The 225,961-nt window shown below is 66.2% G+C and carries 202 protein-coding genes, 2 rRNA genes, 1 pseudogene and 1 riboswitch (1 of these 206 cut by a window edge); of the genes and pseudogenes, 89 read left to right on the top strand and 116 right to left on the bottom strand.

The window, feature by feature from the left end; genetic code table 11:
- From AC5P5W_RS11600 to AC5P5W_RS11580, 5 genes are all read left to right on the top strand, one after another.
- Positions 1–630, top strand: partial view of an electron transfer flavoprotein subunit alpha/FixB family protein gene (locus tag AC5P5W_RS11600; RefSeq protein ID WP_014645853.1) — the 3' portion only. 309 nt of this gene lie to the left of the window's left edge; only the last 630 of its 939 coding nucleotides appear in the window; the start codon falls outside the window, past its left edge; its stop codon occupies positions 628–630.
- Between the two features lie 146 nt (positions 631–776).
- Positions 777–3,458, top strand: a complete 2,682-nt coding sequence (locus tag AC5P5W_RS11595; protein WP_171957956.1) for a sulfatase-like hydrolase/transferase — start codon at positions 777–779, stop codon at positions 3,456–3,458.
- A gap of 106 nt (positions 3,459–3,564) precedes the next feature.
- The gene (locus AC5P5W_RS11590; protein ID WP_053494813.1) at positions 3,565–4,971 is read left to right on the top strand and encodes a UbiA family prenyltransferase; all 1,407 of its coding nucleotides are present in this window, start codon (positions 3,565–3,567) and stop codon (positions 4,969–4,971) included.
- Between the two features lie 29 nt (positions 4,972–5,000).
- Positions 5,001–5,378, top strand: a complete 378-nt coding sequence (locus AC5P5W_RS11585; protein WP_053494798.1) for an SMR family transporter — start codon at positions 5,001–5,003, stop codon at positions 5,376–5,378.
- A gap of 3 nt (positions 5,379–5,381) precedes the next feature.
- Positions 5,382–6,353 (top strand): NAD-dependent epimerase/dehydratase family protein, encoded by a 972-nt coding sequence (locus tag AC5P5W_RS11580; protein ID WP_069118022.1) that lies wholly within the window; start codon positions 5,382–5,384, stop codon positions 6,351–6,353.
- 193 nt (positions 6,354–6,546) lie between these two features.
- Here the strand turns inward: AC5P5W_RS11580 and AC5P5W_RS11575 are convergent, their stop codons facing one another.
- The 12 genes from AC5P5W_RS11575 to AC5P5W_RS11520 form a co-directional block, all read right to left on the bottom strand.
- Positions 6,547–7,908, bottom strand: coding sequence for a glucosyltransferase domain-containing protein (locus tag AC5P5W_RS11575; protein ID WP_164110884.1), 1,362 nt, complete (start codon positions 7,906–7,908; stop codon positions 6,547–6,549).
- 366 nt (positions 7,909–8,274) lie between these two features.
- A complete protein-coding gene (locus AC5P5W_RS11570) occupies positions 8,275–9,540 on the bottom strand; it encodes a glycosyltransferase (protein WP_197574381.1) in 1,266 nt (421 codons plus the stop codon).
- On the bottom strand, positions 9,537–13,094 hold the full coding sequence (locus AC5P5W_RS11565) for a polysaccharide pyruvyl transferase family protein (RefSeq protein WP_495221147.1): 3,558 nt from the start codon (positions 13,092–13,094) through the stop codon (positions 9,537–9,539). The genes AC5P5W_RS11570 and AC5P5W_RS11565 overlap by 4 nt, the downstream gene beginning before the upstream one ends.
- A complete protein-coding gene (locus AC5P5W_RS11560) occupies positions 13,091–14,383 on the bottom strand; it encodes an ABC transporter ATP-binding protein (protein WP_053494792.1) in 1,293 nt (430 codons plus the stop codon). The genes AC5P5W_RS11565 and AC5P5W_RS11560 overlap by 4 nt, the downstream gene beginning before the upstream one ends.
- Positions 14,383–15,630 (bottom strand): glycosyltransferase, encoded by a 1,248-nt coding sequence (locus AC5P5W_RS11555; protein ID WP_197574379.1) that lies wholly within the window; start codon positions 15,628–15,630, stop codon positions 14,383–14,385. The genes AC5P5W_RS11560 and AC5P5W_RS11555 overlap by 1 nt, the downstream gene beginning before the upstream one ends.
- A complete protein-coding gene (locus AC5P5W_RS11550) occupies positions 15,614–16,219 on the bottom strand; it encodes an acyltransferase (protein ID WP_069118025.1) in 606 nt (201 codons plus the stop codon). The genes AC5P5W_RS11555 and AC5P5W_RS11550 overlap by 17 nt, the downstream gene beginning before the upstream one ends.
- Positions 16,220–16,234: 15 nt before the next feature.
- Positions 16,235–17,017: an ABC transporter permease gene (locus tag AC5P5W_RS11545; RefSeq protein ID WP_053494789.1), complete on the bottom strand. Its 783-nt coding sequence runs from the start codon at positions 17,015–17,017 to the stop codon at positions 16,235–16,237.
- 28 nt (positions 17,018–17,045) lie between these two features.
- On the bottom strand, positions 17,046–18,218 hold the full coding sequence (locus tag AC5P5W_RS11540; protein ID WP_053494788.1) for a cystathionine gamma-synthase: 1,173 nt from the start codon (positions 18,216–18,218) through the stop codon (positions 17,046–17,048).
- A 123-nt stretch (positions 18,219–18,341) separates the two neighbouring features.
- Entirely contained in the window at positions 18,342–19,712 is a 1,371-nt protein-coding gene (locus AC5P5W_RS11535) for a pyridoxal-phosphate dependent enzyme (protein WP_014645842.1), read from the bottom strand.
- A 301-nt stretch (positions 19,713–20,013) separates the two neighbouring features.
- Complete coding sequence (locus AC5P5W_RS11530; protein ID WP_005407964.1) at positions 20,014–20,250, bottom strand: HP1242/YdcH family protein; 237 nt, start codon at positions 20,248–20,250, stop codon at positions 20,014–20,016.
- 324 nt (positions 20,251–20,574) lie between these two features.
- Positions 20,575–21,459: an OmpA family protein gene (locus AC5P5W_RS11525; protein ID WP_080281838.1), complete on the bottom strand. Its 885-nt coding sequence runs from the start codon at positions 21,457–21,459 to the stop codon at positions 20,575–20,577.
- On the bottom strand, positions 21,456–21,821 hold the full coding sequence (locus AC5P5W_RS11520) for a DUF4398 domain-containing protein (protein ID WP_005415160.1): 366 nt from the start codon (positions 21,819–21,821) through the stop codon (positions 21,456–21,458). Before AC5P5W_RS11520 ends, AC5P5W_RS11525 begins: the two co-directional genes overlap by 4 nt.
- 121 nt (positions 21,822–21,942) lie before the next feature.
- Here AC5P5W_RS11520 and AC5P5W_RS11515 point away from each other — a divergent pair, with 121 nt between their 5' ends.
- The 3 genes from AC5P5W_RS11515 (at position 21,943) to AC5P5W_RS11505 (ending at position 25,926) form a co-directional block, all read left to right on the top strand.
- On the top strand, positions 21,943–23,070 hold the full coding sequence (locus AC5P5W_RS11515; protein WP_014645840.1) for a PilT/PilU family type 4a pilus ATPase: 1,128 nt from the start codon (positions 21,943–21,945) through the stop codon (positions 23,068–23,070).
- A gap of 131 nt (positions 23,071–23,201) precedes the next feature.
- Positions 23,202–24,485 (top strand): putative DNA modification/repair radical SAM protein, encoded by a 1,284-nt coding sequence (locus tag AC5P5W_RS11510; RefSeq protein ID WP_197574378.1) that lies wholly within the window; start codon positions 23,202–23,204, stop codon positions 24,483–24,485.
- Positions 24,466–25,926: a UdgX family uracil-DNA binding protein gene (locus AC5P5W_RS11505; protein WP_169412141.1), complete on the top strand. Its 1,461-nt coding sequence runs from the start codon at positions 24,466–24,468 to the stop codon at positions 25,924–25,926. The genes AC5P5W_RS11510 and AC5P5W_RS11505 overlap by 20 nt, the downstream gene beginning before the upstream one ends.
- Before the next feature lie 44 nt (positions 25,927–25,970).
- On the opposite strand, the gene maiA is transcribed toward AC5P5W_RS11505, so the two are convergent.
- A complete protein-coding gene (gene maiA / locus AC5P5W_RS11500; protein WP_197574377.1) occupies positions 25,971–26,639 on the bottom strand; it encodes a maleylacetoacetate isomerase in 669 nt (222 codons plus the stop codon).
- Between the two features lie 14 nt (positions 26,640–26,653).
- Positions 26,654–27,643 carry a fumarylacetoacetate hydrolase family protein gene (locus AC5P5W_RS11495; protein ID WP_049442134.1) on the bottom strand — a complete coding sequence of 330 codons (990 nt, stop codon included), beginning with the start codon at positions 27,641–27,643 and terminating at the stop codon, positions 26,654–26,656.
- A 974-nt stretch (positions 27,644–28,617) separates the two neighbouring features.
- Here AC5P5W_RS11495 and AC5P5W_RS11490 point away from each other — a divergent pair.
- Positions 28,618–30,033, top strand: coding sequence for a DEAD/DEAH box helicase (locus AC5P5W_RS11490; RefSeq protein ID WP_046428694.1), 1,416 nt, complete (start codon positions 28,618–28,620; stop codon positions 30,031–30,033).
- Between the two features lie 556 nt (positions 30,034–30,589).
- Here the strand turns inward: AC5P5W_RS11490 and AC5P5W_RS11485 are convergent.
- Positions 30,590–33,184, bottom strand: a complete 2,595-nt coding sequence (locus tag AC5P5W_RS11485) for a M14 family zinc carboxypeptidase (RefSeq protein WP_197575089.1) — start codon at positions 33,182–33,184, stop codon at positions 30,590–30,592.
- Positions 33,185–33,258: 74 nt separating this feature from the next.
- Positions 33,259–35,898 carry a TonB-dependent receptor domain-containing protein gene (locus AC5P5W_RS11480; RefSeq protein ID WP_197575087.1) on the bottom strand — a complete coding sequence of 880 codons (2,640 nt, stop codon included), beginning with the start codon at positions 35,896–35,898 and terminating at the stop codon, positions 33,259–33,261.
- Between the two features lie 192 nt (positions 35,899–36,090).
- On the opposite strand from AC5P5W_RS11480, the gene queD reads away from it, so the two are divergent.
- Together queD and AC5P5W_RS11470 are read left to right on the top strand one after the other, a co-directional pair.
- A complete protein-coding gene (gene queD / locus AC5P5W_RS11475; RefSeq protein ID WP_014645831.1) occupies positions 36,091–36,453 on the top strand; it encodes a 6-carboxytetrahydropterin synthase QueD in 363 nt (120 codons plus the stop codon).
- A 118-nt stretch (positions 36,454–36,571) separates the two neighbouring features.
- Positions 36,572–36,919, top strand: coding sequence for a phasin family protein (locus AC5P5W_RS11470; protein WP_014035870.1), 348 nt, complete (start codon positions 36,572–36,574; stop codon positions 36,917–36,919).
- Positions 36,920–37,611: 692 nt separating this feature from the next.
- Here AC5P5W_RS11470 and asnB read toward each other — a convergent pair.
- A complete protein-coding gene (gene asnB / locus AC5P5W_RS11465; protein WP_053496209.1) occupies positions 37,612–39,513 on the bottom strand; it encodes an asparagine synthase (glutamine-hydrolyzing) in 1,902 nt (633 codons plus the stop codon).
- A 349-nt stretch (positions 39,514–39,862) separates the two neighbouring features.
- On the opposite strand from asnB, the gene AC5P5W_RS11460 reads away from it, so the two are divergent.
- Together AC5P5W_RS11460 and AC5P5W_RS11455 are read left to right on the top strand one after the other, a co-directional pair.
- A complete protein-coding gene (locus AC5P5W_RS11460; protein ID WP_014645829.1) occupies positions 39,863–40,552 on the top strand; it encodes a winged helix-turn-helix domain-containing protein in 690 nt (229 codons plus the stop codon).
- Positions 40,549–41,895, top strand: a complete 1,347-nt coding sequence (locus AC5P5W_RS11455; protein ID WP_197575085.1) for an ATP-binding protein — start codon at positions 40,549–40,551, stop codon at positions 41,893–41,895. The genes AC5P5W_RS11460 and AC5P5W_RS11455 overlap by 4 nt, the downstream gene beginning before the upstream one ends.
- On the opposite strand, the gene AC5P5W_RS11450 is transcribed toward AC5P5W_RS11455, so the two are convergent.
- Together AC5P5W_RS11450 and AC5P5W_RS11445 are read right to left on the bottom strand one after the other, a co-directional pair.
- Positions 41,892–43,361, bottom strand: coding sequence for a sensor histidine kinase (locus tag AC5P5W_RS11450; protein ID WP_032959213.1), 1,470 nt, complete (start codon positions 43,359–43,361; stop codon positions 41,892–41,894). The genes AC5P5W_RS11455 and AC5P5W_RS11450 overlap by 4 nt on opposite strands.
- Complete coding sequence (locus AC5P5W_RS11445) at positions 43,358–44,077, bottom strand: response regulator transcription factor (protein ID WP_014645826.1); 720 nt, start codon at positions 44,075–44,077, stop codon at positions 43,358–43,360. The genes AC5P5W_RS11450 and AC5P5W_RS11445 overlap by 4 nt, the downstream gene beginning before the upstream one ends.
- A 144-nt stretch (positions 44,078–44,221) precedes the next feature.
- Here AC5P5W_RS11445 and msrB (AC5P5W_RS11440) point away from each other — a divergent pair, with 144 nt between their 5' ends.
- From msrB (AC5P5W_RS11440) to AC5P5W_RS11425, 4 genes are all read left to right on the top strand, one after another.
- Positions 44,222–44,794, top strand: coding sequence for a peptide-methionine (R)-S-oxide reductase MsrB (msrB, locus tag AC5P5W_RS11440; RefSeq protein WP_197575083.1), 573 nt, complete (start codon positions 44,222–44,224; stop codon positions 44,792–44,794).
- A 2-nt stretch (positions 44,795–44,796) separates the two neighbouring features.
- Positions 44,797–46,566, top strand: coding sequence for a cytochrome c biogenesis protein DipZ (locus AC5P5W_RS11435; protein ID WP_049441331.1), 1,770 nt, complete (start codon positions 44,797–44,799; stop codon positions 46,564–46,566).
- 14 nt (positions 46,567–46,580) lie between these two features.
- A complete protein-coding gene (msrA, locus tag AC5P5W_RS11430; RefSeq protein WP_032959274.1) occupies positions 46,581–47,318 on the top strand; it encodes a peptide-methionine (S)-S-oxide reductase MsrA in 738 nt (245 codons plus the stop codon).
- A 242-nt stretch (positions 47,319–47,560) separates the two neighbouring features.
- Positions 47,561–49,009, top strand: coding sequence for an aminotransferase-like domain-containing protein (locus tag AC5P5W_RS11425; protein WP_014645822.1), 1,449 nt, complete (start codon positions 47,561–47,563; stop codon positions 49,007–49,009).
- Between the two features lie 75 nt (positions 49,010–49,084).
- Here the strand turns inward: AC5P5W_RS11425 and bioD are convergent, their stop codons facing one another.
- Positions 49,085–49,768, bottom strand: a complete 684-nt coding sequence (gene bioD, locus AC5P5W_RS11420; protein ID WP_041864050.1) for a dethiobiotin synthase — start codon at positions 49,766–49,768, stop codon at positions 49,085–49,087.
- Between the two features lie 68 nt (positions 49,769–49,836).
- Here bioD and AC5P5W_RS11415 point away from each other — a divergent pair, with 68 nt between their 5' ends.
- Positions 49,837–50,319, top strand: coding sequence for a GAF domain-containing protein (locus AC5P5W_RS11415; RefSeq protein WP_014645821.1), 483 nt, complete (start codon positions 49,837–49,839; stop codon positions 50,317–50,319).
- On the top strand, positions 50,316–50,678 hold the full coding sequence (locus AC5P5W_RS11410) for a TfoX/Sxy family protein (protein WP_014645820.1): 363 nt from the start codon (positions 50,316–50,318) through the stop codon (positions 50,676–50,678). The genes AC5P5W_RS11415 and AC5P5W_RS11410 overlap by 4 nt, the downstream gene beginning before the upstream one ends.
- A gap of 91 nt (positions 50,679–50,769) precedes the next feature.
- Here the strand turns inward: AC5P5W_RS11410 and AC5P5W_RS11405 are convergent, their stop codons facing one another.
- Complete coding sequence (locus AC5P5W_RS11405) at positions 50,770–51,348, bottom strand: histidine phosphatase family protein (protein ID WP_049408270.1); 579 nt, start codon at positions 51,346–51,348, stop codon at positions 50,770–50,772.
- Between the two features lie 142 nt (positions 51,349–51,490).
- A riboswitch (cobalamin riboswitch) is annotated at positions 51,491–51,713 on the top strand.
- Between the two features lie 115 nt (positions 51,714–51,828).
- On the opposite strand from AC5P5W_RS11405, the gene btuB reads away from it, so the two are divergent.
- Entirely contained in the window at positions 51,829–53,670 is a 1,842-nt protein-coding gene (btuB, locus tag AC5P5W_RS11400; protein WP_111205891.1) for a TonB-dependent vitamin B12 receptor, read from the top strand.
- Between the two features lie 93 nt (positions 53,671–53,763).
- Here the strand turns inward: btuB and gph are convergent, their stop codons facing one another.
- From gph to AC5P5W_RS11385, 3 genes are all read right to left on the bottom strand, one after another.
- Complete coding sequence (gene gph / locus AC5P5W_RS11395; RefSeq protein WP_049441337.1) at positions 53,764–54,432, bottom strand: phosphoglycolate phosphatase; 669 nt, start codon at positions 54,430–54,432, stop codon at positions 53,764–53,766.
- A 64-nt stretch (positions 54,433–54,496) separates the two neighbouring features.
- Positions 54,497–55,288 (bottom strand): class I SAM-dependent methyltransferase, encoded by a 792-nt coding sequence (locus AC5P5W_RS11390; RefSeq protein ID WP_014645816.1) that lies wholly within the window; start codon positions 55,286–55,288, stop codon positions 54,497–54,499.
- Entirely contained in the window at positions 55,285–56,214 is a 930-nt protein-coding gene (locus AC5P5W_RS11385) for a LysR family transcriptional regulator (RefSeq protein ID WP_014645815.1), read from the bottom strand. The genes AC5P5W_RS11390 and AC5P5W_RS11385 overlap by 4 nt, the downstream gene beginning before the upstream one ends.
- 108 nt (positions 56,215–56,322) lie before the next feature.
- Between AC5P5W_RS11385 and AC5P5W_RS11380 the strand changes: the two genes are divergently transcribed.
- Positions 56,323–56,961: an NAD(P)-dependent oxidoreductase gene (locus tag AC5P5W_RS11380; RefSeq protein ID WP_032959230.1), complete on the top strand. Its 639-nt coding sequence runs from the start codon at positions 56,323–56,325 to the stop codon at positions 56,959–56,961.
- A gap of 91 nt (positions 56,962–57,052) precedes the next feature.
- On the top strand, positions 57,053–57,964 hold the full coding sequence (locus AC5P5W_RS11375; protein WP_197575470.1) for an MBL fold metallo-hydrolase: 912 nt from the start codon (positions 57,053–57,055) through the stop codon (positions 57,962–57,964).
- Between the two features lie 257 nt (positions 57,965–58,221).
- Here AC5P5W_RS11375 and dinB read toward each other — a convergent pair whose 3' ends face one another.
- Positions 58,222–59,316, bottom strand: a complete 1,095-nt coding sequence (gene dinB / locus AC5P5W_RS11370; protein WP_197575056.1) for a DNA polymerase IV — start codon at positions 59,314–59,316, stop codon at positions 58,222–58,224.
- 191 nt (positions 59,317–59,507) lie between these two features.
- On the opposite strand from dinB, the gene fabA reads away from it, so the two are divergent.
- Positions 59,508–60,023 (top strand): 3-hydroxyacyl-[acyl-carrier-protein] dehydratase FabA, encoded by a 516-nt coding sequence (fabA, locus tag AC5P5W_RS11365; protein WP_197575058.1) that lies wholly within the window; start codon positions 59,508–59,510, stop codon positions 60,021–60,023.
- The gene (gene fabB / locus AC5P5W_RS11360) at positions 60,023–61,231 is read left to right on the top strand and encodes a beta-ketoacyl-ACP synthase I (protein WP_049408278.1); all 1,209 of its coding nucleotides are present in this window, start codon (positions 60,023–60,025) and stop codon (positions 61,229–61,231) included. The genes fabA and fabB overlap by 1 nt, the downstream gene beginning before the upstream one ends.
- Before the next feature lie 94 nt (positions 61,232–61,325).
- Here fabB and AC5P5W_RS11355 read toward each other — a convergent pair whose 3' ends face one another.
- Genes AC5P5W_RS11355 through AC5P5W_RS11345 form a run of 3 tightly spaced genes read right to left on the bottom strand, consistent with a single transcriptional unit; the run spans position 61,326 to position 63,768 of the window.
- Positions 61,326–62,009 carry an HAD family hydrolase gene (locus tag AC5P5W_RS11355; protein WP_014645810.1) on the bottom strand — a complete coding sequence of 228 codons (684 nt, stop codon included), beginning with the start codon at positions 62,007–62,009 and terminating at the stop codon, positions 61,326–61,328.
- Complete coding sequence (locus AC5P5W_RS11350; RefSeq protein ID WP_032959233.1) at positions 62,006–62,707, bottom strand: pseudouridine synthase; 702 nt, start codon at positions 62,705–62,707, stop codon at positions 62,006–62,008. The genes AC5P5W_RS11355 and AC5P5W_RS11350 overlap by 4 nt, the downstream gene beginning before the upstream one ends.
- Positions 62,704–63,768, bottom strand: coding sequence for a class I SAM-dependent methyltransferase (locus AC5P5W_RS11345; RefSeq protein ID WP_049441343.1), 1,065 nt, complete (start codon positions 63,766–63,768; stop codon positions 62,704–62,706). The genes AC5P5W_RS11350 and AC5P5W_RS11345 overlap by 4 nt, the downstream gene beginning before the upstream one ends.
- A gap of 157 nt (positions 63,769–63,925) precedes the next feature.
- Here AC5P5W_RS11345 and AC5P5W_RS11340 point away from each other — a divergent pair, with 157 nt between their 5' ends.
- Positions 63,926–64,189 (top strand): hypothetical protein, encoded by a 264-nt coding sequence (locus tag AC5P5W_RS11340; protein WP_005407925.1) that lies wholly within the window; start codon positions 63,926–63,928, stop codon positions 64,187–64,189.
- A gap of 70 nt (positions 64,190–64,259) precedes the next feature.
- On the opposite strand, the gene AC5P5W_RS11335 is transcribed toward AC5P5W_RS11340, so the two are convergent.
- Both AC5P5W_RS11335 and AC5P5W_RS11330 read right to left on the bottom strand, forming a co-directional pair.
- Positions 64,260–64,553, bottom strand: coding sequence for a DUF3247 family protein (locus AC5P5W_RS11335; protein WP_032959238.1), 294 nt, complete (start codon positions 64,551–64,553; stop codon positions 64,260–64,262).
- Between the two features lie 43 nt (positions 64,554–64,596).
- On the bottom strand, positions 64,597–66,585 hold the full coding sequence (locus AC5P5W_RS11330) for an ATP-binding protein (RefSeq protein WP_197575059.1): 1,989 nt from the start codon (positions 66,583–66,585) through the stop codon (positions 64,597–64,599).
- Positions 66,586–66,829: 244 nt separating this feature from the next.
- Between AC5P5W_RS11330 and AC5P5W_RS11325 the strand changes: the two genes are divergently transcribed.
- A complete protein-coding gene (locus AC5P5W_RS11325) occupies positions 66,830–67,396 on the top strand; it encodes a DUF3016 domain-containing protein (RefSeq protein WP_197575060.1) in 567 nt (188 codons plus the stop codon).
- Between the two features lie 103 nt (positions 67,397–67,499).
- On the opposite strand, the gene alr is transcribed toward AC5P5W_RS11325, so the two are convergent.
- The gene (gene alr, locus AC5P5W_RS11320; protein ID WP_197575061.1) at positions 67,500–68,567 is read right to left on the bottom strand and encodes an alanine racemase; all 1,068 of its coding nucleotides are present in this window, start codon (positions 68,565–68,567) and stop codon (positions 67,500–67,502) included.
- Positions 68,546–69,850 carry a D-amino acid dehydrogenase gene (locus AC5P5W_RS11315; protein WP_014035841.1) on the bottom strand — a complete coding sequence of 435 codons (1,305 nt, stop codon included), beginning with the start codon at positions 69,848–69,850 and terminating at the stop codon, positions 68,546–68,548. Before AC5P5W_RS11315 ends, alr begins: the two co-directional genes overlap by 22 nt.
- Before the next feature lie 149 nt (positions 69,851–69,999).
- On the opposite strand from AC5P5W_RS11315, the gene AC5P5W_RS11310 reads away from it, so the two are divergent.
- A complete protein-coding gene (locus tag AC5P5W_RS11310; protein WP_004140558.1) occupies positions 70,000–70,479 on the top strand; it encodes an Lrp/AsnC ligand binding domain-containing protein in 480 nt (159 codons plus the stop codon).
- Between the two features lie 110 nt (positions 70,480–70,589).
- On the opposite strand, the gene AC5P5W_RS11305 is transcribed toward AC5P5W_RS11310, so the two are convergent.
- Positions 70,590–70,775 carry a lana protein gene (locus tag AC5P5W_RS11305; RefSeq protein WP_100439760.1) on the bottom strand — a complete coding sequence of 62 codons (186 nt, stop codon included), beginning with the start codon at positions 70,773–70,775 and terminating at the stop codon, positions 70,590–70,592.
- Between the two features lie 144 nt (positions 70,776–70,919).
- On the bottom strand, positions 70,920–71,294 hold the full coding sequence (locus tag AC5P5W_RS11300) for a hypothetical protein (protein WP_014645801.1): 375 nt from the start codon (positions 71,292–71,294) through the stop codon (positions 70,920–70,922).
- A gap of 140 nt (positions 71,295–71,434) precedes the next feature.
- Here AC5P5W_RS11300 and msrB (AC5P5W_RS11295) point away from each other — a divergent pair, with 140 nt between their 5' ends.
- The 5 genes from msrB (AC5P5W_RS11295) to AC5P5W_RS11275 all read left to right on the top strand — a co-directional run bounded on the left by msrB (AC5P5W_RS11295) (position 71,435) and on the right by AC5P5W_RS11275 (position 74,678).
- A complete protein-coding gene (gene msrB / locus AC5P5W_RS11295; RefSeq protein WP_005415117.1) occupies positions 71,435–71,902 on the top strand; it encodes a peptide-methionine (R)-S-oxide reductase MsrB in 468 nt (155 codons plus the stop codon).
- A 91-nt stretch (positions 71,903–71,993) separates the two neighbouring features.
- Positions 71,994–72,848: a flagellar motor stator protein MotA gene (gene motA, locus AC5P5W_RS11290; RefSeq protein WP_014645799.1), complete on the top strand. Its 855-nt coding sequence runs from the start codon at positions 71,994–71,996 to the stop codon at positions 72,846–72,848.
- Between the two features lie 3 nt (positions 72,849–72,851).
- Positions 72,852–73,802 (top strand): flagellar motor protein MotB, encoded by a 951-nt coding sequence (gene motB / locus AC5P5W_RS11285; RefSeq protein WP_053495233.1) that lies wholly within the window; start codon positions 72,852–72,854, stop codon positions 73,800–73,802.
- 97 nt (positions 73,803–73,899) lie between these two features.
- The gene (locus AC5P5W_RS11280) at positions 73,900–74,388 is read left to right on the top strand and encodes a hypothetical protein (RefSeq protein ID WP_046428629.1); all 489 of its coding nucleotides are present in this window, start codon (positions 73,900–73,902) and stop codon (positions 74,386–74,388) included.
- Between the two features lie 14 nt (positions 74,389–74,402).
- The gene (locus AC5P5W_RS11275; RefSeq protein WP_046428626.1) at positions 74,403–74,678 is read left to right on the top strand and encodes a DUF4031 domain-containing protein; all 276 of its coding nucleotides are present in this window, start codon (positions 74,403–74,405) and stop codon (positions 74,676–74,678) included.
- 55 nt (positions 74,679–74,733) lie between these two features.
- Here the strand turns inward: AC5P5W_RS11275 and AC5P5W_RS11270 are convergent, their stop codons facing one another.
- A complete protein-coding gene (locus AC5P5W_RS11270) occupies positions 74,734–75,276 on the bottom strand; it encodes a DUF6630 family protein (RefSeq protein WP_014645796.1) in 543 nt (180 codons plus the stop codon).
- Between the two features lie 90 nt (positions 75,277–75,366).
- Between AC5P5W_RS11270 and AC5P5W_RS11265 the strand changes: the two genes are divergently transcribed.
- Positions 75,367–75,615, top strand: coding sequence for a DUF3297 family protein (locus tag AC5P5W_RS11265; RefSeq protein ID WP_005415112.1), 249 nt, complete (start codon positions 75,367–75,369; stop codon positions 75,613–75,615).
- Positions 75,616–75,763: 148 nt separating this feature from the next.
- On the opposite strand, the gene AC5P5W_RS11260 is transcribed toward AC5P5W_RS11265, so the two are convergent.
- The 3 genes from AC5P5W_RS11260 to AC5P5W_RS11250 form a co-directional block, all read right to left on the bottom strand.
- The gene (locus tag AC5P5W_RS11260) at positions 75,764–77,413 is read right to left on the bottom strand and encodes a Na+/H+ antiporter (protein WP_046428622.1); all 1,650 of its coding nucleotides are present in this window, start codon (positions 77,411–77,413) and stop codon (positions 75,764–75,766) included.
- Positions 77,414–77,530: 117 nt separating this feature from the next.
- Complete coding sequence (locus AC5P5W_RS11255; protein WP_197575062.1) at positions 77,531–78,319, bottom strand: dioxygenase family protein; 789 nt, start codon at positions 78,317–78,319, stop codon at positions 77,531–77,533.
- A gap of 31 nt (positions 78,320–78,350) precedes the next feature.
- Positions 78,351–78,761, bottom strand: a complete 411-nt coding sequence (locus AC5P5W_RS11250) for a DoxX family protein (protein WP_046428617.1) — start codon at positions 78,759–78,761, stop codon at positions 78,351–78,353.
- A gap of 96 nt (positions 78,762–78,857) precedes the next feature.
- On the opposite strand from AC5P5W_RS11250, the gene AC5P5W_RS11245 reads away from it, so the two are divergent.
- The gene (locus tag AC5P5W_RS11245; RefSeq protein ID WP_197575063.1) at positions 78,858–79,739 is read left to right on the top strand and encodes a LysR family transcriptional regulator; all 882 of its coding nucleotides are present in this window, start codon (positions 78,858–78,860) and stop codon (positions 79,737–79,739) included.
- A gap of 353 nt (positions 79,740–80,092) precedes the next feature.
- Here AC5P5W_RS11245 and AC5P5W_RS11240 read toward each other — a convergent pair whose 3' ends face one another.
- Positions 80,093–83,155, bottom strand: coding sequence for a bifunctional diguanylate cyclase/phosphodiesterase (locus tag AC5P5W_RS11240; RefSeq protein WP_495221142.1), 3,063 nt, complete (start codon positions 83,153–83,155; stop codon positions 80,093–80,095).
- Positions 83,156–83,331: 176 nt separating this feature from the next.
- On the opposite strand from AC5P5W_RS11240, the gene AC5P5W_RS11235 reads away from it, so the two are divergent.
- Entirely contained in the window at positions 83,332–85,443 is a 2,112-nt protein-coding gene (locus tag AC5P5W_RS11235; RefSeq protein ID WP_197575019.1) for a M13 family metallopeptidase, read from the top strand.
- A gap of 132 nt (positions 85,444–85,575) precedes the next feature.
- On the opposite strand, the gene AC5P5W_RS11230 is transcribed toward AC5P5W_RS11235, so the two are convergent.
- Positions 85,576–86,748, bottom strand: coding sequence for an MFS transporter (locus AC5P5W_RS11230; protein WP_197575017.1), 1,173 nt, complete (start codon positions 86,746–86,748; stop codon positions 85,576–85,578).
- Complete coding sequence (locus AC5P5W_RS11225; protein WP_049406328.1) at positions 86,745–87,959, bottom strand: MFS transporter; 1,215 nt, start codon at positions 87,957–87,959, stop codon at positions 86,745–86,747. The genes AC5P5W_RS11230 and AC5P5W_RS11225 overlap by 4 nt, the downstream gene beginning before the upstream one ends.
- A gap of 133 nt (positions 87,960–88,092) precedes the next feature.
- Between AC5P5W_RS11225 and AC5P5W_RS11220 the strand changes: the two genes are divergently transcribed.
- On the top strand, positions 88,093–88,680 hold the full coding sequence (locus AC5P5W_RS11220; protein WP_014645786.1) for a TetR/AcrR family transcriptional regulator: 588 nt from the start codon (positions 88,093–88,095) through the stop codon (positions 88,678–88,680).
- Positions 88,681–88,757: 77 nt separating this feature from the next.
- Here AC5P5W_RS11220 and AC5P5W_RS11215 read toward each other — a convergent pair whose 3' ends face one another.
- The gene (locus tag AC5P5W_RS11215) at positions 88,758–89,687 is read right to left on the bottom strand and encodes an oxygenase MpaB family protein (protein WP_197575015.1); all 930 of its coding nucleotides are present in this window, start codon (positions 89,685–89,687) and stop codon (positions 88,758–88,760) included.
- A 309-nt stretch (positions 89,688–89,996) separates the two neighbouring features.
- Between AC5P5W_RS11215 and AC5P5W_RS11210 the strand changes: the two genes are divergently transcribed.
- Positions 89,997–90,611, top strand: coding sequence for a hypothetical protein (locus tag AC5P5W_RS11210; protein ID WP_014645784.1), 615 nt, complete (start codon positions 89,997–89,999; stop codon positions 90,609–90,611).
- Positions 90,612–90,650: 39 nt separating this feature from the next.
- Here AC5P5W_RS11210 and AC5P5W_RS11205 read toward each other — a convergent pair whose 3' ends face one another.
- From AC5P5W_RS11205 to AC5P5W_RS11145, 13 genes are all read right to left on the bottom strand, one after another.
- Positions 90,651–90,995 carry a hypothetical protein gene (locus AC5P5W_RS11205; RefSeq protein WP_014645783.1) on the bottom strand — a complete coding sequence of 115 codons (345 nt, stop codon included), beginning with the start codon at positions 90,993–90,995 and terminating at the stop codon, positions 90,651–90,653.
- Between the two features lie 33 nt (positions 90,996–91,028).
- Positions 91,029–91,799: a LytR/AlgR family response regulator transcription factor gene (locus AC5P5W_RS11200; RefSeq protein WP_049441363.1), complete on the bottom strand. Its 771-nt coding sequence runs from the start codon at positions 91,797–91,799 to the stop codon at positions 91,029–91,031.
- Positions 91,789–93,048 carry a sensor histidine kinase gene (locus AC5P5W_RS11195; RefSeq protein WP_046428597.1) on the bottom strand — a complete coding sequence of 420 codons (1,260 nt, stop codon included), beginning with the start codon at positions 93,046–93,048 and terminating at the stop codon, positions 91,789–91,791. The genes AC5P5W_RS11200 and AC5P5W_RS11195 overlap by 11 nt, the downstream gene beginning before the upstream one ends.
- A gap of 174 nt (positions 93,049–93,222) precedes the next feature.
- Positions 93,223–94,872, bottom strand: coding sequence for a M28 family metallopeptidase (locus AC5P5W_RS11190; protein ID WP_032959265.1), 1,650 nt, complete (start codon positions 94,870–94,872; stop codon positions 93,223–93,225).
- 243 nt (positions 94,873–95,115) lie between these two features.
- Positions 95,116–96,765 carry a CsgG/HfaB family protein gene (locus AC5P5W_RS11185; protein ID WP_197575013.1) on the bottom strand — a complete coding sequence of 550 codons (1,650 nt, stop codon included), beginning with the start codon at positions 96,763–96,765 and terminating at the stop codon, positions 95,116–95,118.
- 16 nt (positions 96,766–96,781) lie between these two features.
- Positions 96,782–97,468 (bottom strand): hypothetical protein, encoded by a 687-nt coding sequence (locus tag AC5P5W_RS11180; protein ID WP_049408541.1) that lies wholly within the window; start codon positions 97,466–97,468, stop codon positions 96,782–96,784.
- A 97-nt stretch (positions 97,469–97,565) separates the two neighbouring features.
- Positions 97,566–98,666, bottom strand: coding sequence for a hypothetical protein (locus AC5P5W_RS11175; RefSeq protein ID WP_014645777.1), 1,101 nt, complete (start codon positions 98,664–98,666; stop codon positions 97,566–97,568).
- The gene (locus AC5P5W_RS11170; RefSeq protein ID WP_053495494.1) at positions 98,657–99,853 is read right to left on the bottom strand and encodes a hypothetical protein; all 1,197 of its coding nucleotides are present in this window, start codon (positions 99,851–99,853) and stop codon (positions 98,657–98,659) included. Before AC5P5W_RS11170 ends, AC5P5W_RS11175 begins: the two co-directional genes overlap by 10 nt.
- A gap of 106 nt (positions 99,854–99,959) precedes the next feature.
- Positions 99,960–101,222, bottom strand: coding sequence for an RNA polymerase sigma factor (locus AC5P5W_RS11165; protein ID WP_495221141.1), 1,263 nt, complete (start codon positions 101,220–101,222; stop codon positions 99,960–99,962).
- 45 nt (positions 101,223–101,267) lie between these two features.
- Entirely contained in the window at positions 101,268–101,624 is a 357-nt protein-coding gene (locus tag AC5P5W_RS11160) for a DUF1428 domain-containing protein (RefSeq protein ID WP_014645774.1), read from the bottom strand.
- A 23-nt stretch (positions 101,625–101,647) separates the two neighbouring features.
- The gene (locus AC5P5W_RS11155; RefSeq protein WP_014645773.1) at positions 101,648–102,058 is read right to left on the bottom strand and encodes a VOC family protein; all 411 of its coding nucleotides are present in this window, start codon (positions 102,056–102,058) and stop codon (positions 101,648–101,650) included.
- A 36-nt stretch (positions 102,059–102,094) separates the two neighbouring features.
- Complete coding sequence (locus AC5P5W_RS11150; protein WP_111205909.1) at positions 102,095–102,517, bottom strand: VOC family protein; 423 nt, start codon at positions 102,515–102,517, stop codon at positions 102,095–102,097.
- A gap of 67 nt (positions 102,518–102,584) precedes the next feature.
- Positions 102,585–102,998, bottom strand: coding sequence for a YciI family protein (locus AC5P5W_RS11145; protein ID WP_014645771.1), 414 nt, complete (start codon positions 102,996–102,998; stop codon positions 102,585–102,587).
- A gap of 711 nt (positions 102,999–103,709) precedes the next feature.
- Here AC5P5W_RS11145 and AC5P5W_RS11140 point away from each other — a divergent pair.
- The gene (locus tag AC5P5W_RS11140; RefSeq protein WP_495221140.1) at positions 103,710–104,117 is read left to right on the top strand and encodes a YciI family protein; all 408 of its coding nucleotides are present in this window, start codon (positions 103,710–103,712) and stop codon (positions 104,115–104,117) included.
- On the opposite strand, the gene AC5P5W_RS11135 is transcribed toward AC5P5W_RS11140, so the two are convergent.
- Positions 104,095–106,176 (bottom strand): NHL repeat-containing protein, encoded by a 2,082-nt coding sequence (locus AC5P5W_RS11135; protein ID WP_041863031.1) that lies wholly within the window; start codon positions 106,174–106,176, stop codon positions 104,095–104,097. The genes AC5P5W_RS11140 and AC5P5W_RS11135 overlap by 23 nt on opposite strands.
- 165 nt (positions 106,177–106,341) lie before the next feature.
- Between AC5P5W_RS11135 and AC5P5W_RS11130 the strand changes: the two genes are divergently transcribed.
- Positions 106,342–107,862 carry a hypothetical protein gene (locus AC5P5W_RS11130; RefSeq protein ID WP_197575571.1) on the top strand — a complete coding sequence of 507 codons (1,521 nt, stop codon included), beginning with the start codon at positions 106,342–106,344 and terminating at the stop codon, positions 107,860–107,862.
- 98 nt (positions 107,863–107,960) lie between these two features.
- On the opposite strand, the gene AC5P5W_RS11125 is transcribed toward AC5P5W_RS11130, so the two are convergent.
- Both AC5P5W_RS11125 and cycA read right to left on the bottom strand, forming a co-directional pair.
- A complete protein-coding gene (locus tag AC5P5W_RS11125) occupies positions 107,961–108,737 on the bottom strand; it encodes a lytic transglycosylase domain-containing protein (RefSeq protein WP_049406906.1) in 777 nt (258 codons plus the stop codon).
- 162 nt (positions 108,738–108,899) lie between these two features.
- Positions 108,900–110,273 carry a D-serine/D-alanine/glycine transporter gene (gene cycA / locus AC5P5W_RS11120; RefSeq protein ID WP_197575374.1) on the bottom strand — a complete coding sequence of 458 codons (1,374 nt, stop codon included), beginning with the start codon at positions 110,271–110,273 and terminating at the stop codon, positions 108,900–108,902.
- A gap of 230 nt (positions 110,274–110,503) precedes the next feature.
- Here cycA and AC5P5W_RS11115 point away from each other — a divergent pair, with 230 nt between their 5' ends.
- Positions 110,504–112,120, top strand: a complete 1,617-nt coding sequence (locus AC5P5W_RS11115; RefSeq protein ID WP_049441460.1) for an EAL domain-containing protein — start codon at positions 110,504–110,506, stop codon at positions 112,118–112,120.
- A gap of 217 nt (positions 112,121–112,337) precedes the next feature.
- Here the strand turns inward: AC5P5W_RS11115 and AC5P5W_RS11110 are convergent, their stop codons facing one another.
- Together AC5P5W_RS11110 and AC5P5W_RS11105 are read right to left on the bottom strand one after the other, a co-directional pair.
- Positions 112,338–113,522 (bottom strand): MFS transporter, encoded by a 1,185-nt coding sequence (locus AC5P5W_RS11110; protein ID WP_495221139.1) that lies wholly within the window; start codon positions 113,520–113,522, stop codon positions 112,338–112,340.
- Positions 113,519–114,697, bottom strand: coding sequence for a serine hydrolase (locus AC5P5W_RS11105; RefSeq protein ID WP_197575372.1), 1,179 nt, complete (start codon positions 114,695–114,697; stop codon positions 113,519–113,521). Before AC5P5W_RS11105 ends, AC5P5W_RS11110 begins: the two co-directional genes overlap by 4 nt.
- A 226-nt stretch (positions 114,698–114,923) precedes the next feature.
- Here AC5P5W_RS11105 and AC5P5W_RS11100 point away from each other — a divergent pair, with 226 nt between their 5' ends.
- Together AC5P5W_RS11100 and AC5P5W_RS11095 are read left to right on the top strand one after the other, a co-directional pair.
- Positions 114,924–115,823 carry a LysR family transcriptional regulator gene (locus AC5P5W_RS11100; protein WP_329768431.1) on the top strand — a complete coding sequence of 300 codons (900 nt, stop codon included), beginning with the start codon at positions 114,924–114,926 and terminating at the stop codon, positions 115,821–115,823.
- A 211-nt stretch (positions 115,824–116,034) separates the two neighbouring features.
- The gene (locus AC5P5W_RS11095) at positions 116,035–117,642 is read left to right on the top strand and encodes an ATP-binding cassette domain-containing protein (protein WP_197575370.1); all 1,608 of its coding nucleotides are present in this window, start codon (positions 116,035–116,037) and stop codon (positions 117,640–117,642) included.
- A gap of 186 nt (positions 117,643–117,828) precedes the next feature.
- Here the strand turns inward: AC5P5W_RS11095 and AC5P5W_RS11090 are convergent, their stop codons facing one another.
- Positions 117,829–119,154: a GTP-binding protein gene (locus AC5P5W_RS11090; protein WP_197575369.1), complete on the bottom strand. Its 1,326-nt coding sequence runs from the start codon at positions 119,152–119,154 to the stop codon at positions 117,829–117,831.
- A gap of 69 nt (positions 119,155–119,223) precedes the next feature.
- On the opposite strand from AC5P5W_RS11090, the gene AC5P5W_RS11085 reads away from it, so the two are divergent.
- On the top strand, positions 119,224–119,595 hold the full coding sequence (locus AC5P5W_RS11085; protein WP_014645760.1) for a MerC domain-containing protein: 372 nt from the start codon (positions 119,224–119,226) through the stop codon (positions 119,593–119,595).
- Positions 119,596–119,671: 76 nt separating this feature from the next.
- On the opposite strand, the gene AC5P5W_RS11080 is transcribed toward AC5P5W_RS11085, so the two are convergent.
- Positions 119,672–119,956, bottom strand: coding sequence for a metal-sensing transcriptional repressor (locus tag AC5P5W_RS11080; protein ID WP_041863029.1), 285 nt, complete (start codon positions 119,954–119,956; stop codon positions 119,672–119,674).
- A 48-nt stretch (positions 119,957–120,004) separates the two neighbouring features.
- Between AC5P5W_RS11080 and dmeF the strand changes: the two genes are divergently transcribed.
- On the top strand, positions 120,005–120,967 hold the full coding sequence (gene dmeF, locus AC5P5W_RS11075) for a CDF family Co(II)/Ni(II) efflux transporter DmeF (RefSeq protein WP_197575368.1): 963 nt from the start codon (positions 120,005–120,007) through the stop codon (positions 120,965–120,967).
- Between the two features lie 88 nt (positions 120,968–121,055).
- On the opposite strand, the gene AC5P5W_RS11070 is transcribed toward dmeF, so the two are convergent.
- Positions 121,056–121,340, bottom strand: coding sequence for a hypothetical protein (locus tag AC5P5W_RS11070; protein WP_032961769.1), 285 nt, complete (start codon positions 121,338–121,340; stop codon positions 121,056–121,058).
- Between the two features lie 90 nt (positions 121,341–121,430).
- On the opposite strand from AC5P5W_RS11070, the gene AC5P5W_RS11065 reads away from it, so the two are divergent.
- From AC5P5W_RS11065 to AC5P5W_RS11050, 4 genes are all read left to right on the top strand, one after another.
- Entirely contained in the window at positions 121,431–121,847 is a 417-nt protein-coding gene (locus AC5P5W_RS11065) for a hypothetical protein (protein ID WP_075076834.1), read from the top strand.
- A 111-nt stretch (positions 121,848–121,958) separates the two neighbouring features.
- Complete coding sequence (locus AC5P5W_RS11060; RefSeq protein WP_130768654.1) at positions 121,959–122,621, top strand: hypothetical protein; 663 nt, start codon at positions 121,959–121,961, stop codon at positions 122,619–122,621.
- Positions 122,622–122,716: 95 nt separating this feature from the next.
- Entirely contained in the window at positions 122,717–122,911 is a 195-nt protein-coding gene (locus AC5P5W_RS11055) for a hypothetical protein (protein ID WP_197574178.1), read from the top strand.
- Between the two features lie 65 nt (positions 122,912–122,976).
- Positions 122,977–123,897 carry a class I SAM-dependent methyltransferase gene (locus tag AC5P5W_RS11050; protein ID WP_478439166.1) on the top strand — a complete coding sequence of 307 codons (921 nt, stop codon included), beginning with the start codon at positions 122,977–122,979 and terminating at the stop codon, positions 123,895–123,897.
- A gap of 3 nt (positions 123,898–123,900) precedes the next feature.
- On the opposite strand, the gene AC5P5W_RS11045 is transcribed toward AC5P5W_RS11050, so the two are convergent.
- A complete protein-coding gene (locus tag AC5P5W_RS11045; protein WP_197574176.1) occupies positions 123,901–124,869 on the bottom strand; it encodes a polysaccharide deacetylase family protein in 969 nt (322 codons plus the stop codon).
- A 64-nt stretch (positions 124,870–124,933) separates the two neighbouring features.
- On the bottom strand, positions 124,934–125,578 hold the full coding sequence (locus AC5P5W_RS11040) for a hypothetical protein (protein WP_014645753.1): 645 nt from the start codon (positions 125,576–125,578) through the stop codon (positions 124,934–124,936).
- Between the two features lie 253 nt (positions 125,579–125,831).
- Between AC5P5W_RS11040 and AC5P5W_RS11035 the strand changes: the two genes are divergently transcribed.
- Positions 125,832–127,094 (top strand): hypothetical protein, encoded by a 1,263-nt coding sequence (locus AC5P5W_RS11035; RefSeq protein ID WP_197574175.1) that lies wholly within the window; start codon positions 125,832–125,834, stop codon positions 127,092–127,094.
- 48 nt (positions 127,095–127,142) lie between these two features.
- Here the strand turns inward: AC5P5W_RS11035 and AC5P5W_RS11030 are convergent, their stop codons facing one another.
- Together AC5P5W_RS11030 and AC5P5W_RS11025 are read right to left on the bottom strand one after the other, a co-directional pair.
- Complete coding sequence (locus tag AC5P5W_RS11030; RefSeq protein ID WP_005415066.1) at positions 127,143–127,316, bottom strand: hypothetical protein; 174 nt, start codon at positions 127,314–127,316, stop codon at positions 127,143–127,145.
- A gap of 9 nt (positions 127,317–127,325) precedes the next feature.
- Complete coding sequence (locus AC5P5W_RS11025; RefSeq protein WP_100449295.1) at positions 127,326–128,138, bottom strand: alpha/beta fold hydrolase; 813 nt, start codon at positions 128,136–128,138, stop codon at positions 127,326–127,328.
- Positions 128,139–128,359: 221 nt separating this feature from the next.
- Between AC5P5W_RS11025 and AC5P5W_RS11020 the strand changes: the two genes are divergently transcribed.
- The 3 genes from AC5P5W_RS11020 to AC5P5W_RS11010 all read left to right on the top strand — a co-directional run bounded on the left by AC5P5W_RS11020 (position 128,360) and on the right by AC5P5W_RS11010 (position 130,663).
- Positions 128,360–128,839: a nuclear transport factor 2 family protein gene (locus AC5P5W_RS11020; RefSeq protein WP_075076838.1), complete on the top strand. Its 480-nt coding sequence runs from the start codon at positions 128,360–128,362 to the stop codon at positions 128,837–128,839.
- Positions 128,840–128,914: 75 nt separating this feature from the next.
- Entirely contained in the window at positions 128,915–129,307 is a 393-nt protein-coding gene (locus tag AC5P5W_RS11015) for an XVIPCD domain-containing protein (protein ID WP_197574174.1), read from the top strand.
- 294 nt (positions 129,308–129,601) lie between these two features.
- Entirely contained in the window at positions 129,602–130,663 is a 1,062-nt protein-coding gene (locus tag AC5P5W_RS11010) for an MrcB family domain-containing protein (RefSeq protein ID WP_141098906.1), read from the top strand.
- 50 nt (positions 130,664–130,713) lie between these two features.
- On the opposite strand, the gene AC5P5W_RS11005 is transcribed toward AC5P5W_RS11010, so the two are convergent.
- From AC5P5W_RS11005 to AC5P5W_RS10990, 4 genes are all read right to left on the bottom strand, one after another.
- The gene (locus AC5P5W_RS11005; protein ID WP_032960173.1) at positions 130,714–131,859 is read right to left on the bottom strand and encodes a YncE family protein; all 1,146 of its coding nucleotides are present in this window, start codon (positions 131,857–131,859) and stop codon (positions 130,714–130,716) included.
- Between the two features lie 184 nt (positions 131,860–132,043).
- Complete coding sequence (locus tag AC5P5W_RS11000) at positions 132,044–133,057, bottom strand: XVIPCD domain-containing protein (protein ID WP_197574173.1); 1,014 nt, start codon at positions 133,055–133,057, stop codon at positions 132,044–132,046.
- 2 nt (positions 133,058–133,059) lie between these two features.
- Positions 133,060–133,695, bottom strand: coding sequence for a hypothetical protein (locus AC5P5W_RS10995; RefSeq protein ID WP_197574172.1), 636 nt, complete (start codon positions 133,693–133,695; stop codon positions 133,060–133,062).
- Positions 133,692–134,618, bottom strand: coding sequence for an XVIPCD domain-containing protein (locus tag AC5P5W_RS10990; protein ID WP_197574171.1), 927 nt, complete (start codon positions 134,616–134,618; stop codon positions 133,692–133,694). The genes AC5P5W_RS10995 and AC5P5W_RS10990 overlap by 4 nt, the downstream gene beginning before the upstream one ends.
- 245 nt (positions 134,619–134,863) lie before the next feature.
- Here AC5P5W_RS10990 and AC5P5W_RS10985 point away from each other — a divergent pair, with 245 nt between their 5' ends.
- The 5 genes from AC5P5W_RS10985 to AC5P5W_RS10965 all read left to right on the top strand — a co-directional run bounded on the left by AC5P5W_RS10985 (position 134,864) and on the right by AC5P5W_RS10965 (position 142,344).
- Positions 134,864–135,364 carry a hypothetical protein gene (locus AC5P5W_RS10985; RefSeq protein WP_053494876.1) on the top strand — a complete coding sequence of 167 codons (501 nt, stop codon included), beginning with the start codon at positions 134,864–134,866 and terminating at the stop codon, positions 135,362–135,364.
- Between the two features lie 10 nt (positions 135,365–135,374).
- Positions 135,375–139,199 carry an XVIPCD domain-containing protein gene (locus tag AC5P5W_RS10980; RefSeq protein ID WP_197574170.1) on the top strand — a complete coding sequence of 1,275 codons (3,825 nt, stop codon included), beginning with the start codon at positions 135,375–135,377 and terminating at the stop codon, positions 139,197–139,199.
- Between the two features lie 61 nt (positions 139,200–139,260).
- The gene (locus AC5P5W_RS10975) at positions 139,261–140,133 is read left to right on the top strand and encodes a hypothetical protein (RefSeq protein ID WP_053494874.1); all 873 of its coding nucleotides are present in this window, start codon (positions 139,261–139,263) and stop codon (positions 140,131–140,133) included.
- Between the two features lie 64 nt (positions 140,134–140,197).
- The gene (locus AC5P5W_RS10970) at positions 140,198–140,917 is read left to right on the top strand and encodes a hypothetical protein (protein WP_053494873.1); all 720 of its coding nucleotides are present in this window, start codon (positions 140,198–140,200) and stop codon (positions 140,915–140,917) included.
- Positions 140,914–142,344, top strand: coding sequence for an XVIPCD domain-containing protein (locus AC5P5W_RS10965; RefSeq protein WP_197574168.1), 1,431 nt, complete (start codon positions 140,914–140,916; stop codon positions 142,342–142,344). Before AC5P5W_RS10970 ends, AC5P5W_RS10965 begins: the two co-directional genes overlap by 4 nt.
- 188 nt (positions 142,345–142,532) lie before the next feature.
- Here the strand turns inward: AC5P5W_RS10965 and AC5P5W_RS10960 are convergent, their stop codons facing one another.
- Entirely contained in the window at positions 142,533–143,132 is a 600-nt protein-coding gene (locus AC5P5W_RS10960) for a hypothetical protein (RefSeq protein ID WP_197574167.1), read from the bottom strand.
- 212 nt (positions 143,133–143,344) lie between these two features.
- Here AC5P5W_RS10960 and AC5P5W_RS10955 point away from each other — a divergent pair, with 212 nt between their 5' ends.
- Together AC5P5W_RS10955 and AC5P5W_RS10950 are read left to right on the top strand one after the other, a co-directional pair.
- Positions 143,345–143,503, top strand: coding sequence for a hypothetical protein (locus tag AC5P5W_RS10955; RefSeq protein ID WP_197574166.1), 159 nt, complete (start codon positions 143,345–143,347; stop codon positions 143,501–143,503).
- 541 nt (positions 143,504–144,044) lie between these two features.
- On the top strand, positions 144,045–144,413 hold the full coding sequence (locus AC5P5W_RS10950) for a hypothetical protein (RefSeq protein WP_197574165.1): 369 nt from the start codon (positions 144,045–144,047) through the stop codon (positions 144,411–144,413).
- A 22-nt stretch (positions 144,414–144,435) separates the two neighbouring features.
- Here the strand turns inward: AC5P5W_RS10950 and AC5P5W_RS10945 are convergent, their stop codons facing one another.
- Together AC5P5W_RS10945 and AC5P5W_RS10940 are read right to left on the bottom strand one after the other, a co-directional pair.
- On the bottom strand, positions 144,436–145,782 hold the full coding sequence (locus AC5P5W_RS10945; protein WP_197574164.1) for an McrC family protein: 1,347 nt from the start codon (positions 145,780–145,782) through the stop codon (positions 144,436–144,438).
- A gap of 3 nt (positions 145,783–145,785) precedes the next feature.
- Positions 145,786–148,425, bottom strand: coding sequence for an AAA family ATPase (locus tag AC5P5W_RS10940; RefSeq protein ID WP_197574163.1), 2,640 nt, complete (start codon positions 148,423–148,425; stop codon positions 145,786–145,788).
- Between the two features lie 315 nt (positions 148,426–148,740).
- On the opposite strand from AC5P5W_RS10940, the pseudogene AC5P5W_RS10935 reads away from it, so the two are divergent.
- Positions 148,741–149,172 (top strand): annotated as a pseudogene (locus AC5P5W_RS10935) (leucine zipper domain-containing protein); the annotation flags it as partial.
- 30 nt (positions 149,173–149,202) lie between these two features.
- On the opposite strand, the gene AC5P5W_RS10930 reads toward AC5P5W_RS10935, so the two are convergent.
- From AC5P5W_RS10930 to aceE, 5 genes are all read right to left on the bottom strand, one after another.
- A complete protein-coding gene (locus tag AC5P5W_RS10930) occupies positions 149,203–150,288 on the bottom strand; it encodes an N-6 DNA methylase (protein ID WP_197574162.1) in 1,086 nt (361 codons plus the stop codon).
- Positions 150,272–151,171 carry a hypothetical protein gene (locus tag AC5P5W_RS10925; RefSeq protein WP_197574161.1) on the bottom strand — a complete coding sequence of 300 codons (900 nt, stop codon included), beginning with the start codon at positions 151,169–151,171 and terminating at the stop codon, positions 150,272–150,274. The genes AC5P5W_RS10930 and AC5P5W_RS10925 overlap by 17 nt, the downstream gene beginning before the upstream one ends.
- Positions 151,172–151,212: 41 nt before the next feature.
- Positions 151,213–153,084, bottom strand: a complete 1,872-nt coding sequence (locus AC5P5W_RS10920; RefSeq protein WP_495221138.1) for an ORC-CDC6 family AAA ATPase — start codon at positions 153,082–153,084, stop codon at positions 151,213–151,215.
- Positions 153,085–153,086: 2 nt separating this feature from the next.
- Positions 153,087–153,932: a phosphoribosyltransferase-like protein gene (locus AC5P5W_RS10915; protein ID WP_495221136.1), complete on the bottom strand. Its 846-nt coding sequence runs from the start codon at positions 153,930–153,932 to the stop codon at positions 153,087–153,089.
- Positions 153,933–154,091: 159 nt separating this feature from the next.
- Positions 154,092–156,779, bottom strand: a complete 2,688-nt coding sequence (gene aceE, locus AC5P5W_RS10910) for a pyruvate dehydrogenase (acetyl-transferring), homodimeric type (protein WP_197574158.1) — start codon at positions 156,777–156,779, stop codon at positions 154,092–154,094.
- A 544-nt stretch (positions 156,780–157,323) separates the two neighbouring features.
- On the opposite strand from aceE, the gene AC5P5W_RS10905 reads away from it, so the two are divergent.
- Together AC5P5W_RS10905 and AC5P5W_RS10900 are read left to right on the top strand one after the other, a co-directional pair.
- Positions 157,324–157,884 (top strand): PadR family transcriptional regulator, encoded by a 561-nt coding sequence (locus AC5P5W_RS10905; RefSeq protein ID WP_041863018.1) that lies wholly within the window; start codon positions 157,324–157,326, stop codon positions 157,882–157,884.
- A gap of 60 nt (positions 157,885–157,944) precedes the next feature.
- Entirely contained in the window at positions 157,945–158,742 is a 798-nt protein-coding gene (locus AC5P5W_RS10900; RefSeq protein ID WP_197574157.1) for a siderophore-interacting protein, read from the top strand.
- A 161-nt stretch (positions 158,743–158,903) separates the two neighbouring features.
- Here the strand turns inward: AC5P5W_RS10900 and AC5P5W_RS10895 are convergent, their stop codons facing one another.
- Entirely contained in the window at positions 158,904–159,737 is an 834-nt protein-coding gene (locus AC5P5W_RS10895) for a hypothetical protein (RefSeq protein WP_197575396.1), read from the bottom strand.
- 208 nt (positions 159,738–159,945) lie between these two features.
- Here AC5P5W_RS10895 and AC5P5W_RS10890 point away from each other — a divergent pair, with 208 nt between their 5' ends.
- Positions 159,946–160,347, top strand: a complete 402-nt coding sequence (locus AC5P5W_RS10890) for a hypothetical protein (protein ID WP_046428265.1) — start codon at positions 159,946–159,948, stop codon at positions 160,345–160,347.
- 157 nt (positions 160,348–160,504) lie between these two features.
- On the opposite strand, the gene AC5P5W_RS10885 is transcribed toward AC5P5W_RS10890, so the two are convergent.
- Positions 160,505–161,212, bottom strand: coding sequence for a YceI family protein (locus AC5P5W_RS10885; RefSeq protein ID WP_005415047.1), 708 nt, complete (start codon positions 161,210–161,212; stop codon positions 160,505–160,507).
- 86 nt (positions 161,213–161,298) lie between these two features.
- Positions 161,299–161,889 carry a malonic semialdehyde reductase gene (locus AC5P5W_RS10880; protein ID WP_075076857.1) on the bottom strand — a complete coding sequence of 197 codons (591 nt, stop codon included), beginning with the start codon at positions 161,887–161,889 and terminating at the stop codon, positions 161,299–161,301.
- Between the two features lie 126 nt (positions 161,890–162,015).
- Here AC5P5W_RS10880 and AC5P5W_RS10875 point away from each other — a divergent pair, with 126 nt between their 5' ends.
- The 6 genes from AC5P5W_RS10875 (at position 162,016) to AC5P5W_RS10850 (ending at position 165,937) form a co-directional block, all read left to right on the top strand.
- Positions 162,016–162,975, top strand: coding sequence for a mitochondrial fission ELM1 family protein (locus AC5P5W_RS10875; protein ID WP_180835707.1), 960 nt, complete (start codon positions 162,016–162,018; stop codon positions 162,973–162,975).
- Between the two features lie 128 nt (positions 162,976–163,103).
- Positions 163,104–163,331, top strand: coding sequence for a hypothetical protein (locus AC5P5W_RS10870; protein ID WP_014645731.1), 228 nt, complete (start codon positions 163,104–163,106; stop codon positions 163,329–163,331).
- A 48-nt stretch (positions 163,332–163,379) separates the two neighbouring features.
- Entirely contained in the window at positions 163,380–164,231 is an 852-nt protein-coding gene (locus AC5P5W_RS10865; RefSeq protein ID WP_046428259.1) for a DUF2145 domain-containing protein, read from the top strand.
- Positions 164,232–164,250: 19 nt separating this feature from the next.
- On the top strand, positions 164,251–164,754 hold the full coding sequence (locus AC5P5W_RS10860; protein WP_014645729.1) for a hypothetical protein: 504 nt from the start codon (positions 164,251–164,253) through the stop codon (positions 164,752–164,754).
- A 31-nt stretch (positions 164,755–164,785) separates the two neighbouring features.
- Entirely contained in the window at positions 164,786–165,301 is a 516-nt protein-coding gene (locus AC5P5W_RS10855) for a hypothetical protein (RefSeq protein ID WP_014645728.1), read from the top strand.
- Positions 165,302–165,376: 75 nt separating this feature from the next.
- On the top strand, positions 165,377–165,937 hold the full coding sequence (locus AC5P5W_RS10850; protein WP_014645727.1) for a queuosine precursor transporter: 561 nt from the start codon (positions 165,377–165,379) through the stop codon (positions 165,935–165,937).
- Between the two features lie 210 nt (positions 165,938–166,147).
- Here AC5P5W_RS10850 and glnE read toward each other — a convergent pair whose 3' ends face one another.
- Positions 166,148–168,943, bottom strand: a complete 2,796-nt coding sequence (glnE, locus tag AC5P5W_RS10845; RefSeq protein ID WP_197575394.1) for a bifunctional [glutamate--ammonia ligase]-adenylyl-L-tyrosine phosphorylase/[glutamate--ammonia-ligase] adenylyltransferase — start codon at positions 168,941–168,943, stop codon at positions 166,148–166,150.
- 386 nt (positions 168,944–169,329) lie between these two features.
- Between glnE and scpC the strand changes: the two genes are divergently transcribed.
- Positions 169,330–170,844 (top strand): succinyl-CoA:acetate CoA-transferase ScpC, encoded by a 1,515-nt coding sequence (gene scpC, locus AC5P5W_RS10840; protein WP_032960979.1) that lies wholly within the window; start codon positions 169,330–169,332, stop codon positions 170,842–170,844.
- 75 nt (positions 170,845–170,919) lie between these two features.
- Here the strand turns inward: scpC and hglS are convergent, their stop codons facing one another.
- The 9 genes from hglS to AC5P5W_RS10795 form a co-directional block, all read right to left on the bottom strand.
- Positions 170,920–172,284 (bottom strand): 2-oxoadipate dioxygenase/decarboxylase HglS, encoded by a 1,365-nt coding sequence (gene hglS / locus AC5P5W_RS10835; protein ID WP_197576166.1) that lies wholly within the window; start codon positions 172,282–172,284, stop codon positions 170,920–170,922.
- A gap of 160 nt (positions 172,285–172,444) precedes the next feature.
- Positions 172,445–172,933, bottom strand: coding sequence for a hypothetical protein (locus AC5P5W_RS10830; protein WP_053495789.1), 489 nt, complete (start codon positions 172,931–172,933; stop codon positions 172,445–172,447).
- Positions 172,934–172,964: 31 nt separating this feature from the next.
- Complete coding sequence (locus AC5P5W_RS10825; RefSeq protein WP_049397778.1) at positions 172,965–173,717, bottom strand: HAD family hydrolase; 753 nt, start codon at positions 173,715–173,717, stop codon at positions 172,965–172,967.
- Between the two features lie 95 nt (positions 173,718–173,812).
- Positions 173,813–174,223: an EF-hand domain-containing protein gene (locus AC5P5W_RS10820; RefSeq protein WP_014035758.1), complete on the bottom strand. Its 411-nt coding sequence runs from the start codon at positions 174,221–174,223 to the stop codon at positions 173,813–173,815.
- A 232-nt stretch (positions 174,224–174,455) separates the two neighbouring features.
- Positions 174,456–174,827 carry a hypothetical protein gene (locus AC5P5W_RS10815; RefSeq protein WP_046428249.1) on the bottom strand — a complete coding sequence of 124 codons (372 nt, stop codon included), beginning with the start codon at positions 174,825–174,827 and terminating at the stop codon, positions 174,456–174,458.
- Positions 174,828–175,206: 379 nt separating this feature from the next.
- Entirely contained in the window at positions 175,207–175,920 is a 714-nt protein-coding gene (locus tag AC5P5W_RS10810; protein WP_232017601.1) for a M15 family metallopeptidase, read from the bottom strand.
- On the bottom strand, positions 175,853–177,439 hold the full coding sequence (locus tag AC5P5W_RS10805; protein ID WP_197575145.1) for a serine hydrolase: 1,587 nt from the start codon (positions 177,437–177,439) through the stop codon (positions 175,853–175,855). The genes AC5P5W_RS10810 and AC5P5W_RS10805 overlap by 68 nt, the downstream gene beginning before the upstream one ends.
- Positions 177,427–180,426: a TonB-dependent receptor gene (locus AC5P5W_RS10800; RefSeq protein ID WP_164166856.1), complete on the bottom strand. Its 3,000-nt coding sequence runs from the start codon at positions 180,424–180,426 to the stop codon at positions 177,427–177,429. Before AC5P5W_RS10800 ends, AC5P5W_RS10805 begins: the two co-directional genes overlap by 13 nt.
- A gap of 51 nt (positions 180,427–180,477) precedes the next feature.
- A complete protein-coding gene (locus AC5P5W_RS10795) occupies positions 180,478–181,950 on the bottom strand; it encodes a transglutaminase-like domain-containing protein (RefSeq protein ID WP_111206363.1) in 1,473 nt (490 codons plus the stop codon).
- A 132-nt stretch (positions 181,951–182,082) separates the two neighbouring features.
- Here AC5P5W_RS10795 and AC5P5W_RS10790 point away from each other — a divergent pair, with 132 nt between their 5' ends.
- The 6 genes from AC5P5W_RS10790 to AC5P5W_RS10765 all read left to right on the top strand — a co-directional run bounded on the left by AC5P5W_RS10790 (position 182,083) and on the right by AC5P5W_RS10765 (position 188,329).
- Positions 182,083–183,522 carry an SH3 domain-containing protein gene (locus AC5P5W_RS10790; protein ID WP_197575143.1) on the top strand — a complete coding sequence of 480 codons (1,440 nt, stop codon included), beginning with the start codon at positions 182,083–182,085 and terminating at the stop codon, positions 183,520–183,522.
- Entirely contained in the window at positions 183,519–184,613 is a 1,095-nt protein-coding gene (locus AC5P5W_RS10785) for a dipeptide epimerase (RefSeq protein WP_014645715.1), read from the top strand. The genes AC5P5W_RS10790 and AC5P5W_RS10785 overlap by 4 nt, the downstream gene beginning before the upstream one ends.
- Before the next feature lie 358 nt (positions 184,614–184,971).
- A complete protein-coding gene (locus AC5P5W_RS10780; protein WP_032957791.1) occupies positions 184,972–185,820 on the top strand; it encodes a MurR/RpiR family transcriptional regulator in 849 nt (282 codons plus the stop codon).
- Positions 185,821–185,835: 15 nt separating this feature from the next.
- Positions 185,836–186,597: a L,D-transpeptidase family protein gene (locus tag AC5P5W_RS10775; protein ID WP_049408409.1), complete on the top strand. Its 762-nt coding sequence runs from the start codon at positions 185,836–185,838 to the stop codon at positions 186,595–186,597.
- Complete coding sequence (locus tag AC5P5W_RS10770; RefSeq protein ID WP_197575141.1) at positions 186,594–187,895, top strand: APC family permease; 1,302 nt, start codon at positions 186,594–186,596, stop codon at positions 187,893–187,895. The genes AC5P5W_RS10775 and AC5P5W_RS10770 overlap by 4 nt, the downstream gene beginning before the upstream one ends.
- Positions 187,896–188,005: 110 nt before the next feature.
- A complete protein-coding gene (locus AC5P5W_RS10765) occupies positions 188,006–188,329 on the top strand; it encodes a hypothetical protein (RefSeq protein WP_014645711.1) in 324 nt (107 codons plus the stop codon).
- 105 nt (positions 188,330–188,434) lie between these two features.
- On the opposite strand, the gene yiaA is transcribed toward AC5P5W_RS10765, so the two are convergent.
- Positions 188,435–188,887 (bottom strand): inner membrane protein YiaA, encoded by a 453-nt coding sequence (yiaA, locus tag AC5P5W_RS10760; protein ID WP_014645710.1) that lies wholly within the window; start codon positions 188,885–188,887, stop codon positions 188,435–188,437.
- Between the two features lie 168 nt (positions 188,888–189,055).
- On the opposite strand from yiaA, the gene AC5P5W_RS10755 reads away from it, so the two are divergent.
- Positions 189,056–190,222 (top strand): PQQ-dependent sugar dehydrogenase, encoded by a 1,167-nt coding sequence (locus AC5P5W_RS10755; protein ID WP_197575139.1) that lies wholly within the window; start codon positions 189,056–189,058, stop codon positions 190,220–190,222.
- A 110-nt stretch (positions 190,223–190,332) separates the two neighbouring features.
- Here the strand turns inward: AC5P5W_RS10755 and AC5P5W_RS10750 are convergent, their stop codons facing one another.
- The 4 genes from AC5P5W_RS10750 to folB form a co-directional block, all read right to left on the bottom strand.
- A complete protein-coding gene (locus AC5P5W_RS10750) occupies positions 190,333–190,884 on the bottom strand; it encodes a hypothetical protein (protein WP_049441418.1) in 552 nt (183 codons plus the stop codon).
- Positions 190,885–191,014: 130 nt separating this feature from the next.
- Positions 191,015–193,189 (bottom strand): glycoside hydrolase family 3 N-terminal domain-containing protein, encoded by a 2,175-nt coding sequence (locus tag AC5P5W_RS10745; RefSeq protein WP_014645707.1) that lies wholly within the window; start codon positions 193,187–193,189, stop codon positions 191,015–191,017.
- A 128-nt stretch (positions 193,190–193,317) separates the two neighbouring features.
- Complete coding sequence (locus AC5P5W_RS10740) at positions 193,318–194,589, bottom strand: mechanosensitive ion channel domain-containing protein (RefSeq protein WP_164077713.1); 1,272 nt, start codon at positions 194,587–194,589, stop codon at positions 193,318–193,320.
- Positions 194,590–194,680: 91 nt separating this feature from the next.
- Complete coding sequence (gene folB / locus AC5P5W_RS10735) at positions 194,681–195,034, bottom strand: dihydroneopterin aldolase (protein WP_005407807.1); 354 nt, start codon at positions 195,032–195,034, stop codon at positions 194,681–194,683.
- A gap of 357 nt (positions 195,035–195,391) precedes the next feature.
- On the opposite strand from folB, the gene AC5P5W_RS10730 reads away from it, so the two are divergent.
- Positions 195,392–196,057: a hypothetical protein gene (locus AC5P5W_RS10730; RefSeq protein WP_197575273.1), complete on the top strand. Its 666-nt coding sequence runs from the start codon at positions 195,392–195,394 to the stop codon at positions 196,055–196,057.
- 33 nt (positions 196,058–196,090) lie between these two features.
- Here AC5P5W_RS10730 and tsaD read toward each other — a convergent pair whose 3' ends face one another.
- Positions 196,091–197,116 carry a tRNA (adenosine(37)-N6)-threonylcarbamoyltransferase complex transferase subunit TsaD gene (gene tsaD / locus AC5P5W_RS10725; protein WP_032957776.1) on the bottom strand — a complete coding sequence of 342 codons (1,026 nt, stop codon included), beginning with the start codon at positions 197,114–197,116 and terminating at the stop codon, positions 196,091–196,093.
- 166 nt (positions 197,117–197,282) lie between these two features.
- Between tsaD and rpsU the strand changes: the two genes are divergently transcribed.
- From rpsU to AC5P5W_RS10695, 6 genes are all read left to right on the top strand, one after another.
- Positions 197,283–197,498 (top strand): 30S ribosomal protein S21, encoded by a 216-nt coding sequence (gene rpsU / locus AC5P5W_RS10720; protein WP_002808376.1) that lies wholly within the window; start codon positions 197,283–197,285, stop codon positions 197,496–197,498.
- Between the two features lie 133 nt (positions 197,499–197,631).
- The gene (locus tag AC5P5W_RS10715) at positions 197,632–198,075 is read left to right on the top strand and encodes a GatB/YqeY domain-containing protein (protein ID WP_014645703.1); all 444 of its coding nucleotides are present in this window, start codon (positions 197,632–197,634) and stop codon (positions 198,073–198,075) included.
- A gap of 105 nt (positions 198,076–198,180) precedes the next feature.
- A complete protein-coding gene (locus AC5P5W_RS10710) occupies positions 198,181–199,101 on the top strand; it encodes a YihY/virulence factor BrkB family protein (RefSeq protein WP_197575272.1) in 921 nt (306 codons plus the stop codon).
- A gap of 61 nt (positions 199,102–199,162) precedes the next feature.
- The gene (dnaG, locus tag AC5P5W_RS10705; RefSeq protein ID WP_032957772.1) at positions 199,163–200,902 is read left to right on the top strand and encodes a DNA primase; all 1,740 of its coding nucleotides are present in this window, start codon (positions 199,163–199,165) and stop codon (positions 200,900–200,902) included.
- A 27-nt stretch (positions 200,903–200,929) separates the two neighbouring features.
- Positions 200,930–201,430 carry a protein tyrosine phosphatase family protein gene (locus AC5P5W_RS10700; protein ID WP_032957770.1) on the top strand — a complete coding sequence of 167 codons (501 nt, stop codon included), beginning with the start codon at positions 200,930–200,932 and terminating at the stop codon, positions 201,428–201,430.
- Between the two features lie 28 nt (positions 201,431–201,458).
- Positions 201,459–202,430, top strand: a complete 972-nt coding sequence (locus AC5P5W_RS10695) for a bile acid:sodium symporter family protein (RefSeq protein WP_049408380.1) — start codon at positions 201,459–201,461, stop codon at positions 202,428–202,430.
- 115 nt (positions 202,431–202,545) lie between these two features.
- On the opposite strand, the gene AC5P5W_RS10690 is transcribed toward AC5P5W_RS10695, so the two are convergent.
- The 5 genes from AC5P5W_RS10690 to AC5P5W_RS10670 form a co-directional block, all read right to left on the bottom strand.
- Positions 202,546–203,355, bottom strand: coding sequence for a hypothetical protein (locus AC5P5W_RS10690; RefSeq protein ID WP_032957767.1), 810 nt, complete (start codon positions 203,353–203,355; stop codon positions 202,546–202,548).
- A gap of 136 nt (positions 203,356–203,491) precedes the next feature.
- Entirely contained in the window at positions 203,492–204,385 is an 894-nt protein-coding gene (gene cyoE / locus AC5P5W_RS10685; RefSeq protein WP_049416773.1) for a heme o synthase, read from the bottom strand.
- Positions 204,386–204,389: 4 nt separating this feature from the next.
- Positions 204,390–205,553: a COX15/CtaA family protein gene (locus tag AC5P5W_RS10680; protein WP_041863006.1), complete on the bottom strand. Its 1,164-nt coding sequence runs from the start codon at positions 205,551–205,553 to the stop codon at positions 204,390–204,392.
- A gap of 10 nt (positions 205,554–205,563) precedes the next feature.
- Positions 205,564–206,133, bottom strand: coding sequence for a redox-active disulfide-containing membrane protein (locus AC5P5W_RS10675; RefSeq protein WP_046428212.1), 570 nt, complete (start codon positions 206,131–206,133; stop codon positions 205,564–205,566).
- Positions 206,134–206,228: 95 nt separating this feature from the next.
- Positions 206,229–206,945: an SURF1 family protein gene (locus tag AC5P5W_RS10670; protein WP_069118093.1), complete on the bottom strand. Its 717-nt coding sequence runs from the start codon at positions 206,943–206,945 to the stop codon at positions 206,229–206,231.
- A 57-nt stretch (positions 206,946–207,002) separates the two neighbouring features.
- Here AC5P5W_RS10670 and AC5P5W_RS10665 point away from each other — a divergent pair, with 57 nt between their 5' ends.
- The gene (locus AC5P5W_RS10665; protein WP_005412025.1) at positions 207,003–207,221 is read left to right on the top strand and encodes a twin transmembrane helix small protein; all 219 of its coding nucleotides are present in this window, start codon (positions 207,003–207,005) and stop codon (positions 207,219–207,221) included.
- Between the two features lie 20 nt (positions 207,222–207,241).
- Here AC5P5W_RS10665 and AC5P5W_RS10660 read toward each other — a convergent pair whose 3' ends face one another.
- From AC5P5W_RS10660 to AC5P5W_RS10635, 6 genes are read right to left on the bottom strand one after another with little or no spacing between them, the layout of a single operon-like run.
- Positions 207,242–208,117, bottom strand: coding sequence for a cytochrome c oxidase subunit 3 (locus AC5P5W_RS10660; RefSeq protein WP_005407793.1), 876 nt, complete (start codon positions 208,115–208,117; stop codon positions 207,242–207,244).
- A gap of 13 nt (positions 208,118–208,130) precedes the next feature.
- On the bottom strand, positions 208,131–208,721 hold the full coding sequence (locus AC5P5W_RS10655; protein ID WP_014645692.1) for a cytochrome c oxidase assembly protein: 591 nt from the start codon (positions 208,719–208,721) through the stop codon (positions 208,131–208,133).
- On the bottom strand, positions 208,718–208,918 hold the full coding sequence (locus AC5P5W_RS10650) for a hypothetical protein (protein ID WP_032957755.1): 201 nt from the start codon (positions 208,916–208,918) through the stop codon (positions 208,718–208,720). The genes AC5P5W_RS10655 and AC5P5W_RS10650 overlap by 4 nt, the downstream gene beginning before the upstream one ends.
- A gap of 8 nt (positions 208,919–208,926) precedes the next feature.
- On the bottom strand, positions 208,927–210,534 hold the full coding sequence (gene ctaD / locus AC5P5W_RS10645) for a cytochrome c oxidase subunit I (RefSeq protein ID WP_004153896.1): 1,608 nt from the start codon (positions 210,532–210,534) through the stop codon (positions 208,927–208,929).
- A 59-nt stretch (positions 210,535–210,593) separates the two neighbouring features.
- Positions 210,594–211,547, bottom strand: a complete 954-nt coding sequence (gene coxB, locus AC5P5W_RS10640; RefSeq protein ID WP_046428202.1) for a cytochrome c oxidase subunit II — start codon at positions 211,545–211,547, stop codon at positions 210,594–210,596.
- A gap of 11 nt (positions 211,548–211,558) precedes the next feature.
- Positions 211,559–212,035 (bottom strand): DUF2244 domain-containing protein, encoded by a 477-nt coding sequence (locus tag AC5P5W_RS10635; protein WP_004153894.1) that lies wholly within the window; start codon positions 212,033–212,035, stop codon positions 211,559–211,561.
- Positions 212,036–212,309: 274 nt separating this feature from the next.
- Between AC5P5W_RS10635 and putA the strand changes: the two genes are divergently transcribed.
- Positions 212,310–215,528, top strand: coding sequence for a bifunctional proline dehydrogenase/L-glutamate gamma-semialdehyde dehydrogenase PutA (putA, locus tag AC5P5W_RS10630; RefSeq protein ID WP_197575137.1), 3,219 nt, complete (start codon positions 212,310–212,312; stop codon positions 215,526–215,528).
- Positions 215,529–215,679: 151 nt separating this feature from the next.
- Here the strand turns inward: putA and AC5P5W_RS10625 are convergent, their stop codons facing one another.
- From AC5P5W_RS10625 to AC5P5W_RS10615, 3 genes are all read right to left on the bottom strand, one after another.
- Entirely contained in the window at positions 215,680–216,753 is a 1,074-nt protein-coding gene (locus AC5P5W_RS10625; protein ID WP_197575136.1) for an AAA family ATPase, read from the bottom strand.
- Positions 216,740–217,339 (bottom strand): nicotinamide riboside transporter PnuC, encoded by a 600-nt coding sequence (gene pnuC, locus AC5P5W_RS10620; protein ID WP_014645686.1) that lies wholly within the window; start codon positions 217,337–217,339, stop codon positions 216,740–216,742. The genes AC5P5W_RS10625 and pnuC overlap by 14 nt, the downstream gene beginning before the upstream one ends.
- Positions 217,340–217,452: 113 nt before the next feature.
- On the bottom strand, positions 217,453–218,880 hold the full coding sequence (locus AC5P5W_RS10615; protein WP_049419231.1) for an outer membrane protein transport protein: 1,428 nt from the start codon (positions 218,878–218,880) through the stop codon (positions 217,453–217,455).
- Between the two features lie 225 nt (positions 218,881–219,105).
- Here AC5P5W_RS10615 and AC5P5W_RS10610 point away from each other — a divergent pair, with 225 nt between their 5' ends.
- Entirely contained in the window at positions 219,106–219,798 is a 693-nt protein-coding gene (locus AC5P5W_RS10610; protein WP_005414994.1) for a rhomboid family intramembrane serine protease, read from the top strand.
- Positions 219,799–219,881: 83 nt separating this feature from the next.
- Here AC5P5W_RS10610 and AC5P5W_RS10605 read toward each other — a convergent pair whose 3' ends face one another.
- Together AC5P5W_RS10605 and AC5P5W_RS10600 are read right to left on the bottom strand one after the other, a co-directional pair.
- Positions 219,882–221,318, bottom strand: coding sequence for a S41 family peptidase (locus tag AC5P5W_RS10605; RefSeq protein WP_197575135.1), 1,437 nt, complete (start codon positions 221,316–221,318; stop codon positions 219,882–219,884).
- 108 nt (positions 221,319–221,426) lie between these two features.
- Entirely contained in the window at positions 221,427–222,728 is a 1,302-nt protein-coding gene (locus tag AC5P5W_RS10600) for a murein hydrolase activator EnvC family protein (RefSeq protein ID WP_197575134.1), read from the bottom strand.
- A gap of 95 nt (positions 222,729–222,823) precedes the next feature.
- Here AC5P5W_RS10600 and AC5P5W_RS10595 point away from each other — a divergent pair, with 95 nt between their 5' ends.
- Together AC5P5W_RS10595 and AC5P5W_RS10590 are read left to right on the top strand one after the other, a co-directional pair.
- Positions 222,824–223,486 (top strand): DUF4097 family beta strand repeat-containing protein, encoded by a 663-nt coding sequence (locus tag AC5P5W_RS10595; RefSeq protein WP_197575132.1) that lies wholly within the window; start codon positions 222,824–222,826, stop codon positions 223,484–223,486.
- Between the two features lie 86 nt (positions 223,487–223,572).
- Positions 223,573–225,282, top strand: coding sequence for a M28 family metallopeptidase (locus tag AC5P5W_RS10590; RefSeq protein WP_049408406.1), 1,710 nt, complete (start codon positions 223,573–223,575; stop codon positions 225,280–225,282).
- 313 nt (positions 225,283–225,595) lie between these two features.
- Here AC5P5W_RS10590 and rrf (AC5P5W_RS10585) read toward each other — a convergent pair.
- Together rrf (AC5P5W_RS10585) and rrf (AC5P5W_RS10580) are read right to left on the bottom strand one after the other, a co-directional pair.
- Positions 225,596–225,710, bottom strand: a 5S ribosomal RNA gene (gene rrf / locus AC5P5W_RS10585).
- A 133-nt stretch (positions 225,711–225,843) separates the two neighbouring features.
- Positions 225,844–225,958, bottom strand: a 5S ribosomal RNA gene (rrf, locus tag AC5P5W_RS10580).
- Between the last annotated feature and the right edge of the window lie 3 nt (positions 225,959–225,961).

The following is a 225,961-nucleotide window of genomic DNA, read 5'->3' as shown; positions in this document are numbered from 1 at the left end:
GTGGCCGCCCTGCTGGGCGTCAACCAGGTTTCCGACCTGATGAGCGTTGAAGGCAGCCACACCTTCAAGCGCCCGATCTACGCCGGCAACGCGATCATCACCGTGGAAGCCCCGGCCGACCAGATCGTGGTTGCCACCGTGCGTGCCGCCTCGTGGCCGGAAGCCGCCCAGGGCGGCAGCGCCACCATCGAAGCGGCCAGCGTCGATGCTGCCCTGCCGACCCACACCCGCTTCGTCGGCCTCGCCGCTGGTGCCAGCGACCGCCCGGACCTGCAGAGCGCCAAGCGCGTGGTCTCCGGTGGCCGTGGTGTCGGTTCGGAAGAGAACTTCAAGGTCATCTTCCAGCTGGCCGACAAGCTCGGTGCCGCCGTCGGTGCCTCGCGCGCTGCGGTTGATGCCGGCTACGTGCCCAGCGACCTGCAGGTCGGCCAGACCGGCAAGATCATCGCGCCGGAACTTTACGTGGCCGTCGGCATCAGTGGCGCCATCCAGCACCTGACCGGTATCAAGGATGCCGGCACGATCGTCGCGATCAACAAGGATCCGGATTCGCCGATCTTCGAGATTGCCGATATCGGCCTGGTGGGCGATCTGTTTGCAATCCTGCCGGAGCTGGAAAAGGCGCTGTAGTCGAAACCTGCGTAGCAACTCGCAGGGTGGGCAGACATTGCCCACCCTGCCACTCGTCAAAACATGTCGGCATATTGCAACACGCCTTTTGCGCTGTCTTGATTCTGTAGCATTTCCCCTCCCATCGCTCCAACCGGAGGGAGAGAATGCAGATGGCGATGAAATGCCTGTTTTTTGCGGCATGGATCGGAATGCTCGCGTTGCTTGCGCGACATTGCACACATGGACAGCGATGGAAGCTGCTGGTCACTGCGCTCTGCGGAGCACTGCTGGCGATCTGGCTCTTCATTGATGCACTCAGTGGCAACGGCATCGATTACGCCGTGATCTATCATCTGCGCGCAGGCATGCGCGGCGCAGGCGCCGCTGATTTCAGCTTGCCCATCGGCCTGCTTTCGGCAGCACTGGTGGCATGCCTGGCCCTCGCTTTCATGCCCCGCCTGCATTCGGCACGGAGGTGGGCACCCGCCGGTCCCCTGTTCGCGGCTTCTCTACTGGCGACGCTGGTTTTCAATCCGATCGTCTACGACGTCGCGACACTGGTACGCCAGGATCGGCAGGCACGTCTTGCACCGGCACAAGGGGACCAGTACGTACGTCCCGACGCCCCGCTCGGGAATCACCGCAACGTGGTGATTCTCTACGCCGAAAGCTTCGAGCGCACCTATCTCGATGAGTCGCGATTCCCTGGCCTTGCGCCAGAGTTGAACAAGCTGCGCAGCGAGGCCGTGGATTTCCGGCACGTGGACTCGCGCGAAGGCGGCACGTGGACGATCGCCGGCATGGTCAGTTCCCTGTGCGGCGTCCCCCTTTCCCTCAGCCAGGACGCCAATGGCTATGCAAGCATCGGCCGCTTCCTGCCTGGCGCGTACTGCCTGACCGATCACCTGCGCGAGCGCGGATACGACGTCGAGTTCATCGGTGGCGCCGCTTCTGATTTCGCTGGAAAGGGACAGTTCCTCGCCAGCCACGGCTTCGGCACGGTACGCGATCGCTCCTATTTCAAGAGCCTGAAGCTGGGCGACAACCGTTTCTCGCCATGGGGCGTCCACGATGATGTCCTGTTGGATGCGCTCTGGGACCGCTTCGCTGCGCTCTCGCAGCAGACCACGCCTTTCGCCCTCGTCGGCCTGACTCTGGATACACATCATCCAAGCGGACACATCCCCCATGCCTGCCTCGATGTCGCCTATGAGGGGCTTGGCCAGCGCAGGCCGATGCTCGACGCAATCCATTGCTCGGACCGACTGGTTGCTGATTTCGTACGCCGCATCCGCGCCAGTCCCTACGCTCGCAATACAATCATTGTTGTTGCATCGGACCATCTGGCCCTGCCCAACGACATTGCCGACCTGTTGCGAGATGCTGATCGCAGCAACCTTCTTCTCATGTTCGGCAGCGACCTGCGCGCGAGGCAGGTTGATCGACCCGCGACCACCCTCGATACCGGCGCCTCACTGCTTGATGCCCTGCAAGGGGGAGTGGCACTCGGCTTTGGCCGCTCACAGCTTTCCGTGAAGGGCGCAGGTACTTCATTGAGTGTCCGACCCGGTCGGGAACCAGATGCCAGCGAGGACCACCTGCCAGGTTTCATGGCCTATTCCAGCACGCTATGGGAGCTGGGCCGGATCGACGATCACCTGCAGTTGGTGGATGGCGTCATCCAGTTGGGTAAGCAGACGCTGACTCCGCCCTTGGCCATCGCTGCCGATGACCGCGGCCGAATTGCCCAGCTTGGCACGAACGGCATCCGCTCTGGCCACCTTCTGGCCGGCGGTAATTCCCAGCAGGTCCTCTACATTGATCGTTGCTTTGCGTTCGACGAACGGCAGCCCGCCGATGAGTGGTGCCTGTGGGGGAGCGCTGACGGAACGGCTCGCGTGGTGTCACAACAATCGCTCAAGGCCGGCGCGTTGGTGCCGGAACTGCTGCAGGCTGCACGCGAAGCGCCCCCGGCATCCCAGCTGCGCAACGATTTCATCATCCGCACCCACTTCGATGCGAGCCATACGATCGTCGGTGAAGCGATGGATGGAAAGCTGTTCTCGCAGGGTGCGGAAGGGACCTTGGCCTATGGCGCCTACCAGGATCTGTGCGCAGGCAACTACACCCTCAGCCTGCAGGGCGTGGCCCACCCCGCCAACGGTGCCTGGGCCGACGTCGTTGCCAGTTACGGGGCACAGACCTACGACCGCCATGCGCTGCTGGACACGGCCGATGGACGTGACGGGACGATGCTGGAAGCCAGGTATGTATTCCCTGAAGACCTGCCCCTGGCTGAAGTCCGTGTCGGCGTATCGCCAGACGCTGCGGTGCGACTGGATGGCTATACCCTGCTGCCTGCCTACGAGGCACTGCCTGTGGGATCGTCGGTGGATTTCAGCGCCGATGCCAGCAATCGTTTCATTTCCTGTGGCTGGCACGGTCCCTCTCCCCAAGGGCGCAGCGTTCGTGGCGCGGCCGCCTCGCTACGACTGCGCCTGCCATCCGAGCCCGCCCGGCTGCAGGCAGTCCTTTCACTGTCGGCGCAGTCACCTCGCGAGCTCACGGTGCTGGCCAACGACGCCCCGCTCGGCTTGCTTCAGATCGAAGCAGGGACGCGTGAATACCCCATCGACCTGGCAGGCCTGTCCAGCGCCGCCGGCGGGCAGCTCACCTTGACGCTGGTGCCTGGACAAACGACCTGCGCTACGGAGGACTGCGAGCTGATTACCCTGCACCGTCTGCACTTGGCCCCGGCTGCGACGGCTCAACCGGCTGCTCCAGCCTGTCCCGGGATGCGCTGCCTTCACGCCCCCGCGCTGGTACCTGAATCTGTCGCAATGTAACTCCCCCTCGTATACTCCCCGCACTATTGGATGAGGGGAACTGCGGCATATGTCGCATCACAATGATGTACCGGCTGGATCCGGTGAGTTGACGCCGGGAGCAGCCCTGTGCGTCGATCTGGACGGGACGCTGCTGCGTAGCGACCTGCTGTACGAATCACTGCTGGCCCTGCTGGCGCGCAACCCGCTGTTTGCTTTGCTGGTACCGTTCTGGCTGCTGCGCGGCAAGGCCTATGTTAAGCGCCAGCTCGCTTCCCGGGTGGCCTTGCAGGTTGAAACCCTGCCATACGATGAGCGTGTCGTGGCCATGCTGCGCGCGACACCGCAGCGTCCGCGTGTCCTGTGCACCGCCTCGGACCGGCTGTTGGTCCAGCCGATCGCCGATCATCTCGGCGTTTTTGACGAGGTCATCGCCAGCGATGGGGCCCGCAATCTGGCCGGGCACGCCAAGGCTGAAGCCCTCGTCGAGCGCTATGGGGAACGGGGGTTCGACTATCTCGGCAACCACCGCGTTGACCTGCCGGTCTGGAAGCACGCCGCAGGTGCTGTCGTCGTCAACGCCACCGGATCGCTGGCAAACCAGGCCCGCGCGCAAACCCGGTTGATCGACCACCTGCCTGGACAGCCCGGAGGGCTCCGCACCTGGATCAAGGCCCTGCGGCTGTACCAGTGGCTGAAGAACCTTCTGGTACTGGTTCCACTGCTTACCGCGCACCGTCTGTTCGAACCAGAAGCCGTAGTAAACGCGGCGCTCGCCTTCCTTGCCTTCGGCCTGTGCGCATCCGGCGTTTACCTGCTGAACGACCTGCTGGATCTGGCGCCAGACCGGCAGCATCCACGGAAGCGGAAGCGACCATTCGCGGCCGGGACCTTGCCCCTGTTTCATGGCCTGGTCGCCACCCCCTTGTTGACACTGGCCGGTTTCGCTCTGGCGCTGTGGACAAGTCCTGCGTTTGCACTGGTCCTGCTGATCTACTTCATCACGACCCTGGCCTATTCGTTCACGCTCAAGCGCATCGTGATGATCGATGTCGTGGTGTTGGCGGCGCTTTACACCGTGCGGATCATCGGCGGCGCTTTTGCAATCGATTCGCCACGGTCATTCTGGCTGCTCGCGTTCTCGATGTTCATTTTCCTCAGCCTTGCCCTTCTCAAGCGCTATACCGAACTAACCGCGGCTGCAACGCAGGGAAAGCAGAAAGCCTCCGGTCGCGGATACTCCGTGGCCGATCTGCCGCTGGTGCAGTCATTCGGGACAGCTGCGGGCTACATCGGCGTTCTGGTCTTCGCCCTCTACATCAACAGCCCTGACAGCCTCAGACTGTACGCCACGCCCCAAGTGCTCTGGCTGCTCTGTCCTGTGCTGCTGTACTGGATCAGCCGTGCCTGGTTTGTCGCCCACCGGGGCGACATGCATGATGACCCCATCGTGTTCGCAGCGCGCGACCGCGTCAGCCAGGGCGTCGGCCTCGCCGGGCTGATCATCGTAATGGCGGCGACACGCCACTGGTAATGCCTCCTCATCATTCCAAAGTTGATCGCATGTATCTCAAATTCATCCCACTCATTCTGTTCTCCGTAGCCCTCAATGCGAGTGCGCAGCTTTTCCTTCGCAAAGGCATGCCGAATGTTTCGCTGGTGACCAACCAGGGCGTGCTTGAGCTCGCACAGGGCGCCATCCGCGTTGTCCTCAATCCGTGGGTCTTCAGCGGACTGTCGTGCTATGCGATCAGCATCGTGCTTTGGATGTACGTCCTCTCCAAGGTCCAGGTGAGTTTCGCTTATCCCTTCCTGAGCGTGGGATACGTGATTGTCGTTGGTGCTGCATATCTGTTCTTCCGTGAACCGGTCAGCGTAATGAAGCTGGCTGGAATCGCGCTGATCTGTGCTGGCGTCGTTCTCGTCGCGCGTGGGGGCTGAGCCGTGACCAAGCATATTGTCATTGGTGGCTCAGGCTTCACCGGATCGCATCTCGTCCGGACCCTCCTTGCACAGGGCCAGCAGGTTCAGACCGTTGACCTGCTGCCTCTGCCTGCAGAATTCTCCGGCAGGGTCGTCCATCACCAGCTGGATATTCTGGATACTGCGGCGCTGTCGCGCGTGCCATTGGATGAAGGTGATGTCGTCCACCATCTTGCGGCAAGGCAATTCCATAACGCCGTGCCGGCAAAAGAGCAGGACGCCTGGTTCGCCGAGGTCAACGTTACCGGTACAGCCAATGTACTGAAGTGGATGCGTAAACTGCGCCAGCCACGCTTGATCTATACCAGCACGGACATGGTGTACGGGCTGCCGGAATCGCTGCCTGTACCTCCAACGCACCGACGCAACCCGTTGGGGCCGTATGGACGCAGCAAAGCGGCGTCGGAACAACTGTGCGAACAAGCACGAACCGAGGGCTACCTGATTACCGTCCTGCGTCCACGCATGATTGTGGGCCCCGGACGCTTTGGCATCCTGATCAAGCTGTTCCGGCTGATGGACCTTGGCCTTCCCGTGCCAACCATCGGCAGCGGTCGGAACCGCTACCAGATGATCGCCGTGGAGGATGTCGTCAGCGCAATTCTTGCTGCGGTCGAGAAGGGATTCCCCGCCGTCGCACTGAGCTTGGGATCGGGCGATGCACCACCAGTTCGCCAGTTGCTGCGCAATACGATCAAGCGCATCGGCTCGCGCTCGATTGTAGTGCCGGTACCCGCCAAGCCGTTGAAGATGACCCTGTCGCTTCTGGAAAAGCTGGGCAAACCGCTGCTGCATCGGGAGCAGTATCAGATCGCCGACATCAACTACGTGGTCGACATTGCACCTACGCAGGAAGTTCTGGATTGGCATCCCACACGCAATGACGAGGACATGCTCGTTGCAGCGTACGCACATTACCGGAAGCAGATCTGAATGATCTGCATGGAGGGACCTGGATGGGGTCGCCTCCGTATCACTGGCCTCGCCGGAGAAAAGTCCGGCGAGGCGGGATAGAGATCAGCGCGGCAAACCACCACGATGCTGCCCCAGCAAGGAAATGGCGATGACCTCCTTGCACGGGAGCCGCTGCGATCTACGTCGGGCCGGACGCACTGGCGGCGCCTGATCAGTCATCGCTATAGACGATGACCGCGCCACCCTTTGCATCCTGGAAGAGCCTCAGTCGCCCTTCACCCAGCCCGGTTTCATTCACGGCGTCACCTTCCACCGCCATCGCGCACACTTCTGCCTCGTGCGTCCGGCAATCAACAAAACTCCTGACCCCGGTAGCCACCACCACCGAATTCATCAAGTATTCGTTGTTGAAAGTGGCAGCTGGCTCTTTGCCACCCGGCATGCGGCCGGAAACCGCCAGTACTGAATACCGGTCTGCCGGCAATGGCAATAGCGTGTGGATCTTCTCAAACAGGAAGGAGGTCGTTTCCACCTGGGTCTGGAGGAACGTACGGGCCTGTGCTTGGAATCCAATACCGCCCGCCAGCAGGAGGAGGAATACGACCGCCCGTGAGATACGATTCCCACCTCCAAGAAGGCCGAAAAACAGCGCCAGTCCAAGTACCAGCGCGATCAGGCTGCGCGTGGTAATTACTGGTGCCAACGGAATCGAGAATGCGTGGAACGCCGCAGCGACCATTGCGAGCGTCAACAGGATCTGGACTGAACCCTTCCGGCGAACGGCGAATGGAACGAGCAGCAGCACGGTTGCCAACAGCAACCAACCATCCAGGTTCGAGGCCTTGCCAATGGAAGCTACACACTTCCCGAATGATCCAATGACGTAGCTTACGTTCTGCCATAAAGAGGGAAGATCCTTGGCCGGATGTGGCGATCGCCAGTCATCCACCTGCGGACCGAAATGCCCTGCCAGCAGCAGCAGCATCATCGACATGACCAAAGCGCCGAGTACCGCCCCTCCCACCCAGCTGAGCGTGTGTTGCAACCACAACCTCCATCGATCTCGAGCACTCCGCTGTTCGGACGCGAATTCGCCGATGAACAGGAGCGGGACCAGGAAGTAGTAGCTCTGCATCGTCCCGAACAGAAGGATCCCGAGCGCCGCATAGACCGCAACCGGTGCTATCGCCACTCGCCGCGTGACCACCTCGGCCAGGATCAGGACTGCAACTGCCGAGAACGCAGTGGCCGGCCACATGCTTTGTTCCACGACTGGCGGAGAGATCGAAACGACGGCCGAAATGATCAGTGCCAGTGCAACCGACAGGCCTGCGCGGCGCGCAATGCGATAGACCAGCAAAAGATGTGCGGCGATATACGCGGCGAACCAAGCCGACGCGTCAATACTGACAAGCACATCCTTGAAGATGTAGTTCAGCCACCGGCCATCCTGCAACAGCTTCAGCTGGAAATAGTGGTTGTAGTGAACTTCATCGTGACCGAACACATGCAGATTCGATAGTTGGCTATAAGCGGATGCCACGAGCAGCATGGACAGAAGCGCAGCCACCATCTTGAATCCGCCATGGCTCGGGGCATCAGTGCACATCGAGTGCAGCTGCGACCGCGCCCGCCCAGCCAAGTTACTCCAATCCATATCTTCCCCTAACTCCAGATTCGCCCAACTGAATTTGACCGGCCTAGCATCATCCAGGCCGAGGTACCGATGGCGGTGAACGGGCCCAATCGGCTCTTTGACTGCCCTGAAGACGTCGTATCCCGTGCGGAATGCTACTCGACTGGATGATGGCCAAGCCAATCCTTTGTGAGCCAACGGCATGGTTGGGCAGGCCCGCGCGGCTACCTGCAGCCGATCCAGCGAGCGATAGGGCACATTGCCCCATGGACAGTCTCGTGCATCACAGGACTTCACTCCCGATCAGGAATGCAGCAGCAGGTGCCTGAGCCTTTGCACGAATTGACGATGGTCATAGTGTTCCGCCAGGAACAGGCGCGCCTTGGTAGACGCGGCTGACCAAGCCTGGTCGTCTTGATCCAGCGCCTGGATGGCAGCAGCAAACTTCGACGGGTCATCGGTAGTCGGCAGTATATCCTCGACTCCAGCCAGGCCCTGCGCGGCCGCACCGGTCAAGATGATTGGAACACCCTGCCCTATTGCCTCGATCACCTTCCCCTTGACCCCGCCGCCGAAACGCAACGGCGCGATGACCAGGCGCGTAGACGCGTAACAGCGCTCCAATGCAGCATCATCGATGCGACCGAGAATACGCACCGTGTCAGAGGCATGCTGGGGCACACGGTAGTTCTCCATACCGGAGCCCACCACGGTGAGGACCGGCGCCTGTCCCCCCCGCTGAAGCAAGGGCAGCACCTTGTGCAGAAACCAGTCCAGACCATCTGCGTTTGGTGCATGCGCCATGCTGCCAACGAACAGCAATCCCGATCTTTTGCCCGGGCCGGGCGTGTGCTGCATGGATCCTGCATCCACGGTCCACAGCGGGAACATCTCGCCGTTCCCGGCCAAGCCGCGATCAGCAAGGTGACGGTTCACTGTTTCAGCCTCATCTTTAGAGGGATACAGAACTACGTCGGCATTTCTCCACGCTCGCTGTTCCACCACTCTCATCAACAGACACTGCCAATGATCGGCAAGGGTGGCCTTGGACGTAGCACGCATCAACTGCAACCGCAGATAGTGGATGTCGTGCCCGTAATAGAGATGAGTACCGGCAATCGCCGCGCGCAGGACCGGTAGATACATGGCCGCGATCAGTGGGCGGCTTGACACCGACCCGATGAAACTTCCTCCGAACGTCGCCAACCATCCGTCCAGTGCCCCCGTTTCCCGTCGACTCAATGGGGTGATGCCTCTCCCTTCAAGGGCGGCTCTCCCAGCTGCGGAGGGCTCAATCGTTGCCGACCAGAAGACGACCTCCATGCCGGCATCGACCAACAGGTCAGCGAAGCATGAGATCGCGCGCGATCCCGCATCACGGTCAATCTCGGGAAAATCATGGTCCACGAGGAGCACCCGCGGGCGTTCCGTCGACGGAACCTCCGCGGGTGTTCCTGTGGACCGTGACATCGACCAGCGACTGTACAACCCAGGGCCGAACATCAGCATGGCTTCCAGCAGCCGTCGCTTGACCTTGCCCCACCCCATTGCCGTCTCTGCCTCGCTCAATGCCAGGACTTGAGGTCCACGAAGAACTCCGGATACCCCTTCCACTTGTCGCGGAAGTAGGCTGCGTTGCGGTTGAACAGCCGCTTGTAGCGCTCGCTGCCCTCGCTGGCACCGGTAGTCTGGTGCGGCTGGTGACGGACACCGGCCAGGTCACGGAACGCCACCGAATAACCAGCCTTCTTCACCTGGAAGCAGATGTCCGTGTCTTCGAAGCACGTAGGGTCGTAGAACACATCGAAGCCTTCCAGACGCTCGAACAGGTCACGGGCAATGAACATGCAGCTGGTCCCCAGGAAACCCACGTCATCGCGGTATCCCTTGATGCGGGCCTCGTTGTTCATGCCGCGATTGGGAAGGTAGTCGGAGATGGGTCCACCCAGGTCATCACGCGTGGCGTCGAACCATCCTGCATTCCAGCCGATGGTGCCGACACCGGGGTTGGCCGCCAGGATGTTCACGGCTTCACTGAAGCAGGACGGAGAGGTCAACCACTGGTCGGAGTCGAAGAACGCAATATAACGGCCGGTGGAATGCTTGACGCCCAGGTTGCGACCCGAGGAGCATCCATTCTCACTGTTGCGCACAAGCTTCACCTTGGCATGCCCTGCGTACAGCGATTCAACCAGTTCGGCGCCGCCATCGCTGGACTGGTTATCGACAACCACGATTTCCTGCAGCCATTCCCCGGCGTGCTCCAGCAACGTGCTCACGCAGCGCTCAATGATGCGGCGGTTGTTGTGGATCAGCACAACCACGCTTACCGACACCGGATACTCCGGTTGCATCAACTGCTCGACATGGCCCAGCCAGGCGTGGCGGGCGATGAATGCGTAGTCTTCCGATGCAGTGGCGCCGGCCAGCTGTGCGGAAAGCTGCACGGCATCCACCCGATGCAAGTTGGGCGACGGTGCGAATGACGGCAGCGCATCGACAAACACCGGCTTCTCCAGCAGCAGCGCCGCCATTGACAGGTCGGCAAGGCGCGTGCGGTCCTCGGCCCCGCCGACGATGACAACCGCATGCGCGCCGGCGATCAGCGGAGCCATCTGCTGCGGCTGCCACGACCAATCGAGGGCACGTACCTGGCGGCTGTCGCGGCCATCCACGTTCATTCCCGTGACATGGAAAACGAGATCGGGGGACGCCTTCAGCGCGGCATCAAGCCAGGCGTCGCCGTCTCCGCCGAAGACAACGAACAGGACATGTTGTCGCCCGTCCTCATACGCCTGCGGCAGCCCATGACTGCGGTAGGAGTCGAAGATTTCATTGTCTCCAGCCGCGCCCAGGAAGCGCGACGGCAGGCCATCGACCTTATGCTCCGGGTGTCCGGTGACAACGCGATCAGTAAGGACGCGCAGTTCCGCGGAGAGAGAATCCGCACCGAGTGCAGCGAGGTCGACGATCACTTCGGCACCGCGTTCACGTGCCGACCGGGCCAGGCCCAGCGCCTCCGGCGATGCATCGGCAAGCAGAACGCGAGTACCCTCGGCGCGCACTTCCTGCAGCCAGGCGTGCGCATCGACAGCGAGACGCGCCGGCAGGCCGCTGCCGTCGTCCGGCCAGGCACTTCCATCCACCGCGGTGATGCGCACGAAGAAGCCGGCACGATCGCCCGCCTTCGCGAAGTGCATCGCCCGGTTGGGCCAGCCGTCGGTGGTCAACGTGTTGGCGATCACCAGCAGGCGTTCGCGGCGAACCGGTCGCACCATCGGCGGTGGCGGTTCCGCCATCTGTTGCGTGGCAGCGGTCTGAGGAACACCCAGCGTCTTCATGCGTCGCGGGATCTGTTGCAGTGCGACCTTCAACCCGTGCCGCCTCCAGACCGAAGCCAACTTGAAGGGGGCGGCCAGCAGGCGCACCAGGTCGCGGCGAAGCAACTGCAGGAACCTACGCAGGCGACGCCAGAGATTCAGCGCATCTGCGGTCTCCTGACGGCTGCGCGCCAGCTCGGCCTGCACCTGTTCGATTTGCTGCAACAGGATCGCAATGTAGACCTCCTTGTCATCAATATAGGCCTGCTTGCCTGCCAACTGCTGCTGGATCTGCTGCAGCATCTGCGCACTTTCCTCCTTGACCTGCTGCAGTGCCTGCGCACTTTCCTCCTTGATTTGCTCCAGTGCCTGCGCACTTTCCTGCCTGATCTGCTGCAATGCCTGCGCATTCTCCTGCAGCTGGCCTTGAGCCGCATCCAGGCGGACCATGTCTTCATTCATCTTCTTTTGCTTCTCGACAAGTTGCTGCGTCAGGTTTGTGTTCTGCGTCGTCTGCTCGGCAAGCTGATGGTCCCGGAACAGCAGTAGATCGTGGGCGCGTTGGCTCTGCTGCCGGGTCTGTTCAAGCTCGACCAGTGCCTGTTGCAACCACAGTGACAACCAGTCTGTGGAGGTTGCGTCGAAGCGAAGGGGCACCGGCGGCAGGGAGGAGCAGCCGTCGAGCAGCTGCAGGTGCGCGCTGGCGGACACTTCCAGGCTGTCCACCACCTGCGGATCCGGCCGCCAGGCTTCGGTGACCAGCGATTCGATCGCCTGCACGAAGCGCTCCGGGCCATCGTCGGTCGACAGCCTCAGAATCGACGGCATTCCAGCCATCGCATGGGCATGCGACAGCTTGTCGTCGTACTCAAGGCCTGCGGTGGGCTTGCCCGCCAGCAGGGCAAGGATACTGGCATGCAGGCGCATGGACAGCACCGCGTCAGCGCTGGCGATTGTCTGCCAGGTCGCATCCGTTGTTGCCGGTGCGATCAGTTCATCATTGCTGCGCCCGGGTAGCTGCTGGCGCAGCGATTCGATCAAGGGCAGGTCGGACGTCGCGCCACTGCCTTCGGTATGGGCCTGGAACGCCACCCATTGGATCCGCCATCCTGCAGGAACTGCAGTGCGCAACGCCTCCACCAGGGACGTTTTCCACTGCCCCTTGTCCCATTCACGCACCACCACCGCCAGTACCTTGCTCTGCGGCTGGCCTGCATCATGCGCAGCCTGTTGCGCCGGCAATGGGTGATAGCGGCGGAACAACCATCCCGGATCGGCGGCAACGAGGATATCCCGATCCACGCCGATCTGGCGCAGCAGTGCCTTGGATGATTCATCCCGCACGGATACGGCGGCCGCATGCTGGAACAACTCGCGCACCAGGGTGCGTGCGCCCTCTGAACTCAGCGGCCCAACCCCCTGCCCCCATACGATTGTCGGCACTCCCAGTTGCCGCGCGAGCAGCATCGGCCGTGCATAGCCGGAAATGTCGTTCGCATAAGGGAGGTACACCGCATCGAGGTTGAAGGGATGATGGTCCTGGAAGATGCCGCCGCCCCCCATCACCAGTACGTCGCAATGCATCAATGCACGAGCGATGTCCCCGACATTGGCAAACTGCACGGCATCCACACCATGCATGCGGCGGGTCAACGAGGGATCGATGCTGGCAACCACCGGCTCGCCGCCCAGTTCGCGGATGCGACGGACCAGCAGGTCCAGCAGCACCTCGTCGCCCACGTTGGGTGCCCCATAGAAACCCACGACCAGGGCCCTGAATACTGGCTTGGAGTGCGTCATCATGCAGTTCTCACTGGTGCGGTGAAGCGAGGGGCGGGAGCAAGCCAGCCATGACCGGAATGGGGCTGAGGCAATACATCCACATGGCCCGCGTAGGGCACGCGTGAGTGACGGTGGTACTCGCCCGTGTCGAGGTCACCGATGCCCAGTGCCAGCACATAGCGGTTGCCGGTGACATTCAACGTCAACTGCCAGTCGAAAACATAATCGCCCGGTTCCGTCGGCAGCGGCGAAAGGCTCATGTTCTGGGTGGTGCCAGCCCACAGGGCGATGTCATCCACGCTCTTCAACTGAATTCCATAGCAGGGCTGCTCGATACGCCGGCGTACATGGATGGCGACCTTCACCAGTACTTGTTCGCCATGGCCGAACGTCGTCCTTGGCTGCCCCTGCAGGTCGAGAATCTCCACGCCGGTGATTTCGCTTGCCGGCAATGCCGCAGCGTCTGCAGGCAGGCCATCGTCCTGCAAGCTGGCAAGGGCCTCGTCCGCATAGATCACGGCTCCGCCTTCTTCGTCCACCAGGTCGTCGGCATACTTCTTGACAACCTCGCGGCACGGTCCGTCCAGCACGACCCGTCCGCGACGCAGGTAGATGCCCCGGTCGCAGTATTCCAGCAGGGTATTGGTGGAGTGGGTAACCAGGATGATGCTGACGCCTTCAGACTGCATCTTGCGAATGCGGGTAAGGCACTTGGTCTGGAAGGCGGTGTCGCCCACTGCCAACGCTTCATCCACAACCAGGATATCGGGTGACACGTGGATCGCCACGGCGAACGCGAGCCGTACGAACATGCCCGAAGAGTAGGTCTTGACAGGCTGGTCGATGAATTCACCGATATCGGCGAATTTTTCAATTTCAGGCATGAGGCGGGTCATGTCCGCCGAACCCAGGCCGATGATGGCACCTGCCAGGTAGACGTTGTCGCGCCCGCTGAATTCCGGGTTGAAACCAGCGCCCAGTTCCAGCAGCGCCGATACCCGCCCGTTGACGGTCACGCTGCCGGTATTGGCCTGCAACGTACCGACCAGGATCTGCAGCAGCGTCGACTTGCCGCTGCCATTGCGGCCGATGATTCCAACAGTTTCGCCCGGCGCGATGTCGAAGTTGATGTCGTCCAACGCATGGAACACGCGCGCCGGCTGCGGCTGCATGCCCACCAGGCGCCGGAGCCGGTTTGCTGCCGGCTGCAACAGGCGCTGCGCCGGACGGTCGAAAATGCGGAAGACCTTGCCGACACCACGTACCGAAACCACCGGCGCAGCCGTCAACGGCGTATCTGCTGCCTGCATCACATCACCCCCGCATGCCGATAGGCGGCTCGCTTGGCGTCCAGGCTTGCCTGCTGTGAATACTCGCGCGCCATGAGATCCTGCCCTGCCGTCGACAGAGCTGCCAGTCGCGCTCGGTCCTGCGCGCATTCCAGCAATGTACGGGCAAACCCTTCTGCGTCATCACGCACCAGGATGTCCACGCCGTCGGTCGCGCCGATGCCCTCGCACCCCTTGCTGGTGCTGAGTACCGGGATGCCGGCAGACATCGCCTCGACGATCTTGACGCGGATGCCGCCGCCGGACAGCAGTGGCACCATCAGCAGATGCGCTTTGTCCAGCAGCGATTGCAGGTCGTCGACGAAGCCATGCACGAGAACGTTGCGGCCGTCATGCAATGCCTGCAGCGCCTCCGGAGGATTGCCGCCGCAGAAGTGCAGAACAATCTTCCGCTCCTGCAACTGGCCTGCCAGCAGCGGATGGATCTTCTCGGCAAACCAGGTCACCGCCTCCGCATTCGGGTACCAGCCAAAGCCTCCCATCCACAGTACGTGGAAGACATCATCCGGCTTGTCTTCAAAACGCGTGGTACCCAACGGAAAGTGCAGCGGCATGAGGTAGCGCGGGACCTTGTCGGTAACCCGCGACATGTCATGGCGAGAGATGAAGGTCATCGCCGAGAACCCGAAGGCATTGTCGATCTCGACAGCCTTCGCGGCTCGCCGGCTTCGGCTGGCAACCCATTCCATGAAACGCAGCTTCCATCCGGTCAGGCCTGCCGGCATCCAGAACGGAAAAATGTCAGCTTCGATGTTGTGGCTCAGCAGGATGCCCGGCACCTGTGGCAAGAATCGACGGAAGAACGCCAGATGGGTCGAGTTGACCTCGATCGCATCGATGCCCTGTTCCCGGACGATGCGACGTGCAGCCGCAACGGCGCTGCGGCTGTAGTAGCTGGCATCGATGAAAGGCAGACCCTGCAGTGCCTGCCGCGCCATCGACAGGGCTCGCTGCACCTTGGGCAGCTCGAACGGCATCTTCGGACGAGGCTCGAGATGGACCGACCGGAACACTTTGTCGTAGAGCGCGCGATGCTGCTCGACTTTGCGTCGGTCGGCGTCGCCGCCGACGTAGCAGAACAGGTGGTAGTCGATCTCCTCGGCGAACGGCAGAACTGCGTTCACCGCATAGATGTCGCCCCCCGTCACCGCCGGCAGCGAAGGCGCCAGCATGAACACGAGGACTTGTTTCTTAACCTGCGGTTTCATCGAAGATATCCGAATCAAAATACGGTGAGAACCTGGTGAGGTACTGGATATCCCGGTTGCGTTCACCGATCTTTCGGGCGGGTACGCCACCCACCACCTCATACGGTGCCACGTCGCGTGCCACGACCGCACCCGCCGCAACCACGGCACCTTCGCCGATGGTCACGCCCGGCAACAAGGTGGCGCGGGCACCGATCCAGGCATGGTCCTGGATGGTGACCACGCCGCCAATCGCGGGAAAGGTCGGTGCGTTGTGGTCATGGTGCAGGCTGAGGATGCAGGTCTGGAAGGAAACATTGACGTTGTTTCCAACAACCACGCCTACCCGGCCATCCAGATACACCTCCCGGTTGATCACGCAGTTGTCACCGATGCTGACGTGCGCGCGCACCGGATAACCGGTGACGAACCAGCGCATGCTGACGTGCGTGTCCTTGCCGATCGCCACCTTGAGCACGCGGGTCAGATAGAACCGGCGAACACATTCGATCGGAAAGCGGGCAACGACATTGTTGCCGAGGTAGTACTTCAGCCCCATAAGCACATAGAAGAAACGCTGGCGAAGAAGCCATTGCTTCAGGCGACTCATCGTGCAAGCTCCTTCTTAAAGGACATCAGCGAATCCACACTTGGTGCGACGGAACCAGACCATTCCCAGCAGGCAGACCACAGACGCGGCAGCAAACTGCCCCGCCAGCTGCCACCAGTCCGGCAGCTGACCGAACACCGCGACCGCACGGGCCTGCTCGATGATCGTCGTAAGCGGATTGGCCAGGAAGAGCGGGCGGATGTACTCGGGAATCTTGGTGACCGGGAAGAACACTGGCGAAATGAACAGCAGGATCTGCGAGAAAACACCCACCACCTGGTTGACGTCCCTCAGGTAAACGCCCACAGACGCCAGTATCCAGCTGATGCCCAGCGCATACAGCACCAGGGGGACCATCACTACCAGAATCAACGGAAAAGTGACCGGAACACCGTTCCCGACGAACACCAGTGCAAGCGCCAGAACGCTCAGACTGATGAACCAATGGAACAGCGCCGATGAACAGGAAACGATCGGCAGAATGCCGATCGGGAACACGACCTTCTTGACGTAGTTGACGTTTCCCGTGATCAATCCCGGCGCGCGGTTGATGCATTCGGCGATGAATCCATGGAGGATCAGGCCGACGAACAACAGGATCGCAAAATCCGCCTGACGCTGTGGCTGATCGCCCCAGCGAACTTTCAGGATCACCGAGAAGAACAACGTGTATACGCTGAGCATCAACAGCGGATTGACGAAGGACCAGAACAAGCCGAGCACTGAGCCCTTGTAGCGGCCACTGACTTCACGCCGGGTGAGCTGGAAGATGAGACCAGCCAGATTCGAGGCACTCATGCGTCAGACACCATGGACAATCCGACGGTCACTGAAGTGCCCTCTCCAGATCCACCTGCAGATCCCCCAGCTCCTCCACGCCCACGCTCAGCCGCACCAGCGCATCGCTGATGCCCAGCTGTTCGCGGCGCGCGACCGGAATCGAGGCATGGGTCATCACCGCCGGATGGTTGACCAGGCTTTCAACACCGCCCAGCGACTCGGCCAGGGTGAACAGTTCGGTCTTCTCGCAGAAGCGCTTGGCCGCCTCGAACCCGCCCTTGAGCACGATCGAGACGATGCCGCCGTAGCCGGCCATCTGCTTGCCGGCCAGTTCGTGCTGCGGGTGCGAGGCCAGGCCCGGGTAGATCACCTTCTCCACCGCCGGGTGCTTTTCCAGCCATTGGGCCAGCGCCAGCGCGTTGGCGCAGTGTGCCTTCATACGCAGCGGCAGGGTCTTCAGGCCGCGCAGGGCCAGGAAGCTGTCGAAGGGGCCCTGCACGCCCCCCACCGAGTTCTGCAGGAAGGCCATCTGCTCGGCCAGTTCGGCGTTGTCGCCGACCACGACCATGCCACCGACCATGTCCGAGTGGCCATTGAGATACTTGGTGGCCGAATGCAGGACCAGGTCCGCACCCAGTTCCAGCGGACGCTGCAGCATCGGCGAGGCGAAGGTGTTGTCGACCACTACGATCAGGCCATGGCGCTTGGCGATGGCGGCGACCGCGGCGATGTCGACGATCTTCAGCATCGGGTTGGTCGGGGTCTCGATCCAGACCATCTTCGTCTTCGACGTGATGGAGGCTTCGAATGCCGCCAGATCGGTGAGGTCGACGAAGCTGAAGTCCAGCCCGGCGGTGCGGCGACGCACGCGCTCGAACAGGCGGAAGCTGCCGCCGTAGATGTCGTCCATCGCCACCACGTGGCTGCCAGCGTCGAGCAGCTCGATCACGGTCGAGCTGGCCGCCATGCCCGAAGCGAAGGCAAAGCCGCGGGTACCGCCTTCCAGCGAGGCCACGCAGCGCTCATAGGCGAAGCGGGTCGGGTTGTGGGTACGCGAGTACTCGAAGCCCTGATGCTCGCCCGGGCTGGACTGGGCATAGGTCGAAGTGGCGTAGATTGGCGGCATCACCGCGCCGGTGCTGGGGTCGGGCGACTGACCGCCGTGGATGGCCAGCGTGGCCAGGGCCAGCGCGCGGTCCGGGGAAGAAGCGTTGGACATGTCGTTTCCTGATTGGCGCCGATGACCGGCGCCGTCGAAGGAGCGGGAGTCTATCAGCGCGGCCTTAACGAGCTTTGACGCGGATAAACCGGGATTCAGCAGCGATCTGCGGCGATAAACGCCTTACTGAACGCGCCGACGCAGATAATTCAGCAGGTCGATGCGGGTGATCAGGCCGAGGAAGGCGTCGCCGTCCATCACGATCGCCACCTGGCCGCGGTCGAACACGGGCAGCAGGGCCTCGATCGGCGACTTCACGTCCAGCCGGTCCAGCTTGCTGACCATCGCGGTGGCCACGGTGTCGCGGAAGCGCGCCTCGTCGCCATAGACATGCAGCAGCACGTCGCTTTCGTCGACGATGCCGACCAGCTTCTCGCCGTCCATCACCGGCAGCTGCGAGACGTCGTACAGCTTCATGCGCTGGTAGGCGGTGGTCAGCAGGTCGTTCGGGCCGATCACCACGGTGTCGCGCTGGCCGTACGGGCGCAGGATCAGGTCGCGCAGGTCGCCGTGCTGCGGGCGCTGCAGGAAGCCGTTGTCCAGCATCCAGTAGTCGTTGTACATCTTCGACAGGTACTTGTTGCCGGTATCGCAGACCAGCACCAGCACCCTCTTCGGCGTGGTCTGCTCCTTGCAGTACTTCAGCGCCGCCGCCAGCAGGGTGCCGGTGGACGAACCGCCCAGGATGCCTTCCTTGCCCAGCAGCTCGCGCGCGGTGTGGAAGCTCTCGGCATCGCTGATCGCATAAGCCTTCTTGACGCGGCTGAAGTCGGAGATCGAGGGCAGGAAGTCCTCGCCGATGCCTTCCACCAGCCAGCTGCCCGACTTGTCGTTGAGCACGCCGTCGTTGATGTATTCGGCCAGGATCGAGCCGACCGGATCGGCCAGCACCAGCTCGGTCTTCGGCGACAGCTTGGCGAACGCGCGCGACAGGCCGGTCATGGTGCCGGAGCTGCCGCAGCCGAACACGATGGCGTCGAGGTCACCGCCCATCTGCTCGAGGATTTCCGGGCCGGTGCCGAACTCATGCGCGGCCGGGTTGTCCGGGTTGCCGAACTGGTTGATGAAGTAGGCGCCCGGGGTCTGCTCGGCGATGGTCTTGGCCAGGTCCTGGTAGTACTCGGGATGGCCCTTGGCGACGTCTGAACGGGTCAGGCGCACTTCAGCGCCCATCGCCTTCAGGTTGAAGATTTTCTCGCGGCTCATCTTGTCGGGAACGACGAGGATCAGCTTGTAGCCCTTCTGCTGTGCCACCAGCGCCAGGCCCAGGCCGGTGTTGCCGGCGGTACCTTCAACCAGGGTCGCGCCCGGCTTCAGGTCACCCCGCTGCTCCGCCGCCTCGATCATCGACAGGCCGATGCGATCCTTGATCGATCCGCCCGGGTTGGCGCTCTCCAGCTTCAGGTAGAGCTCGCAGACGCCGGTGTCCAGGCGCTGGGCCTTGACGATCGGGGTCTGGCCGATGAGTTCGAGGACGGAAGAATGGATGGGCATTCGGAGGACTTTCGATTCGCGCCACGCAGGGCCGGACCGATGATTATCCGACGGATGGCGCTGAATGTCAGGTCGGTGCAGGCATGCCGCCCGCCTGCCCCGTAAAGGGATGCGGGCGGCCCCGGATCGACGAGGAGACCGGTACCGCCCGCATCGGTGAGTTGTGCCTGCTGGCCAAGGCACCACCGCCTGTGGTGCCTTGGCGCGGCCGCCTCATCGGCGGTGCCGCGATGCCGGGGCGGGGTCGCCCGGCGGGGCCATCGATGGCCGGGTCACGCCGTTCCGGGCGCGACGGGGTGCGTCAAAGCGTGGGGGACGTCGTTGGGAGAGGTGTTTCGTACATTCGCAGAAGGCGTTGCTTGGCCAGCAGCTTCTCACGCTTCATGCGACCCAGGGTGACATCATCGATCGGGAGTACACCCAACTCCGCGTCCATGCACTTCTTGTTCAACTTGCGGTGCTGGTCATGGAGTGCCCTGAACTCCGGATCACGCGCGCGACGGGCGTCGATCTCGCTCTGGGGCTGATCTTCAAACATGATGGACCTCCTTCGACAGATACACGAACGCCCCGGCCACAAGGCACGGGGCGTTGTTCATGGAGGAGCGCCGGCCGATGGCCACCTGGACGCCTGCAACGACCTGCGGCACTGGCCTGCGCACGTCGATCTGCTGCGGTTCGCGCCCTGCTTGCATCGGCCCGGCCCTCCCATCGTCCGGTCCGCGGCATTGCGTCCCGGACGATTGACCCTACGCCTGCTCAGGGCGGGGTACAAGACCCCTGCGTCAAAAAGACCGAACCCCGCCGGGGCGGGGTTCAGGCTGAATGCTCATTGCAACGAAAAACAAACAATATCAATGCATTACGGGGCGATGATGACCTCGGCCGAACGGGCCCGGGTGGAGGCTGCCTTCTTGCCGCTGACCTGGATCCGGTTGCTGGCGACACCAGCCGCGACCAGGGCGTCGCGCAGCGCTTCGGCCCGCTTCTGACCCACGCCGTTGGCATTGTCGTAGGCCTCGATGCGCAGGCGGCCCTTCTTGCCGATGTTCAGGTACTCGGCCAGCGCCTTGGCCTGGTTGCGGGCCCCACCGGACAGGCTGGAGGCACCTGCAGCGAACGCGTCGCCATTGAAGGTGAAGACTTCGCCTCGCCCATCGAACTTCGAACCCGGCAGTTTCTGCCCGGAGACCAGCTCGGCCTCCTCACGGGCCAGCTTGGCGGCGTTCTGCTGGGCAGCGCTGAGCCGCTGCTGCTGCTTGCCGGCCACGCTGGTCAGGGCGTTTTCGGCGTCCTGGCGGGCCAGGGTTTCGGCCTCGGCGGCCTGGCGCAGGCGTTCGGCCTCCTCGGCCTGCATCTGCGCCTGCATGCGCAGCTGCTCGGCTTCCTGACGGGCGCGGGCAGCGTCGCGGCGGCTGGCCTCGATCAGCAGGTCGCTGCGGGTGCGCTCCAGGCGGTCGACCTCGCGCGCGGCCATCGCGGTGCGCACGGCCGTCTCGGCAATCTCCACCCGGCGCTCGGCCAGGTAGGTGGCCAGCTCCTGGTCACGGCGCTTGGCCTTGTCCAGGGTCGCGATGGCCTGCTGGGCCTGCATGCGCTCGAAGGCGCCCAGCTCAGCGGTATCCGGGTTGGCCTGGATGGCCATCAGGCGCTGGCTCAGCTGCGCCACCATCGGGTTGTCGGCGGCCACGGCCAGGGTCGGCAGCGCCAGCAGCGCGGCCAGGGTTGCGGCGGTCATCGGCTTCACCGGCGGTCCTCCCCGGTCGACAGCTGGCGTTGCAGCTGGTTGACCTCGTTGCGGCGCAGCTGCAGCTGCGCGGTGACGGTGGCTTCCTCGCTGCGGACGCGTGCCAGGTCGGCATCGGCGGCGGCGCGCAGGGCCATCGCCGGGGCGTTCTTCCGTTCGCGGCGGTCGCCGGCGGCGCGCTGGGCCTGCTCCAGCCCCTGCCGGGCCAGACCGATCAGGTCCGGGGCGTACTGGTCGGCGTCGGCCTGGGTGGCCTTGTCGACCGCCTGCCGGGCCTGCGCCAGTTCCAGGGCGGCGTCCTGCGCCCAGGCGGGGGCAGACAGTGCGAATGCAAACGCCATCACATACAGGCCATGGCGCATTCGTGCGAAGCTAAGTCGTTTCATTGGGGAGGCCGTACCGGTTGTCGGTTCACGGCCATTGTCGTCAAGCCGACACCGTGCTGGCAACGGGCGTCGGCCGTTTCGTTGGGGAAAATTCGCAATGGATATCGGCTACTTCCTGAAGCTGATGACCGAAAAGAACGCTTCGGACATGTTTCTGACCACCGGGGCACCGGTCTACATCAAGATCGAGGGGAAGCTCTATCCGCTGGGCAACACCGGCCTGCCGCCGGGCATGGTCAAGAAAATCGCCTACTCGCTGATGGACGAAGGCCAGGTGCCGCAGTTCGAGCGCGAGCTGGAGCTCAACATGGCCATCGCCCTGCCCGATGCCGGGCGCTTCCGCGTCAACGTGTTCAAGCAGCGGGGCGAGGTCGGCATGGTCATCCGCGCCATCCGCAGCCGCATCCCGAGCATCGAGGAGCTGAACCTGCCGCAGGTGCTGAAGGACGTCATCATGACCCCGCGCGGGCTGGTGCTGGTGGTGGGGTCCACCGGTTCCGGCAAGTCCACCTCGCTGGCGTCGATGATCGACCACCGCAACAGCACCACCACCGGTCACATCCTCACCATCGAGGATCCGATCGAGTACCTGCACAAGCACAAGATGTCGATCGTCAACCAGCGCGAGGTCGGCCTGGACACCCACGCCTTCCACAACGCGCTGAAGAACGCGATGCGTGAAGCGCCGGACGTGATCCTGATCGGCGAAATCCTGGATGCGGAAACGATGGAGGCGGCGATCGCCTTCGCCGAGACCGGGCACCTGTGCCTGGCCACCCTGCACTCCAACAACGCCGACCAGACCATCGAGCGCATCCTCAACTTCTTCCCGGAAAGCGCGCACAAGAACGTGCTGATGAACCTGGCGCTGAACCTGCGTGCGGTGATCAGCCAGCGCCTGGTGAAGAACAAGGAGGGCCGTCGCCTGCCGGCCACCGAGGTGCTGATCAATACGCCGATGATCCGCGACCTGTTGCGTCGCGGCCAGGTGCACGAGATCAAGGCGGCGATGGAAGGCTCGCTGGAAGAAGGCATGGAGAGCTTCGACCAGTGCCTGTTCCGGCTGGCCAAGGCGGGCATCATCGAGCAGGAGGAAGCGCTGCGCGCGGCCGACTCGCGCGATGGCCTGGCCCTGAAGTTCCGTTTGTCCGAAGGCAGCAGCGGTGAGCACGACCCGTACGCCGATTTCTCGGCCGGCGCACCCAGCATCACCCACGGCTTCTGACCCCACGAAAAAGGGGACGGAGGGGATTAAGTCGTTTGTGCATTTGCGACTTAATCCCCTCCGTCCCCTTTTTTCTGAAGCGTTCATGGGCGGTCTCATCCAATGAGACCCCTCATCCGTAGGTTTCCTCAATGGAAACCATCCGCAAGCTGGCCATTCTGGCCGACGCCGCCAAATACGATGCCTCCTGCGCCTCCAGCGGCTCGGGCAAGCGCGATTCGCGCGCCAGTGGCGGTATCGGCAGCACCGAGGGCATGGGCATCTGCCACAGCTACACGCCCGATGGCCGCTGCGTTTCGTTGCTGAAGATCCTGCTGACCAACTTCTGCATTTACGACTGCGCCTATTGCGTGAACCGGGTCTCCAGCAACGTGGCACGCGCGCGTTTCAGCGTGGACGAGGTGGTCACGCTCACCCTGGACTTCTACAAGCGCAACTACATCGAGGGCCTGTTCCTGTCCAGCGGCATCATCCGCAATGCGGACTACACCATGGAACAGATGGTGGAAGTGGCCCGGCAGCTGCGCGAAGAACACCGCTACGCCGGCTACATCCATCTCAAGACCATTCCCGAGGCCTCGCCGGAACTGCTGGCCAGCGCCGGGTGCTATGCCGACCGCCTGTCCATCAACGTGGAACTGCCCACTGAAGCCGGCCTGAGCGCCTTGGCGCCGGAGAAGACGGTGCATTCGATCCGTGGCGCGATGGGCGAACTGCGCTGGCGCATCGAGGAAGCCAAGGAAGCTCGCAAGGCCCCTGCAGCGGTGGCGCCGACGGCCAGTCGCAGTGTTCGCCCGCGCCCTCCCCGTTTCGCACCGGCCGGGCAGAGCACCCAGATGATCGTCGGCGCGGACGGGGCAAACGACCAGCAGATCCTGGCCAGCGCCGACAGCCTGTACGGCAACTACCGCATGCGCCGGGTCTACTACTCCGCGTTCAGCCCGATTCCGGACGCCAGCCGGCAGCTGCCACTGCAGCCGCCACCGCTGCAGCGCGAACATCGCCTTTACCAGGCAGACTGGCTGCTGCGCTTCTACGGTTACGGTGTGGAGGAGATTACCGACACCACCCAGGACGGCATGCTCGACCTGGATATCGACCCCAAGATGGCCTGGGCGATCCGCCATCCCGAGCGCTTTCCGGTCGATCTGAACCGGGCACCGAAGGAAATGCTGCTGCGCGTGCCCGGCCTTGGCGTGCGCAACGTCAAGCGCGTGCTGATGGCACGCCGCCACGGGCGGCTGCGCGTGGCCGACATCGCGCGCCTGAAGGCACCGATGAGCAAGCTGCTGCCGTTCGTGCTGCTGGCCGACCATCACCCGCGCAAAGCACTGGATGATCCGGCGGCGCTGCGCGCGCAGCTGGCCCCGCCGCCGCGCCAGGGTTCGCTTTTCGATGCCCCGTCTGCGTCCTGACGCGCAGCGTTGGTCGCTGCGGGTGGATCCGCCGTGGTCGCTGCAGGCCTGGCGCGATGCTGCGCGCGAAGCGTTGCTGCGCGGCGTTGCCCCGCCGCAGCTGGACTGGCTGGAAGGGAGTGACACGTCGCTGCTGGATGCGCCGGCCGTGCAGCAGGCCCCGATGCTTGCCGATGCCGGTGCACCCAACGTTCCACGTGACTTCCTGGAGCTGGCGGCCACCTGCCTGTGCCATCGCGATCCCCAGCGCCTGGCCGTGCTGTATCGCCTGCTGTGGCGCATCGCCCATGGCGAGCGATCAGTGCTGGGCAACCCCGCCGACGCCGATGTCCTGCGCGCGACAGCCCTCGCCCAGGCCGTCCGCCGTGACACGCACAAGATGAAGGCATTCGTGCGCTTCCGCGAGGTACCTGGCCAGCCCGATGCGTTCATCGCCTGGTTCGAGCCGCAACACCACATCGTCGACCGGGTCGCGCCGTTCTTCGCGCGCCGCTTCACCGGCATGCGCTGGGCGATCCTGACCCCTTCGCGCAGCGTCGCCTGGGATGGGCAGGCGCTTGCCTTCGGCCCCGGTGCACGGCGCGAAGATGCCCCGGCCGAGGATGCACGGGAGTCGCTGTGGCAGACCTACTACGCCAGCATCTTCAATCCGGCGCGACTCAACACACGGATGATGATGCAGGAGATGCCGGCCAAGTACTGGCGCCACCTGCCTGAAGCACAGTTGCTGCCACGCCTGGTGCGCGACGCGGCCGACCGCGTGCAGGAAATGCATGACCGGCCGGCACAGGCACCGCAACGCAGGATTCCCCCGCGTGCGAACGCTGCGGCGCCGGCAGCCGATGCCAGCAGCCTGGACAATCTGCGCGGACAGGCCAGTGCCTGCCGCCAGTGCCCGCTATGGGAGCAGGCCACGCAGACCGTGTTCGGGCAGGGGCCTGCCGATGCGCGGGTGATGGTGATCGGCGAGCAGCCCGGTGATACCGAGGATCTGCGCGGGCAGCCGTTCGCAGGACCTGCCGGCCAGGTGCTGGACCGCGCACTGGCGGAACTGGGAATCGATCGCGCCCAGCTGTACCTCACCAACGCGGTGAAGCACTTCCACCATGAGCGGCGCGGCAAGGTGCGGCTGCACAAGCGGCCGGAAAGCCGCCACATCCAGGCCTGCCGCCCCTGGCTGATGGGTGAGATCGCACGCGTGCGGCCCCAGGTGATCGTATGCCTCGGCGCGACAGCCGCAGCCTCGGTATTCGGTCGTGGTTTCGACCTCGCACGCGACCGCGGACGCTGGCACACCCTCGAGGACGGCACGCGCGGCTACGCCACGGTGCACCCGGCATGGGTGTTGCGGCAGGCCGACGATGCGCGCCGCGAGGAAGCCTACCGGGTGTTCCGCGATGACCTGGCCCGTTTGCGGCAGAAAGGGGACGGAGGGGATTAAGTCGTAAGTGCATATGCGACTTAATCCCCTCCGTCCCCTTTTTTTCAGGCGGCGTCGGGCTGGTTTTCCGGGCGTGCGCGGTCGAAGGCATCCACTGCCTGGCAGGCCGCTTCGATGCGGCGCAGGGTCGGGTACGGTGCCAGGTCCAGGCCGAAGCGGTGGGCGTTGTACAGCTGCGGCAGCAGGCAGATATCGGCCAGGCCGGGACGGTCACCGTGGCAGAAGGCGCCGGTGTCACGACTGTTGACCAGCAGGGCTTCCATCGCCGCGAAGCCCTCGGCGATCCATTGCAGGGTCCACTGCGTGCGCGCATCGGCCGGCACCTGCAGATCGCGCTCCAGGTACTGCATCACCCGCAGGTTGTTGATCGGGTGGATGTCGCAGGCCACCAGCTGGGCCAGCGCCCGCACCCGCGCGCGGCCGGCGGCGTCGGCCGGCAGCAGCGGTACCTGCGGAAAGCGCTCGTCCAGGTATTCGAGGATCGCCAGCGACTGGGTCAGCACATGCCCCTCATGCAGCAGGGTCGGCACCTGCTGCTGCGGGTTGAGCGCCCGATAGGCATCCCGGTGCTGCTCGCCACCGTCGCGCACCAGATGCACCGGCCGGGCCTCCCAGGCCAGGCCCTTCAGCTCCAGACCGATGCGCACGCGGTAGGCGGCGCTGGATCGCCAGTAGGTGTACAGCACGATGCCGTCGTCGACCGGGATCTCCATGGCCGCCTCCATGCTCAGGGCCTGGCCGCCTGTTCGATGCGCTGCTCGATCGCACCGAAGATGCTGTTGCCCGCGGCATCGAGCATCTCGATGCGCACCACGTCGCCGAAGGACATGAACGGCGTGCTCGGCTTGCCATCGCGCAGGGTTTCGACCACGCGCTGCTCGGCGAAGCACGACGCACCCTTGCTGGTGTCTTCATTGGCGATGGTGCCCGAGCCGACGATGGTGCCGGCGACCAGCGGACGGGTCTTGGCCGCATGCGAAACCAGCTGGGCGAAATTGAACTGCATGTCCACGCCCGCTTCCGGCGCACCGAACCACTGGCCGTTGATGTGGGTCAGCAGCGGCAGGTGCACCTTGCTGTCCTGCCACGCGGCACCCAGCTCGTCAGGGGTGACGAACACCGGCGACAGCGCCGAGCGCGGCTTGGACTGCAGGAAGCCGAAACCCTTGGCCAGCTCGCCCGGGATCAGGTTGCGCAGCGAGACATCGTTGACCAGGCCGACCAACTGGATATGACCGGCTGCCTGTTCCGGGGTCGCCGCCATCGGCACGTCGTCGGTGATCACCACGATCTCCGCTTCCAGGTCGATGCCGTAGTCCTCGCTGACCACCTTGACCGCATCGCGCGGGCCGTAGAAGCCTGCGCTGGTGGCCTGGTACATCAGCGGGTCGGTGTAGAAGCTGTCCGGCACCTCGGCGCCACGGGCACGGCGCACGCGCTCGACGTGCGGCAGGTAGGCGCTGCCATCGACGAACTCATAGGCGCGCGGCATCGGTGCGGCCAGTGCCTGCGGGTCGAGGTCGAACACGCCATCGGCATCGCCGGCATTGAGCGATTCGTACAGGGCGTTCAGGCGCGGTGCGATGTGGCTCCAGTCCTCCAGGGCCTGCTGCAGGGTGGCGGCAATGCCGGTGGCGCGCACGCCGTGGCGCAGGTCACGCGAGACGACGATCAGGGTGCCGTCGCGGCCGCCTTCCTTCAAAGAACCAAGCTTCATGGGTGGGTGTCCGGAGTCGTGGGCAAACAAGTTTCAAGTGTAATCAAATCTGCGGCGACGCCAAGCTGCAGCGCGGCATCGGCCCACCCTACCGTAGTGGGGGGTTCGGCAGGGCTTGCAGCCCTGCACCTGCTTCAAGCCAAGGCAACAGCCGACGCAACAGCAACAGCGGACATTCCGTGGGATGGCGAGGCACTGTGGGTTTGCGGGGACGCCGTAAACCCATCCATGGGGGCTTGGTCGCGGCATCCATGCCGCTCACACCCCGCAAACCCACAGTACCCCGCCTTCGACAGTAGGCCGGTGGCCAGTAGATCCACGCCATGCGTGGATGAAATCTGTCAGATATCGAATGAAATTCCGGGGTCAGATCCGTTTTCCTGCGGAAAACGGATCTGACCCCATGCCATTCCGACAGATCGCAGGAAACTGTCGAAGGCGGGGTGGGTCCGGTGACAGGGGCGTGAGCCGCATGGATGCGGCGACCGAGCTTACATGGGTGAGGGCGCTTTGCTTGCGAAGCACCGCTTCGCAAGCGCCCGAACGCCCAACCGCCAGCGGCTGGGCCGGGCCCCGGAGGGGTACTTGCAGCGCCCCCTGCCACCGGACCCACCCCGCCTACCCACAGGAACCGGCCTTTGACGTTGCTTCAGCCTCTGCGGGTGCAGGGCGCAGCCCTGCAGACACGCCCCTACCTGAACAGGCCTTTTTGCGCGAAGTCTCGAACATCGTTTAGACTTGCAGGGTCTGCAGCGGCCGTCCGTTTCCCTCCGGGATCGCCGGCGACCAGGGTCCGCCCTCTTCGCCCGCCCCCACTCCGACGCCGTTCGTCACGCATTCCAGCCTGCGCTTCGTGCCGGCTGCACCCAATTCTCGCAGCGCGGTTCACGGGAACGCTCCGAGTCAGCCGATCAGTTTGATCTGCCCCCGTCTGTCCGCTCGGACAGGCGTTTCTTGTACTTGGAGCAAACTCAATGTCTTTTGAATCGCTGGGCCTGGCGCCCTTCCTGCTGCGCGCGCTCGCCGAGCAGGGCTACGAAAACCCGACCCCGATCCAGCAGCAGGCGATCCCGCTGGCGCTGGCCGGTCGCGACCTGCTGGCCGGCGCACAGACCGGCACCGGCAAGACCGCCGCGTTCGGCCTGCCGCTGCTGCAGCACCTGGGCACCGCCTCGCAGGAGGTACGTGCCGGCCCGCGCAAGCCGCGCGCGCTGATCCTGGCCCCGACCCGCGAGCTGGCCACCCAGGTGCATGACAGCCTGCGTGGCTACAGCAAGTACCTGCGCATCCCCAGCGCCTGCATCTACGGCGGCGTCGGCATGGGCAACCAGCTGGACATCCTGCGCCGTGGCGTGGACCTGCTGGTGGCCTGCCCGGGCCGCCTGATCGACCACCTTGAGCGTCGCAGCGTCGACCTGTCCGGCATTGAAGTGCTGATCCTGGACGAAGCCGACCGCATGCTCGACATGGGCTTCCTGCCGTCGATCAAGCGCATCCTGGCCAAGCTGCCGAAGCAGAACCGCCAGACCCTGCTGTTCTCGGCCACCTTCGAGGACAACATCCGCCAGTTGGCGCTGGAGTTCATGCGCAACCCGGAACAGATCCAGGTGACGCCGAAGAACACCGTGGCCGAAACCATCACCCACCGCGTGCATCCGGTCGACGCCGGCCGCAAGCGCGACCTGCTGCTGCACCTGCTGGCGCAGGACAGCCGCGAGCAGACCCTGGTGTTCGCCCGCACCAAGCATGGCAGCGACAAGCTGGCCACCTTCCTGGAAAAGTCGGGCATCAAGACCGCGGCGATCCACGGCAACAAGAGCCAGGGCCAGCGCCTGCGTGCGCTGGGTGACTTCAAGGCCGGCCGCGTGACCGTGCTGGTGGCCACCGACATCGCCGCGCGCGGCATCGACATCAACGAGCTGCCGAAGGTGATCAACTTCGACCTGCCGATGGTGGCCGAGGACTACGTGCACCGCATCGGCCGCACCGGCCGCAACGGCGCGACCGGCCAGGCGATTTCGCTGGTGGCGCAGGATGAAGTGAAGCTGCTGCGCGCGATCGTGCGCCTGCTGGGCCGCGACATGGACATCCGCGATGTGCCGGGCTTCGAGCTGCAGACGCCGATCCGCTGGGGCAACAGTGCGCCGGGCAAGGCCGAGCACGATACCGGTGAGCGCGCGCCGCGCAAGAGCCACGCACGCCGTCCGCACGGCGATGCGCCGCGCCATGCGCATGCCGGCCCGAAGAAGGCCGGTGGTGGCCGTCGCGAGGGCGGCGGCAACGGCCAGCAGCGTGCGGGCGCGGGTCAGGGCCAGCGCCGTGGCGGTGGCGGCAATGGTGGCGGCCGTGGTCGCGGCCAGGGTGGCAACGGCGGCGGTCGCGCCGGCTGATCCCAGCTGACATGGATGGCGCTTCCCGCTGCGCGGGGGGCTATCGAGGGACGGCGCTGACGCGCCGTCCTTTTTTTGTTGCTGGCTACCGGGTGATAAAGCACGCGGTGGCAGTACCGAGGGCGGATGGACATGGGGGCAGCGCAGAACACGCTGTAAATACGTCCATGTAAGCTCGATGGCGCCATCCATGGCGCCAACGGTTCTGCGCTGCCCCCATGCCCATCCGCTTCAAGCATTGCCTGCGCCTTCTTCTCCCGCCGGGTAGCCGGGAGAAGAAAGATCAAATTCAAGTTCAAATTCAAATTCAAAGGCAAAAGCCGAAGTCGCAATTCCTGGCTTTGCTTTTGCTTTTGCTTTTGTATTTGCCCTTGCTCCCGCCTTGGGGTCTGACGCGTCCGCGCCCGCTGGAAACTGTCTTGGGGAGGCCGGGCGGGCTGCGCAGGACCGTTGGCGCCAAGGATGGCGCCATCGAGCCCCCAAGGACGGGTTTACGGCGTGTCCTGCGCAGCCCGCCCGGCCTCCCCCACACGCATCAATCAAGGCGCGCAAACCCTCAACCCCGCGCTTTCGCCGGATTTACCAGATTCCCGAAGAAGATCGCGTTGATCAGCAGCCGGTCCGTGCCATGCCAGTACTTGCGATGCGCCGGATCATCGGCGAACAGCACCACGTTACCCTGCCCCTGCGCCGACACCAGCAGCCACGCGCTGCCCGCCACCCGCGTGCGGTTGCGCTCGGACAAGTAACCGTTCACCCGCGGCGGCGCGTCGATGCGTACCACCGTCGAGAACGGGTTCGCACTCGGCTGCAGCGTCACCGTGTTTTCCTTGTTGATCGCCAGTTGCCGGCGCGGCACGCCGAACGCCAACGGATGGCTGGTATCCACGTCGGCACTGAGGATGTTGCCGCTGACCCGCTCGATCGCAGCGATGTCGCGCTGGTCGCCGAACGCACGGCGGCTCTCGTCGGCAGTCTCTTCTTCCTTGCCGAGCTTCTCGCCGTCGGCCAGCTTCTGTTCGATCGCCCACTTCGAGGCGCTGCCGTAGGTCACCAGTGAACCTCCGGCCTGCACCCAGCGCTTCAGTGCGGCCACCGCCGTGGCATCGATGCCGGTGTAGGTGCCGCCGGACAGCACGATCGTGGTGTAGCGGTCCAGCGGCACCTTGCCCAGCTGCTGCGGGTCCAGCTTGCTGGCAGGCAGGTGCAGCTGCTGGTCGAGCAGGAACCACGCCGAACCGATCTCGGTGGCGGCCACGCCCTCGCCCATCACCAGCGCGACCGTGGGCTTGCGCAGCGCCTTGACGCCGTCACTGCCGAGGTCGATGCCTTCGCGGCTGCGGCCGCTGGGCAATGCGTGCACCTGCACACCCGCCTCGCGCGCGGCCGACGTCACTGCCTCAAGCAGCGCTGCGCCCTGCAGCGATTGCCCGGCCACCGGAATCACCAGGCTGCCGGCGGCGAAGCTGACCTCGCCCTGCGCGGTCGCGGTGGTGAACGGCTGGAACGCCGCACGTGCGCTCACGCCCTTGCCCTGCAGTGCAGCCAGCGCGCGCCCGGCGTTGTAGTCGCGCCAGTCGATCGCGTAGGCGAATCCGGCCTGGCCGCCCAGCACCGCGCCCTGCGCCGCCGGCAGCGCGGTCACGCGTGCACCGCCTTCGATACGGCTGCGGCTACCGGCGAAGGCCACGCCGTAGGCCGGTGCGATTGCGTAGCTGGTGCTGCCGTAGAACACATCACCCTTGATCGGCGGCGTCTCGGCAAAGATCGAATGCACCAGGCGGAACTGCGCCTGTTGGACCGGCACAACGTAGGCGCTGCCGGCATCGAAACGCTGCCCATCGACAGTGACGGCACGATCCAGCGCGCGCACGTCGATGCGATGCAGCAGCAACAGTTCCAGCAGGCGGTGGGTCAGCGCCGGATCATGCGCATCACCGAACACGAAGCTCTTCACCGGCTGCTGTGCGGCCTGCTTCAGCGCGCTCTGGAAGAACTGCTTCTGCAGGTCGAACAGGCCGCTGCGCTCGGTCACTGCGCCGCGCACGGTGCCCAGCCCGGTGGCGACCTGGTTGCGGATGGTGAACGGGAACGTCAGCAGGCCATTCACCGATTCCTGCACGCGGCCGCGTGAGCTGGCCTGTTCGACGGTCACGCCGACGGCACCATGGAAGTCCGGGTAGGTCGAGCCGTATACCGGCGAGAAGTTGTCGAAGTTCTCGCCGGTGTAGTACAGCGAGCGCAGCGCATCCAGCGCCTGCGCGTGGTACCTGGCCAGGGTCTTGTTGAATTCGTACGACGCCGCGGGAATCAGCGGACTGTGCATGCTCTTCGGCGAGGGCTCGAAGTAGTAGGTGCTGTCCTTGCCCATTTCGTGGAAGTCGATCTGCACGTTCGGGTACCACTGGTGGAACACCTCCACCTTCGGCCGCGAGTCCTGCTGGGTCAGGGCCAGCCAGTCGCGGTTGAGATCGGTGAAGTAGTGGTTGGTGCGCCCTTGCGGGAACGGTTCGACGTGCTCCTTGTCGGCCGGGTCGGCCGAGGCCGGATCGGAGGCCCACGCGTTGTGCCAGTTGGCGGCACGATCGCGACCGTCCGGATTCTGCGCCGGGTCGAACAGCACCACCGCCTGCTGCAGCCACTGCTGGGTTTCGGCGCTGCGGTTGGCCACCAGGTAGTAAGCCGTCAGCATCGCCGCCTCGGCACTGGAGGTCTCGTTGCCATGCACGCTGTATCCCAGCCACACCACCACCGGGCTGTCGCCCGCCGCACTGCGCGGCTGCGCCGGATCGGCCAGGGTCGCGTGCTGCTGGCGGATCTGTTCCAACCGCGCGTGGTTGCCTGCGGCAGTGACAGTGGCGATCAACAGCGGGCGGCCCTCATAGCTGCGGCCGATCTCGCGCACGCTGATCCTGTCCGAGCGCCGGGCCAGTTCCTGGAAGTACGCCACCAGCTGGTCGTGCCGGGTGTAACGGCTGCCGATCGGATAGCCGAGGAACTGCTCCGGCGTGGGCACGGCGGTATCGAACGCCGCTGCATCGGCAGCCTGCGGAAAGAAGTAGGTGCTCTGTGCCTGTACCGGCTGCGGCTGGAACAGTGCGGTGGCGGCGGCAAGCAGCAACGGAAGAACGGCACGACGATGCAAGGACACAGTGACTCCCCTGGAACACAACGGCAGGCGGTCGCGCGACCGGTCCCCTGGGGAGACCGGTCGCAGCGGGTGGATCAGAAGCGGTAGTCGAAGCCCAGCGTGAAGTAGCGGCCGCGCAGGTCGTACTGGCTGAAGTCGTACGGCGCGCGGATGCCCGGGAACGAGGCATCGTACGGCGGCGTCTTGTCGGCCAGGTTCTGCACCTTGGCGTACACCGTCAGCTTGTCGATGCCGGTGTAGGCCAGGTACAGGTCGTACTGGCTGTAGCTGCCGACGCGCTGCTGCACGGCCTTGGCGGCGGTGCTGGCCTCCTGGCGGTAGCTGCTGGTGTAGTACCAGGTCACCGCGGCGTTGAAGTCGCCGTATTTCCAGTCCAGGGTGGTGGTGGCCTTGTCCTTGGGCAGGGTCGCGCCGAGGTTGCTGCCGGCGTAGTCGACCAGCGGGCCGCCGACTACGGTCGGGCGACGGTAGTCGCGCACGTGGGTGTAGGCGGAGGACACGGTGAAGTCGCCGAGCGCAGCGGTCGGGATGCGCTGGCGCAGCTCGACGTCGATGCCTGATGTCTTCAGCTCGCTCAGGTTCTGGTAGCGGTTGTAGACGGCCTGCAGCTTGCCGCGCTCGTCGCGCTGCACGGCGCCGGCCACGTTGTCGTTGACCAGGGTCTGGGTGTTGTTGGTGCCGACCAGGTTGTCCAGCTGGATGCGGTAGTAGTCCACGCTCAGGTTGGTGTTGGCCCATGGCGACAGCACCACGCCGAAGTTCACGCTCTTGGTGCGCTCGGGCTTCAGTGCGTTGTTGCCAACGGTGAAGAAGGTCGGATTCTGGCGCGAGCCCGGCACGTCCGGATCACGCGGGTCGGCCACGCTGCCGTAGGCGATGCTGGTGCTGTTGGAGTTCTCCGACAGCGACGGTGCACGGAAGCCCTTCGACGCCGATGCACGCACCAGCAGGAAATCGAGCGGCTGCCAGCGCAGGCCGATCTTCGGCGAGAACGCATCGCCGAAATCATCGTAGTGATCGGCACGCGCGGCGGCGGACAGTTCCAGGGTCGAGGCCAGCGGCACGTTCACTTCGGCGTAGGCGGCACTGACCTGGCGCTGGCCATGTACTTCGGCGATGGCCGGGCGCACCTGCAGGCCGGCATCGATCTGCCACGGGTTGTTGGAATCGAGCTTCTCGCGGCGCCACTCGGCACCGGCGGCGAAGCCGATCTCGCCGGCCCAGGTGTGGCCCAGGCTGCCGGAAATCTTCGCGTCGACGCCCTGCAGCTTGGACTCGGCCGGGCGCAGCGTGGCGATGTTGATCGAATCACGTACCGACTGCGGCGTGGCCGCCGGATTCAGCAGGTTGTAGCTGCCGGTGGCCAGCGCATCGGCCAGCGCCCAGCGATTGGCGAAGCCGCCGGACACGCTCTCACGCTCGCTGCTGCGTGCGCCGAATGCAGCCACTTCCCAGTCCCAGTTCGCAGTGGTGCCACGCAGGCCGAACACGCCGCGATAGGCGGTGGAACGGTTGGTCTTGATCGTGCCGCCGAGGTCGAAGAAGGTGTATTCGATCGGGATCGCACGGCCGTACGGGTTGTACGGATTGTTGGCCGGCAGCAGCGACGACACCGGTTCGGCCAGGCCACTGTTGGCGTTCAATGCGAAGCGGCCGCTCTCCAGGGTGAAGAACGGGCTGCTGCCGAACCACGCGGCACTCTTGATCTGGCTGTACAGCACTTCGCCGAAGGCTTCGACGTTGTCGTTCAGGCGGAAGGTACCGTTGGCATAGGCCTGGTAGCGCTTGGTCGAGGGGATCAGCGTGGTGAACGGGGCCTGGTTGAAGCCGCAGGTGTCGCCGGCCAGGCCGTCGATCGGCGCGCTGGCGACGCGGGTGGTACCGACCGGGCAGTTGCCGTTGGCGTCGAGCATCGGCACCGACACGCCGTTGACCAGGTAGCGCGCGCCCTTGGCCGACCAGCCGTTCCAGCGGCCGCCGGGCTTGTCGGTGTAGATGCCGCTCCTGGTCAGGTTGCGTTCGTCCTGGTCCAGACGTTCGCGGTTGTAACCCTGCAGGCTGAAGAGGATGTTGTAGCCATCGGTGTCGAGATCACCAAGGCCGCCGACGAACTTCATGTTCTGCTCGTGCAGGCCGCCCTGGTCGGCACCGCCGAAGCTGCCGCCGATCTCGGCGCCTTCGAAGTTCTGCCGGGTGATGATGTTGACCACGCCGGCCACGGCGTCGGAACCGTACACCGCCGAGGCGCCGTCCTTGAGCACTTCGATGCGCTCGACCGCGACCAGCGGCAGCGCGTTGAGATCAACGAACGTATCGGACAGGCCACCGGCCGGGAAGCCGTAGTTGGCCAGGCGGCGGCCGTTGAGCAGCACCAGCGTGTTCTTCTGCGACAGGCCGCGCAGGCCGATGCCGGCCGAGCCGGAGGCCCAGCCGTTGTTGGTGGTTTCGTTGCTGGCGTTGCCGGTGTTGGCCGAGATCGAACGCAGCACATCGGCCACGGTGGCCTTGCCGGTCTGTTCCAGCTGCTGGCGGCCGATCACCTGCACCGGGTTGGAGGCCTCGGTATCGGTGCGCTTGATGTTGGAACCGGTGACACGCACGGCGGCCAGGGTGCTGGCTTCGCCACTGGCGTCGGCGGAGGTTTCGGCGGCGGCGGACAAAGGCGCGGCCAGAGCGACGGCCAGGGCCGCCACGAGCAGGGTGTGCTTGGGCATGACGATGTGGGGGAGGTGGTAAGGGCGATGAAGTTCCGCAGTAGTCCATGCCTGGCCCGGGTCCGGCCAATAACATCTCTTCATACGGATATAAGAGAAACTATCATCTCTTCATCCGGATGGAAAGAGTTACTTCACGAGAGCCCGGCATCCGCTCAGGATGGCCGGCCACCTGCGGCGTACAATTGCGCCATGGAAATCTTCAAAGTCTTCATGCTCGAGGCGGCGCACCGCCTCCCCAACGTACCGCCGGGGCACAAGTGCGCGCGCCTGCACGGCCACTCGTTCCGGGTGGAACTGAAGGTCGAGGGCGAGCCGGGTGCGCAGACCGGCTGGATCATGGATTTCGGTGACGTGAAGGCGGCCTTCCAGCCGATCTACGATCGCCTGGACCATCACTACCTCAACGACATCCCCGGCCTGGAGAACCCGACCAGCGAGAACCTGGCGGTGTGGATCTGGAACGAGCTCAAGCCCGGCCTGCCGGCGCTGAGCGAGATCACCGTGCACGAAACCTGCACGTCGGGGTGCCGTTACCGCGGCCCCACTGCCTGATCAACCCATTGATCTGAAAGGTGTTTCAAAGGCGCCTTGGGCGCCTTTGTTATTTTTGTTGCATTGCCGCATCAAGGGCGTATGCTGCAATGCATCAAGCCACTCCCTGACGCCCCCCATGGCCGCCGCCTTCAGCGATCGCTTCAGTGATGCCACCCGCCAGCTCGCCGCCGCGGCAACGCGTGCGAACCGGTTGGCGTTGGAGAACGCGGAAAGCATGTTCGGCGTGCAGCTGAAGGTGATGGAGCGCAACCTGACTGCGACCGGCGGCTGGCTGGGTGAACTGGCCCGCGGCGAGGATGCGGCCGGGACGCTCTCCAAGGGCGCGCAGCTGTGGCAGGACAACCTGCAGCGGCTGGGCCAGGCCCAGCAGGACGTGGTCGGTCTCGGCCTGCAGGCCAGCAAGGCTTGGTCCGAGCTGGTGCAGGGCTACAACGAATCAACGGCGGACGCGAACAACCACTGACGCGACGCAACACTCATTGCGTGGGTCCCTCCCCCCACGCAATCCGGACCCGGCAGATCCCTCCCTCTGCCGGGTCTTTTTTTGCCTGTCGTTTGGATACCGAAGCGCGTCTTCGTGCGACGTCTCTGCAGGCTGAAGGGCCCCGCCGGGGCGGGCAGGGGTCTGGGCAAATGTCGCCCGGCGCCGGCCGTTGGCCGTCACCTCCTCCTTTACTTTGCCCAGACCCCTGCCCGCCCCGACGAGGCTCGGCGTGCGGTGAGGAGAGCGCAGCACGCGCGGCCGCCTTTCGAGGAAGCGCCGACAAACTCCGAACGCAGGGCGGAGGCCCTTGCGTACGAAGTAAAGGAGGAGGTGACGACCAACGGCCGGCGCCGGGGGACATTCGTACGCAAGGGTCTCCGCCCTGCGCCGCGCAGAATGCATCCGCCACACGCATGTCTTCGTCCTGATCCGCCGCGAACCGATGGGCCCTGCCCGCCCCGACGAGGCTCGGCTTCCGGCGAGGAGATCACAGCGCTCGCGGCCGCCTTTCAAGGAGGCGCCGGCGAACTCCGAACGCCGCGCGGAGGCCCTTGCGTACGAAGTAAAGGGGGAGGTGACGGCCAACGGCCGGCGCCGGAGGACATTCGTACGCAAGGGCCTCCGCCCGGCGCCACGCAGAATGAACCCGCCGCACGCGATGCAGGAAGGGCTCAGCGCCCGCGACCACCATGCCAGTGCTGGTGCCACGCCTGGAACATCAGCACGTTCCACAGGTGCGTGTGCCACTTGCGCTCGCCCCGCAGGAACGCCTCCCAGATACCACGCACGCGTGCCACATCGAAGCAGCCCTGATTGCGCAGCAGCTGCGGATCCAGCAGCGCCTCCGCCCAGTCGCGCAACGGACCAGCCAGCCAGCGCGCCATCGGCGGGCCGAAGCCGCGCTTGGGGCGGTACACCAGCGGTTCCGGCAGATAGCGCGCCAGCAGGTGCTTGAGGATCAGCTTGTGCTCGCCATCGTGGTACTTCAGGTGCTGCGGCAGCCGCCAGGCCAGGCGCACCACCTCCATGTCCAGCAGCGGTGCACGGGTTTCAACACCCGCCGCCATGCCCGCGCGATCAACCTTGGCCAGGATGCCCTCGGCCAGGTCCATGCGGAAATCCAGCAGCTGGATGCGCGCCTCGGCCGGCAGCGCCGTGTCCTGCTGCTGGAAGATCGTCACCGGTTCGCGCGCACCCAGCACCACCTGCGCCGGCTGCCGCCAGCGGGTCACGCGCTGCAGGTAGTGGCCTTCCACATCATTGGCAGCCACCTCGGCCACCAGGGCGCGCCAACCACCGAGGCGGCCGCGCTCGACGTTCATGCGGTTGCCGCTGCGCCGCGCCAGGTCGCGTACCCAGTCCGGCAGGCCACCACACAGGCGCGCATTGCGCAGCGCGCGGCCATAGCTGGGGTGGCCGAAGAACAGTTCATCGCCACCGTCACCGGTCAGTGCCACCGGCTTGCGCGCCCCCAGCAGTTCACTGGCCAGCAGCGTCGGCAGCTGCGAGGCGTCGGCGAAGGGCTCGCACCAGACCTGCGGCAGGCGCTGCAGCAGGTCCAGGCCCTGGCGCGCGTCCATGCGATGCAGGTGGTGTTGCACGCCCAGATGGCGCGCGACCTGCGACGCCCAGTCGCTCTCGTCATGCCCCGGATCGTCGAAGCCGACCGTCCACGCTTCGATCGGCAGGGTCGATTGTGCCTGCATCATCGCCGTCACCAGCGAGGAGTCGGTACCGCCGGACAGGAACGCGCCGCACGCCAGGGGCGAGTGCATGCGTGAGGCGATGGCCTTCTGCAGTACCGCTTCAAGCTGGTCGGTGGCCTGTTCCAGGCTCGGCGCCGGCTGCAGCGGCTCCTGCAGTGCACTCTGCATCGCGTCGCGTGCGCACCAGTAACGCGCGCCGCCCTGCGCGGCCTGGCTGGAGCAACCCGCGGCATGGTCGCTGAGATCGATACGCAGCATCGCGCCCGCCACCAGTTTGTGGATGCCACGGTAGATGGTGTGCGGCGCCGGCACATAGTCGTGGCGCAGCAGCAGGCTCAGGGCATCCTGGTCGATGCTCGGCGCGAAGCCGGCGAATGCCTGCAGCGCCTTCAACTCCGAGGCGAACAGGAACTGGCCCTGGTACCAGCCGTAATACAGCGGCCGCTCGCCCACCGGATCACGGGCCAGCCACAGCACGCGCGACTCCCGGTCCCAGACGCTGAAACCGAAGGCGCCTTCGATGCGCGACAGCGCCCGCTGCACGCCCCATTCGACGATCGCCTGCAGCAGCAGCCGCGCATCGCTGCAACTGCGGGGCAGATCGCGCAGCTGCGCCTGCAGGTCGCCGCGGTTGTACAGGCGGCCGTCCAGGCACAGCACGTAGCGACCGCAGTCCGAGCTCAGCGGCTGCAACGGCGTATCGGTCGGCGCCCGGCAATGGCCCAGCGCGAGGCCGGCCTCGGCGTCGGTCCAGTAGCCGATGCGGCCACGCCCACGCTGCTGCAGCGCGCGCAGCATCGGGGCCAGCTGCTGCAGCAGCTGCTCATCCTCGGCGGGCGGCAGCCAGGCCCCGACCACGCCGCTCATCGGAAGCCTCCGCACTGGCAGCGGCGGGACAGGTTCGGCAGGCAGGGGGCGGCGGGCGACATGGGGACGGCACGCGGAGCGGAGGAGACTCCATGCTCGGCGCGGGGGCGCGCGGCGTCAGTCGCTTTGCTGTCAGCGATCGTCACCAGCCGTATCACGAAGGTAACGTTTTGTAACAGCAACAGGCTATGCTGGCCGCCAAGTTGTTGCCGGGACTGAGACCCGGCCCGCGCGCCAGCAACCCCGGCTGAATGGCGCCCGCCCCCGGGACCCGGGCGGCCCGAAGGCTGGGATAGCATCGCCGCGCTCGTGCCGTGGCGGTACGTTTGCGCCCACGGAGGCCTTGGAAATGCTGGATATCGTACTGGTCGAAGACGATGCCCGCCTGGGAACGATGGTCAGCGACTACCTGCAACGGCATGGCTACCAGGTGGCCCACGAGCGCAGCGGCGAGCGCGCCGTGGCCCGGATCCTGGCGGAGAAGCCGGCCCTGGTGCTGCTCGATGTGGGCCTGCCCGACCAGGATGGTTTCGAAGTGTGTCGGCAGATCCGGCCCCACTATGACGGCATCATCTGCGTGCTGACCGCCCGTACCGACAACATCGACCAGGTGCTGGGCCTGGAACTGGGGGCCGACGATTACATCGGCAAACCCATCGAACCGCGGGTGCTGCTGGCCCGCCTGCGCGCCCACCTGCGCCGCCACCGCCGGGTCGAACCGCGTGACGGCAGCCTGCGCTTCGGCGAGCTGAGCATCGACCCGTCCACCCGCAACGTGCACCTGCAGGGCAGCCTGCTGGAGCTGACCACCGCCGAGTTCGACCTGCTGTTCCTGCTGGCCAGCAATGCCGGCCAGATCCTGGACCGCGACGCGCTGCTGCGCGGCCTGCGTGGCATCGCCTTCGATGGCCTGGACCGCTCAATCGATGCCCGCATCTCGCGCCTGCGCCGCAAGCTGGGCGACAATCCGGAGCAGCCGGAACGGATCAAGACCGTCCGTGGCCGCGGCTACCTGTTCAGCCGCTCGGCATGGGGATGAAACGCACACCGTCGGCGATGCGCGGCCACGCCTTCCACTTTCTGCGCTACGGCATCGGTTTCCTGGTCGCCCACCTGTTGTTGATCGTGCTGGGCCTGTGGGCCTGGGACGCCCTGCTGGAAGACCGCACCGAAGCCGGCCTGCAGGCCGAGATGCGCGGCACGCACGCGCTGCTGCAGCATCGCTTCGCCGAAACCCCGCGCGAGCAGTGGCCGGCACTGGCGCGCGAACTCGACGCCGATTTCGCCTATGCGCTGCGCATGGTGCCGCTGGCCGAGGCGGTGAAGGCGCTGCCGGCCAGCCAGCGCCCGCCGTTCAACAACGGCCGCGTACAGATCGATCTGGAGCACATGCGCAGCCTGCAGCGGATCGGCGACAGCGACTACGCCGTGATGCTGGGCCCGTTGGACGAGGCGCTGCCGGACGAAGGCTGGCAGGACAGCGAAGTATCCGGTGTGGCGATCCTGCTGCTGATCCTGATGGTGGCGGTGGCACTGCCGATGTACGTGATGGTGTACCGGCTGTGGCGCGACGTCTCGCAGTTGGCCCAGGCGGCGCGGCAGATGCGCGACGGCCAGCTGGATACCCGCGCGCCGCGCGCCGGCACCGCGCTGGTGCGGCCGTTGGCCAACGCCTTCAACCACATGGCCGAGCAGCTGCAGCAGCTGCTGGAAAGCCAGCGCGTGCTGGCCCAGGCGGTCGCGCACGAGGTGCGCACGCCGTTGGCACGGATGCGTTTCGGCCTGGCCGACCTGGAAGACACTGCGCTCGACGATGTGCAGCGCGATGCGCTGGGCGGGCTGCGCACCGACGTCGATCGGCTGCAGCACCTCACCGATGCCGGCGTCGAATACGCCGCACTGGGCCGCTGCCATCAGCTGACCCGCCAGCGCCTGCAGCTGGCGGCGCTGGTGCGCGGCGTGGTGGCCCAGTTCGCACCGTTGCCGATGCCGGTGCAGCAGGCGTTGTCGCCGGTGGGCCTGGTCAACGTCAACCGGCACATGCTGGAACTGGCGCTGCGCAACCTGCTCGGCAATGCGCTGCGTTACGCGCGTCGGCAGATCCGCATCGCCAGCACGGTCAATGACGGCTGGCTGTGCCTGCAGGTGGAGGACGACGGCCCCGGCATTGCACCGGAACTGCGCGGCCAGGTGCTGCAACCCTATGTGCGGCTGGACCCGGGCAGCCCCGGCTTCGGCCTCGGGCTGGCGCTGGTGCAGGTGGTGGCCGACAAGCATGGCGGCCAGGTCGAGGTGACCGATTCGGCGCTGGGCGGCGCCTGCATCCGCCTGCACCTGCCGCTGGAAACCGGCGGTGTCGTGGAGGCCGAGGCAGCCTGCTAGACCGCCGTTTCCGCGCGCGGCAAGGCAAACACGAACAGCGCGCCCCGTTCGCTGTCGCGCAGTTCGATGCGGCGGCCATGCAACTGCACGATGCGCTGCACGATCAACAGGCCCAATCCGCCGTTGTCGCCACGCCGCGCGCCGAGCGCGGCCGGTGCCTGGAACAGCTGGGTACGCAGCGCCGGGGCTACCCCGGGGCCATCATCGGCGACGCAGACCTCCACGCTGTCGGCGGTCGCGCGCAGGCGCACCTCGATCTGGCCACCCTCGGGTGCATGGCGCAGCGCGTTGTCGAGCAGGTTGGTCAGCACCCGCTCGACCAGGCCCAGGTCCGCACGGACCAGCGGCAGGCCGGGCGGAAACGCCGCGTGCAGCTGCTGGCCACGCGCCTGTGCCGCCAGTTCGAACTTCTGCAGCACGTCCTGCAGCAGCTCCGGCAGCGCGAACACTTCCCACTCCAGCCGCACTTCGCCGTGCTCCAGCCGCGCCAGTTCGAACAGCGCGCGCGCCAGCCGGCCGACCTTGGCGCTCTGTGCCAGCGCAATGCCGAGATAGCGGCGGCGCTCATCCGGTGACAGCGTGGCGTCCTTCAACGCCAGCGTTTCCAGGTAGCCGTGCAGCGACGACAACGGCGTGCGCAGGTCGTGCGAGATGTTGGCGACCAGTTCACGGCGCTGCAGATCCTGCTGGCGCAGTTGCTGCCACTGCTCGCCCAGCCGCTGCGCCATCTGCGCGTGCGCATGTTCCAGGATCACCAGTTCGTCGCGCTCACCAGCGCGCAGCGGCTCCGGCGGCGGCAGCGGCGTCGGCGCATCGATGTCAAAGGCCTGGATCCGCCGGGTCAGCCGCCGCAACGGACGCGTCACCCAGTAGAACGCGACCAGCCCGGCCAACAGGCCGAGGCTGCCGACCAGCACCACCGACCACAGCGTGGTGTTCCACTGGCTGCCGGCGGCAAGATCGTCGGCGAGCATCTGCCGGTGCTCGCCGACCAGCACCACGTACACATAGCCGGCCGGCCGGCCCTGCACGATCAATGGTGCAGCGCTGAACACCTTGCGGCCATCGGCGCTGCGCGGGTCATCGCCGAGGATCGGCAACGGTGCACCGGCCAGCAGGCGACGCAACGGCGCCACGTCCACCCGGTTGCGCACCAGATGTCCACTGGGTGCATCGTGACCGAGGATGCGGCCCTGGTCGTCCAGCAGGTAGACCTCGACGCTGGGGTTGACCGCCATCAGCTGGCCGAACAGCGCGCGCACCGCCGCATCGCGCATGCCGCTGGTGTCCATCAGTTCGCTGCGCTGGGCGATGTGTTCGGCCAGGCCCAGCGACAGCCGCTGCACGACTTCCTGCTCGTGGCGGGTGTTGGCACGCATCTGCAGTGCCAGCAGCGCCATGCAGCACATCAGCATCAGCGCGGCGGTCACCACCGCCAGCTTCTGCCACAGGTTCGGCTTGATCATGCCGCCGCCCCGGCCGGGTCGACCAGCTTGTAGCCGCGGCCCCACACCGTCAGCAACCGCCGTGGGTTGGCCGGGTCGGGTTCGATCTTGCTGCGCAGGCGGTTGATGTGGGTGTTGACCGTGTGCTCATAGCCATCGTGCTGGTAGCCCCAGACCTGGTTGAGCAGTTCCATGCGCGCGAACACCTGGTCCGGATGACGGGCGAAGAACAGCAGCAGGTCGAACTCGCGCGGGGTCAGTTCCAGCGTGTTGCCATCCACCGAAGCGGTGCGCGCGACCGGATCGAGCTGCAGCCCACCCAGCTCGATCGCGCCGGCATCGATGCGCGCGCTCTGCGCCATCGCCTCGGCGCGGCGCAGCAGCGCACGTACCCGTGCCACCAGTTCCGGCATCGAAAAGGGTTTTGCCAGGTAATCGTCCGCGCCCAGTTCCAGGCCGACGATGCGCTGCGTTTCACTGCCGCGCGCGCTGATGATGATGATCGGGACATACCGCGCCATCGCGCGCGCGCGCTGGCACACCTGCAGCCCGTCCACGCCGGGCAGCATCACGTCCAGCACCAGCGCATCCCACGGGCCGTCCTGCTCGAGCAGGCGCAGGCCGGCATCGCCGCTGGCGGCATGGGCGACGTCGTAGCCCTCATCACCCAGGTGCATGCGCAGCAGGTCGGCGATGTGGGCATCGTCTTCAACGATCAGCACGCGTTTGGTCGACATCGGCAGCTCGGGGCCAGTGGGGAGGCTGGCTGCATTGTGGCGCGGGACGGCCGCCGATACCTCACGAAAAATTGAATCCTGCGTGAGGATTCGTTGACCCGGGCGGGCGCAGCATGGCCCCGTCGCCCCTTCCCGGAGTCCGCCATGTCCCTCTCCCGCCGCCATCTGCTGGGCCTGGGCGGTGTCGCCACCGCCGCCGGCCTGTTCGGCCTGGGGGCCTGCAGCCGCGCCGCCCCGGCCGCCGCCGAAGCGGGCCCGTCGCGACAGTTCGAGGTCATGCACAGTGATGCCGACTGGCGCCAGCGCCTGACCCCAGCGCAGTACGCGGTGCTGCGCCAGCAGGCCACCGAACGGCCCTGGAGCAGCCCGCTCAACAAGGAACACCGGCAGGGCACCTTCGCCTGCGCCGGCTGTGCGCTGCCGCTGTTCTCCTCGTCCACCAAGTTCGAGAGTGGCACCGGCTGGCCCAGCTTCTGGGCCCCCCTGCACAACGCCATCGGCGAAGACCGCGATGTCACCTTCGGGATGCTGCGGGTGGAGGTGCATTGCCGCCGCTGCGGCGGCCATCTCGGCCATGTGTTCAACGATGGGCCACGCCCGACCGGGCTGCGCTACTGCATGAACGGTGCGGCGATGGTGTTCGTTCCCGGCGCCACGGATGGCACTGCCGACGGCTGGCGGGTGCCGGTCGGTTCTTCCCCTGCTTCCGGAGCCTGACGATGCTGCTGTTGCTGCTTGCCTATCTGGGGGGCGCGCTGACCCTGCTCAGCCCCTGCATCCTGCCGGTGCTGCCGTTCGTGTTCGCGCGTGCCGATCGCCCGTTCCTGCGCAGCACGCTGCCGCTGCTGCTGGGCATGGCGCTCACCTTCACCGTGGTCGCCAGCCTGGCCGCGGTGGGCAGCCAATGGGTGGCACAGGCCAACCAGGTCGGACGCTGGGTCGCCCTGCTGCTGATGGCGTTGTTCGCGGTCGCCCTGCTCTGGCCACGACTGGCCGACCACCTGCTGGCGCCGTTCCAGCGCGTGGGTGCCCGCCTGAGTGCGCGCGCCGATGCGGCGGATGCCGCGGGGCACGGCGGCGCGTGGACCTCGCTGCTGATCGGCATCGCCACTGGCCTGCTGTGGGCACCGTGTGCCGGGCCGATCCTCGGTCTGGTGCTGACCGGCGCCGCCCTGCATGGCGCCAGCGTCGGTACCAGTGCGCTGCTGCTGGCCTACGCACTGGGTGCGATCACCGCATTGGCGCTGGCGGTGTGGATCGGCGGCCGGGTGTTCCGCGCGATGCAGGCGCGGCTCGGCCTCGGCGATGCACTTCGCAAGGTGCTGGGTGTGGCCGCGCTGCTGGCCGTCGTGGCGATCGGCCTCGGCTGGGATACCGGCCTGCTGACCCGCTTGTCCACGGTCAGCACCGCGCGTATCGAGCAACGCCTGCTGGATGCAGTGCCCGGCGCGCAGCCGGCGGCACCGCCGATGATGATGATGGCCGGCGCCAATGCCGGTGCCGATGCAGCGCTGCCGGTGGAAGGCACGCTGCCCGCGCTGGACGGTGCCACTGGCTGGCTCAACAGCCCGCCCCTGAGTGCACAGCAGCTGCGCGGCAAGGTGGTTCTGGTCGATTTCTGGACCTATTCCTGCATCAACTGCCTGCGCGCGATGCCGTTCGTGCACGAATGGGAGCGACGCTACCGCGACCACGGCCTGGTGGTGGTCGGCGTGCACACGCCGGAGTTCGCCTTCGAGCGTGACCCACGCAACGTGATGAAAGCGGTGCAGCAGCTGAAGGTCGAGTACCCGGTGGCGCTCGACAACCAGTACACGATCTGGCGCGCCTTCAACAACCGCTACTGGCCGGCGCAGTACTTCGTCGACGCGCAGGGCAACATCCGCGGCCACCAGTTCGGCGAGGGCAACTATGCGCGCTCGGAACAGATGATCCGTCGCCTGCTGACCGAAGCCGGGCAGACCAATCTGCCGCCACCGGCCGATCCCGCTGCCGCCGGCCTGAAGGGCGTGGCCGTGCAGGCCGACATGGGCAACCTGCGTTCGCCGGAAACCTACCTGGGCCACGCCCGCGCCGAGCAGTTCGCCTCGCCCGGCGGGCAGCACAGCGACGCCGCGTTCGACTACACGCTGCCGGCCACCCTGGCGTTGAACCAGTGGGGGCTGTCCGGGCGCTGGACCGTCACCGATGAGGCCGCACAGCTGCAGCAGGCCGGCGGCCGCATCGCCTTCCAGTTCCATGCGCGCGACCTGCACCTGGTGCTGGCACCGAGCGAGGACGGCAGGCCGGTGCGCTTCCGCGTCTGGCTGGACGGCAAAGCGCTGCCCGCCACCGATGCCGGCAGTGATGTTGGTGCCGATGGCAGTGGCGTGGTCGACGAGCACCGCCTGTACCAGCTGGTGCGCCAGCGCGGCGCAGTTGGCCCGCATCGCTTCGAGATCGAGTTCCTCGATGCGGGCGTGCAGGCCTATGCCTTCACCTTCGGTTGAACCGGGAGGACATGATGAAACTCTCCTTTGAACAGGGCATCGCCGCCGGTGTGGCCGGCCTGGTGGCCACGGCCTTGATTGCCGGTGTGCTGCTGGTTGACCACGGCGCGATTGCGGCGCCGGTCGAGGCCAGCGCGCAGATCCAGGCACTGCCGGCCCCCACCGGCGATGCGGCGTTCCGCGATGACGCCAGCCACGCCAGCGTGGTGTTCGCCGGTGGTTGCTTCTGGGGTGTGCAGGGCGTGTTCCAGCACGTCAAGGGCGTGAGCAATGCCGTGTCCGGCTACATCGGTGGCAGTGCGGCCAATGCGCGTTATGAGCGCGTCAGCGGTGGCCAGACCGGGCATGCCGAAGCAGTGAAGATCGACTACGACCCGCGCCAGGTCAGCTACGGGCAGCTGATGCAGGTGTTCTTCTCGGTGGTGCACGACCCGACCCAGCTCAATCGGCAGGGGCCGGACCACGGCAGCCAATACCGCTCGGCGATCTTCAGTGACGACGCACGCCAGCAGGCTGCCAGCCGCGCCTACATCGCCCAGCTCGGCCAGGCCGGCAGCTACCGCGCGCCGATCGTCACCCAGCTGGTCAGCGGCCAGCGCTTCTACCCGGCCGAGAGCTACCACCAGAACTACATGACCAACTACCCGCAGGCGGCCTACATCCGCTACTACGACGCACCGAAGCTGGCCGCGCTGGGCAGGCAGTTCCCGGCGCTGTACCGGCGCGAGGCGGTGCTGGTGCCGATGCGGTAGCCGGCATTCCCCCTTGGGCTGACCGACGCTCGGCGGTGCTCTCTGTAGAGCCGAGCCCACGCTCGGCTGCTGTTGGCGGAGGTGCAGCCGAGCATGGGCTCGGCTCTACACACAGAAAAAGACGCACGGCCATCCAGCCGTGCGTTTGGGAAGTATCGGCCGTGCCCCGATCAGGCCCGGCCGACAACGACATGCTAGGCTCGCCATCATCATGGGTACAGCACCAGATGGTGGGAAATTCGATGGATACAGATGACCAGAGCGCGATGATCCCACCCCGCTACCAACGGCTGTCCGACGAGCTGGCCGAGGCCATCCACGGCGGACGCCTTCCGGTTGGCAGCCGCCTGCCTTCGCTGCGGCAGATGGCCCTGCAGCGCAGGCTCAGCCTGAACACGGTGATTGCCGCCTATCGCCAGCTGGAGGACGCCGGCCTGGTCATTCCGCGGCCCAAAGCCGGCTTCGAGGTGGCGCCGCGCTTGTCGGTGCCAGAGCGTTCGCTGCGTGATACCCCGTCCGCACCCACCGCACCACTGCAGCAGGTGCTGATGGCCCGCGTGCTGGAAGCACAGCGCCGCCCCGGTGTGATCGACCTGGCCTTTGCCGGTCCGCGCGGGCGCCAGTTCTATCCGGGCGCGCAGCTGGCCCGGCATACCGCACAGGTGCTGCGCCACGGCCAGCAGACGGTGGAGACCTACGCGCGCCCCAACGGCTCGCCACGGCTGCTGGCGCAGATCGTGCGGCGTGGCCCGCGCATGGGGCTGCACACCCACAGCGAACGCCTGCTGCTGACCCATGGTGCGATGGAGGGCCTGCAGCTGGCGCTGCGCGCGGTCACCCAGCCCGGTGATGCGGTCGGCATCGAGGCGCCGTCCTACTTCAACCTGTATCCGTTGCTGGCCAACCTCGGCCTGCAGGCCATCGAGCTGCCCACCCATCCGCAGCACGGACTGGATGTGGATGCGCTGGACGCGCTGCTGCAGCACACACCGCTGGCCGCACTGGTGGTGATGCCGACCGTGCACAACCCGCTCGGCTGCACCATGCCGACCGCCGCCAAGCAGCGCCTGGCCGAGCTGGTCAACGCACGGCAGCTGCCGCTGATCGAGGACGCGGTGTACGCCGAGCTGCAGTTCTGCGAACCGCCGGCGCCCCTGCTGAAGGCCTTCGATCGCGACGGCTGGGTGATGGTGGTCGGAGGTTTCTCCAAGACACTGGCGCCGGATTACCGCATCGGCTGGCTGGATGGCGGCCGCTTCGCCGAGCGCATCGCGCTGCTGAAATTCCAGTCCACCGGCGGCGAGCCGCAGCTGCTCGGTGACGCGGTCGCGGCGTATCTGGAAGCGGGCAGCTACGAGCACCACCTGCATCGCATGCGCCGGCTATACCGCGAACAGGTGGGACGGCTGCGCCAGCTGGTGGCCGAGCACTTCCCGGCCGGCACCCGCGCCACCGAACCGCAGGGCGGATTCCTGCTGTGGCTGGAACTGCCGGGCGTGGATACGCGCGAGCTGTTCGAGCGAGCGCTGCAGGAGGACATCGTGTTCATGCCCGGCCAGGTCTATTCACGTGGCGCGCGATACCGCCACTGCCTGCGGCTGTCGTGCTGCCAGACCCTGGATGCGCGCTTCATTGGCGCGGTGGAACGACTGGGCGCGATCGCGCGGGAGCTGGCGGCCGCAGCACGGTAGTGCCGGCCGCTGGCCGGCAACATCGGGATCACCGGGTGGATGCGGTTGCCGGCCAGCGGTCGGCACTACCCAGGATCACTCGAGCAGGTGCGCGCTCAGCGCTTCGCCATCCGCACCCGGCAGATGCGGCAGCCGTCCCCAGCACGGCATCGGCAGGCGCTGCTGCAACGTGGCGATGTTCTCATCCTGGCGCTGCATCGCCGGGTCGATGTGGTTGCCGATCCAGCCCAGGCACTGCACGCCGCTGGCCTGCAGCGACTGCGCAGTCAGCCGCGCATGGTTGACGCAGCCCAGCCGCATGCCCACCACCAGCAGCACCGGCAACTGCAGTGCTCGCACCAGGTCCAGCTGGTCCAGCGTGGCCGAGACCGGCGCCAGCCACCCACCGACGCCTTCCACCACCACGATGTCGGCCTGTGCGCGCAGTCGCGCGAACGCAGCCACGATCGGCGCCAGTTCCACCCGCACGCCGTCCTCGGCAGCGGCCAGCTCCGGTGCCAGCGGCTGCCGCAGCGCATACGGGTTCAGATCGGCATAGTCCGGCACCGGCCAGCTGGCCGCCTGCAGCGCCAGCGCGTCTTCGTTGCGCAGGCCCTGCCCCAGGTCTTCGCTGCCGCTGGCCACCGGTTTCATGCCCACCGCGCGCAGGCCGCGCCGGCGCAGCGCCTGCAGCAGCGCGGTGCTGGCCGCGGTCTTGCCGATCTCCGTATCGGTGCCGGTAATGAACAGGGCGGGCGGCAGCGTAGCGGGCAACGGCATCGATGGGCTCCAACAGGGCAACAGAGCGTGCATTATCGCCGGCCCGGCGCGCTTGCTAGACTGCGGGCATGTTCGCCAATGCCTCGCTTACCGGCAGCAAGCCGGAACAATACGCCCAGCTGCTGGAACAGGCCCGTGGCCTGGTCTACGCCGAGTCCGACCGCATCGCCAACGCGGCCAACCTCTCCGCACTGGTCTACCACGCCCTGCCCGACCTGAACTGGGTGGGTTTCTACCTGTACGACGGCACGGAGCTGGTGGTCGGCCCGTTCCAGGGCCTGCCGGCCTGCGTGCGCATCCCGCTGGACAAGGGCGTGTGCGGTGCCGCCGCCAGCCAGCGCGTGACCCAGCGCGTGGACGACGTCGATGCCTTCCCCGGCCATATCGCCTGCGATTCGGCCTCGCGTTCGGAACTGGTGGTGCCGCTGCTGCGCGGCGATGAACTGATCGGCGTGTTCGACATCGACAGCCCGAAGATCGGCCGCTTCGATGCCGATGACCAGGCCGGCCTGGAAGCCATCGCCCGCGTGTTCGTCGAGGCGCTGGGATGAGCGCACCGAAGCTGCGCAACATCGGCCCCAAGAGTGCAGCGTGGCTGCGCCAGGTCGGCCTGCGCAGCCGCGAGGACCTGGTTGCGACCGGCGCAGTCGGCGCCTTCGTCAAGGTCAAGCGCGCCGGCTTCAAGCCCAGCCTGAACCTGCTGTACTCGCTGGAAGGCGCGCTGCTGGACTGCCACTGGCAGGAACTGAGCGAGCCGCAGCGTGAGGCGCTGGTGCAGGATTACGAAGCACGCATCGCCGCGCATCCGCTGAAGGCGGCCGGCCCGGCGTCGGGTCCGGTGCATGAGCAGCGCTTCGATGCCGACGATGACGCGGAAGACAGCGTGACCGAGGATGCGGACGAGGATTGACTGCACCGGTAGTGCCGGCCGCTGGCCGGCAACTGCGTGGTCTTTTCAACGTTCCTGAGACTGCCGGCCAGCGGCCGGCACTACCGATGGGTTACGGCTGCTGCAGTTCCAGCAGCTCGCCTGCCAGCCCGGCTTCGCCACGTTCCAGCCGTACCCGCAGGCGCGTGCCGTGGTCGATGCGCAGTGCCCAGCACAGCGACATCGGCAGGCCGCAGACCTGCGACAGCACCATGCGCAGCGGGCCGCCATGGCTGACCACCAGCGTTGGCACCGGGTCGTCATCATCGAGCAGTCGATCCAGCGCGCGCGCGATACGCCGCTCGAAGTGGCCCCAGCTTTCACCGTTGGGCGGTGGGAATGCATGCGGATCGGCATGGAAGGCCGCCAGTGCATCCTCCGGCAGGTCGAACAGCGACTGCCCGTCCCAATCGCCGAAATCCAGCTCTTCCCATTCCTCCTCCGCTTCCACGTCCAGCCCGCGCGGGGTGGCCAGGGCCATCGCCGTGTGCAGCGAGCGCAGCCGCGGCGAACTGATCACCCGTTCCCAGGGCTGCGCAGCGTAGGCGTCGACCAGTTCCTGCGGCAGGCGGGCCAGCTGCGGTGGATCGCTGCGGCCATCGAGGAACTCATCGCGACCGTTGCCGGCATGGCGGACCAGGTCGAGGATCATGCGTGCGTCCTGTACAGGCAACGCGGGAACAGCGGAAAACGGGCGGACATCGGCAACGGCACCACGGGATCGAGGGACCATTCTAAGGGCACAGCAAAGGCAGTCGGGTACGCTCGACGCTACGGGCCGCCTGCGATGCCGTAGACTGCGCGCACTTCCAGGTGACCTGCGGCCACGGCCGGCAGGTTGAAACGGGAAGCCGGTGACGCGTGAATCCACGCCAGGCCGGCGCTGCCCCCGCAACGGTAAGCACGTCAGTTCCAGGCAACAACGCCACTGTGCCGCAGGCATGGGAAGGCGCCTGGACGGTGGCCTCGCGCCACCCGGCGGCAAGCCCGGAGACCGGCCCGGAAGCCTCAGGTCGCGGTGCGGTGGGCATGGCGCTGGATGACCGCAGCCTGCGCTGCGGCGTCGGCGCATGCCTGCCTTCGCGGCTCCTCCCCTTCGCCACGCGGGCGTGCGTGGCACCTGGAGTCCCCCATGAAGCTGCAGTCCCGAATGCTGTCCCTGGCCGTGCTGGCCGCCCTGCCCGCGCTGGCCCAGGCCGCCGATGACACCACCGCGCTCGACCAGATCCTGGTCACCGCCACCCGCACCCCGATCGCCCTGCAGGACAGCATCGCACCAGCCCAGGTGATCGACCGCGCGCAGATCGAATCCAGCCAGGCCACCTCGTTGCAGGAACTGCTGCGCGGCCGCGCCGGCATCAACCTGACCAATGCCGGCGGGCTCGGCAAGCAGAGCTCGCTGTTCCTGCGCGGCACCAACTCGGGCCACACCGTGGTGCTGGTCGATGGCGTGCGCATCAACAGTGCCGACCTCGGCCTGGCCATGTACCAGGACCTGCCGCTGGCGCAGATCGAACGCGTGGAAATCGTGCGCGGCCCGCAGTCCAGCCTGTACGGCGCCGACGCCATCGGTGGCGTGATCCAGATCTTCACCCGCCGCAACCAGGGCGATTTTGCTCCGCACTTCCAGCTCGGTGGTGGCAGCAACGGCCTGCGCGAAGCCAGCGGCGGCATCGGAGGTGGCACCGAACGCGGCTGGTTCGGCGCCGACATCGCCTACCAGCATTCCGATGGCGTCGATGCCTGCCGTGGCTCGGCGACGCTGTTCACCGGCTGCTTCGCCGACGAACCCGACCGCGACGGCTACCGCAACCTGTCCAAGAGCCTGCGTGGCGGCTACACCTTCAACGACCAGTGGAATGTGGAAGGCAGTGCGCTGCGCGCCGACGGCAGGAACCACTACGACGGCTATTACAACTACTCGGAAACCCGCCAGCAGGTGCTGGCCGGCAAGGTGCGCTACACCCCGTCCGGGCGCCTGGCGTTCACCGCCAACGTCGGCCGCAGCGACAACGAATCGGACAACTTCGGCGACTTCGGCGCACGCGGCAGCGCGCAGACCCACCGCGACAGCGCCTCGCTGCAGGGTGACTTCACCTTGACCGGAAGCCAGCTGCTGAGCACCGGCGTGGACTGGAGCGAAGACAACCTGGACGGCAGCAGCGCGGGCTACCTCGTCGACAGCCGTCGCAACACCGGCGTGTTCGTGCAGTACCAGGGCCGCTTCGGCCGCCATCAGCTGCAGGCCAGCGCACGCAACGACGACAACCAGCAGTTCGGCAACCACGCCACCGGCAGTCTCGGCTGGGCAATGCAGCTGGACCACGGCCTGCGCGTCAATGCCAGCTACGGCACCGCCTTCAAGGCACCGACCTTCAGCGACCTGTACGACCCGTGGAGCGGCGTGCCGACGTTGAAGCCGGAGAAGTCCAAGAGCGCCAACCTCGGTGTTTCGCAGCAGGGCCAGGGCTGGCACTGGGGCCTGGACGTGTACGAGACCCGCATCGATGACCTGATCACCTACGATGCGTCCACGATGAAAATGCAGCAGGTGGAGAAGGCGCGCATCCGTGGCGCCGAACTGACCGGTGGCGTGCTGCTGGCCGGCTTCGACCTCAACGCGCAGCTGAGCTACACCGACCCGCGCAACCGCACCCATGGCAGCACCCAGTTCGACAACTGGCTGCCGCGCCGTGCACAGCAGACCGCGCGCCTGGACGTCGACCGCCGCTTCGGCGATTTCCGCGCCGGCCTGACCGTGCAGGGTGCGGGCAAGCGCTATGACGATGCCGCCAACGCGGTGAAGGTCGGTGGCTACGGCACGCTGGACCTGCGCGCCGAGTACGCGCTGACGCCGGCGTGGTCGCTGCTGGCACGTGCCGCCAACGTGTTCGACCGCCGCTACGAGACGGTGGCGTGGTTCAACCAGCCCGGCCGCGAATACCAGCTGAGCGTGCGTTACCAGCCGAAATGAAGGCGCGCGCCGGGCATCGCCCGGCGCCGATCTACTGTAGAGCCGAGCCCATGCTCGGCTCACGCAATGAAGCAGCCGAGCGTGGGCTCGGCTCTACACCCGAACGCCCGCGGCCAACCCCGGCAACTCACGCAGGTCGTCAATCACCGCCACCGCCTGTGCGGTGGCCAGGTCCAGGCCACGCGGATAACCGTAACGCACCAGTGCGATCGGCATGCCTGCCTCTTCGGCGGCGCGGTAGTCGGTCAACGAATCACCCACCATCAGGCAGGCATCCACCGCCAGCCCGAAGTGCGCAGCGATGTGCCGCAGCGGCTCACCGCTGGGCTTGCGCTGCGGCAGCGAATCGCCGCCCAGTACCAGCGCGAACGCATCACCAATGCCCAGGTGTTGCAGCAGTGGCGGCACCAGCGCTTCGGGCTTGTTGGTGCAGATCGCCAGCGGAACACCGCGTGCACGCAGCTGCATCAGCGCTTCGGCCACGCCATCGAACAGGCGCGGGCTGCGCAGCAGGCACTCACGGTAGTGCACCATGAACACCGGCATCACTTCGGCCAGGTCGACCTCACGACCCGCGGCATGCACGGCCTGCTCGACCAGGCGGCGCACACCGTCGCCGATCCAGCCCAGAACCGTGGCTTCCGGCACGCGTGCCATGCCGATGTCTTCCAGCGTGCGGTTCAGTGCTTCGGCGATATCAGCTGCGCTGTCGACCAGCGTGCCATCAAGGTCGAACACGACCAGCGGATAGGGATACGACAAGGGACGGCACCTGCACGGCGTGGGGCCGCCCATTGTACGCCGCTGGTTTCTGCGCCGATCCGCCTCAACCGATCCGGCGTGCGCGGGTGGCCAGGAACGTGGGCAGGTAGCGGTCGATCAGGAAGCGCGGCTGCGGCTGCCAGTCTTCCATGAAGCGATCGATGACGAACCCCGCATCCAGCTGCCCGCCGATCAGTTCGGTCAGGCTGTGGCCAAAGGTCAGCGCATCGCCGCGGCCGAGTTTCGCCTCACGTTCTGCGGCGGGCAGGTCTTCCAGGTCCGAATAGGGAATGGCGTACTGCGGCCGGATCAGGCCCTGCGCATCGAGCTGCGGATCGCGCGCGCCGACGAACAGCACCGGGTTGTAGAAGCTGGCCATCAACATGCCATCGCGCGCCAGCACGCGGCGGCATTCGGTCCACACCGGGCGCACGTCGGGTACGTACAGGTTGGAGATCGGATGGAACACCACGTCGAAGCTGTCGTTGGCGAATACGTGCAGGTCGCGCATGTCGCCCTGCACCGTGCGCAGCTGCAGGCCATCGCGCGCCGCCACGCTGCGGTCCTGTTCCAGCTGCCCGTCGGAGAGATCGAACACGGTGACGTCGGCGCCCGCAGCGGCCAGCACCGGTGCCTGCTGGCCCCCGCCCGAGGCCAGGCACAGGATGCGGCGGCCACGCACATCGCCCAGCCAGTCCAATGGCAGCGCGCGTGGGGTCAGATGCACCTGCCAGCGGCCTTCGCGCGCGGCGGCAATGGTTGAACTTTCCACCGGGCGCGACCATTCGCGCACTTCGCTGGCCTGGCGGTCCCAGGCAGCACGGTTGTGGTCGATCAAGGCCTGTCCATGGTTCATGTGTTCTCCTTGCCCGGTGGGCGCCAATCCAGATCCTGGAAGGCCGGGCTGGCGAAACACTCGGCCAGGTAGTCCAGGAATCGCCGCATGATAGCGGGCTGCTGTCGCCGTGACGCGTACACGGCATGAATGCCGAGTTCGTCCAGGCTGAATTCGGGCAGCAGTTCGATCAGCTCGCCGGTACGCAGCAGCGGCGCCACCTGGTAGGTCGGCAGCATGGCGATACCGGCACCGGCCCGCACCGCCTCCAGCAGCAGCGAGGCCTCGTTGGCGCTGATGTTGCCGCCCACCGCCACCGACAGTGAACGGCCGTCTCGGTGCAGCTGCCACAGGCTCTTGCCGACGTAGTGGTGGGTCAGGCAGTTGTGCGCGGCCAGATGCTCGGGAGCAGTCGGCGTGCCGCGTGCCTGCAGGTAGGACGGCGTCGCGCACAGCACCGAGCGGCAGGTGGCCAGCCGCCGCGCGATCAGGCTGGGATCGATCTGGCGCGCGATGCGCACGGCCAGGTCCACCCGCTCCTCCACCAGGTTGACCGTGCGGTCGACCAGCAGCAGCTCGATGCGTGCCGCCGGATGGCGCGCAACAAAGCCGGCCACCGCCCGCGCCAGGTGGCTCTGCCCGAACGACACGCTGGCAGTCACCCGCAGCGTGCCATGCGGCTCCGGATCATCGCTGGCCAGCTCGCCCTGCAGTTCCTCGCCGATCGCCAGCATCTGCCGGAAGCGCGCCAGTGCCGCCTCGCCGGGCCCGGTCAGACTGACCCGGCGCGTGGTCCGATGCAGCAGGCGTGCGCCCAGCCAGCCCTCGACCTCAGCCAGGTAGCGGCTGACCATCGCCCGCGACATGTCCAGCACCTCTGCCGCCGCGGTCAGGCTGCCGCGCTCGGCCACCTCGACGAACACGGTCATGGCGGTCAATCGGTCCATATGCTCGATCCATGCAACAAACAAGCGCGTTATACGCTGTTTTTCGAGCGACTGCAGCGGCCTAGAGTGGCGCCATTCCCACCCCACAGCGCCCCACGGAGTCCTGCCATGAAGATCGCCCTCGTTGGTTCCACCGGCAACATCGGCCGCCAGATCGCCCGCCACGCGCTGGCCCGCGGCCACGAACTCACCGTCATCGTGCGCAGCGCGCAGGACCTCCCGGCCGAGCTGGCCGGTGCCCATCCGGTGATCGCCTCGCTGGATGACCAGGACGCGCTGGTTGCCGCCATCGCCGGCCACGACGTGCTCGCCAGTGCCTACGGCCCGCGCCCGGGCGATGACATCGGCCGCGTCGGCGAGGTCGCCGCGCAGCTGGCGGCTGCCGCGCGCAAGGCCGGCGTGCCGCGCCTGGTGGTGGTTGGCGGTGCCGGCAGCCTGGAAGTCGCACCCGGCGTGCAGCTGGTCGACACCCCCACCTTCCCGGAGGCCTACAAGCCGTACGCGCTGGCCCACCGCGAGGCGTTCAACCGCCTGCAGGCAGTGGACGACCTGGACTGGACCTTCTTCTCGCCGGCCGCCGAAATCGGCCCGGGTGAAGAGCGCGGCCAGTACCGCGTGCAGCCCAAGGCGTTCCTGGCCGATACCAGCGGCCACAGCCGCATCAGCTACGCCGACTATGGCGCGGCGTTCGTCGCCGAACTGGAAGCGCACGCGTATCCGAAGCAGATCATCACCGCAGCGTATTGATCCACGCACGTCCCATGTAGAGCCAAGCCCGCGCTCGGCTCTACGCGAACATGCAGCCGGGCATTGGCCCGGCTCTACACAAGGAATTCCCATGCGTACCGCTGCCCTGCTGCTTCCCCTTGCCCTGGCCGCCAGCTTCACCAGTGCGCCGCTGCTGGCCGCACCGGCCACCACGGCGCCGGCGGCGGCGACGAAATCCCAGCTGCACCTGCAGACCTTCCATCCCGGCCCGCAGGCAATGTTCTCGGTGTCCTCGGTGCTGATCGAAGGCCGCCACGACGCGATCCTGGTCAATGCGCAGTTTGGTGCCAGCGATGCGCGCAAGCTGGTCGAGCTGATCCGCGCCAGCGGCAAGCAGCTGACAACGATCTACATCAGCCACGGTGATCCGGACTACTACTTCGGCCTGGCTACCCTGCAGGACGCGTTCCCGCAGGCGCGCATCGTCGCCACCGCGCAGACCGTCGCCCACATCCAGCAGACCCAGGCCGGCAAGCTGGCCTACTGGGGACCGAAGATGGGTGCCGACATGCCCGCGCGCATCGTGCTGCCGCAGGTGCAGGATGGCGATGCCCTGGAGCTGGAGGGCCAGCGCCTGCCGCTGATCGGCCTGGATGGCCCGACCCCGGACCGCACGGTGCTGTGGGTGCCGTCGCTGCGCGCGATCGTCGGTGGCATTCCGGTGGTCGCCGGCGAGCACGTGTGGATGGCCGACACGCAGACGCCTAAGTCGCACACCGACTGGCTGCAGACCCTGCAGCGGTTGCAGGCACTGAAGCCGAAGGTGGTGGTGCCGGGGCATTACGCGCCGGGTGCCGCACTGGATGCCAGTGCGCTGCGCTTCACTGCGGACTACATCCGCGCGTTCGATGTCGAGACGGCAAAGGCCAAGGACAGTGCGGCGCTGGTGAAAGCAATGCAGTCGCGCTACCCGAAGCTGGACGGCGTCGCATCGCTGGAGCTGAGCGCGAAGGTGGCCAAGGGCGAAATGCAGTGGCCATGAGGTAGGGCGCTTTCTTTTGCAGGGCTGCGCCCTGCACCTGCAGAGGCAACAGCAAAAGCAACAGCTGGCTATCCGTGGGAGGGCGAGGTGGGTCCGGTTGCGGGGGACGCCGTGAATCCGTCCATGGAGGCTCGGTCGCGCCATCCATGGCGCTCACGCCCCCGCAACCGGACCCACCTCGCCTTCGACAGATCTCGGCAATCTGCTGGGGTCGGATCCCGTTGCTGCGCAACGGGCTCTGACCCCGCCTTTGCCGATCAGAGGGATGTGGAATCGTTCGGTCCGTGCTCGAACAATTCCCCCTGCACCACGGCCTCCTTTTCGCGGAACCCACCCAGCCCGACGCCGACCAGGCGGTAACGCGTCTCCGCCGGCAGGTCGACGCGGGCGCGCAGGGCCAGTGCGATGTCGCGCAGTTCTTCCATCGATTCCGGCGGGCGCTCCGGGGTGAAACTGCGGGTGAGGATGCGGAACTGCGCGGTCTTCAGCTTCAGCACCACGGTGTGGCCGACGCGTTCGGTCTTGCGCGTGGCATTCCAGGTCTTCTCCGCCAGCTGCACGATCGCCTCGCCCAGGTCTTCCAGCAACAGGTCCTCGGCAAAGGTGTCCTCCGAGGAGATCGACTGCACCTGCTGGTCCGGTTCCACCGGCCGCTCGTCGATGCCGCGTGCACGGTTGTACAGGCTGCGGCCGAAACTGCCGAACGCCTCTTCCAGGTCGACCAAGGACCACCGCCGCAGGTCGCCGCAGGTGACGATGCCACGCGCGGCAAGTTTGCCTTCCATCACCTTGCCGACGCCTGGCACCCGGTTCACCGGCAGCGGCAGCAGGAACGCGTCCACCCGCTGCGGTGGAATCACGAACTGGCCATCGGGCTTGCGCCAGTCCGAAGCGATCTTGGCCAGGAACTTGTTCGGCGCGATCCCGGCTGAAGCGGTCAGGTTCGTCTCCTCGCGGATCTGCGCACGGATGGTGCGGGCGATGTCGGTGGCCAGTTCGATGCCGCTCTTCGGCTCGGTCACGTCCAGGTAGGCCTCGTCCAGCGACAACGGCTCGACCAGGTCGGTGTGGCGCAGGAATATCTCGCGTACCTGGCGTGACACCGCCTTGTAACGTGCAAAGTCCGGCGGCACGAAGATCGCGTCCGGACACAGGCGTTCGGCGCGCAGCGCCGGCATCGCCGAACGCACGCCGAACACGCGTGCCTCGTAGGACGCCGCACACACCACCGAGCGCGCGCCGCGCCATGCCACAACCACCGGCTTGCCGCGCAGTGACGGATCGTCGCGCTGCTCCACCGACGCGTAGAACGCGTCCATGTCGACGTGGATGATCTTGCGCAGTCGGGTCATGTCAGGCGGAAAGGGCGGGGGCGTGCCGAACGGGCCACACGCCGAAGTATGGTCGTTGCACATCAACAGGATGCGCGTATTCCATTGAAAACACTACGGTTGCGTACGGTTGAAATGTTTGATCGGCGCAGTTTCCACGGGCATCCTCGAACGCTTGTTTCCCTGTTTCCCCGCTTCCAGGATTGTGCTTCATGACCCGTCTCCACGCGTTCAACCGCGAACAGCTGCTGGCCAGCGCACGCGGTGAACTGTTCGGCACCGCCGCCGGCCGTTTGCCCAACGATCCGATGCTGATGTTCGACCGCATCACCGACATCCACGAGGACGGCGGACCGCACGGCAAGGGCATGGTACGCGCCGAGCTGGATATCCGCCCGGACCTGTGGTTCTTCGGCTGCCACTTCATCGGCGACCCGGTGATGCCCGGCTGCCTGGGCCTGGACGCCATGTGGCAGCTGACCGGCTTCTTCCTGACATGGCTGGGTGCCCCCGGCAAGGGCCGCGCACTCGGCTGCGGCGAGGTGAAGTTCACCGGCCAGGTACTGCCGGACGCCAAGCTCGTGCGCTACGAGATCGACATCAGCCGTGTCATCAACCGCAAGCTGGTGATGGCCCAGTCGAACGCCCGCATGTACGTGGATGACCGCGAAATCTACAGCGCGCGCGACCTGCGCGTCGGCCTGTTCACTGAAACCGGGAGCTTCTGATGCGTCGCGTCGTCATCACCGGCATGGGCATCACGTCCTGCCTCGGCAATGATCTGGATACCGTTTCGGCCGCGCTGCGCGAAGGGCGCTCGGGCATCACCGCCTTGGCCGACCATGCCGAAGCGGGCCTGCGCAGCCAGGTCGGCGGTCGCGTCGACCTCGATCTGGAGGCGCTGATCGACCGCAAGCAGAAGCGCTTCATGAGCGATGCGGCGGCCTTCGCTTACCTGTCCATGCGCGATGCCATCGCCGATGCCGGGCTCAGCCCCGAGCAGGTCAGCAACCTGCGCACCGGCCTGATCGCCGGTTCCGGCGGCGGCTCCAGCGAATGGCAGATCGGCGCGGTCGACCTGCTGCGCGAACGTGGCGTGCGCAAGGTCGGCCCGTACATGGTGCCGCGCACGATGTGCTCGACGGTCTCGGCCTGCCTGGCCACGGCCTACCAGATCAAGGGCGTCAGCTACTCGCTGTCGGCCGCCTGCGCGACCTCGGCGCACTGCATCGGGGCTGCCGCGGACATGATCCGCCACGGTGCGCAGGACATCATGTTCGCCGGTGGCGGTGAAGACCTGCACTGGTCGATGAGCGTGATGTTCGATGCGATGGGCGCGCTGTCGACCAGCTTCAACGAGACCCCGGCCAGCGCCTCGCGTCCGTACGACAAGGACCGCGACGGCTTCGTCATCGCCGGTGGCGGCGGCATGCTGGTGCTGGAGGACTACGACCACGCCGTTGCGCGTGGCGCGCGCATCCATGCCGAGCTGATCGGCTACGGCGTGACCTCCGATGGCGCCGACATGGTCGCGCCGTCCGGCGAGGGCGCGGTGCGCTGCATGAAGATGGCACTGCAGGGCGTCGATCGCCCGCTGGACTACCTCAACACCCACGGCACCTCGACCCCGCTGGGCGATGTCACCGAGCTCAACGCGATCCGTGAAGTGTTCGGCGATGCGGTACCACCGCTGTCCTCGACCAAGGCGCTGTCCGGCCATTCGCTGGGCGCGGCCAGCGTGCACGAGGCGATCTACTGCCTGCTGATGATGCGCGATGGCTTCGTCGCCGGTTCGGCCAACATCGGCGAGCTGGACCCGAAGGTGGAGAGCTTCCCGATCCTGCGCGAGAGCCGCGAGCAGAAGCTGGACACGGTGATGTCCAACAGCTTCGGCTTCGGTGGCACCAACGCTGCGCTGGTGTTCGGGCGGGTGTGATTGAACAGGTGTGCCGACCAACGGTCGGCACCCACCAGAAGATGTGGAGCGAGCCCATGCCCGGCTCAGTGCCAACCAAGGTCGGCACCCACCGCTACTTCGGCAGCAGCGGCAGCAGCAGGGCGTGCGCGTCCACCAGCGAGCCGACGATGCGGTGGCCCAGTGCGCGCAGCTCTTCATCCGGATGCACCAGGTCCGGCACCTGGATCACGGTCATGCCGGCGGCCAGTGCGGCCCGCGTGCCGGCCGGTGAATCTTCCAGCGCCAGGCAACGTTCGGGCGCCTGGCCCAGCCGCTGCGCGGCCAGCAGGTAGATATCCGGCGCCGGCTTCGGCCGCGCCACATCACCACTGGTGATCACGGCATCGAAGTACGGCAGCAGGCCTGCGGCCGCCAACTTGCGGTTGGCGCGCGGCTGCCGCGTGGTGGTCGCCACCGCACGCGGTACCGCGTGCGCCTTCAGCAGCTCCAGCAGCTCCAGGATGCCCGGCCGCAGCGGCAGCCCGGTCTGCGTGCGTGCTTCGTACAGCTCATGGCAACGTGCCGCCACCGCGTCGATCACGCTGTCCTCGATGCCCTGCGCGCGCAGCAGCGCATGCGTATCGTGGTCGCCGAGGCCGACCATGCGCAGGAACACCGCTTCCTCCAGGCCCAGCCCGAATTCGTCGGCGGCCTCGCTCCAGCAGGCCAGCGAGACCCGCTCGCTGTCGATCATCAGGCCGTCCATGTCGAAGATGACGGCGTCGGGCAGGAACGGCAGCGCAGCGAAGGGGGTCATGGAGCGAACAACGTATCCAGGTCGGTGGAAGTGAGCTGCCGCCATTGCCCTTCGTCCAGCCCCTGCAGGTCCAGCCCGCCGACGCGGCTGCGGTGCAGGGCCTGCACGTGGTTGCCGGTGGCGGCGAACATGCGGCGTACCTGATGGTAGCGGCCTTCATGCAGCACCAGGCGTGCGCGACGCGCCTCCAGCACTTCGAGTTCAGCCGGCAGCAGGGGCGTCTTCTCGGACTCCAGCATCAGCGTGCCGCTGGCGAACAACGCCATTTCGTCGCCGCGCAGGTCCTCGCTCAACTCGACTTCGTAGACCTTCGGCAGCTTCGACTTCGGCGAGATGATCCGGTGCAGCAGGCCGCCATCGTCGGTCAGCAGCAGCAGGCCACTGGTCTCGCGGTCGAGGCGGCCCACCGTGGACAGCACCGGATCACGGTCGCGGAAGCGCGGCGGCAGCAGGTCGTAGATCAGGCGGCCGGTGTCCTTGGTCGAACAGGTGTAGCCGGCGGGCTTGTGCAGCGCGATCGACAGCCCCACCGGCGGGTCCAGCGGCTCGCCATCGACGCGGATCGCCTCGTGCGGCACCTGGTCATCGGCGTACAGCACCTCACCGTCGGCGTCGGTGACGCGGCCTTCGCGGAACATCCACTGCACCTGCTTGCGGCTGCCATAGCCCAGGTTGGCGATGAGCTTGACCAGCTTCACTTGCCCTTCCCCTTCACTGCTTCAACCAGCTTGAAACCGTCGCGCTCGGCGACCACGCGCACCGCACCGAAGCTGTCGTTGAGGGTGTGCTCGTACGGCAGATGGCGGTTGGCCACCACGTACAGGCGCCCGCCCGGGCGCAGCGCCTGCGCGGCCACGGCGATGAAGCGCTGGCCGATGTCCGGGCGGTCGGCACGCGACGGCGTGTGGAACGGCGGGTTGCTGATGATGACGTCGTAGCCCGGCTCGATGCCGGCGGTGACGTCGCGCCACAGGAAGCGCAGCGGCAGCGCGCGCGGCGGCGGCGCCAGGTTCAGTTCGGCCAGGGCCAGCGCACGCTGCTCGGCCTCGTACAGGTCCAGCGCGGTGATCTTCGGGCAGCGTTCCAGCAGCTCGCGCGAGAGATAGCCGTAGCCTGCGCCAAGGTCGGCGGCGCGGCCGGCCAGGTCGGCCGGCAGGTGCTCGGCCAGCAGCGCCGATGCCGGATCGATGCGGTCCCAGGCGAACACGCCCGGGCGGCTGAGGAAGCGTCCGCCCATGATCGGGCGCACCGCATCCAGCGCCGACCAGCGCTTGGCCAGGTCGGCGTCGTGCTGGCCCTGCAGCGGGGCGGTCCAGTACACGCGGCAGTGGTTCTTGGTCAGGCAGCCGCCGAGACCGGCCAGCTGCTTGAGGTCGCCTTCACCGGAGCGCGCGCCTTCGTTGTTGGCCTGGCAGGCAACGATGCGGCCGCCCTCGGCGACCAGCGCCAACGCGCGGGCGAACAGCGCACGGGCTTCTTCACGCTGGCGCGGTGGCAGCACCAGCACCAGCGGGTAACGGCCCTTGCCGGCCACATCGTCCAGCTGGCCGCTGACGGTCCAGCCGGCGGCCTGCTGCAGCGGCTGCGCGAACGGGGCAAAGCTCTGTTCGCAGTGCAGCTCGCGGTTGCCGGCCGCTTCGCGCAGCGGCCAGCCATCGCGGGCACGCAGGAAAGCCACCGGGCCCTCCGGCCAGCGCAGGGCGCCTTGGGAGAACGGCAGGAGCAGGGTCTGCAGGGGGGCGTCGTCGCTGGAGGCCATCGGCGCGGGTACTTCAAGCGTGAGGGCCGTCCATTGTACCGGCTTGGCCGGGCCGGCCCCGGCAGGCCGCTTTGCGAAACCCGAACGGGGCCTTGATCTGCCAGAAACATTGAAACGTTCAGGGTAGAGGCTCCCCCGGAAACCCAGGAGAACCTGCATGCGAGCCTTGTTCGTCGGTGGCGTCGTCGACAACAGTGAAATGGACCTGGAAGGCAGCCATCCGCCCGTGCACTACCCCGAGGACACCGGCGGCGGGCACTCGCGCTACCGGCTGCACCAGGTCGGCCATGGCGCCGATGGCAGCGTGGCCTATGCGGTATATGGCGCACCGGACCTGGCCGATGACGAGGTGGCCCGGGTGGCGGAAGAACGCGCCTACGCGCGCCGGTTCGAAGCGACGCCGACCTTGTTCGAGCATTGACACACCGGTAGCGCCCGAGCCCACGCTCGGGCGACGGCGCAGCCGAGCGTGGGCTCGGCTCTACATCCGATCAAGGCGCCTTGGGTGGCAGGCGGTTGATGCTGGCGATCTCGTCCAGCCACACATGGTGCTGCTGCACCGGCGTGTCGTAGTCATCCAGGCGCAGCTGGCCGTTGCTGCCTTCATCACCAGCGACGTTGCGGTACTGCTGCACGGTTGGCCTCACGGCCACCGTGCCGAGCAGGCGACGGCCATCGTGCAGAATCAGTTCCACCTGCGTTTCACCTTCCAGCTGCGGCAGCAGGGCTTCCAGGCGCGCGATCTGCGCCGGATCGGTATGGATACGGGGAGCTATGCGGGACATCGGCGACCTCCTGCATGCAGGGTCGCCGATCGGCCGTGAATGCTCAGTGCAGCGCGCTGTCGGCGCGGGGTACCTGCACCTTGCGTACCGCAGCCACCAGCTGCGCCACCGAGTACGGCTTGGCCACGTGTTCCTGGAAACCCGACGCCAGCGCACGGCGGCGGTCATCGGCACGCGCCAGCGCGGTGACGGCGACCGCGGGCAGGGTCATGGCATCCACGCCCATGTCCTCGCGCAGCGTGCGTACCAGGCCATAACCATCCATGCCCGGCATGCCGATGTCGGTCAGCATCACGTGGTACTGCAGATGGCCGGTGTCGGCCAGCAACGCCAGCGCCTCACCGGCCGAACTGGCCGCCGACACGCTGGCGCCCTGCTCTTCCAGCATGCGCCGCAGGTACTCCAGCACTTCCGGCTGGTCTTCCACCGCCAGCACGTGCATGCCGCGCAGCGGATACGGCTCGACGATCACCGGTTCCAGGATCGGCCCGCTGATCACTTCGCGCAGCGGGCGCCGCTCGGCATCGGGAAGGTGCTGCGGCAGGCGCACGGTGAACGTAGCGCCATGGCCGTGCCCCTCGCTGGCCGCGGCGACCGTGCCGCCATGCAGTTCGACCAGCTGCTGCACGATCGCCAGGCCCAGTCCCAGTCCACCATGGCGCCGGGTGGTGGTGCCATCGGCCTGGCGGAATCGGCTGAACAGGTGATTGAGGAATTCGGGTGCGATGCCATCACCGGTGTCGCGCACGGTGATCTCCCAGTGGTTGCCGTCGGCCCGCAGCTGCAGGTCGATGCGGCCTTCAGCCGGGGTGAACTTGATCGCGTTCGAGAGCAGGTTCCAGAACACCTGCTGCAGGCGCGTGGCATCGCCCAGCACCAGGCTCGGCTGTTCGGGCAGCTGCAGGTGCACGTCCAGTGCCTTGCCTTCGGCCACCAGTTCCTGCGCGCCGATGGCCTCGCCCAGCACCGTGCGCAGGTCCAGCACTTCCACCTCCAGCTGCACTTTGCCCAGCAGCATGCTGCTGAGGTCCAGCATGTCCGAGATCAGCCGCTTCTGCGCGCCGGCGCTGTTGGCGATCACGTTCAGGCCCTTGTACAGAGGGCTGGTGTTGTCCACGCGCTGCAGCAGCAGCTCACTCCAGCCGAGGATGGTGGTCAGCGGCGTACGCAGTTCATGCGACAGCGTGGCCAGGAACTCGTCCTTCAGCCGCGCCATGTTCTCCGCAGCGCTGCGCGCGGCGCGCTCGGACTGCAGCAGTTCCTCGCGGGCCAGTTCGATCTCGCGGCGTTCGGTCACGTCCGGGCTGCTGCCGGCCAGGCCGATGAAGCGGCCCATCCGCGAGAAACGCGGGCGTGCGTTCATCTCCAGCCAACGCCACTGGCCATCGGCGCGCCGCGCACGCACCAGCGCGTGCATCGAACGCTGCGCCTTCAGCGCTTCCTGCAGTTCGTATTCGAATACCGACGCATCGTCCGGATGCACCAGGCCGCGCCAGACATCTTCCGGCACACGCGTCTCGTCGCCACCGAAGAACTCGCTGAAGGCGCTGTTGACGAAACGGGCATGGCCGCGCTCGTCGAGCACCCACACCGGCATCGGCAGGCCATCGGCCAGTGCGCTGAAGCGCGCTTCGCTCTCGCCCAGCTCCACTTCCATCTGCTTGCGTGCGGTGATGTCGAAGAACAGGATGCCGACCTTGTCCTCGCCTGGCCGGCCCACGCGCACCGCGTCGACCGCGAACGAACGACCCAGCGCACGCGCTTCCATCTCGAACTGGGCGGGACGGCCGCTGCGTGCGACCTCGCCGTAGATACGGAACCAGTCCTGCTCATGGTTGGGTTCCAGCTCGGTCATGCGCTGTCCACGCGCATCCTTCAGCCCGGTGTGGCGCTCGAAGGCATCGTTGACCTCGAGGAAACGATAGTCGACCGCACGATCGCCCTCGAACAGCACCTGGATCACGCAGAAACCAGCGTTGATGCGCTCAAGCACGCCATGATGCAGGTCGGGTTCGGGCGCCTGCACCATCATCGGTGGGCGCTCCACGAGGGGCGGCAGTGTGGACAAGGGCGTCTGGACGGGCCGGATTGGAAGCACAGCATCTTCCAAAGCGCGTATTCACAGCGTCAAGCGCCGTCAGTCATGGTTGACGACGATGAATTGGCGGCAACCGCTCTTGTCGGTGTCGCAATCGGCCGTTGCGGTGGCTGGAAAGCGGGATCACACTCGATCTATAAATCGCATCGTCCCCGTCGATGGGGCGCAGGAGACCGTCATGAACCGCTCGTTGGCCACTGCCCTGCTGCTGGCAGGCGCCCTCATGGCGGGCAGCGCGAACGCCGCGCCGCGCGCCGTCACCGATCCGGATGCGCCCCGCGCGCTGCAGGCCAATGGCCCGGTCAGCGTGAAGTGGGACGATCCAGCCGGATTCACCGAAATCCGCCAGAGCACCAACCGCTTCGAGGCCGAACGCGGCAACTGGGTGCAGCAGCTGGCCAGCTACGTGCAGACCACGGCGGCCAAGCCGCTGCAGCCCGGGCAGACCCTGGACGTGACTCTGATCGACATCAAGCGCGCCGGCGACTACGAGCCCTGGCACGGCCCGCGCGGCAGCGACATCCGGATCATGCGCGACATCTATCCGCCGCGGATCACCCTGCAGTACACGCTGAAGGACGCCAGTGGTCGCATCGTCGATGAGGGAGAAGCCAAGCTCAGCGACACCGGCTACCTGCACAACTTGGGGCTGAAGAGCGACAGCGATCCGCTGCGCTACGAGAAGCGCCTGATCGACGACTGGGTGAAGCGCGAGCTGAGCACGCGGGCTACTGCTGCACGATGATTCCGGGCAGCTCTACCTGCCGGCAGGTGTCGACCTTGGTCGACACGCATTGCACGGTGCCGACCAAGGTCGGCTGCTACCAGAGCCGAGCGCGGGCTCGGCTCTACACGTAGACTTTCGCCACGCGCTTGACCGCGCACGGCAGCTGGTAGGCACTCACGCCGCAGCGCGGCGCCAGTTCCGACAGCGTCGGCGCAGAACCCCACAGTTCCACCACACTGCCGATGCCGGCCTGCGCATGCGCGGTCAGGTCCACCGTCAGCATGTCCATCGACACGCGCCCGATCAGTACGCCGGGCTGGCCATCGATCAGTACCGGCGTGCCGTTGGGGGCGAACTGCGGATAACCGTCGGCATAGCCAAGCGCGACCACGCCCACGCGGGTGCGTGCCTTGGCCACGAAGCGTGCGCCATAGCCCACCGGCTCACCGACCTCGATCCAGCGCTCGGCAATCACCTTCGACTGCATCGTCATCACCGGGCGCAGGCGCTGGGTCAGCGCGGTGTTGTCCGGCAGCGGATTGGCGCCGTACAGCATCAGGCCCGGGCGCACCCAGTCGCTGCGTACATCCGGCCAGCCCAGCAGTGCCGGCGAATTGCACACGCTGGTCTCGCCGTCCAGGCCGTCGATGGCGCGCGCGAAGGTCGCCGCCTGTTCATGGGTGCGTTCGCTGTCCAGCTCGTCGGCACGCGCCAGGTGGGTCATCAGCACGATGCGCTCGACCTGCGGCAGCGCCGACAGGCGTGCATGCGCGGCGCGGAAGCTGTCCACGTCCAGGCCGAGGCGATGCATGCCGCTGTCCAGCTTCAGCCACACGGTCAGCGGGCGCGGGCTGTCGAATGCGACCAGCGCTTCCAGCTGCCACGGCGAGCCCACCGCGAACCAGAAATCGTGCTCGGCCACCAGCGCCATGTCACTGGGTTCGAAGATGCCTTCCAGCAGCAGGATCGGCGCACGGATCCCGGCCTGGCGCAGTTCCAGCGCCTCTTCGATGGTGGCCACGCCGAAACCATCAGCCTCGCCTTCCAGCGCCTGTGCACAGCGCACCGCGCCATGGCCATAGGCATCGGCCTTGATGATCGCCAGGGCCTTGCCACCGCCCAGTTCACGGGCAAGCCGGTAATTGCTGCGCAGGGCGCCCAGATCGATCAGCGCGCGGGCAGGACGCATGTGCGGTTCTCATGTTGCGGGGCGTGACCGTACTGGCCGTAGCGGAAAATATCCAGGCCTTCGGTGCTGATCTGCGGCTGGCGCGCGCTCATCAGGTCGGCCAGGTAGCGGCCCGAGCCGCAGGCCATGGTCCAGCCCAGGGTGCCGTGGCCGGTGTTGAGGTACAGGTTGCGGAACGGCGTGGCGCCGATCACCGGCGTGCCGTCCGGCGTGGCCGGGCGCAGGCCTGTCCAGAACTGTGCGCGCGACAGGTCGCCGCCCTTCGGGTAGAGGTCGCTGACCACCAGCTCCAGGGTCTCGCGACGACGCTGCGACAGCGACAGGTCGAAACCGGCCACTTCGGCCATGCCACCGACGCGGATGCGGTCGTCGAAGCGGGTGACCGCCACCTTGTAGCTCTCGTCGAGGATGGTCGAGGTCGGCGCCATCGCCGGGTCGGTGATCGGCAGGGTCAACGAATAGCCCTTCAGCGGGTACACCGGCAGGCGCATGCCCAGCGGTGCGACCAGCGCCGGCGAATAGCTGCCGAGCGCGACCACGAAGCGGTCGGCGGTTTCCAGCTTGCCGTCGATGCGCACGCCGGTGATGCGGTCGCCATCGAACTCGAGGCCGGTGATGTCCTGGTCGAAGCGGAACTCGACACCGGCATCCACGCACATCTGCGCCAGGCGCCGGGTGAACAGCTGGCAGTCGCCGGTCTGGTCACGCGGCAGGCGCAGCGCGCCGACCAGGCCGTCGACATGGGCCAGGGCCGGTTCGGCCTGGATGATGCCGGCGCGGTCCAGCACCTCGTACGGCACGCCGTACTGGGCCAGGATCTCGATGTCCTGCGCAGAGGCATCCAGCTGCTGCTGGGTGCGGAACAGCTGCGTGGTGCCCAGGTCGCGGCCTTCGAACTCGATGCCGATCTGCGCGCGCAGCTCGTTCAGGCAGTCGCGGCTGTACTCGGACATGCGCACCATGCGCGCCTTGTTGATCGCGTAGCGCTCGTGGGTGCAGTTGCGCAGCATCTGCCACAGCCAGCGGTACTGGGCCAGGTCCATGCCCGGCTTGATCGCCAGCGGCGCATGCTTCTCGAACAGCCAGCCGATGGCCTTCTTCGGCACGCCCGGGGCGGCCCACGGCGAGGTGTAGCCGAACGACAGCTGGCCGGCATTGGCGAAGCTGGTTTCCAGCGCCGGGCCGGGTTGGCGGTCGATGACCGTGACTTCAAACCCGGCCTGTCGCAGGTACCAGGCACTGGTGGTGCCGATCACGCCGCTGCCGAGAACTAGGACTCGCATGGGACTTCTCCAACCCGATCATTCCCTGCACTGGAGCGTGCCGGGACCATAATTGGGGAAGTATAGACAGCCAATCCCAGTTGATTTGCCTGATTTGAAATCAACCGGCAGGATGTTCTCCTGCAATTCATTCCCCAAGGTTGACGGCCATGGCCACCCGTACCCGCGAACTGGACAAGATCGACCGCAAGATCCTGCGCATCCTGCAGGCGGAGGGCCGTATTTCCTTCACCGAACTGGGTGAGCGGGTCGGCCTGTCGACCACCCCGTGCACCGAGCGCGTGCGCCGGCTCGAGCGCGAAGCGGTGATCACCGGCTACCACGCCCACCTGGACCCGGCGGCGGTGAAGGCCAGCCTGCTGGTGTTCGTGGAGATCAGCCTGGCCTACAAGTCCGGTGACATCTTCGAAGAGTTCCGGCGCGCCGCCCTGAAGCTGCCCAATGTGCTCGAGTGCCATCTGGTCTCGGGCGACTTCGATTACCTGCTGAAGGCGCGGATCAGTGAGATGGCCTCCTACCGCAAGCTGCTCGGCAGCACCTTGCTGACACTGCCGCATGTGCGTGAATCCAAAAGCTACATCGTGATGGAAGAAGTGAAGGAAACGCTGAGCCTGCCGATTCCGGATTGAGGCGGTCGCAGGTTGGGGTCAGAGCCCGCGTTGCGGGATCCGGCCCCGGTCGGGGTCAGGCAAGGGGTCAGATCCCGCGCAGCGGGCTCTGACCCCGGTCATGTCGACAGTCAGCGCTGCTGCGGATGCTTCTGCGAGCGCTGTTCCTGCTGCTTGCCACCCTTGTGCGGCTGCTGCGGTTCCATCTGTTGCTGTTGCTGTTGCTGCTGATGCTGCGGGTTGCGGCCCTGCGGTTCCTTGCCGGGATGACGGTTCTGCTGGTTTTTCATGATCGCGATCCAGTGGACAAAGGACATGCGGCGGCGGAATGCCGGCGCAGGGCCACGGTGGTCCCGGCACGGTTAATCGCAGGCGAAAAAGCAGTGATCGGCAGGATGTTGTTTTCGTGCGTTCAGGCCGTGCAGTGTGTGGAAGCTGCCACCCTTGCCTGGCATCCGAGGTCAGCGCTTGATCTGCTGCCCATCGCCGGCCGGCACGCTGTCGTAATAGCGGCCGGTACGCGAATCGAACACCCGGTTCGGGCCAGCCGGGCGCACGCCAGGCACGATGCGGCCATTGCGGTCATAGACCTTGTCGGCCGGCCTCGGCGCCGGGGTGGGCGCAATCCGGGCAGGACCCGTGGACCTGATCGGCTGCGCCGGCTGCGGCGACGGCAGCACCTGCGGCTGCGGGCGTGCGGCCTGCGGCGGCGGTACCACCGGCGCCGGAGCCACGGTGGTCGCGCTGCGGGTGACCGTCGGGTCGGCAGCAGGCACCTGGGCCAGCGCCAACGTGGGCAACAGGGCCATCAGCAGCAGGGGAAGGGTCGGTTTCATGGCACGCTCCGGCGTGGATCGCATTTACCTTGCGCCTGCGCCTGTGTGCCGCCCATGAACGGCCGTCACACTTGCAAGCGCGCGCCGGCACCCCCACGTTTTCCGGCATCCCCAGGCCATCGACCCCACGGAGAGCCGGCATGACTGCCTTTGACCTGACGCCCCCCACTGCCACCCAGACCGAGGCGCTGATCGCCGGCCTCAGCAGCGAAGAGCGCCGCGTGCTGCTGCAGCACGGTACCGAAGCGCCGTTCTGCGGCGTGTTCCTGGACAACAAGCGCGAGGGCGTCTACTGCTGCCGGCTGTGCGCGCTGCCGCTGTTCCGCTCCAGCACCAAGTTCGATTCCGGCACCGGCTGGCCCAGCTTCTTCGCCCCGTTCGACCCGGCGCACGTGCGCGAGATCCGCGATACCAGCCATGGCATGGTGCGCACCGAGATCACCTGCGCGCGCTGCGGCAGCCACCTCGGCCACGTGTTCCCGGATGGTCCGCCGCCCACCTACGAGCGCCACTGCCTGAACTCCGTCTCACTTTCGTTCACCGGCAATGGCGAGCCCTGGCCCGACCCGTTGCAGCGTGGCGGCGCGGAAAGCGGTGTGGCGGGCTGAAACACCCCGCTGACCGATTTCACAGAATTCCCTCTTCAGAAAACCGGGTGACGGGCCGACAAGGAGATATCCCCTCTCCTTGCGTCGCCCCATGCTCATCATCGTTGGATTCCTGGTCGTCATCATCAGCGTGATCGGGGGCTACCTCGGTGCCCACGGCCGCCTGGGTGCCCTCTGGCAGCCCTACGAGCTGGTCATCATCGGCGGTGCCGCACTGGGTGCGTTCCTGGTCGGCACCCCGGCCAAGACGGTCAAGCAGACCCTGCAGGCCATGGTCGGCGTGTTCAAGGGCCCGCGCTACAAGCAGCAGGACTACATCGATGTCCTCAGCCTGCTCTATGAACTGCTCAACAAGGCCCGCCGCGAAGGCTTCATGGCCCTGGAAGACCATGTCGAGCGGCCGGCCGAGAGCGCCCTGTTCGCCAACTACCCCAAGGTGCAGGCCGACCACCACCTGATCGACTTCATCACCGACTGCCTGCGCCTGATGATCGGCAGCAACATCGAGCCGCATGAGCTGGAGCCGCTGCTGGAGCTGGAACTGGAGAAGCACCACGCCGAGGCCATGGCGCCGTCGCAGGTGCTGACCAAGGTCGCCGACGGACTGCCCGGTTTCGGCATCGTCGCGGCGGTGCTCGGCATCGTCATCACCATGGGCTCGATCGGCGGTGACATCGTCGAGGTCGGTGGCCACGTGGCCGGCGCGCTGGTCGGTACCTTCCTCGGCATCCTGCTGGGCTACGGCTTCGTCGGCCCGATGGCGGCAGCAATGGAGGCACGCGCCGAGCAGGACAGCCGCATCTATGAATCGGTCAAGACCGCCCTGCTGGCCTGCCTGCGCGGCTACAACCCGAAGATCGCGCTGGAATTCGCCCGCAAGACGCTGCCGTCGAACGTGCGCCCGGCCTTCTCCGATTTCGAGCAGCACCTGAAGACGGTCAAGTAAACCATGGCCGAGACCAAGCCCACTGTCATCGTCCGCCGGGTCAAGAAGGCCGGCCACGCCGCCCATCATGGCGGTTCGTGGAAGGTGGCCTATGCTGACTTCGTGACCGCGATGATGGCGTTCTTCCTGGTGCTGTGGCTGATGGCCACCACCAACAAGAACGACCGTGCGGCCATTTCCGAGTACTTCCGCAACCCCAGCCCGCTGAGCGGGCAGAACGCCACGCCGGCGCCCGGCATGGCCGGCCCGGGCGGCGCCAGCACCTCGATGATCAAGCTGGGTGGTGCCACCGACATCTCGCGCGGCAGCAGCAACGATCCCTTCCAGAACCAGAAGGAAGCGGTGCCGCAGCCGGTGGACCAGCAGCAGCGCGACAAGCAGCAGCTGGAAGCGTTGATGAAGGAACTGCAGGAAGCGATCAGCAGGAGCCAGGCACTGGAGCCGTTCAAGGACCAGCTGCTGCTGGACCTGACCCCGGAAGGCCTGCGCATCCAGATCGTGGACAAGCAGAACCGGCCGATGTTCGACCTCGGCAGCGCTACGCTGAAGCCGTATACGCAGCAGATCCTGCACGAGCTGGCCAACTACCTGAACCACGTGCCGAACCGGATCAGCCTGACCGGCCACACCGACATCACCGCCTATTCGGCCGCGCGCGGCTACGGCAACTGGGAGCTGAGCGCCGATCGTGCCAACGCCGCACGGCGTGCGCTGGTGGACGGTGGCCTGGAGGACAGCAAGATCACCCGCGTGGTCGGCCTGTCTTCGTCGGTGCTGTTCGACAAGGCCGACCCGCAGAACCCGATCAACCGCCGCATCAGCATCGTGGTGATGACCCAGGCCGCCGAAGCGGCCGCCCTGGCCGGTGCCGGCCCGCAGGTGGGACTGTCGGCGCCGACCGCCGACCCGGACGTGCAGGCCGCGCAAGGTGAGGCCGCGCCCGTGGCACGTTGAACCGGGGTCAGATCCCTTTTCCATGGAAAGGGATCTGACCCCGCCTGCGTGCGGCCGGTACAATGGCGGTCTTTCCGTTTCCAGGTGACCCCACCCCATGTCCCAGAACTCCAAGGCCAAGCGCGACAAGCGCAAGAAGCAGCAGGCCAAGCGCCCGTTCCTCCGCCTGAATGCCCAGCAGCAGGTGCAGAACCATGCCGTGCTGACCAACGAAGACGGCCAGGTGGTAGCGGCCATCGGCCTGCAGGGCCGTGAGTGGCTGCTGGCCATCGGCGGCCAGACCATGGGCAACGCCGAAAACCCGGTGCCGATGCTGGCCATGCTCAAGCACCTGTCCAACGTGCAGGAGAAGGAAGGCCGCAAGGTCAACCTGGAGTACTCGGAACTGCTGCAGAAGCTGCTGGACACCCTGGCTGCCGAATCCGAGCAGACCGCTGACGAATACCTGGACAAGCTGGTTGCCGAATTCGAAGGCGTCGACGCCGCTGAGGGCGAAGAAGGCGAAGCCGTCGAAGGCGACGCGGCCGAAGAAGCCGCTGCCGAGGCCGCCCCGGCCGCTGACAGCGACAGCAAGCCGCAGGCCTGAACCGGCCGCGGCGGGTGACGGTCTACGTCGATGACGCGGTGCATCCCTGGCGCGGACAGCGCTGGGCGCACCTGATGGCCGACACCCTGGCCGAGCTGCACGCGATGGCGGCGCAGCTCGGCATTCCCCCGCGGGCCTTCCAGAACAAGGCCAGCGGTGCTCACTACGACGTCACTGCCGAGCTGCGCGCACAGGCAATAGCGCTCGGTGCGCGGGCGATTTCCCGGCACACCGACCGCGAGCTGGTCAAAGCGGTGATTGCCAACGCCAGGGCGCAGTACCGGCCGTAGGCCGCGCCCAGCAGATCGTCCCCGCCGGGTCGTGCCCGGCGGATCGGCCCATCGCTCAGAACGGGTCGCTGCCCAGCCGGATTTCCACGTTCAGCAGCGAGCACAGCGCCAGCATCGCGTCGTCGTCGCGGGTCAGCGCCATCACGCCGGTGAAGCCGTCGCTGCCGGCATCCACGCTCCACAGCGTGTAGTTGTGCTCGCGCAGGCGGTCGAAGGCGGTGGACATCAGCTGCACGCCGTCCAGGCCCTCGGCGAAGTCCTCGTCGTCCAGGTCGCCGCCCCAGTCCAGTTGCAGGTTGAAGCGCGCCGACAGCTCGTTCACCGCCGACTGCAGCGATTCCAGGTCATCGCGCTCCACATCGAAACCGGACTGCCAGGCGATGGCGGTGAACAGCGCCGGCAGCCAGTCGCTGTCCGCCTCCAGCGGCTGCCCGTCCTCGGCCAGGTGTTCGCGCCAGCGGTTGAACTGCTGCAGGGCCAGTTCCTCGTCGCCCGGGTTGATCAGCACCAGCAGGTTCCAGACCCGTGCCTCGAAGCCATCTTCGTCGAAGTCGTGGATGTCTTCCTCGAAGTCGAAATAGTCGCTGTTGTCGGGCATGGCGGAACGTCCTCTGGGGCAGGCCCGCATTCTACGGTTTATCCTGTGCCGCTGAAGCCGGCCTTGGTGGCCGTCACTGTGAATGAAGCGATGAGCGATACCCCTCCCGACCACCTGGCGATCAACCCGGCCAGCCCCTTCCATGATGCGCAGGCGCTGGAGCGCGGCGTTGGCGTGCGTTTCAACGACGTCGAGCGCGACAACGTCGAGGAATACTCGGTCAGCGAAGGCTGGATCCGCGTGCAGGCCGGCAAGGCCCGCGACCGCCGCGGCAATCCGATGACCATCAAGGTCAAGGGCAAGGTCGAGGTGTATTTCCTGGACCAGAAGCCGGAATAACCGGCACCGGCATGTAGAGCCGAGCCCGTGCTCGGCTGCTTTTCGTTCCGGGTTCATGACGCCTGAAGCAAGCGCAGCCGAGCACGGGCTCGGCTCTACATGGCAGGGCGGAATAGGCGTCAGCGTCAGCAACGCCCGGTCCCAGGCGTCATTCGCGCTTGCGCGATTCCAGCAGGTCCAGGTTGCGGATCAGGCGCCGCGAGATCTCATCGGAGATCACCCCGCGCCGGGTCAACCGGAACAGTTCCTCGCGCTCGGCATTGAGGCCCGCGCTGCGCAGCTGGCGGTAGCCCAGCTCCATGCGCCGCACCTTCTCCGGGTCCACGTCGGGGCCGTCGTTGTCTTTCTCCAGGTGCCGCTGGTACAGCAGGCTCACCCGCGAGGCAGCATCGTTGTACAGCTGCACGTTCTCGGTGTTCTGGTTCATCACCAGCTGCTGGCGCATGCGTTCGACCCCGGCCAGCGCGGCCTTGGAGGACAGCTTGCGTGCCAGGTCCTCTTCCTTGCGCTCGCCCGAATCGGCTGGCAGCTGCAGGCCCTTCAGCAGCTGCGGCAGCGCCACGCTGGCGCCGACCAGCGAGAACAGGATCACCGCCGCGGCCAGAAAGATCACCAGATCGCGCGCCGGGAACGCACTGCCATCGGGCAGGAACAGCGGCAGGGTCAACACACCGGCCAGGGTGATCGCGCCGCGCACTCCAGCCACCGAGGTCGCCACCACGATGCGCCAGTTCGGCGCCTCGCCCCGCTCCAGGCCACGGCGGCGCGCGCGCAGCAGGTTCCAGCGCAGCGACAGCCATACCCACAGCAGGCGCAGCAGGATCAGCGCCAGGTTGATCACCACCACGTATACCAGCAGCCACCATGCACTCTGGTGGCCGGACTCGTTCATGGTGGTGGTGGCGCGCTCGACGATGCCCGGCAGCTGCTCGCCCAGCAACACGAACATGATGCCGTTGAAGCTGAACTGCAGCATGTTCCAGACGCCCGCGCGCTGCACGCGCATGCTGCCGGAGACACGGCCGGTCAGCTCGACGTAGCTCATCGCGATACCGGCGGCGACCGCAGCGAGGATGCCCGAGGCATGGATTTCTTCGGCGAGCAGGTAGGCCGCGAACGGAATCAGCAGGTTGACCAGCATCGCCGCACCCGGCTCTTCGCCGAAGCGGCGCCACAACCAGCGCTGGAAGGTGGACACGCCGAGGGTGACCGCCACGCCCACGGCAAGGCCGGCCACCGCCACCCACAGGAAGGTCAGCGAGGCCGTGGCCAGCGAGAAGGAGCCGGTCATCACCGCGGCCACCGCGAAACGGAAGCAGACCAGGCCGGACGCATCGTTGAGCAGCGACTCGCCTTCCAGGATGTGCATCAGGCGCTTCGGGATCGGTGCCTTGGAGGCGATCGCCCCGACCGCCACCGGGTCGGTCGGCGAGACGATGGCCGCCAGCGCGAAGCACACTGCCAGCGGCATCACCGGAATCATCCAGTGGATCAGCAGGCCGGCGCCGATCACGGTGAACACCACCAGGCCGAACGCCAGTTCGAGGATCGCGCCCTTGTCGCGGAACAGGCCCTGCTTGGGAATGCGCCAGCCATCCAGGAACAGCAGCGGCGGCAGGAACAGCAGGAAGAACACTTCCGGCTCCAGCGCATGGCCGCGGTTGAACACGCCGGCGATCACCGCGCCCAGGCCGATCTGCACCAGCGGCAACGGCAGCGAGAACGGGAGGACGCGAACCAGGTAGCCGCTGGCGACAACGGCCACCAGCATCGCCAGGACGACTTCAATGGTATGCATGCTTCTTCCAGGAAGCGGCGCGTGGGGAGGCACGAGGGCCAGCGCCGGAAACCCGGAAAAAACTACCACATGCGGCCCTGACCGCGACGGCCGGGGCCGCCGCGCGTCAGCCCCGGCTCATGCCCCGTCGAACCGGTACAGATCCATGGCCAGGAAGCCGGCATCGACGCCGGCGTCGATGCGGCGTGCGCCGAAACCGCCTTCGCCGGCCGCTCCCATCGCGAAGAACAGCGGCAGCAGGTGTTCGTCGGTCGGGTGCGCACGCTCGGCGAACGGGGCCTGCCGGCGGTAATCGAACAGCGCCTGGCGGTCATCAGCGGCCAGCCGCTGCTCCACCCACTCGATGAAGGGCCGCACGTATGGCGCTTCCTTGCCGTCCTGGTAGTCGCCCCAGTCGTGCAGGTTGTGGGTGATGCTGCCCGAGCCGACCAGCAGCACGCCTTGTTCGCGCAGTGGTGCCAGCGCGCGGCCCAGCGCGAACTGATGCTCGGGGCCGAGCAGCGGCTGGATCGACACCGGCACCACCGGGATGTCGGCCTGCGGGAACAACAGCCGCAGCGGTACCCACGCGCCGTGGTCGAGGCCACGCTGCGGGTCGATGGCCACTGTCAGGCCTGCGGCGGCGATGCGGCCGGCCACTTCTTCGGCCAGTGCCGGATCACCCGGCGCCGGGTATTGCAGTTCGAACAGCGCGCGCGGGAAGCCACCAAAGTCGTGGATCGTCGGCGGCTGCGGATGTGCGCCGACCAGCGGCTGCCGGCCCAGCCAGTGCGCCGAGGCCGTCACGATGGCGCGCGGCGGCGGCAGGTCGCGCGCCAGCTCGGCCAGGCGCACACCGACCTGGCCCGGATGCAGGGCGGTCATCGGCGAACCATGGGAGATGTACAGCGAAGGCAGGCGGGACATGGAATTCTCCAGTTGCAGGATCAGGCGGCGATCAGCGCGAACGCAGGGTCCACTTGCCATCGCCGACCAGGAACAGCACCACCAGCGCCAGCGCCCAGAACGCCGGGTATTCCCAGCCGCCGCCGGCATTGGCGAAACCGAAGCCGTTGGCGCCGTGCACGGTGACGATGGTGCCCAGCAGCAGCGGCACGCCGACCAGGCCCACCCAGCGCGCATAGATGCCCAGCAGGAGCGCGACAGTGATCACCAGCTCGACGCCGAGGGTGAGGTAGCCGAGCACGCCGGGCAGGCCCAGCGACTCGAAGAACGCTGCCGTGCCGGCCGGGGTGAATACCAGCAGCTTGGTCAGCGCATGGACCAGGAACAGCACGCCCAGTGCCAGGCGCAGCAGGGTGGCGCCATACGGGGCCAGCGGCGAAACAGGAGCGGTCGTGGCGTGCATCGGAAAGCACCTAGAAGGGAGTGGGCTCAGGTTATTGCGCCTTCACGCACCGATAAATACGATCGATTGACCGTATTTATTTCAGAAGGCGCAACAATGGACACCCTTGAGGCGATGCGCGTGTTCGTGGCGGTGGTCGAGCGCAACGGCTTCAGCGCCGCCGCCCAGGCCCTGGACATGTCCACCGCCGGCGTTACCCGCCAGGTCGCCGCACTGGAAAAGCGCCTGTCCACCCGCCTGCTCCATCGCACCACGCGGCGGGTCAGCCCCACCAGCACCGGCGCCGCCTACTACGCCCAATGCGTGCGCCTGCTGGCCGAGTTCGACGCGCTGGAGGCCAGCATCGGCGCGCAGGCGCTGGAGCCCTCCGGCACGCTGCGCATCAATGCACCGGTCAGTTGGGGCATCGCCCGCCTCGGCCCACTGCTGGCCAGTTACCGCGAACGCTTTCCGCAGGTGGAACTGGACCTGGCCCTGTCCGACCGCCTGGTGGACATGGTCGAGGAAGGCTACGACGTGGCCATCCGCATCACCCGCGAGCCGGGCCCCACCCTGATCGCCCGCCGCCTGGGCGAATCGCGGGTGAGCCTGTGCGCCGCGCCCGCCTACCTGGCCGCGCGCGGCGCCCCGCAGACCCCGCAGGACCTGCAGGCGCACGCGTGCCTGGGCTACAGCTACTGGGCCGCCGGTGACCACTGGCCGCTGCAGGGGCCGGGCGGCGAAGTGAAAGTAGCGGTGAACAGCCTGCTGCACGCCAACAACGGCGACGTGCTGCGTGAAGCGGCGATCGCCGGCATGGGCGTCATCCTGCAGCCCGACTTCCTGCTGGAAGACGCGCTGGCCGATGGCCGCCTGGTGCGCGTACTGCCGGAATGGGAGGCCTCGCCGATCGGCATCTTCGCGGTCTATACCAGCCGCAGCCACCTGGCACCGAAGGTGCGCAGTTTCATCGACCATCTGGTGGACGCCGGGGTGTAGCCGAGTCTGGCGCTTGCCGGTAGTGCCGGCCGCCGGCCGGCAATCAGACACATCCCGGTCTTGGGCGAATGCCGGCCAGCGGCCGGCACTACCGTCATGTTTCGGTCGGGTAGTGCCGGCCGCTGGCCGGCACATACGAAGCCCCGTCGTGCTTCGGTCGGGTGTGCCGGCCGCTGGCCGGCACATACGAAACCCCGTCATGTTTCGGTCGGGTAGTGCCGGCCGCTGGCCGGCACATACGAAACCCCGTCATGCTTCGGTCGGGTAGTGCCGGCCGCTGGCCGGCACATACGAAGCCCCGTCGTGCTTCGGTCGGGTAGTGCCGGCCGCTGGCCGGCACATACGAAACCCGATCAGGCGGGAACCTCATCCAGCGCGTCGATGATCTGTTCCAGCGGCGCCGGCCGCCCCAACAGGTAGCCCTGCACCTGGTCACAGCCATGCGCAGCCAGCCAGTCCAGCTGCCCCGGCGTCTCCACGCCTTCAGCGATGATGGTCAGGCCCATGCTGTGGCCCAGCGACAGCAGCGCGCGGCAGATCGAGGCATTGCGTGGATTGGTTTCCACGTCGGCGACGAAGCTGCGGTCGATCTTCAGGATGTCCAGCGGCAGGTGCTGCAGGTAGGACATGCTGGAATAGCCGGTGCCGAAATCATCCAGCGACACGCGGATGCCCTGCTCGTGCAGGCGCTGCATGGTCTGCATCGCCTGTGCCGGCTTGCGCATCAGGCTGCTCTCGGTCAGCTCCACGTGCAGCGCGCCACGGGCCAGGCCGAAATCCTGCTGGGCACGGGTGAATTCGGCCACCAGGTCGCTGTTGAAGAACTGAACCGCCGACACGTTGACCGCGATCGGCAACTCACCCCACCCGGCCTCGACCAGACGGCGCTGCGCCTTCGCCGCCGCGCGGATCACCCAGCGGCCCAGTGCCAGGATCAACCCGGTGTCCTCGCACAGCTGGATGAACTCGTTGGGCGGGATGAAGCTGCCATCGGCCTGCGGCCAGCGCAGCAGTGCCTCCAGCGCTGCCGGGCTGCCATCGCCGGCATGCCGGATCGGCTGGAAATACAGCTGGAATTCGTTGTCGATGGCGGCATGGATGCGCCCGGCCAGGCGCAGGCGGTCGGCCAGGCGCGTGGTCACGGCCGCGTCGAACCAGACCACCACGTTGCCCTCGGCGCGCGCCGCATGCGCGGCCTGCGCGGCCATGCCGATCACCTGCTCGGCCGTGTGCCCGTCACCAGCGATGTGCACGGCCACGCCGATGCGCGGCTCGAACTGGTGCAGCGAGTCCTTGCCGCGCATCGGCGCCGACACGATCTGCAGCAGGTCGTCCAGCACGCGCTGGGTATCGTGCTCGGCACCGATGGCGAAGACGAAATCCTCGGCCGGCTGGAACGCCAGCGTGCCACAGCGTGCGCCCAGGCCCCCGAGCCGGGTCGCCATCGACTGCAGCACCGCATCGCCGATCTCGCGGCCCAGCGTATCGGCCACCAGCTGCAGCCCGCGCAGCTGCACGAAGGCGATGGTGTAGCCCTCCTCCTGCTCGTCCAGCTGTTCGGTCAGGGCGCGCACATTGAGCAGGCCGGTGGCCGGGTTGTGCCGTGCCTGGTAGGCCAGGTCGCGCTCGTAGGCCAGCCGCTCGCTGACATCCTCGGCCAGCACCAGGCACGCGGGCTGTCCGTCGAAGTCGAGCTTGGACAGGTGTGCGCGCACCTCGAACACACTGCCGTCCTTGCGCCGGTGCAGGCGCACGGTCGCGTCGGGGGGATCGCCCACCTGCGCCCGCTGGATGGCACCACGCACTTCGTCCCAGCCTTCGCGCGGGCGGATGTCGAGGATGCTCATCGCCAGGAACTCGTCGCGGCTGTAGCCATACTGGCGCACTGCAGCGTCGTTGACCTCGATGAAGCGCAGCGTATCCGGGTCGAACACCCAGAACGGTGCCGGATTGCGGTCGAACAGCAGGCGGAAGCGGCGTTCCACTTCGCTCATCTGCTCGCGCGCCTGATAGCGTTCGCTCAGGTCGGTCAGCGCACCGATCATGCGCCGCTCGCTGTCGGCCACTTCCACCCGCTGCCCGCGCGCGCCGACCCAGCGCACCTCGCCCCCGGGAAGCACCAGGCGGAACACCTGGTCGAGCACAGCGCTGCCGGCGAAGGCCTGGTCAAAGGCCTGCTGCAGGCGCGCGGCATCATCGCGATGCACGCGCGCGAAGAAGTCCGCGACCGGCAAGGCGTCGGTCTGTACCCCAAAGATCTCGCGGGCCAGCGGCGACCAGCGCAGCAGCGCGGCGTCCTCATCCACGTACCAGGTGCAGACACGCCCGACCTGGTGCGCCAGGCGCAGCTCGGCGTGGCCCGTCTTCAGTTCCTCGGCCATCGCCTGCTGGCTGCGGGTGCTGCGGCGCACGGCGTACAGCAGTACCAGCAACACCGCGATGTAGGCCAGTACGATCGCCACCGACGCCTTCAGGTACGGCCACCACGGTGCGAGTACATCTTCGTCGGCCAGGCCGACCTGCACCGCCAGCGGGCTGCGTTCGAGCGTGCTGATGGTGAGGATGCGCGGCACGCCGTCGACAACGCCGGGCATGCTGCCCAGCTCGACCACTGCCTGCGTGCCGAGCAGGTCCCGGCGCGGCAGGTCATAGTGGCGGCCCACCGTGCCATGCGGATCGGGTACGCGGGCCAGCATGTAGCCCTGGGCATCGCTGATCGAGACCAATCCGTTGGGACCGACATCCAGGCCGCCGACGATGCGCTGCAGTTCGCCACAGCGCAGCCGTGCCAGCAGCCAGCGCCCATCGGCCATCGGCAGCGCCAGCGGGACCACCCAGCCCCCGTCGCTGGCACGCTGCGGCGGGCCGATGTACAGCGCGCTGCCCGAGCCGCGCCGTTGCGGATCGGTCCACAACGGCAACTGCAGGTCGCCCTTGCCGGCCGTCAATGCGCGGCCATAGCTGTCGAGCACCACGATGCTGTGCAGTTCGGCGTGCCGGCGCAGCACGCCGCCGATGGAGGCATCCAGCAAGGCCGGCGCCTGTGCCGGCACGCTGCGGAACAGTTCCGCGGCGTCGGCGGCGATGCCGGTCATGGCCCGCTCCAAGTTGCGCAGCTCCAGCGCCAGCAGGCGCTCGCTGCCCACCGCCAGCGCGCGGCTCTGCCGCTGCGCCGCTTCCAGGCGGCGGTGGTGGTCGTTGACCAGCATGAGGGCCAGACCGGTCACCAGCAGTACGCCCAGCAGCACACCGCCCCAGGTGATGGCGCGCAGCGGCCGGGCCAACGCCCGTTTCAGCGCGGGCATCGGTTGATGTTCCTTGTGCAGTCGGCTGGCTTCATGCGCGAACGAATCCTCCACGTCCCCGACCTCAACGGCCGGCGGACGCCATTCTTGACGCCTGACCCCATCCTGCATGGCCACCTCCCCGTGTCCGCGCAGGGCTCGAGGGTCCAGCATGCACCACCCCGGTGACGGCGTGAAGATCGCATCCGCACGTTCAGCCAGATCCTGCACAGGGCGGGCCCCGCAGGGGGGCGGCCAGTGGCGCCGGAGCGGATTAGACTTGGGGTTTTCCGCTGCAAGAGAAGTCCATGTCCAAGCTGCGCCGTCCCACCCTGGCGCTGGCCATTGTTGCCAGCCTGTCCCTGGCCGCCTGTGACCGCCCGGCCGACCCGGCCGTCGGTGCCACCGCGCCGGCCGATGCCGCCCCCGCTGCGGCCAAGCCGATGCTGGGCAGTTTCGGCTTCGATGCCAGCGGCATGGACCGCAGCATCGCCGCCGGCGACGACTTCTTCGGCTTCGCCAACGGCACCTGGGTGAAGAACACCGAGATTCCGGCCGACCGCTCGCGCTTCGGCAGCTTCAATGTCATTGCCGAGAAGACCCTGGCCGACACCCGCGCCATCCTGGAAGGGGCCGCCGGCAACACCCAGGCCAGCGGCGACGACAAGCTGATCGGCGACTACTACGCCGCCTACATGGACGAAGCCGGCATCGAGCAGCACGGTCTGGCGCCGGTGCAGCCGCAGCTGAAGGCCATCGATGCGATCGCCGACAAGGCCGGGCTGGCCCGCGCACTCGGCGGCGACCTGCGCGCCGACGTCGACCTGCTCAACGCCACCAACTTCTACACCGACCGCCTGTTCGGCCTGTGGGTGTCGGTGGACATGCTGCAGCCGGATCGCACCGCGCCGTACCTGGTGCAGGGCGGCCTGGGCATGCCCGACCGCGATTTCTACCTGGGCGATGGCCGCATGGCCGAACTGCGCAAGCAGTACCAGGCCTACATCGCACAGATGCTGCAGCTGGCCGGCGTCGCCGACCCGGCCGGCAAGGCGCAGCGCATCCTCGCGCTGGAAACGAAGATCGCGCAGGCGCATGCCACCCAGGAAGAAACCAACGACGTGACCAAGGGCGCCAACCCCTGGACCCAGGCCGACTTCAATGCAAAGGCGCCGGGCCTGGACTGGAACGCCTTCCTCGATGCGGCCGCGCTGGGCAACCAGCAGGACTTCATCGTGTGGCAGCCCAAGGCCGTGGCCGGCCTGTCCAGGCTGGTCGCCACCGAGCCGCTGGACGCCTGGAAGGACTACCTGGCGTTCCACGCGCTGGACCGTGCCGCCGCCTACCTGCCGAAGCAGTTCGCCGATGCCCGGTTCGCCTTCCATGGCACCGCGCTGAGCGGCACGCCGCAGCAGAGCGACCGCTGGAAGCGCGCGGTGGACGATGCCAACCATGCCGTCGGCGAAGCGATCGGCAAGCGCTACGTCGAAAAGCACTTCGACGCCAGGACCAAGGAGCGTGCGGACGAGATGGCGAAGAACATCATCGCCGCTTTTGCCAAGCGCATCGACGCGCTGTCGTGGATGTCGCCGCAGACCAAGGCGCATGCCAAGGCCAAGGTCACGGGCCTGACCGTGGGCATGGGCTATCCGGAGAAGTGGCGCGACTACACCGGCCTGGAGATCCGCCGTGATGACCCGCTGGGCAATGCACAGCGCGCCGAGCTGTTCGAGTACCAGCGCAACATCGCCAAGCTGGGCAAGCCGGTCGACCACAGCGAGTGGGCGATGCTGCCGCAGACCATCAATGCGATGAACGTGCCGCTGGAGAACCGCCTGGTGTTCCCGGCCGCGATCCTGCAGCCGCCGTTCTTCGACGGCGCTGCCGATGACGCGGTGAACTACGGTGCGATCGGTGCGGTGATCGGCCACGAGATCAGCCACGGCTTCGACAACGCCGGCGCGCTGTTCGACGAGACCGGCAAGCTGCACAACTGGTGGACCGCCGAGGACCTGAAGCAGTTCAACGCCGCCGGTGATGCGCTGGCCGCGCAGTTCAGCAGCTACGAGCCGTTCCCCGGCGTGCACGTGAACGGCAAGCTGACCCTGGGCGAGAACATCGCCGACGTGGCTGGCCTGGGTACCGCCTACGATGCCTACCAGCTGTCGCTGCAGGGCAAGCCGGGCCAGACCCTGAAAGGCTTCAGCCCGGACCAGCGCTTCTTCCTCGGCTTCGCCCAGGCGTGGCGCAGCAAGAGCCGCGAGCAGGCGCTGCGCAACTCGCTGCTGACCGATGTGCATGCCCCGGGCCAGTTCCGCGCATTGACCGTGCGCAACATCGACGCCTGGTACCCGGCGTTCGAAGTGAAGGAAGGCCAGAAGCTGTACCTGGCCCCGGACAAGCGGGTCAAGGTCTGGTGATGTAACCGGAACGGGCGCCGCAAGGCGCCCGTTTCATTTCCGGGTAGCGGCCAACCTTGGTCGGCACATACTCCGCTCTGGTGGGTGCCGACCTTGGTCGGCACGGGGTAGGAATCCACGCATGGCGTGGATCTACCTGCGGGTGATGGCAGCCATCAGCAGGGCACTCCCAGCCAACACCGCCGCAGCCCACAGATTCGCATGCAGGCCCACGCCATCCAGCAGGCGGCCACCACCCCACGCACCCATTGCGATGCCGATGTTGAATACCGCCGCATACAACGCGGTGGCGATCTCCACGGCCTGCGGCACCGCCTTCATCATCCAGCTCATCAGGCCCACCGATACACCGCCATAGGCCAGACCCCACAGCAGCAGCACCGCAATACCTGCGGAGGGCGCATTTCCCACCCACAGGAACAGCAGAGGCGTCAGCAGCAGGCCCGAGGCTATCGCCAGCAGCGTGCCCCGTGGATGGCGCGCAGCCAGCGGCCCGGCGATGAAGTTGCCGGCGATGCCAGCCAGGCCGTACCCAAACAGCAGTGCACCTATCCACGACGCATCCACGCCCGATACGGACGTCAGCAGCGGCCGCACGTACGTGAAGGCGATGAAGTGCCCGGACACCAGCAGCCCGGTCAGCCACAGGCCACGCCGCAGGTTGCGCTGGCCAAGCTGCTGCACGAACTGACGCGGCCGCACCGATGTGCTGACCGGCAACGCGGGAACCACCCGCAGATGCAGCAGCATCACCGCCGCACTGAACAACGTCATCGCCGCGAACGCGCTGCGCCAGCCCAATGCATCCCCGATCAGCGCGCCCAACGGAACGCCGAGCACCGAAGCTGCGGCCACGCCTCCGAAGATGATCGAGGTGGCCAGACCGATGCGCTGCGCAGGTACCAGGCGCGCTGCCAGCCCACCGGCAATGGTCCAGATGCCGCCCATGCAGAACCCCACCAGCACACGCGCGGCCAACAGCCAGCCGATGCCAGGTGCCAGCGCCGACGCAAGGTTGGCGACCAGCAGCAGGCCCAACAGCACACACAGGATGCGGCGACGATCGATGCCACCGGCTGCGATCACCGCAAGCGGGGCGAACACTGCCGCCAGCAGGGCGGGCAGTGAGATCATCAGACCGGCGGTGCCGGTGGACGCGCCGAGATCTTCGGCGATGGGAGTCAGCAGGCCGACCGGCAGCATTTCGGTGGTGACCACCGAGAACGTGGCGAGGCCGACGGCGGAGACCGCCCACCACGGATGGCGGGGCACAGACGCGGCATGCGCAGGCGATGAAGCGCTCACGGAATGATTCCTTCAGGAGATGTGGACGCGGCAGACGGGCGCAGCGCACGTTGCACGAGCAAGGCGAACAGCAGCACGCCACCGCCTGCCGCCAGCGCAACCACAAAACCACTGCGCACGCCCGCCGCATCGACGCTCTGTCCGGACAGCGCCGCGCCCAGCGCCACGCCGATGTTGAGGCCGGCCAGCAGCCACGTCATGCCTTCGGTCAGGCGTGCTTCGGGCACGCGTTGTTCAACCAGCGACATCGCCACGATCATCGTCGGCGCGAAGAACACCCCGGCCAGCAGTACCGCAGCGGCCAGTGCCGGCAGACTGCCGACCCACAGCAGCGGCAACGTGGTCAATGCGGTGGCCGCTGCTCCGGCCAGCAACAGGCGCGGCAGCGGCATCGGCAGCTTCAGGGCACCAAACAGCAGCCCCGCCGCGCAGCTGCCCAGCGCGTAGGCCGACAGCACCCAGCTGGCAGCTAGTGGCTGTCCGCGCAGCTCGGCCAATGCCACGCTGGTGATGTCGACGGTGCCGACGATCACGCCCATCGCCAGCATCAGCAACGCCAGCAGGCGGATCTCCGGTTGCCGCAGCAGCGAGTGCGAGGATGTTGCACCTTCGTAGTGCTGTATCGGCGGCTCGGTGCCCCGCTGCAGCACCAGTGCGGCGACGCCGGCCACCAGCAGCAGGGCGGCCGCCAGTACGCCAGCCTGTGGCCATACCGCCACCGACAATCCGACGGACAACGGTGGCCCGGCGATGAAGGTCACCTCGTCGAACACGGTCTCCAGCGAATACGCGGTCTGCAGCTGTGGTCGTCCGCGATGGGTCGCGGTCCAGCGCGCTCGCACCATCGCCGACACGCTGGGCATGCAGCCGGCCAGCATCGCCGCAACGAACAGCGTCCAGTCCGGCGCGGCCAGCAGCGTGCACGCGAGCAGCAACAGCAGACCGGCCGCACTGGCAGCAGTGGCCCATGGCAGTACCCTGCCCTGCCCGCGCCGGTCGACCCAGCGCGACACCTGCGGCGACAGCAACGCATAGGTCAGCACGAAGGTGGCCGACACCGCACCGGCCAGTGCATAGCTGCCGCGCAGCTGGGACAGCAAGGTGATGATGCCGATACCGGTCATCGGCAGCGGCAGGCGTGCCAGCAGCCCGGCCAGGGCGAGGCCGGCGGTGCCGGGGGTCGCGAACAGGTCGCGATAGGGGGTGGCCATCAGGTTCTCCAAGGCAGCGACTTGCCTGGCGCACGGGGCGCCATGACAATACATACAGGGCGTATGAATAAGAGGCTACATTCATACGCGTCGTATGTAAATAATCATGCACTGCGTATGTAAGGAGCTCTGAATGGTTCGCCGCACCCGCGCCGAGATGGAAGAAACCCGCGCCACCCTCCTGGCCACCGCCCGCCGGGTGTTCAGCGAGCATGGCTATGCCGCCACCTCGATGGACGACCTGACCGCCCAGGCCGGGCTGACCCGCGGCGCGCTGTACCACCACTTCGGCGACAAGAAGGGTCTGCTGGCGGCTGTCGTCGCCCAGCTCGATGCCGAGACCGACCAGCGCCTGCAGGCGATCAGTGATGCCGCCGACGATGCCTGGGAGGGCTTCGTGCAGCGTTGCCGCGCGTACCTGGAGATGGCGCTGGAACCGGAGATCCAGCGCATCGTGCTGCGCGACGCGCGCGCGGTGCTCGGTGGCGCCTCACCGGAATCGCAGCGCCACTGCGTGCATTCGATGCAGCACCTGATCGAACATCTGGTTGCCCAGGGCGTGGTGGCGCCGGTGAATGCGCAGGCGCTGGCGTCGCTGATCTATGGCAGCCTGGCCGAGGCCGCGTTCTGGATCGCCGAGGGCGAGGATGGCGACGTGCGCCTGCGGCAGGCGACGGCGGCGCTGGAGATGCTGTTGCGCGGGTTGAAGTCGGCGGGGTAAGGCCCATCCGCCCATGGCGTGGATCTACTGCGGCTCCTGCGGCACCACGCGCAACGCGTGCCAACCAAGGTTGGCACCTACCGGGGAACGGTGGGCCACTCGCGCAGCACCGACACCGGCACGCCCATGCGCGCACAGGCGCGGCTGGCCAGGCCATCGGGCAACGCACGGCGGAACAGCGGCGCCATGCCCTGCATCAGCTTCGCCGACGCGGCGGCCTGCGCGCGCTGACGGCCACTGCGTTCAAGCATGCCTTCGGCCCAGTCCGGCAGCAGTGCCGCGCCTGCACCCAGGAACACTTCGCGCGACAGCCCCGGCACCGGTACCGGCAGGCGCACGCCGGACAGCACCTCCAGCACCTCGCGCGAGCGCTCGTCGACGCGCAGCTCCGGCTGCCGCGCACAGAAGTACGCCGCCACTTCCGCTTCGCTGCGCGGCACGTCCACCGCACCCAGTGCCTCGGCCACGCAGCGGTACTCATCGTAGTAACGGTCGGCGATGTGTGCCGGCACCTCCCGTCCGTACCGGCGGAAGCCCTGAAGGAACCCGAACGCCTCGGTCACATGCACCCAGGTCAGCAGCTGCGGATCATCGGCGGCGTAGGGTTCGCCCTGTGCGGTCTGGCCGCGGATCCGTGCATGGATGCGGCGCACCTTGGCCACCAGCGCCTCCACCTCGCCGGTGGGCGCATAGCTGGTACCGGCAACGAACGCGGTGGTGCGACGCAGGCGACCCACCAGGTCCTGGCGGAAATTGGAGTGATCGTAGACCCCGGCCAGCGCGCGCGGATGCAGGGTCTGCAGCATCAGCGCGCACAGGCCACCGGCCAGCATCGAGGGGAACTCGGCGTGCAGGCGCCAGGTCACGCTGTCGGGTCCAAACCAACCCGGGTCACCCAGCGGCTGGTCGTAATCGATGCCGCTCTGGCCACGGGGGAAGGCCTCCAGCACCCAGCGCCGGATCGGCGCGGTGACGGGGCGGGAGAGTCGCTGCAGCAGAGCCGGCATCACAGGTCCAAGAAAGACGGAAGAACAGTCGCATCTTGCGCGGTTGGCTCCGATTCTCGGCGATCACGACCGCGGCGGCGAGTCTTCGTACTCAGCCACGGTTTCATGTGCGGCCGCAGCACATTTCACCCTGCGACATCCTGTCGCAGGCAGCGCCCTCGATGCTGCGATGCAACAACATTCACCGATTCAGGGAAAGCCCTTGCGCAGCTTGGCATTGCGCCCATTGCACGGCTCGCTGGAAGTGCTAGAACTGGAACCGCCACACCGTCCAATGCTGATCGACGCACGTTCCACAAGGAGCCAGCCATGATTGCTTTGTTCAAGGGTTTGGGAATTCTGCTTCGCGACAACGAGCTCTACAGCAGCCCGTTCGATAAACAGGTCGCGCATTGGCGCAATCTCAGCGAGCAGCAGATCCGCGATGAAGTCGCGGTGCTGGCCCAGGCCAAGTGCCAATGGCTGATCGCCTCGATCGTCGGCTGGCAGGCAGCCTCGCTGCTGATTCTTGGCCTGATCGCCAACTACCTCTGGCGCGACGACTTCCATATCACGTTCACCCGCGTGGTAGTCGTGTTCGGCTCGTGGGTGTCGATCCTGTTCGTGATCTGGTTCATGGCCAACATGTTCGATCAGCAGGCCGGTTTCGAGCGCTGGATGAAGGCGTTCAACAGTCGCGCACGCATCAGCTCCAAGGCCGACAGCGTCGAGCACGTGGCCGAGGCACTGGACCTGGCCGAGCATTACCCGGAAGTGCTCGATTACAAGCAGGCGGTCACCGCCAAGCGCGAGCTGCGCCACGAGGACATCCGCATCATGACCGAGATCGGGCGCATGAAGCAGCACTCCGAACTGGTCGGCCGCCTCAACCACGTGGGCGAGAACGAGCACCACCACGACCTGACACTACAGCCTGCCTACTGACCCTTCAGGGAAGCGGGGGGAGCCACAATGCCACCGTGATCACTCACGGTGGCATTGTTCTTTCCGATCCTCGCTGACGCACTGGGCGAAGCCCTTCGGCAGGCCCCTGAACTCCCGGGTCGTGCCGGCCGCCAACGCGAACGACCGTATCGGCGCTTTCGCACAGGCGGCATCAGGACGACAGGCCGGGTCCAGCACCAGGTAATGGCACTGGCCGCTGCGGCTGGCCATGCACTCGAAACGCGCCACGCCGTCCACTACCGTGCGCTTGCTGTACAGCGTGTCCACGCCATTGGCAGTGGTGCGGGTGATCGCGGTTTCAGTGGACTTCCGGCAACCGGCAAGCGCCAATGCGGCGAGGCCGACAAGCAGGAAAAAACGCATGCAATGCTCCTGGCGGCGGAGACCGCGGCGCGGCTACATGCCGCGGAACAGGCTCATGAACGGTTGGCTGACCACCAGCGTCTCCGTGCGCCCGCGCAGGCGCAGCACGCCGCGCCCGGTGTCGTCGCGGCTCACCGCTGCCACCGCCTTCATGTTGACGATGGTGGAGCGGTGGATCTGGCGGAAGTGCTGCGGGTCGAGCACTTCAAGCAGTTCACGTAACGGTGTGCGCAGCAGGCTTTCGCCGGCAGCGGTGACCACGGTGGTGTACTTGTTGTCGGCGCGGAAGTAGGCCACATCTTCCAGCATGATCAGCTGCGTCTCGCGGCCGTTGCTGGCGGTGATCCAGGCCAGTGGCGGGCGCTCCGCTGCGCCCTGCGACGGGCCCAGCCGCTGCAGCAGGCGCTCCAGCACGGCATCGTCCTGTCGCGTCGATGGCAGCCGCGACAGGATGCGCTCGCGGGTGGCCAGCAGGCGCTCATCACTGACCGGCTTCAACAGGTAGTCCATCGCGCCCTGCTCGAACGCATCGATGGCGTACTGGTCGTAGGCGGTGACGAATACCACCTGGGTGCGCGGGCTCAGCTCGGACAGCGAGCGCGCGACCTCGATGCCGCTGATGCCGGGCATGCGGATGTCGAGGAACGCGATGTCCGGCCGCGTCTCGGCCAGCTGCTCCAGCGCGCTGGCACCGTCCTCGCACTCGGCCACCAGCTTCAGCTCCGGCCACAGCCGGCCCAGCTGCTCCACCAGTGACTGCCGCAGCAGTTCTTCGTCTTCGGCGATCAGGGCTTCAAGCGGCATGGCTGCGCTCCTTGTGCGACTGCGGCAGGGTCATGGTCGCGGCCACGCCGCTGGGGAAGTTGGCAACGATCGCCACGCCGGCCTGCTCGCCGCAGGTCAGGCGCAGGCGCTCGCGCAGGTTCTTCAGGCCGATGCCGGTACCGCTGGTGCCCTGGCCGAAGCCCAGCCCATCGTCGGCCACGGTCACGGTCACGTGGTCATCGAAGCCGCGCGCCAGTATCCAGATCGTGCCACCGCCGGGCTTGGGTTCCAGGCCATGCTTGATCGCGTTCTCCACCAGCGTCTGCAGTGCCATCGCCGGCAGGTGCACGCCGTGCAGTTCGTTCGGTACCTGCATTTCCACCGCCAGGCGTGCGCCCATGCGGATGCGCAGGATTTCCAGGTACGCGCGGGTGCGGTCCAGCTCCACGCCCAGCGTGGATACCGATTCGTCCACCTGCGGCAACGAGCTGCGCAGGTATTGAATGAGGTGGCCGAGCATCTGTTCGGCACGCGCCGGATCGGTGCGGGTCAGTACCTGCGCGTTGGCCAGCGTGTTGTAGAGGAAGTGCGGTTCCACCTGCGCATGCAACAGGTTCAAGCGTGCCACCGACAGTTCCTTTTCCACCTGGGTCTGTTCGGCCGCAGCCTGTTCGTCGCGGCGCTGGTCGGCGACGCGGCGGCTGATCGCACGGGTGACTGCTTCGGCGTTCTCGAAGTTGCTGCCTTCGTCGAGCGCCAGCAGGTCGGCCCACCAGCCGGCATCGGGTTCGAACAGCAGGGTCACGGTGCTGGTGCCCTGCCCCGGTGTCACCGTGGCCAGCACGCTGTTGCGCTTGATGGCCAGCCGCGCCGGCAGGTTCCAGCGCGAGGGCTGGCGGCCGTTCCAGAGGTCGACCCGGCGCACATAGGCGCGCACCTGCAGGCTGCCGGCCGAGCTTTCCACGTCTTCGACGCGCGGTAGTTCGGAAATCGCCGCCTCCACCACCGAGAAGGCGTGGCCCGCGTCCATCGGCAGTTCGATCTGGCGGCGCTGGCGGCCGGACAGGGTGGTGGCATCCAGGCGACCGGCCACCAGCCAGACCCGGCGGATGTGGGTGATGGCACTGCCCAGCGCGGAAATGATCAGGAACATCGCCAGCAGCCCGAAGATCCAGCCCGGGCCATCGTTCATGCCGCTGAAGATGCCGCTCCAGACCATGCCGGCGACAACCAGCGCGGCAGCCCAGGCCAGCAGGTGGCGGATCAGGAGAGAGAGGCTGGCGAACACGGCGGCGCCTTGAGGAAGGGGGTGAGCCGAGCATAGGGCGGCCCGCCGGGCAAGCAAGCAGGCTGCGACGAAGGCCGGGAAAGTTGGGATGGAAGCCGTTATGGAAACGCCGGGCACGGCCCGGCGTTTCCGGGGGCGGCAATGCCGGCCAGCGGCCGGCACTACCGGACGCCGTTATTTGCGCTGGTCGGCGCTGGCGTCACGCACGGCGCGGAACGCCTCGTCCTTGCTCCAGTTCGGCCAATCGCGGGAATTGGCCAGCTGGTTGCCCAGCGTGTACAGCACTTCCAGGTCGCGCGCGGCACCGGCAAACACCCAGTCCGGCTGCCACTCGTCGCCCTGCTGGTGATAGCGCTTGGCGGTGTAGTCCTCGGAGGCCTTCCTGCCTGCGGCCACGCCACCGTCCACCCAGTCCTGGCCGGCCGACCAGGACAGCGCCGGCACGCCACGCTTGGCGAACGGGAAGTGGTCGGAGCGGAAGAACAGGCCCGCTTCCGGCTTCGGGTCCGGCGTGTAGCGGATATCCCAGCCCTTGGCCACGTCCTTCAGCTGGTCCAGCAGCTCGAAGCGCGCGGCACCGTAGATACCGAAGTCACGCGACGGGCCGAACGGCGCCATGCCGTCCATGTTGATCACGGCCACGGTCTTTTCCAGCGGATACAGCGGATGGGTGGCGTAGTACTCAGAACCCAGCAGGCCCTTTTCCTCGGCGGTGACCGCCAGGAACAGCAGCGAGCGCTGCGGGCGCTTCTCCTTGGCGAAGCCACGGGCCAGCTCGACCAGCGAGGCGGTGCCGCTGGCGTTGTCCAGCGCGCCGTTGAAGATGCGGTCACCGCGCGCGTCCGGCTCGCCCACGCCGATGTGGTCCCAGTGCGCGCTGTAGATGATGGTCTCGTCCGGATGGCGGCTGCCTTCCAGGCGCGCGGCCACGTTGTGAGAGGTGATCACTTCGGTCTTCACCGCGTACTTCGCGTCCAGGCTGGCGCCGGTCAGCGGCACCGGGGTGAAGTCGCGCTGCTGCGCCTTCTTCTTCAGTGCCTCGAAATCCTGCCCGGCCGAGCGGAACAGCTCCACGGCAAGGTCGCGCTGGATCCAGCCTTCCAGCAGCGGGTGGCTTTCTGCCGGGTTGTCACGCACCACGTCGAACATGGTGTTGGTGTTGGAGCCGGCCACGGTGGCCCAGCCATACGACGCCGGTGCGGTCTCGTGCACGATCAGCACGCCCAGCGCACCCTGACGGGCGCCTTCCTCGTACTTGTAGGTCCAACGGCCGTAATAGGTCATGCCCTTGCCGTCGAAATCACCTTGGCCGGTTTCGAAGTCCGGGTCGTTGATCAGCACCACGGCGATCTTGCCCTTCAGGTCCACGCCCTTGAAGTCGTCCCAGTTGCGCTCCGGTGCCTTCACGCCGTAGCCGAGAAACACCAGCGGGGCCTTGCTGATGTCGACGCTGCTGGCGCCGTTCATGGCGGCGCGCACGGCGATCTGCTTGCCCTGCTCCAGCGGCAGGGTCTTGCCGCCCTGGTGCAGCGCCAGCTGCGGTGCGCCGACGATGTCGCCCTTGCGCAGCGGCACGGCCTGGGTCCACAGGCGCTTGCCGTCCTTGAGGTCGCCGCCCGGCTGCAGGCCGGCGTCGGCAAACTGCCTGCTGAGGTAGGCGATGGTCTTTTCTTCGCCGGCGGTGGCCGGCGAGCGGCCTTCGTAGGCGTCGGAGGCCAGTTCCTTGACGTCGGCGGAGATCCGCGCGCCATCGAATTTCGGGGTGGCCGCCATCAGTGCGCTCGACACCGACAGGGCCAGCACGCCCAGTACCACTCGTTTCATTGCTCTCTCCAGCAGGGAAATCCTTCTGGAGTGTAATGGGATTCGCCAGGGCTGCGCCCTGCACCTGCCGAAACAACGGCAACAGCCGAAGCAACAGCAAAAGCTGGTTTCCTGAGGGTAGGCGGGGTCCCACTGCTGTTGGTGGGTGTCGACCTGGGTCGACACGCACGGAAACACGAAGGGGTCAGATCCTTTTCCCGCCGGAAAAGGGCTCTGACCCCATCGGTGTGTTGCTTGGGCGTGTTACCAGTTCGGGTCTTCGGCCGGGGCGGCAGCGGGCTTGGGCTTCGGCTTGGCCGCCGGGCGTGCGGCGGCGGCGGGAGCGGCCGAGGCAGTCGCACCTGCGGCGGCGGCCGGCTTGCCGCCCAGCTTCTGGCGCAGTTCGATCTGGCCCGGGCGGAAACCGCCGCGCATCGCGTCGACGCCGTCTTCGATGGTGCCGTACGAGGTCTGTGCGGCCACGCGGTCGATGCGGATGGTGCAGCACGGGTGTTCACTGCGGCCCAGTGAGCGGCCGGTCTGCGGGTCCTTCAGTTCCTCGCCCAGGCGCACGGCCTGCCAGCGCTGGCCGGCCTGCAGGGTTTCGCCACCCTGGCTCAGCACCACCTGGTCACCGTCCACAGAAACCACCGACACCGGGAACAGCGTGGTGACGATGGTGGTACCGATCTGGCCCGACAGCGATTCCATCATCGCCGCGGCCATGTTGCGGCCGTTGACCACGCGGGGCAGGGTGCTCGGGCCGGTCGAGGCCAGCTGGTGGTCGAAGCTGTCGGACATCACCACCTGGCCGGTGGTGGCGTTGATCAGGCGCAGGGTGATGCGGCCGCCACCGGAGTACGAGGTCACCTGGCGGTCGGACATGCGCAGGTTGCGCACGCTGCGCGGGTACTCGAAGCGTTCGATGGTCGGGATCAGGATCAGGTCGGTCGCCAGCTGCTGGCCGACGCGTGCGGTGTCCTGCAGGCGTACGTTGCCGCTGTTGATATGGTCGATCTCGGCCTGCAGTTCGTCGCCGAACTCGCGGTCCAGCACGATGAAGCGCTGGGTCTGGGTCAGCGTGTCGGACAGGCGCGCGCGGATCGCGTCGGCCACTTCATCGGCACTCACGCGGCCATCGCCCACGGCATAGCTGCCGGCCTTGGTGCGCGGCAGCGCGACCACGATCTTCGGCTTGCCCTGCTCGTCCGGTGCACGGTACTGGGCAATCTGTGCACGCACGCGCACCTTCCAGTAGCTGCGCATGCTGCGGTGGGTCACGTCCGAATCGAACGAGCTTGCGCCACGCTTGGCATCGACGCTGACCTTCTCGTCGTAGCTCTCCTTGACGCTGGCCGAGGCTCCGCCGCCCTTGGCCGTGGCCTCGCCGGACGCGCTGGCAGAGGCCGAACCCTTGAAGCTCCAGCCTTCGTCGCTGGCGCGCACGCGCGCGATGGTTTCTTCATCCAGCTGCCGCACTTCGTCCTGCGACAGGATTTCATAGCCCAGCACCGCGCCCTGCGAGCCGGCGATCATCTGCTGGGTGAACGCGTCGGCGCGGATATCGCCGACGTGTTCGTCATCCACATCCACATGCAGGCCTGCACGCAGGCTCTGCATCTGGCTGGCCACGCGTACGCCGTTGACCTGCGCCACCGCCGACTGCAACGCCGCCAGCACCGCCAGTTCCGGGGTGCTGCCGATGCCGTCGGCCTCGCGCGCGACCTGGGTGGTGCCGCCGAAATCCGGCGTGCCACGCAGGGGCGCTGCTTCCACTGGCGCATTGCTGGCCAGTGCACTGGTTGCCTTGTCCTTGGCAGGTGCGGGCGCTTCGGCCGGTGTGTCCTGCTTGCCACAGGCTGCAAGCAGCGCGGCAGCCAGGCCCAGGCCGATCAAACGGGAGGTCGTACGCATGGGGATTCGCCTCGGATCAGTTCATCTTGTCCAGCTGGCCCAGCATCGAGTCGGCGTTGGACGGCACCTTGACCTTGCTCTTCTTGGCGAAGGTCACAGCCGACTTGGTCGAACCGTACAGGCCCTGGATGAAGCCCGGCGATTCCTTGGCCACCCATGCACCAGCGGCCAGCTTGCGGCCGACGGTAGCCATCTGGGTGGCGCCCAGGTTCTTCATGCCGGCGGTGAAGTTGCTGGCTTCGCCACCCAGCTTCTGCGCTTCGGCAGCCGAGGACAGCAGCGAGACCAGGCCTTCGGCGTAGTGCTGCTTGGATTCAGCGTTCAGCTCCGGCTGCGCGGCCTGGCGCTCGTCGATCGCGGCCTGGGCGGCTTCGCTGACCGACACCGACTTCTTCATCGCATCGACGCTGACCGAACCCGACGACAGCGCCTGGCGCTCGGCTTCCAGCAGCTGCACCTGCTCGGCCAGGCCGAAGGCACGGGCGAACGAGGTCTGGGCCTGCAGCGAGTGCGACTGCGAGCTGACGAAACGACGCACCAGCGCTTCCTGCGCGGCTTCGTCCGGGGCAGCGGCGCTGGAGGTGCTGCTGGAGGAGCCGGTGGAGCCACCGGCCAGGTCCTTCAGCTTGCCCAGGCCGGCATGGGCCGGCATCGACAGGGTGGCGGCCGCGATGGCCAGGGCAAGAGCGGTATTGCGGATCATGTGAGAGTCCTTTGGGAGAAACGGCCGCGTGCGGCACGTGGGGAATCGGTAACCCAGGGCGATGCCGAGCGAGCTCGGCACCCACCGGGGCGGCGGATCAGCGGACCGCCTTGACGTTCAGTTCGTTGATCATCTGCTGGGCGGCCTTTTCGGCAGCCAGCTGCAGGGCATTGGTACGGGCCACGGTTTCATTCGGGCCGGTGCCGGAGAACTGCACCGGGCCGACCGACGACACGGTGCGCGGGAAACGACCGGTCACGTCCAGCACCTTGCCGGTGACAGTGACGAACACGCGGGTGTTGCCGCTGGCCGGATCGCGGTCACGCATGCCGACGTCGAGGGTGCCGACGGCGATGTACGGGATGTTGGCCGCACGGATGCCATTGGCGGTGTCGCGCAGGGTGGCCGGGGCCAGGTCGTTGCCGGTGCTGAAGTCCTTGCGGATGCGCTCGATGCTGAGCAGGCCGCGCGACTCGCCTTCCACGTACTCGGCTTCAACCACCTCGTAGCCGGCGGCGCTGAAGGCACCGGTCATCGCGGTGTTGACTTCGGCGGCGTTGGCCACCTTCCAGGTGATGTTGTCGGCGCGCGCGGTGGTGCTGCCGCCGCTGGTGACCGACACCGAACCGTTCTGGTTGATGCTGCCGTTGGTGCTGACCGAGTTGCCGCGGAAGCTGTCGCCTTCACGGGTGTTCTCGCTGTAGCTGCTGCTGGCGTCGACGCGGCGGTATTCCTTGTCCTGGAACGACTGCACGGTGTCCTGCGAGCGCGCCATGAACAGGAAGGTCAGCAGCGAGCGCTGCGCAGCGGTGGCGCCGGCCACGGCCGAACCCGCATCCAGCTTGGTCTGCAGCAGGGTAGTGTTGATCTCGGCGCGGACGGTGACGCTGTAGGTCTTGGCCTTCTTGTCTTCGGTGTCCGACAGCTGCACGGCGCTGAGCACGTAGCGGTCGATCTCGCCGATGAACTCGGCGCGGCGCGCCTCGAACAGGCGCAGCTTGGCCGCACCGGTTTCGGCGATGTACGCCTCCAGGGCATTGACCTTGGCCTTGTTCAGGGCCTGGGCACGGGTATCGGCGCTCAGGCGCAGGCCGTAGCTGGCCGAGCCGGTTCCGCGCGAACTCGCGGTCTGCGCAGCGACCGGCGAGGCCACCGCCAGCGCGATGAGGATGAGCAGGATGGTACGCATCAACGACATGACTTGATCAACTCCTGGAGGGCTTGGGTCTGCTGCTGCAACGGGCGGCCGCCCGGCTTCTGTTCGTCCAGCCAGGCGCGCGAATCGGCACGCTTGGCGGCGGCGCCGGCGAAGGCGTCGAAGCCGGCCAGCAGGGTTTCGTAGCTGGCCGACCACTGGTCGACCTGCCACTGCGTGACCGGCACCACCTTGGTGGCCCCCTTGCGCAGCGGCTGTTCGAAATAGACCTTGCCCGAGAACGGCTCGCTCACCTTGGCGGTGAAGAAGGCGCCGAACAGCATCGTCTTCATCGCCGGGGTTTCTTCGATCACGCCGTTCTTCAGTGCATCGACCTGCAGCTGGATGACGTAGTCGGGTTCGGGAATCTTCAGCTGGTAGACCTTGCCGTCGGCAAAGCGGGCGGCCATCGCACCGCCGATCGCCTGGCCCGAGGCCGGCGGCAGCAGGCCAACGCCAGTGTTGGACGACAGCGTCTTGGACAGTTCGTGCGCAAGCGTGGCACGCAGCGGTGCTTCCCACTTCGGATCGGGCAGCTTGGCGCGTGCCGCGTCGGACAGGGTCACCCCGCCCACCTGCAGGCGACGCACGGCGGCATCGGGCAACCGGGCCTGCGCCAGGCTGGCCGCCAGTACCTGCGACAGGCTGGTATCGGCACCGCCGTACAGCAGATCGGCGACGATCGCGTCGATATCGTCGTTGTCCGGACGGTAGTCCTGCACGTCGATGCGCTGCAGGGTGAGCGGATAGGAGGCGATCACCTGGCGCTCGCGGAAGTCGAAGAACAACGCCTGCAGCGCCACTTCCACCAGCACCTTGTACTGGTCGCCGATCGGTTCGACCGAGACCAGCTCGCGATCCAGCGCAGCGGCCAGCACGGTGGCACTGGTGGTGCCGTCGAGCATCGCCACCGGCTGGTCGATCAGCTCCAGGTGGGCCGGTGCGTGGCGCTTGAGCGACTGTGCCAGCGTCTGGTTCAGCGGGACCAGCCCACGCCGTTCCAGCACCGCGTGCGCATGCGGGGTGGTCGCCTGCACGGCGGCGGCGTCAGCGGTATAGGCAAAACCGGCCCAATAGGCCTGCTGTGATTTGTCCGCAGCCTGCACGGCCATCGGCCATACGGCCAGGCACAGGGCACAGGCAAGCAGGCGCGCAAAAGCGCGCGATGCGCTCTTCGTCCTTGAATACATCCAACCGCTCCTCGGTCAATACGCACGGATCGCGGACGCTGATGCGTCCGCTGGGCGCGAAACATAGCCGCTCAGGCGGCCGGCGACAAGTGCTGCCTTTGTCGGCTCAGTCCGTGGGGGGCAGGCCCGCCCGTTGCCGCAGCAGTCCGCGCTCGGCCTGGTTCTGGCTGAGCCGAGCGGCCTGGCCAAAAGCGTCACGTGCGTCCTGCTCACGCCCCAGTGCCTGCAGCAGCTCGCCGCGCACCACCTGCAGCGGCGCATAGTCGCGCAGGCGCGCGTCGACCAGCAGGGGCTGCAGCTGCGCCCACGCGGCGAACGGGCCTTCGCTGCGCAGGATCGCCACCACCCGGTTCAATGCCACCACCGGCGAAGGTTGCACCTGCAGCAGCTGTGCATAGAGCGCGGCGATACGCGGCCAGTCGGTCGCGTCGGCGCGCCGCGCAACCGCATGGCAGGCCGCGATGCGCGCCTGCAGCACATAGGGATCCTGGTCGCCACCGATGGCCAACGCGCGCGCCAGCACCTGCTGCCCGCGGTCGATCTGCAGCCAGTCCCAGCGCGCGCGGTTCTGCTGGTCCAGCAGCACCGGCGCGCCCTGCGCGTCCACCCGTGCCGCTGCGCGCGAGGCCTGCAGTTCCATCAGCGCCAGCAGGCCCAGTACCGGCGGCACCGGCAACCGATGCGCCAGGATGCGGGCCAGCCGCAGCGCTTCCTCGCACAGCGCCGGGCGCATCCAGTCATCACCGGCGCTGGCGGCGTAGCCTTCGTTGAACACCAGATAGATCGCTTCCAGCACCGAGGCCAGGCGCTCCGGCATCGCGTCCGCGCGTGGCACTTCATAGGGCACCTGCTTCTGCGCCAGCGTGCGCTTGGCGCGCACGATGCGCTGGGCGATGGTCGGCTCCGGCTGCAGGAACGCACGCGCGATCTCGACGGTGGTCAGGCCACCGAGCAGGCGCAGGGTCAGTGCCACCCGCGCATCGGCCGGCAGCACGGGATGGCAGGCCACGAACATCAGCCGCAGCAGGTCATCGCCCAGGTCGTCCTCCAGTGCCTGGCTGTCATCCGGCGCCGGCACTGCCGCCGGATGCAGTTCCTCGCCCCACTGCGCATGCTGCTGCGCCACCCGCTGGTGCTGGCGCAGCACATCGATGGCACGGTTGCGCGCGGTGGTCATCAGCCAGGCTCCGGGGTTGTCCGGGATACCCTGCTCCGGCCAACGCTCCAGCGCGGCCAGCCAGGTGTCCTGGGCCAGCTCCTCGGCACGGCCGACATCGCCACCGAGCAGCCGCGCCAGGCGCGCAATCAGCACTGGCGACTCCATCCGCCAGAGGGTTTCCAGACGCTGCGTCAGTGCGGGCTCGAGCATGCGCCGATCACAGCACGCACGCCCGGCCCGCACAAGCGCCGCAGCTCACGCTTCAACAATCGGCTTGAAGCCACCCCAGAACATGCGCCGGGTATCGAACGGCATGTCCTTCGGGCCCAGCGACGCCAGCCGTGGATCGGCCATCACCTTTGCGTTGATGCGGTCGCGTGCCGCGCGCGAGCGGAACACCACGAAGGCGACGATCACCGTCTCGCCCGGTTTCGCCTTGACCGCGCGCGGGAACGAGGTGCTCTTGCCCGGCTCCACATCGTCGGCCACGCATTCCATGTACTGCAGCGCGCCATGGTCCTTCCACACCGCACCGGCCTTGCGGGCAAGGCGACGGTAGGCCGCCACCTTGTCCTGCGGGCACGGCAGCACGTAAGCGTCCACGTAAGCCATGCGGGTTCTCCCTGCGGCGGCCGTCAGCCCGGCTCGCCGTCCATGTGTGCGATTTCCCAGAGATGGCCATCCAGGTCCTGGAAGCCACGCTGGTACATGAAACCGTAGTCGCGCGCGGGCTGCGGTTCACTGGCGCCGGCCGCCAGAGCCTTGTCCACCATCACGTCCACCGCCTTGCGGCTGTCCGCCGACAGGCAGGTGATCACCTCGGTCTGGCTGCGTGCGTCGGCGATCGGCTTGGTGGTGAACTGCTTGAAGAACGGCTGGGTCAGCAGCATCACGAAGATGCTCTCGCTGATCACCATGCAGGCGGCATCGTCATTGGTGAAGGTCGGGTTGAAGCTGTAGCCCAGCGCTGCGAAAAAGGTCTTGGACGCGTTCAGATCCTGCACGGGCAGGTTGACGAAGATCATCTGCGGTTGCGGTGCACTCATCGGTGAAGCTCCTTGTGGATGAAAGAAAGAGAGGAATCAGGGCTGCTTCATGCAGTTGACCATCCACGGCTTGCCATAGCGGTCGACCAGCATGCCCCAGCGGTGCGCCCAGAACGTTTCGGCGATCGGCATCTGCACCTGCCCCCCCTCGGCCAGCGCGGCAAACACGCGTTCGGCTTCTTCGATGCTGTCGACATCGACATTGATGGTGGTCGAGCCACCCTCGCCGCCGCCGGGGCCGTCGGCCGCCATCACGATGGCGTTGCCGATCTCCAGCTGGCTGTGCGCGACGTGGTCCAGCGTCTGCGCCGGCATTTCATTGCAGCCGGGCATGCCATCGGACGGCGGCATGTCACGGTATTTCATTTCCGAAGTGACCTGGCCACCCAGTGCCTTGGCGTAGAACGCCATCGCCTCGTGGGCCTGGCCGCTGAAGCCGAGGAAGGGAATCAGTCTCATGGCAATACTCCGTGATGTGGTTCAGGGCGGTAGCGCCGGGTCGTGCCCGGCGTGGAGATGAATCGGGTCAACCTTCCAGCTGTGCACGCAGACGCTGTTCCTGCTGCTGTAATTCGGGGGTGAAGGCTTCACCGAAGTCTTCAGCGGAGATCAAGGGACGCAGTTCGAGCGTGCCGCCACTGCCGAACGGCGCGCGGCTGGCCCATTCAACCGCTTCGTCCAGCGACCGCACCTCCCACAGCCAGAAGCCGGCGATCTGTTCACTGGCAGGACCGAACGGACCGGCCTCGACCTGGGGTGCCCCGCCGCCGAAGTGAATGCGACGGCCGCGCTGGGTGGCGTGCAGGCCTTCACCGGCCAGCATGATGCCGGCGGCCACCAGTTGTTCGTTGAAGGCGCCCATTTCGGACAGTTCCTGTTCGCTGGGCATGCGGCCGGCTTCGGAGTCGGCGTTGGCCTTCACGATCACCATCACTTTCATTGCGGTCTCCCGTGGGGACGCGTGGTGCGTGCCCTTCATTGGGTACAACGAACCAGGGGGCTGGGAATCGACACGTCCTCTGAAAATTATTTCTTCCGTGGAAAGCGCGCCTTCGGCGGAGGTCGGCGAACGGCGGAGCCCCTCCGTGGTGGGTTGGGTTGGTCGCTGAAAGCTGGTTTTCTGGGAGTGGGCCGGGCGGGTGGGGTTGGCGGGGACGCCGTGAACCCATCCGTGGGGGCTTAGCCGCGGCATCCATGCCGCGGATACCCCGCCAACCCCACCCGCCCGGCCCCAGACAGATCTCTGCGGCTGCCCCACCACGGGAAAATCAAGAGAAAAGGCAAAAGCAACAGCAAAAGCAACAGCAACGGCGGTTGGCTGGCGGGCTCAGCTTTGCGAGCGAAGCGACCCGCTTTTGCTCTTGTTTGTGATTTTCCGGGGTGGACGCCGCAGGAAACTGTCCAGGGCCGGGTGGGTAGGCGGGGCGGGGGTGTCCGCGGCATGGATGCCGCGGCCAAGCCCCCATGGATGGGTTTACGGCGTCCCCCGACCCGCCTACCCACCCGGCCAAGCCCAAGCATCACGTTGTAGCGCCACCACGGAGGGGCTCCGCCGTTCGCCGTCCCCGCCGAAGGCGCGCTTCTGCGCTGCAACATGCCCACGCGCCATCCTGCGCCATCATGGACACCCCGCCCCCGCCAGGACCGTCCCATGCAGCAGTACCTGCTTCTGATCTATATCGAGCCTGCCCTGCTGCAGGCCCTGCCCATCGAAGAATTCAACGCGCTGATGCGCGACTGCCTGGCCCACGCCGACAAGCTGCAGGCCGAACGCACGCTGCTGGCCGCGCAGAAACTGCAGCCGGTCGACACTGCACAGACCCTGCGCGTGCGTGATGGCAACAGCCGTGTTCTCGATGGCCCGTTCGCCGAAACCCGCGAACTGCTGGCCGGCTTCAACCTGATCGTCGCCCGCGACCGCGACGAAGCCATGCGCATCGCCCGCGACTTCCCGTGGGCGCGCTTCGGCAGCATCGAAGTGCGGCCGCTGGAAGACATGGACGCCGAGCGCGAACGTTGCGGCGCCCCGGCTGCGGCTATGGCAGCAGCCGTACCCTGATCTCGCGCGGGCCGACGCCTTCGTTGCCGCTGTAGTCGCGCACGCTGGCGCGCACGATGTACTCGCCCGGCGGCAGCGCCGCCGGCTGCCAGCGCCCGGTTTCCATCAGGCCGTCGCGCACGGTGTTGGTGGCCAGGTAGCGGAAACGGGTGACCGCGCTGCCATGCACGGTGATGCCGCTGTCCGGTGCGTAGGCCACGCGCACAGCTTCCTTCTGCGGCGGCATGCGGTTGAACACGATGTTCCAGCGCGGCTGCTCGTAACCCTGCAGCGGCTGCCCAGCGGCATCGAGGATCTGGTAACCGACCTGGTACATGCCCAGGCGGCGGCGCGGCAGGTTGTTGTCGACCTGGTCCCAGGCCTCGACCACGATCTGCACGCCGCGGCCCTGGCGCGCCACCATCACCACGCCATCGCTGCCGGCGGCCATCGGCTGGTCGTTGTCGTCCAGCAGGGCCACATCGGTGATGCGCGGCGCGAAGTGGTCGGCGTAGCCCTGGAAGCCCAGCGCCACCGCGTTGGTCTCGAAGCCGCCGGTACCCACCGCCAGGTGCACGTGCGCCTGGTTGTTGATGCTGCCCAGGCGGTCACCGACGTGGATGCGCATGCCGCGGCGCACGCGCATCCGCTCCAGCCTGCCCTGCTCGTCGTACAGCGCCTGCCAGCGCGCATCGTAGGGTTCGTCGCGCGGGGTGCGGCCGACCCGCATGTGGATGTACTTGAGGCGATCCACGACCAGGCCCTCGGCCTGCTCACCCAGGTTCCAGGCGGCCACCGGGCTGCTGATCTTGCCTTCGGCGATCGCCAGCACGGTCTGGCCCACATCACCGCGCACGTCGAAGCCGCCATGCAGGTGGTGGCGGCTCTCACCGGTGAAGTTGCCGCGCACCTCGCCCAGGGTGCCGACCACTTCGTGCCAGCCGTCCTGCGGTGCCAGCGGCCAACGGCCCCCGGTCTTCGGCAGCGCGGCATCGGCAGCCGGCCCGACCAGTGCCGGTGCCGGCAGGTCGCCCACCGGCAGCGGGCGCAGGCGATGCAGGCGGTAGCTGGCGGCGTCGGCCACCAGCACGCTGCCATCGGCATCCAGCGCCAATCCGCTGGGGCGGGCCAGGCGCGGCAGGCGGCCATTGCCGACCAGCGCGATCTGATGGCCCTGCGGCGTCACCTGCACGATGCGGCCATCGAGATCACCCACGTACAGCACGCCGTCATGGGTGGTGGCCAACGACAGCGGCCCATTGATCACGCCACCGGCGGCGACCACGGTGCTGACCGTACCATCGGCACCCACCCGGCGCACGGCGTTGTTGAACAGGTCGGCCACCAGCAACGCGCCCTGCGCGTCGAAGGCCAGCGCCACCGGCGTATCGAAGCGCGCAGCAGCGCCCACGCCATCGGCAAGGCCCGGCCGATCACCACCGGCCAGGGTGCGCACGCTGCCATCCGTACCGATCACCCGGATGCGATCGTTGAACGTATCGGCCACGTAAACCTGGCCCTGCGCATCCACGGCGATGCCCATCGGCGCATCGAAGCGGGCCTGCGCGGCAGGGCCGTCGGCGTGGCCCTGTTCGCCACCGGCCAGCGTGGTCACCTGGCCATCGGTGCTGATGCGGCGGATCGCATGGTTGCCGGTGTCGGCCACATACAGGTTGCCCTGCGCGTCGGCGGCAATGCCCGAAGGCGTGTTGAAACTGGCCTGCAGTGCAGGGCCATCGACACGTCCCTCGCCCTGCCCGGCCACCGTTTCAACGCGGCCATCGGGAAGGCGGCGACGGATCCGGTTGTTGTCGCCGGCATCGGTGAAATAGACGCTGCCATCGGCACTGCGCAGCAACGCGTACGGATCGGCGAAGCGTGCCTGCGCGGACGCGCCATCACGGTCACCCGGGTGGCCATCGCCGGCCAGCGGTTCAATCTGCGCGGTCCACGCCAACGGCGTGGGAGCCGGACCCGCCGGTTCAGCCAGCGTATGCAGCGGTGTCTCCCACCAGGTCGCAGCCAATGCCACTACCGTCGCCAACGCTACGCCTGCCGCCATCCATTGCCACCGTGCCATCGTGCTGCGCTGCCTGCCTGCTGTCTGAAGAGGCACCGACAATAGACGCTGCGCGTGCGATCCGCCACGGCCGATTGTGCGGCTGAACGCCAGAATTCGCTTCGTCGTGCTTGTCCTCGCTGGCTGCAGCAGGTTCAATGCGGTTCCCACGGATGGAGATTCTCCATGCCCCGCGTTCTCCCGCTCACCGCCCTGCTGCTGGCCGCATTGGCCAGCACATCCGCCACTGCATCGATCACGGTGGCGCCGCAGAAGCCGTCAATCACCGCCGATGCGATGCACCAGGCCTATGCCACGCGCTGGGATGAGGCCATCCAGCAGTCACGCAGTGGCAACACGCTGGGCGCGCTGATCAGCATGGAACGGCTGATGGAGGATCCCCTGCTGGACGACTTCGATGCCGAGCATCGTGGCCGCGCCTCGCAGGTCGCTGGCTGGACCGCACTGATGCAGAAGAAGCCGGCCCTGGCCCGCCGCTACCTGCAGCGGGCGCAGGAGGCCCTGCCGGAGGATGCACAGATCCTGCTTACCCAGGTGTCGGTGGAACTGTCGGACAACCAGCCGGCCGCAGCCACCACCTTCCTGGTGAAGGCACTGCAGCATGCCGACGCGCCGCTGCCGGTCGATCACCACGCCATCAACTACCTGCAGTACCGCCTGCGTGACCAGCCGATGAAGCGCATGGACCTGCTGCAGGCGCTGTTTGACAACGGCTGGAAAAGTGGCGGCCTGGAACCCACCGGGCTGTGGCTGACGCTGGCCACGCTGCAGGCCGACAATGGCCGTGGCGACGGCATTCCAGCCACGCTGGCGCGCATCGACAGCCCGGCCGAGATCATCCGCCTGCGCAGCGACAAGCGCTTCGACCGTTATGTCGATCGCGGCGATGCGCGTTTCGATCCGGTGCAGGCGGCGCAGCGCCACCTCGATGAACTGCGCGTCTCCGGCCTGCTCGACCGTGCACTGGACGCGCGCATGGCCGAGTTCAGCACCACCCTGCTCATGCTGGACCGCAACGAGGAAGTGCTGTCGTTGACCGAGGGCATGGCCGGTGCCGCGAGCAACGGCGAATCACCTGCCGCCGCCGAAGCGGAATGGGTGGCCTGGCTGCTCAACAGCCGGCTCACCGCACTGCGCCGGTTGGGCCGCACCGATGAGGCACTGGCCACGGCGCAACAGGCCCAACGCATCGGCGCACTCGGCCCGGATGGTGTCGAGCACCAGATGAATGTCGGCTTCGTCTTCAGTTCGCTGGGGCGCATGCAGGACGCTGCGCAGGCAGTGAATGACATGCCGGGCCTCGCCGGCTACGGCAAGGCCGCGCAGGCGCTGCTGCAGTTCGCCGCCGCCCGCGAGCGCGGTGATGCCGAGGCGCGCGACGCAGCACGCGCGGTGATCCTGGCCCAGCGCGAGGATGCCCGCCTGTTCCATCGCGAAATGCTGCTGGAGGAAGGCAACCTGGACGGTGCCGCCGCCGTGCTGATCGAACAGCTGCGCTCGCCCATCGAACGCGGGGAAACCCTGGCCAGCCTGCAGGACATGCGAACCTATCCGTCATTGCCGGGCGATGTGCGCATCGATGCCGCGTGGCGTGCACTCAAGCAGCGTGCCGACGTGCAGGCCGAGGTGGCACGCGTCGGCCGCATCGAGCGCTACGACCTGGTCAGCACCTCCACCTCGCGCTGAGCGGCTTTTTGTGTAGAGCCGAGCCGATGCTCGGCTGCAATTGGCGCAGCCGAGCATCGGCTCGGCTCTACAACGCCACGTGCAGGCGGCACCGTCCGCTAGCGCGCCGGCACCTCGGTGCGGATGCCCATCGCTTCGCGGTAGCGTGCGTACAGCGCCATCACCTTGTCCACGTAGGCCAGGGTTTCGGCGTAGGGCGGCACGCCCTTGTAGCGGGTGACCGCACCGATGCCCGCGTTGTAGGCAGCCGCCGCCAACGGGCGGTCGCCGTTGTAGCGGCGCAGCAGCGCGCGCATGTAGCGCGCGCCACCCTCGATCGACTGCTGCGGCGAGAACGGATCGCTCACCCCGTATTCCTGCGCGGTTTCGGGCATCAGCTGCATCACGCCCTGTGCGCCCTTGCTGGATACCGCCAGCGCGTCGAAATTGCTTTCGGCGTGGGCGATGGCACGCAGCCAGGCATCATCGACGCCGGTGGCCCTGGACGCGGCCTTGAACTGCCTGGCGTGCTGCGCCAGCTGCGGCGTGCCGACCTTGCCCAGGCCTTCGTGCGCCGGCTCGCCTGGCGGCGTGGCCACGGTGAACTTCAGGAACACCCGCGAGCCGGGCAGGTTGCGCGTGGAGTAGACCAGCGCCCCGTCCTGTTCGCGCTCGTACAGCACGCCGCTGAACACGCCCATGTTGCCCCACAGGTTCGGGGTCTGGACGGCGTTGTCGTCGATCTCCTTCGGCGTGCACCGCGATCCCGGCTCCGGCGCGGTGGCCAGGCTGACGGTGTTGCCCTGCACGCAGCGGTAGACGGTGCGCGCGGCGGCCAGCCCGGGCCACAGGCTGGGCAGCAGCAACAGCGCGAGCAGGACGGGGCGAGGGGACATGGCGGCCGGATGATCCGGCCGTGCCCGCTAATGTTGGGTGAATGGGGGCCGGCAGGGCTGCGTCCTGCACCCGTGGTAGTGCCGGCCGCTGGCCGGCAACCTCCCGCGACCTGCCGGGGTCAGATCCCGTTGCTGAGCAACGGGATCTGACCCCACTTCGGATCACTTCGCGGTCCTCCGACGCACCCAATAGCCCACGCCCAGCAGCACGAACCACGCCGGGCTGGCGATCAGCGCCTGGCGGGTGTCGCCCTGCAGGCTCAGCAGCACCAGCACGGCGGCGAAGAACACCAGGCACGCCCAGCACATCGCGACGCCGCCGGGCATCTTGAAGATCGATGCAGCATGGCGCTCCGGATAGCGACGGCGATAGGCCATGTAGGCCACCAGGATCAGCGACCAGACGAAGATGAACAGCACCGTCGCCAGTGTCGTCACCAGGGTGAAGGCGGTCACCAGGTTGGGAATCAGGTAGATCAGCAGCGTGCCGCCCAGCAGGCACAGGCACGAGAACAGCAGGCCACGGGCCGGCACTGCGGCGCGCGACAGTTTCGACAGCCCGCGCGGGGCGTGGCCCTCTTCGGCCAGGCCGTACAGCATGCGGCTGGTGGAGAAGATGCCGCTGTTGGCCGAGGACGTGGCCGAAGTCAGCACCACGAAGTTGATCAGGCTGGCGGCGGCGGGAATGCCGGCCAGCACGAACAGCTGCACGAACGGGCTCTTGTCCGGCACCACCTGGCGCCACGGGGTGACCGCCATGATCGCGATCAGCGCCAGCACGTAGAAGATGATGATGCGCACCGGGATCGAGTTGATCGCCTTGGGCAGGTTGCGCTCGGGGTCGGCGGTTTCGGCGGCGGTGGTGCCGACCAGCTCGATGCCGACGAAGGCGAACACCGCAATCTGGAAGCCGGCGAAGAAGCCGACCAGCCCCATCGGGAACATGCCACCGTCTTTCCACAGGTTCGACAGCGACGCGGTGTGGCCGCTGGGTGAGGTGAAGCCCCACGCCACCAGCCCGGCGCCAGTGATGATCAGCGCGCAGATCGCCACGATCTTGATCAGCGCGAACCAGAATTCCATTTCGCCGAACAGCTTCACCGTCACAAGGTTCAATGCCAGCAGCAGCATCACGCAGGCCAGCGCCGGTTTCCAGGCTTCAAGCCCGGGGAACCAGAACTGCGCGTAGGCGGCAATGGCGATCACATCGGCGATGGCGGTGACGATCCAGCAGAACCAGTAGGTCCATCCACAGAAGAACCCGGCCCACGGGCCGAGCAGGTCGGTGGAGAAATCGATGAAGGATTTGTACTGCAGGTTGGACAGCAGCAGTTCGCCCATCGCGCGCATCACGAAGAACAGCATCGCGCCGATGATCAGGTAGACGAAGACGATGGAGGGGCCGGCCAAGCTGATGGTCTTGCCCGATCCCATGAACAGGCCGGTGCCGATGGCACCGCCGATGGCGATCAGTTGCAGGTGGCGGTTGGACAGGCTGCGGCGCAGGTGCTCGGGGGGCGTTGCGGGCTCGGTCATGGGCGCGGGCAAAAGGGGCGGGCGAAGCATTCGACGGTAGTCCTCCGCGGCGCCGAGCGCCAGCGCCAGACGGACCCATTGCGTCAAAGCGGGCCGCTTTCACCACAATGTGACCGAATACCGTATTGATCCCATTCCGCCCGGCCCGGCGCCATGCTCAGATAGCCGCACCTGCCCAAGGACCGGCCCACCATGCGCCCTGCCCCGCCCGCCCCGCTGGAGCCCCGGCCATGAGCCGGCTGCGCGTCATCATCGGCGGCACCGCCCTGGCCCTGCTGGCCGCTGCGCTGCCGATCGCGGTCATGGCCTACGCCACCTGGGACCGCGCGATCAGCGTCGAACAGCAGCGCCTGCGCGACATCGCCGATCGCACCCTGCGCCGCTCCGACCTGTCCTACCAGGAAGCGCTGGCGGCACTGAAATCGGCCGAGGCCGGCGCCTATGTACCCTGCAGCCCCGAACACATCCGGCGCATGCAGACCCTGGTGATGACCACCCCATCGATCGACCAGATGGGCTACTTCGAAGGTGGCAAGCTGCGCTGCACCTCGTGGGGTCCGTTCCTGTCCGATGTGGATCAACCCACGCCGGACCACGTCACCAGCGATGGCGCAGGCATTGCAGTGGATGTGCGCCCGGAAATCAGCGGCCGCCGCCAGGTGCTGGCGGTCCTGTATGGGTCCTACGACGCACTGGTGGACCCGCGCCGCTTCGTCGATGTCATTGCCGACCCGAACGTGCGGCTGGCGCTGGCCAGCCCCGATGGACGCCTGCTGGCCAAACAGCCCGGCCTGGATCCGGACCTGCTGCAGGCACTGCTGCGCGACCCCGGCGAAGGCCTGGATCACGCCACGCTGTTCGCCAGCGCGCGCAACGAGGAATGGCTGGCCATCGCCACCACGCCGCGCACCGCGCTGGCCGCCGCCTTCCGCCAGCAGGCATGGCTGTACGTGCCGGTCGGCCTGCTGCTGGCCGCCGCCGGGGCCGGCCTGGTGATCTGGCTGTCGCGGCGCCGCCTGTCGCTGCGCGGTGAGCTGGCCACCGCCATCCGCCGCCGCGAGCTGTACCTGCATTACCAGCCGATCATCGAACTGGACACCGGCATCTGCGTCGGCGCCGAGGCGCTGGTGCGCTGGCAACGCCCGGATGGCACCCAGGTGCGGCCGGACCTGTTCATTCCGCTGGCCGAAGAGGCCGGCATGATCGCCGACGTCACCGACCTGGTGATCGAGAACGTGGTGCGCGACATGCGCGAGCTGCTGGTGGCCGACCGCAGCGCGCACATCGCGATCAACCTCGCCGCCGAAGACATCAGCAGCGGCCGCGCCCTGAAGATGATTTCCCGGCACATGGCCGGAAGCGGCATCCTGCCGCAGCAGATCTGGATGGAGGCCACCGAACGTGGCTTCCTCGACCTGGACCGCGCGCGCACCATGCTCGCCGCCGCCCGCCGCGCCGGCCACAGCGTGGCGATCGACGATTTCGGCGTCGGCTTCTCCAGCCTGCAGTACCTGCAGCAGCTGCCACTGGATGCGCTGAAGATCGACAAGTCGTTCATCGATGCGATCGGCACCGAAAGCGCCACCAGCCCGGTCACGCCGCACATCATCGACATGGCCAAGGAGCTGGGCCTGTGGGTGGTGGCCGAGGGCGTGGAAACCGAAGCGCAGCTGGCCTACCTGCACAGCCGGCATGTGGAATTCGGCCAGGGCTGGCTGTTCTCGCGGCCGCTGCCGCGTGATGAGTTCGTCGCCTTCCACCACAAGCGGCAGCAGCAGTACGGCGCTGCACGCGAGCACATGCAGAACCCGCGCAGCGTGCCGATCGAGCGTGAAGGGATCGAGTAGGACGGCCAACGGCAGAGCCCCTGGTGGTGGGTCGCGTACAGCTATCCCGGTGTTGGCCGGGACGGTCTCTGACAGGTTCTGGCGGCGGTCCCACCACGGAATCAACAGAAGAAGCAAACGCGGGTCGCTGCGCTCGGTAGATCCACGCCATGCGAGGATGGCGCGGCCCACGGTAGTGCCGGCCGCTGGCCGGCACCGCATCATCGTTGAGCGCCGCCTACGCCCACGCCTTCGGCCGTGCCAGCAACCACGCGACGGTCACCGCCAGCAACAGCAGCGGCAACCATCCCAGCTGGCTCGGGCCGCTGGCCTGCAGCAGCACGCCGCCCGCCACGCCGCCGGCCGCAATGGCCAGGTTCCAGCCGGTCACCAGCATCGACTGCGCCAGGTCCGCAGCGGCCCCGGCGCGTCGTGCCAAGGCGGTCTGGAACAGGGTCGGCACCGCACCGAACGCCACGCCCCACAGGATCGTCGCCAGCAGCAGCGCGCTGGCCACGCCGGGCCATACCAGCAAGGCCAGCACCGGTACGATGAAGCCGATCACCGCCGCCCACACCAGCGCACGCAGGTGGCGATCCACGCCCCAACCAGCAATCCCGATGCCGGCAATCGCCGCCACGCCGAAGGCGAGCAGCAGCCGGTCCAGCCACGGGCCGGCACCCGCCTCCACCGCCAACGGTTCGATGTAGGTGTAGAGCACGTTGTGCGCCAGCACGTACAGCACCATCACCAGCAGCGCGCTGCGCACGCCCGGCATGCGCCAGACCTTGGCCAGCGACGCACGTTGACCGGCACCGGCCGCAGGCAGCGCCGGCAGTGCCCAGCGCGCGTACGCCAGCAGGCCCACGCCCAGCACGCTCATCAGCGCGAACGCCCAGCGCCAGCCGACCTGCTGGCCCAGCAACGTACCGGCCGGCACGCCCAGTGACAGCGCCAACGGCGACCCCACCATCGCCACCGCGATCGCGCGCCCCTGCAGCGACGGCACCACCATGCGTGCGGCATAGCCAGCCACCAGTGACCACAGCAGGCCACCGCTCACGCCGGCCAGGAAACGCGCAGCAAGGATCAGCGCATAGCTGCTGCTCAGCGCCGTCAACGTGTTGACCACCACGTAGCCGGCGATGGCCGCCAGCAACAGCGGACGCCGCGGCAGGCGCTGGGTCAACGCTGTCATCGGCAGTGCCGCCATCACCGAGCCCAGCGCATACACGCTCACCAGCTGGCCCACCGCCGCATCACTCACGCCCAGGCTGTCGCCCATCGGTCGCAGCACGCCGGCCGGCAGGGTCTCGGTCAACAGGGTGATGAAGCCGCCGCCGGCCAGCGCCAGCAGGCCCGCCCACGGCAAGCGTGTGGCCTCACCGGCCGGGCTGGCCGCATCGATGGCGTGGCCGCTCATCGCGCAGCCTCCAGGTCTGCATAGACCGCATCGCGCAGGTCATCGACGAAGGCACCATCCATGCCTTCGTACAGGGTGTTGGTCAGCGCCACCACGCTCAGCCCACGCGCCGGATCAACAAACCAGCTGTGCCCATAAGCACCGCCCCAGCGCCAGGTGCCTTCGCGCTGCGGCGTGCCGCTGGCAGCGGCCTCGCGCAGTACTGCAAAGCCCAGCCCGAAGCCCCAGCCGGCCGGTTCCGGCGGCCCAAATTCGCCCACCTGCGGGCTGGCCATCTCTGCCGCCAGCGCGGGCGGCAGCAGGCCGGAGCGCTGCACGTCACGCAGCGCCTCCAGCACCGACATCACGTCATCGGCAGTACCCACCAGGCCGGCGCCGGCCGAAGCGAAACGGCGGGCATCGAGGGCACGCGCAAGGCTGTACTCGATGCCCACCGTTCCCTCGAACGGCGCGACCACCTCCCCTTCCTGCAGGCGATGCGGCTGCGGCGTGCCGCTCACATACGGCGTGGCCAGCCGTGCGGCATCGCGCGTGGCGAACGCGGTATCGCGCAAGCCCAAGGGGGCAGCCAGCAAACGCTCGAACAGCACCTGCAGCGTTTCACCGGTCGCCGCTTCGGCCACTGCACCGGCCACGTCCACGCCCAACGAGTACAGCCATTGGCTGCCCGGTTCGAACAGCAGCGGCGCCTGTGCGATACGGCGCACGTTCTCGGCCAGGGACACCGGGTTGGCGTCCATGCCATCGCTGACGCCGGCCCGGGCGTACGGTCCGTGCGCATCGGCTTCCAGGAAACGGTAGCCCAGCCCGCTGCTGTGGCTGAGCAGCTGGCGCAGGCTGATCGGCGGCCGGCGGCCATCGGCCAGCGCCGGCCGGAAATCCGGCAGCCAGCGCTGCACCGGCGCATCGAGGTCGAGCACGCCCTCGGCCACCAGGCGCAGGATCACCGTGCTCAACAGCGGCTTGCTGACCGATGCCAGCCGGAACAGCTGGTCGCGCTGCATCGGCAGGGCCGACTCGCGATCGGCCTGCCCGGTCGCGCTGGCATGGCGCAGCACGCCGTGCTCGCACACCAGCACCACCGCACCGACCAGGCGCGTCGGGTGGACCTGCTGCAGCAGCCGCTGCACCGAAGGCAGCATCGGTGCAGGTTCAAGGGAAAGAGCGGCATTCATCGCGGTGATCCGTGGGGAGAGGCCCGCCACGTTAGGCAGCACGGCGCGGCGCAAAAAGCCGGTTGCCGCTCCGGGCATCATGGACCGTGGAGTCCGCAATCGGCATGATGGCCGGAACTGCAAGGCCGCAACAGCAGGCGCCCCCACCCTGCACCACAGTGTTGCGGTGGCGGCGCCGCCCGCCGTGATCACCCCCTACCCTGCCGCTTTCATTGCCCCTACGCCGATGTCAGTCCTGGACAACCTCGCCAACCTGCAGACCTTCGTGCACGCCGCCGACACGCGCAGCTTCGTCGAGACCGGGCGCCTGCAGGGCATCTCCGCATCGGCCGCCGGCAAGTGCGTTGCCCGGCTGGAGCACGCACTGGGCGTGCGCCTGTTCCACCGCAGCACGCGCAGCATCACGCTCACCGCCGAGGGCCAGCTGTTCCTGGCGCGCTGCCGGCGCATCCTCGACGAGCGCGATGCCGCACGCACCGAGCTGGCACAACCGCACGCCACGCCCAGCGGCACGCTGCGCATCAGCCTGCCGCTGGTCGGCGATCTCACCCTGCCGTTGATGGCCGAGTTCATGGCGGCGTATCCGGACATCCGCCTCGACCTGGATTTCAGCGACCGCCTGGTCGATGTCATCGAGGAAGGCTTCGATGCAGTGCTGCGCGTCGGTGAACCCAGCGACTCGCGGATGAACGCACGCCGGCTGGGGGTGTTCCCGCGCCGTGTAATCGCCTCGCCGGGCTACCTGCAGCGCCGCGGGGTTCCGCGCACGCCGGCGGAACTGATGCAGCACACGCTGCTGCACTATCGCTTCCCCAGCACCGGCAAGCTGGAGCCGTGGCCGATCCACTGGCCCGATGACGAAGCACCGCAGGAACTTCCGGTGCACATGGTGGCCAACACCATCGAAGCACGGGTGGCGCTGGCACTGCATGATGTCGGCCTGGCCTTCGTGCCGGTGCACTCGGTGCGCGATGCGCTGGCCGACGGTCGCCTGGTCACCGTGCTGGAGGATCATGTCCACTCCTGCGGCACCTTCCACTTGTTGTGGCCCTCGGGCCGCCACGTGCTGCCGAAGCTGCGGGTGTTCATCGACTTCGTCGGCGCCCGGCTGGGTACCGTGCCGTAGATCCACGCCATGCGTGGATGCTTAAGGTCAGCCGAGCATGGCTCGGCTCTACCGCTGCACGCAACCATTCAGCCAGCGCCGCTATACTGCCCCCTCATTCCTCCAAGAGGCTCGCGACCAATGCGCCATTGATGCCGCCGTCTTCCCATCAGACGGCCTGACTCTTCCCGCCCCTGCGCGCAGGGGAGAACCCGGCATCCATGGAGGTCGCATGACCCCGCATTCCCTCACGCTCGATCGCGTGTCGTATCGACTGGCCGACGGCCGCCCGCTGTTTTCCGATCTGACGTTTTCCTTCGATCCGGTCGCCACCGGCCTGGTCGGTGCGAATGGCGCTGGCAAGAGCGTGCTCGCACGCCTGCTCGCCGGCCGGGTGCAGCCAGAGAACGGGCAGGTACGCGGCAGCGGCCGCGTGTTCCTGTTGCCGACGCCCGGCTATCCACCCGCTGGCACGGTCGGTGAACTGGCCGGCGTTGGCGCTGAACTGGCCGCACTGCAACGCATCGAAGCCGGCAGCGTGGACGAGGCCGACTTCGCCTGCGTCGGCGAGCGTTGGGACCTGCGCGAGCGCCTGCAGCAGCAATGGCAGGCGCTACGGCTGCCCGACGACCTCGATCCGGCCCAACCCGCCGCGCGCCTCAGTGGCGGCCAGGCCATGCAGGTGGCGCTGTCCGGCGCCTGGGCCAGCGGCGCTGATTGGCTGATCCTGGACGAACCCAGCAACCACCTCGATGCCCGCCATCGCCAGCAGTTGTACGAACGGTTGCAGCAGTGGCGCGGCGGCCTGCTGGTGATCAGCCATGATCGCGAACTGCTGGCGCACATGCAGCAGATCGTCGAGCTCGACGCGCGCGGGCTGCATCGCTATGGCGGGCCGTGGCAGCACTACGCTGACGCGCGTGCCGCCGAACGCGAAGCGGCCGCGGCACAGCTGGACCACGCCCGCGCCCAGCACCGGCAGCAGCAGCGCAGTGCGCGCGAACAGCACGAACGCCAGCAGCAACGCCAGGCACGTGGCAATCGCGATGCAAAGCAGGCCAACCAGGCGCCGATCCTGCTCGGCCGACAGAAACAACGTGCAGAGGGCAGCCACGGCCGCGCACAGCAGGTACAGGCCGAGCGCCTGCAGGCCAGCGCAGACCAGCTGCGCGCTGCGGCCTCGGCGGTTCACGCCACACCGGAGCTCGCACTGTTTGCCGGCGAGGGGGAACGCGGCAGCGCACGCCTGCTGCAGGCCGAGTCGCTGGTGCTGCCGCATGGCTGCCGCGCGCCGTTGCAGCTGGACATCCGCCGCGGCCGGCGCATCGCCGTGGTTGGTGACAACGGCAGTGGCAAGTCCACGCTGTTGCGCGTGTTGGCCGGCCAGTTGCCTGCACGCAGTGGCAACGTACAACGGCATGCACCACTGGCGCTGCTCGACCAGCAGTTGCTGGGGCTCTCCGGCGAGCGCAGCATTCTCGACACCGTGCAGGCTGCCAACCCGGCGGCCGATACCGGTGAACTGCGCACACGGCTGGCCCTGCTCGGGCTGGACGCGCAGCGCATCCAGCGTGCAGCCCATCACCTCAGCGATGGCGAACGGGTGAAAGGCGCGCTGGCCAGCGTGCTGTATGCCGCCCCCCCACCGCAGCTGTTGCTGCTGGACGAGCCCGGCAACGCACTGGACCTGAGCGCGTTGCAGGCACTTGAAGAACTGCTGGTGGCATGGCCGGGAGCGCTGGTGATGGTCAGCCACGACCGGCACCTGCTGCAGGCGTTGCAGCCGACGCAGGTGTTGCAGGTGAGCGCCGAGGGTTGGCAGTGGCGTGACGCCTTGTAGATCCACGCCATGCCTGGATCTACTGCAGCAGCCGAGCATGGGCTCGGCTCTACAGGATTGGCCGCGACGGATCACATTGTAGAGTCGAGCCATGCTCGACTCCGCCATGCATCCATCCACGCATGGCATATCGACCAGGGGTAGTGCCGGCCGCTGGCCGGCAACCCATCGATCCTCAGTGCACCGTCACCGCTTCCACACCGGGAACGCCTGCGGCAACTGATGCCACAGCAGCGGGCCCGCACGCAGCTCCTGGTCGTTGAGCAGGCAGGCATCCAGTTCCGCACGTACCGCACGCTCATCCATGTGCACGCCGATCACCACCAGCTCCTGGCGGCGATCCCCCCACAACGGGTGCCACAGGCGTTGCATCGCCGAGTGCGCGGCCGCATCCGGGAAGTCTTCCGGCCCCGGCAACGGTGCGCTCCAGCAATCGGCCTGCTGCCGCGCCCAGCCCAGGTCGCTGTACGGCAGCGGCGTGGGCGGCAGCAACGGCGGCGTGTCCTCCAGCCCAGCACGCACGCGATCGCGTGCGGCGTACCAGAATCCCGCCGCCTGCGTCCGCGTCGCGGCACCTACGGTGTTCAGCTCGCCCACCCAGTCCATGCGGTTGGCCAGCCAGAACCAGCCCTTGCTGCGGATCACGCCCGGCATGCCCGACTGCAACGCGCGGGCGAAACGCGCGGGATGGAACGGTCGCCGCGAGCGGTAGACGAAACTGGCGATGCCGTACTCCTCGGTTTCCGGCGTGTGCTCGCCACGCAGCTCCTTTACCCAGCCCGGCGCACGTTGCGCACGCTCGAAGTCGAAGCGACCGGTGTCCAGCAGCTCGGCCAGCGGCACGTCACCGAAGCTGGACAGCAGCAGCTTCGCGTCGCGGTTCAGGCCACGCAGCACGGCCAGCGTGTCCTGCAGCACTTCGTCATCGGTCTGATCGGCCTTGCTGACCACGATCACGTCGGCGAACTCGACCTGTTCGCACAGCAGGTCGACCACGCCGCGATCGTCATCCGGCCCAGCCTGCTGGCCACGCTCGGCCAGGCGCAGCGTCGAGCCGAAGTCGGCGAGGAACGCGCTGCCATCCACCACCGTCACCATCGTGTCCAGGCGCGCGATGTCACTCAGGCTGAAGCCCTGCTCGTCGCGTACCGCGAAGGTGGCCGCCACCGGCATCGGCTCACCGATGCCCGTCGACTCGATCAGCAGATAGTCATAGCGCCCCGCATCGGCCAGGCGCCGCACTTCCTGCAGCAGGTCATCGCGCAGCGTGCAGCAGATGCAGCCATTGCTGAACTCCACCAGCGTCTCTTCGGTGCGGCGCAGTTCGGCGCCGCCCTCGCGTACCAGCTGCGCATCGATGTTGACCTCGCTCATGTCGTTGACGATGACCGCCACACGCAGGCCCTCGCGGTTGCGCAGGATCTGGTTGAGCAGGGTGGTCTTGCCGGCCCCGAGGAAGCCGGACAGCACGGTGACCGGAAGGCGACGGTCGGCGCGGGAAACAGTGTTCATGTCGGAGCGGGTTGGCTGCGGAACAGAAATGTTACTGTATAACAATTACTGCGCAAGGAACCTCCCCCCATGAAGTCGCCTTCTGCCGCCCTGCTTGATGCCGGCGCGGTCGCCCTGTCCAGCCTGTGCCTGCTGCACTGCCTGGCGCTGCCCCTGCTTGCCGCCGCGCTGCCGCTGTTCGGCACGTGGGCCGAAGCGGAATGGGTGCATCTGCTGTTCGTGGCCATCGCCTTGCCGCTGACCGGCTACGCGCTGTGGCGGGCAGAACGCCGTCACCCGCTGCCCGTGCTGGCCTGGGCCACCGCCGGCGCCGGGCTCGGCCTTCTGCTGGCCGGCGCGTTGGCGCTGCCCTCGCACGACTGGGAAACACCGATGACGGTCACCGGCAGCCTGCTGCTGGCCGCCACGCATATCTGGAACGCGCGACACCGCCACGGGTAGTGCCGGCCGCTGGCCGGCAACCTCATGAACGGGGAAGACAACCTGCAGTCGCCGGCCAGCGGCCGGCACTACCTGGTCATTTGCCGTAGCGGCGCAGCAGCTCGACCAGCACCTGGGCCTCGGCCGCCCGCTGCTGCGGGTCTTCGGCGCCCACCACGTGTTCCTGCAGGTGCTCGTGCAGCAGCTCCATCAGCAGGCTGTGGGCGGCACCGCGCACGGCGGCAACCTGCACCAGCACGTCCGCACAGTCGCCGGCCTCACCCTCCGGCCTGTCCAGCGCCTGCTCCAACGCCGCCACCTGTCCGCCGATGCGGCGCACCCGGGTCAGCAACTGCTTTCGATGCTTGTGTACATGAGCCATGCCGGAATCATATACCCTATGGGGGTATCCACTCCACCACTGGCCCCCATGCACCTGGACGCCCTTGCCGCCGCCCGTCGCCACGAACACCGCTTCGACGACGGCAACCCGCTGGCCGAACGCAATACCCGCCGCGCCCTGTGGCTCACCGTCAGCATGATGGTCGTGGAGATCGGCGGCGGCTGGTGGTTCAACTCCATGGCCGTGCTCGCCGACGGCTGGCACATGAGTTCGCATGCGCTGGCGCTCGGGCTCTCGGTGTTTGCGTACCGCTGCGCACGCCGCTACGCGCACGACCCGCGCTTCGCCTTCGGCACCTGGAAGATCGAGATCCTGGCCGGCTATACCAGCGCCATCGCCCTGCTCGGCGTGGCCGCGCTGATGGCCGTGCAGTCGCTGGAGCGGCTGTGGGTACCAGCACCGATCCACTACAACGAAGCCATCGCCATCGCGGCAGTCGGGCTGGGCGTGAACCTGCTGTGTGCCTGGTGGCTGCACGACAGCCCGGGCCACGCGCATCATCACCATGGCCATGACCACGGGCATGGCCACGAACACCACGACCACGGCCATGCGCACGGTCACGACCTCAACCTGCGCTCGGCCTACGTGCACGTGCTGGCCGACGCCGCCACCTCGGTGCTGGCCATCGTCGCCCTGCTCGGCGGCAAGCTGCTCGGCCTCACCTGGCTGGACCCGGTGATGGGCCTGGTCGGCGCCGTACTGGTCACGGTGTGGGCGGTCGGCCTGCTGCGCGACAGCGGCCGCATCCTGCTCGACGCGCAGATGGACGCGCCGGTGGTGGCCGAAGTACGCGAGGTGATCGAACAGGGCCCGTGGCCGGCACGCCTGGCCGACCTGCACGTCTGGCAGGTCGGTCGCGGCAAGTACGCGGTCAGCGCCAGCGTGGTCACCAGTGACGCCACGCTGGATGCCGATACCGTGCGCAACGCCCTGGCGATCCACGAAGAACTGGTGCATGTAACGGTGGAGATCCACCGCAGCGAGTGATGCACGCCAGGTAGTGCCGGCCGCTGGCCGGCAACCCCATGAACACCGCACGCCACCTGCAGTTGCCGGCCAGCGGCCGGCACTACCGCTAGAGCTTCAGCATCATCCGCAGCAGGTACATCAGCAGCGGCAGCGCGCTCAGCACCGCACCGCTGATGCCGATCCACGGCCAGCGCTCGCCACGCACGCGCGCGGCCACTGCCAGGCCGCCGCCCACCAAGGCCGCGCCCAGCACGCCCACGCCCAGCCCAGCGGCCATGCCATTGCCACCGGCAGCGACTGCCGCCTGCGCCGCCACGGTGCCTGCCCCCCACCCCACAGCAATCCCCAGCCAACTGGCCACGCCGCACCACGGTGCCTTGCCCTGCGCCATCCGAAAACCCCTGTGTCCTTGCCGAATTTCTGTACGGGCCACGCCCGCGTGCTGCCTACACTAGCCGCACCTGCCCTGTAGGGACATCCCATGCGCACGCTCCGCCTGCTGCTGCCCGGTGCCCTCCTGCTGCTCACTGCCTGCGGCGACGATGCGCGGCTTCCCTTCTCCGCCGACCCATTGCAGGGCTGCTTCGCCACCGGCGCGCGCAAGCCCGCCGACTTCCGCATCGACAAGGAAGGCGGCCAGTACTTCGTTTCCTTCAGCCGTGGCGAGCAGTGGCAGCGCGAACCGAACGCCCTGCACAAGGCCACGTCCAGCGAGATCAGCCGCTACTTCCGCGACGACGCCGACCAGATCGACAATGCCCTGATCCGCATGTCCGGCGGCTTCGGCATCTTCCACTTCAACAAGGGCGCGACGCTGAAGGGCAAGGCCAGCGACAGCGACTACATGGCGCTGATGCTGATCGGGGCCGGGCCCGTGTATGCGGTGAAGTGCGATTAGCGACACCGATTTTTGAGGAATGTTTGAAATCCCAACAACTGCGTGATGCTACTCAGTGCGCCACGGGGTAAGTAGAGAAGATGGAGCCTCACCCAGATAGGAGAGGTCCAGATGAAATTGCAGCTAGCTGCTCTCATGTTCATCGTCTCAGCATCCGTACAGGCAGCAGATGGAATGCCAGCTGATCGACAGACCGCTGACGAAGCGACGTTCCCAGCGAGAATTGTTCGCAGCGCAGAATGGCCTGACTCCATCGGGGGAACGGTCAGTGTGGAGCAGTCCCTCACCCGCAACTCGAAGGGTCAGTATGTATATCGCTACGATGATCAATCGGAAGCAACGAAGCGGTACCACGAGGCTTCCTGCACAGATATCGGGATGAATCCCGCCAAGGGAGAGTCAATCACGGTGGGCCCTGGAAGCGCTGCATGGCATTGCTCAAGCATCGAGTCGAACGGTGCTAGTGACGCAAAGAGTACTGACTATGTATTCGCCTATGCACCAAATGGACAGGTATCAGCCGGCCAGAACTTCGTTTCCTACGGAACCGTGAGATTCAACAGCTCTGTAAGCGGGAACATCCAGGGTAGCGCGCAAATCGACAACGGAAGGTGCCAGACCTTCTATAGCGAGTACTACCCACCGAATACCGTGGGAAACCACACCGCAAGAGTACTCTGCTTTGCTCATACTCCGCAGACCATGAATACGTTGATGGAAGGCTGCGTACCGCGCGCCTGCGCAAGCGATCGCGGTTCCATCAGGGCCGACTGATACCAGGCCCCCGCCGCGGAGGAAAGGGCGCCGAGGCGCCCTTTCCTGCTCGGGCTTATGATTCGGCTTCAATCATCACGTACATCATTCAGTTCATGATTTCACCGGCTGGCCCTTGGCCTTCGGTCGGTTTCCGCATTGACAAGGAAAGCGGCCAGTACTTCGTCTCCTTCGGCCGCGGTGGCCAGTGGCAGCGCGGCCCAAGAGCCCTGCACAAGGCCAGCGACAGCGACTACATGGCGCTGATGCTGATCGGGGCCGGGCCGCTGTATGCGGTGAAGTGCGATTGAACTGTAGAGCCAAGCCCACGCTCGGCTGCTTTTGCAGTAGATCCACGCCATGCGTGGATGCAGGCATGGTGGAGCCTAGGGCGGGCTCGGCTCTACAACAGCTGCGGTACCATGCCCTCCCCCGAACCGCCCCGGTACCCGCCGTGCCCCATTACACCGGCCCCCTGCTGACCCGCGACAGCGCCGATACCCTGCGCCGTGCCCATGACAAGGGCGCCGCCGACTGGCAGGGCTCGCTCGACCTCGGGCGCAGCCAGGACAGCGTGGCGCTCGATGCGGACGGCTTCCACTTCCGGGGCCAGCCCTATCCCTGGCCGGGCAAGCTGAAGGACCGCACGCTGTACTACTGGGATGGCGAGGACTTCGCGCCGATCTCGCGCTACAGCGGCTCGCTGATCAAGCTGGTGCCGACCGAATGGGGCGCACCGACCTTCGAGATCGACGGCATCAAGATGCTGCCGACCTCGAAGCTGTCGCCGTTCGAGGATGCACGCCGCAAGGTGGAGCTGGTCGCCCCGGCCGGCAAGGTCATCCTCGATACCTGCGGTGGCCTCGGCTACTTCGCTGCCTGTGCGCTGGAAGCCGGTGTCGGCCAGATCCGCTCGTTCGAGAAGAACGCCGATGTGATGTGGCTGCGCACGCTCAACCCGTGGTCGCCGGATCCGGACTCGGCTGCCGCCGGTGGCCGCCTGCAGTTCAGCCACGGTGACGTCTCGCAGCAGATCGAACAGGTGGCCAGCAACAGTGTCGACGCGATCCTGCACGACCCGCCGCGCTTCGGCATCGCCGGCGAGCTGTACTCACAGGTGTTCTACGACCACCTCGCCCGCGTGATCCGCAAGGGCGGCCGCCTGTTCCACTACACCGGTGCGCCGAACAAGCTGACCAGCGGCCGCGACGTGCCGCGTGAAGTGGCCAAGCGCCTGGAAAAGGCTGGTTTCAAGGCCGAACTGGCGCTGGACGGCGTGCTGGCCGTCAAGCGCTGAGCCTTACTCCGAATCGACCTTGGCCAGCTTCATCACCCACGCCGGCACCTCGGGCTCGCCGGCGTAGAAGTCCTTCGGCTTGTTCTCCGCCATCGCCCAGCGGTGCAGCCAGCTCGGGCCATAGCGGCCGTTGTAGCCTTCAGCACCCCGCGCATACGCGGGGTCACGCATCGCCTCGTCCAGCGAAATGAAGCGATAGCCGCGTCGCTTTGTGGCCGCCACCAGTTCGGCGAAGGTGGCCGCGTTGAGCTCATTGGCGTGCATCAGCCACACCTGCGGCAGCGCGTACCCCAGCAGCGCCTGCGATTGTTTCTCGTAATAGTCCAGCTTGTTCAGCATGTACGGCACGTAGCCCTTGCGCAGCTGCGCCAGCGTCGCCGCGCGCGCGGGCGAGTCCGCCTGCTCGTTCATCACGTTGGCATAGGCGAACGCCCACACCCACTCACCGTTGTCCACCGTCACCGGTGCCACGCGGTAGCCATGCTGCTTGAAGAACACATCCATCTGCACGCGCTCATCCGCGGTGCGCCCGGCACGCAGGTAAGGGTGGCGCATCCACTGCGGCGCCTGCCCCTTCTCGGCCAGCAGCGGCCGCAGCACCGTCTCGCCGCGCAGGAAATCCTGCTGGAACGCCGCCAGGCCCTTCGCATTCAGATCCATGTGCGAGTACGTGTGATTGCCCAGCACATAGCCGGCATCGCGCCAGTCGCGCAGCATCTGTACCCGCGTCGGCTGCACCTGTCCATCAACCTCAAGCTTGTTCTCGTTGACGAAGCCCACCACCGGCACGCCCGCCTGATGCAGCTGGGCCATCAACGCTTCATGCCGCGCCTGCAGATCCGGCGGCACGATCTGGTCCAGCCGTGCCCACGGCAGATCATCGATGGTCACCGCGATACGGCGGTCCACCTCGGCGGCATGCACCGCCAGCGACAACAGCAACAACGGCAACGCACGCAGCAACAAGCGCATCGGGTCTTCCCTGGAGTGGCGAGGCGTCGACTGTAGCGCGATTGCCGCGCGCCGCCGAGCGTGCTCAGCCCGCCCGGGCCCGCGCGATCGCACGCCACAGGGCAACGCCGCCGGCCATCGCGGCCAACAACAGCACCGTCAACACCAGCGCCAGATCATCCGGATTACGCAGCAGTGGCGCGTTCACCCGCGTCAGGATGTGGAACACCACGCGCTGCGCCTGCTCCAGCGGTACATCGCCCTCCGACACCAGCTCCACCAGGCACGCCGTGGGTGACAGCCGCGCCACATTACTCCACGCATCCTCGTACAGGTGCAGTACCCATCCGGCCAAAGCCAGTGCGCCACCGTGCAGCACCATAAGCGCCACGTTCGCCGTGCGCAGCCGATCGCGCAGCCACAGCGCACGGCTTGCGCATACCGCCATGGCCCCCAGCAAGGCCAGCACCAGGCCTACCCATGGAATCCAGCCCAGGGGTTGCCAGTCATCCAGTGCGCCCGCACGCGCCATCACCTGTTCGGCAACCTGCAATCGCGCCTGCGCGTCCGGGCCCCCACAGGCCACCGTCACCGGCTCCAGCAACAGCTCCACGCGGTAATGGAAGAAGCCGGCAGCCAGCACCACAGAAAGCAGCGCGACCCACTGGAGCATCAACAGGATCGGCCCCTGCCCACAGATGCGGCGGATTCGGGAAGTGGCGGCGCTCATCGGTTCATCCATGACAGCAAAGAGCCATCCTAACCAAGCGCTTCGCACGTGTCGGCTGGCGGATGCGACAACGATGCCCATCGCAGCGTAGCAGCGCCGACCGTAAGCGATGCTACGGAGGGCGCGGAACGCTTCTTCATGGACGATGCCATGACCCTTCCGCTAAAGATGCCCTGCTTTGGGCCGATGTTTCGGTGGAGCTGCAAGCGCGGCAGCAGGTACCCACGGCATCAATGCCGAAAAGGACTTCCCGATGAGCACGTCGGAATCACCCGCAAAGACCATTGGATTCATACTCAAGCTCATCAGGAAGCACGGCTGGGTCGTAGGCATAGGCAGCCTTTTGCTTCTCATCCTTCAGTTCGTGAGAATGAACTATGTGCCGCAACTAGCGATTACCGACCTCGGTGTCGTCGGTGCCTCCATGCTGGCCGTCAGCGTGATCGGTGCGGTTTATTTCTTGGTCCCGCTATTCCTCCCGGGCTATGCATTCCATCTGCTGAGCGAGGCCAGGGTCATCCGCAGACCTCAGCGTCCCGAGCTCCGGCGTCAGTACGCAACACGCCGGATAACCGTAATGAGCGAGTGCGGTTGCTGCGGCTCGTCACTACCAGTTCAGTCGCTGACTAAACGCAGGAGGTACGTCTGGGCGCTCTCGCTGCTGGCCATCTGTGCAGGCTTCCTGCTCGCGTTCCTGACCCACGCAGTGCTTCTGTTCGGCCTGTCGGACCATCTGGTATTCGAACTTGTCTACGTCGTGGTCGCGCTGGTGCTGGCGGCGGTTCTGCTGGCAAGTGCCCAGACCCTAAAGGGGCGACGCTTCCTCAGCCACTGCGGGCTCTCATGGACAATGATTCTCACCATTGCCGCGTGGTCCATCTACGCGGTCGTGATTCCGACCGCAACGTTGCTCTACGAATTTCTGGCTCCGCCGGAGGCGCAGATCAAGCCACTGGGCATTTCAGCACTGCTTCTGCTGGTGCCCATCATCAACTGGGTGATCTATCAGTCAGGCCGAAAGAAGACGTGGAACCGCGTCGGAGGCCTCACCGTAGTCGCTATCAGCCTGCTCTTGGGGCTGGGTGCCTTCAACCATATCGCCGATCTCAGCTTTGCCGCACTCAAGCTGGGCCGCATGGAAGGCCAAACCGTCATCCTCTCCGCCAGAGGATGCGGCGTCCTCCGGGAGGCCGGCATCATCGACCAATGCCGGGTCACGGCGTACGACAACGGCCTTTACAGCGCAGGGCCGGTAAGTGTGATCTCAAGGATTGGCGCGGAGGTCCTGATTGGCTGTCGGATCGCCGATACGCCGACGGAGATGCGCAGCGTCCCCATCCGCCGGGAGGATTTTGCTGGCTTCCGGCCTGCGGCATGGAGTGGCAGCTCCCAGCGGCGATCGGCACTTCCCCGAGTTGCAACTCGTGCTTGCTCGGCAGCAGTCGCTACGCCGGAAGAGGCTAGCGACTCAAGTCAGCGCCCACTGACGGCAGATAAAGCACAGACTCAAAGTTAATATAGAACTGAAATAGGCCTGTCGCCGGGCCATGCTCGGCGACAACGCTCACGACCCACGCGGCAGCTTCGCCGCCCACATGTTGTCGACCAGGTTGGGATAGCGCCGCCCGTTCTCCTCGGCACGTTGCCGTGCCGCCGCCTTCTGCGCATCCGATAGCGGTTGCGACGTCTGGCCCTTGGGGTTGGGCTTCTTCCATGGGGGGGTTCTGGTCTGGCGCATGGCCGCAGCTTAGCGCTTCAGGAAGTTCAGCAGGGCCAGATTGAAGCGGTCGGCGTGGCTGGTGTTGCAGCCATGTGGCGCGCCTTCCAGGATCACCACTTCGCTGCCTTTGATGGCCTTGTGGGTACGCTGGCCGGAACCCTCGAACGGCACGATGGCATCGCTGTCACCGTGCAGGATCAGCGTCGGCACCGTGATCTTCTTCAGGTCATCCCGGAAATCAGTGGTGGCGAACGCCTTCATGCAGCCCAGCGCCGCTGCCTGGTCGGATTGATGGCACAGTGCGATCGCCGCCTGGCGCGTCTCTTCGGTCACCATCAACTGGCCATTGGCGCTGAAGAAGTCGCGGGTGAAGCCGTCGAAGAACGCCTCGCGGTCCTTCTCCAATCCGCTGCGCATTTCATCGGCCTTGTCCTGGGTCAGCGGCCCCTCCGGGTTGTCGTCACTGCGCAGCAGGAACGGCGGCACCGCCGCAGCGAACACCACACTGTGCAGGCGATCCTGGCCGTGGTTGGCCACGTAGCGCGCCACCTCGCCACCGCCCATCGAGAAACCGACCAGGGTGACATCGCGCAGGTCACGTTCCTCGATCACCCCCGCCAGGTCTGCCGCCAGGGTGTCGTAGTCATAGCCGCCGGTCGGCTTGTCAGAGCGGCCAAAGCCGCGCCGGTCGTAGCTGATGACCCGATACTGGGCATCGCGCAGGATCGCAACCTGGGTTTTCCAGGCATCGGCGGACAGCGGCCAGCCGTGGATCAGGATCACCGGGCGGCCGTCGCCACCGGTATCTTCAACGTGCAGGCGGATGCGGGAAGCAGGCATGGGCGCTCCTGTGGAAGGGGAGGAGTGCAGGCTAGCGGCCGCGTCCTGTGGCAGCCGTGAGGGAATCACGCCCGCCCGTGACATCGCCTGCACATGTCGCAACGCGAAGCCGCACCGGCATTTGCGGCCTTCGCACCCCGCCTTCCCGGTTTCGTCGCAGTGCCGTACCGCCGTGGTCACCGGCATGCCAGCCTGCGCAGACCATCCCCGGGAGTCTTGCCATGCTGCTGCTCACCCTGCCCTTGCTGGCCGCCGGCCTCGCCGCCGCACCGTCGCCCGTCGATGACCTGCGCGAACAGATCCGCCAGGCCGATACCCAGCTCTTTGCTGTCGCCTTCGAGGCCTGCGATGCCGACAAGGCCGCCGCGATGACCACCGAAGACATGGAGTTCTTCCATGACAAGGACGGCAAGTCGGCCAGCAACCGCGAGGATTTCCGCCGCAGCGTAGCCAACCTGTGCGACAACGCGCGCAAGGACGGCTGGCGCCTGCGGCGCGAGCTGGTGGACTCCTCGCTGCAGGTATTCCCGCTGCACGACGAGCGGGCGCTGGAAATCGGCGACCACCGCTTCCACGAGCGCGGCAAGGACGGCGTGGAGCACTGGGTCGGCCAGGCCCGTTTCATCCAGGTCTGGCGCCGCGTGGACGGGCACTGGCTGGCCGAACGGGTGATCAGCTATGACCACCGGCCGGCGGACTGACCTCTCCGGCGCCCTTCACCGGCCGGATCTATACTGGCGGGGTTGACCCCGACCCACCGCTACCGTTCGATCGCCATGGCAGAACTCACCCCCAACCACCCCGACTATGGCCTCCATCAGCAGGTCCGCCAGGGCGTGTCCGCTCTGGATGCCCAGCATGGCCGTGCGTTCGACCAGACCAGCGAGCGCCTGACCGCCAGCCTGACCGTACTCGCCCGCGAGCAGGGCCTGCAGCAGGTCGACCACGTGCTGGTCAGCAACGCCACGGCCCAGCACCCGGCCGGGCACAACGTCTTCGTGGTGCAGGGCGACCCGGCCAATCCGGCGCACCTGCGCGCGATGATGCCGACGGCCGTGGCGGTACAGACGCCGGTGGAGCAGTCGATGCAGAAGTTGGGGCTGGGTGTGCAGCAGCAGGTCGAGCCGCAGGCGCAGGAAATGCAGAATCCCACTCCGCGGATGGGGTAACCACGCCGGCGCTGCTCAGAGCCGGCCAACACGTGACCAGGGCGCCCGCTGAACTGCAGCGCCCTACTTGAGACTCAGCCCAATCACAAGCCATCCCGACCGTAGCCCCGTTTACCTCGAACTACGGGCGCTACTGGCCACATCTGCGCCAAATCATCCACAAACGACAAGCCTTGGCGCCAATGACTCCAGCTTGATACGCATTGCGGATCGATACCCCTGCATGCATTAATTGCGCCTATCGAAAAGAGCGCAGGGGGCGTCGTGGGTATCAGGGACGAGTTGCAGAACGTGATGGAACTGCAGCCTCAATACAGTTCATTGCCGACAGCTGCCATGCAGACGCGTGGGCAGATCATCAAGCAGCGGCTACCCACTCTTATCAGGAGTGACAGCGAGCGCCTCAGCAACGCGGTAGGCATTGGTCAAAGCGACCTCCTGGTAGAGGGGAAAGACGGGGTTACCCGAAAATCCAGAGTTCCCTGGGCGCGCTTCTCATCCCAAACACACTCACCTTCCGCAACTGTTGGCTGGTACGTAGTTTGGTTGTTCACAGAGGGCGGTTCTGGAGTCTATTTGGCGCTGTCCCACGCTTCTACCAGGAACGTTGACGGCCGGCTCGTTGGTCGATCGCATGATGAGACACAACGCCTAACCAAGTGGGCGATCGAGATCCTTGCGCCAGAGATCGCGCAGGATCCTCGCCTAACCACCAATATGGCACTAGGTGCACACCGCCTGGCCAAGGCTTACGAAAGCACGACGGCAGTTTCATACTTCTACGCCAAGGATCACGTTCCATCTGATGACCAATTGCGCACCGACATGCTCACGATGGCGCGTCTACTGAAGAGCATCTATCGAGGCGAGCCGGCACAGAAGCGTAGCGGCCAGACTTCACCGGATGTTATTGCAGTGGTCGAGGCGATCGAAGAGGCCGCCTCGGGTCGCAAGAATTCTGGACAGGGCTTTGGGCTCACTCAGCCTCAGCGCCGTGCAGTGGAGCTGCGGGCGATGGCACTGGCCAAGGAGCACTTCGGCAGCGCGGGATATGAAATCAAGGATACGAGTGCCACCGCCTCTTACGATCTAGAGATCAGAAAAGAAGGCCAGGTTCACTACATCGAGGTGAAGGGAACCACCGGCGGATTGGGGGACATCGTGCTCACCAAGAACGAAGTGCAGCACCACCTAAAGCATCATCCGAACAACGGCCTGTTCGTCGTCCACGGTATCCAACTGCAGTCGCACGACGGCATACCCGTTTGCGCCGGCGGAACCGCGCACATTCAGCAGCCGTGGCAAATCTCAGATGCGAACCTGCAAGCTCTCGCCTATCGATATCGTATTGCGTAGAACCCAATGAATCGGCCGCGCCTCTCTCAAGCGCGGCCGACTTTTGCTCGTTACAGCTGAATCCGCGCCACGCTCTCGTCAGCGCCCTTGTCATCCTTCTCGCCGTTCTTGATGCTCACGAACAGCACGTTGTTCTTGGCATCCAGCGCCAGGCTGTTCGGGTGGGTCGGCACCTTGTAGGTCGCCACCTTCTGGTAGCTGTCACTGTTGTAGGCCGTCACCGTACCGGCTTCGCGGTTGGTGACGTACAGGCGCTTGCGCGGTGCATCCAGCAGGATACCCAACGGGCCGGCGTCGGTCGGGATGCTGGCCAGTTCCTTACCGGTGCTGCGGTCGAGCACCAGCACGCGCTGGCCCGGATGCTTGCTGACCAGGCCGCTGCTCTTGGCCTGGTAGCCACGCAGGAATTCCGAGCCCTGGTCGGTCACGAACAGGCGCTTGCCGGCCGGATCCAGCGCGATGTTCATCGGCTGCTCGGCGGCGATCCTGTGCTGCGCCACCACCTTGTTCGAATCGGTACCCACCACCACCAGATCGGCCAGCAGGTTGCTGGTGTAGACGCGCTTGTTGGCCGCATCCAGCGCCAGGCCCGGCGCTTTCGCATTGCCCAGGCCGTCGATGGTGTTGATCACCTTCAGCGTGGTGGTATCGATCACGAACAGCACGCTGCTCACGTCCGGCTGGCTGCTGTGGCCGGTCACGTACAGGCGGTTGGCCGCGCTGTCGACCACCAGCTCGCGCAGGTCGTGGGTGTAGGCAGCCTTGCCATCTTTGCCGGTCTTCTTCTCCATCAGCTGGATGGTGCCGACGGCCTTGTTCTGCGCGGTGTCGACCACCGTCACCGACAGGTCCACGGTGTTGCCTACGTACAGGCGGTTGTGGGCGTCATCCAGCACCACACCGAACGCCTTGCGCTCCAGCGGGATACGGGTTTCCACGGCCAGCGTGGCCGGGTTCAGGCGCAGCACCTGGGCCGGGCCGGCGTCATCGCCGAAGCCGCCGGAGGAGGCCACGAACACGGCGTTCTGTTTCGGGCTATAGGCCAGCTCGTACAGGCCCTTGGCCACGGCCTGGCGCTGCACGGCGGTGGTGGCGCTGGCGGCGGGCGCGTTATCGGCGAACGCCGAAGGCACGCCGAGGCTGAGCGATACAGCAAGGGCCAGGGCGGCCGAGCGGAAGAGAGGATTACGGAACATGCGAGCGTCCTTGAATGGGCACGGGAAGGTGTCCTGGCTCGCTGGGCCGTACTGCGACGGCCCGACCTGCATCTGTCTGCGCGGGTGGGCTGGCTGGGGTTGCGGGGGAATGGTAGCAGGTGGGGGGGCGTGGCGTGCGCCGGCGCGGGCATGGCAGACGTTCGACCTTGGCGCTACCCGCCGGCTATGCCATCCGTGGGCCGTGGCTCTGTTCCAGTTGCTGCTGTTCCTGCAGGCGCTGCACATCGCGCTGCGGCAGGTTCTGCTGCAACTGCGCGACCCGTTCGAACGAGGCCTCCACCGGTGCCTGCGCTGCCAGCTCCGCCGGCATGCTGGCGCGCTGGTGTGCCGGGTCACTGCGGTCCCCCTGCACGATGAACAGCTTCGGCGCGGTATCGCCGCGCTGCTCGCCCAGCACCACTTCGTCCACACGCGAGAACTGCTGCTCCTTCGACAGCGCAAGCAGGCTGGCACTGACATTGCCGTTGCGTGCACCGAAAGCGCCGAGGTCGGCCACCTGCTGGTGGATCTGGTTGAGGCGGGCATGATCGTCGTGCGCCGGGTCTGCGGGCGACCCGCTTGCCGCGAGGATGCTGTTGCCGCGCCACTGCTCGCCGTTCTCGGTGAACATCCACTCGCGGAACGTCTGCTTCGGCATCGGGTTCCACTGCACCCTGTCCAGCTCGCTGCCCTTCACCTGCTGCGGAATGGCATTGACGGCGCGGATGTTGTCCAGGACCTTGGTGGCGCCCTCGTAGTTGGTGATCTCCCCGGCCAGCCCGACCGGTCGCAGGCCTGCGTGGTTCAGGGCACCCCATGCGAAATCGGTGCAGGCGTTGGCGAAGAAGTCGTAGTTCATGTCGAAGCCGTGCTTCTTCGGGTCCGCCGAGAACTCGAGGATGCGGTCGTACTGCTCCTTGCTGATCTCGATCGTGCGCTCGAAGCGGGGCTTGTCGTAGACCGACACGTCCATGTCATCGACTTTGCCCCTGTTCGGCTCGTCCTTGGTGCCTGCGTGGGTGAAACCAATGCTCTCCGGCAAGGGTTCACCCGAACGGCGCAGCGACAGGAACATGTGCCCCGCGAACGAAGGCTCCAGCAGGAACCTGTTTCCCTCGGCATCACGGCCGTAGCGCGGCGTGCCGGGGGCCGCCAGATGGATGGTTACGCTGTAGCGCTCGGCATCGTCCTTGTGCATGTCTACTTTCCTAGTGATTGGTAGCCAATGATCAATTCTGCTTTCAGGCCATCCAGCTGGGGTCGATCCTCCACAAGGTCGACCAGCAGAACGTAGCGCCCGGGTGCAATGCCTCCGACCTGCGCCAGCTGCAGCGTGCGATAGAGCACGTCTTCAGAGTACAACCCGGCCTCGGCCAAGCTGTTGATGTCCACACTCCCCGTCGTCAGGTCTGTGACCACGCCATCATCGGCGATCTTCTGCGAGTCGCGTCCATCGCGGGTACGCTGCCAGAGCTGTACATGACGAGCCGAGCTGTCATCAATCCGCTCCAGGCGCAGCCGCGCTGGCAAACGTCCGAGAGTGATCTTCTCCGAAGCATCCAGCAGCCGTCGCGCGTCGGTATCCTGCAGCCGCAACCCGATGTTCAGAATCGGAATGGCCGGCTTCTGGGGTGCCGGCAAATCAAACGTGACCTCGGCAATCCGACCTGCTTTCTGCAACTGCACGGCCCGCGTGAACGGCACAACCGTGCGGGCATCAGCCTGTGCGCGCGTCAGCAGGGGCGGCGCAGCCTCAGGCGCTGGTGACGCACGGCACGCCGCCAGCGCACCCAGCACCGCCAGTACCACCGCCCCCTGCCGCAGTGGTCGCATCATTGCTCCTTCAACCGCAGCGAATCGGCCACATCGGTCTTGGCCGCCACCTCGGTGGCAATGCTGGCGCGGCGGTGCCCCGGGTCGTTGCGGTCGCCCTGCACGATGAAGATGCTCTCGGCCGCATGGCTGCTTTGGGTCGGCCGGCTGAGCAGCACGTGGTCCACGCGCGAGAGATTGTTCTGCTTGGCCAGCACCAGCAGGCTGGCGCTGATGCGCTGGCTGGCCGCATCGAACGGGCGGCCATGCGCGGCATCCAGTTCAGCCACTTTCTGGATCAACTGCGAGAACAGGCGATGGTCTGGATGCGAAGGGTCCAGCAGCGTGCCGGCCACTTCAATCGGCGTCGGTGGCGGCTCATCGCTGGCGCGGTCGCCCTGGCGATGATGTTCAGCCTCGCGCTCGGGCATCGCGTGATGGGTTTCGGCATTCAGATCGCTGCCCGGGAACGGCGCAGCAATGCACTGGATTTCCGGCAGGTTGAACAACACCGCGAACTCGCCCAGGTTGCTGCCGCCATCCAGCGGCGCCGGCAGCGGATGCAGGCCGGCGTAGTGCAGCGCCGCCCAGACGAAATCGCTGCAGCGATTGATGGTAGCCGGGCGATCCACATCGAACTCGAACTCGGCCGGTTCCTCGGCGAAATCACGCAGGCAGCCGTAGTGCTCCTCGGTGATTTCCAGGGTGCGGCTGTAGTACGGGTCCAGATGCTCGTCGGCATCGTCGTGGCGTACCTGCGCGTACTGCACGCCGGTGCGGGTATCGCCCGGCGCCTGGCGCGGCGGCGCGAAGCCGTAACTGTGGGCCTCGTCGCCCGCGGCCACCTGCAGGTACATGTGGCCGCGCGGCGAAATGCCTCCGCTCTTCAGCGGGGTGCCGGGGGCGGCCAGATAAAGGGTTGCGGTGTAGCGTGTTGCCTGCTCCATGCCTGCTCAGCCTTGTTGGGTACTGCGGTCCTGGGCGGATGATGGCATAGGTGGGATGGGCGGCAGGTGGAGGTGGCCTAAGTGACGGGATCAGCTTGCTGAATGTGTGAACGACGCAACAATACGGAAGAATTGGGATTGGGTCGTATAGAGCAGCTACATCAAGGGTCGTATAGTCCACTCAGGGATGCAATGGAATCTCCGGAGCCCATCGCTCGAGACCAGTAATCATTGAAGGATCAATCATGCCGCTAGCATTCGAGCGTCAACCTGGCTCTGCAGTCGATCGTCAACGTGGCGTTACCATCACCGCGCCACGGGTCCTGCCTGCGAGCCCCCCAGAGGATCCGAGCCATACGGAGTATCAGTATCTGCTCTATCTCGATGGCCAGAGGGTCGATGGACTCGGGCTATTTGGGACCGAGCAGTTGATTGAAACTCAGAATGGCCCCGAACGCGTTTTCACTCTCGACCTTGGCCGCGACTGGGTCCTGAAGTCCATCCTTGGCTTCAAGCGGAAATTGAACAACTCAGATGACGACCTCGCCTTCCTGCACTCCCTCTCGCAGGGTCTGGTGCTGGCGAACATGGATCACAGCAGCACGAGATATGCCGTGCGATACGTGGCCGTCACAACAAATGAGGCACTTGCCCGCAACGGTATCGTCACGAAGGACTTGCCTCCCCCCCATGGCGATGTGCGCGTTGTTCTAGCCGATGCGTTCAATCCAGTTCGTGCGGAATGAGGAAGTCGTCATGTCCAAATTTGTATTTGACGACTTCGCCCTCGCTACCTTAGGCGGTGCCAAGAACACTTCCGATGGCAGCCCACTATCGGCACAGCAGAAGCAGGACATCATTGCGTATCTGAAATCCTCCGAATCCGGGCCGGACGGAGTTACGAGCTACGCTGAGTACATCAGATCAAGGATGCAGACGTTTCCTCCTGAGCTGAATCCTGGGGTGGACTATCTTGGCTTTTCCGCAACTGATCGCAACGGCGTGTCCAACTTCGAGAACGCCGTCAATTATGCGAAGGACATCAATTCGGGGGCCGGTATCATTGGCGATACGCCGTGGGGAACCTTCATCGAGGAGGTCAGAACGGCACCCCTGAAACACCCTGATTTCCAGATCATGGAGCGAGGGCTGGAACGCTTCATGAACGCTCAAGGCACAGAGCCTTGGAGCGGAAATTACAGGGCGGCTCTGCAGGACATGATGTGGAATGCGGGCAGTCCCAAGTTCTTCGAGAACGCCATCGCCACAGGCAAGCCCTTGGTGGCATTTGTCGAGAATGCCCAGCCCGGGCGTGGTTTTGACAAATTTGAACTAGGCACCGCCCTCGACCACCCCACCGTCCGCATCAACGGCTACCCCATAAGCGCCTTCGGCCCAGAACCGCTGGCCTTCGCAAGCCAGTCCGCCGCCGAGTACCAAGCGCTTGAGCGCAGCCTCGCGCAGCATGCCACCACCAACAGCGCGCATCCCGTCGACGTCGCGCAGGTGCGCCTGCATCTCAAGCCCATCGACGGCTATGACGCCGTCAGCAAGACGCTCTTCGAACGACCGCTGCACGATTACAGCACGTTGAACCTGAGTGAGATGTCGACCACGCGCGCGAACTGGGTCGCCGCGCATGCCAACCTGGGCACAGGACCGCGCCTGTTCGCTGACCTTCCCGAACCACCATCGCACGCGCCCCTGCAGCCAGGAGCTCCACGCGGCCCTCCCCATGCGGCGACGGTTGCCGAAGCAGTGGCCGACGTCGCACCGCATGGCATGCACGCCGGAATCAACCCCGCCATCAAGGTTGCCGGCGTTGCGGGCGTCGCACTGCTTGCGCACGACTTCGCCACCTCCGGGCACAAGTGGATTGAGCTGAACTCGCAAGGCAATGCCGCAGGCGCAGATTCCACCGCTGCACACTTCGTCGGCCGCAACGTCGGTGGCGCACTGGGCGGCTTTCTTGGCGGCGCCGGTGTCGGCCTCGCTTCGGGCTCGTGGACGGGACCCGGCGCCATTGCGACGGGTATCGGTGGCGGCGTCCTGGGTGCGTACCTCGGCGAACGCTGGGCCGAGCAGAAAGACATCGAACGCGTCTACTCCCAGGTTGACCCGATGGGGCGCACCTGGACACGCGACCCGGCCGACCCCAATGGGCGATGGCTGCGAGCCGGTGAACAGCAGCAGGTCCAGAGCAGCGACCTGGGCACCGGCGTCGAAGTCCGCCCGGTGCAGACGGCACAGGGTGATGACGTCACCTTCCGCACCAGCTACGTTGCCACCGGCACATTGGAGCGCCAGTTGAACTGGCAGGCGGCTCGGGCCTCTTATGAGTTGGGCCTGTCGAATCCGCCACCACCACAGAATCCCTACCGGCTGAACGCCAATGGCTTGGCCGAGCCGGCACGAGGCGCCTTCGAGACCGATCGCGCCTTTGTACGCGATGCCAGCTCAGGGCAATGGGAGCTGGAAATCAAGGAAATGGTGGATGGGCGGGTGCCCAACAGCCGCCACCTGCCGGTTTCTGCAGAGCAGGCACGGGCGCTGGATGAACAGTCACGCACGGTCATCGCCCAGAACGCATCAAACACCAAAGCCGCGATGGCTGCGCGCTACATGGTTGCCCACGAGCAGGGGCGATGGAGCGACTTCGGCGACGCATACAATCCATCCGTTCCCCATGCCGTTCAGGACGCGCAGGCCAGTGCCGACACGTTGAAGGCGAGTGATGGCAATGCCTATACACGGCAGGCGGACGGCCAATGGGTCAGCAAGGGCGTGATCTTTGACAGCACCGCCAACCGGAACCTGAGCGACGAGCTGGAGATCACATGGCAGAGCCAGAATGACGGTATCGCCGGGCTGCACGACATCGCCAGGCAGCTCAAGGACACCGCGCAGATTGCACCCGAAGGTATTCGCGGCCAGGTGGATGCGCTCTACGCGCGCCATGGCATCGAGCGCACCGAGCAGCAGCTTGCAGCTACGGCCGTCGCGGTGGAGAAGACGCTGAACCTGCAAGGCAGAACAGGCGACGTGGTTCTGGAACTGATGCCAGACCCCCGTACCCACGCGCCCAGCGCAGAAAGTGCCATCGCCACGTTCGGTGACGCGGGTGGAAACCGGATGGTGCTCACCGGCACCACCACCATTGAAGACATTGAGCGTGCTCAATCGCAGCTTCAGCCCAAAACATCACTGGCTGCACAAGACGCTGCCCCTGCAGATCAGGCAACAACGCCCAACATACCCGAGCTGCGTATTACTGCGTTGACCGCCAACGAGCAGGACGCACACCGACAGGCGCTGCAGGAGGCCAACCGCCAAGGCAGCGCGGCGGTGGATGCGCAGCATGCAGCGTCTGCGGCCGTGCTGGAGGCGCGAGGGGTGCAGGTTGACCCGGTTGAGGCACGGAAGGCCGACAGTGACCTGCAGCCAGGTGCGGCAACTAACGCCGCCGTTGAGTCCGCTCGCCAGCCCGCTCCGTCGCCCGCTCCTGTCATCGCGGCGCCCTCCGTGAAGATTGTTGAGCCAGAGCAGACGCGTCCCTCGCGTGAGAGTGAGCAGCGAGTCGAGAGTCGCTCTGAACGGCAAGCCGATTCGGCGCAGCGCGCACAGGATGCCGCCCGGCAAGACACTCGGAAGGACGAATCAGTATCGACTGCGCCGACGGTGAACCCTCACAGTGCTTCGCAGCAAGGACCGAATGTAGAGCACGCGCGACCGCCCCAGAATGCCTCGGGGGTAGATGCTGCGACCATTGCGGCCTCAACCCAGCCCGTTCAGATGCAAGAGCCCAAGATTGAGCCCCCCGTGCATCTCGGCAGTGTTGAGCCACAGCAACTTACCGGCCCATTGCCTGCGCAGCCCACCGCCGCTGCGGATCAAGGCGAAGCGGAGAAGCCGCTGCCGCGTTCCAATGAGAGCGAGCACGCGCCAAGTGGTGCGCAGGAAGTCCTGTTGGATCTCCCAGCCTCACCACCACTGCCCCGGGACAGTTCGGAGCAGGAAGCCGCAGGCCCCAGAGCCGCTGAGGTTGGCGGAGACGCTACCCATCAGGCAGCGCCCCATTCTTCGCGCTTAAGCGAGGATCGCGACCTCGTCGAACATGTAAAGCCCGAGCTCGCCACTCTGGCAGAACGCAATCCAATGCAGCCCAGCCATCCCGATCACGCGCTCTATCTGCAGATCCGCGAGGGCGTGGAGGAGCTGGACGCCAAGCATGGCCGCAGTTTCGATGAGGCAAGCGAGAGAATGACCGCAAGCCTGCTGGTACTGGCAAAGGACAATGATCTATCCCGCGTTGATCATGTGCTCGTAAGCAACGCCACCGCAACGCATCCCGCCGGCCATACCCTTTTCGTGGTGCAGGGCGAAGCGAGCGACCCCACCCATCTGCGCGCCTCCATGCCCACTGCGGAGGCCGCGCAGACGCCGGTGGAGCAATCACTGCTGCAGTTCGATTCGGTCAGCAGGGAGGCGCAGCAGCGCGCATTGGCCAATCAGCAGGAGCAGCTATTGCAGGATGAGCGAGCGCAGCAGGATATCCAGGTACGTGCGGCAAGCATGGGATGAGAGCGACGTTCGGATTGCACTGCGACTCCTTAGTCGTTTCGATCATGCAAGGGAAGCGCCCATGAGCAGAGCACCGGCTTGCCGGCTTGCCTCCTTCGCCCTGGTGGCCGTGCTGAGCACCACCGCCTGCGCGAAGGCCCCATCCACGGAAAAGGACCCGAACGGAACCCCCATGCGCGAAAGCGCAACCAGCCCACGCACGGTGGGCGGACAGACCTACACGACGCAGCCGGTGGAGGCACGGCTTGGCCCGCACCGCTTCATGTTCCCGGCCAACCTCTACTACAACCAGACGGGTCCCCTGGCCGATGGCAGCGTCATGCTCACTGTGTTCTGGCCTGATTTCGATGCAGCGCCTCCCGGTGATCGCCCGGTACGCAGCACGCAGGACAGCCGGCGGCAGGTGCTGGTCGAGCTTAGGTACATCGATCGCGTTCCCATCCAGAACTATCTGGCGCGTCGGTCCAGTAGCGAAGCCACCAGCGCGCCGGGATCACTGGAGCGAAGGGACCCGGTAGATAACCTTGCGCTGCGCGTTGCACAACCCGAACGCTGGGGTTTGACGCCGTATGCGATTGACCCATTGTTGATGGCAGCCTATGCAAAGGACTCGGAGGCTGCGCTGGGCAGGCCTTACGTGCACAACCCGGGGATGGAACCAGACTGGTATGTGGCCCGCTCGGTGGAGGGCCAACTGACAACGTTCATCAGCTGCGACCCGGCAGATCGCATTCCTGACGGACTTGTCGTTCAGGGAAAGACACTTGAACGCGCCGGCGAAGGCCGGATCGCAATGTGCCGCCATTCCATCGTGGTTGTGGGCGATAGCATCGCCATCGAGATGAACTATGCACGCGTCATGCTGAGCGACTGGCAACGCCTGGAAACCAGAGTGCGTGATCTTCTGAGCCGCTATCGCGCTCAATCGCAATGAATGGAGATCCCGGCGTTCTTCATCCGGGTCGTACAGTACCTTCAACACCGTCAGGGACTCACCGATGGGCATCACAACGAAGGAGGCTTCGGTTTTGCTCTCCGTCATCATGACCAGATTGCTTCGGCCGCAGCTACCTCGAGCTATGCTGCGCGCGGCTCACATTGGTGCTCTTTTCGGACTGTCAGCCATGCTCACGCTGACATCTGCATGCGCGCGATCGACGGATACGTCTGCCGTCAATGAACGTGCCGCTGCCGCAGATACGCAGCCTGCCCGCATCTCCATGGCCGAGTTGCAGAAACGGATTCTTGTCTACGCGGATTCGCTCAGGTCAAGGGCGGACATCAGTCCGGACAAGTTCGGCACGGCGATCGGTGTCTCGCTCGTGCCAGACGAAAAGGTCAGCATCAGGCACATCGCCAAGGACCTGGCAACGACGAACGGCTACAACTATGGGGCGTCTTATCTGTCGGTTGAGTCGGCACGTGAGTTCCCCAACCAAGAGGTGATCTTCTATCAGCTGGGCAAGCAGCCAGTGACGGATGCTCCGAATGGCGTGTGCTACTGGGAAGCCGAAAGTGCCGGACGAGCCCTCGAAGCCCTCGGATACAGGACCGGAGGAGAAGTGCCATTTCAGAGAGGGGGCATCAGGCAGTACCGGCGCCCCATCACCGGTGGTAAGCAGTATATGGATACCAGCCTGTTGACCTATCGTTCCGATGAAGGTGATACAGCGAGAACCTGCGTCTACGCGGTCCAGTTTGGAGGAGGAGACAAATGAAGGGAATCGAATCCAGCGTCGAGCCACTATTGGCCGATCTGCGCGCAGACAAACAGCTTCCCAGTGGTGCCGAGGATGCGATCCGACGCAGCATTGCAGGCTCCCCCTACCTCAATCACCTTCTGGCAAACGCAGCCGACAGCGGTCAGATCGGCCGGATTGCCGTCTCCTACGGACATCACAATGGCGGCCACTTTCAGGAGGGAGCGGATGGAAACCCACCAACGATTTTCATCAGCGCCTCCAATTTCCAGAGCGTAACCGGCGCCCGGCTTGAAGAACGACTTACCGAAGTGCTAGGCCACGAGACCATGCACGGCATCCTGGCTAAGGAACGCGCCGCAGCACTCAGGGACTTCAAGCAGACCTACAGCGAGGAACTGATCGCTTCACACGATTCCCGGTCAGGCTCGGTGAACCTGACCGAGCCGGTGCGCACGCTTCTGGACAAGGGACGACAGGACGAGGCACTGGCGGAGGTCTCGGGCCTGCGGGCACTGGATAGCCGATTCAGAGCGTTGAATCCAAACTTGGATAGCAACGGACTGGAGGCAATGCTTGCGTCCCGCTCGCTCTCCCGTTGCATTCGGGCTGAGGGCGCAACCAGAAGCCTGGCGGATGGCATTTCGTATGATGCGCTTGCCAAGCGCCCCAACAATGAGAGCGTCCAGCTCACCAAGGCCGTCGAGCAGTGCTTCTATGACGGCACTGGCACGCTGGGCCGGCACGGCGATTCCGACTACCGCAACTACTACGGCACCTATCCGCTATCAGTGATCGGGGCGAGCCATGCCTTCCTGGCTGAAGGTCGCCAACCCCCGGCCATCCGCATCGACCTGCATGAGCTTGGTCTGGACCCGAAGCAGCTTGAGCGCAATGGCCTCGACTTTGGCAGCGCAAAGATCCTGCCTGTTGGCGACTTCGGAAAGGGCGGGTTGGGCTGGGTGGAGCTGAAGAACACCGGCAGCGCACACACCATTTCGCCACGGACGCAGAGCGTTGCAGATATGCAGTCCTCGCCCACCCACTCGCTCAGTCCTGCAGATCAGGCGCTGCTGGACCAGATTCGGAGCAAGGTGGAAGCACTGGACAAGGCCAACGGCCGAACCTTCGATGACACCAGCGAGCGTATGTCTACCAGTCTGCTGGCTGCAGCCAAGGATGCCGGAATCACCCGCGCGGACCATATCGTGCTGAGCAGACAGACAGATGCCTCCCCCGCCGCACATAACATCTTTGTGGTGCAGGGTGCGATGTCCGACCCTGCTTCCCTTCGCACTCACATGGCGACTGCGGAGGCCGCCCAGCGGCCAGTGCAGGAGAGCTTGAACCAAGTTGAGGCGATTGGTGAGCGCCAAGCGCGTGAGAGGTCGGCAGAAATGCAGCATGCGCAGGAGCAGCATCGGGCTTCGGCACCATCGATGTAGCTCGCGCGCCTCTCCCTGAGTGCGACTGTGTGGCGGCACTAACCCATCTGCATGCCGCCAGACGTTCGGGCCGCCGCCTCACGTTGCAGCGTTTTCTGGTGGACTTACTCAGTCACTCGCGTGTCAAGCTGCCGACTAGGGGCCAGCCCCTTCTAAAGGACTGTAGAGACTGGTGACTGTCCATAACCCTATTTCACGTTGTAGTTGGCGACGAGAAGCTCGAAGTTGAGATGTGCAACTTCCGGGTTGCCCTGCAGGTTGGTCACCTTCAGCCGGTACTTCCCGGCCGTCAGATCCCCGGAATCGGCACGGGCCACCTCGTATTCCCTGTGGGCCAGGGACATGTCGTACTTTCCTGCGTTGACCAGACTGTCCGAATCCGCACCGACGGCGCTCCTGTACTCGTACACATCGCCCTTGGCCGGTTGATATCGGTTGCCCTGCCAGACAGCAGGCAGTTCGCGATTCAATACCTGTAGCGCTATGGGCGTGTCGGTGTCGCCCTCCAGCTTCCACAGCTGCACCTTCAGGGGAATCCGGGCGTCTTCAAGGAAGGCGACATCGCCCGGTTTCATATCCGGGCGCTTGGCGGGCCCGCCGGTACGGAACCCAATCAGGAATGTGCGAGGTCTGGGATCTTTCTCCCAAGGCGGCGGCAGTTCAAAACGCGCCTCTACCGTCGCACCTGCATGGACCAGGTCCATCGGCTTGGCGACAGGGAAACCATCGCCATACGTTTGGGGTGCCTGGGCGCCACAGCCGCCCGCGAGCAGGGGCAGCAGTACCATCCATGGCCTCAGTAGCTGTCGCATCCGTTCCTCGCATTCGGGCCCTCACGTGTCGGCAGTTTATACACCGCACCGGCCGGGGGACCTGAACTGGCTTCACATTGCCCAGCGGCGGGATGGGGATTTCTGCCGGTGAACATTGCGTTGGCCAGTTCTGGTGTTAGCAGGCACGCGATGGTACAGGCACTATTCCTGCAGTCAGGAGGGTGACCATGACCACGATAGACACCGCATGGCTGGAAGCGTTCGACAAGGAGCTTCTCTACCTGTTCGCCATCGACCATAGCGACGCTGGCATGGATGAGTACCTGCTGGGTTGCTACGCAGACCTTCCGCCACGCCAGGCGGCGCTGGCGTTCGGCAGCGACTAGGACCTGGAGCGCGACGATGCGCTGTGGCCTCGGCCGGGGGTGGCGCTGCAAAGTTAAGCCGTGTCGCAATCGGCCAACTTCGGATCTCAGCCATGCGGGCGGACTGTCGCTTTTGAGACCCCGATCCTCTGCAAACCGTGCTTTTCAATGCGCATTCGGGCGGTAACTTAACACCGGCCGAAACCACTGCACCGCAAGGGTTCTGCCGCGCGCGCGCCATGCAACAATGCCATAAGCGTCAGCATTTGCGGCCTCTGCGGCCTACGGTTTCTTGGCATCTCGCAACCATGCGAGTACACCTTGGTGTGCCACCGGAAAAGGGTGGCGCGGGACTCGAAAACCCGTGTTTATGCCAGCTGTATGCGCTTGCCAGCCGACGTCACCTTTTATGTGGCGTCGGCTGGCAATCCGTTCGCGTTCCATGGCGGGCGGTGCGTGGGGGTCTTCGGACCCGCCGGTCTGGCATTTACCGGTTTTCGAGCCCGCACCGTCCGCCACCTTCATTGGTGGCGCTGCTATCTGTCCTGTACGGAGCATTGCCATGAACACATCGGACTTCCGTTCCCTGCACGCGCAGTACGATCCGGTTGAGGCCGAAGCCGACCGCGTCCCCTCCCACGATCCCACTGCCTTCGTCGCGACGCTGCGACGCATCGGATCTGGTGCAGCTGCGGACGGCCAGCCTTGGTCAGAGCGGCACCAACTGCCTGGGCGTTGCCTTCAGCTGGCGGACGCGGACTGCGCGCTAGCCGGACTGCGTGTGGTGGCCGAGCTGATGCTGGCGGCGGAGCGCACGCGGCAGAACGGAGCACCCGAGGAGTACCTCGGGGATCGGGTGATGGAAGGTTTGAAGATGGCGTGTGTGGCGTTGACTGCACATGTGACTGAGCGGCTGAACGTGCGGGAGTAGCACGTGTGCATAGGCGGCCGGCTCACATAGTTAAGGGAACGCAGCTACTGAGCTCGCCGCTATGCGCAGCGGTTGGGTTCACTTGAGGACAGACGTTGCCAGTCAGCCGCCAGTGTGCAGGCATCACCAGCAATCCATGCTCTAGATCGAAGGGCAACACCCAAAGCTGTAGGTCGGAGCTGAAATCAAATGCGGGAAGGGGCTGCGCGAATCCCGCGTGCTGCGGATAGACGAGAGCCATCTGCCCTACTCCACCCAGGTAGCGCTGTCCGTATGCAAACATTTGGTAGAAGTCGGATTGTTTGAGCCCGTACTTCTCGCGCGCGTCGCTGGCCGTTGCATCCAGAACTTTCCACTTCGTATCAAGTACGCGGAGCTCATCGCCCCGCCGCAGCAGAAAGTCTGGGATCAGATTGAACCAGCTTGCCTCACCATGGCTGCACAGGTACTCCGACGCTGCACCGCCCACCTGCCACTCCGGCGCGAACTGACGGGCGAGGCAAGCGCCCACGTAGCGCTCAAAGAGCCGCTCCATGGGGAACATCATGCTTGGGCTGCGCCAATCGCCTGCCAATGCCAAAGGACTCTGGCCCGACAAGATCAGCTCGCACAGCGGACGAACTTCGCGATAGTGGGTCATCAGCCGGTCGCTGCCCCAAGCGCGCAGATCGCTGGTCACCTGGGCGCTTCGTGGCACGCTGACCATACGCGTAGATAGCTCCTGGGCGAGCCTCCAGGTTCCCGCATTGCTCGTACGCGCACACACGCGGTCCAGGGCGACGCGCAGCAACCGGTTCTCAGGCCTGTCCTCGCTAAACACATCGTGCTCGATGTTGAAGACGTGGGCACGAGTGGGCGACTGACGGAGCTGACGCGAAATATCCAAGCGACCACGCAGGAACAGCTGCTCCTGGCGGACCCGTGTGTAGTCGAAGCGAAGTCCGCGCTTTAGTAGTTCATCCAGCGCGCCGATGAATCGCCCCATGACCCATTCGTTTAAGGGCGTATCAAACAGAATCACGTCGGCGGGACCGCCTTCCCTCGGTGGGAGGTCTAGCACGGTGCATAGCATGCGGCGTAGCAACCGCCTCGCGCCGAGCGCATTATCCGCATGTGCAACGTGCTTCGGCAACACCTCCAATGTGGTGCCGTCGGGACATTCCACTACACCCACATACTGGTCCAGACGCAGCCAGCGTGCGCCATCGCGCTGCATGAGTGCCGCTCCGCCCGCGCGTAAGCGCTCGAACTCACCACAGAGCCAGTCAAAGGACGCCTGCGGCAAGAAGGCGGCATCCAGCCCCTCCTGCCGCGACCCACCTTCTGAAACGCCGATCCGCGCATACTCGCGCACAGTGAGAACAGCCATCGGTCAGTCTGCCTGGCCGACAAGAATTCCCCTGTAACTGGCTGCCTGCTCAAACGCCGCCTCATGGATATACCAATTGGCAGTGTCAGGTGCGAGCTGTGCCTCCGGAGCAAACAGGCGATTCAACTGCAGCTCACGCTGGCGCAAGAATCGCTCACCCTGCGGCTTCGCGTCATCGTTCAGCACCCAAGCGATGCGACGCCAGTCTTCGAAGAAGTAGTCCTGCAGCAACGGCAGAATGCGCAAGCGGAACGCCTCAGCCAGCCCAGGCAGATCCGTGGCGCCCATCAAGTACGCATGACCGATGAGATGGTCTCGGCCGAGCAACACTTCGATACGATCGTTTAGGGTACTTAACAGTTCACCCACGCGAATACCGTCGACGTCCCAATCAAGCAACTCCGGCTGGGGCGGCATTTCGATGAAGCGGAACCGTCGGCGCAATGCTACGTCCATCGCAGCCAGCGAGCGGTCCGCAGTGTTCATCGTGCCAATGAGGTGCAAGTTGGCTGGCACCGAAAAATTTTGCTTGGAGTACGGCAAGCGAACGGACAACGCTTCATCCATTCCTTGCCGCTTGCTGGGCTCAATGAGGGTAATGAGCTCGCCGAAGATGCGGGCGATGTTTCCCCGATTAATCTCGTCGATGATGAGTACGTATGGCAGGTCGCTGTGCTGCGCATCGATGCAGAGTTCGAGGAAAACCCCGCTCTCAACGCCATACTCGAGCGCACCGCTTGCACCTGCACGAGCCTTCAGGCCCTCCACGAAGTCCTCATAAGCGAAGCTCTGATGGAAGGTGACGAAGCGGATGCGCCCTTCGTCATGTAGCGCATCGAAGCGTTGCTTGAGCAGGGCTCGCGCGCCAGCCCCCTGGCCCTTGGTGGCGGCAAGCAACTCCGGATCGAGGATCTCCAGAGCCTTATCCACCACACCGTAAGTCTTGCCGGTACCGGGCGGGCCATAGAGGATCGTGTTTGAGGGAGCGTGAATCACCGGCATGTCGTCATCCTGTTCCACTGCTTCATCCGCTTGTTCCTCAGCCCCTGCACCGTCCCCTAGCTCATAGGCGATGGCCACCCAGAGGAAGGACTGAACATCGATCATGTCTGCAGGCGGCCAGCCGTCCTCCGACAGGCGTGCTGCCAGTCGGGTGGATAGCGCACGAATGCGCTCCCATTCCTCGACAGTCATGCCGCCTTTGCGGAAGTCGAAGGTCGGGTCGAGCATCCCCAAGGCACGGCGCATATGGCCGGTCTTGATGAAAAAGTAGCGAGTCGGATCTTTTAGAGTAAGCAGAAGGCTTGAAAGCGACCGTTGGCCGGCAGGCTGTAGCGATGCGCTCAGCTTGTACGAGGTCTCATTGAAGGCCTCAAGTGCAATGTTGTCGTCCCGCCTCCTAAGCAGTGAGAGGACCGCCCTACCCAGCGCTACGCGATCGTCCTCTGGCAACTCGGCCAATTGCGCGACAATTCGCCAGCCCACAATGTTTTGAGGTTGTACGTTCTCTACGCCGACGCGAACCTTAAGCAGCTTGATCAGCGCAGACCAAACTTCCTCTGGCTGTCCGCTCCTGAGCGCCGGTCGCATGATCGCGTGGTAGTGCTCTACCAACTGCCGCTTGTAGCTGGTTTCCCGCAGGAGGCGCTGGTCGTTAGAGAAGCCGGTGAAGCCGGAGAATCGGGCGAGAAAGCGCTCACGCAGGCGCGCGTAGCCGAGCTCAAACGTATCTCGGTCGTCCTTGCGCGCTTCAATTCGGTAATGCCCACTTGTCTCTTGGACAATGAGCAGCGAGTTGCCGGCAACTAGGCCAAGGCGCCTGAAGACAGGCGCGACCCTTGCACGGATCCGAGCTGAGCTAGGTCCGCTCGCTCGAAGATCGGAAGTGATCTGATAGCCATCGGGGAACGTGAACGTCGCCTCTCGGCCTGAAACTGCATCTGGGCGGCCGAGCATACTTGCATCGAAGCCGGCCCAGTTTGGGTCCACAGAGATATAGCCGTTGCGTATAGCGCCCTCTGTGAGCACGACTTCGTATGACAATCGGGTGGCTAGGATCGGAGCAGGCCTAGGAGCGGGGTGAGCCACTGCAGTGGGGGTAGTCCTTCCGGCATTGCCTCTCAATCGAGACTGCCGTGCAAAGAAATCCGAGCCGGAATCGCCCGGACGCCACTGCAGGATCTCAGTAAGACTTTCACTATAGTCAGTCTCGACATCACTGGCGTCGAAAAGACACGTAACTGGCCGATCTCCCTCCATTCCTATGAAGTCGAGATTCCCGCAGTAGACGAACGGGGAAGCGTTCGACGTCCCACGCACCTTTGCTCTCATCCGTGCGAAGAGATGCGTAGGACAACCGCCAGCAATCCTGAGGATGATGGGCGAATTCCGGGTGCTTCGATTCTGGCTTTCCCAGTAGAAATCAGTGCCATCAAAGACATCCAGGTAGCCGACCTCACCGTCCTTCTCCAGTGTCACGAACAGCATCACAGCGTTCTCAACCTCTAGGATGCCGTCGGCCCAGGGGGTACCATAGATTTCTGCGGGGACGGGCAGGCCGCCAACTTGCGCCACATCTTGGCGGGAGTATTCAGCGCCGATGCGAAACTCTCTAAGTTCAATCCGCGATTTGATGCGACCCATGCTTGGCTCAATAGACGTCGGTTAAGTCCCATCGTAATTGAATGGGGCGGTTTACGTCACTAGACGGGATTTACATGTAATGACCCACTGAAAACTTGCTCGGGTGCCATTTTTCCCCGAAGGAGACACTGATAAGCGAGGTGATGGAAGAAGAGATCAGGCGCTGGATCTCCCCGCGCCAGTCGGCGCGTCCTTGAGATCATCGAGGGCAAGACCTCGGTGGCGGCAGCTAGTTGCGATCTGTCTGTACGTTGTTCATCCAGGGCATTTTTGGAAAATGTTGGTTAGCACCGCTCGGGCCTTCCAAAGGCTCGGATGACCAATTATAGGAATCCCCGCTTGATGCCATTTAGTCGAGAGCTTGTGGTCCGCCATATCCTCCACAAGCGCCTGCGCCCGGAAGGCGTAGCTTAAGCGTATGGCGTAAGTGCAGGTACGACCTACAGGTCGCTGGCCCGATTCCGCCAGCCCGGGGCGCAGGGACCGCAAAAGCGCAGCTCAATGCTTCACCAGACGCCGAATGCCACGCCCGCGCCGATAGGCTAGAGAATCAAGGAGCGCCACCGGAAACGGCAGACCTACCTGACCATCGCCAAGGCGCTGGGGGGCGGCCACAGTACGATTTCAGGCAGATGAGCGCCAAACGGCCTCAATCGGGTGTGTCGGCTTGACTCGCCAAAGGGGGTCATCCGACACGAATGCGATCAGCCCGGAGAGCTCCTGCACTTGGACATCAAGAAGCTGGGCTTGGGGCCTCCATCTAAACACGCAGCATCCTCAGGCAACCACCACCTCCGCCCCTCGACCACGGAACCAGTCTTTCAGACGGCTCATGGTTACATACCTAGCCCCGGTTCCGCAGTACATTGCCTCGAAGCTTGCCCAATCGGCCTCAATCGTACGCATCACCTTTTCAAGATCATTTTCCGAAGCTGAGTGAATTGAAATCAGGCAGTCAGACATCTGAACGGGATGATTAAAGGTGCTTAGAACCACACGGCCTATCGAAGGCGATCCGACCCTGGAAAACAGGATAACGGAGCCGCTAACCAGTCCCTTGGCGGTTCTATTGGTGTAGTACAATGGTGCGTATTCACCATTCAAACGCGACAAGTCTGTACTGTGAACAAACGGTACCGCACCCGGAACGCTACCGTGGGATAGTCTCGTCGCGAGGTGGACCGGAAGCGCGCCCCTAGTCAGAGTGATCGAAACCCCTTCCAGGTCGTTCTTAGCAACATTCCCCTCAGAGACCACGAAGTTCTTCGTTCGACGGAGCTCAATAATTGCCGACCGGGCGCGAGCGCCTTGGAAAGTTGAACTTCCTAGCGACCCCATAATACTTAATTCAAATATTCCTTCCAAGAATCTCCGTGCATCATTGTCGGCTTGGGCATGCAATAACGACTCCGGAACAACCAAAATCATACCGATCTTGGGCTTGAACAGATGGAATGATCGAAGAATGCAAGCCATCGCTACGCTGCACTCTATTCGCCCCGACTCCAGATCGACGGAGACCCTTTTTTTCCCGTTATGGCTGAACGGAGGATTACCTACAATAACATCACACCTGGCAGTCCGGAATACATCAGTCAGCTTGACACTAGCATCAGAGAATATGTCACCACTGGAAATAACCCAGTGCGGATTAGCTCGCCGGACCCTACGAATTGCAGAGCAATCCAGATCAATGCCGAAGTACTTTCCACGCGCCCTGTGGATTCGACTAACTGCAGATAGCAACACTCCCTCCCCACAAGTGGGGTCCAGAAATGATCGCCCGGATTTTATTAGTGCTGATCCCTCCATCATGGAGGCAGCTATCTCTGGCGGTGTGTAATACCTATCTGCATCCCACATCAAATTCACCGAAATCATAAACGTGGATCACACCAACACCAGTCGTCCGTCCATCCTTCTTGATGGGATGATCGAATATTATCTCTGATCGATCCTTATTCATTAACCAGTACAAGGCAGCGCCAAGCGCATGAGGCTTTGTACCTATAACTCCAAGATAAATGTAATAGCCAGAGTAGTCGGTCGCAATCTCGTCAATTACAGAGATGAGATCAAACGGACAGCTAGCCCTTACCATTTTTATATCCGAACTTGCACCCTGAGCATCCAAGAAGTCTCTATTACAAGACACCGTCACGGCTGGATAATCAATTTGAAATCCTGGGACACCGACAACAGGAATCACTTTCGGACTTGGATCGAGCGTTATCATCATGCATTCCGCTCGATTTCCCTCAAATCCAAGCATTGGAACGAATACCGAGCGGCCATAATTCTCTGCTCCGCCGAGCTGGGCGTAACCTGGAAGCGGGGCTACACCATTGAGTGTAACCGTCAGATCATACTGACCAAGAGTAGAGGGACTCAGGTGTGGTTTGTATTCACCTGGTTCAACATACATGAATTTTGTATTTATTCCCCGATCGAAGCACACACGAAGTATAGATGCCCAAACTGCGTGCTCCATTCCTGTAATGTCGACAAGAACTGAGCCATTGCCAAGAATCTCCGCTATGTGGTCATCATCGGTAAGGGATCCGTCAGCCGTCTGAATCCCAGGGCCTTCAACACGAAATCGGTCGCCGGCGACAGAGTTCATGTTGACCAGTCGGCAATCTCTTCCATCGGCCAGTGTCCGCCAGATCGGCAGATTTGATCTACTTTCTCGATCATCAATCGAGACAATGATCCTATCAATACCATCAAGATCAGACGCACTCATCTCGATATACCGCTGCGTGAGCCTTGCACTCTTGGATAGCATCATCCCTGAACCTGACCGTCTTTATAGAACCTAGCAAAAAACTCCAGCTGCTCAGGAAGAGAGTCATCCTCGTTAATGTTCGCACTTCCAAGCATTGCTGATATTGCTTTCGAAGGCTTCTCGTCCAAGAGGGCTAACACGTCTGAAGCTGAGACGGTAATTCGGCGCTTTTTTCTGTGCGACATTTCGAAGAATGCACTGAATATCCGATGAATTCTGAATTCTTCGTCCTTAACTTCTGATGTACTGGTTGCTTTCGTTCTAGCGTCTACTTCAAACGCCAGATGAGCGACACCTTCAAACAGAAGATCGCGGACCCGTTCGCAGCTCACCGCGTCCCCAGCCAGAACAAACGAAGTAGCCTCTGGCGTTCTGCCGAGGGGGTTTCGAGCCAACTCGAAGAACACCTTCCCCAACCCCAGAACAGCTCTCTTGAGCTGCGGTCCATTCTCTGCAAGTCCGTCCAGCTGAGACAGTCTTCGCTTGCCAACCTCTCTGGCAGCTAAGGTCTGCGCTTTAGCGGAGACCGAGTATAGCCCCCCGGTTGATGCAGTCGGTTGTTCATACGAAATGGCAAGATCAATGAGCTCAAGGAAATAGCGAATGTTTCCTCCGGCCATCGCCAGAAGCACCTTTTCGCCGGAGTAGTACTTTCTTATCCTCGCGCCCTTTCTACCATTTGAGAGCCAGAATAGACTTGCATAGCCATAGTTGCCCAGCCGCGTAGCCCAGGACTGTGGGTTTCGCATCCAATCGGCAGCCAGAACTTCGATTGATCCACCTTCCGATTCGGCCCAGAATTTTATGAAGTATGCGCTCTCGTCTGGCAATGAACCAACGAATGATGAGAGCTCTAAAGATGAGGAACCTTCGATTTCCTTCCGCACAATCGACGCGACTTCCGGCGCTCCGAGCAACCTCGCCTCCTCGGCAAATGTCAGCTCTGAAAGGAACTCTCGGAGACTCCGTGAAACTGAAACACCCTCTTCGTTAGCTCTACGGAGACGCGCCTCAGCAACGGCCTTAGCGAATTCGCTGAAACCGTTGTCAGCAATCTCAATTTCGTCATAGTCATCTGGGCACGCAAGCAGATCGCCCTCATCAATCGTTCGGCGATTTCGAAGTCCGAACTTTCGCAAGCCAATTTTGTAGGTGAGCGGATCCTCCGCGTGCTTTATATACGTGTTGAGAATAGCTTGCTGATAATCCAGTAGGTTCTCATATTCATCAATGCAGCAGAACACGACACCAGCGGGCAAAACTCCATCGCGACGCATGCAGTCGACGAAGACCCTTACCGGGCTCTCCGCGACAGAGAATGAGCCTGCGTAGGCCTTAGAGGGATTATTTACGTGAAGCTGCAACGCGGATATTTCCGCTCGCATCGAAACGTCTAGACGCTGGAGATCATCCACAGAGGAAAGCCCCAGATCTGCCGAAACCTCGCGTATGGATTGTTCGGCCATGGCCGGTCGCCCTTGCGCAACCAGCCACACATTCAGCTTACAAAGCTCCATGCATATCAGAATATTTACGTAATGGGCAAAGCACTTCTCCCAATGCTCCTGGGAGGCGCCCCCGCCCCGAAACGCACGAACTCTATTCTTGTTCATCCGCACCAAGAACCCAAAGTAGGTCATGTCGGATACATCCCCGCCCTGAGCACTGATTGAGGCTAGAGTCGCCTGATATCCTAGCGACATCAATGAAGTCGTCTTACCCGTGCCTCTCCCTCCCATAACAAAGCATGGCTTTCGGGTTTTTAGACGCCGGAGGTAAGGCGGCTCAACAAACAACCCCTCAAAATCCCCTAACGACCATTCGGCTCTGTTGTCTCCAAACAAATGGCGAACTTCAACTAGATCTTTCATGTCTATGTACGTCGAATGAGAGGGATCCAATTATTGACTCCAGAAGCCCAAAATATCGGCAGCGTAGCGTCTGGAACGGAATGCTCAAAAGCCATAGTCAAGCCAAGACTCTTGTAACCGTACTTTCTTGAATCAGGATTATTGAGAAAATGATCGTCCGTGAATATTAAGCGATCGACGTATTTCCTTAGAATATAATCAAACTTTTCGAAGGCATCAGCACAGCTTTCTTTAATGCCCTCCAATGACTTTTGTCTACTGAGGACATGAGCAAAACTAGTTCCCACCACGGGCGCGTGTTCAGATATCCGCTTCAACCCAGTTTGACTGGAAACGGCTGCGGCATACATTGCTATAAAACCGGTAGATTCGTAGGCTTCGCTGAAAGAAATCCCATCGTGCCCGCGAAACCAAGTCTTCAGGAATTGGTCACCTGAACCAACGAAATCATCTACAAAGAGAATCGGATGACCACGCTTTGCATAGCCGATCGCGACGTCTGGACTAAATATCCTTTCTTCGGGCACGTCACATGTCCGCCTAACCCTGCTACATATATAGTTCCCAGAATCAGTTGGATTGGGATTCTCTCCGGTTACTGGAACCACGATTGCAGAATCCAACGCAGCGACAAGCATGTGCCTACTAGGAGCTCGCGGCCCCTTTGGAAGCCCATCTATAAGGGAATCAATTGCGGCTCGGATCATTAGATCAGTGCTGCGTGACTCGATAAAAACAAACTCGTTTAACAGCAGAGCTGCAGCTTCCTTGTCTTCCTCGTCGAAGTTCCCAAGCCAGGCGCGGGGCCGGAGCGACGTGGACGGCCAGAACTGTGCGCGCTTCAGCACTTCACACTTGTCCAGAACTTGTTGAATGTTGACCTCTGACTGCACTCCCCCCCCCCTATTAGCGAGACCAAATGGCCACTGGCCAATGCACAATAGTTTGCTAGAAGAGCATTGAAAAGGGCAGCTTTCGCTGCCCTTTTGCTGAAACTAGATCACAGATCAAACCCCAACAGGATTAGCCTTCTCCGGATCAATCTTGTACTGCTTGATCGCCCGGGCCACATCCTTCGCGGTCATCTTCCCTTCCTTCGCCAGCGCCGCAATCGCGGCATGCGCGATGTAGTACCGGTCAACCTCGAAGAACCGACGCAGGTTCGCACGCGTATCCGAACGGCCGAAACCATCGGTACCCAGCACCGTGTAAGACATCGGCACGAACGCGCGGATCTGGTCCGCATACGCACGCACGTAGTCGGTAGCGGCAATCGCCGGGCCCTGGCGGCCTTCCAGCAGCTCGGTCACGTAGGCCTTGCGCTGCTCACCTTCCGGATGCAGGCGGTTGGCACGTTCCACGTCGAAACCATCGCGACGCAGTTCGTTGAAGCTCGGGCAGCTCCAGATATCGGAGGTCACGCCGAAGTCCTTGTCCAGCAGCTCGGCGGCGGCAATGGCTTCGCGCAGGATGGTGCCCGAACCCAGCAGCTGCACGCGCAGCTCGCCCTTCTTCGGCTTGCCGGCGTCGGTCAGCAGGTACATGCCCTTGACGATGCCTTCGGCCGCGCCCTCCGGCATTTCCGGGTGGGTGTAGTTCTCGTTCATCAGGGTGACGTAGTAATACTCGTCCACCTGGTCTTCCATCATGCGCTTGGTGCCGTGCTGCAGGATCACCGTCACTTCGAAGCCGAAGGTCGGGTCGTAGCTGCGCACGTTCGGGATGCCACCGGCCACCAGATGGCTGAAGCCATCTTCGTGCTGCAGGCCTTCACCGTTCAGCGTGGTGCGGCCGGCGGTGCCACCCAGCAGGAAGCCGCGGGTACGCATGTCGGCGGCCTGCCAGGCGATGTCGCCCACGCGCTGGAAGCCGAACATCGAGTAGTAGATGTAGAACGGCAGCATCGGCACGTTGCTGACCGAGTAGCTGGTACCGGCGGCCATCCACGAGCTGATCGCACCCGGCTCGCTGATGCCCTGCTGCAGCACCTGGCCGCTCTGGTCTTCGCGGTAGAACATCAGCTGGTCCGCGTCCACCGGCTTGTACTTCTGGCCGAACGGCGCGTAGATGCCGATCTGGCGGAACAGGCCTTCCATACCGAAGGTACGGGCTTCGTCGGCCACGATCGGCACGATGTGCGGGCCCAGTTCCTTGTCGCGCAGGGTGATGTTCAGGCTCTGCACGAACGCCATGGTGGTGGAGTAGCTGCGCTCGCCGCTGCTCTTCAGCAGGCGTTCGTACGCTTCCAGCTTCGGCGCCACGAAGGTCTTGTCGGCCTTGCGGCGGCGCTGCGGCAGGTAACCGCCCAGCGCGGCACGGCGTTCCTGCAGGTACTGCACTTCCGGCGAATCCGGGCCCGGGTGGTAGAACGGCACCTGGCCGTCGGCCAGCTGCGCGTCGGTCACCGGAATGTTGAAGCGGTCGCGGAAGTGGCGCACCGCTTCGTCGTCCAGCTTCTTGGTCTGGTGGGTCGGGTTCAGTGCCTCACCGGCGCTGCCCATGCCGTAACCCTTCACGGTCTTGGCCAGGATGACGGTCGGCATGCCCTTGGTGTTCACGGCCTGGTGGTAGGCGGCGTACACCTTGTGCGGGTCGTGGCCACCACGGTTCAGACGCCAGATGTCGTCGTCGGAAAGGCCGGCGACCATCGCAGCGGTTTCCGGGTACTTGCCGAAGAAATGCTCGCGGGTATACGCGCCGCCGAAGGCCTTGCAGTTCTGGTATTCGCCGTCGACGGTTTCCATCATCAGCTTCTTCAGGACGCCGTTGGTGTCCTTGGCCAGCAGGGCATCCCAGTAACCGCCCCACAGCAGCTTGATCACGTTCCAGCCGCCGCCACGGAACACGCCTTCCAGTTCCTGGATGATCTTGCCGTTGCCGCGCACCGGGCCGTCCAGGCGCTGCAGGTTGCAGTTCACCACGAAGATCAGGTTGTCCAGGCCTTCACGGCCAGCCAGCGCGATGGCACCCAGGGTTTCCGGCTCGTCGCTCTCGCCGTCGCCGATGAAGCACCACACCTTGCGGTCGGACTTCTCGATCAGGCCACGGTTTTCCAGGTAGCGCATGAACTGCGCCTGGTAGATGGCGGCCAGCGGGCCCAGGCCCATCGACACGGTCGGGGTCTGCCAGTAGTCCGGCATCAGCCACGGGTGCGGGTACGAGGACAGGCCACCGCCGTCCACTTCCATGCGGAACTTGTCCAGCTGCTCTTCGCTGATGCGGCCTTCCAGGAAGGAACGCGCGTAGATGCCCGGCGCACTGTGGCCCTGGATGAACAGCAGGTCGCCCGGGTGGTTCTCGCTCGGGGCGCGCCAGAAGTGGTTGAAGCCTACGTCGTACAGGGTGGCGCCGGAGGCGAACGAGGCGATGTGGCCGCCCAGGTCACCCGGCTTGCGGTTGGCGCGCACCACGGTGGCCATCGCGTTCCAGCGGATGATCGAACGGATGCGCCATTCCAGCTCGGCGTTGCCCGGGCTCTTGGCCTCGAACTGCGGTTCGATGGTATTGACGTATTCGGTGGTGGGAGAGAACGGCAGGTAGGCGCCCGAACGACGGGTCAGTTCCACCATGCCTTCCAGCAGCTGATGCGCGCGCTCGGAGCCCTCGACATCAATAACGGCCTTCAACGACTCGATCCACTCCTGGGTTTCCACAGGATTCGGGTCGTTGTTCAGCACCTCGTTCAACCAGTTCATTAGCGCTCCCATAACCGCACGCACGCGCGCGACTGTTGTATAGATTTCTAGACCGCAAAGTGTAGCGCACCAAGGGCTTTCGTCACTTGGCTACGCAGGCGTATGGATGCAACCGGCCAGTGTCCGCAAGGGGCTTGCCGGGCCCGCTGACGGCCCTGCGGCGGGCCTTGGCGGCTGCGCGGGCTGTCGCTTGCGGGCCGCTGCGCCCATGTGCAGGACGCAGTGTTACTGCTGCCGATGACGGTTGTAGGGCAACTCCGGCACCGCTGTAGGGGCGGTTCGGGCAACGGTACTGAACCGGCGACAACATGTCGCACCTGCCTCTGGATCGGTACCGGCTGCGGGTCCAACGTGGGCCGCGAGTGAGGGGCTTGGCGGCCCTGCTCCCTTCCACGGTTCGCCGGGGCGCCCTGCAAGGGGCGCCCCTTTTGCTGTGCACGCGGCCGCCCGTGGCCCAAAACGGACCTGCTTGTGGCCGGATCGATGATTGCCGGCTTCGATATATCGATATATCGTTTGCACACTCGTTTACCGATATATCGAAATGAGCCGCCCCCCTTCTCCCAGAGCCCGTTCCACCGATCCGGCGGTGCCCCGCCGCAACGGCCAGCCACGCGTGCTGAGCCGCGGTGACCTGCGCCTGCTGGTGCTGGCCCTGATCGGCGAGCAGCCGCGCCATGGCTACGAACTGATGCAGCTGATCAGCAACCAGTTCATGCAGGCTTACACGCCCAGCGCCGGCACCATGTACCCGCTGCTGGCCAGCTTCGAGCAGGCCGGCTGGATCGAGGCCGAGGAAGTGGATGGAAAGCGGATCTTCCGCATCACCGCTGCCGGCGAGTTCGAGCTGAAGGTGCAGCGCACCCAGGTGCGGCTGGCGCAGCGGCGTGCCTTCGACCGTGCCCGCGAGATCACCAAGGCCTCGCTGCCGCCGCCGCTGGCCACTGCCCTGCGCGAGTTCAAGCGGGCGCTGGTGCATCACCACGGCCGTTGGGCCGAGGGCGAGGCGGAAGAAGTGGCGGCGCTGCTGACGCGGGCGTCGGCCCTGCTCAACGGTACCGCCGGTAGCGAGAACCCACCGTTTTCAACGACCCAGCCAGACTGAATCCAGCCAGGTCCTCCCCCATGCCGCGCGCCCCCGCGCGACACCTTTACAGGTATCCCCATGACCGAACACAACAACACGCGCCTGCGCCTGGATGTGCACTTCCGTGAACTGACCGTGCTGCGCACCGAAGACGTCACCCCGCACATGCGCCGCGTGGTGCTGGGTGGCGACGACCTGGCCGGCTTCGATTCGCCCGGCGCCGACGACCACATCAAGCTGTTCTTCCCCAACACCAGCGGCGAGATGGTGCTGCCGGTGCTGACCGCCGAAGGCCGCAGCTACCCCGCCGGCAAGGAGCCCTCGCCGGCCCGCGACTACACCCCGCGCTGGTGGGACCACGAGACCGGCGAGCTGGCCATCGACTTCGTGCTGCACGACCAGGGCATTGCCGGGCCGTGGGCCGAGCGCGCGCAGCCGGGCGACACGCTGGTGATCGGCGGCCCACGTGGCTCGTTCGTGGTGGCCGACAGCTACGACGCCTACGTGCTGATCGGCGATGAAACCGCGCTGCCGGCCATCGCCCGCTGGCTGGACGTGCTGCCGGACGCTGCCGAGGTGCAGGCCTTCATCGAAGTGCGCGACGAGGCCGAACGCCAGGACCTGCCGCAGTACGAGAACGTGCGCATCCACTGGCTGGAGCGCAACGGCTTCCCGGCGGCCAGCAGCACGCTGCTGGAAGACATGCTGACCGACTTCGAGGCCCCGGACGGCGATGTCTTCTATTGGATCGCCACCGAATCGCGCCGCGCGCGGATGATGCGCAAGTTCATCGAAGGCCACCTGGGCGTGCCGCGCTACTGGATCCGCTCGACCGGCTACTGGAAGGCCCACCCGGACGAAACCGACGGCGATTGACCGGCTCGGGGTCAGATCCCTTTTCCTGTGGAAAAGGGATCTGACCCCATGCACCAGAACCTGCCTGGTGGGTGCGGACCGTTGGTCCGCACGCCCTTGACTGTGTAGAGCCGAGCCCACGCTCGGCTGCTCTCCGCTCGGCCACCGATGGACCCATCGCGCTACGCGCGATGAGCCGAGCATGGGCTCGGCTCTACAGGAGGGACCGCGACCGGCGGCTTGGCCACCTGCCCCGTCCACCCGAACCGCTGCGCGGCCCAGATCTCCAGCGCCACCAGCAGCGCGATGACCAGCAGCGGCAGCAGCAGCCCGAAGTACACGCCGGGCATCATGCCGTTGATCTGCGCCTTCACCAGCCGCAGCACGCCACGGGTGTGCAGCAGCTCATCCACATGCATGGTCAGCGCCTCACGCACCACCTTGGGTTCCAGCCCGACCGTGCCGGCCTTGTCCACCAGCGTGTCTTCCACCATGCCGCGCAGCAGGCCTTCGCGCACCTTGCCGATCACCCAGCCGGTGCCGCGTGCCAACGGGCCATTGCCAAGACGATCAAGGCCAGGCAACGGATGTTCGCTGAGGTAGGCCGAGGCAATGGTGTCGGCCACATCGCCCACCGTGCCCTGGCTGCGCAATGCCTCGCGCATGCGCGGGTCGTCCAGCGAGTCGGTGAAGCCTTCGCTCCAGCCTTCCACCAGGGTCTGAAGGTGCGGCTGGAAATGATCGAGCTGCTTGAACAGCGCGCGGTGCGCACCGGCGGTGAAGCCCAGCTGCAGCCCGAAGAAGGCCGTGGCCAGCGGCAGCAGCACCACGTAGCTGGCCAGCAGCCAGTGATGCCAGCGCTTGCGCCGCTGCAACCAACCCCGGCGGTGCAGCCAGCGCCAGCCGAGGATGCCCAGCACCAGGCCAAGCAGCGTACCGAGCACACTGCCGCCCAGCAGATCGAGCACGCTCAGGCCCGACCAGAATTCGTTCAACCAGTACTGCGCGTCCTGCATGGGTCTTCCTTCCGTGGGTGATACAACAGCCATTGTAGAGCCGAGCCCACGCTCGGCTGCTCTCCGCTCCGCCATCGGAAAACCCTCGCGCTGCGCGCGATGAGCCGAGCGTGGGCTCGGCTCTACACGGATTCCGACACCCGGTTCAACGCATCAGCCGCCAGGCAATGCGACAATCGCGCTCCTTTCCTGCAGCAACGAGGCCCACATGGCCAAACTGACCCTGGCCAGCGTGGATGCGCTGCGTACCCGCTTTGCCGATGACGCCGCCTGCGATGCGGCGCTGGCCGCGTTCGCCGACACCGCCGTACTGCGCGCGCCGCTGCGCGAGCTGGTGGCGGCACAGCACCGCTACCTGCAGGCCGAATTCGAAGTGGCCCAGGTGGCCGACGTGCTGCGCCGCGACCAGAAGTACGCGCCGGTGGGCCGGCCGTCGGTGCACATCGTGCAGCTGCGCAAGCAACAGGCCGCGACCAAGCAGGCGGCGCTGATCGCGCGCCAGGTGGTGGCGCAGGCCGCGCAGACGTTCGTGCGGGTGAGCGGGCTGGCGGTGAAGGCCAAGCAGAGCCCGAGCGAAGCATGCGTGGCATGGTTGGGCGCGTTGCGCTGAGGGCGCGTACCCGGTAGTGGCCAACCTTGGTTGGCCTGCGGAGTGCCCATGTGCCAACCAAGGTTGGCATCTACCAACGCGCGTTCCCCCGCACCCAAAAAGAAGGCCCGCTTTTCAGCGGGCCTTCTGCCTTCTCACGACGAGTGAGCGGGGTGCATCAAGCGGCCGGCTTTTCGCCGGTGGCTTCGGTGGTGATGCGGATCTTCACTTCATCGCTGACATTCGGAGCATACGCGCCGACGCCGAAATCGCTGCGCTTCAGGGTGGTGGTGGCATCGAAGCCGGCGGCCGGAACCTTGGCCATCGGGTGCTCGCCGCCGCCGTTGACGGTGACGTCCAGGGTGACCGGCTTGGTGATGCCCTTGATGGTCAGGTCGCCGGTGACGGTCAGCTTGTTGGTGCCGGCCGCTTCCACCTTGGTGCTCTTGAAGGTGGCATCGGCGAACTTGGCGGCGTCGAAGAAGTCGGCGCTCTTCAGGTGCTCGTCGAACTTGGCGGTGAAGCTGTTCAGGCCACTCAGCGGCAGCTTCACTTCCACGGTGGACTTGGTCACATCTTCGGCGTTGTACACCAGGGTGCCTTCGACGTTGCCGAAGTGCGCGCTCGGGTTGGAGAAGCCGAAGTGGCTCCACTGCGCCAGCACGTCGGTGTGGCTCGGGTCCAGCTTGTAGGTGCCCGAGGCGATCTTGATCGCTTCGGCAGCCGGCGCAGCAGCGGCGGCATCGGCGGCCGGGGTGGCGGCCTGCTCGGTGGTGGCCGGGGCGGCGGCATCGGCCGCCGGGGCAGCGGTGTCGGCCGGCTTGGAGCAGGCGGCGATGGCCAGGGTCAGGGCCAGCGGCAGCAGCAGTTTACGGGTGGCGCTCATCTGAGGAACTCTCCGGATCGTAGGGTGGGTACACGGTGCAGCAAGAGCCCGCCGCACGACGGCGGGCCCGAAACCGATACAGCGACTTACGCGATGCGCGCCGCTTCGTCGAACGACAGGCGCGGCAGGCGCGGGAACAGGCCCGCCGGATCACCGTAACCCAGGTTGACCAGGAAATTCGACTTGATGGAGGTGCCGGCGAAGAAGGCTTCGTCGACCTTGCCCGGGTCGAAGCCGGACATCGGGCCGGCATCCAGGCCCAGCGCGCGCGCGGCCAGGATCAGGTAGGCGCCCTGCAGGCTGCCGTTGCGGATGGCGGCTTCGTGGCGGCCTTCCTGCGGGCCGTCGAACCAGGCCTTGGCATCGGTATGCGGGAACAGGTACGGCAGCTTCTCGTGGAAGTCCAGGTCGAAACCGATGATGACGGTGACCGGCGCGGCCATGGTCTTGGCCAGGTTGCCTTCGGACAGCGCCGGGGCCAGCTTGTCCTTGGCTTCCTTCGAGGTGACGAAGACGAAGCGGGCCGGCGTGGTGTTGGCCGCGGTGGGACCCCACTTCACCAGGTCGTACAGTTCCTTCAGCAGGCTCTCGGGGACCGGCTTGTCGAGGAAGGCGTTCTGGGTGCGGGCCGTACGGAACAGCTGGTCGAGGGCGGCGGCGTCGAGCGCGTGGGACATCGGTGGATCTCCAGGGCGGCGAAAGGAAGTCAGTGCCCGCGGGCGGCGCGGGGCGAATCGACGAGCCGCAGTGTAGAGTGTCGCGACTGTTGCAACACCCAGCAGGACTGAAACGAATTAATGCCAATGGTGAAACGATCGAGCGCGCCCTGGACGGTCACTGACGGCCGCGCGGGCAATGTCCGCCAGGCGGTCGCGCTGGCCTCGGCATTGCGCCAGGGCACCCACCGACCGCTGCTGCTGCAACCGCGCGCGCCCTGGCGCTGGCTGGCGCCGCGGCGCCTGCCCGGCGATGTGAACGGCTACGGCGAGGCCTTCGCGACGCTGGCTGCCGACGCCCCGGCGTTGGCGATCGGCTGTGGCCGCCAGGCCGCTGGCGCCCTGCGCGTGCTGCGCGCACGCGGCAGCCAGGTGGTGCAGATCCTCGACCCGCGCATCGGCGCGCGCCACTGGGACGTGGTGGTGGTGCCCGAACACGACGCCCTGCGCGGCAGCAACGTGCTGACCCTGCTCGGCAGCCTCAACCCGGTGGACGATGACTGGCTGGCCTGGGGCCGCGCCGCGTTCGCCGGCTTCAGCACCCTGCCCGGCCCGCGCACCGCACTGCTGGTCGGTGGGCCGACGCCGCTGGCGCCTTGGGATGAGACGGCGATGGTCGGTGTATTCCAGGCGCTGGCCGAGCAGATCCGCAGCGAAGGCGGCAGCCTGCTGGCCACCACCTCGCGACGCACCCCACCGGCGTTGGCGGAGATCCTGCGCGCGAAATTCGCCGACCTGCCGCACGTGATCTGGGGCGATGGTGGCGACGGTACCAATCCCTATGGCGGCCTGCTCGGCTGGGCCAACCGCGTGGTGGTCTCGCCCGATTCGGTGAACCTGCTCTCGGAGGCGTGCGCCACGCGCATGCCGGTGATGGTGGCGCTGGCCGACACAGCGCAGGGCCGCCTGGCGCGCTTCCAGCAGCAGCTGCGCGAACGTGGGCGGTTGCAGGCGCACTGGCTGGACTGGCAGTACGACCGCATCGAGCCGCTGCGCGAAACCGCGCGGGTGGCGGCGGAAGTGAAACAGCGCCTGGCACTGGGGTAGTGCCGGCCGCTGGCCGGCAATCCTGGGCGCCTGGCATCGCGGTAATGCCGGGTGCGCAGCGTTTTCTGAACATTTCGATCCGGCACCACGGTTACAGTCCAAGGCCCCCCGTTGGACTGAACATCTTCATGCGTACCCTGCTCCTGCTGCCCCTGGCCCTGCTCGCCGCGTGTTCCACCGCGCCCACCGAGCTGGATCCGATCTCGTATCAATGCCAGCAGCAGCTGGACGCGTACCGCGAACAACCGGCGCTGCGCGATCCGAAGGGCCAGCGCCCGCCACTGCCGGTGGCTCCCATCAGTGACGCCTGCGACAAGGAGCTCAAGCGCAAGGGCGTGGATCGCCCGCTGCGCTGAGCAGCGTATGATCGGCGCGCGGGCCTGCCCGCCGTTGAAGGTACCGACATGGATCGTTTTTCCCGCCTGCACCGCGCCGCGCTGCTGATCGCCAGCCTGCTGGCGACCGCACCGGCCTGGGCCAACAGCACCGAATGCCGCGAGCGCTCCCCCAGCGTGGCGTCGCAGGCGGCGATGCTGGACGTGGCCTGGACCACCGCCGAACGCCTGGACGCGCTGCCCGATGTGGACGTGGTGGTGGCCGCGCGCGGTGGCCAGGACCTGAGCCGCTACGGCCTGCGCCACAGCCACCTGGCCTTCCTGCTGCGCGAGGACGACGGCCGCTGGCGCGCGATGCACCTGCTCAACCGCTGCAAGACCGACAGCTCACAGCTGTACCACGAGGGCCTCGGCAACTTCGTCGGCGAGAGCGGCGGCCATACCGACCTGCGCATCGGCGTGCCGTCGGCCCCCTTGCGTGCCGCACTGCGCGCGATGCTGGTGCCGCCCTCGATCCAGCCCAAGGCGCTGCACGAAACCAAGTACAACGTGGTCGCCTACCCGTTCGCCACCGACTACCAGAACTCCAACCAGTGGGTGCTGGAAGTGCTGGCGGCGGCGATGGCGCAGGCCGAAGGCGCGCCGGCCATCGTCAAGCGCGAACAGGCACAGCAGTGGCTGCGCCAGCAGAAGTACCAGCCCAGCGTGCTGCATATCGGCCTGGGCAAGCGCGTGGGTGCGCGCCTGTTCGTGGCCAACGCCACCACCACCGACCATCCGGCCGGCGAACGCATCTCCGGCAACTATTCGGTGGTGACGGTGGAATCGGTGTTCGACTTCCTGCACCAGCGCAGCCAGCTGCAGCAGGAACTGGTGATCCCCCATGTGCCGGTGGCCGGTGCCACCGCCGCCTCGCCCTGAATCCCGCAAGGAGAACGACATGCGTCTGCTGCACAACTCCCTGGTATCGATGCTGATCGTCACCGCGCTGGCCTGGTCATCGGCCGCCCATGCCGAACGCCGCATCGTGATCATCCATGACCCGGGCCCGCAGGGACCGAGCCTGGAAATGTCCACGCAGATGGTGGCCTCGGCCCGCGCCGCCGCCGCGAAGGAAGCCCAGGATGCCGCCGATGCCGGCCAGCCGCTGGCCCGCCCGCAGCAGATCAAGCTGCCGCAGATGGAGGTGAGCGCGATTGCCACTACCGTCGACGGCCGCCGCGAAGTGCTGCTGCGCGATGCCAACGATCCGCAGAACACCGCGTCGATGCAGTACCCGCGCGGCGTTGGCGACCCGGCCGTGCAGTTCACCGTGGGCCAGACCGTGAACTTCGAGCCGACGGGCAATGACCAGGGCTGGCAGTTGAAGGACAACCAGGGCCGTGCGCTGGAATACCTGCCCGAGGCTACCGGCCCGCGCGACATCTTCGATACCCGGCGCTGAGCCGCCGCCCCACGCTGACCAGGAGGTCTCCATGTTCCGTTGCCTGCGCGTTCCCACCACTGCATTGCTGCTCTCAGCGCTGCTGGTGCCCACCGTCCATGCCGGCGCCGCGCCGCAGTTGAACAGCAGCGAGGCCAGCGTGATCGTGACCTCGTTCGTGGTGCTGTCGCTGCCGATGGCGGCCTCGATGGGCCTGTCCGAACTGTCCAAGGCGCCGTTCAAGGCCAGCGAACGCAATGCCAGGGCGACCCGCACCAAGGCGGTGCCGCTGCCGCCAATGGAAGTGAAGAAGGTGGAGACCACGCCCACGGGCGAACGCCAGGTGCAGTTGCAGGTACCGGACAAGGCCGACCACACCGCCACCCTGCGCTGGCCGGTGCAGCCGCCGGGCGAGAACCCGACTGCAGCCTTCGTGGTCGGGCAACGGGTGCATTTCGACCCCACCGAGGCCGGTGCCGGCTGGAACGTGAAGAGCGCGCAGGGCCAGACCCTGGCCTATGTGCCGACGGCCTATGCCGCCGGTGATGTGATGAGTGAAGCGCTGTAAAGCTGAACGACCGGTTTTGGCTTTGCCGCAGGCCGGGCGGATAATGGGCGATCCCCTTTGTCCCCCTGGCTCGCCATGTCCGTGCGTCCTGCCCCTCTGTTTGCCCCGCTGACCCCGCGCGCCCTGGTGCTGGCGGTACTGGCCATGGGTGCAGTGGTGCTGCTGTCCAACGTGCTGGTGCAGTACCCGATCAACGACTGGCTGACCTGGGGCGCCTTCAGCTATCCGGTCGCGTTCCTGGTCAGCAACCTGATCAACCGCCGCTTCGGCCCGGGCCCGGCGCGCCGCGTGGCGTGGATCGGTTTCGCGGTGGCGGTGCTGCTGTCGATCTGGGTGGCCACCCCGCGCATCGCCATTGCCTCGTGCTCGGCGTTCATCGTGGCCCAGCTGCTGGACATCACCGTGTTCGACCGCCTGCGCCGCGGCAGCTGGTGGCGCGCACCGATGGTGGCCACCACCTGCAGCGCGACGGTGGACACCACCCTTTTCTGGTCGATCGCGTTTGCCGGTTCTACCTTGCCGTGGGTGAGCTGGGCCGCCGGCGACCTGGCAGTGAAGCTGGCGATCGGTGTCTGCCTGCTGGCCCCGTTCCGCGCGTTGTTGTGGAAGATGGCGCCGTTGCGCGCCACCAGCTGACCGCCATTGATCCGGTGGGTGCCGACCGTTGGTCGACACGCCCTGCAGAACTCATCGCTGCTGACAGATTGTGCCGACCAACGGTCGGCACCCACCAGGAGCGGCCATCGCAGGGCCATTGATCCGGTAGTCGCCAACCTTGGTTGGCGCTTGGCATTCATGCCAACCAAGGTTGGCATCTACCAACTGCAGTCCTCCGCCATCCGGCACTCAGGCGAACGGCAGCTCTGCCGCTCTGCACGCCGCCGTAATCGCTGCACACGCCTCTTCAATCGCCGGCGTGGTCGGGGCCAGCCGCGGGCGGCGGTCCAGCGTGCAGGCCAGGCCCACGTCCAACAGCGTGGCGTGCGCGCCATGCAGCGCCTGCGCAGTGGCATCCGGCAGGAAACCAACACCAGCCAACGCATTGATCAACGATGGCGTATCGCGCGGCTGCAGCAACGCCCCGTGCCGCGCACTGCGCGCCAGCACACCGGTCTGCAGCAGGAATTCCAGGTCCACCACGCCACCAGCACCTTGCTTCAGGTCCAGCCGTGCGGCGTCGCTGCGGTCCAGTTCGGTGCGCATGCGGCCGCGCATCTTCAGCACGTCGGCATACAGCACACCCATGTCGCGCTCACGCCCCAGCGTCTGTGCACGCACCTGCTCGAAATCGGCCAGCAGGCTGGCATCGCCGGCCACGCCACGCGCGCGCACCAGCGCCTGGTGCTCCCAGGTCCACGCACGTTCGCGCTGGTATTCGGTGTAGCTGGCCAGCGAAGACACCAGCGAACCCTTGCCGCCATCCGGGCGCAGGCGCACGTCGATGTCGTACAGGCGGCCGGCGGCGGTGACCGCACCGAGCAGCGCCATCACCTTCTGCGCCAGCCGCGCATACCAGCGCCCCGGCTCCAGCGGACGCGCGCCGTCGCTGGCTTCCACGCCGGCCGGGTTGTCGTGCAGGAATACCAGGTCCAGGTCGGAACCGAAGCCCAGTTCAAGCCCGCCGAGGCTGCCGTAGCCGATGATCGCGAAACGTCCACCGAGAATCGCGCCGTGCGCGGCGCGCATGTCCGCCTCGGCCATCGCCAGCACGGTGACCACCACCGCCTGCGCCAGTTCGGCCAGTTGCCGCGTGCTGTCCACCGCGCCCTGGCGGCCGTCCAGCGTGGCCATCGCCATGCGGAAGCTGAGCGCCAGCCGCGTCTCGTTGAGCCAGCGCAGTGCCGATTCGGGATCTTCCACCGCCAGCACCTGCTGGCATTCGGCCAGCATGCCGGCCGCATCGGGCATCGGCCCGGACACGCGCACATCCAGCAGTTCATCCAGCAGCAGCGGATACGCGACCAGGCGCTCGGCCAGCAGCGCGCTGCGCGCCAGCACATCGACCAGACGCGCCAACGCGCTCGGTTGTTCGTCCAGCAGCGCCAGATAGCTGGTCCGGCGCAGCACCGCCTGCAGCAGGCCGAGCACGCGCTTGAGCGCGGCATCGGGCTGCGGCGAACGCGTGGCCGCATGCAGCAACGCGGGCAGTACGCGATCCAGCCGCGCACGCGCCGCATCGGACAATGACTTCACGCCGGTCCCCTGGGCGAAATCGCGCAGCGACTGATCGGCGCCATTGGCATCGAGGAAACCGGCTTCGGCCAGCAACGGCGCGTTGCTGCCCTCGGGCAGGCTGCGCCAGTAGTTGGCCAGCGCGTCGGGCGCGGCCTGGCCCTTGCGCGGGGCCAGCAGCGCGGCGAATTCGGTGCTGACCCGCTGCTGCTGTTCGGCCAGTGCCGCGCGCAGTACCTCCCAATCCGGGTAGCCGAGGCCGATGGCGATGCGCGCGCGGTCCAGCGCGTCGCTGGGCAGCACGTGGGTCTGCGCGTCGCGCAGCATCTGCAGGCGGTTCTCCAACCGGCGCAGGAACAGGTAGGCCTCGCGCAGCGCAGCGCCATCGTCGGGCGCAATCTGTCCGGCGGCCACCAGCGCGTCCAGTGCCACCAGCAGGCGGCGCTCGCGCAGCGCCGGCTCACGGCCACCGCGGATCAGCTGCAGCGCCTGGCACAGGAACTCGATTTCGCGGATGCCACCGGCGCCGCGCTTGATGTCTTCGTGCAGCTCGCGGCGCGCGACTTCGGCGGTGATCGCCGCCTTCATCTCACGCAGGCCGTCGAGCGCGGTGAAATCCAGGTAGCGGCGGTATACGAATGGGCGCAGGGTCTGCAACCACGCTTCGCCGGCGTCGATGTCGCCGGCCACCGCGCGCGCCTTCAGCCACGCATAGCGCTCCCAGTCGCGGCCTTCGCGCTGGAAGTACTGATCCATCGCCGCGAACGACAGCGCGACGCGACCGGCGCTGCCGAACGGGCGCAGGCGCAGGTCGACGCGGTGGCTGAAGCCATCGACCGTGGTTTCGTCCAGCAGCTTGGCCAGGCGCTGGCCGAGGCGGGCGAAATACTCCTCGGCGGCCAGCGCGCGCGGACCGTCGGATTCGCCGCCCTGCGGGTACGCATAGACCAGGTCGATATCGGAACTGAAGTTGAGCTCGCCACCGCCGAGCTTGCCCAGGCCGAATACCACCAGCTGTTGGGGGACGCCTGCGCCATCACGAACCACGCCGTGCCGCTGTGCGAATTCCTGCTGCAGGGCGTCCAGCGCCAGCCGCAGGCAATCCTCGGCCAGGGTGGTGGCGCCAGCCAGGGTCTGCGCCACGTCGTCCAGCCCGGCCAGGTCACGCCAGATCAGCCGCGTGGACATCGCGGTGCGCCAGCGCCGCAGCTGTGCCGACCAGTCGCTGGGTTGCAGCGGATCGAGCACCGGCGCCGGGATCGGCGGGCAGTCGGGGGCGGCCAGCTGCGCCAGCAGCGCCGGTTGCCGCACCAGGGTGTCCAGCGCGAAGTCGCTGGCCACCGCCAGCCGGGTCAGCAGCGGCAGCAGCTCGGCCGGAACGGGCTCGGTCAGGACCTGGGCCAGGCGCGCCAGGGCGCGGTCGACAAGGGGCTGCAGGGTGGCGGGCAGGTCAGCGGTGGCGAGGGTCATGCGCTGATTCTCGCGGGGTCGGATCCCTTTGCCAACGGCGAAGGGCTCTGACCCCGAGGTGCCGCCGGTTGATGCCGCTGCTGGGGTCAGAGCCTTTTGCCCTTGGCAAAAGGATCCGACCCCGAAGGGGTGCCGCGCATTCATTCTGGGCGGCAGGCAATAAAAAAGCCCGCTTGCAGCGAACTGCCAGCGGGCTCTGCTCCCTCCCCCACGTCGGGATGCAGGGCCATCGTGCGGGCTGCGAAAGCACTTTGCACGCTGCACTGCAAAACAAAACCGGTGGGTATGGGTGACGCCGGTGGGGAAAAGCCATTCCACGAAGGTAGAACCCCCCGTACGGATGAGGATGGCCGATAATCGGGTTTCCCCCCAGAAACACTGTCGTCATGTCTGTTGATCGCATCGCCAACGCGCGTCTTCGTGACCGCGTGGTCTCCGCCGAGGCCGCAGCCGCGCTGATCCAGCCCGGTGAAACCGTGGCCATGAGCGGCTTTACCGGCTCCGGGTATCCCAAGGCCGTTCCCGTCGAACTGGCCCGCCGCATCGAAGCGGTGCACGCCCAGGGCCAGCCCTTCCAGATCAAGCTGATGACCGGCGCCTCCACCGCGCCGGAACTCGATGGCGCGCTGGCCAAGGCCGATGGCATCGCCATGCGCATGCCGTTCCAGAGCGATCCGGATGCGCGCAACCGCATCAACGAGGGCAAGCTGGATTACATCGACATCCACCTCAGCCACGTCGCCCAGCACGTGTGGTTCGGCTTCTACGGCGAGATCGATACCGCCGTGATCGAAGTCTCGGCCATCCGCGAAGATGGCTCGCTGGTGCCCTCCACCTCGGTCGGCAACAACAAGACCTGGCTGGACCTGGCCAAGAAGGTGATCGTCGAGGTCAACGAATGGCAACCGGCCGGCGTCGACGGCATGCACGACATCTACTACGGCACCGCGCTGCCACCGCACCGCAAGCCGATTCCGCTGGTGAACGCCAACGACCGCATCGGCGACACCGCGCTGCGCTGCGACCCGGACAAGATCGTGGCCGTGGTGCGCACCAACGGCCCGGACCGCAACAGCCCGTTCAGTCCGATCGATGCGACCAGCGAACAGATCGCCTCGCACCTGATCGAGTTCCTCAAGCACGAGGTGAAGAAGGGCCGCCTGCCGCCGAACCTGCTGCCGCTGCAGTCGGGCGTGGGCAACATCCCCAACGCCGTGCTGGCCGGCCTGGCCAGGAGCGGTTTCCGCGACCTGGCCGCGTTCACCGAAGTGATCCAGGACGGCATGCTCGACCTGCTGCGCGATGGCGTGCTGAGCTACGCCTCGTGTACCGGCTTCGCGCTGAGCCCGCAGGCCAACGAGACGTTCAAGGAGAACATCGATTTCTACCGCGAGCGCATTATCATGCGCACGCAGGAGATCTCCAACCATCCGGAACTGGTGCGCCGCCTCGGCTGCATCGGCATGAACGGCATGATCGAGGTGGACATCTACGGCAACGTCAACTCGACGCACGTGATGGGCACGCGGATCATGAACGGCATTGGCGGTTCGGGTGACTTCGCCCGCAACGGTTTCCTGTCGGCGTTCCTGAGCCCGTCCACTGCCAAGAACGGCACCATCTCGGCGATCGTGCCGATGGCCAGCCATGTCGACCACACCGAGCACGACGTGTCGGTGATCGTCACCGAACAGGGCCTGGCCGACCTGCGTGGCCTGACCCCGCGCAAGCGCGCGCAGGTGCTGATCGACAACTGCGCGCACCCGGATTTCCGCCCGCAGCTGCAGGATTACTTCGACCGTGCCAGCCGCGAAAGCTACGGCAAGCACACCCCGCACCTGTTGCCCGAAGCACTGTCGTGGCACCAGCGCTGGCTGGATACGGGCACGATGAAGGGCTGACCCCGGGTCCGGACATCGGGTAGAGCCGGCCGCTGGCCGGCTTCCCCTACAGCCGGCCAGCGGCCGGCTCTACCTTCACGCGGTGCGCAGCGCCGCCAGCGATTCGGCCTGCAGCCGCTCGTAGATCTCGAACTCGTCATTCACCGCCACGCCCAGCGCCTGCTCGAAAGCCTCGCGGTTGGCGTGCGCGGCATACGCGCGCTGTTCTTCGCCGCCCAGGTTCGACTGGAAGATGCCCGCGGCACTGACCGGCAGGAAATCCTCGTAGACGATCGGATCGGCCGTGGCCAGGCCGGCGGCCACCAGCACTTCGGCAGGCAGATCGGCCACGCGTTCCGGCGCGCCGCGGCCGGCGTCGGTCAGCTGGTAGCGGTAGTAGCCCAATCCTTCCTGGCGCAGCGTGTCATGGTCATCCGGGAAGCTGGCGAACACCGCCTGCAGGCGCTGCCCGTAGTCGCCACCGGTACTGCCTTCGCCACCGGCATCGCGTGCCTGCGACAGCAGCTGGTCGTACAGCGCGCGGCCCTTCGGGGTCAGCGCAAGGCCGCGTTGTTCGATCTCGCCGAAGCGCGCGGTATGGGTGCCGGCATCGCCACCGTCCGCATCCGGGAAATGCACGGCCTCTTCCAGCGCCTTGAAGCTGGTCTGGCGCAGCAGGATCGGGCAGGCGCGGCGCGGCGGCCCTTCGATCACCGCCTTGGCCGCCATGCCGTGCTCGATCATTGCCGCCTGCGCTGCGTCGATGTCCAGCGTGCGCGGGGTCAGGTGGTTGATGTGCGGGCCACGGAAACTGACCACGTCGGCCACCAGGCGGTGCGCATTGTGCAGCGCGTGGTAGGTCGGCAGATCGACCGTGGCATCGCCGTGCCAGCGGAAGGTTTCCAGTGCTTCGTCGACGAAGCGCTCGGCGTCGGCCTGCGACAGGCCACCGTCACGCTCGGCCTGGTCGATCAGCGCCAGTGCGCCGTCGGTGAAGATGCGGCGGCGTGCCAGGATCTTCGCCGACTCGGCACGCAGGGTTTCGTCTTCGATCAGCTCCAGGCGCAGCAGCGAGGTGAACACGCGGAACGGATTCTGCGCCAGCGCGGCGCCGGTCAGCGGGCGGAACGCGGTGGAGTGCACGGGCACGCCGGCTACCGACAGGTCGTAGTAGCCGACCGGGTACATGCCCATCACCCCGAACAGGCGGCGCAGCGTCGCCAGCTCCTGCGCGGTGCCGACGCGGATCGCGCCATGGCGCTCTTCGTCCAGGCGCGCACGCTCGTCGTTGCGCTGCAGCTGCGCGGCCAGTGCCGGGTCCTGGGCAAGCACCTGCGCGTTGATCCGCTCCACCAGCTCCACCAGCGTGCCGTACAGCGGCACTTCGGTGCGGTACATGCGGGACATGGCCTGCGCGAACAGGCGGCGGATCACATCAGGCGAAACGAAAGAGGCGCTCATCAGTCACTCGATTACGGGAACGGGGAACAGCTCGGACCCGTATTGTCGCCGGAGCGCGCGGCGGCGGCGATACGCAGAGCAACATGGCCGGGTAGTGCCGGCCGCTGGCCGGCAACCTCCTGATGCCTGGAAGGGTGCAGTTGCCGGCCAACGGCCGGCACTACCGCTTCAACTGGCGCTTCAGGGTGGCATCCAGGGTGATCGGCCGGTCCCAGTGCTGGTAGCTGGCCACGATGGCATGCCGCACAGCGCGGTAATGCAGGTTGTCCGGCTTGGCCGGCATGCGCTTCACCACCGCTTCCCAGCCGCCCTCCGGGTCCTGGCTGAAGGCGCGAACGCTGTCGCGGCAGGTCTGGCCGCTGGCCTTGGCCCAGAAGCAGGCGAAATAGATATCCCCGGCCTGCCAGCCATGGGTGGTGAACAGCGCATTGATGTAGCCGCGGGGGACATCGGCGTAGCGCGACACTTCATCGAGGAAGGCATCGGGGTAGCGTTCGGCGTAATGGTTGATGTCCTGCAACTGGGCATCGATCCAGCGGTCACCGGTTTCCACGGTATACGCCGCCGAACGCTCGGCGGTCTGCTGGGCCGGCACGGTGGCCGGCGCCAGCAGCAGGGACAACAACAGCGCGCGCAGTCGAACGTTCATGCCACGATTCTGCCGCAGCTGCCGGGCCCTGTCAGGCCGCCGCAGCGGCCTTGGCCTCGATCGCCGCCAGTGCGGCCGGCCAGTCGTGGGCGGTATCGGCGGTGACCATGCGCGGTTCGTCGTCGGCCACGCCGTGCTGGGTCTCATGGGCCCAGGTCACCGCGTACGGGGTATGCACGCCCCAGCCACCCAGGGTCACCACCGGCTCGATGTCCGAGCGCAGCGAGTTGCCGACCATCACGAAGCGCTGCATCGGCAGGTCGAATTCGGCCAGCACGCGGGCGTAGGTTTCCGGGTCCTTCTCGGAAACGATCTCGATGCGCGGGAACAGCTCGGCCAGGTTGGCGACCTTGATCTTCGCTTCCTGGTGGAACAGATCGCCCTTGGTGATCAGCACTACCGGGTAGTGCTCGGCGATGGCCGCCACCGCTTCGCGCACACCGTCGATCAGTTCCACCGGGTGGCGCAGGGTATCGTGGCCGATATCCAGAATGCGCTGGATGTCCTTGGCCTCGATGCGCTGGCCGGTGATGTCGATGGCCGCTTCGATCATCGATAGGGTCATGCTCTTCACGCCGTAGCCGAAGGTACCCAGGTGGCGCTGCTGAACTTCCAGCAGGTGGCGCGCGGTCTGGGTGTCGTGCACGTCGACATAGCGCGACAGCAGGTCAAGGTAATCCTGCTCGGCCTTGCGGTAGTAGTCCTCGCTCTTCCACAGCGTGTCGTCACCGTCAAAACCGACCAGGCCGATGGCGCGCGACGGCGCAGGCGTGGACGTGTTCATCGGCCAAGGATACAGGGGTGGCGATGACGAGAAAAACCCGGGCGGCCGCAGCCGCCCGGGTCCCCATGCACCGGTCTTCCCGAATCAGGTCTGGATCAGCGGCCCTGCGCCGCGCCGGCACCCGCACCGGCCTGCTGCGCGGCCACGTAGGCCTTGTACTCGTCGGCGCTCAGCTCGCCGTCCTTGTTGGTATCGGCCTGGTCGAACACCTGGGCCAGGCCGGCGTTCACCTGCGCCTCGGTCTTGCTGATGGTGCCGTTGCCATCGGTATCGATGCTGGCCCAGGTCTGGCCACCACCGTTGGCCTGCGCCGAGGCCGCTGCGGCCGCATCGGTCGCCTGGTCAGCCGCCTGCCCGGCCTGTGCTGCCGCCTGCTGGGCCTGCGCCGCTTCATTCTGCGCATGAGCGGCCTGCTGCTTGGCCGACTGGGCCATCGCCGGTATGGCCAGCACGCTGCCAGCGGCGACGATCAGGGCGATCAGGGGCTTGCGGTTGCGAATAGTCATCAGGGGTGTCTCCTGCATATTGGGTGGTGTTGCGCGGCCTGTTGTTTCCGCACGGCACCTACCCTGCCACCGCGTTTCTGAATCGATTTTGGGCCGCGACCGGCCTCCACACGCACGATTAACCACTCGCATCCACGCATGCTTTAGCGCGCTGGTTAGCGAGGAGTGAGCGGCTCATAAGATGCGCATTCAACGCCTCTGCATTTAACCGGCAGGCAACGAAAAACCTGCGTCAGTCGACGGTTTTTTCCAATGACCGCGAACTGAACAACACCCATCCCAAGGCGACACCGGCGAGCGCGCCGGCGATTTCCAGCACGACACGGCTGCCGAGCTCGTTCGGATCGTGGATGGTGGCCAGGAACAGGCGCGCGTACAGCGGCGACTCCAGTCGCACGATACCCATGTAGAACAGCTTCCACGCATCGATGCCAGCGGAGGCCACCACCGAGATGACGCAGGACCAGCCGATCGCATGCCCCACCGACCAGTGCAGCAGCCGGCACAGCCGCGACCACACGAAGTACACCAGCAGCCCGACCAGCAGGGCGATGGCGCCGGCTTCCAGGGTGCCGAGCAGGCCGAAGTGCAGGGGAAGGTTCATCGGGTGGGCAGGGATGAAGAGGCGGCCAGTGTAAGGGATCTGCGCCGGACCCAATCGGCAGCCACAGTGGATCCACGCCATGCGTGGATGAATCTCCATCCAAATCGAATATCTCGACGATTGAACAAGGAGCAGCCGAGCATGGGCTCGGCTCTACAACGGACCACGCGGGAAACTGTCAGAGGCGGGGCGGTGCCGGAATGCGGGGTGTCAGCCGCATGGATGCGGCGACCGAGCTTACATGGACGTACTTGCAGCGTCCCCCGAAACCGGACCCGCCCCGCCAACCCACGGAACGCACACTGTTGCTGTTGCGTCTGATGTTGCCGGCCAGCGGCCGGCACTACCGCGGGGGCGGGGCGCAGCCCTGCCGATGCCCCTACCGTACCGGGACATCGTACGCGGTGCCGGGATCCGGTTCGGGCTGCAGGGTGTAGTGCCACCACTCCTGCGGATAGTTGACGAAGCCCCGCCGCGCCATCGCGCGCACCAGTTGCTGGCGATTGGCCTGTTGCGCATCGCTCAATCCGCTTGCCTGCGTATGCGCGCGTGGACCGAAGAAATCGAAGTCGGTGGCCATGTCCAGCGGCGTGCATGCACCGCTGCGGCAATCCAGCAGGCCCAGATCAACCGTGGCGCCACGACTATGGCCAGAGCGCTCGGCGATGTAGCCGTCGGCCAGCAACCGTGGTTTGTCCAGGTCCGGGTACTGCTGTGCCTTGCGCGAGCGCTCGCGCGGATCGTTCACCCAGGCCATGAAGGCCTGCACCGAACGCACCGGCCGGTAGCAGTCGTAGAGCCGCAGGCCGAAGCCATCGCCGCGCAGGTCCTGTTCCACCTGTGCCAGCGCCTTCGCCACCGGCGCCAGCAGATAACACGATGGCGCCTCGTAGCCGGGCACGCGCGCACCGGTGAAGTTGTTGGCACCGGCATAGCGGATATCCAGGTCGATGCGCGGCGACAACGTGCGGATCTCCACCAGTCCGGCGCTGGCCGCGTCGGTTGCCGGTGAAACGCGCGGTGGCTCAGCGGCGCTGGTGGTCGCCGCCAGCGCAGTCGCCAGTACGAGTGAAGTGCAGATCCTGGAAGTCATAGCTGAAGTCGATGTCCGGGTCGATGGCGCGCAGGTCCAGCGTCGGTGCCGGGCCTTCGCCTGGCTGCAGCCACGCCTGCGCCTCGTCGCCCAGCGTATCCCAGCGCAGCAGCCAGCGCCCCTGCAGCTGCAGCACCGTGGCCTGCAGCCGGGGCGACTTGTCCACGCTGAAACGCAGGCCGTCCTTGCCCGGGCAGAGCGAGGCCGCGCCCAGCCACGGATCGCGGTAGCGGCCCTGCCAGCGGGACAGGTCCGTGCGGCTCGTCTCCTGCGCCGCCGCGGTGGATGGCCGCGAATGGCCGGTCGCGGCCCGCGTTGCCTGGTCAGCCTTCAGTTCGGCCAGGTATTCCATCGCCGGACGCGCATCGTCCGCTGCGGTGAAGCGCTTCAGCGCGGCCTGCATCAGGGCCATGCGTGCGTCCTCGCCTTCGCCGTTGATCAGCATCACCACGCCCACCTTCCGGTCAGGCAGCAGCGCCAGCGATGAATACATGCCTGACAGCGTGCCGGTGTGCGCCACTTTCCACTGGCCGTCCATGTCGGACACGCGCCAGCCATAGCCGTAGCCGTAGAAGTGCGCGTTGTCCCAGCGCCGCTGGCGTTCACCCAGCGGCATCGGCATGTGCAGGGTCCACAGCGTGCGGCGCTGCTCCGTGTCCAGCCAGCCGGGCGCCAGGGTGGGATCGAGCAGCACCTGCATCCAGCGCGTCATGTCGCGCAACGAACAACGGATGCCGCCGGCCGCCATCGACGGCAGGTCCGGGCTGGTTCCACCATCGGCGTTCACCACTTCATTGCGTTCGCCACGCCAGGCATGCGGCTGCGCTACGTTGCCCACGCGTTTCACCGACCACGCCCCCACCTGGCAGCGCGTCATGCCCAGTGGTTCGAACACCTGCTCGCGCATCAGCTGGTCATACGGCTTGCCGCCCGCCGCAGCGGCCACTTCACCGGCCACCACGTACATCAGGTTGTCGTAGGCATAGTGACTGCGGAAGCTGCTGACCGGCTTGAGATGCGCCAATGCGGCGATGATGTCGGCACGGGTGAACGCGTTCGGCTCCGGCCACAGCATCAGGTCCCCGGCGCCCAGGCCCAGGCCGCTGTTGTGGATCAGCAGGTCGCGCACCTGCATCTGCTGGCCCACCCACGCATCGTGCATGCGGAAGCCCGGCAGATGCCGCTGCACCGGATCATCCCAGCGCAGCCTGCCCTGCTGCACCAGCCGCGCCAGCAGTGCAGCAGTCATCGCCTTGCTGTTGGAGGCGATCTTGAACAACGTGTCCTCGTCGATGCGGCCGCCATCGCCACGCGCGCCCTCGGCGTGGCGATAGACCACCTGCCCGTTGTCGACCACCGCCATCGCCAGCCCGGGCAGGTGCTCGAGCTGGACGACGGCAGCGACATCGGCATCGAGGGAGGCGGTCGCGGTGGTCTGTGCCACCGCAAACGGGAACACCGCCAGCGCCGCCGCGCAGACACAGTTTCGAGCCTGCCGTGCGGGCTTCAGTAGGCCCATGTCACGGTCAACTGCGCATAGCGCGGTGACTGGAAGCCGGTGCCGTAGCGGTACAGCGGGTTCGGCGTGCCGATGCTGTCCTGCGGCTCGTAGTCCTGGTCCACGGTCACCACGCGCTGCTGGTTGAGCACGTTGTACACCGCCAGCTTCAGGCGCAGATCGGTGGGAATCGGTACCTTGTACGAGACGCTCACGTCCAGGTCATAGGTCCAGGGCGTGCGGCCATCGCCACCGCGTGGCGAATGCACGAACACGCGCTGGGATGGAACCGTCGCCTGGCAGTTGGACACGCACACGTAGTAGCTGTGGAAGTCGGTGTCGTCGAACGGATTGCCGGCGCCGAAGCGGGTAATCGGGCTGCCCGACTGCACGCCCAGGGTGGCGGCCACGCTCAGGTTCTCGGTCAGCGCGTAGCTGCCTCGGAACTTGAACTGGTGGCGGCGATCATTGGCCAGGTAGCCATAGCCCCCGTAGTTCACCCACGGATTGTCGAAGTTCTCGGTGCGCCCTGCATCGGCGAAGTCGGTATCGGAGTTGACCGGGCCCTCTGCGTTGCCGCGACCGTATGCAAGGGTGTAGGAGGCGTTGAAGCCCCACTTGCCGTCCCACGCGCGGTCGACCTGCAGTTCCAGCGCCTTGTAGTCACGCTTGGGCTTCACCCAGCCGCGCTGGCCGACATAATTGCCGTTGTCGTCATACAGCGCCCAACCTTCCTTCGAGGTGTCGATGCTGATCCAGCCATCGTTGCGGCCGTCGCAGTCGGTGTCACCCCACACGGTGTTGGTGCGCCCCGGGTTGCCCATGATCCACACGCCGTCGATGGCACCACACTGGCCGGTCGCGGTGATGTTCATGTCATCGATGGCATTGTGCAGGCGCCGGTAGGTCACGCTGGCGCCTACCGACCAGGCCTCGTTGATCATCTGCTGGAAGCCCAGGATCGCTTCATCCTGGTAGACCGGGTCCATGTCCCGGTTCACTTCCGCGCGCAGGTCCGGCACGCTGCCGTCGCCCTGCGAGTTGTCCACCGGGCCGATCTGCGCGCCCAGGTTGGGGATGTTGTTGGCTGCGCCGGTGTAGCCGAGGAACTCGTACCAGGTGCGCTCGTCGAGGAAACCACCGGCCTGCTTGATGTTGATGACGTTGGCCACCGGCAGGAAGTATCGGCCCAGGTTGCCGAACACCTTGGTCGTGCCATCGCCGCGCACGTCCCAGGAGAAGCCCAGGCGCGGGGCCAGCATGTCGTCGATCTTGATGTAGCTGCTGCCGTCGCCGCCCTTGTTGTCGAAGGCTTCCAGGCGCAGGCCCATGTTCAGCAGCAGATTCGGCGTCACCTGCCAGTTGTCTTCCAGGTAGTAGGCCGAGTTGATCGTCTCGAAGGCCCCGTCCACTTCATAGCGACGGGTGCGCACGACCACGCCGCTGGCCGGCACCACGCCACCGTTCAGCGAGCTGCCGGGAGTGCGGTAGTAGATGTCGTAGCGGAAGCCGCCCGGGCCCGGATAGGCGCGGCTGTAATCGGAGGTGTTCTCTTCCCGATCCAGGCCGAACCGCAGCAGGTGGTTGCCCAACGTCCATTCGAAGTCCGCGCGCGCGGCCTTGCGCGTGTCCAGCGCCGACTCCAGCTGCGAGCTGCTGGTGCAGCTGCGGTCGCCCTGCAGCGACGGCGGCACGCCCTGGCCGGCCGTGCGGTTGTCGAACACGCGGTTGCAGTTCTGGTCCATCAACGAGCTCTGCACACGGTTGCGCTTGTTCTCGCCGTACATCAGCTTCATGGTCAGGTCGTTGTTGACCTGCCAGCTGTAGGTACCGGACCAGTTCTTGCCACCCACCGTGTTGTAGATCTGGTTGCTGCGCTCGCCCACGGTCTGCCCCGTGGCGTAGTCGTAGGCGTAGACGTCGGTGAGGGTCTTGCTCTTGTCCGAGAAGCCGAACAGCGACAGCATCTGGTTGTCGGTGATCTGCCAATCGATCTTGCCGCCCCAGAACGGATCATCGGCCTTGCCCTGGCTCAGGCGCGTGCCGGCATCATTGGTCGAGGTGGGACGGTAGTCGCGCGCCTCGTACATGCCGAAGAAGAACAGGCGGTCCTGCACCAGCGCACCGGAAGCGAACACATTCAGCGCGCTGCGGCTGTAGTCGTCGCGGCTGGCGGTGATGTAGCGGCTGCCGCTGCCGTCGTAGCGGTCGCGTGCCTGCGACTGCCACGCGCGCGGCTCGAACACCAGTTCGGCACCGGCCTTGAAATCGTTGCTGCCCGAGCGGGTCACCGCATTGATGACGCCGCCGGTGCTGCGTCCGAACTCCACCGAGTAGCCGCCCGTCTTGACCTGGAATTCCTGGTAGAACGAGAACGGCACCGACGAGAAGCCGACCCGGTTGTAGAAGTCGGTGACGTTCAGGCCATTGATGTAGACGGTGTTCTCGGCCACCGACGAACCGCCGAAGGAAATGCCCTGCCCGCCCAGCGACCCCTTGCCCTTCACCGCGCCCGGCGCGAGCAGCGCCACCGCGGTGATGTCACGGTCCACTGGCAGGCGCGACAGCTCCTCGCGGGTGATGTTGGTGGCCGACTCGGTGGACTTCACATCCACCATCGACACCACCTGCGGCGCCCGCACTTCGACCGTGCCCAGGGTACTGACCGCACCCAGCGGCACGTTCACCGTGGTCGCGCTGCCGAGACTGACCGTCACCTGGCCGACACGGCTGGCGCCTCCACCCGGCAGGCTCACCTCCATCTCATAGGTGCCGACCGGCAGCAGCGGAATGCGGTAGCTGCCGTTGGCTTCGGCCTGCACGGAGCGCACGAAGCCCGTTGCCGGGTTGCGTACGGTCACCGTGGCACCGGCCGGTACCTGGCCGGCATCGCTGACCAGCCGGCCGACCACTGAACCATCCTGTGCGAATGCGCTGGGCGCGATCACGCCCAGACACGCCCCGAGAGCGACGCACAACGCCGCCCGCTTGATGCTGTAAGCCTTCATCCCCTGCTCTCTCCTGCAAGAATTGAATGGTGTGGAATGCGATGTGTCGCGCTAGCGTTGCCTGGCTGGCAGTACCCGCCACTGGAAGTCGTAGCTCCATTGGTCGAAGTACAGGTTGCCGCCTGCCCACTCGGCCTCGCCGCGCTGCGAGTCGACCGTTTCCGAGCGGAAGTGCTGCTTGGCCGGCACGAGGGGCTGGCCGAAATCATCGTTGAAGGCGATGCGGTAGCCATCGAGGCCACCCAGGTAGAAGTTGCGCAGGGCCGGCACATCGCTGGCCAGTGCGCCGGTGGTCACGTCCATCGGCAGCCAGCCATACGGCGCCAGGTAGACCTGTCCCCAGTCATGCAGGTTGTTGTAGCCACTGCCATCGTCGGAGAACACCATGCCCGACTGCCAGCGCGCGGGAATGCCATTCAGGCGCAGCAGCGCGATCAGCAGCAGGGTCTGCTGCCCGCAATCGGCATGGCCGGAACGCAGCGCGTAATCGCTGATGTTGCTGAGCGTGGAATATTCGCGCGCACCGGCCCAGGGAATACGGTCGACCGCAGCAAACAGCTTGCGCACCACTTCATATGGGCGCGTCTCGCCCTGCAGCACCTGGTCGGAGAACAGCTTCAACGCAGGGGTGAAGCGCACATGCGGCAGCTGCTCGGCCAGATACGGCTTCAACGCCGTATCGGCCGGGGTCGGTTGCACCACGGCCGGGTCGATCGCGGTGTGCCGGGCGAAGATCGTGACCGCGTAGCGGATCTCGAAGCGGGTCGGCTGCCCGGCCACCGCTTTGGCCTCCAGATAGGCCGTGCGTTGCAAGGTGCTGGCCGGTGCCACCCGCGCCTTGCCTGGGCTGCTGCCCAGCCACTGCACCTGCTCCTGCTGGCCGGGGATCTCGCGTGGGTACGGAATCCAGGCACGCACGGTTTCGCCGGCCGGCACGGCATCGGCCTTCACCGTGAGCGATTGGGTGAATTCGATACGCTGCGGCAGCACCGACGCCCGGCCACTCTGTTCGGCCGCGGCGACCACGCGCGTGTGGTGCGCGTTGAGCACTTCGTTGGGCCCTGGAGGCGGCATCGGTGCATCCGCACGGCGGCGTGCGCGTGCTTCGTCGCTGAGCAGGAACAGGTTCGACGGTGCGCGCTTGAAGTACCAACGCTCGCCATCGATATCGAGATGCTCGATCAGGCCAAGCTGGTCCCAGCGCGCGAATTCCTCGTCGGTCAGGTCGGGAATCCAGCGGCGCACGGCAGACTTGGCGGCGGTTTCGTCGAGGGAAAGATCCAGGCGGATGCGGCGCATGCGCTCACGCTGGAACGCGCCTTCGGCAGCATCGCTCCCTGTCGCCAGCAACGCATCGGCGTCGCTGAAGCGGCCGCCGTCGATCAGGTCGATCACCTGCGCCTGGCGCGCACGCTGCTGGCTGCTGCGCCCGTCTGCCGCCTGCGTGACCGACACCCACAGCAGCAGCGCGGCACACAGGCCGGCAGCAGCAGGCAGACGCGGTTTGCGAATGGCAGGATCCACAGCGACACTTCCCCAGCGCGGGTGGTAACGGCTGTGTAACACGGGCCGGGATGCCGGTCAATAATTTATTCTTGCTTTCGATGCCGAAAGGAATAAATATTCCACAAGGCATTCGAGGAGGGTGTGCACCGCATGAGCCTGGCTTCCCGCGAACGGCACCGGCATTGGCCGCGCCGCTTGACCCTGGCCCTGTGCCTGCTGGCCGCACCGGCCTTTGCACAGGCCGCCCCGGCGCCCGATCCCGGCGCACCGCTGCCCTATGTGATCGGCCTGCACGAGGCCTACCTGACGCCGCAGTACTGGGCGGCGCGTCTGGACAACGCCGATGCGCCGATCCTGGATCGCGCGCAGATCGAGGCGCAGAACGCACGGATGCGGGCGCAGGACAGCCATATCCGCGACATCGCGGCGCTGCCAGCCCAGCTTGATGCGGCGACGGTGCGTGCCAGCATCACCGCGCTGTCGAGCTGGCCCACGCGCACCCTCTACAGCGACAAGGGCACGCCCATCGCGCCGGCCCTGCGCAGCGCGATCGAAGCCAACCTCGGCCTTGATGCGATTCCCGCCCAGGTGGCACCGGCCTACGGGCTGGTGGTGAAGCGTGCCGCACTGCGCACCTTCCCCACCCGCGAGCGCGTCTTCAGTACCGTCGGTGACACCGACATCGACCGCTTCCAGGAATCGGCACTGTTCCCCGGCGACAAGGTCGCCGTGGTCCACCGCAGTGCCGACGGCCGCTGGCTGTTCGTGCACAGCGAGCGCTACAGCGCGTGGATCGAAGCCGACGCCATCGCCAGCGGCGACAAGGCCACGGTGCTCGGCTACGGCGCGAAGGGACCCTACCGGATCATCACCGGTGCCACCGCGCAGACCGCCTACACCCCGGAAGAACCGCGTGTCTCGCGCCTGCAGCTGGACATGGGCGTGCGCCTGCCGGTGCTGGCCGACTGGCCCGCGTCAGAACCGGTGAACGGCCAGCAGGCGCACGCATCGTGGGTGGTGCAGCTGCCGGTACGCGAGGCAGATGGTCGCCTGAAACTGGTACCGGCCCTGCTGCCGCGCTCGCAGGACACCGCCGCCGACTACCTGGCCCTGACCCCGCGCCTGTTGCTGCAGCAGGCCTTCAAGTTCCTCGGCGAGCGCTACGGTTGGGGCCACGACTACGACTCCCGCGACTGCAGCGGTTTCGTCTCCGAGATCTACCGCAGCTTCGGCGTGCTGCTGCCACGCAATACCAGTGCACAGGCGGTCAGCCCGGCGCTGGATCGCCTGCCGTTCACCGGCAAGGACGGCAAGGCACTGCGCGACCGTGCCGTCACCGACCTGAAGGTCGGCGATCTGGTCTACATCCCCGGCCACGTGATGATGGCCATCGGCCACGTCGACGGTCGTACGTGGGTGATCCACGATACGGCGGGCGGCAGCTGGTTCGGTGCCGACGGCACGCGCGTGCAGGCCCATCTCAATGGTGTTTCGGTCACGCCGCTGGAGCCGATGATGGCCAGCGATACCGTCCGCTACATCGACCGCATCACCAACATCCAGCGCCTGCGGGCCAAGACTCCTGAATGAAGATCACCGCCATCGAACTGGGCATGCTGCGCGTGCCGTTGAAGACACCGTTCAAGACCGCCCTGCGCACGGTGGAAACCGTGGAAGACGTGGTGGTGCTGATCCGCACCGACACCGGCAACACCGGCTATGGTGAAGCCCCAGCCACCGCCGTGATCACCGGCGATACGCACGGCTCGATCATCGAAGCGATCCGCCACTTCATTGCCCCGCGCCTGATCGGCCAGGACGTGGTCAACCTCAACCACCTGTGCACGCTGGTGCAGACCGCGATGGAGCGCAACACCAGCGCCAAGGCGGCGGTGGAGATCGCGCTGTACGACCTGTGGGCGCAGCTGCACGGCGCCCCGCTGTACCAGATGCTCGGTGGCGGCGACCCGGTGATCACCACCGACATCACCATCAGCGTGGACTACATCGACAAGATGGTGGCCGACTCGCTGTCGGCAATCGAACGCGGCTTCGAGTCGCTGAAGATCAAGGTCGGCAAGGACATTGGCCTGGACATCGAACGGGTCAAGGCGATCCATGCCGCCGTGGAAGGCCGCGCCCTGCTGCGCCTGGACGCCAACCAGGGCTGGACCGCCAAGCAGGCAGTGCATGCGATGCGTACCCTGGAAGACGCCGGCGTGGTGCTTGAACTGCTGGAGCAGCCGGTGAAAGCGGCCGACATCAGCGGCCTGAAGTACGTCACCGACCGCGTCAACACGCCGGTGATGGCCGACGAGAGCGTGTTCAGCCCGAGCCAGGTGATGGACCTGATCCAGCAGCGCGCGGCCGACATCATCAACATCAAGCTGATGAAGACCGGCGGCCTGTCCAACGCGATCCGCATCGCCGACATTGCCGGCATCTACGGCGTGCCGTGCATGATCGGCTGCATGATCGAATCGAGCATCAGCGTGGCCGCCGCCGTGCACCTGGCCGTGGCCAAGAGCGATGTGATCACCAAGGTCGATCTGGACGGCCCCTCGCTGGGCCAGTTCGATCCGGTCAGCGGCGGCGTGCATTTCAACGAATCGGAGATCAGCATCAGCGACGTGCCGGGGCTGGGCATCACCGAAGTGCGCGGGCTGGAGATGCTGGGTTGATTTCTGCCTTGCGGCTGACGTTGCGTGCCACTGACGTTGGGTCGCGCGTTACTTTTCTTTTCGCGAAAAGAAAAGTAACCAAAAGAAACGCTCCGCCGGCCGCGAGCCGGTGCTACGCACCGGTTCCCTGCGCTCCTCGGCCCGTCGAGGGACGGCGCGGGAACTCGCTGCGCTCAGACACCCGCGCCTCTTCGCCCTCGCCGGACCTGCGGTGCTCGGCTCGCTTGAAGGCGGACTCAACGTCAAAGGCAACAACTGCACTCCGTAATCTCTTCGCGGCTGGAACCCATCCGACCCATTCCATGACACGCTCTAAGCTGCCAACCGCAACGCGCCTACACATGCCCGGACACCCCGCATGCCGCCCCTGCTGAAGATCCGCACCGAGCGTGGGCAGATGTCGGCCATCGAGCGCCGCATCGCCGACTTCATCCTCGACAACGCCCACCTGCTGCGCGACTACTCCTCCCAGCAGCTGGCCAGCGCGCTCGGCATCAGCCAGTCCAGCGTGGTGAAGTTCAGCCAGAAGCTTGGCTTCAAGGGCTACCCGGATCTGAAGTACTCCATCGGCCAAGATGTGGCCCGCGCAGGTGCCGATCCGCAGCAGGCGCCCGACGAACCCGACAGCGGCGATGACTACCTGCGCCTGGGCGAGGCCCTGCGCCGCAGCAAGGCGCAGGCCGAGGAGGAAACACGCCAGGCCAATCCACGCGGGGAGATCGAGCGCATCGTGCAGCTGCTCGACGGTGCGCCCAAACTGTTCGTCTACGGCCTGGGTGACGACGGCCTGTTCGCCCGCGAGTTCGCCATGCGGCTGTCGCTGCTCGGACTGCTGGTGGTGCCGCATACCGATCCGATCCTGATGCTGGCCAACCTCTCGGCCGCACGCCCCGGCGATGCGCTGCTGATGTTCTCCGAGTTCGGCAACCTGCCCCAGCTTTCACAGTTGTCGCGGCAGTTCCAGGACATGGGTGGCAAGGTGATTTCCATCACCCGCCACACCGCCAACCCGCTGCGCGCGCATGCGGATGCGGCACTGGCGGTCTGCGCGCACGACCGCACGCCACAGGTCGCGCAGCTGCTGTACCGTAGCGCCATGCACGCCCTGCTCGATTTCCTGTTCGTGCTGCTCTGCCACACCAATCCGGATCGCCAGCAGCAGCTTGCGGTGAACCTGGAGCGGATCGACCACCTGCTGGATTCCTGACCGGAGCGCATGTTGATGAGATCGCTGGTCCGCCTTGCCACCACTGCACTGCTGCTCGCCGCGGCGGTGTCCGTTCACGCGGCGCCGCTGGATGGCGCGCGCCAGCTGATCGTGGTCACCAGCGAAGGCTGGGACAGCACCCAGGGGCAACTGCAGGCCTATGTGCGCGACGGCCAGGGCTGGCACCCGCATGGCCAGGCGTTCCCGGTGGCGCTTGGCCGCACCGGCAGCGCCTGGGGCCTGGGCCTGCATCCGGCGCAGGCCGATGGCCCGCAGAAGCAGGAAGGCGATGGCCGCAGCCCGGCCGGCATATTCGCGCTCGGCAGTGCGTTCGGCTATGCCGTCACCCGCCGCGGCACTGCCATGCCCTACCAGCCGATGCTGGACAGCAGCTACTGCATGGACGTGCCCGGTTCGCCGTTCTACAACCGCATCGTCGATGAAAAGAAGGTCGGCAATGCAGCGGTCAAGGGCTCCACCGAGCCGATGCGGCTGGACCTGCACAACAAGGGCGACGTGCGCTACCGGGAAGGCTTCGTCATCGCCCACAACCCGGACAACCAGCCCGGCAAGGGCAGCTGCATCTTCGCCCATCTGTGGCGCCAGCCCGGCGAGGCCACCGCCGGCTGCACGGCCATGCCGCAGGAACGCATGCAGGCACTGCTGGACTGGCTGCGGCCGCAGGACGCGCCGCGTTTCGTGCTCCTGCCGCGCGCGGAGTACAAGCGCCTGCAGGCGCAGTGGCAACTGCCCGCGCTGGCCGGAGACGTCCGTTGAGCACGCAGGACGAACCGCAGCTGCAACGCGCGGTCAGCCGCTGGCAGATCGTCGGCCTGTCGATCAACGATGTGATCGGCAGCGGCATCTACCTGCTGCCGGCCGCCACCGTCGCCCTGCTCGGCCCCTTCAGCCTGTGGGGCGTGGTCGCCGCCGGCATCGTCGTGGCCTTGCTGGTGCTGTGCTATGCGCAGGCCGCCAGCTACTTCGATGAACCCGGCGGCAGCTACCTGTATGCACGCGAGGCGTTCGGGCGCTTCGCCGGTTTCGAGATCGGCTGGATGATCTGGCTGACCCGCATCAGCTCGGCCGCTGCGCTCAGCAACGCGCTGGCCGACGCGGTTGCGCGTTTCTGGCCGTGGGCCGGTGCCGGCCTGGGCCGCATCGCGGTGATCGTGGTATCGCTGGGCTTCCTCACCGGCATCAACATCATCGGCGTGCGCTCGGCCGCGCGCACCGGCGTGGTACTGGTGATCGGCAAGATGCTGCCGCTGCTGCTGTTCGTGGCCATCGGTGCGTTCCACATCGACCCACAGCTGGCCTTCTCCGGCCAACGCCCGGACCCGCATGACCTGCAGCGCATGGGCGAAGCCGCCTTGCTGCTGCTTTACGCCTACGCGGGCTTCGAGAACATCCCGGCCGCCGCCGGCGAGTACCGCAATCCGCGCCGCGATATTCCGTTCGCCCTGATCACCATGATCATCACCGTCACCGTCATCTACGGCGCGGTGCAGGTGGTGGCGCAGGGAACGCTGGCCGGCCTGTCCAGTTCGGCCACCCCGCTGGCCGATGCCGCCGCCGGTTTCGGTGGCGAAGCACTGGCGCTGATCCTGACCGTCGGTGCCACCATCTCCATCCTCGGCACCAACAGCAACACGATGATGATGGGCCCACGCTTCCTGTTCGCACTGGCCCGCGATGGCTACGGCCCGAAGATCCTGGCCCAGGTGCATCCACGCTTCCACACCCCGGCCGCGTCGATCCTGTGCCAGGGCCTGATCGCGCTCGGCCTGGCCCTGTCCGGTTCGTTCGTGCAGCTGGCCCTGCTGTCGATGACGACGCGCCTGTTCGCCTACATCGGCACTGCCGCAGCAGTCCTGGTACTGGCCAAGCGCTACGCCGACCGCCCGGGCGCCTTGAAGCTGCCCGGCGGGCCGTTGATTCCGGTGCTGGCGCTGCTGCTGTGCCTGGCGCTGTTCGCCAGTGCCAGCTGGCAGAACATCGCTGCTGCGCTGGTGGCGTTCGCCATCGGCGCGGTGATCTACACGCTGCCGCGAAAAGATACCGATGCCGGATGACTGATAGCGCCGGGCCATACCCGGCGGATTGATCTGGTGATCACGCTGCCGGACCGGGCCGTTAACCGCCACACAGGCACGATCGGGCTTCGTCCACAACGGAGCCTTCCATGACCGAGTACCAGATCCCCGGCCGCGTACCGGACGACAGCACGCCGCGCGACGCGATCAGCAACTACTGGCGCGAACGCTACACGGCCGAGCCGTACTACGACGACCAGCTGTTCTTCGAGGACTACGAGCCGGCCTATCGCATCGGCCACGCCGCGCGTGCACAGGACATGATCCGCGCCTATGAACAGGTCGAGGCCGAGCTCGAATCACGCTGGGCCAACGAACGCGGCCGCAGCCGCCTGGACTGGGCGCAGGCACGCAATGCGGTGCGTCGTGGCTGGGAGGAGGCACAGCTGGCGGATCCGCGGCTGGCACGATAGCCAGGCTTCTGTAGAGCCGAGCCTACGCTCGGCTCTCGCACCTCGTCTGTAACGTCGAGCCACGCTCGACTGAGCCGAGCATGGCCCGGCTCTACACCGGATCGATCACTCCTGTTCCGGCAGCGGCGGCACGATGGCGCTGCGCTTGCTCTCGCCCCCACCGGCGGCGATCAGGTCGCGGGTGTTCTTCTGCACCGCCACCGCGCCGAACAGCGACAGCGCATACGCCATGCCATAGAAGCCCTTCTCACTCGGCGCCAGCGTGGCATTCCACAGGCCGACCAGCAGCAGCATCAGCGCCGACAGCAGCGCGAACCAGCACAGCGCGTAGTACAGGCCACTCACCGGAATGCCTTCGACGCGGTCGCGCACGCTCTTCTGCAGCGACACCGCCGCGAACAGGCCGAACAGCAGCAGGGTCAGATAGTAGCCCTTCTCGTTGAGCGCCATCGTGGCGTTGAACAGGCCGATCAGGTACGCCGCCGCCCCCAGCAGCAGGGCCACCCAGGAGGCGGCGATGAAGGCGGTGGACGGCTTGTGGGGCATGGCAGTGTTCATTGCAGGTCCTTGGCAGGCAGGCGGGCACGCTTTGCCCGGGCGTGCCCACCCTAGACGATCCCGCCGCGCTCGCACAGGGGGCGCAGGACCTTCGGGCCACGACGCTCACGGTGCCGGTGGTATACAAGGGACAGCCCGGCCATCCGCATCCCCGCACTGGAGATACCCATGACCCGCACGCCCCTGCTGCTCGCCCTCGGCCTTGTGCCGATCCTTGCCACCTCCGCCTGCAATGCTGCCGATCCGGCCGCCAACGGTGCGCAGACCGCCACAGCGGCCTCTGCCGCCACCGACCAGCGCCCGTTCAACGCCACCGAAGTCAGCCGCTTCGACCAGCCCTGGGCGATGACCTTCCTGCCCGACGGCAGCCTGCTGGTCACCGAAAAGCGCGGCAAGCTCCAGCACCTGGACCCGGCCAGCGGCCAGAAGCACGAGATCACCGGCGTTCCGAAGGTCGCCTATGCTGGCCAGGGTGGTTTCGGCGACATCATCCTGCACCCGGATTTCGCCCGGAATCATGTCGTTTACGTCAGCTATGCCGAGGAAGGCACGCTGGATACCCGCGGTGCCGCGGTGGCCCGGGCCACGCTGGCACTGGATGCCAACGGCGGTGGCCAGCTGAAGGACCTGAAGGTGATCTGGCGGCAGAGCCCAAAGGTCAGCGGTGAGGGTCACTACGGGCATCGCCTCGCCTTCGGCCCGGACGGCAAGCTGTGGATCAGCTCCAGCGAGCGCCAGAAGTTCGATCCGTCCCAGGACATGGGCAGCAACCTCGGCAAGATCATCCGCCTCAACGACGATGGCAGCCTGCCCGCCGACAATCCGTTCGCGTCGCAGGGCGGGGTGGCCGCACAGGTGTGGTCGCTGGGCCACCGCAACATCCTCGGCATGGCCTTCGATGCCAACGGCAAGCTGTGGGCGCACGAGATGGGCCCGGCCGGCGGTGACGAACTGAACCTGATCGTGCGTGGCGCCAACTACGGCTACCCGATCGTTTCCAACGGTGACCATTACGACGGCCGGCCGATTCCCGACCACGATACGCGCCCGGAATTCGCCGCGCCGAAGGTGACCTGGACGCCGGTGATCTCGCCGGCCGGCTTCGTGATCTACAGCGGCAGCCTGTTCCCGCAGTGGAAGGGCAGCGGCTTCATCGGTGGCCTGTCGTCCACCTCGCTGGTGCGCGTGGCCTTCGATGGCGACAGCGCGCGCGAAGCCGAGCGCTTCAACATGGGCGAGCGCATCCGCGAAGTGGAACAGGGCCCGGACGGCGCGCTGTGGCTGCTGGAAGACGGCAGCAAGGCGCGCCTGCTGAAGCTCACGCCGAAGACCTGAGGTAGTGCCGGCCGCCGGCCGGCACCCTGGATCCTTCCGGCATCCTGCGGTTGCCGGCCAGCGGCCGGCACTACCCTTGCCAAACGGCCCCGCACGCGGGGCGTCTGCATTCATTGGATGGTGATGACCTTCACCTCGGTCTTCGTGCAGGCCTGGTCCAGGCACTGGCCGCTCAACCACACCTGGCCGCTGCCGATCATCACGCCCTGCTGGTTGACGAACACCTTGCCGAAGTCCTGCTCGGACACCGCCTTGACCACCTCCGGCGTGATGATCTTCTCGTAGTTGCGCTGGAACTCTCCGGGGCCGGAGATCTTCTTTCCGCCGCTGATGTTCAAGGGGAATCGCACTTCCTCGACCACCGCGGCGCGATCACCGCCGACCACGGCGGCCTTGAACGCATTGAAGACCTTTTCGAACTGCGCGGCATCGCCGAGCAGCGACTCGATGCGCGCACGCGCATCCTCGGCGGACACCTCGGCTGCCGGTGCGGCAGGTGCAGCGGCGGCTTCGGCAGCCGGCGCCGCCGGTTCAGCCGCAGGTGTCGAAGCAGCACTGGCCTCCATCGGCGGCGGCGCATCCGCTGCAGGCTCGGCCGGCGGCGCCGGCTGCGAACAGGCCGCCAGCAGCAGGGCGGGAATCAGGTAGGCCATCCGGCGCATGCGCGCACTCCATTGGAACAGGAGGCCCGATGGTAGCGCCGCCACAGTGAGGACCACAAAAAAAGGGGACGGAGGGGATTAAGTCGTTTTGGCACAAACGACTTAATCCCCTCCGTCCCCTTTTTTTCGATCAGGCCTTCAGCAGCTCGAACTGCACCGCTTCGCCGGCGGCCGACGAGGCACAGACCCACAGGTCGAACTGGCCCGGCTCGGCACGCAGCACGCCGTCGCGGCCGGTGAAGGCCAGTTGCTCGCGGGTCAAGGTGAACACCACTTCGGCTGACTCGCCCGGCTGCAGCGCCACCTTGCGGAAGTCCTTCAGTTCACGCACCGGACGCACGCGGCTGGCCACGCGATCATGGATGTACAGCTGCACCACTTCCTCGCCCGCCACGCGGCCGGTGTTGGTCAGCACGGTGGTGATGGTCAGGGTGTCGTCCCAGCCGAGCTGTGCCGTGCTCAGCTGCGGCACGCCGTAGGCGAAGGTGGTGTAGCCGATGCCATGGCCGAACGGGTACAGCGGTTCATTGGGAATCTCGCGCCAGCGCGCCTTGAACTCCGACATGGTCGGCAGTTCCGGACGGCCGGTGCGCGGGTGGTTGTAGAAGTACGGCTGCTGGCCGGACACCTGCGGGAAGCTGACCGGCAGGCGGCCGGACGGGCTGTAGTCGCCGAACAGTACATCGGCCACGGCATGGCCGGTCTGCGTGCCCAGGTACCAGGTCACCGCCACGGCCTGCGCATTGCGCACTGCGCCCTGCAATGCCAGCGCGCGGCCATTGCGCAGCAGCACCACCAGCGGCTTGCCGGTCATCGCCACGGCCTCGGCCAGCGCCTGCTGTGCCGGCGGCAGGGTAATCTCCACGCGCGACTGTGCTTCGCCGCTGTAGCGCTGCGGTTCGCCCAGCGCCAGCACCACCACGTCGGCACGCAGTGCGGCAGCCACAGCGGCTTCCGTGCCGCCCGGAATCGCGGCTTCCAGTTCGCAGCCCGGCACGATTTCCAGCAGCGCTTCGTCGCCGATGGCGGCACGCACGCCGGTTTCCAGGTCCACGTAACGCTGCTTGTCGCCGAACAGCGTCCAGCAGCCTTCGATGTTCTCGCGGTCCTGCACGAACGGGCCGATCAGCGCGATCTTCTGCCCGGTCTTCTGCAGCGGCAGCACGTTGTCACGGTTGTTCAGCAGCACGATCGAACGCCGCGCGGCATCGCGCGACAGTTCGTCATGCGCGGCAATGTGCGAGGTATCCGCTTCGCGCGCCGGGTCCAGCGAACGGTACGGGTCGTCGAACAGGCCGATGGTCTCCTTCAGCCACAGGATGCGGCGCACGCCCTCATCCAGCACCGCCATCGGCACCTCGCCGCTCTCGACCAGGCCGGGCAGGTGCTCGGCATAGAAGCCGCTCTGCATGCTCAGGTCCAGGCCGGCGGTGAACGCCTTGGCCGTGGCATCGCGGTCATCGGCGGCATAGCCGTGCGCGACCAGTTCCATGTCGGCGGTATAGTCGGAGATCACCACGCCCGGGAACTTCCATTCGCCGCGCAGGATGTCGGTCAGCAGTTCGGCATTGGCACTGGCCGGCACGCCATTGATGTCATTGAACGAGGACATCACGGTGATCGCGCCGGCCTCGAAGGCGGCCTTGAACGGCGGCAGGTGCACGTCGCGCAGGGTCTGCGGCGAGATGTCCACCATGTTGTATTCCATGCCGGCCATCACCGCGCCGTAGGCGGCGAAGTGCTTGGGCGTGGCCAGCAGCGAATCGGCCGCACGCAGGTCGCTGCCCTGGAAGCCACGCACGCGGGCGGCGGCGAACGCACAGCCCAGCACCACATCCTCGCCGGCACCTTCGGCGCCACGGCCCCAGCGCTGGTCGCGGGCGATGTCCACGGCCGGCGCATAGGTCCAGTGCAGGCCCGCGGCGGTGGCTTCGATCGCAGTGGCGCGCGCGGTGCGCTCGGCCAGGTCCGGCTCGAAGCTGGCGGCCTCGCCCAGCGGAATCGGGAACACGGTGCGCATGCCGTGGATGACGTCGGCCGCCAGGATCACCGGGATACCCAGGCGGCTCTCCTCGGTGGCGACCTGCTGGATGCGGCGGCCCAGTTCGGCGCCCACACCATTGAACAGCGAGCCGACCTTGCCCTCGCGCACCTGCTGCAGCACCTGGTCGGCATTGCGCACGTTGGCTTCCGGGTTCACGTCCGGGGCGAACGGGCGGACCATGTCCGCGAAGACACCCAGCTGGCCGACCTTTTCCTCGACGGTCATCTGGGCAATGAGGGATTCGATGCGATCGGAGGCCACCGGCAGTCCTTGATGAAAACGTTTACAAGCCCGGCATTCTAGCGATCCCGAGCCGTTTGGCGAGAGGTTTCTTCATTCAGTTTCAGCCACCAGCGGGGTCCGTATGGCCCCGCCGGGGGCACCGCAGCTTACTCCGAGCCGGCCAACTGGCGCTGCCCGGCCATCAACATGGCGTCACTGGAGGCCTGGAATACCCGCAGGCCGAAGGCCGGCAGGATCGCCAGCAGGTGGTCGAAGATGTCCGACTGCACCGCCTCATACTCGGCCCAGGCAGTGCTGCGGGTGAAGCAGTAGAGCTCCAGCGGCAGGCCCTCGGTGGTCGGCTGCAGCTGCCGTACCAGCAGGGTCATGTCGGTATGGATGCCCGGGTGGCTGCGCAGGTAGCGCTCCACATAGGCCCGGAACGTACCCAGGTTGGTCACGCGGCGGCTGTTGACCTCGGCCACGCCCTGCTCGCGCAGGCGCCCGTTCCACTGCCCCAGTTCCTGTTCCTTGTCGCGCAGGTAGTCGCGCAGCAGCGCGAACTCGCCGAGGAAGGCCAGGTCACCCTCGTCCAGGAAGCCGACGCTGTGCTGGTCCAGGTGCAGCGCGCGCTTGATCCGGCGCCCGCCGGCCTCCTGCATGCCGCGCCAGTTCTTGAACGACTCGGTCACCAGCTTCTTGGTGGGGATGGTGGTGATGGTCTTGTCGAAGTTCTGCACGGTGATGGTGTGCAGCGCGATGTCGATGACGTCGCCGTCGGCGTTCTGGCTGGGCATCTCGATCCAGTCGCCGATGCGCACGCGGCCATCGCCACTGATCTGCACGCTGGCCACCAGCGACAGGATGGTGTCCTGGAAGATCAGCATCAGCACCGCCGTGGCCGCGCCCAGGCCGGTGACCAGATAGCGCAGGTCGACGCCCGCCAGGGTAGCGACGATCGACAGGCCGGCGATCACGAAGAGGACGATCTTGGCGACCTGCAGGTAGCCCTTGATCGGCTTGTTGCGTGCCTCGGGGCGGCGCTCGTACAGATCGTTGGCCGCATCCAGCGCATGCGAGATGGCCAGCACCACGGTCAGGATCGCCCACGCCTGGCAGGCGCCGATGATGAAGCTGACCAGGCCCGGCGGCAGGTCCGGCACGATGCGGATGCCCGAGGCGATCACCTGGCTGGGCACCACGTTCGACAGGCGCGAGATCACCCGCATGAGGTGGCTGCCGCGGCCAGTGTCAGCGCCCGGAAGGCGGCTCAGCAGCCGCCGCAGCCCGCGCAGCAGGATGCGCTTGGTCACCCAGTTGGCCAGGCCAGCGGCGATCAGCAGCGCCGAGATCATCAACGCCAGGTAGGCGCCGGGATAGGGTTCCAGTGTGTTCTGCAGCCGTTCCAGCCACTGTACCGCCACCACCGCGTCCACCATCGGTTGTCTCCTGTCTGTTTCGTTGTTGCCAAGGTTGCCAGCCAGCGGCCGGCACTACCGGGGTTGTCGGCCAGCGGCCGGCACGACCGGGTCAGTCCCGCGTGCGTTCGATGATCACGCCCACCGCGCGCGCGCCGCGCACTGCGCCCGGCTTGCTCAGCTTCAGGCGCAGCCACTTCACGTCGAATTCGTCCAGCACGATCTGCGCGCAGCGCTCGGCCAGGGTCTCGACCAGGCCGAACTCCGACTCGCGCACGAACTGTTCCAGGCGCTTGCTCACCGCCTTGTAGTTCAGGGTGTGGGCGATGTCATCGGTGGCAGCGGGGCGACGGTTGTCGAAACCCATTTCCAGGTCGAACACCAGGTCCTGGCGGATCCGTCGTTCCCAATCGTAGATACCGATCAGGGCGTCGATCGTCAGCCCCTCGATGAAAACCTTGTCCATTGCGCTTACCGGCACGAATACAGGCGGCCATGGTAACGGCACGGCGGTGAGCCTGCCCGGAACGGGCGGTGGGCCACCGGCGTGGCGTGGCCCGGAAAAAACAAAGGGCCCTGCTAGCGGGGCCCTTTGGTACTACCGTTTGTCCCCGGGGGGAGCTGAAATCCAGCCGCGAGTCCCGGTGGCGCAGGCACGCAGATTAGGCAAGGACCAGATCGCCGGTCAAGGCCAAATCCGACAGGACAGGTCAGGTATTCGTCCGAGGCAAAACGCAGAAAATCAGCCGCGCGGACAAGGACGTTCCCTGATGGTCGCCGCCGCCCACTCTCGCGAACATCGATTCCTCCTTCACCACCGCACATGACGATGGCTCCATACGATGTACTGCGGCGCGCGTTGTCAGCGGAGCGTCTGTCTACTTACGAGAGAATCGCATCGACCTGCAGCCCCGACGTCACGGCCGAATCCCTGTACCTGTGGAACATGCGGATGTGCAGTGCACTGATGATGCCGGTCCATCTGTGCGAAGTGGTCACCCGCAACGCCGCTGCAGCTGTGCTCGCCAGGCAGCATGGCCCGCGTTGGCCCTGGAATGGTGCCTTCCGACGGAGGCTGCCAACCTCATCCAGTACTTCTCCGCGCACGGTACTGGAACAACTTGCCAGCCGCGTAACCGATACACCCGGGATCGTCGCCAACCTGCCGATGGTGTTCTGGCAGCAGCTCTTCACCTGTCGCTTCGACTCCACGCTTTGGATACCCGCACTCAGCAGGGTTCTGCAGCATGCTCCCTCTGCTCATCCCAGTGCCGTAAGGAAAGCCATCCATGCGGATATCGGACGCATCCGCCACCTGCGCAACCGCATCGCCCACCACGAGCCGGTCCTGGAACGTGACATCGGCGCCGACCTGGCCGCGATCGGGCGGCTGATCCATGCCCGCTGCCCACACACGCTGGGCTGGCTGCAGCGCCATGAGCGGGCGACAACCGTGCTGGCGGCGTCGCCGTTGGCAGTGCATCGGTAATGCGTCCGCCGGGCATGGCCCGGCGCCACCGGCTCAGACCGCCGGCAGGGTCGCCATGTCCCAGCGCGGGGTCACATCCACCTTCGGCGGGCTGTGCTGGCCGGCCTGCAGGCGCAGCGCGCCGGCGAAGGCGATCATCGCCCCGTTGTCGGTGCACAGTGCCGGCCGCGGGAAGCAGGCACGGCCGCCGAGGCGCTCGGCCATCTGCTGCAGGCGGGCGCGCAGGCGCGTGTTGGCGCCGACGCCGCCGGCCACCACGATCACGTTGGTCCCGGCCGCTTCCAGTGCGCGCTCGCACTTGATCGACAGGGTCTCGACCACCGCGTCCTCAAAGCCCCGGGCGATGTCGGCGCGGGTCTGCTCGCTCTGGTCACTGTCGCGCCAGGCCATCAGGACCTGGGTCTTCAGGCCGGAGAAGCTGAAATCCAGCCCAGGGCGGTCGGTCATCGGCCGCGCGAAGCGGTACGCGCCCGGCGTGCCCTGCTCGGCCAGCCTGGCCAGCTGCGGGCCGCCCGGGTACGGCAGACCCATCAGCTTGGCGGTCTTGTCGAAGGCCTCGCCGGCCGCGTCGTCCAGGGTCTCGCCCAGCAGGCGGTACTGGCCGATCGCATCCACCGCCACCAGCTGGGTGTGGCCACCGGACACCAGCAGGGCCACGAACGGCGCTTCCGGCGGGTCGTCTTCCATCAGCGGGGCCAGCAGGTGGCCTTCCATATGGTGTACGCCCACGGCCGGCACCTCCAGCGCCCAGGCCAGCGAACGCGCCACGCCAGCGCCCACCAGCAGCGCGCCGACCAGGCCGGGACCGGCGGTGTAGGCCACGCCATCGATATCGCCCACGCCCAGGCCGGCATCGGCCAGGGTCTGGCGTACCAGTGGCAGCAGCTTGCGGACATGGTCGCGGCTGGCCAGCTCGGGCACCACACCACCGTATTCGGCGTGCAGGGCGATCTGGCTGTAGACCGCATGGGCGCGCAGGGCCGCGCTGCCGGCCAGGTCGGTGTCATACACCGCCACGCCGGTCTCATCACAGGAAGATTCGATGCCAAGGACTCGCATGCCTGCTATTATGACGCCCCTGCCGCCCCCTCGGGGGACGTGCAGATCTCACTGCTTTCGAACCCCCGGCCCGTATTCAGGGTTGGCCGCTTGCAGTTTGTCGTTTCGCCGCTATAATGTGCGGCTCGCCGGGCGTGACCCGGTTCTACTGTGTCCCGGAGATTCCATGCCCAGCGTCAAAGTCCGCGAGAACGAGCCCTTCGAGTTTGCTCTTCGCCGCTTCAAGCGCACTTGCGAAAAGGCCGGTGTGCTGGCCGAAACCCGCAAGCGCGAGTTCTACGAAAAGCCGACCCAGGAGCGCAAGCGCAAGGCCGCCGCTGCTGTGAAGCGTCAGCTGCGCCGCTCGTCGCGCGACGTCACCAAGCGTCAGCGCCTGTACTGATCGGACGCATCTTCATTGCGGCGGGCCTGCCTGTCGCGATGGAGCCGAAGCCGGCACGCGCGAGCGTCGCCGGCTTTTTGCGTTTCCGGGTTCGGGCATCCGCCCCGCCCCACCTACCACCACGAGGTTCCTCATGAGCATGAAGCAGCAGCTCACCGAAGACATGAAGGCCGCCATGAAGGCGGGCGAGAAGCACAAGCTGGGCGTGATCCGCCTGATCAACGCTGCCATCAAGCAGCGCGAAGTGGACGAGCGCATCGAGCTGGACGACACCGCCGTGATCGCCGTGCTCGACAAGATGGTCAAGCAGCGCAAGGACTCGGTCAGCCAGTACGAAGCCGCCAACCGCGAAGACCTGGCCGAGATCGAGCGCGCCGAGATCGTGGTCATCGAAGCCTACCTGCCGGCCAAGATGGGCGAGGCCGAGATCGTGGCCGCCATCCAGGCCGCCATCGCCGAGACCGGTGCCGCCGGCCCGGCCGACATGGGCAAGCTGATGGGCGCGCTGAAGCCCAAGCTCGCCGGCCAGGCCGACATGGGCCTGGTCTCCAAGCTGGTCAAGCAGCTGCTGGCGTAATCCAGCACCTGGGGTCGGATCCCTTCCGCAGCGCGGAAGGGCTCTGACCCCATTGATGCACCCGCTTCACCGCACCTTCGTCGGTCGCCTGCTACAACCGCACACATGGTTGAACCCGAGCCCAACGTTCCCGTGTCCCTGCACAAGTACCTCAAGCGCCTGCAGGACAGCTTTCCGATGGCGGTGGCCAAGCGCTTCATCGACGTCGACGTGCTGACCCAGGCAGCTTCCGTCTCCTTCTACGCCCTGCTGTCGATGGCACCGTTGCTGGTGCTGCTGCTGTGGCTGACCGCCTCGCTGTACCCACCGGCCCAGCAGGCGCTGATCGACCAGATCAGCTCGGTGGCCGGCAGCAGCGCGGCTACCGTGGCCGAAACCGTTCTGAAGAACGCCGACAACCAGCCGGATGTCGGCTCGCTGGCGGGTGTGTGGAGCACGCTGCTGCTGTTCGTCGGCGCCACCGCCGTGTTCGCCCAGCTGCAGAACGCACTGAACCTGATCTTCCGCACCAGCGGCGAGCGCCTGGAAGGCCTCAAGGCCTGGCTGCGCAAGCGCGTGTTCTCGTTCGGCGTGGTGCTGGCCCTGGGCTTCCTGCTGATCCTGTCGATGACGGCCACCACGGTACTGCAGGTGGCCTTCGCCCAGCTGCCCTCGATCCTGCCCGCGCTGGGGTATGTCACGAGCCTGCTGCTTTACGCAGTCGGCTTCGCCTTCATGTACCACTACCTGCCCGACCGCCGCGTGGCCTGGCGCCAGGCCTTCATCGGCGGCGTCATCACCTCGGCACTGTTCGCACTGGGCCGCTACGGCATCGGCGTCTACATCGCCACCGTGGCCCCCGGCAGTGCCTACGGCTCGATGGGTGCGCTGGTGATCTCGCTGGTCTGGATCTACTACGCCACCGTCGTGTTCTTCGTTGGCGCACTGATGACGGCGGTGATCGATGAGCGCCTGCGCGCGCGTCATCACCTGGCCGTAGCCGGCATTGATCCGGCAACCGCCAGCCAGGTGCCCGACAGGGGGTAAACTAGGCCGACCGCCCCCGGTTCCGTCGCGTGGTCCTGCACCGCGCCCTGTCCTGTTGCCCATGGCCCGTATCCCCGACGCTTTCATCGACGACCTGCTCGCCCGCACCGACATCGTCGAGGTGGTGGGCAGCCGCGTGCCGTTGAAGCGCCAGGGCAAGGAGTACGCCGCGCGCTGCCCGTTCCATGACGAGCGCTCGGCGTCGTTCACGGTCTCGCCCACCAAGCAGTTCTATCACTGCTTCGGCTGTGGCGCGCACGGCACCGCGATCAGCTTCCTGATGAACTACGACCGCCTCGAGTTCCTCGACGCGGTGGATGAACTGGCCAAGCGCGCCGGCATGGAAGTGCCGCGCAACGAGAATCCGCGCAGCCCGCAGCAGCAGGACGACAGCCGCGAGCTGTACTCGGCGCTGGACGCGGCGACCAAGTTCTTCCAGAAGAACCTGGAGGGCAGCGAGAAGGCCCGCAGCTACCTGGATGGCCGTGGCGTGGACGAAGAGAACCGCGCGCGCTTCCAGATCGGCTACGCGCCGGATGGCTACAGCGGCCTGCGCGACGCGCTGGGCAAGGACGAGCGGCGCATGAAGCTGCTCGACCGCGCCGGCCTGTTCTCCAAGAACGACCGCGGCCACGTCTACGACAAGTTCCGCGACCGGGTGATGTTCCCGATCTTCGACCGCCGTGGCCGGGTGATCGCCTTCGGCGGCCGCGTGTTCGAGAAGGACGACGGCCCCAAGTACCTCAACTCGCCCGAGACCGCGCTGTTCCACAAGGGCCGCGAACTGTACGGCCTGTGGCAGGTGCGCCAGGCCAACCAGAAGATCGAGCGGCTGATCGTGGTCGAGGGCTACATGGACGTGGTCTCGCTGTTCCAGTTCGGCGTCACCCAGGCGGTGGCAACCCTGGGTACCGCGACCACGCCGGACCATGCCGAGCTGCTGTTCCGCAACGCACCGGACGTGTTCTTCTGCTTCGACGGCGACGCCGCCGGCCGCCGCGCCGGCTGGAAGGCGCTGGAATCGGTGCTGCCGCGCATGAAGGATGGCCGCCAGGCGTTCTTCCTGTTCCTGCCCGATGGCGAGGACCCGGACACCATCGTGCGCAAGGAAGGCGCCGAAGCGTTCAACGAGCGCCTGAAGCAGGCTACGCCGCTGTCGCAGTTCTTCTTCGATGAACTGACCCGCGAGATCAACCTGGGCACGCTCGATGGCAAGGCACGCCTGGCCGAACGCGCCAAGCCGATGCTGGCGCAGATTCCCGACGGCGCCTTTGGCGACCTGATGAAGCAGCAGCTGGCGCAGCTGACCGGCCTGGGCGGTACTGCCCAGGCCACGCGCGCGCCGATGCCGCAACGCCAGCCGCAGCGGACGATCCAGCCCGTGGCCAAGCGCAGCCTGGTGCGCGGCGCGATCGCCGTACTGCTGCAGCAGCCGTCGCTGGCGCTGACGCTGGGCGGCAAGCACCACTTCCAGGGCCTGCGCCTGCCCGGCGTGGAACTGCTGCTGGAGCTGCTGGGGCTGGTCGAACAGCGCCCGGACATCAGTACCGGCGCCCTGCTGGAACACTTCGACGGGCGCGAGGAACAGGCCTCGCTGCATACCCTGGCCGCACAGACGCTGCCCGGCACCGAGGCCAGCTGGACCCAGGAACTGCACGACGCAGTGGCACAGCTGGAGAAACAGCTGCTGGTGCAACGTCTGGAGGAGTTGTTGGCAAAGCAGCGCCAGCAGGGCCTGGACGATACTGACAAGTACGAACTGCGCGAGCTACTGAAGGCGCGCGCCGGACTGCGCCTGTAGCGGCAGAACGTTTTCACGGAGAAGACCATGCTGCTGCGCCTGACCTGCCTGCTGTTGTTGTCGCTCTGCCTGTCACTGACGGCCCTGGCCGAAGACGCGCCCCTCAACGAAGTCCGCCCCGGCCTGTATGCCGGCGGCCAGCCCAGCGCCGCACAGCTGCAGGCCTTGGCTGCACAGGGCGTGCGCACTGTGATCGACCTGCGCCAGCCCGGCGAGGACCGGGGCTTCGATGAAACCCGCGTCGCCGAATCATTGGGCCTGCGCTACGTGCGCATTCCGGTGGCCGGCGCCGATGGCCTGGATACGGCCAACGTGCGCGCCGTGCACCTGGCCCTGCAGCAGAGCCAGGGGCCGGTGCTGCTGCACTGTGCGTCCGGCAACCGCGCCGGCGCCGTGCTCGGCCTGGTCAATGCACGGTACGAACATGCCAGCCCCGAACAGGCCCTTCAGCTGGGCCAGCGTGCTGGCCTGAAGTCGCTGGAAGCCGCCACCCGCCAACGCCTGGCCACGCCGGTCACCTCGCCCTGAACCCTCCGCACCAAGGACCCTGCCCACCATGACACGCTGGTGGTCGCGCCTGCGACCGGACAACTTCACCCTCGCCCTGCTGTGCACCGTCGGCCTGGCCTCGCTGCTGCCGATGAAGGGCGCCGCCGCCATCGTCCTCGACGATGTCACCACCGTCGCCATCGCTGCACTGTTCTTCCTGCATGGCGCGCGCCTGCCGCGCGAGTCGATCATCGGCGGTATGCTGCACTGGCGGCTGCACCTGACCATCCTGGCCTGCACCTTCATCCTGTTCCCGCTGCTGGGGCTGATGTTCAAGCCGCTGTCGGGCTGGCTGCTGACCCCGGAGCTGTACTTGGGCGTGCTGTTCCTGTGCACCCTGCCCTCCACCGTGCAGTCGTCCATCGCGTTCACTTCGATGGCGCATGGCAACGTGCCCGCAGCGGTGTGCAGCGCTTCGCTGTCGAGCATCCTCGGCGTGTTCCTGACCCCGCTGCTGCTGACCGCGCTGGCCGGCACCTCGGGTGGCATCCATGATCCGCTGCATGCGATCGGCGGCATCATGCTGCAGCTGCTGGTGCCGTTCGTGGCCGGCCACCTGCTGCGGCCGTGGATTGCCGGCTGGGTGGAACGCCAGCGCGCGCTGCTGCGCTACACCGACCAGGCCACCATCCTGCTGGTGGTGTACTCGGCGTTCGGCGAAGCGGTGACCGAAGGCCTGTGGAGCAAGACCCCGCTGCTGTCGCTGCTGGCTGTGGCGGTGGTGGCCGCCGTGCTGCTGGGCATCGCCATGCCGCTGATCACCTTCATCGCTCGTCGCCTGCGCTTCAACCGCGAGGACGAGATCGCCATCGTGTTCTGCGGCTCGAAGAAGAGCCTGGCCACCGGCGTGCCGATCGCCAAGGTGCTGTTCGCCGGCGGCAGTCTCGGCGCCATCGTGCTGCCGGTGATGATCTACCACCAGATCCAGCTGATCGTCTGCGGTGTGATCGCGCAGCGGTATGCGCGGCGCAAGCCCTGACAGGGCGCGCGGGTTGTTCCGGGTAGACCATCCACGCATGGCGTGGATCTACTCCATACCACGGATGGCGTGAACCACAGTAGATCCACGCCATGCGTGGATGGGTTGCCTGACGCTACGGATCCACGAGCGTGCCGACGCTCAGCTCCGGCATCCACACCCACAGGTCGTACGCCCGTTCCGCATGGGTATCGCCCCGCAGCCGCGGGGCCACCTGCTCTGGAAGTGGCCGCGCCATGCAACGGTCCGCGCACGCCCACGCCTGGCCACGCAGCGCACCCAACCGCACGCTGTAGATATCCAGGTCCCGCAGCTGGGAGGCCATCGGCCGCCTCTGCATTTCCGGCGGCATACCTTCCGGCCGCCGCAGCATGGCGTGGACATTGCCAGTCAGCACCAGCATGCGTGCATTGTCTGGCAACCCTCGATAGAGCCGTCGCAATTCGGCTGCCATGAAGTCATCGCGCGCCTGGTTGCCGCCACTGCTGGCATTGACGTCATAGCCAACCACTTCGATCACGCGCCCCTGCGCCTTCAGCACACGCAGGCCTTCGATCATCGCCAGCATGTCGCGGCTGCGGCGACCATCATGCTGGTCATCGCGCACGGTCCAGAACGCGCGGCCGCGCAGGTGCCGGCGCGCCGCGGCCCCGCCATCGGATTCCAGATAGTCGCGCAGCACAGGGTTCTCGGCGCGTGGCAGTTCCAGCGCCAGCAGGACCGGCGCGCCATTGCGGCTGTAGTCGTCCACCAGCTGCCGCACCAGCAGTGGCGTCTCGCGTGTGCCGTGGAATTCGCCCAGCACCAGCATGCGATGGCCAGCGGCGTATTGGCGGATCTGCGCGGTAGTGTCGTCGGCATGCGCGGTCACGGCCATGCCCAGCGCCAGCATCAGCGCGGTGGTCCAACGGAAGAACGAATGCATCCCTGCTGCTTCCTTTCCCTGGGGTCAGGAACAGCAATGGCGACGCCGAGACGGCGGTTCAAGGTGATCCACGTCATGCGAGGATGTCCGCGCGATCAGGTGGGGTCAGAGCCCCTTCGGGGATCCGACCCCGAGGTCACAGCCAGGGCAGGATCCAGTGGTCCACCAGCAGGAAGGCAAACAGCGCCATCAGGTAGACGATGGAGTAATAGAACATCTTCATCGAGAACAGCTCATCCGGCGGGTCGAGCATGCGCCAGGCGTACCAGAGGAACACGGCGTTGAGCACGATCGCGCCGCCCAGGTAGAACGCACCACTCATGCCCACCAGGTATGGCAACAGGCAGACCAGCGCCAGCACCACCGAATACACCATGATCTGCTTGCGGGTGTGCGCCACGCCGTGGGTCACCGGCAGCATCGGGATCTCCGCCTTGGCGTAATCCTCGCGGCGGAAGATCGCCAGCGCCCAGAAGTGCGGCGGGGTCCAGATGAAGATGATCAGCACCAGCAGCGACGAGTACGCCCAGTCCGACGAACCCTGCATGCCGGTCACTGCGGCCCAGCCCAGCATCGGCGGCATCGCGCCGGCCAGGCCACCGATGACGATGTTCTGCGAGGTCGCACGCTTGAGGTACACGGTGTAGATCACCGCGTAGCCGATCAGCGAGGCGAAGGTCAGCACTGCGGTGATCAGGTTCACCCACAGCACCAGGATGGTCATCGACAGCACGATCAGCACGCCGGCAAACACCAGCACCTGCCACGGCTTGACCTTGCCCACCACCAGCGGGCGCCACGAGGTGCGCGCCATCTGCGCATCGATGTGCGCGTCCAGCAGCTGGTTGATGGCGGCCGCGGCCGAGGCCGCCAGCCAGATGCCGAGGAAGCCGAGCAGGCCGGCGCGCACCTGCTCCCAGCTCGGCACGCCGGGGATGGCCAGGACCATGCCGACCAGGGCGGTGAAGACGATCAGGGCGACGACCTTGGGCTTGGTCAGGTCCCAGTACTGGCGGTAATTGGAAAACATGGAATCAGTCCGGGGCACGCAGGCGGGCCAGCAGGCTGACCAGTACGAACAACAGGGCAACGGCCACGCCGTTGTGGGCCACGGCCACTTCCAGCGGCAGCGCCAGCTTCACGTTGAGGATGCCGAGCGTGACCTGCAGCACCAGCAGCGCGATCAGCGCGCTGGCCCAGCCACGCATGCTCGGCAACCGGAACAGGCGCACGCCAAGCCACAGCAGGTAGACGGCCACCACCACCGCGAACAGGCGGTGCGCCATCTGGATGGCGATGCGCGAAGCGCCATCCAGCACACCGCCTTCGTAATCCACGCCGATGCCGCGCCACAGGGTGAAGCCTTCGACGAAGTTGTGCTGCGGCCACCACTGGTTGGCGCAGCGCGGGAAGTTGTCCAGCGAGGCGCTGCCACCGCCGCAGGCGAGTGCGGCGTAGTTGGCGCTGACCCAACCACCCAGCGCGATCTGGGTAACCAGCACCGCCACGCCGATGCGCATCAGCCACTTCAGCTTCGGCGCTTCAGCCAGGGTGATCGGCATGTGCGTCGCGCGCCAGGCCATCCACACCAGCAGGCCGAACATCAGCATGCCGCCCAGCAGATGGCCCATCACCACGATGGGTTTGAGCAGCAGGGTCACCGTCCACATGCCCAGCAGGGCCTGGAAGATCACCACCGCCAAGGTCAGCAGCGCCGCACGTGCGAGATCGATGTTGCTCCAGCGCAGCGCGGCGATCAGCAGGATCGCCTCGCCGGTCAAGGCCAGGGCACTGGCGGTGCCGTGCCAGCCCATCATGTACAGCGGTATGCCGGCGGCCACCAGCACGCAGGCGGTCACCACCGCCGTGCTTCCGAATCGCCGCTTGCGCGTGGCCAGCAGCGCCAGGGTCAGGATCTCGATGCCCAGCGCGCCGGCCAGGAAGCGATGCACCTGTTCTCGCCAGGCCTTGTGGGTCTCCAGCGGGCGGATCTCCGCCGCCGGGTGGCCGATGGTCTCTTCCACGTGCTGCGGCCAGGTGGCCTGGCCATAGCAGGTCGGCCAGTCCGGGCAGCTCAGGCCGGCATCGGACAGGCGCACGAAGGCGCCGAACATGATCGTGCTCGCGGTCATGATCATGGCGAACCACGCCAGGCGGTGGAAATTGCGGTGCAGCGCCGGACGCGCGGAAAGGCTCATCAAACGGGACTCACTTCAGTTTCAGCAACGTGGCCATGTCCTTGCGCAGGCCACCGAGGTCGGAACCCGGGGCATGGCGCATGATCACGAAGCCGTTCGGATCGATCACGTAGACCGGCAGTCCCGCCGGATCATCGACGCCCGGCAACGCCGCGCGCAGGGCTGGCGACGGAGCCAGCGGCCGCAGCGCGGGCAGCGAGGCGATCGACGCCGGTGGCGTACCCAGCCACAGGATCTCGACATTATCGGCGTTATGGCCGAACAGCTGCCACACCTTGCCCAGTCCCTGCGACAAAGTGACGCACTGCGCGTCGCAGGCACCGGCCGGCGCCACCAGCAGGCGCCAGGTACGGGCCTCGGGGTTCCAGGGGTAGGACTGGCCGCTGGCCAGGGTCGGCGCCTGCTGGCGCAGGTCCACCGGCGGCTTCAGCAGCTGGCCGGCATTGCGGTGCCCGGTCGGCTGCCAGCCGGAGAAGCGCAGCACGGCGGCCAGTGCCATCGCCCCGAAGAACACGGCAAACAGCAGCACCAGGGTCCGGCGGCCGGAACCGCGCGCCTGCGGGGACGTAGCAGTGTTCATGCGGGGCATTTTCTCATGGTTGGGTAGGGGATGCCGGTAGTGCCGGCCGCTGGCCGGCATCCAGGATTGCGGGGGTTGCCGGCCAGCGGCCGGCACTACCGGGTAATCACGCGCCTCCGCCGCCGCTCCAGCACCACGGCCACCACCAGCACGGTCAGGGCCAGCCCGAACCACTGCACGGCGTAGCCCAGGTGGCGCTGAGGCGGCAGCGTGTTCGGCAGCAGGTCCAGATCGCGCTCGTCGCCAAAGGGCAGCGCCGGGTCCAGCCTCAGCACGCGGTCGGGTAGCGCCTGCAGCCCCAGCGCGCGCGCCAGCCCGTCGTCCGGCAACCGGCTGGCCAGCCAGCGCCCGGCCTCACCGGTAGCAGAGAACGCCGGGCCCAGTAGCAGTCCCGCCGATGGTGGCGGCGCGAGCAGCCCGCGCACGGCCACCGGCGAAGGCGGCGACGGCACCTCCGGAAGCGTGCGATCCGGCGGCAGCGCACGCCAACCGAGGTCGACCAGCAGCACGCTGCCGTCGTCACTGCGGAAGGGGCGATAGATCTTCACGCCAGCGCGGCCATGCCGGATCTGGTTGTCCAGCAGTACCACGCCGGGCAGGAAGCGACCGTGGTCGGCCACGCCGTGCAACGCGCCGGGCGCCGCCAGGGCCTGCGACAGCGGCAACGCCTGTGCCACGGCTGGACCCTGTGCATCCAACATTGCCTGTTTGGCATGCATGCGCTGCAGCTGCCACAGCCCCAATGCGGTGAATCCGGCCATCGCCAGCACGGCCAGCAACCATCCGAACACGCGCGTGTGCTGGCGCATCATGACAAGTCCGCGCAAACGCGGTCAGATAGGCACATCCACCCTGCCCTCGAGCCGCGCATGAGTGATTCGCTGAAGACCCTGCTGGTAATCGCGTTTCTGATCGTCATCGTCTGGAATCTGGGCGCCGGCCTGTACTACCTGCTGGTCGACCGCGGCCAGACCAAGCGCACGGTCAATGCACTGACGCGCCGCATCGCGGTGTCGGTAGCGTTGATCCTGCTGGTGATCGTGAGCATCTACATGGGCTGGATCAAACCACACGGCATCGGCGGCTGAGACCACCGATGCGCGCCTGATCAAAGCACGTAGACGAACAGGAACAGCATCAGCCACACCACGTCGACGAAGTGCCAGTACCACGCGGCGGCTTCGAAACCGAAATGGTTGTCGCGGGTGAAGTGTCCCTTGGCCGAACGCAGCCACATCACGATCAGCATGATCGTGCCCAGCAGCACGTGCGCGCCGTGGAAGCCGGTCAGCATGAAGAACGTCGACCCGTAGATGCCGGAGCCGAGCGTCAGGTTCAGTTCCTTGTAGGCATGGATGTACTCCTCTGCCTGCAGGGTCAGGAAGCCCAGGCCGAGCACCACGGTCAGGCCCAGCCAGATCAGCAGCTGGCGGCGGTTGCCGGCCTTCAGTGCGTGGTGGGCGATGGTCAGGGTCACGCCGGAGGTCAACAGGATCAGCGTATTGATCAGTGGCAGGCCCCAGGCCGGGATGGTCTGGAACGCGCCACCGATCGCCGCCGGGCCATTGGTCGGCCATCCGGCGGAATAGCCCTGCCAGAGCAGCTCGTTGGTCATGACCCCACGGCCTTCGCCACTGAGCCACGACAGGCCCAGGTTGCGGGTGTAGAACAGCGCGCCGAAGAACGCGCCGAAGAACATCACCTCGGAGAAGATGAACCAGATCATCCCCATCCGGAATGATCCGTCGACCTGGTGGTTGTAGTTGCCGGCCTGCGATTCGCGCACCACGTCGCTGAACCACCAGAACAGGGTCAGCACCAGCATCGCGATGCCGATGTAGAACGTCCAGCGTCCCCAGCTGGCATCGTTGAGCCAGCTGGCCACGCCCACCATGGTCACCATCATGGCGATGGAACCCACGAACGGCCATTTGCTCTGGGCCGGGACGAAGTACACGTTGGCGTCGGTCGGTGTCTGGGCCATGTCGGTATCCGGGTCAGGGTGCGGCGTGCGCGCCGTCCGAGGTGGCGGCCGGAGCCAGCCGATCGGACAGCGCGTCGTTGCGGTAGAAGGTGTAGGACAAGGTGATCGTCCTGATCTCCGGCGGCAGGTCCGGATCGACGATGAAGCGCACCGGCATGTCGCGCTTCTCGCCGGCCTGCAGCGTCTGCGCGGTGAAACAGAAGCACTCGGTCTTGCTGAAGAAGCCCGACGCACGCGCCGGTGCCACCGAAGGCACCGCGCTGCCGACCACGGCAGCTGCGCTGTCGTTGCGGGCGAAGTACAGCGCCTCGTTGAGCTCGCCGGGCACCACGTCCATGGTCAGCTGCTCAGGATGGAACGACCACGGCAGTCGCGAATTGACGCCGCCATCGAACTCCACCCGCACGGTGCGCTTGCCGGCCGCGGCACCTGCGCTGGCTTCGCCACCGGGACCGCGTTCCAGGCGCACGCCGAACACTTTCTCGCAGGCAATGCGGTACAGCGGCACCAGCGAGAACGTCAGCAGGAACACCGCCACCGCCACGCCGATCAGGCGCGGCAGCCCGGCACTGCGTGACGGTGTGCTGGCCGGTGCCTCGCTCATCGGCCGATCACCCCGCTGAGGATGAAGCCGACGTAGACCAGCACAGCGATGGCGCCGACCCACACCGCCGTGCGCTTCGCACGCTGGCGCTGCTGCTCGATGCTTCCGCCCTGGTAGAGCCGACCGCTGGTCGGCTGCTTCTCATCCGCCGAGCATGGCTCGGCTCTACAGGTCTGCAGCGGGCTCTCGTTATGCATGCCCCACCTCAATGCGTGATGTCGTCATGCGCCAGATCCCCCGGGCGGATGGTCGGCGGGGTGGTGAAGGTGTGCGCCGGTGCCGGCGACGGCAGCGTCCATTCCAGGCCGCGTGCACCCTCCCAGGAACGCGCTTCGGCCTTCTCGCCGTTGCGCAGCGAGGACAGCAGGATCGCGGCCATCATGAACGGGGTGACGAACATGCCGAACGCACCGATCGAGCTGATCAGGTTCCAGTCGGCAAACGCCACGCTGTAATCGGGAATGCGGCGCGGCATGCCGGCCAGGCCGAGGAAGTGCTGCGGGAAGAACAGCAGGTTGACGAACACGATCGACCACCAGAAGTGCACCTTGGCCCACTTCTCGCTGTACATGCGCCCGGTCCACTTCGGCCACCAGTAGTACACCGCGGCGATCAGCGCGAACACCGCACCGGTCACCAGCACGTAGTGGAAGTGCGCGACCACGAAGTAGGTGTCGTGGTACTGGAAGTCGGCGGCCACGATGGCCAGCATCAGGCCGGAGAAGCCACCGATGGTGAACAGGATGACGAAGGCCACCGACCACAGCATCGGTGCCTCGAACGTCAGCGAGCCACGCCACATGGTGCTGACCCAGTTGAACACCTTCACGCCGGTCGGGATCGAGATCAGCATGGTGGCGAACATGAAATAGATCTCGCCGCCCAGCGGCATGCCCACGGTGAACATGTGGTGGGCCCAGACGATGAACGACAGGAACGCGATCGCCGCGGTGGCGTACACCATCGCCTGGTAGCCGAACAGCGGCTTGCGGCTGAAGGTCGGGATGATCTCGCTGACCACGCCGAAGGCGGGCAGGATCATGATGTAGACCTCCGGGTGCCCGAAGAACCAGAAGATGTGCTGGTACATCACCGGGTCACCGCCACCGGCGGCGTTGAAGAAGCTGGTGCCGAAGAACTTGTCGGTCAGCAGCATGGTCACCGCACCGGCCAGCACCGGCATCACCGCGATCAGCAGGAACGCGGTGATCAGCCAGGCCCAGCAGAAGATCGGCATTTTCAGCAGGTCGATGCCCGGCGCACGCATGTTCAGCACGGTGGCGATGATGTTGATCGCACCCATGATCGAACTGATGCCGGCCACGTGGATCGCGAACACGCTGAAGGCCACGTTGTAGCCGCCCTGCAGCGACAGCGGCGGATACAGCGTCCAGCCACCAGCCGGCGCACCACCGGGCAGGAACAGGGTCAGCAGCAGCAGGCTGAAGGCCACCGGCAGCAACCAGAACGACCAGTTGTTCATGCGCGGCAGCGCCATGTCCGGCGCGCCGATCTGCAGCGGGATCATCCAGTTGGCGAGGCCGACGAAGGCCGGCATCACGCCACCGAAGATCATCACCAGCGCATGCACGGTGGTCATCTGGTTGAAGAACTCGGGCTTGACGAACTGCAGGCCGGGCTGTGCCAGCTCGGCGCGGATCACCACGCTCATCGCCGCACCGATGATGAACATGATGAAGCTGAAACCCAGGTACAGCGTGCCGATGTCCTTGTGGTTGGTCGAGAAGAACCAACGCTCGAAGAAACTCTGCTGGTGATGGTGATCGTCGTGCCCAACTGCCGAGTGCGCCATTGCAAAACACCTCTCAGAATCGGTTGTCACCACGGCCGCGGGCGGCCGCGGGCTTTACATCACGCGCCGCTGGCTGCAGTGGCAGGTGCGCTGGCCGCTTCTGCAGCAGCAGGCGCAGCCGGCGCCTCGCCCGCCGGTGCAGCCGGTTCGGCAGGTGCCGCAGGCGTGGCCGGCGCGGCAGCCGGCGCCGGCTTGCGCTGCGCCAGCCACTGTTTGAATTCCTCCTTGGACACCGCCTCGACCACGATCGGCATGAAGCCGTGGTCCTTTCCGCACAGCTCGGCGCACTGGCCGCGGTACACGCCAGGCTGCTCGATGCTGGTCCAGGCTTCGTTGATGAAGCCGGGAATGGCATCCTGCTTCCAGCCCAGCGCCGGCACCCACCAGGCGTGGATCACGTCGTCGGAGGTGATGACGAAGCGCACCTTGGTGTCGACCGGCAGCACCAGCCGGTTGTCGACATCCAGCAGGTAGTGCGGATGGCTTTCACGGGTCGGCACGATGCCACTTTGCCGCACGCGGTCGGACTCGCGGTCCAGTCGGCTGGTGAAGGTGACGTTCTCGCCGAGGTATTCGTACTTCCACATCCACTGGTAGCCGGTGACCTTGACCGTCATCTCGGCATCGCGGGTGTCGTACATCTTGATCAGGTTGGCCGTGGCCGGCCACGCCATCACGATCAGGATGATCACCGGGATCACCGTCCAGATGATCTCGGCCTTGGTGTTGTGGCTGAAGGTGGCGGCGACTGCCCCCTTGGATTTGCGGAACTTGAAGATGGCGTAGGCCATCGCGCCGAACACGATGACGCCGATCACCGTGCAGATGATCAACGAGAGATTGTTCGATTCCCAGGCCAGGCGCGAGGTCTGGGTCACCCCCTTGCCCATGTTCAGCTGCCACGGCTTGGGATCGGCCGCCTGGGCCCAGGCCAACGCCGGCATCAGTCCCCCGGCCACCATGGCGGTGACCACTGCAACGCACTTCGTGCCCCACCTGCTGCTTTGCTTCATTGCCTAGACCCTTAGCGTCGTCGGTTGCCGCCATCGCTGGCGGCGAGCAAGCTTTCAAGTGTCTCTGCGAGCGTCTGACGTTCGGCCGGCGCGAGGAAACTCCCCACCTCCACCTGCCGGCCGCTGGATGCCAGCCGGACCCTCTCATCGTCGGTGAGCAGGCGCACCCAGTGGGGGTGGGCCCGGAACACCGGCGATCCACCGGGTACGGGGATGACCTCCACGTACGCCGGCACTACCCGGATCTCCTCCTGCCGTTCACCGCTGCGCCACAAGGCACGCAGTGCCGCCGCCAGCACCAGGCTGTACAGCAGCGCGAACAGGGGGGCGAATGCATTGCCGGCCAACCACCCGAGGGCGGACACCAGCCACATCGCACCCGACAACACGGTGAACAACAGGACGAACTGCCGGGCATCGAGCGCCCGTGGGGGACGCAGCCGCAGCTGCGTACCTGACCCATCCGGAGCTGGAAGCACCTCGATCATGTCGCAACCGCGTTCCTGCCGCGGGAAACGTCTCGATGGTAGCCCCGCCCTCTCGCCGGTAGCAAGGGTGCATTCACACTTTTTCCCATGCTGCAACACAGCATGGGGTCGGCGGCGCAAATGCCGAATTCAGCACAAATATTGCCGGGCTTGCTGAACACGCTGAATACACCACCGTTAGGGGCTATCAGCCCTTCACGAAGGTGGCTGTGGGGCACTTCCGCAACCCGCAAAAATGATTAAAATCGCCAAGTTTTCCATTGGCCGGACCGGCATGAACGCACCTTCCTCCTCCCCTGCCGCCAGCGACGCCCAGCGTCCCGGCGTGCTGCTGTCGCCGGAACTGCCGGCGCCCCCCAACCCGTTCCGCCAGGCCATCACCGATGCCTGGTTGAAGGACGAGGCCAGCCACGTCCGCGAGCTGCTGGCGCAGGCCCGGCTGCCGGCCGACGAGCAGGCCAGGGTGCAGGCGCTGGCCGCCGACCTGGTCGGCCGCGTGCGCGTGCGTGCCAAGGACCAGGGCGCGATCGAAGCCTTCATGCGCCAGTACGACCTGGGCAGCGAAGAAGGCGTGCTGCTGATGTGCGTGGCCGAAGCGCTGCTGCGCATTCCGGACCAGGACACCGCCGACAAGCTGATCCGCGACAAGCTGGCCGATGCCGACTGGGAAAAGCACCTGGGCGGCAGCGACTCGGTGCTGGTCAACGCCTCCACCTGGGGCCTGATGCTGACCGGCAAGCTGGTACAGATGAATGACGCCACCCGCGCCGATGCGCCCAGCGCGTTCAAGCGCCTGGTCGGCCGCGTCGGTGAGCCGGTGGTGCGCCTGGCCGTGCGCCAGGCGATGAAGATCATGGGCCACCAGTTCGTCATGGGCCGCACCATCAGCGAGGCGCTGTCGCGCTCGCACAAGGGCGACAACGCGAACTACCGCTACTCCTTCGACATGCTGGGCGAAGGCGCGCTGACCATGAAGGACGCGCTGCGCTACCTGGAAGACTACCGTCGCGCGATCCACGCCATTGGCGGTGATCACAAGGCCCGCGGCGGCCGCCCGGATGGCGACGTCAACAACGCACCGGGCATCTCGATCAAGCTGTCGGCGCTGTACCCGCGCTACGAGCACGCCAAGCGCGAGCGCGTGCTGAAGGACCTGGTGCCGGGCGTGCTGGAGCTGGCGCAGCTGGCCAAGAGCTACGGCATCGGCTGCACCGTCGACGCCGAAGAGTCCGACCGCCTGGAACTGTCGCTGGACATCATCGAGCAGGTGTTCTCCGACGCCTCGCTGGCCGGCTGGGACGGCTTCGGCGTGGTCGTGCAGGCCTACCAGAAGCGCACGCCGTACACGATCGACCACCTGGCCGACATGGCGCGCCGCGCCGGTCGCCGCCTGCAGGTGCGCCTGGTCAAGGGCGCCTATTGGGATGCCGAGATCAAGCGCGCGCAGATCGAAGGCTATCCGGGCTACCCGGTGTTCACCCGCAAGCAGAACACCGACGTGTCCTACCTGGCATGCGCCAAGCGCCTGTTCACCCATGTCGACGCGATCTACCCGATGTTCGCCACGCACAACGCGCACACCATCGCTGCGGTGCGCAGCATCGCCAACGGTGGCGTGTACGAGCACCAGAAGCTGCACGGCATGGGCGATGACCTGTACGCCGAAGTGGTGCCGGCCGATCGCCTGGGCCTGCCCTGCCGCGTGTACGCCCCGGTCGGTTCGCATGAAGACCTGCTGCCGTACCTGGTGCGCCGCCTGCTGGAAAACGGCGCCAACTCCAGCTTCGTCAACCGCATCACCGATGAGCGCGTGCCGATCGCCGACCTGATCCGCGATCCGGTCGAGATGGTCGCCTCGTTCGCTTCGATTCCGCATCCCAAGATCCCGCTGCCGGTAGACCTGCTGCGCAGCCAGAACCACGACAGGAAGAACTCCATGGGCGCCAACCTCGCCAACGACAACGAACTGCGCGCCCTCGCCGAGCAGCTCAACGCGGCCGTGAAGCCGTGGCAGGCCGCCCCGCTGGTGCCGGGTGCGAACCCGGCCGGCGCCTCGCTGCCGGTGACCAACCCGGCCGACACCCGCGAAGTGGTCGGCCAGTGGCTGGCCGCCGATGCCGCCACCGTGCAAAAGGCGCTGGCGAATGCCGTAGCCGCGCAGCCGGCCTGGAACCGCACCCCGGCCGCCAGCCGCGCCGCCATCCTCGAGCACGCCGCCGACCAGCTGGAAGCGCGCATGCCGGAGTTCATGGCGCTGTGCGTGAAGGAAGCCGGCAAGAGCCTGCCCGACAGCATCGCCGAAGTGCGCGAAGCCGTGGACTTCCTGCGCTACTACGCCAAGCAGGCGCGCGAGCAGTTCAGCCACGCCGAGAAGCTGCCCAGCCCGACCGGTGAGTCCAACGAGCTGCAGCTGCACGGCCGCGGCGTGTTCGTCTGCATCAGCCCGTGGAACTTCCCGCTGGCGATCTTCCTGGGCCAGGTCGCCGCTGCACTGGTCGCCGGCAACAGCGTCATCGCCAAGCCGGCCGAACAGACCAACCTGATCGGCTACTACGCGGTGAAGCTGCTGCACGAAGCTGGCGTGCCGGCCGAGGTGGTGCAGTACCTGCCGGGCGACGGCGCCACCGTCGGTGCCGCACTGACCGCCGACCCGCGCGTGGCCGGCGTGGCCTTCACCGGCTCCACCGACACCGCACGTGCGATCAACCGCGCCATGGCCGCGCGTGACGCCGCCATCGGTGTGCTGATCGCCGAGACCGGCGGCCAGAATGCCTTCATCGCCGACTCCTCGGCGCTGCCGGAACAGCTGGTCAAGGACGCGATCGGTTCGGCCTTCACCTCCGCCGGCCAGCGTTGCTCGGCCGCGCGCGTGCTGTTCGTGCAGGACGACATCGCCGACAAGGTGATGACCATGCTGGCCGGCGCGATGAAGGAACTGAAGGTCGGCAACCCGGGCCTGCTGTCCACCGACGTCGGCCCGGTGATCGACGCCGACGCGCTGAAGATCCTGCAGGACCACGCCGAGCGCATGGACCGCGAAGCGCGCCTCATCGCGGCCGCCGAGCTGTCCGCCGAAGCGGCCAATGGCACCTTCTTCGCACCGCGCGCGTATGAACTGAAGGACCTGGGCCAGCTGCACAAGGAAATCTTCGGGCCGGTCCTGCACGTGATCCGCTGGAAGGGCGACCAGCTCGACGCGGTGATCGACCAGATCAATGCCACCGGCTACGGCCTGACCCTGGGCGTGCATTCGCGCATCGACGAGACCGTTGATCGCATCAGCAACGGCGTCCACGTCGGCAACGTCTACGTCAACCGCAACCAGATCGGCGCGGTGGTCGGCGTGCAGCCGTTCGGCGGCCAGGGCCTGTCCGGCACCGGCCCGAAGGCCGGCGGCCCGCACTACCTGCTGCGCTTCGCTACCGAAAAGACGGTGACGGTGAACACCACCGCCGCCGGCGGCAACGCCTCGCTGCTGACCCTGGGCGACTGATCGCCTGCTTGATGCAGTAAACAAAAAACCCCGCGAGCGCGGGGTTTTTTGTGCTTTGCTTCCTGTAGAGGCGGGCCCACGCTCGGCTTTCCTGGCTGTAGAGCCGAGCCCATGCTCGGCTTTTCTGGCGCAGCCGAGCGTGGGCTCGGCTCTACAGAGGCAAGGCGACACTGAACCGATTGTCCGCCCGCTTCGCCAGCTCGCCCTGCACGCGTGCGATGCGCGTCTCCAGATCGCCTTCCAGCAGCACATGCGCGACACCCTCTGCCTGCAGCTGCTCCAGGTACCACGCATGCTGCTGCGCCCGGAAAGCTTCGCCCACGCGCGTGCCATCCTGGTCAAACGGAATATCCGGCGCGCACAGGAACAGCAGGTCGTAGCGTCGTCGTGCCGCTTGCCGCAGCGGCTGCGGCGCCGTGCCAAACATCCAGCCGCTGTAGCCCAGCGTCACCAGCGGCGTGGTATCGCAGAACAGCCAGCGATGCGCACGCCGCACAGCTTCGTCTTCGTGCTGTGGCTGTGTCATTGCGATGCGCAGCAGATCGCCCGGCGTCAGCTCTCCGCCTCGCTGCTCCCACACCGTGCGGCCATACTCCGGCACCCAGACAGTCTGCAGACGCTCGGCCAGCACGCGGGCCAGCGTGGTCTTGCCGCTGGACTCGCCACCGATGAAGGCCACGCGCTGTACATGGTCGGCATACACCTGCGGTGCGAGCCCATGGCGATGCGCATGCGGATCGCTGCGCAGCTCGGTGCCGCAGGCCTGCCCGACGTCCAATGCGCGTTCGAGCCGCTCATGGCGTACCGGCGCACCGAAGTGCGTGGCCAGCGCCTGCGCGAAGCCGTCACCGTAGTCCTCACCGGTGTACACCGCCTGCACCGGCCCACCGAACAGGTTCAGGCACAGCCAGGCGGTAAAGTCACGTTGCACCTGTTCGTCATCACTGTCCTGCGGCAGCGCTCGCACCGGCAAGCCATGCTGCGTGCACAAAGCGGCCAGTCGCGCGTCGTCAAGCACCGCTACCGTGGCCTGCGGGAAACGCGCACGCAGCCAGCGCTCGCGGCGCGCAGCGCTGTAGCCGGCAAAGCCCGGCTGCGACCAGCCGATCACCAGCAGCTGCTGGCAGCGCGTGGCGGCGAAGTCGATCAGTCGTTCATGGCCGCGATGCAGCGGGCAGAACTTGCCCACCACCAGGCCGCGTGCAACGCGCTCAGGCAGCGGCATCGGCCGCCCTGGCCTCGTCCCGCATCAGGTGCCGCCAATGGCGCAAGGCGACCAGCGCGTTGATCCAGAAGCCCACATACAGGATCGAGGTCAGGTGCAGGCCACGGCTGTAGTAGAGCGGCACCGCAACGGTGTTCACCAGCAGCCATACCCACCACGATTCCAGCTTGCGTCGCATCATCAGGATCTGCGCGATCACACTCAACACCAGCACCGCCGAATCGATGTACGGCGCATAGGCATTGGTCAGGCGGGTCAGCATCCAGCCGTAGCCGAACGTGGCCACTACCGCCAGCGGCGCCAGCCAGGCCCAGGCGCGCGGCCGCAATGAAGTGATCGGCAACGGCGCGCCATGGTCACCACGCAGCCACTGCCACCAGCCCAGCACGCTGATGGCGATGAAGAAGAACTGCAGCACCATGTCCGCATACAGATGCGATCGTTCGAACACGGCAGCAAACAAGGCGCAGCCGACGATGCCCAGCCACCAGGTGTGCACGTTGTTGCGGCCGGCCAGCAGGATCGAGCCGGCGACGGCAATGTTGGCAGCCAGCTCCAGCTGGAAGTTCGGATCGGACAGGTTCATGTCGCTATTGTCGTGGATCCGTGCGCTGCGTGGACGCCCCGGCCCGTCCCTACAAAAAGAAAGGCCCCGCTTGCGCGGGGCCTCCTTCGTACTGCTCCAGGCAATCGCCCGAATCAGAACTTGTACTGCATCGACGCCGCCAGCACGTCGCCGCTGACCTTGTACTTGCCGGTCACGGTGTTGCCGGTGGCCGAGGTCGAGGTGATGTTCGGATCCTTGGTGAACAGGTGGGTGTAGCCCACGCTGTATTCCATCTTGTCCGAAGCGGCGTAGGTCATGCCCAGCGACAGCCACTTGCGGGTGGTGTCCGGCACGCGCACGTCGCGGTGGGCATCGGTGGTCGGGGTCTGGTCATAGGCCAGGCCGCCGCGCAGGGTCAGCTTGTCGTTCACGCGGAAATCGGTACCGATCGACGCGAAGGTGGTGTCACGGTAGTGGAACGGCAGCACGCTGTCCGGCTGGTTGGAGTCGTAATCGACGACGACCTGGTCGAACTTGCTCCACGCAGTGCGCGTGACTTCAGCCATGATCTGCCACTGGTCGTTCACACGGTGGGTGAAGCCCACGGTGGCGCTGGCCGGCAGGGTGATGGTCGCGCGACCGTTGCTGTCGATGAAGGTACCCGGGGCAGCAGTGGCCAGGAAGGCCGCCGCATTCTGCGGGATGGTGAAATCGGCCTTGCCGTCGGTGATCTTGTGCTCGACCTTCGAGCGGTAGCTGAACGCGATGTTGGTGCCTTCCACCGGGGTGACCGTCATGCCCAGGGTGTAGCCGACCGACACTTCATCGCCCTTGATGCGCAGGTAGCCATCGGCGGTGCCCGGCGAGAAGCCGAGCTGGGCGGCCTGGCGTGCAGCGGCCTGCGAGGCCGCCGCAGCCTGGGCTGCGGTGCCGCCGGCAGCCAACACACGCGCCGCAGCGGTGCGCTGGGCAGTGGCGTTGATCGCGGTGCCGGTGTCGACAGCACTGGTCAGGTCGACGTTCAGGCGCTCGGCGAACACCGACGCACCGAACGACAGGTACGGGTTGACGTCATAGGAGAACGCCACGCCCAGGTCGATGGCCTGCAGCTCGGTCTTGACGCCGTTGTAGCGGCCGACCCAGTCGCGGTCGTATTCGGTCTTGAAGCCGAACGGCACGGTCAGCGAAGCACCGAAGTGCATGTTGTCGTTCTCGCCGAACGGCACGTGGAAGTACGCGGCCGGAACCGGGGCGATCATGCCGGCGTCGCCGCCGTTGCCACCGGAAATCGGCGCGCCGTTGGCGTACTTGCCCTGGCCGCGGAACTTGGCGCCGAAGCTGATGGCGCTGACGTCGCCCTGGACCAGGGTGCCGTCGAGCAGGCGCATGGACGCCGGGTTGGTAGCGATGACCGAGGCGTCACCTTCGGTCGAGGTGGAGCCGGCGAACGCGCGGCCCAGGCCCTTGGCGCTGTTTTCCTTCAGCTGGAAGGCGGCAGCATTGGCATCGGCGGCGGCCAGCGCACCGGCAACGCCGACGGCCAGCAGGGTCAGTCGGGCAATGGTGGAAGCGGTTTGCATCGTAGTTCTCTCTCCGGTAAGCGGTGATGGTGCTCTGAGTGCGCCTGCGCCCGCCGGGTCCTGGGACCCATCGGAGCGCGCCGGATTCCCCTCCCGACATACGACGCCGTATGCGAGTATTACCCAGAGCTGTTAATGAAACAATAACAGCGCAGGCGGTTTTTTCGTCTCAAAAGCTGAACAGGACCGTCCCCACCGAACGTGGCCGCACGCTAGGCTATTGGCATGTTCGTCTCCCTCCCGTCGCGCAAGAAGGCGGCCCTGCGTTGGGCCACGCCCGTGCTGTTCGCGTCATTGTGGCTGGCATTTCTGTGGTCGATCTCGCGCCCGGACGATGCCCGCGGCAGTCTCTGGCTGGACTGGGGCGCCCTGTCCACCGGCCTGACCCGTCCGCTGGACTGGTGGGCGACCCTGCAGGACGGCAGCGTGCTGCGCCTGTTCACTGCGCTGTTCCTGCACGCCGACTGGTCGCACCTGCTGGGCAACCTGGTGTTCCTGCTGATCTTCGGCCTCCCCGCCGAGCGGGTGCTGGGACCCTGGCGGTTGCTGCTGCTGTTCCTTGTGGGCGGCGCGGTGTCCAACCTGGTGGCGATCTACACCATGGGCAGCCCGGACCAGATCATCATCGGCGCCAGCGGCGCGGTGTCGGCGCTGATCGGCGCCTATCTGGCCCTGTTCCCCGGTGCCCGGCTGGGCGTGGTGATCCCGCTGGGCCTGTTCCTGGAGTTCGTGCGCGCCCCGGCCTACCTGCTGATCGGCGTCTGGGCCGCGCTGCAGGTGGTGTTCGCCCATATCGGCCCCAGCTTCGGCATGGTGGCCTGGTGGGCGCACATCGGCGGCTTCGTGTTCGGCGTGGTGTATGGCGTGTACGTGCGCGCCGCGATCGCGCGCCGCCTGCGCAAGCGGCACGGATTCTGACCCCTGGTAGTGCCGGCCGCTGGCCGGCTCCACGCTCACCCGCTCGTTCGTAGATCAGTCGAGCATGGCTCGACTCTACAAAATCAAGGCTTGGCCGGGACGGGTTCGGGCTTTGCTTCCGGCTTTGCTTCCGGCTTTGCTTCCGGCTTCGCCGCAGCGGCCTTCGCGGCCTTGGCCGCATCCGCCTTGGCGGCCTCGGCCTTCAACCGTGCGGCCACCGAGCCTGGGTTCTTCAGCTCGGCCAGCGCGTCGTTGATCGGGCCATCGCCCGGCAGCACCGCACCGGCGTGGTAGCCATCGGTGCCTTCGTCATCGCCGCGCAGATGGCCCGGCAGGGTCGCTTCGCTGTAGTCGCTCAGGCTGGCTGGCAGTGCATCCTCGGCCGGCGTGGCGGCGGGCTTCAGTTCGACGTCCGGCACGATGCCGGTGGCCTGGATCGACTTGCCGCTGGGCGTGTAATAGCGCGCGGTGGTCAGCTTCACCGAATCACCGTTGTCCAGCGGCAGAACGGTCTGCACCGAGCCCTTGCCGAAGGTACGGCTGCCAACCACGCGCGCACGCTTGTTGTCGCGCAGCGCGCCGGCCAGGACTTCCGATGCACTGGCCGAACCGGCATCGGCCAGCACGACCACCGGTGCGCCCTTCAGCAGGTCGCCCGGGGTCGCGTCGAATCGTGCATCGCTGATGCTGATGCGGCCACGGGTGCTGACGATGTTGCCCTTGTCGAGCAGATCATCGGCCACCTGCACGGCAGCGGTCAGCAGGCCACCCGGGTTGCTGCGCAGGTCCAGCACCAGGCCCTTGAGCTGGCCACCGGACTGCTTCTGCAGCTGCTGCACGTGCTTCTGGAAGTCCGAACCGGTATCGGCCTGGAAGGTGCTCAGGCGGATGTAGCCATAGCCGGGTTCCAGCAGGCGGCTGCGCACGCTGGTCACGCGGATGGTCTGGCGGGTGAGGCTCACGTCGAACGGCTTGGGCTTGCCTTCGCGCACGATGGTCAGCACCACCTTGCTGCCGGCCGGGCCGCGCAGCGGCTCGCTGGCATCGATCGCACTGATCGGCTTGCCGTCGATGGCGATGATCAGGTCACCAGCGAGGATGCCGGCCTTGGCCGCCGGGGTGTCGTCGATCGGCGCGATCACCTTCATGCTGGCGTTGTCCGGCTGCTGCTGCAGCTCCACGCCGATGCCCTCGTAGGCACCATTGGCCTGCTCGTCGAAGGCCTGCGCGTCTTCCTTGTTGAAGTAGGTGCTGTGCGGATCGAGGTCGAGCAGCAGGCCACGCACGGCCGACTGCATCAGCTTCTTGTCATCGACCGGATCGACATAGGCGGCGCGCACCGCGTTGTACACGGCCACGAAACGGCGGATGTCCTCCAGCGGCACCTTCGAGGTCACCGCCTCCTCGCTGTTCGCTGCCTGCCCGCTGGTTTCCTGGCTCGGGGCGGGCGCGGTCTGCTGCGCCCAGGACAGCGCTGGCAACAGGGCCAGCAAGAGGGTGGCGGTACGGGCTGCGCGCATGGATCACTCCTGTCGACGTTGGCATCGTGCCCAAGGCACATGCACCGATTATGCGCGAAGCACAGCTAAATTCCCGTTGAATCCAACCCGCATCCGGCAGGCCTGGATTCAGCGCCGCTGCAGCCAGCTGTCCGGGTTGACCGGCTGCCCGCCACGGCGCAGCTCAAAGTACAGCGCGGTGACGCCCTGGCCACCGGAATTGCCGACCTTGGCCACCGCATCACCGCGGCTGACCCGTGCGCCGGCATCCTTCAGCAGGGTGTCGTTGTGGGCATACAGGCTCATGTAGCCATTGCCGTGGTCGACGATCAGGATCATGCCGTAGCCGGTCATCCAGTCGGAGAACACCACGGTGCCGTCGGCCACGGCCGTGACGGTGCTGCCGGCCGGCGCGCCGATCAGCACGCCGCTGCTGGTACGGCCATCGGGCAGCTTGCCGCCATAGCGGGCCAGCAGGTTGCCGGACAACGGCCAACCCAGGCCGCCGACCTTCGGTGCCGGTGCCGACGCCACCGCAGGTGGAACCTTGGTAGCCGGCGGCGGTGGCCGGCCCTGTGCGGCCGCCTGGCGTGCGGCCTGCTCGGCAGCGGCCTTTTCGGCAGCAGCTCGACGTGCCGCCGCGCGACGCTCGGCTTCGGCCCGGGCGGCAGCGGCACGCAGATTGGCCAGCAGCGTTTCCAGCGCCTTGGCATCCTGGCCCAGTGCCTGCTCCTTCTCGCGCCGGTCCTTGAAGCGTTCGTCGAGCGAGGCCACGGTCTGCGCGCGGTCACGCCGGTCGGCCGCCAGCGCCGCTGCCTGCTGCTTCTGGTCCTGCTGCGCCCCCTGCAGCTTCTGCTTGCGCTCGGCGATCTGCGCCTGCAGCGCTTCCAGTTCCTTCAGGTCGGCGGTGAGCGTGGTGATGCGCTGCGCTCGTTCGCGCTGCAGGTAACGATGGTAGGCCAGGGCGCGATTGGCATCGGCCACCGTGTCCTGCGACAGCAGCAGCTTCAGCGGTGCGTGATTGCCAAGCTGATACGCCGCGCGCAGCAGGCCGGCCAGTTCGCGGTGCTGCTGGGCCAGGTTGGTTTGCAGGCTGCTGCGGCGCTGCTCGGCCTGGGCCAGGGCCTGGGCCTGCTCGCGCAGCGCCGCTTCGGTCTGCGCAAGCGCGCGGCCGGTGCGTGCCACCTTCTCGTCGGCCTCGCGCAGCTGTTGCGATGCCTGGCCACGCTGCCCTTCGATCTGCCGTCGCTCCTGCGCCACGCCCTTCAGCTCGGTACGCAGCTTCTGCAGCTTGCGCTCGGTCTCGCGGGTGGTCTGCGCAGCACCCGGCAGGGGCAGGGCCAGCGCCACAGCCAGCCCCAGCAGCAGCCAGCGCCCGCCGCGTAGGGCGGCGATGTGATGTCGGCGTGATGGGAAGGCGTTGTCGCGCAAGGGCTTTCCAGTGACTTCAGGCAGTTGCGGGGGGTACCGGGGAATGGTGACATCTCCGCACGCGGCCTGCCAGCCGCACATCCATCGAGGTTCCCATGAAAACTCTATCCATTCCGCTGCTGTTGGGCGTACTGCTGGTCACCGGGCCGGTCTGCGCCCAGGAGAACATCAGCAAGGTCAACGGCAGCATCAGCGCCGACCCCGGCCAACGCTACGGCAAGCTGGACACCGTCAACGGCGGCATCCGCGTCGGCGAAGGCGTCGAGACCGGAAGCATCGACACCGTCAACGGCGGGGTGAAGGTTGCCGACCGCGCACGCACCGGCAAGATCGAAACCGTCAACGGCGGTGTCCGCCTGGGTCGCGAAGTGATCGCCAGCGGTGGCGTCAGCACCGTCAACGGCAGCATCTTCACTGATCGCGGCAGCCAGATCGAAGGCGGCGTCGAGACCGTGAACGGCGGCATCGGCCTGGTCGAGAGCCGCGTCGGCAAAGACGTCGAGACCGTCAACGGTGACATCACCGTCGGCATCGGTTCGCAGGTCAACGGCGGCGTGCATGTGCGCAAGCCGAACTTCAGTGTCTCGCTCACCGCCAGCCGCAAGCCGCGCGTGATCATCGGCCCCAACGCGGTCGTCAGTGGGCCGCTGCAGTTCGAGCGCGAGGTGGTGCTGTACGTGCATCGCACCGCACGCATCGGCCCGGTCACCGGGGCCGAGCCGATCCCGTTCGATACCGAAACCGCGCCGGCCGACTGAACCCGTCGCACCCGGCGCTTCAGTGATACTCGCGTTTACCGGTCGCGCATGAGATGCGACCGCCCTTTGTTCTCCAGGAATCGACGATGCCCCGCAAACTCCTCCTGTGCCTGGCCGCCGCGGCCGCGCTCAGTGCCTGCAAAGGCGAATCCACGCCGGCTGCCACGCCGCCCACCGATACCGCTGCCGCGAAGCCGGCCGCCCATCAGTTCTCACCGGAGATCAACGCCGGCGACTTCGCCGAGATGGTCAAGACCCTGGCTTCGGATGAGTTCGAAGGCCGCGCCCCGGGCAGCAAGGGCGAAGAACTGACGGTCAACTACATCCGCGACCAGATGCAGCGCATCGGCCTGCAGCCCGGCAACGGCGACAGCTGGTTCCAGGATGTGCCGATGACCGAGACCACGGCCGACGAATCGACCGTGCTGAAGATCACCCAGGGCGGCAAGACCACCGAACTGAAGTTCGGCACCGACATGGTGGTCGGCACCCGTACCGGCCAGGCCGAGGTGAAGGTCGATGCCAGCGACCTGGTGTTCGTCGGCTATGGCGTCGATGCGCCGGAGCAGAAGTGGAATGACTACGCCGGTCAGGACTGGAAGGGCAAGACGGTCGTGATGTTCGTCAACGACCCGGGCTTCCACGTCGACGACGCGAAGCTGTTCGACGGCAAGCGCATGACCTACTACGGCCGCTGGACCTACAAGTTCGAGGAGGCCGCCCGCAAGGGCGCCGCCGCCGCGCTGATCGTGCACGACACCGCCGGCGCGTCCTACGGCTGGGACGTGGTGAAGAATTCCTGGGCTGGCCCGCAGTACGACCTGCCCGCCAAGGATGACCCGGAAGCGCGCATCCCGGTACAGGGCTGGCTGAGCGCCGACGCGGCCAAGGCACTGTTCGCCGGTGCCGGCCTGGACCTTGCCCAGGCCTACAAGGACGCCAGCAAGCGCGGTTTCAAGCCAGTGCCGCTGAAGGCCACCGCTGCGGTCGACCTGAAGAGCCAGATCGCACAGAAGCAGTCGCGCAACGTGGTCGGCGTGCTGCCGGGCAGCAAGCGCGCTGACGAGGCCGTCCTGTACATGGCGCACTGGGACCACCTGGGCAAGCATGAGGGTGAGACCGGCGACAACATCTACAACGGCGCGGTCGACAACGCCACCGGCGTGGCTGGCATTCTCGAAGTGGCCGAAGCCATGGCCCACCAGGAGCCGAAGCCGGAGCGTTCGGTGGTGTTCCTGGCGGTGACCCTGGAAGAGTCCGGCCTGCTGGGTTCCAAGTACTACGTCGCCCACCCGACCTTCCCGCTGGACAAGATCGCCGGCGTGATCAACATCGATGCGATGTCGGTGGCCGGCCGTGCCAAGGACGTGACCGTCACCGGCTTCGGCAGCTCGGAGCTGGAGGACATCCTCAAGCCGCTGGCCGCCGCCCAGGACCGCACCCTGCACGGTGAGACCTCGGTACAGAGCGGCTTCTACTTCCGCTCCGATCACTTCAACTTCGCAAAGGCGGGTGTGCCGGCCCTGTACGCCGATGGCGGCGAAGACCTGCGCGAGGGTGGCGTGGAAGCGGGCCGCAAGGCGGCGGCGGACTACGGCGCCAACCGTTACCACGGCCCGAAGGACGAGTTCGACGCCGCCACCTGGAAGCTGGACGGCACCGTCGAAGACCTGCAGCTGATGTACGGCGTGGGCAAGGAACTGGCCGGTGGCGATCGTTGGCCGAACTGGTATGCAGGCAATCCGTTCAAGGCAGCCCGCGACGCGATGATGAAGGACAAGGTCCCGGCCAAGTAAAGTCGGGCCATGCTCGACTGAGCACTGTTGAGAGCAGAGCGGCGCCCCACGGGGCGCCGCTTTTCTTTTGCGTACCGTCGGCGGCTCATCCACGGTTGGTGTGGATCTGCCGGTAGTGCCGGCCGCTGGCCGGCAATCGATTGGTAGCGGCCAACCCTGGTTGGCGCCATGCTCCTCGCGGAGCACTTACGCATGGCGTGGATCTACCGGGCTATGCAACGCCATCGGGTTGCCGGCCAGCGGCCGGCACTACCTGCACTTTCTGCGCACAAAGAAAAACCCGCTGCATGAGCAGCGGGGTTTTGGGTGTAAACCCTGGCGATGACCTACTCTCGCATGGCTTGAGCCACACTACCATCGGCGCAGCTGCATTTCACTTCCGAGTTCGGGATGGGATCGGGTGGTTCCACAGCGCTAATTTCACCAGGGAGACGGTTGCAGCAGCGCTTGCAGCGCCAGCTTCGCGATCTTGCCCTTGGGGCGGAAGGGACCCGCAAAATGCAGTGCCTTCACTTAATAAGAAAAACCCCGCTGCGTGAGCAGCGGGGTTTTGGGTATAAACCCTGGCGATGACCTACTCTCGCATGGCTTGAGCCACACTACCATCGGCGCAGCTGCGTTTCACTTCCGAGTTCGGGATGGGATCGGGTGGTTCCACAGCGCTAATTTCACCAGGGAG

The organism is Stenotrophomonas sp. YJH_SMC_123 (assembly GCF_059368215.1).
The sequence above is the reverse complement of the archived record's forward strand: the minus strand, read 5'-3'. Positions and strand labels throughout refer to the sequence as shown.

Bases quoted from the DNA above. Each gene is read 5' to 3' on its own strand.
- AC5P5W_RS11595 (WP_171957956.1), top strand. From the start codon at position 777: ATGCAGATGGCGATGAAATGCCTGTTTTTTGCGGCATGGATCGGAATG.
- AC5P5W_RS11585 (WP_053494798.1), top strand. From the start codon at position 5,001: ATGTATCTCAAATTCATCCCACTCATTCTGTTCTCCGTAGCCCTCAAT.
- AC5P5W_RS11575 (WP_164110884.1), bottom strand. From the start codon at position 7,908: ATGGTGGCTGCGCTTCTGTCCATGCTGCTCGTGGCATCCGCTTATAGC.
- AC5P5W_RS11565 (WP_495221147.1), bottom strand. From the start codon at position 13,094: ATGATGACGCACTCCAAGCCAGTATTCAGGGCCCTGGTCGTGGGTTTC.
- AC5P5W_RS11560 (WP_053494792.1), bottom strand. From the start codon at position 14,383: ATGCAGGCAGCAGATACGCCGTTGACGGCTGCGCCGGTGGTTTCGGTA.
- AC5P5W_RS11555 (WP_197574379.1), bottom strand. From the start codon at position 15,630: ATGAAACCGCAGGTTAAGAAACAAGTCCTCGTGTTCATGCTGGCGCCT.
- AC5P5W_RS11550 (WP_069118025.1), bottom strand. From the start codon at position 16,219: ATGAGTCGCCTGAAGCAATGGCTTCTTCGCCAGCGTTTCTTCTATGTG.
- AC5P5W_RS11545 (WP_053494789.1), bottom strand. From the start codon at position 17,017: ATGAGTGCCTCGAATCTGGCTGGTCTCATCTTCCAGCTCACCCGGCGT.
- AC5P5W_RS11540 (WP_053494788.1), bottom strand. From the start codon at position 18,218: ATGTCCAACGCTTCTTCCCCGGACCGCGCGCTGGCCCTGGCCACGCTG.
- AC5P5W_RS11535 (WP_014645842.1), bottom strand. From the start codon at position 19,712: ATGCCCATCCATTCTTCCGTCCTCGAACTCATCGGCCAGACCCCGATC.
- AC5P5W_RS11530 (WP_005407964.1), bottom strand. From the start codon at position 20,250: ATGTTTGAAGATCAGCCCCAGAGCGAGATCGACGCCCGTCGCGCGCGT.
- AC5P5W_RS11520 (WP_005415160.1), bottom strand. From the start codon at position 21,821: ATGCGCCATGGCCTGTATGTGATGGCGTTTGCATTCGCACTGTCTGCC.
- AC5P5W_RS11515 (WP_014645840.1), top strand. From the start codon at position 21,943: ATGGATATCGGCTACTTCCTGAAGCTGATGACCGAAAAGAACGCTTCG.
- AC5P5W_RS11510 (WP_197574378.1), top strand. From the start codon at position 23,202: ATGGAAACCATCCGCAAGCTGGCCATTCTGGCCGACGCCGCCAAATAC.
- AC5P5W_RS11505 (WP_169412141.1), top strand. From the start codon at position 24,466: ATGCCCCGTCTGCGTCCTGACGCGCAGCGTTGGTCGCTGCGGGTGGAT.
- maiA (WP_197574377.1), bottom strand. From the start codon at position 26,639: ATGGAGATCCCGGTCGACGACGGCATCGTGCTGTACACCTACTGGCGA.
- AC5P5W_RS11495 (WP_049442134.1), bottom strand. From the start codon at position 27,643: ATGAAGCTTGGTTCTTTGAAGGAAGGCGGCCGCGACGGCACCCTGATC.
- AC5P5W_RS11490 (WP_046428694.1), top strand. From the start codon at position 28,618: ATGTCTTTTGAATCGCTGGGCCTGGCGCCCTTCCTGCTGCGCGCGCTC.
- AC5P5W_RS11480 (WP_197575087.1), bottom strand. From the start codon at position 35,898: ATGCCCAAGCACACCCTGCTCGTGGCGGCCCTGGCCGTCGCTCTGGCC.
- queD (WP_014645831.1), top strand. From the start codon at position 36,091: ATGGAAATCTTCAAAGTCTTCATGCTCGAGGCGGCGCACCGCCTCCCC.
- AC5P5W_RS11470 (WP_014035870.1), top strand. From the start codon at position 36,572: ATGGCCGCCGCCTTCAGCGATCGCTTCAGTGATGCCACCCGCCAGCTC.
- asnB (WP_053496209.1), bottom strand. From the start codon at position 39,513: ATGAGCGGCGTGGTCGGGGCCTGGCTGCCGCCCGCCGAGGATGAGCAG.
- AC5P5W_RS11460 (WP_014645829.1), top strand. From the start codon at position 39,863: ATGCTGGATATCGTACTGGTCGAAGACGATGCCCGCCTGGGAACGATG.
- AC5P5W_RS11455 (WP_197575085.1), top strand. From the start codon at position 40,549: ATGAAACGCACACCGTCGGCGATGCGCGGCCACGCCTTCCACTTTCTG.
- AC5P5W_RS11450 (WP_032959213.1), bottom strand. From the start codon at position 43,361: ATGATCAAGCCGAACCTGTGGCAGAAGCTGGCGGTGGTGACCGCCGCG.
- AC5P5W_RS11445 (WP_014645826.1), bottom strand. From the start codon at position 44,077: ATGTCGACCAAACGCGTGCTGATCGTTGAAGACGATGCCCACATCGCC.
- msrB (WP_197575083.1), top strand. From the start codon at position 44,222: ATGTCCCTCTCCCGCCGCCATCTGCTGGGCCTGGGCGGTGTCGCCACC.
- AC5P5W_RS11435 (WP_049441331.1), top strand. From the start codon at position 44,797: ATGCTGCTGTTGCTGCTTGCCTATCTGGGGGGCGCGCTGACCCTGCTC.
- msrA (WP_032959274.1), top strand. From the start codon at position 46,581: ATGAAACTCTCCTTTGAACAGGGCATCGCCGCCGGTGTGGCCGGCCTG.
- AC5P5W_RS11425 (WP_014645822.1), top strand. From the start codon at position 47,561: ATGGATACAGATGACCAGAGCGCGATGATCCCACCCCGCTACCAACGG.
- bioD (WP_041864050.1), bottom strand. From the start codon at position 49,768: ATGCCGTTGCCCGCTACGCTGCCGCCCGCCCTGTTCATTACCGGCACC.
- AC5P5W_RS11415 (WP_014645821.1), top strand. From the start codon at position 49,837: ATGTTCGCCAATGCCTCGCTTACCGGCAGCAAGCCGGAACAATACGCC.
- AC5P5W_RS11410 (WP_014645820.1), top strand. From the start codon at position 50,316: ATGAGCGCACCGAAGCTGCGCAACATCGGCCCCAAGAGTGCAGCGTGG.
- AC5P5W_RS11405 (WP_049408270.1), bottom strand. From the start codon at position 51,348: ATGATCCTCGACCTGGTCCGCCATGCCGGCAACGGTCGCGATGAGTTC.
- btuB (WP_111205891.1), top strand. From the start codon at position 51,829: ATGAAGCTGCAGTCCCGAATGCTGTCCCTGGCCGTGCTGGCCGCCCTG.
- AC5P5W_RS11390 (WP_014645816.1), bottom strand. From the start codon at position 55,288: ATGAACCATGGACAGGCCTTGATCGACCACAACCGTGCTGCCTGGGAC.
- AC5P5W_RS11385 (WP_014645815.1), bottom strand. From the start codon at position 56,214: ATGGACCGATTGACCGCCATGACCGTGTTCGTCGAGGTGGCCGAGCGC.
- AC5P5W_RS11380 (WP_032959230.1), top strand. From the start codon at position 56,323: ATGAAGATCGCCCTCGTTGGTTCCACCGGCAACATCGGCCGCCAGATC.
- AC5P5W_RS11375 (WP_197575470.1), top strand. From the start codon at position 57,053: ATGCGTACCGCTGCCCTGCTGCTTCCCCTTGCCCTGGCCGCCAGCTTC.
- dinB (WP_197575056.1), bottom strand. From the start codon at position 59,316: ATGACCCGACTGCGCAAGATCATCCACGTCGACATGGACGCGTTCTAC.
- fabA (WP_197575058.1), top strand. From the start codon at position 59,508: ATGACCCGTCTCCACGCGTTCAACCGCGAACAGCTGCTGGCCAGCGCA.
- fabB (WP_049408278.1), top strand. From the start codon at position 60,023: ATGCGTCGCGTCGTCATCACCGGCATGGGCATCACGTCCTGCCTCGGC.
- AC5P5W_RS11355 (WP_014645810.1), bottom strand. From the start codon at position 62,009: ATGACCCCCTTCGCTGCGCTGCCGTTCCTGCCCGACGCCGTCATCTTC.
- AC5P5W_RS11345 (WP_049441343.1), bottom strand. From the start codon at position 63,768: ATGGCCTCCAGCGACGACGCCCCCCTGCAGACCCTGCTCCTGCCGTTC.
- AC5P5W_RS11340 (WP_005407925.1), top strand. From the start codon at position 63,926: ATGCGAGCCTTGTTCGTCGGTGGCGTCGTCGACAACAGTGAAATGGAC.
- AC5P5W_RS11335 (WP_032959238.1), bottom strand. From the start codon at position 64,553: ATGTCCCGCATAGCTCCCCGTATCCATACCGATCCGGCGCAGATCGCG.
- AC5P5W_RS11330 (WP_197575059.1), bottom strand. From the start codon at position 66,585: ATGATGGTGCAGGCGCCCGAACCCGACCTGCATCATGGCGTGCTTGAG.
- AC5P5W_RS11325 (WP_197575060.1), top strand. From the start codon at position 66,830: ATGAACCGCTCGTTGGCCACTGCCCTGCTGCTGGCAGGCGCCCTCATG.
- alr (WP_197575061.1), bottom strand. From the start codon at position 68,567: ATGCGTCCTGCCCGCGCGCTGATCGATCTGGGCGCCCTGCGCAGCAAT.
- AC5P5W_RS11315 (WP_014035841.1), bottom strand. From the start codon at position 69,850: ATGCGAGTCCTAGTTCTCGGCAGCGGCGTGATCGGCACCACCAGTGCC.
- AC5P5W_RS11310 (WP_004140558.1), top strand. From the start codon at position 70,000: ATGGCCACCCGTACCCGCGAACTGGACAAGATCGACCGCAAGATCCTG.
- AC5P5W_RS11305 (WP_100439760.1), bottom strand. From the start codon at position 70,775: ATGTCCTTTGTCCACTGGATCGCGATCATGAAAAACCAGCAGAACCGT.
- AC5P5W_RS11300 (WP_014645801.1), bottom strand. From the start codon at position 71,294: ATGAAACCGACCCTTCCCCTGCTGCTGATGGCCCTGTTGCCCACGTTG.
- msrB (WP_005415117.1), top strand. From the start codon at position 71,435: ATGACTGCCTTTGACCTGACGCCCCCCACTGCCACCCAGACCGAGGCG.
- motA (WP_014645799.1), top strand. From the start codon at position 71,994: ATGCTCATCATCGTTGGATTCCTGGTCGTCATCATCAGCGTGATCGGG.
- motB (WP_053495233.1), top strand. From the start codon at position 72,852: ATGGCCGAGACCAAGCCCACTGTCATCGTCCGCCGGGTCAAGAAGGCC.
- AC5P5W_RS11280 (WP_046428629.1), top strand. From the start codon at position 73,900: ATGTCCCAGAACTCCAAGGCCAAGCGCGACAAGCGCAAGAAGCAGCAG.
- AC5P5W_RS11270 (WP_014645796.1), bottom strand. From the start codon at position 75,276: ATGCCCGACAACAGCGACTATTTCGACTTCGAGGAAGACATCCACGAC.
- AC5P5W_RS11265 (WP_005415112.1), top strand. From the start codon at position 75,367: ATGAGCGATACCCCTCCCGACCACCTGGCGATCAACCCGGCCAGCCCC.
- AC5P5W_RS11260 (WP_046428622.1), bottom strand. From the start codon at position 77,413: ATGCATACCATTGAAGTCGTCCTGGCGATGCTGGTGGCCGTTGTCGCC.
- AC5P5W_RS11255 (WP_197575062.1), bottom strand. From the start codon at position 78,319: ATGTCCCGCCTGCCTTCGCTGTACATCTCCCATGGTTCGCCGATGACC.
- AC5P5W_RS11250 (WP_046428617.1), bottom strand. From the start codon at position 78,761: ATGCACGCCACGACCGCTCCTGTTTCGCCGCTGGCCCCGTATGGCGCC.
- AC5P5W_RS11245 (WP_197575063.1), top strand. From the start codon at position 78,858: ATGGACACCCTTGAGGCGATGCGCGTGTTCGTGGCGGTGGTCGAGCGC.
- AC5P5W_RS11240 (WP_495221142.1), bottom strand. From the start codon at position 83,155: ATGCAGGATGGGGTCAGGCGTCAAGAATGGCGTCCGCCGGCCGTTGAG.
- AC5P5W_RS11235 (WP_197575019.1), top strand. From the start codon at position 83,332: ATGTCCAAGCTGCGCCGTCCCACCCTGGCGCTGGCCATTGTTGCCAGC.
- AC5P5W_RS11225 (WP_049406328.1), bottom strand. From the start codon at position 87,959: ATGGCCACCCCCTATCGCGACCTGTTCGCGACCCCCGGCACCGCCGGC.
- AC5P5W_RS11220 (WP_014645786.1), top strand. From the start codon at position 88,093: ATGGTTCGCCGCACCCGCGCCGAGATGGAAGAAACCCGCGCCACCCTC.
- AC5P5W_RS11215 (WP_197575015.1), bottom strand. From the start codon at position 89,687: ATGCCGGCTCTGCTGCAGCGACTCTCCCGCCCCGTCACCGCGCCGATC.
- AC5P5W_RS11210 (WP_014645784.1), top strand. From the start codon at position 89,997: ATGATTGCTTTGTTCAAGGGTTTGGGAATTCTGCTTCGCGACAACGAG.
- AC5P5W_RS11205 (WP_014645783.1), bottom strand. From the start codon at position 90,995: ATGCGTTTTTTCCTGCTTGTCGGCCTCGCCGCATTGGCGCTTGCCGGT.
- AC5P5W_RS11200 (WP_049441363.1), bottom strand. From the start codon at position 91,799: ATGCCGCTTGAAGCCCTGATCGCCGAAGACGAAGAACTGCTGCGGCAG.
- AC5P5W_RS11190 (WP_032959265.1), bottom strand. From the start codon at position 94,872: ATGAAACGAGTGGTACTGGGCGTGCTGGCCCTGTCGGTGTCGAGCGCA.
- AC5P5W_RS11185 (WP_197575013.1), bottom strand. From the start codon at position 96,765: ATGCGTACGACCTCCCGTTTGATCGGCCTGGGCCTGGCTGCCGCGCTG.
- AC5P5W_RS11180 (WP_049408541.1), bottom strand. From the start codon at position 97,468: ATGATCCGCAATACCGCTCTTGCCCTGGCCATCGCGGCCGCCACCCTG.
- AC5P5W_RS11175 (WP_014645777.1), bottom strand. From the start codon at position 98,666: ATGTCGTTGATGCGTACCATCCTGCTCATCCTCATCGCGCTGGCGGTG.
- AC5P5W_RS11170 (WP_053495494.1), bottom strand. From the start codon at position 99,853: ATGTATTCAAGGACGAAGAGCGCATCGCGCGCTTTTGCGCGCCTGCTT.
- AC5P5W_RS11165 (WP_495221141.1), bottom strand. From the start codon at position 101,222: ATGCTCGAGCCCGCACTGACGCAGCGTCTGGAAACCCTCTGGCGGATG.
- AC5P5W_RS11160 (WP_014645774.1), bottom strand. From the start codon at position 101,624: ATGGCTTACGTGGACGCTTACGTGCTGCCGTGCCCGCAGGACAAGGTG.
- AC5P5W_RS11155 (WP_014645773.1), bottom strand. From the start codon at position 102,058: ATGAGTGCACCGCAACCGCAGATGATCTTCGTCAACCTGCCCGTGCAG.
- AC5P5W_RS11150 (WP_111205909.1), bottom strand. From the start codon at position 102,517: ATGAGACTGATTCCCTTCCTCGGCTTCAGCGGCCAGGCCCACGAGGCG.
- AC5P5W_RS11145 (WP_014645771.1), bottom strand. From the start codon at position 102,998: ATGAAAGTGATGGTGATCGTGAAGGCCAACGCCGACTCCGAAGCCGGC.
- AC5P5W_RS11140 (WP_495221140.1), top strand. From the start codon at position 103,710: ATGCAGCAGTACCTGCTTCTGATCTATATCGAGCCTGCCCTGCTGCAG.
- AC5P5W_RS11135 (WP_041863031.1), bottom strand. From the start codon at position 106,176: ATGGCACGGTGGCAATGGATGGCGGCAGGCGTAGCGTTGGCGACGGTA.
- AC5P5W_RS11130 (WP_197575571.1), top strand. From the start codon at position 106,342: ATGCCCCGCGTTCTCCCGCTCACCGCCCTGCTGCTGGCCGCATTGGCC.
- AC5P5W_RS11125 (WP_049406906.1), bottom strand. From the start codon at position 108,737: ATGTCCCCTCGCCCCGTCCTGCTCGCGCTGTTGCTGCTGCCCAGCCTG.
- cycA (WP_197575374.1), bottom strand. From the start codon at position 110,273: ATGACCGAGCCCGCAACGCCCCCCGAGCACCTGCGCCGCAGCCTGTCC.
- AC5P5W_RS11115 (WP_049441460.1), top strand. From the start codon at position 110,504: ATGAGCCGGCTGCGCGTCATCATCGGCGGCACCGCCCTGGCCCTGCTG.
- AC5P5W_RS11110 (WP_495221139.1), bottom strand. From the start codon at position 113,522: ATGAGCGGCCACGCCATCGATGCGGCCAGCCCGGCCGGTGAGGCCACA.
- AC5P5W_RS11105 (WP_197575372.1), bottom strand. From the start codon at position 114,697: ATGAATGCCGCTCTTTCCCTTGAACCTGCACCGATGCTGCCTTCGGTG.
- AC5P5W_RS11100 (WP_329768431.1), top strand. From the start codon at position 114,924: ATGTCAGTCCTGGACAACCTCGCCAACCTGCAGACCTTCGTGCACGCC.
- AC5P5W_RS11095 (WP_197575370.1), top strand. From the start codon at position 116,035: ATGACCCCGCATTCCCTCACGCTCGATCGCGTGTCGTATCGACTGGCC.
- AC5P5W_RS11090 (WP_197575369.1), bottom strand. From the start codon at position 119,154: ATGAACACTGTTTCCCGCGCCGACCGTCGCCTTCCGGTCACCGTGCTG.
- AC5P5W_RS11085 (WP_014645760.1), top strand. From the start codon at position 119,224: ATGAAGTCGCCTTCTGCCGCCCTGCTTGATGCCGGCGCGGTCGCCCTG.
- AC5P5W_RS11080 (WP_041863029.1), bottom strand. From the start codon at position 119,956: ATGGCTCATGTACACAAGCATCGAAAGCAGTTGCTGACCCGGGTGCGC.
- dmeF (WP_197575368.1), top strand. From the start codon at position 120,005: ATGCACCTGGACGCCCTTGCCGCCGCCCGTCGCCACGAACACCGCTTC.
- AC5P5W_RS11070 (WP_032961769.1), bottom strand. From the start codon at position 121,340: ATGGCGCAGGGCAAGGCACCGTGGTGCGGCGTGGCCAGTTGGCTGGGG.
- AC5P5W_RS11065 (WP_075076834.1), top strand. From the start codon at position 121,431: ATGCGCACGCTCCGCCTGCTGCTGCCCGGTGCCCTCCTGCTGCTCACT.
- AC5P5W_RS11060 (WP_130768654.1), top strand. From the start codon at position 121,959: ATGAAATTGCAGCTAGCTGCTCTCATGTTCATCGTCTCAGCATCCGTA.
- AC5P5W_RS11055 (WP_197574178.1), top strand. From the start codon at position 122,717: ATGATTTCACCGGCTGGCCCTTGGCCTTCGGTCGGTTTCCGCATTGAC.
- AC5P5W_RS11050 (WP_478439166.1), top strand. From the start codon at position 122,977: ATGGTGGAGCCTAGGGCGGGCTCGGCTCTACAACAGCTGCGGTACCAT.
- AC5P5W_RS11045 (WP_197574176.1), bottom strand. From the start codon at position 124,869: ATGCGCTTGTTGCTGCGTGCGTTGCCGTTGTTGCTGTTGTCGCTGGCG.
- AC5P5W_RS11040 (WP_014645753.1), bottom strand. From the start codon at position 125,578: ATGAGCGCCGCCACTTCCCGAATCCGCCGCATCTGTGGGCAGGGGCCG.
- AC5P5W_RS11035 (WP_197574175.1), top strand. From the start codon at position 125,832: ATGAGCACGTCGGAATCACCCGCAAAGACCATTGGATTCATACTCAAG.
- AC5P5W_RS11030 (WP_005415066.1), bottom strand. From the start codon at position 127,316: ATGCGCCAGACCAGAACCCCCCCATGGAAGAAGCCCAACCCCAAGGGC.
- AC5P5W_RS11025 (WP_100449295.1), bottom strand. From the start codon at position 128,138: ATGCCTGCTTCCCGCATCCGCCTGCACGTTGAAGATACCGGTGGCGAC.
- AC5P5W_RS11020 (WP_075076838.1), top strand. From the start codon at position 128,360: ATGCTGCTGCTCACCCTGCCCTTGCTGGCCGCCGGCCTCGCCGCCGCA.
- AC5P5W_RS11015 (WP_197574174.1), top strand. From the start codon at position 128,915: ATGGCAGAACTCACCCCCAACCACCCCGACTATGGCCTCCATCAGCAG.
- AC5P5W_RS11010 (WP_141098906.1), top strand. From the start codon at position 129,602: ATGGAACTGCAGCCTCAATACAGTTCATTGCCGACAGCTGCCATGCAG.
- AC5P5W_RS11005 (WP_032960173.1), bottom strand. From the start codon at position 131,859: ATGTTCCGTAATCCTCTCTTCCGCTCGGCCGCCCTGGCCCTTGCTGTA.
- AC5P5W_RS11000 (WP_197574173.1), bottom strand. From the start codon at position 133,057: ATGCACAAGGACGATGCCGAGCGCTACAGCGTAACCATCCATCTGGCG.
- AC5P5W_RS10995 (WP_197574172.1), bottom strand. From the start codon at position 133,695: ATGATGCGACCACTGCGGCAGGGGGCGGTGGTACTGGCGGTGCTGGGT.
- AC5P5W_RS10990 (WP_197574171.1), bottom strand. From the start codon at position 134,618: ATGGAGCAGGCAACACGCTACACCGCAACCCTTTATCTGGCCGCCCCC.
- AC5P5W_RS10985 (WP_053494876.1), top strand. From the start codon at position 134,864: ATGCCGCTAGCATTCGAGCGTCAACCTGGCTCTGCAGTCGATCGTCAA.
- AC5P5W_RS10980 (WP_197574170.1), top strand. From the start codon at position 135,375: ATGTCCAAATTTGTATTTGACGACTTCGCCCTCGCTACCTTAGGCGGT.
- AC5P5W_RS10975 (WP_053494874.1), top strand. From the start codon at position 139,261: ATGAGCAGAGCACCGGCTTGCCGGCTTGCCTCCTTCGCCCTGGTGGCC.
- AC5P5W_RS10970 (WP_053494873.1), top strand. From the start codon at position 140,198: ATGGGCATCACAACGAAGGAGGCTTCGGTTTTGCTCTCCGTCATCATG.
- AC5P5W_RS10965 (WP_197574168.1), top strand. From the start codon at position 140,914: ATGAAGGGAATCGAATCCAGCGTCGAGCCACTATTGGCCGATCTGCGC.
- AC5P5W_RS10960 (WP_197574167.1), bottom strand. From the start codon at position 143,132: ATGGTACTGCTGCCCCTGCTCGCGGGCGGCTGTGGCGCCCAGGCACCC.
- AC5P5W_RS10955 (WP_197574166.1), top strand. From the start codon at position 143,345: ATGACCACGATAGACACCGCATGGCTGGAAGCGTTCGACAAGGAGCTT.
- AC5P5W_RS10950 (WP_197574165.1), top strand. From the start codon at position 144,045: ATGAACACATCGGACTTCCGTTCCCTGCACGCGCAGTACGATCCGGTT.
- AC5P5W_RS10945 (WP_197574164.1), bottom strand. From the start codon at position 145,782: ATGGCTGTTCTCACTGTGCGCGAGTATGCGCGGATCGGCGTTTCAGAA.
- AC5P5W_RS10940 (WP_197574163.1), bottom strand. From the start codon at position 148,425: ATGGGTCGCATCAAATCGCGGATTGAACTTAGAGAGTTTCGCATCGGC.
- AC5P5W_RS10930 (WP_197574162.1), bottom strand. From the start codon at position 150,288: ATGTGGGATGCAGATAGGTATTACACACCGCCAGAGATAGCTGCCTCC.
- AC5P5W_RS10925 (WP_197574161.1), bottom strand. From the start codon at position 151,171: ATGAGTGCGTCTGATCTTGATGGTATTGATAGGATCATTGTCTCGATT.
- AC5P5W_RS10920 (WP_495221138.1), bottom strand. From the start codon at position 153,084: ATGAAAGATCTAGTTGAAGTTCGCCATTTGTTTGGAGACAACAGAGCC.
- aceE (WP_197574158.1), bottom strand. From the start codon at position 156,779: ATGAACTGGTTGAACGAGGTGCTGAACAACGACCCGAATCCTGTGGAA.
- AC5P5W_RS10905 (WP_041863018.1), top strand. From the start codon at position 157,324: ATGAGCCGCCCCCCTTCTCCCAGAGCCCGTTCCACCGATCCGGCGGTG.
- AC5P5W_RS10900 (WP_197574157.1), top strand. From the start codon at position 157,945: ATGACCGAACACAACAACACGCGCCTGCGCCTGGATGTGCACTTCCGT.
- AC5P5W_RS10895 (WP_197575396.1), bottom strand. From the start codon at position 159,737: ATGCAGGACGCGCAGTACTGGTTGAACGAATTCTGGTCGGGCCTGAGC.
- AC5P5W_RS10890 (WP_046428265.1), top strand. From the start codon at position 159,946: ATGGCCAAACTGACCCTGGCCAGCGTGGATGCGCTGCGTACCCGCTTT.
- AC5P5W_RS10885 (WP_005415047.1), bottom strand. From the start codon at position 161,212: ATGAGCGCCACCCGTAAACTGCTGCTGCCGCTGGCCCTGACCCTGGCC.
- AC5P5W_RS10880 (WP_075076857.1), bottom strand. From the start codon at position 161,889: ATGTCCCACGCGCTCGACGCCGCCGCCCTCGACCAGCTGTTCCGTACG.
- AC5P5W_RS10875 (WP_180835707.1), top strand. From the start codon at position 162,016: ATGGTGAAACGATCGAGCGCGCCCTGGACGGTCACTGACGGCCGCGCG.
- AC5P5W_RS10870 (WP_014645731.1), top strand. From the start codon at position 163,104: ATGCGTACCCTGCTCCTGCTGCCCCTGGCCCTGCTCGCCGCGTGTTCC.
- AC5P5W_RS10865 (WP_046428259.1), top strand. From the start codon at position 163,380: ATGGATCGTTTTTCCCGCCTGCACCGCGCCGCGCTGCTGATCGCCAGC.
- AC5P5W_RS10860 (WP_014645729.1), top strand. From the start codon at position 164,251: ATGCGTCTGCTGCACAACTCCCTGGTATCGATGCTGATCGTCACCGCG.
- AC5P5W_RS10855 (WP_014645728.1), top strand. From the start codon at position 164,786: ATGTTCCGTTGCCTGCGCGTTCCCACCACTGCATTGCTGCTCTCAGCG.
- AC5P5W_RS10850 (WP_014645727.1), top strand. From the start codon at position 165,377: ATGTCCGTGCGTCCTGCCCCTCTGTTTGCCCCGCTGACCCCGCGCGCC.
- glnE (WP_197575394.1), bottom strand. From the start codon at position 168,943: ATGACCCTCGCCACCGCTGACCTGCCCGCCACCCTGCAGCCCCTTGTC.
- scpC (WP_032960979.1), top strand. From the start codon at position 169,330: ATGTCTGTTGATCGCATCGCCAACGCGCGTCTTCGTGACCGCGTGGTC.
- hglS (WP_197576166.1), bottom strand. From the start codon at position 172,284: ATGAGCGCCTCTTTCGTTTCGCCTGATGTGATCCGCCGCCTGTTCGCG.
- AC5P5W_RS10830 (WP_053495789.1), bottom strand. From the start codon at position 172,933: ATGAACGTTCGACTGCGCGCGCTGTTGTTGTCCCTGCTGCTGGCGCCG.
- AC5P5W_RS10825 (WP_049397778.1), bottom strand. From the start codon at position 173,717: ATGAACACGTCCACGCCTGCGCCGTCGCGCGCCATCGGCCTGGTCGGT.
- AC5P5W_RS10820 (WP_014035758.1), bottom strand. From the start codon at position 174,223: ATGACTATTCGCAACCGCAAGCCCCTGATCGCCCTGATCGTCGCCGCT.
- AC5P5W_RS10815 (WP_046428249.1), bottom strand. From the start codon at position 174,827: ATGAACCTTCCCCTGCACTTCGGCCTGCTCGGCACCCTGGAAGCCGGC.
- AC5P5W_RS10810 (WP_232017601.1), bottom strand. From the start codon at position 175,920: ATGACTTCCAGGATCTGCACTTCACTCGTACTGGCGACTGCGCTGGCG.
- AC5P5W_RS10805 (WP_197575145.1), bottom strand. From the start codon at position 177,439: ATGGGCCTACTGAAGCCCGCACGGCAGGCTCGAAACTGTGTCTGCGCG.
- AC5P5W_RS10800 (WP_164166856.1), bottom strand. From the start codon at position 180,426: ATGAAGGCTTACAGCATCAAGCGGGCGGCGTTGTGCGTCGCTCTCGGG.
- AC5P5W_RS10790 (WP_197575143.1), top strand. From the start codon at position 182,083: ATGAGCCTGGCTTCCCGCGAACGGCACCGGCATTGGCCGCGCCGCTTG.
- AC5P5W_RS10785 (WP_014645715.1), top strand. From the start codon at position 183,519: ATGAAGATCACCGCCATCGAACTGGGCATGCTGCGCGTGCCGTTGAAG.
- AC5P5W_RS10780 (WP_032957791.1), top strand. From the start codon at position 184,972: ATGCCGCCCCTGCTGAAGATCCGCACCGAGCGTGGGCAGATGTCGGCC.
- AC5P5W_RS10775 (WP_049408409.1), top strand. From the start codon at position 185,836: ATGAGATCGCTGGTCCGCCTTGCCACCACTGCACTGCTGCTCGCCGCG.
- AC5P5W_RS10765 (WP_014645711.1), top strand. From the start codon at position 188,006: ATGACCGAGTACCAGATCCCCGGCCGCGTACCGGACGACAGCACGCCG.
- yiaA (WP_014645710.1), bottom strand. From the start codon at position 188,887: ATGAACACTGCCATGCCCCACAAGCCGTCCACCGCCTTCATCGCCGCC.
- AC5P5W_RS10755 (WP_197575139.1), top strand. From the start codon at position 189,056: ATGACCCGCACGCCCCTGCTGCTCGCCCTCGGCCTTGTGCCGATCCTT.
- AC5P5W_RS10750 (WP_049441418.1), bottom strand. From the start codon at position 190,884: ATGCGCCGGATGGCCTACCTGATTCCCGCCCTGCTGCTGGCGGCCTGT.
- AC5P5W_RS10740 (WP_164077713.1), bottom strand. From the start codon at position 194,589: ATGGTGGACGCGGTGGTGGCGGTACAGTGGCTGGAACGGCTGCAGAAC.
- folB (WP_005407807.1), bottom strand. From the start codon at position 195,034: ATGGACAAGGTTTTCATCGAGGGGCTGACGATCGACGCCCTGATCGGT.
- AC5P5W_RS10730 (WP_197575273.1), top strand. From the start codon at position 195,392: ATGACGATGGCTCCATACGATGTACTGCGGCGCGCGTTGTCAGCGGAG.
- tsaD (WP_032957776.1), bottom strand. From the start codon at position 197,116: ATGCGAGTCCTTGGCATCGAATCTTCCTGTGATGAGACCGGCGTGGCG.
- rpsU (WP_002808376.1), top strand. From the start codon at position 197,283: ATGCCCAGCGTCAAAGTCCGCGAGAACGAGCCCTTCGAGTTTGCTCTT.
- AC5P5W_RS10715 (WP_014645703.1), top strand. From the start codon at position 197,632: ATGAGCATGAAGCAGCAGCTCACCGAAGACATGAAGGCCGCCATGAAG.
- AC5P5W_RS10710 (WP_197575272.1), top strand. From the start codon at position 198,181: ATGGTTGAACCCGAGCCCAACGTTCCCGTGTCCCTGCACAAGTACCTC.
- dnaG (WP_032957772.1), top strand. From the start codon at position 199,163: ATGGCCCGTATCCCCGACGCTTTCATCGACGACCTGCTCGCCCGCACC.
- AC5P5W_RS10700 (WP_032957770.1), top strand. From the start codon at position 200,930: ATGCTGCTGCGCCTGACCTGCCTGCTGTTGTTGTCGCTCTGCCTGTCA.
- AC5P5W_RS10695 (WP_049408380.1), top strand. From the start codon at position 201,459: ATGACACGCTGGTGGTCGCGCCTGCGACCGGACAACTTCACCCTCGCC.
- AC5P5W_RS10690 (WP_032957767.1), bottom strand. From the start codon at position 203,355: ATGCATTCGTTCTTCCGTTGGACCACCGCGCTGATGCTGGCGCTGGGC.
- cyoE (WP_049416773.1), bottom strand. From the start codon at position 204,385: ATGTTTTCCAATTACCGCCAGTACTGGGACCTGACCAAGCCCAAGGTC.
- AC5P5W_RS10680 (WP_041863006.1), bottom strand. From the start codon at position 205,553: ATGAGCCTTTCCGCGCGTCCGGCGCTGCACCGCAATTTCCACCGCCTG.
- AC5P5W_RS10675 (WP_046428212.1), bottom strand. From the start codon at position 206,133: ATGAACACTGCTACGTCCCCGCAGGCGCGCGGTTCCGGCCGCCGGACC.
- AC5P5W_RS10670 (WP_069118093.1), bottom strand. From the start codon at position 206,945: ATGATGCGCCAGCACACGCGCGTGTTCGGATGGTTGCTGGCCGTGCTG.
- AC5P5W_RS10665 (WP_005412025.1), top strand. From the start codon at position 207,003: ATGAGTGATTCGCTGAAGACCCTGCTGGTAATCGCGTTTCTGATCGTC.
- AC5P5W_RS10660 (WP_005407793.1), bottom strand. From the start codon at position 208,117: ATGGCCCAGACACCGACCGACGCCAACGTGTACTTCGTCCCGGCCCAG.
- AC5P5W_RS10655 (WP_014645692.1), bottom strand. From the start codon at position 208,721: ATGAGCGAGGCACCGGCCAGCACACCGTCACGCAGTGCCGGGCTGCCG.
- AC5P5W_RS10650 (WP_032957755.1), bottom strand. From the start codon at position 208,918: ATGCATAACGAGAGCCCGCTGCAGACCTGTAGAGCCGAGCCATGCTCG.
- ctaD (WP_004153896.1), bottom strand. From the start codon at position 210,534: ATGGCGCACTCGGCAGTTGGGCACGACGATCACCATCACCAGCAGAGT.
- coxB (WP_046428202.1), bottom strand. From the start codon at position 211,547: ATGAAGCAAAGCAGCAGGTGGGGCACGAAGTGCGTTGCAGTGGTCACC.
- AC5P5W_RS10635 (WP_004153894.1), bottom strand. From the start codon at position 212,035: ATGATCGAGGTGCTTCCAGCTCCGGATGGGTCAGGTACGCAGCTGCGG.
- putA (WP_197575137.1), top strand. From the start codon at position 212,310: ATGAACGCACCTTCCTCCTCCCCTGCCGCCAGCGACGCCCAGCGTCCC.
- AC5P5W_RS10625 (WP_197575136.1), bottom strand. From the start codon at position 216,753: ATGCCGCTGCCTGAGCGCGTTGCACGCGGCCTGGTGGTGGGCAAGTTC.
- pnuC (WP_014645686.1), bottom strand. From the start codon at position 217,339: ATGAACCTGTCCGATCCGAACTTCCAGCTGGAGCTGGCTGCCAACATT.
- AC5P5W_RS10615 (WP_049419231.1), bottom strand. From the start codon at position 218,880: ATGCAAACCGCTTCCACCATTGCCCGACTGACCCTGCTGGCCGTCGGC.
- AC5P5W_RS10610 (WP_005414994.1), top strand. From the start codon at position 219,106: ATGTTCGTCTCCCTCCCGTCGCGCAAGAAGGCGGCCCTGCGTTGGGCC.
- AC5P5W_RS10605 (WP_197575135.1), bottom strand. From the start codon at position 221,318: ATGCGCGCAGCCCGTACCGCCACCCTCTTGCTGGCCCTGTTGCCAGCG.
- AC5P5W_RS10595 (WP_197575132.1), top strand. From the start codon at position 222,824: ATGAAAACTCTATCCATTCCGCTGCTGTTGGGCGTACTGCTGGTCACC.
- AC5P5W_RS10590 (WP_049408406.1), top strand. From the start codon at position 223,573: ATGCCCCGCAAACTCCTCCTGTGCCTGGCCGCCGCGGCCGCGCTCAGT.